170 protein-coding genes, 5 tRNA genes and 1 riboswitch (1 of these 176 only partly in view) are annotated in these 204,044 nt (G+C 42.2%); of the genes, 114 read left to right on the top strand and 61 right to left on the bottom strand.

Going from position 1 to position 204,044, the window contains the following annotated elements; all coding sequences use genetic code 11:
• From HUU58_02615 to HUU58_02590, 6 genes are all read left to right on the top strand, one after another.
• A partial coding sequence (locus HUU58_02615) for a hypothetical protein (protein NUN44547.1) occupies window positions 1-326 on the top strand: 326 nt, incomplete at its 5' end.
• A gap of 17 nt (window positions 327-343) precedes the next feature.
• Window positions 344-670: a YbaB/EbfC family nucleoid-associated protein gene (locus HUU58_02610; protein NUN44546.1), complete on the top strand. Its 327-nt coding sequence runs from the start codon at window positions 344-346 to the stop codon at window positions 668-670.
• Between the two features lie 6 nt (window positions 671-676).
• Window positions 677-1,273, top strand: coding sequence for a recombination protein RecR (gene recR, locus HUU58_02605; GenBank protein ID NUN44545.1), 597 nt, complete (start codon window positions 677-679; stop codon window positions 1,271-1,273).
• Between the two features lie 50 nt (window positions 1,274-1,323).
• Window positions 1,324-2,148, top strand: a complete 825-nt coding sequence (locus tag HUU58_02600) for a purine-nucleoside phosphorylase (GenBank protein NUN44544.1) — start codon at window positions 1,324-1,326, stop codon at window positions 2,146-2,148.
• Between the two features lie 3 nt (window positions 2,149-2,151).
• Window positions 2,152-3,288, top strand: a complete 1,137-nt coding sequence (locus HUU58_02595) for an alanine racemase (GenBank protein ID NUN44543.1) — start codon at window positions 2,152-2,154, stop codon at window positions 3,286-3,288.
• Window position 3,289: 1 nt separating this feature from the next.
• Window positions 3,290-4,453, top strand: coding sequence for a cysteine desulfurase (locus HUU58_02590; GenBank protein NUN44542.1), 1,164 nt, complete (start codon window positions 3,290-3,292; stop codon window positions 4,451-4,453).
• Here HUU58_02590 and HUU58_02585 read toward each other — a convergent pair.
• The 5 genes from HUU58_02585 to HUU58_02565 are packed head-to-tail and all read right to left on the bottom strand — an operon-like array spanning window position 4,443 to window position 12,050.
• Entirely contained in the window at window positions 4,443-6,125 is a 1,683-nt protein-coding gene (locus HUU58_02585) for a S8 family serine peptidase (GenBank protein NUN44541.1), read from the bottom strand. The two genes, HUU58_02590 and HUU58_02585, sit on opposite strands and share 11 nt — an antisense overlap.
• A gap of 9 nt (window positions 6,126-6,134) precedes the next feature.
• On the bottom strand, window positions 6,135-7,352 hold the full coding sequence (locus HUU58_02580) for a 2-isopropylmalate synthase (GenBank protein ID NUN44540.1): 1,218 nt from the start codon (window positions 7,350-7,352) through the stop codon (window positions 6,135-6,137).
• A 53-nt stretch (window positions 7,353-7,405) separates the two neighbouring features.
• Window positions 7,406-9,100 (bottom strand): FHA domain-containing protein, encoded by a 1,695-nt coding sequence (locus tag HUU58_02575; GenBank protein ID NUN44539.1) that lies wholly within the window; start codon window positions 9,098-9,100, stop codon window positions 7,406-7,408.
• Between the two features lie 18 nt (window positions 9,101-9,118).
• Window positions 9,119-9,838 carry a tetratricopeptide repeat protein gene (locus HUU58_02570; protein NUN44538.1) on the bottom strand — a complete coding sequence of 240 codons (720 nt, stop codon included), beginning with the start codon at window positions 9,836-9,838 and terminating at the stop codon, window positions 9,119-9,121.
• Window position 9,839: 1 nt separating this feature from the next.
• A complete protein-coding gene (locus HUU58_02565) occupies window positions 9,840-12,050 on the bottom strand; it encodes a serine/threonine protein kinase (GenBank protein ID NUN44537.1) in 2,211 nt (736 codons plus the stop codon).
• A gap of 213 nt (window positions 12,051-12,263) precedes the next feature.
• Here HUU58_02565 and thiO point away from each other — a divergent pair, with 213 nt between their 5' ends.
• Genes thiO through HUU58_02535 form a run of 6 tightly spaced genes read left to right on the top strand, consistent with a single transcriptional unit; the run spans window position 12,264 to window position 17,376 of the window.
• Window positions 12,264-13,400 carry a glycine oxidase ThiO gene (gene thiO / locus HUU58_02560; protein NUN44536.1) on the top strand — a complete coding sequence of 379 codons (1,137 nt, stop codon included), beginning with the start codon at window positions 12,264-12,266 and terminating at the stop codon, window positions 13,398-13,400.
• Window positions 13,397-13,891 carry a DUF4149 domain-containing protein gene (locus tag HUU58_02555; GenBank protein NUN44535.1) on the top strand — a complete coding sequence of 165 codons (495 nt, stop codon included), beginning with the start codon at window positions 13,397-13,399 and terminating at the stop codon, window positions 13,889-13,891. The genes thiO and HUU58_02555 overlap by 4 nt, the downstream gene beginning before the upstream one ends.
• Window positions 13,884-14,777, top strand: a complete 894-nt coding sequence (gene hpnC, locus HUU58_02550) for a squalene synthase HpnC (GenBank protein NUN44534.1) — start codon at window positions 13,884-13,886, stop codon at window positions 14,775-14,777. The genes HUU58_02555 and hpnC overlap by 8 nt, the downstream gene beginning before the upstream one ends.
• The gene (locus tag HUU58_02545) at window positions 14,768-15,595 is read left to right on the top strand and encodes a phytoene/squalene synthase family protein (GenBank protein NUN44533.1); all 828 of its coding nucleotides are present in this window, start codon (window positions 14,768-14,770) and stop codon (window positions 15,593-15,595) included. Before hpnC ends, HUU58_02545 begins: the two co-directional genes overlap by 10 nt.
• A complete protein-coding gene (locus HUU58_02540) occupies window positions 15,573-16,907 on the top strand; it encodes an FAD-dependent oxidoreductase (GenBank protein ID NUN44532.1) in 1,335 nt (444 codons plus the stop codon). The genes HUU58_02545 and HUU58_02540 overlap by 23 nt, the downstream gene beginning before the upstream one ends.
• A 7-nt stretch (window positions 16,908-16,914) precedes the next feature.
• Entirely contained in the window at window positions 16,915-17,376 is a 462-nt protein-coding gene (locus HUU58_02535) for a peroxiredoxin (GenBank protein NUN44531.1), read from the top strand.
• Here HUU58_02535 and glgP read toward each other — a convergent pair.
• Window positions 17,371-19,476, bottom strand: a complete 2,106-nt coding sequence (gene glgP / locus HUU58_02530) for an alpha-glucan family phosphorylase (GenBank protein ID NUN44530.1) — start codon at window positions 19,474-19,476, stop codon at window positions 17,371-17,373. The two genes, HUU58_02535 and glgP, sit on opposite strands and share 6 nt — an antisense overlap.
• Window positions 19,477-19,656: 180 nt before the next feature.
• Between glgP and pepT the strand changes: the two genes are divergently transcribed.
• From pepT to HUU58_02475, 11 genes are all read left to right on the top strand, one after another.
• Window positions 19,657-20,907, top strand: a complete 1,251-nt coding sequence (gene pepT, locus HUU58_02525; GenBank protein ID NUN44529.1) for a peptidase T — start codon at window positions 19,657-19,659, stop codon at window positions 20,905-20,907.
• Window positions 20,908-21,049: 142 nt separating this feature from the next.
• A complete protein-coding gene (gene ygiD, locus HUU58_02520; GenBank protein NUN44528.1) occupies window positions 21,050-21,943 on the top strand; it encodes a 4,5-DOPA dioxygenase extradiol in 894 nt (297 codons plus the stop codon).
• A gap of 97 nt (window positions 21,944-22,040) precedes the next feature.
• A complete protein-coding gene (locus HUU58_02515; GenBank protein ID NUN44527.1) occupies window positions 22,041-22,901 on the top strand; it encodes a methylated-DNA--[protein]-cysteine S-methyltransferase in 861 nt (286 codons plus the stop codon).
• A 277-nt stretch (window positions 22,902-23,178) separates the two neighbouring features.
• Window positions 23,179-23,472: a hypothetical protein gene (locus tag HUU58_02510; protein NUN44526.1), complete on the top strand. Its 294-nt coding sequence runs from the start codon at window positions 23,179-23,181 to the stop codon at window positions 23,470-23,472.
• Between the two features lie 21 nt (window positions 23,473-23,493).
• Window positions 23,494-23,883 carry a hypothetical protein gene (locus tag HUU58_02505; protein ID NUN44525.1) on the top strand — a complete coding sequence of 130 codons (390 nt, stop codon included), beginning with the start codon at window positions 23,494-23,496 and terminating at the stop codon, window positions 23,881-23,883.
• Between the two features lie 270 nt (window positions 23,884-24,153).
• On the top strand, window positions 24,154-24,798 hold the full coding sequence (locus HUU58_02500) for a hypothetical protein (protein NUN44524.1): 645 nt from the start codon (window positions 24,154-24,156) through the stop codon (window positions 24,796-24,798).
• Window positions 24,799-24,868: 70 nt separating this feature from the next.
• The gene (locus HUU58_02495) at window positions 24,869-25,369 is read left to right on the top strand and encodes a hypothetical protein (GenBank protein ID NUN44523.1); all 501 of its coding nucleotides are present in this window, start codon (window positions 24,869-24,871) and stop codon (window positions 25,367-25,369) included.
• A 129-nt stretch (window positions 25,370-25,498) separates the two neighbouring features.
• A complete protein-coding gene (locus HUU58_02490; protein NUN44522.1) occupies window positions 25,499-26,899 on the top strand; it encodes a HAMP domain-containing histidine kinase in 1,401 nt (466 codons plus the stop codon).
• Between the two features lie 3 nt (window positions 26,900-26,902).
• On the top strand, window positions 26,903-28,279 hold the full coding sequence (locus HUU58_02485) for a sigma-54-dependent Fis family transcriptional regulator (protein ID NUN44521.1): 1,377 nt from the start codon (window positions 26,903-26,905) through the stop codon (window positions 28,277-28,279).
• Window positions 28,276-29,208 (top strand): hypothetical protein, encoded by a 933-nt coding sequence (locus tag HUU58_02480; GenBank protein NUN44520.1) that lies wholly within the window; start codon window positions 28,276-28,278, stop codon window positions 29,206-29,208. The genes HUU58_02485 and HUU58_02480 overlap by 4 nt, the downstream gene beginning before the upstream one ends.
• A complete protein-coding gene (locus HUU58_02475; GenBank protein NUN44519.1) occupies window positions 29,205-30,230 on the top strand; it encodes a hypothetical protein in 1,026 nt (341 codons plus the stop codon). Before HUU58_02480 ends, HUU58_02475 begins: the two co-directional genes overlap by 4 nt.
• 31 nt (window positions 30,231-30,261) lie before the next feature.
• Here HUU58_02475 and ytxJ read toward each other — a convergent pair whose 3' ends face one another.
• Window positions 30,262-30,603: a bacillithiol system redox-active protein YtxJ gene (gene ytxJ, locus HUU58_02470; protein NUN44518.1), complete on the bottom strand. Its 342-nt coding sequence runs from the start codon at window positions 30,601-30,603 to the stop codon at window positions 30,262-30,264.
• 93 nt (window positions 30,604-30,696) lie between these two features.
• Between ytxJ and HUU58_02465 the strand changes: the two genes are divergently transcribed.
• Window positions 30,697-30,768: transfer RNA gene (locus HUU58_02465), tRNA-Glu, on the top strand.
• Window positions 30,769-30,809: 41 nt separating this feature from the next.
• Here the strand turns inward: HUU58_02465 and HUU58_02460 are convergent.
• Both HUU58_02460 and HUU58_02455 read right to left on the bottom strand, forming a co-directional pair.
• Complete coding sequence (locus tag HUU58_02460; GenBank protein NUN44517.1) at window positions 30,810-32,132, bottom strand: DEAD/DEAH box helicase; 1,323 nt, start codon at window positions 32,130-32,132, stop codon at window positions 30,810-30,812.
• A 294-nt stretch (window positions 32,133-32,426) separates the two neighbouring features.
• Window positions 32,427-33,371: a class I SAM-dependent methyltransferase gene (locus tag HUU58_02455; protein NUN44516.1), complete on the bottom strand. Its 945-nt coding sequence runs from the start codon at window positions 33,369-33,371 to the stop codon at window positions 32,427-32,429.
• 152 nt (window positions 33,372-33,523) lie between these two features.
• Here HUU58_02455 and HUU58_02450 point away from each other — a divergent pair, with 152 nt between their 5' ends.
• The 8 genes from HUU58_02450 to HUU58_02415 all read left to right on the top strand — a co-directional run bounded on the left by HUU58_02450 (window position 33,524) and on the right by HUU58_02415 (window position 41,370).
• Window positions 33,524-34,567, top strand: coding sequence for a hypothetical protein (locus tag HUU58_02450; GenBank protein ID NUN44515.1), 1,044 nt, complete (start codon window positions 33,524-33,526; stop codon window positions 34,565-34,567).
• Between the two features lie 27 nt (window positions 34,568-34,594).
• On the top strand, window positions 34,595-34,972 hold the full coding sequence (locus tag HUU58_02445; protein ID NUN44514.1) for a hypothetical protein: 378 nt from the start codon (window positions 34,595-34,597) through the stop codon (window positions 34,970-34,972).
• A gap of 125 nt (window positions 34,973-35,097) precedes the next feature.
• On the top strand, window positions 35,098-37,032 hold the full coding sequence (gene secD / locus HUU58_02440; protein NUN44513.1) for a protein translocase subunit SecD: 1,935 nt from the start codon (window positions 35,098-35,100) through the stop codon (window positions 37,030-37,032).
• A gap of 29 nt (window positions 37,033-37,061) precedes the next feature.
• The gene (secF, locus tag HUU58_02435; GenBank protein NUN44512.1) at window positions 37,062-37,952 is read left to right on the top strand and encodes a protein translocase subunit SecF; all 891 of its coding nucleotides are present in this window, start codon (window positions 37,062-37,064) and stop codon (window positions 37,950-37,952) included.
• Between the two features lie 66 nt (window positions 37,953-38,018).
• Entirely contained in the window at window positions 38,019-38,357 is a 339-nt protein-coding gene (locus tag HUU58_02430; GenBank protein ID NUN44511.1) for an STAS domain-containing protein, read from the top strand.
• A 79-nt stretch (window positions 38,358-38,436) separates the two neighbouring features.
• Window positions 38,437-39,711 carry an adenylosuccinate synthase gene (locus HUU58_02425; protein ID NUN44510.1) on the top strand — a complete coding sequence of 425 codons (1,275 nt, stop codon included), beginning with the start codon at window positions 38,437-38,439 and terminating at the stop codon, window positions 39,709-39,711.
• A gap of 19 nt (window positions 39,712-39,730) precedes the next feature.
• Entirely contained in the window at window positions 39,731-41,185 is a 1,455-nt protein-coding gene (gene gatB, locus HUU58_02420) for an Asp-tRNA(Asn)/Glu-tRNA(Gln) amidotransferase subunit GatB (GenBank protein NUN44509.1), read from the top strand.
• Window positions 41,186-41,278: 93 nt separating this feature from the next.
• A tRNA-Ser gene (locus HUU58_02415) sits at window positions 41,279-41,370 on the top strand.
• Window positions 41,371-41,512: 142 nt separating this feature from the next.
• On the opposite strand, the gene queC is transcribed toward HUU58_02415, so the two are convergent.
• The 3 genes from queC to HUU58_02400 are packed head-to-tail and all read right to left on the bottom strand — an operon-like array spanning window position 41,513 to window position 43,328.
• Window positions 41,513-42,217: a 7-cyano-7-deazaguanine synthase QueC gene (gene queC / locus HUU58_02410; GenBank protein NUN44508.1), complete on the bottom strand. Its 705-nt coding sequence runs from the start codon at window positions 42,215-42,217 to the stop codon at window positions 41,513-41,515.
• Entirely contained in the window at window positions 42,214-42,648 is a 435-nt protein-coding gene (locus HUU58_02405) for a 6-carboxytetrahydropterin synthase (GenBank protein NUN44507.1), read from the bottom strand. The genes queC and HUU58_02405 overlap by 4 nt, the downstream gene beginning before the upstream one ends.
• The gene (locus HUU58_02400) at window positions 42,648-43,328 is read right to left on the bottom strand and encodes a radical SAM protein (protein ID NUN44506.1); all 681 of its coding nucleotides are present in this window, start codon (window positions 43,326-43,328) and stop codon (window positions 42,648-42,650) included. Before HUU58_02400 ends, HUU58_02405 begins: the two co-directional genes overlap by 1 nt.
• Before the next feature lie 110 nt (window positions 43,329-43,438).
• Between HUU58_02400 and HUU58_02395 the strand changes: the two genes are divergently transcribed.
• The 12 genes from HUU58_02395 to HUU58_02340 all read left to right on the top strand — a co-directional run bounded on the left by HUU58_02395 (window position 43,439) and on the right by HUU58_02340 (window position 60,209).
• On the top strand, window positions 43,439-44,875 hold the full coding sequence (locus HUU58_02395) for a hypothetical protein (protein ID NUN44505.1): 1,437 nt from the start codon (window positions 43,439-43,441) through the stop codon (window positions 44,873-44,875).
• Window positions 44,872-45,426, top strand: a complete 555-nt coding sequence (locus HUU58_02390; protein ID NUN44504.1) for a hypothetical protein — start codon at window positions 44,872-44,874, stop codon at window positions 45,424-45,426. The genes HUU58_02395 and HUU58_02390 overlap by 4 nt, the downstream gene beginning before the upstream one ends.
• Before the next feature lie 4 nt (window positions 45,427-45,430).
• Window positions 45,431-46,888 (top strand): tRNA (N6-isopentenyl adenosine(37)-C2)-methylthiotransferase MiaB, encoded by a 1,458-nt coding sequence (gene miaB, locus HUU58_02385; protein ID NUN44503.1) that lies wholly within the window; start codon window positions 45,431-45,433, stop codon window positions 46,886-46,888.
• A 15-nt stretch (window positions 46,889-46,903) separates the two neighbouring features.
• The gene (mfd, locus tag HUU58_02380) at window positions 46,904-50,305 is read left to right on the top strand and encodes a transcription-repair coupling factor (GenBank protein NUN44502.1); all 3,402 of its coding nucleotides are present in this window, start codon (window positions 46,904-46,906) and stop codon (window positions 50,303-50,305) included.
• Between the two features lie 19 nt (window positions 50,306-50,324).
• The gene (locus HUU58_02375; GenBank protein NUN44501.1) at window positions 50,325-52,097 is read left to right on the top strand and encodes a peptidyl-prolyl cis-trans isomerase; all 1,773 of its coding nucleotides are present in this window, start codon (window positions 50,325-50,327) and stop codon (window positions 52,095-52,097) included.
• 35 nt (window positions 52,098-52,132) lie between these two features.
• Window positions 52,133-54,472, top strand: a complete 2,340-nt coding sequence (locus tag HUU58_02370; GenBank protein NUN44500.1) for a CHAT domain-containing protein — start codon at window positions 52,133-52,135, stop codon at window positions 54,470-54,472.
• Between the two features lie 56 nt (window positions 54,473-54,528).
• Window positions 54,529-54,712: riboswitch (cobalamin riboswitch) on the top strand.
• A gap of 82 nt (window positions 54,713-54,794) precedes the next feature.
• The gene (locus tag HUU58_02365; protein ID NUN44499.1) at window positions 54,795-56,711 is read left to right on the top strand and encodes a TonB-dependent receptor; all 1,917 of its coding nucleotides are present in this window, start codon (window positions 54,795-54,797) and stop codon (window positions 56,709-56,711) included.
• A 17-nt stretch (window positions 56,712-56,728) separates the two neighbouring features.
• The gene (locus HUU58_02360; protein ID NUN44498.1) at window positions 56,729-57,769 is read left to right on the top strand and encodes a hypothetical protein; all 1,041 of its coding nucleotides are present in this window, start codon (window positions 56,729-56,731) and stop codon (window positions 57,767-57,769) included.
• A gap of 98 nt (window positions 57,770-57,867) precedes the next feature.
• Window positions 57,868-58,425 (top strand): hypothetical protein, encoded by a 558-nt coding sequence (locus HUU58_02355; protein ID NUN44497.1) that lies wholly within the window; start codon window positions 57,868-57,870, stop codon window positions 58,423-58,425.
• A 79-nt stretch (window positions 58,426-58,504) separates the two neighbouring features.
• The gene (locus tag HUU58_02350) at window positions 58,505-59,464 is read left to right on the top strand and encodes a hypothetical protein (GenBank protein NUN44496.1); all 960 of its coding nucleotides are present in this window, start codon (window positions 58,505-58,507) and stop codon (window positions 59,462-59,464) included.
• A gap of 5 nt (window positions 59,465-59,469) precedes the next feature.
• Window positions 59,470-60,024, top strand: a complete 555-nt coding sequence (locus tag HUU58_02345) for a cob(I)yrinic acid a,c-diamide adenosyltransferase (protein NUN44495.1) — start codon at window positions 59,470-59,472, stop codon at window positions 60,022-60,024.
• Window positions 60,021-60,209 carry a (2Fe-2S)-binding protein gene (locus HUU58_02340; GenBank protein NUN44494.1) on the top strand — a complete coding sequence of 63 codons (189 nt, stop codon included), beginning with the start codon at window positions 60,021-60,023 and terminating at the stop codon, window positions 60,207-60,209. The genes HUU58_02345 and HUU58_02340 overlap by 4 nt, the downstream gene beginning before the upstream one ends.
• 6 nt (window positions 60,210-60,215) lie before the next feature.
• Here HUU58_02340 and feoB read toward each other — a convergent pair whose 3' ends face one another.
• Together feoB and HUU58_02330 are read right to left on the bottom strand one after the other, a co-directional pair.
• On the bottom strand, window positions 60,216-62,264 hold the full coding sequence (gene feoB, locus HUU58_02335; GenBank protein NUN44493.1) for a ferrous iron transport protein B: 2,049 nt from the start codon (window positions 62,262-62,264) through the stop codon (window positions 60,216-60,218).
• A complete protein-coding gene (locus HUU58_02330; GenBank protein ID NUN44492.1) occupies window positions 62,261-62,506 on the bottom strand; it encodes a ferrous iron transport protein A in 246 nt (81 codons plus the stop codon). Before HUU58_02330 ends, feoB begins: the two co-directional genes overlap by 4 nt.
• A gap of 212 nt (window positions 62,507-62,718) precedes the next feature.
• Between HUU58_02330 and erpA the strand changes: the two genes are divergently transcribed.
• The 8 genes from erpA (at window position 62,719) to HUU58_02290 (ending at window position 72,944) form a co-directional block, all read left to right on the top strand.
• Window positions 62,719-63,072, top strand: coding sequence for an iron-sulfur cluster insertion protein ErpA (gene erpA, locus HUU58_02325; GenBank protein ID NUN44491.1), 354 nt, complete (start codon window positions 62,719-62,721; stop codon window positions 63,070-63,072).
• Window positions 63,073-63,218: 146 nt separating this feature from the next.
• Entirely contained in the window at window positions 63,219-63,938 is a 720-nt protein-coding gene (locus tag HUU58_02320; GenBank protein ID NUN44490.1) for a LamG domain-containing protein, read from the top strand.
• Between the two features lie 56 nt (window positions 63,939-63,994).
• Complete coding sequence (locus HUU58_02315; protein NUN44489.1) at window positions 63,995-64,522, top strand: BON domain-containing protein; 528 nt, start codon at window positions 63,995-63,997, stop codon at window positions 64,520-64,522.
• 85 nt (window positions 64,523-64,607) lie between these two features.
• Window positions 64,608-65,495, top strand: a complete 888-nt coding sequence (locus tag HUU58_02310) for a hypothetical protein (protein ID NUN44488.1) — start codon at window positions 64,608-64,610, stop codon at window positions 65,493-65,495.
• 29 nt (window positions 65,496-65,524) lie between these two features.
• The gene (locus tag HUU58_02305; protein NUN44487.1) at window positions 65,525-68,671 is read left to right on the top strand and encodes a hypothetical protein; all 3,147 of its coding nucleotides are present in this window, start codon (window positions 65,525-65,527) and stop codon (window positions 68,669-68,671) included.
• Complete coding sequence (locus HUU58_02300) at window positions 68,668-69,285, top strand: response regulator transcription factor (GenBank protein NUN44486.1); 618 nt, start codon at window positions 68,668-68,670, stop codon at window positions 69,283-69,285. Before HUU58_02305 ends, HUU58_02300 begins: the two co-directional genes overlap by 4 nt.
• 134 nt (window positions 69,286-69,419) lie before the next feature.
• On the top strand, window positions 69,420-72,347 hold the full coding sequence (locus HUU58_02295; protein ID NUN44485.1) for a VCBS repeat-containing protein: 2,928 nt from the start codon (window positions 69,420-69,422) through the stop codon (window positions 72,345-72,347).
• 15 nt (window positions 72,348-72,362) lie between these two features.
• Complete coding sequence (locus HUU58_02290; GenBank protein NUN44484.1) at window positions 72,363-72,944, top strand: hypothetical protein; 582 nt, start codon at window positions 72,363-72,365, stop codon at window positions 72,942-72,944.
• An 88-nt stretch (window positions 72,945-73,032) separates the two neighbouring features.
• Here HUU58_02290 and HUU58_02285 read toward each other — a convergent pair whose 3' ends face one another.
• Together HUU58_02285 and HUU58_02280 are read right to left on the bottom strand one after the other, a co-directional pair.
• Entirely contained in the window at window positions 73,033-74,412 is a 1,380-nt protein-coding gene (locus HUU58_02285) for an insulinase family protein (protein ID NUN44483.1), read from the bottom strand.
• Window positions 74,409-75,806, bottom strand: a complete 1,398-nt coding sequence (locus HUU58_02280) for an insulinase family protein (protein ID NUN44482.1) — start codon at window positions 75,804-75,806, stop codon at window positions 74,409-74,411. The genes HUU58_02285 and HUU58_02280 overlap by 4 nt, the downstream gene beginning before the upstream one ends.
• Window positions 75,807-76,028: 222 nt before the next feature.
• Between HUU58_02280 and HUU58_02275 the strand changes: the two genes are divergently transcribed.
• Entirely contained in the window at window positions 76,029-77,111 is a 1,083-nt protein-coding gene (locus HUU58_02275) for a PP2C family protein-serine/threonine phosphatase (protein NUN44481.1), read from the top strand.
• A 15-nt stretch (window positions 77,112-77,126) separates the two neighbouring features.
• Here HUU58_02275 and HUU58_02270 read toward each other — a convergent pair whose 3' ends face one another.
• Window positions 77,127-77,555: a hypothetical protein gene (locus HUU58_02270; protein NUN44480.1), complete on the bottom strand. Its 429-nt coding sequence runs from the start codon at window positions 77,553-77,555 to the stop codon at window positions 77,127-77,129.
• 203 nt (window positions 77,556-77,758) lie between these two features.
• On the opposite strand from HUU58_02270, the gene HUU58_02265 reads away from it, so the two are divergent.
• Window positions 77,759-78,484 carry an energy transducer TonB gene (locus tag HUU58_02265; GenBank protein ID NUN44479.1) on the top strand — a complete coding sequence of 242 codons (726 nt, stop codon included), beginning with the start codon at window positions 77,759-77,761 and terminating at the stop codon, window positions 78,482-78,484.
• Window positions 78,485-78,527: 43 nt separating this feature from the next.
• Here HUU58_02265 and clpB read toward each other — a convergent pair whose 3' ends face one another.
• From clpB to HUU58_02250, 3 genes are all read right to left on the bottom strand, one after another.
• Entirely contained in the window at window positions 78,528-81,158 is a 2,631-nt protein-coding gene (clpB, locus tag HUU58_02260) for an ATP-dependent chaperone ClpB (GenBank protein NUN44478.1), read from the bottom strand.
• A gap of 240 nt (window positions 81,159-81,398) precedes the next feature.
• Window positions 81,399-81,848 carry an Hsp20/alpha crystallin family protein gene (locus HUU58_02255; protein ID NUN44477.1) on the bottom strand — a complete coding sequence of 150 codons (450 nt, stop codon included), beginning with the start codon at window positions 81,846-81,848 and terminating at the stop codon, window positions 81,399-81,401.
• A gap of 27 nt (window positions 81,849-81,875) precedes the next feature.
• Window positions 81,876-82,262, bottom strand: a complete 387-nt coding sequence (locus HUU58_02250; GenBank protein NUN44476.1) for an Hsp20/alpha crystallin family protein — start codon at window positions 82,260-82,262, stop codon at window positions 81,876-81,878.
• 411 nt (window positions 82,263-82,673) lie between these two features.
• On the opposite strand from HUU58_02250, the gene HUU58_02245 reads away from it, so the two are divergent.
• From HUU58_02245 to HUU58_02125, 25 genes are all read left to right on the top strand, one after another.
• Entirely contained in the window at window positions 82,674-83,459 is a 786-nt protein-coding gene (locus tag HUU58_02245; GenBank protein NUN44475.1) for a class II aldolase/adducin family protein, read from the top strand.
• Window positions 83,460-84,251 (top strand): 1-acyl-sn-glycerol-3-phosphate acyltransferase, encoded by a 792-nt coding sequence (locus tag HUU58_02240; protein NUN44474.1) that lies wholly within the window; start codon window positions 83,460-83,462, stop codon window positions 84,249-84,251.
• Between the two features lie 119 nt (window positions 84,252-84,370).
• On the top strand, window positions 84,371-85,519 hold the full coding sequence (locus HUU58_02235; protein ID NUN44473.1) for a 1-deoxy-D-xylulose-5-phosphate reductoisomerase: 1,149 nt from the start codon (window positions 84,371-84,373) through the stop codon (window positions 85,517-85,519).
• A 28-nt stretch (window positions 85,520-85,547) separates the two neighbouring features.
• Window positions 85,548-87,062: an RIP metalloprotease RseP gene (gene rseP / locus HUU58_02230; protein NUN44472.1), complete on the top strand. Its 1,515-nt coding sequence runs from the start codon at window positions 85,548-85,550 to the stop codon at window positions 87,060-87,062.
• On the top strand, window positions 87,059-88,270 hold the full coding sequence (gene tgt / locus HUU58_02225) for a tRNA guanosine(34) transglycosylase Tgt (GenBank protein NUN44471.1): 1,212 nt from the start codon (window positions 87,059-87,061) through the stop codon (window positions 88,268-88,270). Before rseP ends, tgt begins: the two co-directional genes overlap by 4 nt.
• Window positions 88,251-88,577, top strand: coding sequence for a rhodanese (locus tag HUU58_02220; GenBank protein NUN44470.1), 327 nt, complete (start codon window positions 88,251-88,253; stop codon window positions 88,575-88,577). The genes tgt and HUU58_02220 overlap by 20 nt, the downstream gene beginning before the upstream one ends.
• Before the next feature lie 28 nt (window positions 88,578-88,605).
• Complete coding sequence (locus tag HUU58_02215; GenBank protein NUN44469.1) at window positions 88,606-89,505, top strand: hypothetical protein; 900 nt, start codon at window positions 88,606-88,608, stop codon at window positions 89,503-89,505.
• Window positions 89,506-89,550: 45 nt separating this feature from the next.
• Complete coding sequence (gene def, locus HUU58_02210; protein ID NUN44468.1) at window positions 89,551-90,084, top strand: peptide deformylase; 534 nt, start codon at window positions 89,551-89,553, stop codon at window positions 90,082-90,084.
• Window positions 90,084-90,929: an alpha/beta fold hydrolase gene (locus HUU58_02205; protein ID NUN44467.1), complete on the top strand. Its 846-nt coding sequence runs from the start codon at window positions 90,084-90,086 to the stop codon at window positions 90,927-90,929. The genes def and HUU58_02205 overlap by 1 nt, the downstream gene beginning before the upstream one ends.
• Window position 90,930: 1 nt before the next feature.
• Window positions 90,931-91,575, top strand: coding sequence for an MBL fold metallo-hydrolase (locus HUU58_02200; GenBank protein ID NUN44466.1), 645 nt, complete (start codon window positions 90,931-90,933; stop codon window positions 91,573-91,575).
• Window positions 91,576-91,599: 24 nt separating this feature from the next.
• Window positions 91,600-93,960, top strand: coding sequence for a hypothetical protein (locus HUU58_02195; GenBank protein NUN44465.1), 2,361 nt, complete (start codon window positions 91,600-91,602; stop codon window positions 93,958-93,960).
• Window positions 93,961-93,974: 14 nt separating this feature from the next.
• Window positions 93,975-94,511 carry a DUF2889 domain-containing protein gene (locus HUU58_02190; protein NUN44464.1) on the top strand — a complete coding sequence of 179 codons (537 nt, stop codon included), beginning with the start codon at window positions 93,975-93,977 and terminating at the stop codon, window positions 94,509-94,511.
• Entirely contained in the window at window positions 94,508-95,374 is an 867-nt protein-coding gene (locus HUU58_02185; protein NUN44463.1) for an MBL fold metallo-hydrolase, read from the top strand. The genes HUU58_02190 and HUU58_02185 overlap by 4 nt, the downstream gene beginning before the upstream one ends.
• A gap of 1 nt (window position 95,375) precedes the next feature.
• Window positions 95,376-96,068, top strand: a complete 693-nt coding sequence (gene ispD / locus HUU58_02180; protein ID NUN44462.1) for a 2-C-methyl-D-erythritol 4-phosphate cytidylyltransferase — start codon at window positions 95,376-95,378, stop codon at window positions 96,066-96,068.
• A gap of 94 nt (window positions 96,069-96,162) precedes the next feature.
• Window positions 96,163-96,675 carry a hypothetical protein gene (locus tag HUU58_02175; GenBank protein ID NUN44461.1) on the top strand — a complete coding sequence of 171 codons (513 nt, stop codon included), beginning with the start codon at window positions 96,163-96,165 and terminating at the stop codon, window positions 96,673-96,675.
• A gap of 152 nt (window positions 96,676-96,827) precedes the next feature.
• Window positions 96,828-97,967: an acyl-CoA dehydrogenase gene (locus tag HUU58_02170; protein ID NUN44460.1), complete on the top strand. Its 1,140-nt coding sequence runs from the start codon at window positions 96,828-96,830 to the stop codon at window positions 97,965-97,967.
• Window positions 97,968-97,997: 30 nt separating this feature from the next.
• On the top strand, window positions 97,998-99,101 hold the full coding sequence (locus HUU58_02165; protein ID NUN44459.1) for a Glu/Leu/Phe/Val dehydrogenase: 1,104 nt from the start codon (window positions 97,998-98,000) through the stop codon (window positions 99,099-99,101).
• A 38-nt stretch (window positions 99,102-99,139) separates the two neighbouring features.
• Window positions 99,140-99,637 (top strand): transcription antitermination factor NusB, encoded by a 498-nt coding sequence (gene nusB, locus HUU58_02160; GenBank protein NUN44458.1) that lies wholly within the window; start codon window positions 99,140-99,142, stop codon window positions 99,635-99,637.
• Window positions 99,638-99,695: 58 nt separating this feature from the next.
• Window positions 99,696-100,295 (top strand): radical SAM protein, encoded by a 600-nt coding sequence (locus tag HUU58_02155; GenBank protein ID NUN44457.1) that lies wholly within the window; start codon window positions 99,696-99,698, stop codon window positions 100,293-100,295.
• A 6-nt stretch (window positions 100,296-100,301) separates the two neighbouring features.
• Window positions 100,302-101,237: a hypothetical protein gene (locus HUU58_02150; GenBank protein ID NUN44456.1), complete on the top strand. Its 936-nt coding sequence runs from the start codon at window positions 100,302-100,304 to the stop codon at window positions 101,235-101,237.
• Complete coding sequence (locus HUU58_02145; GenBank protein ID NUN44455.1) at window positions 101,234-102,382, top strand: response regulator; 1,149 nt, start codon at window positions 101,234-101,236, stop codon at window positions 102,380-102,382. Before HUU58_02150 ends, HUU58_02145 begins: the two co-directional genes overlap by 4 nt.
• Window positions 102,383-102,387: 5 nt before the next feature.
• Window positions 102,388-102,807, top strand: a complete 420-nt coding sequence (locus tag HUU58_02140) for a hypothetical protein (protein ID NUN44454.1) — start codon at window positions 102,388-102,390, stop codon at window positions 102,805-102,807.
• Between the two features lie 72 nt (window positions 102,808-102,879).
• The gene (locus tag HUU58_02135) at window positions 102,880-104,154 is read left to right on the top strand and encodes a TolC family protein (GenBank protein NUN44453.1); all 1,275 of its coding nucleotides are present in this window, start codon (window positions 102,880-102,882) and stop codon (window positions 104,152-104,154) included.
• Window positions 104,147-107,458 (top strand): efflux RND transporter permease subunit, encoded by a 3,312-nt coding sequence (locus HUU58_02130; protein ID NUN44452.1) that lies wholly within the window; start codon window positions 104,147-104,149, stop codon window positions 107,456-107,458. Before HUU58_02135 ends, HUU58_02130 begins: the two co-directional genes overlap by 8 nt.
• A 16-nt stretch (window positions 107,459-107,474) precedes the next feature.
• On the top strand, window positions 107,475-108,650 hold the full coding sequence (locus HUU58_02125; GenBank protein NUN44451.1) for an efflux RND transporter periplasmic adaptor subunit: 1,176 nt from the start codon (window positions 107,475-107,477) through the stop codon (window positions 108,648-108,650).
• On the opposite strand, the gene HUU58_02120 is transcribed toward HUU58_02125, so the two are convergent.
• The 4 genes from HUU58_02120 to HUU58_02105 all read right to left on the bottom strand — a co-directional run bounded on the left by HUU58_02120 (window position 108,651) and on the right by HUU58_02105 (window position 112,281).
• The gene (locus HUU58_02120; GenBank protein NUN44450.1) at window positions 108,651-110,372 is read right to left on the bottom strand and encodes a hypothetical protein; all 1,722 of its coding nucleotides are present in this window, start codon (window positions 110,370-110,372) and stop codon (window positions 108,651-108,653) included.
• Between the two features lie 10 nt (window positions 110,373-110,382).
• On the bottom strand, window positions 110,383-111,807 hold the full coding sequence (gene gatA / locus HUU58_02115) for an Asp-tRNA(Asn)/Glu-tRNA(Gln) amidotransferase subunit GatA (GenBank protein ID NUN44449.1): 1,425 nt from the start codon (window positions 111,805-111,807) through the stop codon (window positions 110,383-110,385).
• An 81-nt stretch (window positions 111,808-111,888) separates the two neighbouring features.
• Window positions 111,889-112,074, bottom strand: a complete 186-nt coding sequence (locus HUU58_02110) for a twin-arginine translocase TatA/TatE family subunit (protein NUN44448.1) — start codon at window positions 112,072-112,074, stop codon at window positions 111,889-111,891.
• A 136-nt stretch (window positions 112,075-112,210) separates the two neighbouring features.
• A tRNA-Gln gene (locus HUU58_02105) sits at window positions 112,211-112,281 on the bottom strand.
• Between the two features lie 108 nt (window positions 112,282-112,389).
• Between HUU58_02105 and HUU58_02100 the strand changes: the two genes are divergently transcribed.
• The 11 genes from HUU58_02100 to HUU58_02050 all read left to right on the top strand — a co-directional run bounded on the left by HUU58_02100 (window position 112,390) and on the right by HUU58_02050 (window position 125,249).
• A complete protein-coding gene (locus HUU58_02100) occupies window positions 112,390-112,794 on the top strand; it encodes a hypothetical protein (GenBank protein NUN44447.1) in 405 nt (134 codons plus the stop codon).
• Window positions 112,795-112,894: 100 nt separating this feature from the next.
• Window positions 112,895-115,039 carry a TonB-dependent receptor gene (locus tag HUU58_02095; GenBank protein ID NUN44446.1) on the top strand — a complete coding sequence of 715 codons (2,145 nt, stop codon included), beginning with the start codon at window positions 112,895-112,897 and terminating at the stop codon, window positions 115,037-115,039.
• Window positions 115,040-115,331: 292 nt separating this feature from the next.
• On the top strand, window positions 115,332-115,733 hold the full coding sequence (locus HUU58_02090) for a hypothetical protein (protein NUN44445.1): 402 nt from the start codon (window positions 115,332-115,334) through the stop codon (window positions 115,731-115,733).
• 9 nt (window positions 115,734-115,742) lie between these two features.
• On the top strand, window positions 115,743-116,681 hold the full coding sequence (trxB, locus tag HUU58_02085; GenBank protein ID NUN44444.1) for a thioredoxin-disulfide reductase: 939 nt from the start codon (window positions 115,743-115,745) through the stop codon (window positions 116,679-116,681).
• A gap of 29 nt (window positions 116,682-116,710) precedes the next feature.
• The gene (locus HUU58_02080) at window positions 116,711-117,448 is read left to right on the top strand and encodes a hypothetical protein (protein ID NUN44443.1); all 738 of its coding nucleotides are present in this window, start codon (window positions 116,711-116,713) and stop codon (window positions 117,446-117,448) included.
• On the top strand, window positions 117,448-118,281 hold the full coding sequence (locus HUU58_02075; GenBank protein ID NUN44442.1) for a hypothetical protein: 834 nt from the start codon (window positions 117,448-117,450) through the stop codon (window positions 118,279-118,281). The genes HUU58_02080 and HUU58_02075 overlap by 1 nt, the downstream gene beginning before the upstream one ends.
• On the top strand, window positions 118,274-119,128 hold the full coding sequence (gene aroE / locus HUU58_02070) for a shikimate dehydrogenase (GenBank protein ID NUN44441.1): 855 nt from the start codon (window positions 118,274-118,276) through the stop codon (window positions 119,126-119,128). The genes HUU58_02075 and aroE overlap by 8 nt, the downstream gene beginning before the upstream one ends.
• Complete coding sequence (gene amrA, locus HUU58_02065; protein ID NUN44440.1) at window positions 119,125-119,685, top strand: AmmeMemoRadiSam system protein A; 561 nt, start codon at window positions 119,125-119,127, stop codon at window positions 119,683-119,685. The genes aroE and amrA overlap by 4 nt, the downstream gene beginning before the upstream one ends.
• A 3-nt stretch (window positions 119,686-119,688) precedes the next feature.
• Window positions 119,689-120,093 carry an AgmX/PglI C-terminal domain-containing protein gene (locus tag HUU58_02060; GenBank protein NUN44439.1) on the top strand — a complete coding sequence of 135 codons (405 nt, stop codon included), beginning with the start codon at window positions 119,689-119,691 and terminating at the stop codon, window positions 120,091-120,093.
• A gap of 91 nt (window positions 120,094-120,184) precedes the next feature.
• Window positions 120,185-124,597, top strand: a complete 4,413-nt coding sequence (locus HUU58_02055; GenBank protein ID NUN44438.1) for a tetratricopeptide repeat protein — start codon at window positions 120,185-120,187, stop codon at window positions 124,595-124,597.
• A 16-nt stretch (window positions 124,598-124,613) separates the two neighbouring features.
• The gene (locus HUU58_02050; GenBank protein NUN44437.1) at window positions 124,614-125,249 is read left to right on the top strand and encodes an LEA type 2 family protein; all 636 of its coding nucleotides are present in this window, start codon (window positions 124,614-124,616) and stop codon (window positions 125,247-125,249) included.
• Between the two features lie 207 nt (window positions 125,250-125,456).
• On the opposite strand, the gene HUU58_02045 is transcribed toward HUU58_02050, so the two are convergent.
• On the bottom strand, window positions 125,457-125,951 hold the full coding sequence (locus HUU58_02045; GenBank protein ID NUN44436.1) for a response regulator: 495 nt from the start codon (window positions 125,949-125,951) through the stop codon (window positions 125,457-125,459).
• Window positions 125,952-126,216: 265 nt separating this feature from the next.
• On the opposite strand from HUU58_02045, the gene HUU58_02040 reads away from it, so the two are divergent.
• From HUU58_02040 to can, 6 genes are read left to right on the top strand one after another with little or no spacing between them, the layout of a single operon-like run.
• Window positions 126,217-128,367, top strand: coding sequence for a GWxTD domain-containing protein (locus HUU58_02040; GenBank protein ID NUN44435.1), 2,151 nt, complete (start codon window positions 126,217-126,219; stop codon window positions 128,365-128,367).
• Window positions 128,367-129,224, top strand: coding sequence for a hypothetical protein (locus HUU58_02035; GenBank protein NUN44434.1), 858 nt, complete (start codon window positions 128,367-128,369; stop codon window positions 129,222-129,224). Before HUU58_02040 ends, HUU58_02035 begins: the two co-directional genes overlap by 1 nt.
• Window positions 129,224-129,694: a 6,7-dimethyl-8-ribityllumazine synthase gene (locus HUU58_02030; GenBank protein ID NUN44433.1), complete on the top strand. Its 471-nt coding sequence runs from the start codon at window positions 129,224-129,226 to the stop codon at window positions 129,692-129,694. The genes HUU58_02035 and HUU58_02030 overlap by 1 nt, the downstream gene beginning before the upstream one ends.
• 7 nt (window positions 129,695-129,701) lie before the next feature.
• Window positions 129,702-131,408: a DNA repair protein RecN gene (gene recN / locus HUU58_02025; GenBank protein NUN44432.1), complete on the top strand. Its 1,707-nt coding sequence runs from the start codon at window positions 129,702-129,704 to the stop codon at window positions 131,406-131,408.
• A gap of 39 nt (window positions 131,409-131,447) precedes the next feature.
• The gene (locus HUU58_02020; protein NUN44431.1) at window positions 131,448-132,014 is read left to right on the top strand and encodes a DNA alkylation repair protein; all 567 of its coding nucleotides are present in this window, start codon (window positions 131,448-131,450) and stop codon (window positions 132,012-132,014) included.
• A gap of 25 nt (window positions 132,015-132,039) precedes the next feature.
• A complete protein-coding gene (gene can / locus HUU58_02015) occupies window positions 132,040-132,639 on the top strand; it encodes a carbonate dehydratase (protein NUN44430.1) in 600 nt (199 codons plus the stop codon).
• 59 nt (window positions 132,640-132,698) lie between these two features.
• Here can and HUU58_02010 read toward each other — a convergent pair.
• The 4 genes from HUU58_02010 to HUU58_01995 all read right to left on the bottom strand — a co-directional run bounded on the left by HUU58_02010 (window position 132,699) and on the right by HUU58_01995 (window position 140,161).
• A tRNA-Ala gene (locus HUU58_02010) sits at window positions 132,699-132,771 on the bottom strand.
• 50 nt (window positions 132,772-132,821) lie between these two features.
• A complete protein-coding gene (dgt, locus tag HUU58_02005; GenBank protein NUN44429.1) occupies window positions 132,822-134,096 on the bottom strand; it encodes a dNTP triphosphohydrolase in 1,275 nt (424 codons plus the stop codon).
• Between the two features lie 9 nt (window positions 134,097-134,105).
• Window positions 134,106-136,964, bottom strand: coding sequence for a PD-(D/E)XK nuclease family protein (locus HUU58_02000; protein NUN44428.1), 2,859 nt, complete (start codon window positions 136,962-136,964; stop codon window positions 134,106-134,108).
• Entirely contained in the window at window positions 136,961-140,161 is a 3,201-nt protein-coding gene (locus tag HUU58_01995) for a UvrD-helicase domain-containing protein (GenBank protein NUN44427.1), read from the bottom strand. Before HUU58_01995 ends, HUU58_02000 begins: the two co-directional genes overlap by 4 nt.
• Window positions 140,162-140,254: 93 nt before the next feature.
• Here HUU58_01995 and HUU58_01990 point away from each other — a divergent pair, with 93 nt between their 5' ends.
• The 7 genes from HUU58_01990 to pyrR are packed head-to-tail and all read left to right on the top strand — an operon-like array spanning window position 140,255 to window position 147,716.
• A complete protein-coding gene (locus HUU58_01990; protein NUN44426.1) occupies window positions 140,255-140,992 on the top strand; it encodes a hypothetical protein in 738 nt (245 codons plus the stop codon).
• Entirely contained in the window at window positions 140,989-142,260 is a 1,272-nt protein-coding gene (locus HUU58_01985; GenBank protein NUN44425.1) for an FtsX-like permease family protein, read from the top strand. Before HUU58_01990 ends, HUU58_01985 begins: the two co-directional genes overlap by 4 nt.
• Window positions 142,257-143,486, top strand: coding sequence for an FtsX-like permease family protein (locus tag HUU58_01980; GenBank protein NUN44424.1), 1,230 nt, complete (start codon window positions 142,257-142,259; stop codon window positions 143,484-143,486). The genes HUU58_01985 and HUU58_01980 overlap by 4 nt, the downstream gene beginning before the upstream one ends.
• Before the next feature lie 7 nt (window positions 143,487-143,493).
• On the top strand, window positions 143,494-144,330 hold the full coding sequence (locus HUU58_01975; protein NUN44423.1) for a hypothetical protein: 837 nt from the start codon (window positions 143,494-143,496) through the stop codon (window positions 144,328-144,330).
• Window positions 144,327-145,043, top strand: coding sequence for an ABC transporter ATP-binding protein (locus tag HUU58_01970; GenBank protein NUN44422.1), 717 nt, complete (start codon window positions 144,327-144,329; stop codon window positions 145,041-145,043). The genes HUU58_01975 and HUU58_01970 overlap by 4 nt, the downstream gene beginning before the upstream one ends.
• A gap of 1 nt (window position 145,044) precedes the next feature.
• Window positions 145,045-147,156: a BatA domain-containing protein gene (locus HUU58_01965; protein NUN44421.1), complete on the top strand. Its 2,112-nt coding sequence runs from the start codon at window positions 145,045-145,047 to the stop codon at window positions 147,154-147,156.
• A gap of 11 nt (window positions 147,157-147,167) precedes the next feature.
• Window positions 147,168-147,716 (top strand): bifunctional pyr operon transcriptional regulator/uracil phosphoribosyltransferase PyrR, encoded by a 549-nt coding sequence (pyrR, locus tag HUU58_01960; protein ID NUN44420.1) that lies wholly within the window; start codon window positions 147,168-147,170, stop codon window positions 147,714-147,716.
• Window positions 147,717-147,721: 5 nt separating this feature from the next.
• Here the strand turns inward: pyrR and HUU58_01955 are convergent, their stop codons facing one another.
• Complete coding sequence (locus HUU58_01955) at window positions 147,722-148,153, bottom strand: response regulator (protein NUN44419.1); 432 nt, start codon at window positions 148,151-148,153, stop codon at window positions 147,722-147,724.
• Between the two features lie 299 nt (window positions 148,154-148,452).
• Entirely contained in the window at window positions 148,453-149,601 is a 1,149-nt protein-coding gene (locus tag HUU58_01950) for a tetratricopeptide repeat protein (protein NUN44418.1), read from the bottom strand.
• Between the two features lie 157 nt (window positions 149,602-149,758).
• Here HUU58_01950 and HUU58_01945 point away from each other — a divergent pair, with 157 nt between their 5' ends.
• On the top strand, window positions 149,759-151,228 hold the full coding sequence (locus tag HUU58_01945; protein ID NUN44417.1) for a HAMP domain-containing histidine kinase: 1,470 nt from the start codon (window positions 149,759-149,761) through the stop codon (window positions 151,226-151,228).
• Between the two features lie 102 nt (window positions 151,229-151,330).
• Here the strand turns inward: HUU58_01945 and HUU58_01940 are convergent, their stop codons facing one another.
• The 3 genes from HUU58_01940 to HUU58_01930 are packed head-to-tail and all read right to left on the bottom strand — an operon-like array spanning window position 151,331 to window position 154,681.
• Window positions 151,331-151,993, bottom strand: a complete 663-nt coding sequence (locus HUU58_01940) for a PspA/IM30 family protein (GenBank protein NUN44416.1) — start codon at window positions 151,991-151,993, stop codon at window positions 151,331-151,333.
• A gap of 49 nt (window positions 151,994-152,042) precedes the next feature.
• The gene (locus HUU58_01935) at window positions 152,043-153,155 is read right to left on the bottom strand and encodes a carboxylate-amine ligase (protein ID NUN44415.1); all 1,113 of its coding nucleotides are present in this window, start codon (window positions 153,153-153,155) and stop codon (window positions 152,043-152,045) included.
• Between the two features lie 44 nt (window positions 153,156-153,199).
• On the bottom strand, window positions 153,200-154,681 hold the full coding sequence (locus HUU58_01930) for a circularly permuted type 2 ATP-grasp protein (GenBank protein NUN44414.1): 1,482 nt from the start codon (window positions 154,679-154,681) through the stop codon (window positions 153,200-153,202).
• Window positions 154,682-155,070: 389 nt separating this feature from the next.
• On the opposite strand from HUU58_01930, the gene HUU58_01925 reads away from it, so the two are divergent.
• Window positions 155,071-155,146: transfer RNA gene (locus HUU58_01925), tRNA-Thr, on the top strand.
• 25 nt (window positions 155,147-155,171) lie between these two features.
• Here HUU58_01925 and HUU58_01920 read toward each other — a convergent pair.
• The 13 genes from HUU58_01920 to HUU58_01860 all read right to left on the bottom strand — a co-directional run bounded on the left by HUU58_01920 (window position 155,172) and on the right by HUU58_01860 (window position 164,592).
• The gene (locus HUU58_01920; GenBank protein ID NUN44413.1) at window positions 155,172-155,579 is read right to left on the bottom strand and encodes a hypothetical protein; all 408 of its coding nucleotides are present in this window, start codon (window positions 155,577-155,579) and stop codon (window positions 155,172-155,174) included.
• Window positions 155,580-156,121: 542 nt separating this feature from the next.
• Window positions 156,122-156,850: an SDR family oxidoreductase gene (locus HUU58_01915; GenBank protein ID NUN44412.1), complete on the bottom strand. Its 729-nt coding sequence runs from the start codon at window positions 156,848-156,850 to the stop codon at window positions 156,122-156,124.
• Between the two features lie 201 nt (window positions 156,851-157,051).
• Window positions 157,052-157,468: a hypothetical protein gene (locus tag HUU58_01910; GenBank protein ID NUN44411.1), complete on the bottom strand. Its 417-nt coding sequence runs from the start codon at window positions 157,466-157,468 to the stop codon at window positions 157,052-157,054.
• 245 nt (window positions 157,469-157,713) lie between these two features.
• The gene (locus tag HUU58_01905) at window positions 157,714-158,523 is read right to left on the bottom strand and encodes a hypothetical protein (protein ID NUN44410.1); all 810 of its coding nucleotides are present in this window, start codon (window positions 158,521-158,523) and stop codon (window positions 157,714-157,716) included.
• A gap of 196 nt (window positions 158,524-158,719) precedes the next feature.
• The gene (locus HUU58_01900; protein NUN44409.1) at window positions 158,720-159,136 is read right to left on the bottom strand and encodes a DUF1801 domain-containing protein; all 417 of its coding nucleotides are present in this window, start codon (window positions 159,134-159,136) and stop codon (window positions 158,720-158,722) included.
• A 12-nt stretch (window positions 159,137-159,148) separates the two neighbouring features.
• A complete protein-coding gene (locus tag HUU58_01895; protein ID NUN44408.1) occupies window positions 159,149-159,718 on the bottom strand; it encodes a GNAT family N-acetyltransferase in 570 nt (189 codons plus the stop codon).
• A gap of 15 nt (window positions 159,719-159,733) precedes the next feature.
• Window positions 159,734-160,282: a VOC family protein gene (locus tag HUU58_01890; protein ID NUN44407.1), complete on the bottom strand. Its 549-nt coding sequence runs from the start codon at window positions 160,280-160,282 to the stop codon at window positions 159,734-159,736.
• An 89-nt stretch (window positions 160,283-160,371) separates the two neighbouring features.
• Window positions 160,372-160,677: a hypothetical protein gene (locus HUU58_01885; protein ID NUN44406.1), complete on the bottom strand. Its 306-nt coding sequence runs from the start codon at window positions 160,675-160,677 to the stop codon at window positions 160,372-160,374.
• Between the two features lie 6 nt (window positions 160,678-160,683).
• Window positions 160,684-161,247, bottom strand: coding sequence for a thioredoxin family protein (locus HUU58_01880; protein ID NUN44405.1), 564 nt, complete (start codon window positions 161,245-161,247; stop codon window positions 160,684-160,686).
• Between the two features lie 65 nt (window positions 161,248-161,312).
• A complete protein-coding gene (locus HUU58_01875) occupies window positions 161,313-161,909 on the bottom strand; it encodes a YdeI/OmpD-associated family protein (GenBank protein NUN44404.1) in 597 nt (198 codons plus the stop codon).
• A 17-nt stretch (window positions 161,910-161,926) separates the two neighbouring features.
• Window positions 161,927-162,832: a pirin family protein gene (locus tag HUU58_01870; GenBank protein ID NUN44403.1), complete on the bottom strand. Its 906-nt coding sequence runs from the start codon at window positions 162,830-162,832 to the stop codon at window positions 161,927-161,929.
• Between the two features lie 50 nt (window positions 162,833-162,882).
• Window positions 162,883-163,473 (bottom strand): glycerol-3-phosphate acyltransferase, encoded by a 591-nt coding sequence (locus HUU58_01865; GenBank protein NUN44402.1) that lies wholly within the window; start codon window positions 163,471-163,473, stop codon window positions 162,883-162,885.
• Between the two features lie 45 nt (window positions 163,474-163,518).
• Window positions 163,519-164,592 carry an AraC family transcriptional regulator gene (locus HUU58_01860; GenBank protein NUN44401.1) on the bottom strand — a complete coding sequence of 358 codons (1,074 nt, stop codon included), beginning with the start codon at window positions 164,590-164,592 and terminating at the stop codon, window positions 163,519-163,521.
• A gap of 183 nt (window positions 164,593-164,775) precedes the next feature.
• On the opposite strand from HUU58_01860, the gene HUU58_01855 reads away from it, so the two are divergent.
• Window positions 164,776-165,846 (top strand): DUF2911 domain-containing protein, encoded by a 1,071-nt coding sequence (locus HUU58_01855; protein ID NUN44400.1) that lies wholly within the window; start codon window positions 164,776-164,778, stop codon window positions 165,844-165,846.
• Window positions 165,847-165,929: 83 nt separating this feature from the next.
• Here the strand turns inward: HUU58_01855 and HUU58_01850 are convergent, their stop codons facing one another.
• The 3 genes from HUU58_01850 to HUU58_01840 form a co-directional block, all read right to left on the bottom strand.
• Window positions 165,930-169,205 (bottom strand): hypothetical protein, encoded by a 3,276-nt coding sequence (locus tag HUU58_01850; GenBank protein ID NUN44399.1) that lies wholly within the window; start codon window positions 169,203-169,205, stop codon window positions 165,930-165,932.
• Between the two features lie 140 nt (window positions 169,206-169,345).
• A complete protein-coding gene (locus HUU58_01845; protein ID NUN44398.1) occupies window positions 169,346-172,618 on the bottom strand; it encodes a glycosyl hydrolase in 3,273 nt (1,090 codons plus the stop codon).
• A 48-nt stretch (window positions 172,619-172,666) separates the two neighbouring features.
• Entirely contained in the window at window positions 172,667-175,675 is a 3,009-nt protein-coding gene (locus HUU58_01840) for a glycoside hydrolase (protein NUN44397.1), read from the bottom strand.
• Window positions 175,676-176,046: 371 nt separating this feature from the next.
• On the opposite strand from HUU58_01840, the gene HUU58_01835 reads away from it, so the two are divergent.
• Window positions 176,047-176,439, top strand: a complete 393-nt coding sequence (locus HUU58_01835) for a hypothetical protein (GenBank protein NUN44396.1) — start codon at window positions 176,047-176,049, stop codon at window positions 176,437-176,439.
• Between the two features lie 3 nt (window positions 176,440-176,442).
• Here HUU58_01835 and HUU58_01830 read toward each other — a convergent pair whose 3' ends face one another.
• From HUU58_01830 to HUU58_01785, 10 genes are all read right to left on the bottom strand, one after another.
• Window positions 176,443-178,443 carry a hypothetical protein gene (locus tag HUU58_01830; protein ID NUN44395.1) on the bottom strand — a complete coding sequence of 667 codons (2,001 nt, stop codon included), beginning with the start codon at window positions 178,441-178,443 and terminating at the stop codon, window positions 176,443-176,445.
• Window positions 178,444-178,676: 233 nt separating this feature from the next.
• Window positions 178,677-179,813: an amidohydrolase family protein gene (locus tag HUU58_01825; protein NUN44394.1), complete on the bottom strand. Its 1,137-nt coding sequence runs from the start codon at window positions 179,811-179,813 to the stop codon at window positions 178,677-178,679.
• A gap of 96 nt (window positions 179,814-179,909) precedes the next feature.
• The gene (locus tag HUU58_01820) at window positions 179,910-182,948 is read right to left on the bottom strand and encodes a hypothetical protein (GenBank protein ID NUN44393.1); all 3,039 of its coding nucleotides are present in this window, start codon (window positions 182,946-182,948) and stop codon (window positions 179,910-179,912) included.
• 139 nt (window positions 182,949-183,087) lie between these two features.
• A complete protein-coding gene (locus tag HUU58_01815) occupies window positions 183,088-184,314 on the bottom strand; it encodes a 4-hydroxy-3-methylbut-2-enyl diphosphate reductase (protein ID NUN44392.1) in 1,227 nt (408 codons plus the stop codon).
• A gap of 93 nt (window positions 184,315-184,407) precedes the next feature.
• Complete coding sequence (locus HUU58_01810; protein ID NUN44391.1) at window positions 184,408-185,232, bottom strand: PEGA domain-containing protein; 825 nt, start codon at window positions 185,230-185,232, stop codon at window positions 184,408-184,410.
• On the bottom strand, window positions 185,229-186,380 hold the full coding sequence (locus HUU58_01805; protein NUN44390.1) for a PQQ-like beta-propeller repeat protein: 1,152 nt from the start codon (window positions 186,378-186,380) through the stop codon (window positions 185,229-185,231). Before HUU58_01805 ends, HUU58_01810 begins: the two co-directional genes overlap by 4 nt.
• Window positions 186,380-189,412, bottom strand: a complete 3,033-nt coding sequence (locus HUU58_01800) for a PD40 domain-containing protein (protein ID NUN44389.1) — start codon at window positions 189,410-189,412, stop codon at window positions 186,380-186,382. Before HUU58_01800 ends, HUU58_01805 begins: the two co-directional genes overlap by 1 nt.
• Window positions 189,406-190,218, bottom strand: a complete 813-nt coding sequence (locus HUU58_01795) for an ABC transporter substrate-binding protein (GenBank protein NUN44388.1) — start codon at window positions 190,216-190,218, stop codon at window positions 189,406-189,408. Before HUU58_01795 ends, HUU58_01800 begins: the two co-directional genes overlap by 7 nt.
• Window positions 190,219-190,375: 157 nt before the next feature.
• On the bottom strand, window positions 190,376-193,012 hold the full coding sequence (locus HUU58_01790) for a T9SS type A sorting domain-containing protein (protein ID NUN44387.1): 2,637 nt from the start codon (window positions 193,010-193,012) through the stop codon (window positions 190,376-190,378).
• Window positions 193,013-193,040: 28 nt separating this feature from the next.
• On the bottom strand, window positions 193,041-194,612 hold the full coding sequence (locus tag HUU58_01785; GenBank protein ID NUN44386.1) for a hypothetical protein: 1,572 nt from the start codon (window positions 194,610-194,612) through the stop codon (window positions 193,041-193,043).
• Between the two features lie 1,086 nt (window positions 194,613-195,698).
• On the opposite strand from HUU58_01785, the gene HUU58_01780 reads away from it, so the two are divergent.
• From HUU58_01780 to HUU58_01750, 7 genes are read left to right on the top strand one after another with little or no spacing between them, the layout of a single operon-like run.
• Window positions 195,699-197,429 (top strand): HAMP domain-containing protein, encoded by a 1,731-nt coding sequence (locus tag HUU58_01780; protein NUN44385.1) that lies wholly within the window; start codon window positions 195,699-195,701, stop codon window positions 197,427-197,429.
• A 47-nt stretch (window positions 197,430-197,476) separates the two neighbouring features.
• Window positions 197,477-199,492 (top strand): heme lyase CcmF/NrfE family subunit, encoded by a 2,016-nt coding sequence (locus HUU58_01775; GenBank protein NUN44384.1) that lies wholly within the window; start codon window positions 197,477-197,479, stop codon window positions 199,490-199,492.
• Window positions 199,479-200,003, top strand: a complete 525-nt coding sequence (locus tag HUU58_01770) for a cytochrome c-type biogenesis protein CcmH (GenBank protein NUN44383.1) — start codon at window positions 199,479-199,481, stop codon at window positions 200,001-200,003. The genes HUU58_01775 and HUU58_01770 overlap by 14 nt, the downstream gene beginning before the upstream one ends.
• Before the next feature lie 3 nt (window positions 200,004-200,006).
• A complete protein-coding gene (locus tag HUU58_01765) occupies window positions 200,007-200,453 on the top strand; it encodes a zinc ribbon domain-containing protein (GenBank protein ID NUN44382.1) in 447 nt (148 codons plus the stop codon).
• A gap of 19 nt (window positions 200,454-200,472) precedes the next feature.
• Window positions 200,473-201,651 carry a hypothetical protein gene (locus tag HUU58_01760; protein NUN44381.1) on the top strand — a complete coding sequence of 393 codons (1,179 nt, stop codon included), beginning with the start codon at window positions 200,473-200,475 and terminating at the stop codon, window positions 201,649-201,651.
• Window positions 201,648-202,331 (top strand): heme ABC exporter ATP-binding protein CcmA, encoded by a 684-nt coding sequence (gene ccmA / locus HUU58_01755; GenBank protein ID NUN44380.1) that lies wholly within the window; start codon window positions 201,648-201,650, stop codon window positions 202,329-202,331. Before HUU58_01760 ends, ccmA begins: the two co-directional genes overlap by 4 nt.
• A gap of 4 nt (window positions 202,332-202,335) precedes the next feature.
• Window positions 202,336-203,391, top strand: a complete 1,056-nt coding sequence (locus HUU58_01750) for a bifunctional phosphoglucose/phosphomannose isomerase (protein ID NUN44379.1) — start codon at window positions 202,336-202,338, stop codon at window positions 203,389-203,391.
• Between the two features lie 11 nt (window positions 203,392-203,402).
• Here HUU58_01750 and HUU58_01745 read toward each other — a convergent pair whose 3' ends face one another.
• Window positions 203,403-204,044 carry the 3' portion of a hypothetical protein gene (locus tag HUU58_01745; GenBank protein ID NUN44378.1) on the bottom strand. It continues 2,898 nt past the right edge of the window, so the window shows 642 of its 3,540 coding nt (coding positions 2,899-3,540); its start codon lies off the right edge, out of view — the gene reads right to left on this strand; its stop codon occupies window positions 203,403-203,405.

Here is a 204,044-nt window from a genome sequence, read left to right as displayed (position 1 = left end):
CAAAACGTGTTCGTTTGGTTCTCGAGCCGGAAAAAATCATTCGCCCGGTAGAGCGCGTAGCCTATCAAGATGAGCCGGTACCTGAGCCGTCGCCCGCCGAAAATTTCTTTGATCATTATCCGACGTTGGATGCGGCACACGAAGCGTTTGCCGAGACCGATGTAAAACCGGACGGCAACGAAGCACAGATCAGTGTGCAGGTGCGCTCGGATTTATTCAAATATGTGCGTGATAAAGAAGCGGAAATGCCGCTCAAACGCATGATCGAACTTTTGGATTGCGAATTGATAGACATAACCAATAAAGACACCCTTACTACATCTTAATCATTTATGGAGATCGTATGCGTGGATTTGATATGCAGAGTCTGATGAAAGAAGCGCAGAAAATGCAAAAACAATTGGAAAGCCGCCAATCGGAACTCGAACAGGTTAATGTCGAGGGTACTTCCGGCGGCGGTATGGTTACGGTGACCGTCAACGGAAACGGCAAAGTATTGTCCGTAAAAATACAAAAAGAGGCCGTCAATCCCGATGATGTAGGGCTCCTCGAAGATATGATTTTATCGGCGATTCATAATGCGGTACAAAAAGCCGACGAGATGTCCAATGCGGAAATCAGCAAAATCACCGGTGGCATGATGCCGGGCATGAAAATGCCAAAAAAATAAAAGATCATGCAATACACGTCAGAAACCATCGAACGTTTGATCAAAGAATTTTCCAAGTTGCCCGGTATCGGTCGTAAAACCGCGCAACGCCTGGTTTTTCATCTGCTCAAACAACCTAAAGACGAAGTGGTTATGCTCTCGCAGGCCTTGCTGGACATGAAAGAAAAGATCGGCCGCTGCACGACATGCTTCAATGTAACGGAACACAACCCTTGCCCGATTTGTGCCAATCCGCGCCGTGATCACGGTGTGATCTGTGTCGTCGAAGAAGCCAATGATGTATTGGCTATCGAACGAACGGATATGTTTCGTGGTGTGTATCATGTATTGGGCGGCTTGCTCAATCCCTTAGAAGGTGTCGGCCCTGATGATTTACGCATTCGCGAACTGATACAGCGCTCCGAAAACGAAGTGCGTGAAATGATATTAGCGATCAATCCGACCGTACCCGGCGATGCGACGGTGATGTTTGTGGCCGAAAAGATGCAGGGTAAATCTGTGCGGTTGACGCGGATTGCCCGAGGAATACCGATCGGTAGCGATTTGGAATTTGCCGATATGACGACATTGACGCGTGCGCTCGAGGGACGGGTATCGGTATAAATAATAGGTTTGTTAAATGATGGCGTACCACGATTGCAAAAGAGGTTCGTATGCATGAATTAAAAAAAATGATGGAAGAGTCCATCGCCATGATTCGTTCAAAAACGACGATGCAACCGACGATCGGCATTATTCTCGGCTCCGGTCTCGGTGATCTGGCGGATCGTTTTGAAAATAAAACGGTGATTTCAACGGCCGACATACCGCACTATGCCAAATCCACAGTCGAGGGGCACGACGGGAAATTGGTTTTCGGCACATTAAACGGTAAACACGTATTAGCCGTAAAGGGACGCGTGCATTATTACGAAGGTTACACGATGGCGCAAGTAACGTATGTCGTGCGTTTGATGGGAATGCTGGGAATTCGTTCGCTGATCGTTACCAATGCGGCCGGCGGAGTCAATCCGCTTTTTCAGCCGGGTGATCTGATGTTCATTACAAGTCATATCAATTTTTTCTTTGCCAATCCGCTTCAAGGCCCCAACGATGAAACGATAGGGCCGCGATTTCCGGATATGGAGAGCGAATACGATCGTGAATATATATCTATAGCCGAAAAAACAGCGTTGAAGTTGGGTGTTCGTACCCAACGCGGTGTCTATTGTGCGGGGTCCGGGCCGACATACGAAACACGAGCGGAAGTGAAAATGTTCCAAAAAATCGGAGCCGATGCTGTCGGTATGTCCACGGTGCCGGAAGTGATCGTCGCAAAACATCAGAATATGCGCGTGCTGGGTATCAGTTGTATTACCAATCTGGGTACGGGTATCAGTCAGACCAAACTGAGTCATGAAGAAGTGACGGAAACGGCCAACCGTGTCAAAACACAGTTTCAGCAATTGATAACGGATGTAGTCGGCCAGATCGGTTAAACAATGGATACGATATACCACAATATACTAAAAGAAATTCGCCCGACCCATGCGGTGATTGATTTGGCAGCGATCGCACACAATATGGCACAGATCAGAACCCGGGTCGGCAGCCGAAAAATCATGGCTATCGTCAAGGCTAACGCTTACGGTCACGGTATCTGCGAAGTGACGCAAAAAGCCGTGCGGAGCGGGGCGGACTACATAGGTGTGGGCTTTCTCGAGGAGGCGCTTTTTTTACGGCAAGAAGATATTGAAGCGCCTATCCTGGTGATGGGCGGTATTCTAGGTTACCAGGTGAAAAAATTTGTTCAAAACGATCTCGAAATCACTGTTTCTTCTTTGGAACTGGCGTATCATATCAACGACGAAATTAAAAATCAAAAAGCGCGGGTTCATCTTAAAATAGATACCGGCATGGAACGAATCGGTGTGACATACAAACAAGCGGTAGAGTTCGTACGACGTGTGGCCATGCTTCCGAATATTGAGATTGTAGGTCTCTATTCTCATTTTGCGACGGCGGATGAAGAAAACCTTTCTTTTGCGCATACGCAGTTTGAACGATATTGCGAAATCATAGATGCATTGAAAAAATTAGGTATTGAAATCCCAATCAAGCACATTGCCAATAGCGGGGCCGTGATGAACCTTGATTCTACGTACGTGGACATGGTGCGTCCGGGCATTTCGTTATACGGCATGTATCCTTCGCGTTTTGTTCGTCGCGATATACAGCTTCAGCCGGCGCTTTCTTTAAAATCTAAAGTTGTTTTTATCAAACGTGTGCCGGCCGGTACGGGCATCAGCTACGGCCACAAGTATATAACGCCTCAGGATTGCAATATCGTTACGGTTCCGATCGGATACGGCGACGGATATACACGTCTTTTGACGAATAAAGCCGATGTGTTGATTCGCGGTAAAAGGTATCCTGTGGTCGGTGCGGTGTGCATGGATCAGTTGATGGTCAATATCGGCGATGATCGTGTTGAAATAGGGGATGAAGTCATTCTGATCGGGCGTTCGGGCAATGAAGAAATTACGGCGATGGAGTTAGCTGAAAAAATCGGTTCGATTCCTTACGAAATTACCTGTATGATCAACGCGCGTGTACCGCGTATTCACATTCACAAATAATATGCAAAAAACCAACGCACGTATCTATCTGGATCACAGCGCGACAACACCGGTAGACAAGCGGGTCGTTGATGCGATGCTCCCTTTTTTCACCGAAGAATTCGGTAATCCATCCAGTATTTACGGACTAGGACGTTCGGCAAAAGTGGCTATCGAAGACGCCCGCGAAAAAGTTGCGTCGGTAATAAAGGCACAACCTTCAGAGATTGTTTTTACCGGCGGCGGCTCCGAATCCGACAATATGGCCATTGTCGGCGCAGTAAAGTCAATGAGCGCCAAGGGTAAACATATTATTACGACACGAACGGAACACCATGCCGTCCTGCATACGTTCGAATCGTTGGAAAAATCGGGTTATGCTGTGTCCTATGTTCCATGCGATCAGTTCGGATACGTGTCCGCAGAAACTATAGCACAGGCCATTCGTCCCGATACCGTATTCATATCTGTCATCCACATCAATAATGAAGTAGGTACGATCAATCCGATCGAAGAAATAAGCGCATTAGCCAAATCGCATCAAATTCTTTTCCATACCGATGCGGTGCAAAGTTTTGGAAAAATACCGTTCGATGTAAAAAATTTACCTGTGGATTTGTTATCTGTCTCCGCGCATAAAATATACGGCCCCAAAGGTGTGGGCTGTCTTTATATCCGGCGTGGCATAAAAATACCTTCATTTATCGAAGGTGGTTCACAAGAGCGTGGGCAACGTGCAGGCACGGAAAATGTGCCGGGTATCGTCGGATTTGGCAAAGCCGCAGAGATCTGTAAAGACAGTATGTCCGGTGAATCAGAACGTCTGAACAAACTAATGACAGTATTTTGGAAAACTCTGCAAGATATTGCACCGCAAGCCCGATTGAACGGTCATCCTGAAAAACGATTGCCGGGGCATTTTAATATTTCGTTTCCCGGGATCGGAGGGGATGAAATAGCTATGATGTTGGATTTGGAAGGTATTTCCGTTTCTACGGGATCGGCTTGCACATCCGGTGCCGTAAGCGGGTCGCATGTGCTCAAGGCGATGGGGTTAGGTCCTGAATTTTACGGGAGTGCGGTGCGTTTCACATTCGGGCGTTTGAATTCTGAACAAGATATTCCATCAGTGATGAAGGCGCTTCAGCGGATAGTAGAAAAAAACAAAAATGCTTCTATTTTATAATAAGAATTTTTCGTGTTTCTGATTTGTCATCCATTGCAATGCGGTAAATATATACTCCCGAACTGACCCTCCGTCCGTGATCATTTTTTAAGTCCCATAACGCCGCTACCGTTTCGCCCGCCGCGATAGACGCATTGTCTCGTATCGTGCGCACCAATCCGCCAAGCGTATTATAGATATGTACAGAATAACGTCCGCTTATAACGGATCGAAAACGTATAGTAGTGGATGGGTTGGCCGGATTGGGATAATTGACGACATCGCGTATCGGATTAAAATCATCGGACGAAGCGGGGTTATAACGAATTATCTTCATCGCATCAGGCACACCATAGCCGATAGTATGGTTAGGTTTTTTTGATAAACTGGCCGTTTTTCGGACGGCATCATATAATTCCGAACCGGACCAGGCCGGGTTTGCTTCCAAAGCTAAGGCGGCAATTCCGGCAACAATAGGGGTTGATAGCGAAGTGCCCGAAAAATTTTGGTAACCCGTTGTTCCGCTGGAAACTACGCGTATCTCGTAGCCTAACGCTGCAACATCTGGTTTTTTTCGGCCATCAGCCGTAGGCCCTCGCGAACTAAAGCTAGCCACCGTACTGTCACCGATCGTTGCGCCGACAGCGATCATATGTTTTCCGTCAGAAGGTGTACTGATACGATATTGATCTTGATCTTCAGCGCCATTATTCCCGGAACTATTAAATACGAGCAGTCCTTTTTGGAATGCAATATCGGTGGCAAGTGTAGTTAATCCGGTTTTCCCGTCCAAATCGCGAATGTTATAGTCATGTGAGGTGCCGGGGAATTCATCAAAAAAACTGGTAGAGCTGGACACTAAATCTGCACCGATTTGTTCCATCCATTCCAAAGCCGCAATCCAGCGTGATTCATCCGCCAATTCATAGATCGCATCACTGTTATTTTCGGTACGAGCTAAAATATAATCCGCACCGAAAGCCGTACCGATCAAAAAACTTTCGTGAAAACTTGCAATTGCAGAAAGTACAAATGTTCCATGGCTGCTGGTAAATTTGGAACCGATTTCGCTCACGTTACCGTCGTGATCCACAAAATCGGAATCTGCTACGACGTGAATTCCTGAAAAAGCCGTGTGGGTAAGATTAAAACCCGTATCAATCATGCCGATGCGAATTCCTTTCCCTGAATAACCGGAGTCATGAGCGGTCACGGCATTGACAAATGAATTTTGCCGTAATGACGCGCCATACGAAAAGCGACTAAACGAGGCAGTGATAGGCGAAAAAAAAGATGCATGTGAAGTAGTTGACGCTATCACCGATCGGGCTTTAGCCGGACGAATTTCACGGATAAACGGAAGCGATTGAATAAGGGGGATGTTTCTTTCATTGATTTGCACACAAGCCGCATTGAGCCAACGTGATGTGTTATGAATTAATACAAGATGAGAGGATAAAGCCGCAAGGTAATCCGAAGAAACAGGGTAATCGGATTCGTCAATCAGCGCGGACGTATGCGGATTTTGTTTTAGCCGCCGTTCCAAAGCCCGTGGCGAAATATCCGGTATAACCGTGGCGTGCAGGTAGTCTGGTTTATCTTTAAAAAAGATCCAATACGTCTTTTCGGTCGTTTGACCCCAAAGCGTGTTGCTTATCAAAAGAATAAAAAGACTTACGCGAGACAAAATCATCCCCAACCTTTATCGGCAAAGCGAAAAAATCTGTTCGTCACTCAAAACGGTTTGCGATTGTTTTGCCGCAGCGAATATTTTTTTTACCAATTCTTCGCGCGGTTCGATCTTGCGACGTTTGAGCCAAAAAACCACATTGGACTCACCGCTCAACGGGCCGATTTCTACGACTTGTTCGAGACCAAACATAGCCGCCGGTACGCTGGAGTAAACGCGATCCACCAATTCCATGTCACCTTTATTCAAGGATTTCAGGATGGCCGCGGCATGAACTCCCGTACCGGTACGAAATGCGTCGTGACCAAAAACGGGATAATTGATGGGAATCGGTATGCCCGTGTATTCCGAAATTTTACGGCAATATTGCGGCAGAGTAGTAAGATCGTTGGTTATCCAGTTTTTCAACTTGAGATTGACCATGAGCTGATCCATTTGCACATTGCCGACGCGTTCGCCGACACCGATGCCCGTTCCGTGGACGCGATGGGCTCCGGCTTGTAATGCGATGATTGCGTTGGCGACGGCAAGCCCGCGGTCATTGTGACCATGCCAATCTATTTTTACATCTTCACCGCTTTCTTTGATTACTTCCACCATAAAACGTACAAGGCGCTGTACACCTTCAGGGGTCGCATTGCCGACGGTATCGGAGATGCAAACGCGCCGTGCACCGCTTCGTATCGCGGCAAGATACAGGCGTTTAACATCGTTGGGATGCGCGCGGGTCGTGTCTTCCGTAACATACATCACATCGAGATTGTTTTTCACAGCGTATGAAACGGCCTCTTCTGTGAATTTCAAAAGTTGATCCATGCCCCAACCTTCGGCGTACTGGCGAATGGGGCTTGAGCCGATAAACGTACATGCCTGAATGGGGATTCCGGTGCGCTGAGACGCCTCGATGATCGGATCAATATCAACTTTGAGTGTACGTGCTGCACAATTAGGCTGAATCTTAAATTTATTTTTTGCGATTTCGGCGGCCAAAGCAACCACGTGTTGGAGTACGTGAGGACCGGCGCCGGGCAAACCGATGTCGGCGGCATGAATACCAAGCCCCTCCATGAGGTGCAGGATTTCAATTTTTTGCTCAAGTGTAGGCGTTTTTACGGAGGGGGATTGTAAACCGTCACGCAAAGTTTCATCATTGAGTTCGAAAGTATGCGCTGGTTTTTCTTCGCCGTTGACTTCTTGATTCCAATCGTAGATCAGCGTATTAAGATCCATATATAATTTCTTTCCAATAGATGTCCGATGTGTACGTACATTTCACGAAGCGATCAATAGACCACTTCGTAAATTTCGACGGGTATGGTTTTGCCTTTGACTTCGGTTGTTCCGAGAAGAGTGGCTTGCACCTTATCTTTGACAAAATCATAAGTAGCTTTGCTGATGATTATTTTTCCTCCGGCCGCTTTGCCTTGAAGACGTGATGCCAGATTGACATTATCGCCGATAGCCGTGTATTCCATGCGCTGATCGGATCCGATATTGCCGACGACGACGTGGCCGGTGTTGATTCCGATGCCAACTTGAATTTCGGGTTTGCCCAATTGACGCTGTTCGTCGTTAAATGCCTCCAACCCGCGTTGCATCTCTATCGCAGCCTGCACGGCATTCCACGCATCATCGCCGGAAGTGGCCGGTGCTCCGAAAAGCGCCATAATGGAGTCGCCGATAAATTTATCCAACGTGCCGCCGTATTTGAAAATCACATCAATCATACGCGAAAAATACCGATTAAGTATTTCAACCATTTCTTCGGCGGATAGTTTTTCAGAGAGGGTAGTGAAACCCCGTACGTCGGAAAAAATGAGCGTGACTTCGCGGCGTTCGGGCATAAAGCGAATGGAGCTGCCGTCATTACTCATGATACGTTCGGCGATTTGTTTGGATACATAACGCTCCAACGCGCTTTTGAGGTGCTCTTTGCGACGGCGTTCTTCATGCATTTTGGCGTTTTCGATGGAGATGGCCGCGTGATTGGCGAAAGCCTCAAGCAATTCCACGTCGCTTTTTGAAAATACGTTGGTCATGACGTTGGAGCCGACGTAGATCACGCCGATGACAGCCTGATCTTTATTGCGCATCGGTGAACAGATAACGGAGCGAATGTTGTTGGATATAATACTGGCGCCGCTTTGAAAGCGTGAATCGCTTTTGGCATCGGAAGTAAGAATGGATTGATTGCTTTCGACCACTTGTTTGGCGATCGTCGAACTGAACGTCGAACCGGATTGGGAAATTTCGTCGGCCTGCATTTTGCGCGAAACGCGTGGGACAAGATTGTTTTTATCATCGTACAACATGATAAATCCGCAGTCGCCGTTCATCACTTTGAGGGCTAAATCAATGATCGTTTTCAGCAATTCTTCTTCAACGAGAATGTGGTTGATGACTTTCCCGATCTCGTAGAGCACATTGAGTTTTTGCTGCGATTTTTCGGATTCTTTGAACTGCATATTCATGATCTGCAGTTGGTGTTCGACCTCCATAAACTGAGTCATGATCGCCGTACGATCCGCCGAACCGCTAAGCACGGTATTTTTGAGCTGCTGGAAAAGTTGCACGATTTTGTCCGCATTGGGATTGGCGGCATAGCCCGTGTCGTGCGGTTTTTGCGGCGGTGCGACAGCTTTATCCCGGGAGTAAAAACGTGCTCGGTCAATATTGACCATCGCATTTTCATCCGTCATAAAGATGAGCTCGACGGCGCCGAAATTGATATGGTCCTGATTTTTGATTTCAGCGGAACCGGTAACCCGTGTTCCGTTGACAAATGTGCCGTTCGTGGAACCGAGATCGGTGATTTGATACAAGCCGTTCTTTTTTTCAACACGCGCATGTTTGCCGGAAATCATCACGTTGGCGATCATGATATCGTTTTCCGGTCTCCGTCCTATGATCGCATCGTCTTTTTCGATACGAAAGCGTGTTGCGGTTGTATTATTTTCGATGAGAACGAGAGAAGCCACCCGTACGTCCAATCTGTATTATTTTTTAATTGTGTTTTTTACTTCATCATAAAGCGGCGTCCAAACCGGGTTTCCGTATTCGGATTTATCCAGTTCGAAATTTTTATTGACTTCAAAGGCTTTGCGAAATGCATTTTTAGCATCCACAGGGCGCTTACGCAGAGCATAGGCAAAAGCCAATAGTTTGTAAGCGTCCGCTCGTTTGTTGCCTTCGAGATCGGTTTTTTTAACCGCTGTTTCCAGATACGATAACGCTTCATCGTAGTTACGTTTAGAATAAGCATCTTTGCCTTTACTCAGCAGATCGCTGCCCGAGGCGCTCGCTAACGTAAATTGTTTTTGGGCCGCTTCGTAAGCAGGTGTCCAGGCCGGATTACCCATTTCAGCGGATTCCAGTTCAAATCCGTCATCGCTCGTAAATGCGTCGAAGAACGCTTTAGTGGCTTCCGTTTGATTTTTTTGCATCGCAAATATGAAACCGAGATGTTTATACGCCTGGGTACGCTCGCTTTTGGATAAATCAAGATCGGTAGCGCTACGCAGATTTTTTTTAGCGCCTTCGTAATCCCGGGCTTTGTATAGTTCCATTCCTTTTTCCAACTGTGGCTTACCGCTGGGTTTTTTGGGAACGACCGGTGTTTCGGGTTTTTCTTTCGTCGTGCTTTTTGCTCCGCCGCAACCGGAAAAAAATATTATTCCGGCGAAAAGGAGTGTGATGAGGCTAGAATGTTTTTTCATATTAGAAATCATATTGTAACGTAGTGGTTTGGCCTACGGTGATTTTTACTTGTTTAGTGACGGCTTTGTACGCCGGGTTTTCGATTTTGATCGTATGATTACCCGGACTCAATTCAAGACGTTCGAGCGGCGGGGAAGCGCCCATCGGTTTACCGTCCACCGATATATTGCCCCAGGGATTGATTAAGATTTTCAAAATGCCCGTGGATGCGGCGAGTGTAAATTCGGCCGCATTTTCTTTATCGGCTTCGATATTCATTTTTTTGATACTGAGCAGTGAGCCTTTTTGAACTTTGATATCACGCGGTCCGGCAGGAATTTTATCCATTTTGAATGGGGTAACCCCTTCTTTTTTTCCGTCAACATATACATCCGCGCCGTCCGGTTTGGAAGTGATCGCGAGCGATCCGAAACCTTGTACCAGCGTGGCTTTGACCTCAAAGGGTATTGCATCGTCGCCGAGATTAAGTTCCTGTTCGTAACTTTTGTAGCCGTCGGCAGTAACGATTAGTTTATTAGCACCCAGTGGTAGGGAATACGTCACACCGTCTTTCTCCGGCTTCAACTGGCTTTCAGAGGCTACGGAATTCAGATACACCTGAATTTTTTTAGGCTCTACCCCGGCAAGATTGGCTTTGACGCGTTTGGCTTGCAGTTTGGGTGTCAGTTTAATTTCTTTGCCTTTGCGGGCATCAATTTCTGAAACCTGATTGGTATAAAATGGCTTGGAAAAAACGAGCGTGTGTTTTCCGGACGGAAACGGCAAACGTTGAATCGGCGAATAGCCTAACATCGTTCCCGTATTGGTCATCACTTTGATCATGTCCTTCGAAGAAACGGTGATATATGCCGTATCTACACCGGCCGGAAATTTTACCGGTGCGAGTTTGAGTTCTACGGCAAACTGCTTGGTTTCTCCGTCGGCAAAAAGAAGTTTAGAACGATACGTTTCGTAACCGTCGGATTGAATAACTAGTTCATGCTCACCGGCGGTGATTTTTTCTGCGGAAATTTTGGCATCTTTGATCGGCACATGCACGGAGTCCAGCATGGCCGTGCCTTCCGCCGCGTTGAGTGTTAGCGTAAGCGATGCATTCCCTGTCCCGGAAGATTTAGCTGAAGAAGCCGATGATTTATCACCGGAGCCGCCAAACATCATGTATAGCACAATCAAGATCGCAGCGACTGCACCGCCGGCGATAAGTGCTACCGGTGATTTTTTTGGAGCCGGTGATGCGGCAGGTATGGACTGCGTCTGCGCCGCAGCAGGGGACGGCATGGATCCTGTGCCGGTAGGTGACATCGCAGAAAAATCCGGAGCGGACATAACAACGGTTGCGCCGGCATAGTTAGCAGGATTGATCACTTGCGTCGCGCCCATGTTGGCCGTAGCTGTTTTGTAGTTGCGTATATCGTTGGCCATGGTTTCGGCGTCAGGATAACGATCCGCCGGATTTTTAGCCATCGCCCGTTCGATGATCGCCTGAAATTGCGGCGGCACCATCGCATTGCTGATGGATAGCGGCGCAGGATTTTCGTGCACGACACGATACATGACCGTGGTAATATTATCGCCGGGAAAGGCTTTTTCATAAGTGAGTAATTCATAAAACACCGCGCCGATGCTGAAAATATCGGAACGATTATCCACGCCGCGCCCGGTGATTTGTTCAGGCGACATGTAGCTCGGTGTACCGACGACCATGCCGGTTTGTGTCGCACTGGTGGAAGTGAGTTTGGCGATGCCGAAATCGGTTACTTTGGCGATCTGATCGTCGGTGAGAACTATATTCGCCGGTTTGATGTCGCGGTGGATAACGCCGTTTTTATGCGCGTATCCGAGCCCTTCGCAAATCTGTATCATGATGTCAACGATTTGCTCTATGGTAAAGGGATGCTTTTCGGCGATCAGGTCATCCAAAGGACGGCCTTTAATAAATTCCATCGCGATGTAGGCCAAACCTTCTTCTTCGCCGACGTCATATACGGTCACAATATTGCGGTGATTGAGACGGCCCGCGGACTGTGCTTCTTGCGCAAAACGGCGCTTAAATTCTGTAAGCTGCTGTTCTGGAATTTCGCTCCCGGACTTAAGTGTTTTGAGAGCGACTGTGCGTCCGATCATCGGATCAACGCCTTTGTACACAATGCCCATCGCGCCCTGACCCAGGACTTGTACGATTTCATAACGGCCAAGCTTTTTCGGTTCCACTAAAAAACTCCCGGAATTGTATATTTAAAATTACAATAAATAGATAAAAGAATTGCGGATTACAACGCGGCAATATATTTCTTGGCTAAGCCAATATCAAGCATAAAAAACGCCTAAAACCATTGAAAATTAAGCGTTTCAGTACGTGCCCAAGCTTGATTTTTTAAGACAACGCTTCTATATTGAATTGTCAGCATCAACCAGGAGTTAGTTTTGAAAATATATGATGTCGTTGTGATCGGCGGGGGTGTGATCGGGCTTTCGATCGCGTATGAAATCAAATTTCGTCACAGCAAAATAAAAGTAGCCATTTTAGAAAAAACACAAACGGGATATGAGGCTTCCCACGCATCCGCAGGCATGCTCGAACCGCAGTTGATCATGCCGCGTCAAAATTTGTCGGATCGCGAAAAAGCTTTTTTTCGATTGTGCAGGGAAAGTCAAAACATGTATGAAGAGACCATTCGGCGTATCGAATACCACAGCCGTATGGATTGCGAATACCGCAAAGAAGGCATTCTCAAACTTATCTCACCTGAAATGGATCCGAAGCCATGGTTGTCGTGGTATGTCGGGCTCGGGATGCATGCGCATTTTTGGAGCGTCGAACAAACCGGCGAAGCGGAGCCTGCATTGCGCGAAGGCATGGCGGCGATTCATTTGCCGGATAACCATCAGGTGGAAAACCGCAAATTGAGCGCCGCGCTGGCCGAATGCTGCAAAAATCTCGGCGTGGATATCTTGGAGTATTCTGCGGTCGAATCCATCATACTCAATAATGAAGCGATTGATCATCTTCAAACCAAAACCGGGACGGTATCTGCGGCACGATATGTATTGGCCGCCGGTGCATGGTCATCACAGATTCCCGGATTGACACAAACGATACCGGAGATCAAACCGATACGGGGGCAGATCGTCGCGATGCAAATGCCGAAACCTGATTTTATTCGATACCCGGCATACCTTGAAGATTTTTATTACGTACCGCGCAATAGCGGTCGGCTGCTTATCGGCTCAACGGTCGAAGATGCCGGCTTTGATAAAGCCGTGACGCCCTCGGTGATTGTCGGATTTATCGAAAAACTAAGAGCATTGATCCCGCAGTCCAAAACTTTCGAATCGGTAGAGCGGTGGGCCGGTTTGCGTCCCTGTAGTGCGGATCGCCTTCCGTTGCTTGGTGAAACACGCTTGACCAACCTCGTCGTAGCAACAGGGCATTTTCGCAATGGCATTCTTCTTATGCCGATAACGGCCAAACTTATAGCCGATATGATCATCACAGGCAAACCTTCGCCGATGTTGGCACCCTTTTCACCCTCGCGATTTAACGGGAGTACCAACGCATGAGTATCCGAAATTATACATGGCGCGGAGCGATATTATTGTTTGCCGGTGCATGGATCGGCATTCTCGTGTTTTTGGCATACGGTGTCGCCGGTACTATTTTTAGAAACCTTGATTCCAAAACCATCGCCGGATATATCAACGGATTGATTCTTGTTCGAATGAATCATCTGGAATACGTGTGTGCGGCGTTGATCGTTGTATCGTCCTTTGTTCTGTATAGGCGTCAAAAATCACTATGGTCGCGTGTACGTGGGATCGTGTCCGGTGTGATGCTGATCAATCTTTTTTTCTACGCGGATTTTATCACGCCGCAGATGACGATGCTCAAAGAAAAAATCGTAGACTTCGATCAATACGCCAAAGAAAACGATCCGCGCCCCGAGCGTAAGGAATTCGACGCATGGCATCGCCGGTATTCTGCACTCGTAGGATTCAATATCGTACTCGCGCTTTTGGTAGTCGGCCTAACCCTGCGAGAACGCGATGAATGAGGAGCGGGCGATCGGTTCGTATTCCGACGATGAAATAGACGCGGCCTATGCGATGTGCCGGGATTTTGCCGCTTCGCATTACGAAAATTTCCCTGTTATTTCATGGATTTTTAATGCCGCTCAACGCCGTCACCTTGCGGCGGTTTATACCTTTTTACGCCGCGCCGATGATGTAGCTGACGAAGGCACCGGCACTATCGAACAACGTATGCACGGACTTTTATGGATGCAGGCTGCGCTCAAAGCCAGCGAAGAAGGACGCGCCAAAGATCCGATGTTTGCGGCGCTGTCCGTGACGTTGCAAAAGGGCGGTATTCCCCGTCAATGGTTGGATGATGTCCTGAGCGCCTTCAAAGTAGATCTTCTCAAAAATAGATATACCGACGAAGAGCAACTCATGGGGTATTGTCGTTATTCGGCCAATCCGGTCGGCCTCATCGTACTGCATATCCTTGGTTACACACATAACTCGACTATGTGGGAAAAAATGACCCCTTTGTCGGATGCCATTTGTTCGGCGCTCCAGCTCACCAATCATTGGCAGGATGTATTCATTGATCTTCAGAAAAACCGGCTGTATATACCGCTGGAACTGATGAAAGAATGCGGCTATACCGAAGAAGACTGGAAAAATAAAACGGTAAATACGTCGTTTTCAAAGACGATGGCGGTCTGTTTAAAAAAAACACGTGATTTGTTTGATCAAGGGCATGCGTTGTTGGGTTACCTGCGTTTCAAAGATCGCAAAATCATCGGTATGATATGGTTGAGCGGATTACGTGTGCTTATGAAAATGGAAAAAACGGGCGGTGATACGCTGAATCATCGTCCGACGATTGGTTTAAAAGACAAATTTTGGATACTATGGCGCGTTTTATGGATATAGAAACGATATTGCAAGAGGATGCCCGAAGTATTACGCGACGCTCCGGCAGCAGCTTTTATTATCCGATGATGCTCTTTCCGGGAGGGAAACGCGAAGCTATTTTTACGGTATATGCATTTTGCCGGATCACGGATGATATCGTGGATCAAAATGGTTCCGATGCCGCGACGCATTTGTCTGTATGGAAAAAAGAATTGATTGCCGCCGAGCGCGGTCATTCGTCATATTATTTGCTCAATCGGGTGATGCGGGTTGCGCGTGATTTTTCGATTCCTGTTCAATTGTTTCATGACGTTATTCGCGGGATGGAAATGGATTTAGAGCGCAGAGAATACCGCACGTTTGATGAATTGTATGAATATTGCTATTGCGTTGCGTCAGCCGTTGGATTGATGATCATTAGGATTTTGGGAGCGCATCATACGGCCAGTGAACGGTTTGCGTTGCATGCCGGTTTAGCTTTACAATTGACCAATACGATTCGTGATGCAGCATCTGATATAGCGGACGGCCGGATCTATTTTCCGGTGACGGATCGGCGTGCGTTTTTTGATAATCCGTCAGCCGTTCAGGATGCGTTGAGGCTGCAATGTGCCGAAGCGAGAAAACAATTCCAATTGGCCGATGAAGCGTTTCGTGCGTATCCGTCGTTGGCGCTTTTTCCGGCACGGGTCATGGAAAACATGTATCGGTTATTGCTTGATAAAATCGAACAAACCGGCTTTACACCGACCGCTCATCGGGTAAGCCTTACTTTATCGGAAAAAATACAAACCGCAGGCCGAACTTGGTTTGATGATCGCCCTTACCGTGGCTAAATCTCCCTCTCAAATAATCATCATCGGCGCCGGTACAGCCGGACTGGCTGCCGCGACGACGCTTGCACAGGCGGGGCATGATGTAAGTTTATATGAAAAAAATGCCTATGCCGGAGGGCGTACTTTTTCGTTTACCGATGTTGCATCACGATCGACACTCGACAACGGCCAGCATCTCCTGATGGGGTGTTATCATGCTACCCGTGCGTGGCTTGATTCATTAAATGCCTCATTGGATATTCCCAAAAAATCGTTTCCTTTGAATTTTTATTCCGTCGATGGCCGGATAGCCTGTTTGAATTTACCGGATTGGCCTGCGCCGTGGTATGCCCTGTACGGTATTATGCGATACGATGCGATCCCATTGAGCGAACGCTGGCGTATTTTGAGGGCGGGTTTATCAATGCGTAAACCGTTAATAAGGGGACGGTTTGTATCCGATTGGTTGGACGCCTGGCGATTTACGCAGGACACACGACGATGGTTTTGGAACCCGATTTGTTTAGCGATTATGAATCAGCATCCCGAAGATGCCGATGTGGTTCAGTTTGGCGAGGCTATGCGACGAATTTTTTTCGGTTCACGCGACGATGGACGTTTTATTATTCCGGAAAAATCACTCGACGCCGTATTGGTCGAACCGGCTGTAAGGTTTTTAAAACAAAAAAGTTGTTCGTTGCATTTTCATTCATTTGTACGCCATATCACCGTTTCTAATGGCCGGGTAGATGGAATCACGTTGCGAAACGGCGAAATCATTCGGGCTGATAAAGTCATTATGGCCGTACCGCCGTGGAGTGCCGGCAAGCTTTTACCTGTAGAAAACGAATGGACATCACGTTTCCAAAATTTTTCATCGGCACCGATATTATCGGCCTATATATGGTTAAATGAGATGCATCCGGATGCGTTATTCGACGGACCTATGGCCGCATGTATAGGAACGCACGTACAATGGGTATTCAAAAAAAACTCAGAATGTATTCAGATTACGATCAGCCACCCCGGCGCGTCTGTTTTTGATGCGGCGTCAATTTGGGAAAAGAGAATAACAGATGACATGACACTTCTGTTTAAAAATTTTAAACCTAGTTCGGTTCGTCGTATTGAAATTATCAAGTCGGTGCGCGCCACCTCGAACAATCATGCGAAAGATTCGTATCGTTTTCATAGTCGCACTGGAATTCAAGGGTTGTATTTAGCCGGAGACTGGATCGCCGATGAATTACCTTCGACGATCGAAAGCGCGGTACTTAGCGGTATCCGATGCGCGGAGGCCGTGTTGCAAGACGAAAAAAACAAAAGGAGTTAATCTCTCTATGCTTAAAAAAAATGCTATTATTTCTGAATTAACTTGGCGGGATTCGGGCGGTCAGGAACATACGCTTGCGCAATATAGCCGGCACAAAGCTGTAGTTTTCTTCTTTTATCCGATGGATTTTACACGCGTTTGTACCGGGCAAGCGTGTTACTTTCGCGATGTATATGGCGAAATCGCGGCACAAGGCGGTGTGGTTTTTGGCGTCAGTTTGGATGACGACGCGACCCATGAAAAATTTCGCACACATCATCGGTTACCGTACGCACTCATTTACGACCATGATCGAGCATTGAGCAAAAAGTTTGGTACACTATGGTTGTGGGGACTCTGGCGCAATAAAAGAGTCACGTATATCATTCGTCCGTCGGATGGAAAAATTATGGACGTGATTCATGCCGAAAGGGATGCGCAAGTTCACGCGGATCGTGTACTCGCATATCTTCGTACGTCGTCGTTATGAATTGCGGCGATACATGGTTTCAAAATATTCGGCGACCATGCGATCCGTATTAAACACCGGAATCAAGGTTTGCATGGCGCGGCGAATTTTTTGGATCCACACGCGGGGAATACCGTTGGCATCGCGATTGTAGAATGCGGGTATCACTTCATTTTTGAGTGTCAGATAAAGATTTTCTTCGTCTAAGCGATCCTGTTCCGCTTCATTGCCCAGCGACTCATCCTTACCGATAGCAAATCCGTTAGTCCCGTCATAACCTTCACGCCACCATCCGTCAAGAATGGATAAATTGAGTCCGCCGTGTATGCCGATTTTTTGCCCACTGGTACCGCTGGCTTCAAGAGGACGACGGGGATTATTAAGCCAAACGTCGCAGCCGGATGTAAGAAACCGGGCAACATAAAGATCGTAATTTTCAATAAAGGCCAGTTTGCCAAAAAGTTGGGGATGTTTGCTCAATTCGACAATGCGTTTGATGAACGCTTTTCCGCTGTCGTCTTTGGGGTGGGCTTTACCTGAAAACACAACCTGAATCGGTTGATCCTGGTCATTGAAAAATTGAATCGCCCGTTCGAGGTTTTGAACAATCATAGGTGCGCGTTTATAGGTAGCAAAACGGCGCGCGAAGCCGATGGTTAATATGTCTGGTGAAAAAAAGTTTGAGAACACGCGCACACCGTCTCCGCCCGCACGACGTTGTTGTTCTTTGAGGCGTACACGCATAAACTCGATGAGCATGCGCCGGAGATCATAACGCAGCGCCCAGATTTCTTCATCGGAAATAAACGAAGGGTCGGCTACGCGTTGCCAGAAATCCGGTTGTTTGATATGTTGTTCCCAGTTTTCACCGAGAAATTTGCGCCAAAAATTACGGGTGCGCTTATTCATCCAGCTTAAGATGTGGATGCCGTTGGTAATATGTGAAATCGGCACTTGCTCAACAGGACGATCCGGAAAAAGTTCTTTCCACATATTGCGGCTGACATTACCGTGCAACGCGCTGACGGCATTGGATGCGCGAGACATTTTGAGCGCCAGTACGGTCATACAAAATGTTTCTTTTTCATCGTCCGGATGCACGCGTCCCAGGCCCATAACCTGATCAATCGTTAAGCCAAGAATCGCGCAATAGTTGGCTAATGCAAACGTCATCAGGTCGCGGCTAAAACGATCATGGCCCGCAGGAACCGGCGTATGCGTGGTAAAAACACAATGTTCACGAACCCATGCCCGCGCCGTATCCATCGGCTGGCCTTCAAGCATACGTTCACGGAGCAGTTCCAGTGTGAGAAATGCGCTATGGCCTTCATTCATGTGATATACGGACGGACGAATTCCGATAGAACGGAGCAATCGAACACCGCCAATTCCCATCACGATTTCCTGGCAAATGCGCGTCATGATATCGCCGCCGTAGGTGCGTGATGTCAGTTCGCGATAATGTTCTTCGTTATCCGGATGATTGCTATCGAGCAAATACAGTTGAGCGCGACCGACCTTGACTTGCCAGCAGTATAAGCTGACCAGACTGTGTCCGATTTCAACTACAGTTACTACAGGTTTTCCGGTACGGTCGGAAAGAAGTGACAAAGGCAAGTGCGTCGTATCATTGAGCGGGTAGAGTTCCTGCTGTGTACCGTCAATGGCGATATGTTGCTGAAAATAACCCTGACGATAAAACAAACCGACACCGACAAATGGAATATCCAAATCGCTGGCCGACTTGATATGATCGCCGGATAGGACGCCGAGCCCGCCCGAATAAATCGGTAAACATTCATGCAATGCAAATTCAGGACTGAAATAGGCGACCGGCTTATCACGAAACGTTTGAGCGTGATGCGATCCCCAGGTGTTTTCGTGCTGCATATAGCTGCGAAACTGCGTAATAACACGATCCACCTTTTCACGAAAATGTGAATCGTTGAGACGTGCACGCAATTCTTGGTGGCTCGTTCCGTGCAAAACCGCAACTGCGTTATGATTGCTTTCCTCCCAGATTTGCGGGGATAATTCGCGGAAAACTGATTGTGCGTTTTGATTCCATGACCACCAGAGGTTGTATGCCAAAGCCGTAAGATCGTTTAATCGTTGATCCATAATTCCTTGCAGTTTCGTTACGTGGGGGCACAGTATAAAATTTCCCGCGATGAACATCAAGCGGTAAAACATAATCGGATAGAATGATAGGTACAATCGTAAGCCGTGTCTTGATGTTTTACAAAAAAAAAGTTACCATTGTTTATCAATACTATTTACAACTCCATTAAGGGCAAAACTATGTTTGATCCCAAGTATACATTTACCTGCGTGGATCGTTTTTTGAAATACGTCAAATACGATACCCAGTCGGATGAAGAGTCCACTTCTTTTCCGAGTACCGAAAAACAAAAAAATTTATCCCGCGATCTTGCCGCTGAATTGAAAGCGATGGGATTGGCCGATGCGCACATGGACGAGTATGGTTATGTGATGGCGACATTGCCCGGGAATACCTCCAAAAACGTGGATCCTATTGCATTTATTGCACACGTGGATACATCGCCGGCAGTGACCGGTGCCGGTGTCAATCCGGTGATCAATAAAAATTACCAAGGCGGCGATATTCGCCTCAAAAACGATTCCAATCAAATTATCGAGGTGAAAAACAACCCTGATCTTGAAAAAATGATCGGCTTTGACATCATTACCACGGATGGTACGACGCTACTCGGCGCGGATAATAAAGCCGGTGTGGCGGAAATCATGGATGCGGTTAATTATTTTTTGTCTCATCCGGAAGTCAAGCACGGCCCGATCAAAGTATGTTTTACACCGGATGAAGAAGTAGGTCGCGGTACGGAAAAAATTGATTTAAAAAAATTAGGCGCCAAATATGCCTATACGGTGGACGGCTCCAGTCGCGGCGAAATCGAGACCGAGACGTTTAGCGCCGACGGTATGACGATCCGATTTCATGGAAAAAATATCCACCCCGGATATGCTAAAGGAAAAATGGTCAATGCCATCAAGGTGGCATCTCATTTTATCGAAAATTTACCAAAGGTCGGTCTCTCTCCGGAAACAACGGAAAAGCGCGAGGGGTTTGTTCATCCGACATCGTTTACAGCCAATGAAGAATTGGCGACCATACGTTTTATCATTCGTGATTTTGTGACGGCAAAGCTCAAAGAAAAAGAAGATTTTCTCAAAGATCTCGCTGAAAAAACGGCCGCACAATTTCCGGGTGCCCGCGTAGAGTGCGAAGTTAAAGAGCAATACCGCAATATGAAAGAAGTGCTTGATCATCATCCGCAAGTCGGAGCGTATGCCGTCGAAGCGATGAAACGCCTCGGAATCGAACCTATCCAGACACCGATTCGTGGCGGCACGGACGGATCACGGCTTTCGTTTATGGGTTTACCTTGCCCCAATATTTTTGCCGGTGAGCATAGTTTCCATTCCAAACTGGAGTGGGTAGCCGTGCAAGACATGGAAGCCGCCGTAAAAACCATTATCGAAATCGCGCAGATTTGGGAAGAAAAAGTGTGACCGAGTGAAACCTGCTTTTAGAAGTTCAATGAAAACCTCCGCTAAAAACGGAGGTTTTTGATTAAAGTTTTTTATTTTCGAATGACCCAATATTTGCATAAATCATGTGTAAAATAGATAAGTAATTCTTATAGTTTTGCTAATGAATCGAAAACAATTTATTCACACGATGGCATTAATGCCATTAGCCGGAGTTAATATGCGACTGCGTGAATTTTCATCCATCACAAAATCTTTGCCCAATACTGAGAGCATGCCGATTTTGTTTCTCGGTCATGGCAGCCCCATGAATGCGATAGACGAAAATGAGTTTGTCCGAGGATGGCGTCGAATAGGAGAACTATTACCAAAGCCTAAGGCAATTTTGTGCATTTCAGCCCATTGGGAAACGCGGGGAACCTATGTGACGGCCATGGACAAACCCAAAACGATTCACGACTTCGGTGGATTTCCAAAATCGTTGTATGAAGTAGAATATCCCGCACCCGGTAGTCCGGATTTAGCCTTAGAAACACAATCCATCATAACCAAAACCAAAGTCGGCTTGGATCATGGACAATGGGGATTGGATCATGGATGCTGGAGCGTGGTCAAACATTTATATCCGAATGCTGACATACCGATCATACAAATGAGCCTTGACCATTATCAACACGCTGAATACCACTACGAATTAGCTAAAGAACTCCACGTTTTAAGGCAGAAAGGCATTTTGATCGTGGGGAGCGGAAATATGGTACATAATCTGCGTATGGTTGCTTGGGATAAACTCAATGATACGGCTTATGGTTATGATTGGGCCATCGAAGCGAATGAAACCATGAAGCAAAAAATCCTTACAAACGATCATAGTGCTCTCATACACTACGATAAAATGGGGCGTGCTTTTGATATGGCCATACCGACGCCGGATCATTTTTTGCCTCTACTGTATATTCTGGCGTTACAGAAACCGGATGAAAAAATAAGTTTTTTTAATGACAAACCGGTTGCCGGGTCTTTGACGATGACGTCGGTTTTGATTCACAATGAATAATGATTTCAGAATGACTTACTTTGACCCAAAAATAGCAAGAATCGGGTTTTGCGGCGAGTTTTGAGATAGTATCTTTATCCTAAAAAAGGAGATGGATATGGAAGTTCAAGAACAGATAAATTACAAAAGAATAGCTGAAGCGATCGAATATATCAGGGTTAATTTCAAAGAACAACCTGATTTGGATGACGTGGCTAAAAAAGTACATGTAAGCCCGTTTCATTTTCAACGTTTGTTTACGGCATGGGCCGGGGTAAGTCCCAAAAAGTTTTTACAGTTTACAACGATAGATTATGCAAAAAGTATTTTGAAAGATGGTAAAATTAGTTTGATGGATGCCGCTATGGAAAGCGGATTATCGGGAACAAGCCGCTTGCATGACCTTTTTGTTAATATCGAAGGTATGACGCCCGGAGAATATAAAAATGGAGGAGAAAATCTCGAAATAAACTATAGCTTTTCAGAAAGTCCTTTTGGTGACATACTTTCAGCCTCTACGTCCAAAGGCCTGTGTTACATGATGTTCTCCGATGACCCCAAATCAGCGTTATCGCAATTAGTGTCACATTTTCCTAATGCCACATATCATCACAAGAAGGATTCGTTTCATAAAAACGCGCTGAATATTTTTAATGCAACAGCGCCTGAAAATCATTCGATCAATTTACATTTAAAAGGAAGCGAGTTTCAGCTCAAAGTATGGGAAGCGTTGTTAAAAATTCCCTTCGGAAAGTTGACTACATATAATACCATTGCTAAAGAAATTCGTAAGCCGAAAGCTTCGCGTGCCGTGGGTACAGCGATTGGCAGTAATCCCGTTGCATATTTGATACCATGCCACAGAGTGATTCAGTCTTCAGGAAACTTTGGCGGCTATATGTGGGGTACAACCCGTAAAACGGCGATCATCGGATGGGAAGCCGCTAAGATATCTGCGCAACATGAAAGTGTTTTGTAATTTGTAAATTAAATATCCCAACCTGACTCTTTTCAAATCATATCAAATCCCTATTTCTTATCAAATATCCGCTATAGTATCGGTTTTCTGATAACCGAGAACTGAAAATCGAGTAAAAACAAAACTCGCCATATTGTTTTTTATTGATTTACTCGACTTCATTTTTGTCCCTCATTGGCACTAAGTTTGTAGCTTTATTATTCAACATTTCGTCATACTAATCTATTTAACTTCGATGCTGATCAAGTTAAACATATTAACAACCTTATTTCTCTTAATGGCGTGTTCGGAAGGCGCGAATATTGGCACATCCGAAAACGATAAAGCGTTGTTCGGTTCCGACGAAAAGATATCGGGCGTCGGCTACATAAAGTATGTGACCGTTGAAGGTGGTTATTTCGAACTGATAACCAGTGATAACAAAATTTTTGATGTGCATGATTTACCGGATGAATATAAAAAAGACGGTATCGTGGTAAAATTTACAGGCCATATCAATAAAGAATCTGTATGCATTCATGCAGCGGCGCCAATTCTATCGTTAAAAAAGGTTGAGCGTTTAGAGTATTAACTTATTGTGAAAGAATAAGTGGTGTATCATAAAACGTTAACAATACTATTTGTGCTTACAATTTCGGTATTCGGCTGTGACTCCAAAAAGGAACCGGGAATAGATGGCTCACAATGGCAAACAGTAAGCGTCATACTGTCAAAAGAGGAGCGAGTATATTTTGAAAACGGGACTTATCATTATTGGTTAAAAGAGCAACCTTCGGATTGTTACGAGTATACATACTATCCGTACTCAGAGACGGAAAGATTGAAGGGAAAAATATGCGCACCTATAAAAATGCCGGGTGACATTTGTCTCGGTTCCTTTGAAGTGAGTAATGATACGCTGTATGTTCGTTTCGGTGAAGTGGTTACAGCTATGAGACAAGTAGAATTTGATAATGACCAACTTTTAATCTGTGGTGAATAAGAAAGTGATGTGTTCGTTTTGCGTAGAGTGACAAAAATATTCGGTCTTTTGTTCATTTCGTTGAATTTGATTTCATGTTATGACGCATCAGAAAAAAAAATGAGCCGCGAAGAATTAAATGATATTGTCGAGACACAAGGTCGTGCAATGCTAAGCAATAGTTTGGTACAATTAAATAACGCTTCTTACCTTGCTCAAAGGGAGATAGCTGATTTACCGGGTTTGTTCATATTATCTCCTTGGGGTTTTCGCTTTGAAGGGGAATCATCTATGAAAGATTCATTGCGGTATAATCGTCAAACTCAATATTGGTCTGTTCGTTTTGAAAAATCCAATCGAAGCTATGAATTACAATACCGATATGAATCGCCCGATCAGGAAGGCAATCCGACATCCAAGAGCAATGTCATGTATTTTGAGTTTAATTATAAAAATAATCACCCCATCGGTTCCGGTACAAAGGCTTATGACGTGGAGGGGACAGTCAAATATACAATAAAAGGTATCAAAAATTATTCAGATCCGGGCACGGTTGGCGAACTGTATTATAGCGGATCAACAATAAGTCACTTTCAATATCAATTTTCCCCGGATACGGTTGTCAAATTTACCTATCGCGATATTGTTCAAAACGTCGTGCTGAGCGAACAGAGCTGCGTGCCTAACAGCGGATACTTTGAATGTACTATGACGCAAGATGCGATGCCTGGAGCTTTTACCATAGAACCTGAAATAGAAAGAGTGTTTTATCAGTCAAAACTTAAAGACGTTCCTAATCAGACGTTCAAAGATTATGAATTCAGAGGCAAAACATTGTTTACCAAAGAAGGCATCCACATTTTGACGGACGGAGAAGATTTTGAAATATCAATGCCTTGCGATTCGATTCAAAATTTGATTGAGACAAGCAATTAATATCGTGATCTAAATTATTATAAGTATGTACAGTTATCTCAAATTATTATTTAGAAAGGAGAGTGATTTCATGCAAATAACGCGGGCAGGTATCCTCTCAATACTTTTTATTGCAGTCGTATCTTGCAGTGAAAAGGATTCAGGACTCTTTTATGAAACGTCATTTGAATCAAAAAATGACCTCAAAGCATGGAAAAACGTCAACGAAAGTCAACGTATCAATAAAGCGGCGCCTGGTGCGGGCGAATACAGTATGGCCGTGGGGGCCGGATGTATTCAACCTGCAGCAGTTTTTGAAAAACAGGTTGTCGCTTCGGGTTTCTATCGTTTACGAATGTGGGCACGTATGGAAGAAAATAGTGCCAGCAACGCTTTATTTTCGCTTACGGCGTCGGATTCAGAAAATCCAAGTCGGATTGATTTGTCCGTCGAAAGCGGTGAGTGGAAACTGTATGAGTCTGAAGAATTTGAAATGCGGGACGGTGAAAATTTGAAATTGGAAGTATTTTGCGGTGGTATAGCTTTTAGCCAAGTAAATATAGACGGCCTGCAAATTTTGCAGGTGCGGTAATGAAGAGCACTCGCCCGGGAATTTTATAAACCCTCTCCCTCCTCATAACCCGGGCGGGTGTATTTTTAAAACAAGTGTGCGGCTGTTGCAATTAATACGCAAAAGGAGCAACTTTAAGTAAAAAAGCTTATGACATTCCGATGGACGATGCGTACTCGGATCGGGGTTCTTTTCAGCGTAATCACGATGATTCTCATCATCGTGCTTTCGCGTTTTAGTTACGTAGCAGTCAGAGAAGTTTATCTGGATCAATTAAGCCGTCAGGTGCGTATGTCCGCCAAAGCGATCGCAACGGATATGGATATGGGAAATTTAAAATTTGTCCAACCCCATTCGGAAAACTCTGTAGCCACACAATTTTACAAGCGATATCTAAAGAAGAAAAAAGAAGGGCACGAACTGGCAAGCGCTTTTATTTTTGATGCGACATTGCGAATTGTGATGACGAGTGATGATGAATCCGACTATATCCATCCGGATCCTACATTACTGCTCAGTCAATCTGAAATTGAACGATTAACTCCGGGCGAAACTTCGACGACTTTACCCTTTTTGGGTAATGACAACGAATGGTATATGTGGGGGTTTTGCAGAATCGATGATGAATATTGGGCCGGTGTACGTGCAAAGGCCGATCAATTGATGTACATTGAAAACTTGTCCTTTGTGTTTTGGTTCATAAGCGGAACGGCTTTAGTATTTACTTTGTTTGGAAGTTTTTGGCTGGCTAAAACGATTACTAAGCCGATCGATCAAATGGTGCGGTTCAGCCGTTCGTTGGGACGCGGGGAATGGGATACGGAAGCGCCTAAACATGTCAAAGGCGAATTGGCTTCGTTGGCCACAGCTATGGAGCAAATGCGCACGGATATACAAGGCCGTCACAAAGAAAAAGAGGAACTGTTGGCGCAAATCGCGCATGAAATAAGAAATCCGTTGGGGGGTATTGAACTGATGGCCGGCTTGGTTTACGAGGATATGCCGCCTGAGTCGCAACAAAGCGCGTATATCCGGCAAATAAGAAAGGAAGTTTCAGGCCTTAAAAATCTTGTTCACCAATATTTAGAATTCGGCCGCCCGGCACAAGCTATAGGCCAACTTATAGACATCAGGTCGTTGTGTGCCGAAGTGGAGCAATTACTTTTGAACGAAATAAAAAACAAAAAAATTAAAATTAATTACAACTTAAGTGTACCTGAGATTTATTTTGACCCTCAGCATTTTCGCCAGATTATGCTCAATCTGTTTTCAAATGCTATTGATGCGCTTGAAATGTATGGAAAAATCGAAGTGGTATCCGAAATGCACGACTCTTATATTCATTTATCAATTCGTGATAACGGTAAGGGGATTGATCAAAAATGGCTACCTCAGGTTTTTGAACCTTTTTTTACGCGAAGCGGACATGGTAACGGATTAGGACTTGCGATATGTAAGAAGCTTTGTGCCGTCAACGGCGCCACGATACATATCGAAAGCCGTCTTGAAGCGGGTTGCTCCGTGACTATGCGACTTAAACAAACGATTTGACGTATGATGGAATCCATGAAAATAATGATAGTTGAAGATAACGCTTCCATGCGCATGGGATTGGTTGAAAGTTTACGCCGCGAAGGGTTTGAAGTCCATGCCTTTTCCGATGGGGAGAGTGCGTTAAAATTTTTTAAACAAAAGCCGTTACCTTTGGTCATCACGGATTTGAAAATGGATGGCATGTCGGGCATGGACGTCTTAGAACAGGTAAAAACGATTCAACCGCAAACTGCCGTTATGGTTGTTTCAGCCTTTGGTACGGTCGATACGGCTGTACATGCCATGCGAAAAGGCGCTGCCGATTTTCTCACAAAACCGTTTTCACCGGAAGAATTACGTTTTCGCGTCGGCAGGCTTGTTGAAAAAATACGACAGGAAATTATTTTAACACGTCTCAAAGAAGAAAACGAATTATTACAGGGCGAACTGTTGCGCTCCTACGGCGCGATGATAGGAACATCACAAGGTATAAAAAAAATATTCAATTTGATTGACCGTGTGGCATTAGAAGACAGCACGATACTTATCGAAGGCGAAAGCGGAACCGGTAAAGAGCTTGTAGCGCGCGCTATACATCAAAAAAGTAATCGTCACGATAAACCGTTTGTCAAAGTGAATTGCGGAGCGTTATCCGAGAATCTTCTTGAAAGCGAGCTTTTTGGGCATGAAAAAGGCGCCTTTACCGGAGCTATCAAACGAAAAAAAGGTCGTTTTGAATTAGCTGACGGGGGAACCCTGTTTCTTGACGAAATCGGAGACATTTCGCAGGCCATGCAGGTACGTTTACTTCGAGTTATGCAGGAAAGAGAATTTGAACGTGTTGGCGGCGAAGATACGATTGCCGTAAATGTACGTATTATTGCAGCTACTCATCGCTCGCTGTCTAAAATGGTGCAAGAAGAAAAATTTCGTGAAGATCTTTTTTATAGATTACGGGTCATTCCCATTTCGTTGCCGCCGCTACGTGAACGGCAGGAAGATATACCACTGCTCGTGCATCATTTTCTCAATCAATACGCCGGAACCCGCGGTCAAAGTTCAAAACAGATATCGGACGAAGCGATGGAAACTTTGAAAAAGCATACTTGGCCCGGAAATATTCGCGAATTGCAGAATCTGATTGAACGCTTGTGTGTCATATCTGAAAACGAAATAATAGATGATGCCATGATTAATCAACATATCACAGGCCCTTCTAAATCGCTCATGTCGGGTTTTGAGAATCTACCGTTGGAACAGGCATTAGAAGCGTTCGAAAAAGGTATAATTATGGCTGCCTTGAAAAAAAGTAATAATATCAAAAATCAGGCTGCAAAATTATTAGGCATTCCTACGAGCAGCCTTTATTATAAAATGGAAAAGTTCCAACTCTTATGAATTGGTTTATTTTTATTACGATTGGGGTGATCGGCATAGGTCCCCTCCATGCACAAAACATGGAAGAAAAAGAGTTGTTTTACGGGCAAACTATTTTTGCATGGCGTGCATCGGCTCATGCTGCAGACAGTCTCAATCAGCGCATGAAAGAAAACGCAGATGAAATTATCCAACAAAAAAAGTCCAATCAACCCAATAAAGAGCGTATAGCTCGATCGCTTGCTAAAGGGTTAACCTTGTCAGAACAAATTAAAGCCAATCAACGACGGATGGAGGATTATCATAAACGAATCGAAACGTTACGTATTCAACTCAACAGCGAATACGACTATATCATTGATTCGCTCCGCATTCAACAAAAACGCCAAAGCACTTCTTCTATCGAAAAACAATTACGATATTGGACGGAAAAAAAACTACTCATTACGCCTCCGATGAACAATCTATCGTATGATCCGGTAACATTATTAAAAATAGATTTGTACAAGATTACGGATCCTTTTGAAAAAGAAGTTCGCAAAGAATACCTGCAAGCGGCTATTATCGAAGTGGATAAATATGTAGATCAGATTCGTACGCAACGAAAAGTATATGAATCCCTGGTGTCTCTGAGAAAACGTACGACGGATTTTATACAAGATGCGTATGATGCGGGAACTTGGACGGGTTTTTCTCGTAATGGTACTTCGCTTATAAAAAACGACGGTGTGAATAACGGAATTGATATCAATCCGCAAAATGTGCAAGCAAGAACGGTGATTTCAGTAATGCGTCAGATCGGAAATCCTTCGAATATTGTCCGTAATTATGAAAAAGTTTTGAGCATGTCCGAGTTCATGTCGGAATCGGATTATATTCAGTTACTCAAAGAAGCCGATAAACAGTTGGTTGCTTACCGTGATTTGCTTACGGACAAACTCAACCCATGAAAGCCAAAACACTTCTGTTGGCCCGAATAAACTTCATAGGCATCTATTTTGTATGTTTTCAAACGACACTATACGCCGGTACTTTTGATTGGCGTATTGGCGGCGAGACCGGTCCTGTTATATCAAATCGAACGTCAACCAGCCGACAATTTTTAATGGCGGCAGCGGGTTCTGGGCGCTATCAATTCGTATTCGGAGAACATCAGCTTACGTTTCAAGGACGTGGACGTTACGAAGATTATAATACGTCATACGAACGTCATGCATGGACTTCGCATGCCAGCACAGAATACGTTTATGCGAGCGGCGCATGGGTGTGGTCGTTAAATACTAATTGGCGCACTCAACAGTATGGACTTTCAGGACCGGATGTGCGTGCGACTTTGTATAATCTTCAATCCCGTGGCGAATATTATTTCGGACAAAGGATGGGCGCGTTTGCAGAATTGCGATTTGAACGTAATATCTCCAAAGTGGAACATGAAAATCGCTTTGCGTCCCGCGCCGGCGTTATTGGATTAGTATGGTCCAGCGCAGAATATTTGAAAGTTTTCACCGGTTTCCTTACGGAACGTTTTTTTGCTTCCACGACGGATCCATTGACTTATCCGAGTAAAAACAATGGTTGGCGCAATGGTATGGAAACAGGGCTGGACTACTCGGGTACATGGATTATTAATGGGCGCTATATCGCATCATGGCGTGTATCCAAATATACCCTCAATTATTCATTAGAGCAGGAAGCCCATATTGTTATTGGCAAACATATCAATGAACGTTGGGGTTTATATTTTTTAGCCGATTACGTTAGACGTGATATACCCCGAGAGAATAAAATCACTAGAAATTTGTTATATACCAATTCTGTTCAGGATAATCGCGCGCACATCAAACTTTCATATGAAACAGCCGCCAATCAACGACTATTCATACGAGCCGCTTATTCGCAAACGGAATTTACCCAAAAAGTAGAACCTTTCCGCTACAAAACCATCGTTTTGGGTTATGAAGTTAACCTATGAACGGATACGGCAACTCTTATTTCCACGTGTGTTAGAATAGCGAGAGAACGATTTTTTTAATCGCGTCGCTGGTGATGCTGTGATGCGATTTATGCCATAGGACTTCTTTGTTTTGAATGACAAAAATCTGCGGGCTTTGATGGGTGATAGCAAATAAATCGGCAACGCGGTTAGAAATCGTACGATGCGTCTGAACGACAATCATGCCGCAACGATCATTCCATCCCGGATATTCCGACAAAAAAATTTCAACTTGTTCCAACGCGTACGCACTAGTCCCGCAACTGTTGCTGTGTTTGAAGAGAAGCACCGTAGTATTCAACGATTTCTCTAGCAAAGCATCTAACATTTCCGGTGATTGAATCTCTGTCATAATTTTAATCTATTTTTTATTAAAAATAATTACGCATAAATGATAAACCTGCTTGACAAACGCGGGATCGGGTGTATATATTCCGCAGTTCATGGCGCGTTCGTCTAACGGTTAGGACGTAGCCCTCTCAAGGCTGTAATACGGGTTCGATTCCCGTACGCGCTACACAAAAACTCCCTTCATTTTGAAGGGAGTTTTTATTTTATCTAATCTTCTCTCTTTTTAAAAGTATTCTTAAACCAACTGCGATGATCTTTGGGTTTACCGGTTTGGTGTTGCGTTTTTTGTTTAGTTCTCCGATCCGATGAACCCGTTTTTTGTTGTGGGCGCCCGTGTTGTTTAGCCTGATGCGGTTTTGTACCATGATCATGTAAGGTGTTAGCCGCGGCTTTTGCGGGAGTCACAGCGGCCGGCATATCCATAACCGGGATAGTTTTCCCGATTAATTTCTGTATATCTTTCAAATAGGCGCGTTCCTCCGGATCACAAAAAGAAATAGCTGTACCACTCATACCGGCTCGTCCCGTGCGACCGATTCGGTGAACATAGGTTTCAGGTATATTAGGGATTTCATAATTTATCACATGGGATAAATTATCCACATCAATGCCGCGCGCAGCGATATCTGTAGCTACCAGAACGCGGGTTTTAGCATTTTTAAAATTTCCTAAAGCACGTTGACGGGCGTTTTGGGATTTATTGCCGTGAATGGCTTCCGCAGTAACACCGGCTTTGAGCAAATCCCGCGTTACTTTATCAGCTCCGTGTTTGGTTCGTGTAAAAATCAGGGCTGAAATAATTTCAGGGTTTCGCAAAACATGAATAAGTAAGTTTTTTTTATCGGGCTTATTGACAAAATAAACTGTTTGTTCGATTTTTTCAGCCGTGGATGATACCGGCGTGACGGAGACTTGTTCGGGATGCGATAAAATTGAATGTGCTAACTTTTGGATTTCAGCAGGCATCGTGGCTGAAAAAAGGAGCGTTTGACGTTTGGAGGGTAACTTACCGACAATCTTTTTCACATCATGTATAAAGCCCATGTCCAACATACGGTCCGCTTCATCTAATACAAAAATCTTAAGTTGTTGAAGGTGAACGAACCCTTGCTGCATCAGATCCAGTAATCGACCCGGGGTGGCGATAAGGATATCGACGCCGGCTTTCAATGCCTGAGTTTGAGCATGTTGCGATACACCGCCAAAAATCACGGCATGTCGCAATCCCGTATGACGACCATACGCCGTAAAACTTTCACCGATTTGAATTGCCAGTTCACGCGTCGGAGTTAAAATAAGCGCGTGGGTTTTACGCGGGATATGAACCGATGACGACTGAAACAGGAGTTGCAATATCGGAATCGCGAATGCCGCTGTTTTTCCTGTACCCGTTTGTGCACAGCCGAGCAAATCTTTGTGGTTCAAAATCAGAGGAATAGCTTGTTCCTGAATAGGGGTTGGTTTGGTATAACCCTCCGATTTGAGTGCTTGTAAAATAGGTTCGATGACATGAAGTTGCTTGAAAGCCATACATCATTCTTTCTTAAAAAGTGCTTTACGGACGAGATCCTAAAGCGATAAAAAATACCAACGAAATATACGGCGTGAAAAACTCGGACGCACGAATATCCCGTTAAAAATTAAATTCGATTATGATGCGGAAGTAAGAGGCCGAGACCCGAACTTTGAGCCACTTTTGAAGCGATCACAAATCCGGTAGCGGAATTGAAGGCGGAAAAGAAACTCATGATCATAGATCGTAGTGGGGCAGTATAACTTAATATATAGTCCCACGCAAGAGTTATTAATAAATTCGAAAAACGATTATGAAACCGTTATGGTGTTTGTATTATTCATTGCAAGCATGATACAGTACGCGCTCTCTGCTGTATTAAATGGTGAGCCTGCGTAGTTACCCAAAAAACCATATTTTTCAAACCCTGCTTCTTTTACGAAGAACTCCATTTCGTTGCGCGTGAGCGGGCGAATGGGTGTTGAAATGGTTCGTAAGAACCATTCAAATTTATTTTTTTCGAGTTTGACTACATTATGTACCAATAATTCGCCGTGAAAATCGTTTTCGATAAAAAACAGCAGAGATTGTTTATTGCTGCACCGATCCATCACAGGCATGAAGCGTTCTTTTCGGCGCCAGATTTTATCATAGTTCCATGTTTCTACGACAAGAATACCGTTGGGTGAAAGCAGATTGCGCGCCTGCGCCATAAACCCTAGAAGGCTTTCGTCATCCAGAACCAAAGGCAATGCGTCGCGCGAACATAAAACAAGATCAAACTTGGTATCATCGCCGATGGTGTGCGGAGCGAGAAATAACTCACTTTGATAAAACTGGGTTTTAGAGGGGCAACGCTTACGCGCAAGATCAAGCATTTTGGAGCTTACGTCAACACCGGCTAGATTTTTGATGCCCAGTTTGGATAATGCCGCAAGCGTTTGACCGGAACGGCAAGATAAATCGCAAGCCGACCGAATACCGTATTTTTTGATCAACATTTGAAAAAAAGGAGATTGAATTTGGTGGATTACCTTTTCTGAATAAATCAGATCATAATACTCAGCCAGTTCTTCGCCGTATTCAAGCTCGGACAAAAGGTTTTCGATCTGCGGCACATTAATACTGACGGGAAAAGTCTTTTTGACGTTACGACTAACTGTTGTTCTAATCAGCGGTTGTTTTTTAGAGCGTGAGTTGTTTTTAGGGGAAGCACGTTTTGTTTTTTTTGTCTTTGTCGGTCGTTTAACGGCCATATTTAACCTTTAAAATGATAGCGTGGTATTCAAAAAATAGAACGTGAGTAATTGAGATTCTACGCTTGATTCTCAAGTTTGAACGGGCTAATTTAGTGCCCTTTTTAGACAATTACCACGACAAAATCGTAAACCATTGTGGAAAAAAATATATGCGAAGCCTGTTTATTCCCATTCTCTTTTCAACGCTGATAGCTTGTAGTGGCTCTGGAAGTAATCCTAAACCGACAGAACAACCCAAAACATTTTCTATCGGCGACGGTAAAATCGTCAATTCCGTACAATTCTCACCGGATGGCAAGTTTCTGATTTGTGGGGGAGAAAATAAGCATACAAAAATTATAGAATTTGCAACCGGAAATGTAATATGGGTATCGGATATGATGCCGGATGCCGTTTTAGTAAACGGGTTTTCGCCGGATGGGAACCGATTTTTTATTACAACAAGTGACAATACGCAATCCACCGGAAGCATCGGAATGTATTCCTTCGCGGACCGTCATCGTCAGTGGTTTATTGACAAACAAACTAATGATATTCAGCTTGCCAAATATTCACCGGATGGTAGAGAATTAATTGTCGGTAATTTTTTTAATATCCTTTTTTTGGATGCGGAAACAGGAAAACAAACTAAATTTTTTTCAGGCCACCCCATCGAAGTTCCGTCACCGTACGGGCATTATGATGCGGTTACAGATATAGTCTTTACATCGGACCCCAATGTATTTGTATCGGTAAGCTGGGATAAAAAAATTTTAATTTGGGATATGAAAGCGGGGCATGATGTTCGTACCTACGCTGAAGGTGATCCTATCAATGCGATGTTACTTTTTCCGGAAGGGAATCGGATTCTCACAGGCAGTGTGGACGCTATTTCAGTTTGGAATCGAGCAAACGACGCGCACGAACAAACGGTAGTTTATGATGGTGAAATAAAAAAAATGTGTTGGCTTGAGGGCGGAAACTATTTTGTGACCGGTGACGGGGATGGGGATCTGACATTGTGGAGAACCAAGGGATTGGAAAGACTAAAAGATATTCGTAAAGCGCAAGAGCGTGGAATATGGTCTATGGCAGCCTCTCCGGATGGTAAAGCCGTTGTTACAGGCGGCGGCACCGGTATTATCACTTGGTGGCCGTTGGAATATTTAATTCAGTATAATGCAGGAAACGCAGATTCTATAAAAATAAAATAAAGAGCTTTGCCAAAAAAAGGGGACGATATGAAAGTTAATAATTTTTTGTCTTTTTGGGTTGTTAGTACATGTACGATATTGATTTTCTCCGGTTGCGACGACAAACCTAATTTTCCACTTAATGGTACGGAGTGGTACGGAGAATTTGACGGTTATGTTAATTATTTAGACTTTGATAAAGTAGTGTATGTTGATGCCGTCAAAGCGGATGGCGATACATGTTTCGATATTCAGTTTTATCAATATACCGTTGATGGTGATGACTTTATTATCGATGGCTACATTACGATAAACTGGGAAGTTGTAAAGGATACATTGACATTAACTGACGATGTGACATCGTATAAATTCATACGAACAGCAATTGATGATTCGTCATTAGCGGCGCAAGGTTGTACGGATTAGATGAGGTACATTCCTTCATTTTGAATAAACTTGACATTATGAATACGGCCATCTATATTAGGCGCGTTTTTTTCAAAACTGCTGATAATTAAATACTTAATAGATTTATCGGAGGATCTGAACGAATGATTAAGAGTAAAAATGTCAGAGCGGTGATCATTGTGGTCTGTGCAGCCTTATCGCTGTTCGCGCTTTGGCCTTCATTCAAATTTTATAATTTGTCTGATGCACAGAAAAAAGAAATGCTCAAAACGCCCGAAGGCACGAAAGAGCTTAATGAACTGCAGTCCAAATCTATCAATTTAGGTCTTGACCTCAAAGGCGGTATACATCTTGTGATGGAAACGGATGTGGTAACGCTCTATGAGAGTATAGCCAAAACCAAGGATGCCGAGTTTACACGGGTTTTTGAAAAAGCGGCTGAAGAATACCGTAAAAATCCGGATGCCGTTTTTTCCAATGTTCTACGTGCTCATTTTGAAGAAGCAAAATTGTCTATGCCGGCCTATTGGGGTGAACGCTTCAAGGACAATGCGGACGTAGTTAAGTTTATGGATGAGCAATCCAAAGATGCCGTGGACCGAGCACAGCAGATCATTCGTAATCGTGTTGATCAATTCGGTGTGAGCGAACCCACCATTCAAAAGCAAGGCGACCATCGTATAATCGTGGAATTACCGGGCGTCGAAGATCCGGCTCAAGCTAAAAATCTGATACAGCAAACGGCGTTGCTTGAATTTAAACTGGTCAAAGATCCGCAGGATTTGGGTACAGCGTTGGAACGCTTGGATGTGTATTTTGCAAAAGTAGATACGGTTAGCGGCAAAATCAGCGCCGGTGCCATTTCGGCCGATACGTCGAAAAAATCATCGGATGGCGGTACAGGGTTGTCGGCGGAACTTCAAAAGTCTTCTTCCGATTCCTCACAAAAAGATTCTTCCGCACTCGCTAATCTAGATAAACCATTAACGAAACTTTTGGTTTCGTCTCAATATGATGTATTGGTTCCCGAAAATAATTTTGAATACGTTAAGTCCATGCTCTATTATCAGGTCGGCGAACGTGTCAAAATGAAGCCGGGCGTACAACAGGTGATCGGTGAATCCAATGATATCATCTTCAGCTCAAAACCTATTTTTGAAGGCCACCACGCGTTGTATTTGGTGAAAAAACAACCCGAATTATCGGGCGCCGTGATCACCGAAGCGAAACAGGATATTTATCAGGGCATGGATCCGGGATTGGCCGGACGCCCGATCGTTACGCTTAAAATGACACCCGAAGGCAGTAAACGGTGGGCGATCGTTACCGGTGCTAATGTCGGCAAACGCATTGCCGTTGTTCTTGATAACAAAGTTCAATCCGCTCCGAATATTCAGGAAAAAATTTCAGGCGGTAACACGCAAATCACAGGCATGGAAAACCTCATCGAAGCCAAGAGCCTTGCTATTGCGCTGCGTGCCGGTTCACTGCCCGCGCCGGTTCACGTGATGGAAGAGCGTACGATCGGTCCTTCGTTGGGTGCGGATTCGATTGACAGCGGAAAAATGGCATTTTGGATAGGCTTCGTGGTTATCGCTTTAGCGATGGTGGCTTATTACCGTATGTCCGGCGCTGTGGCGGATATGGCATTAGTAATCAACGTTCTATTACTTTTCGGAGTTCTCACTGGTTTCGGTTTTACACTTACCCTGCCTGGTATTGCGGGTATCGTACTTACGATGGGTATGGCGGTTGATGCCAACGTGCTAATTTATGAACGTATTCGTGAAGAAATTCGCCTCGGAAAAACAGTGCGTGCAGCGATCGAAACCGGTTTTGCAAAAGCTTTTGTTACGATCGTAGATGCCAATCTTACAACATTTGGTACAGGTATCGTGTTGTTCCAATTTGGTACCGGTCCGATCAAAGGTTTTGCTTTGACGCTGATGATCGGTATCGTCACTACGATCTTCACCGGTGTGTTTGTGTCGCGCTTTATTATGGATCTCATCTACGATCGTTCTACGATTGAACGTCAGATGAGTATCGGTATTTCCTATACCAAAACCAGCGCATAAAATAACGAAATTTTCGAGGAGTACAGATAATGGAATTGTTTGTAAATAAAAATTACCCGCTTGTCGATACGCGTCGCAATGCGTACATTTTTTCGGGTATACTCATTTTAATCAGCTTATTGTTATTCTTTTTCCGGGGACTTAATTACGGCGTTGACTTTGTCGGCGGTACGTCCATCGAAGTTAAGTTTAATTCCAAAGTGGAATTGGAAAAAGTTCGCAGCATTGTTTCTTCGAAGTATAGCTCTGACCGTATTCAGGACTTCGGAAATGGAAATGAAGTGTTAATACACGTTTTGGAACAAAATAACGAAGTAGCGCCGACCGTTTTAAAGCTGATGAACGATAACTTTCCCGGCAATTCGGTTGAACTACGTTCGGTGAGTCAGGTTGGTCCCAAGATCGGCGATGAACTTAAAGTTTCCGCCATCTGGGCTTCGATTTGGGGACTTCTATTCATTGTTGTCTACCTTGCGATTCGTTTTCATTGGAAATGGGGCATGGCTGCCGTGGCGGCTTTGTTCCATGATGTGATCATCACCATCGGTTTATTTTGCGCGTTGCAACTTGAGTTTTCGCTGGGTGCCGTTGCCGCTTTGCTGACCATCATTGGTTACTCCGTAAATGATACCATAGTCGTATTTGATCGTATTCGTGAGAATACACGCCTTATCAAACGTGGTACGACCTTTGGAGAAGTCATCAATAAAAGCATTAATGAAACTCTGAGCCGTACGGTGATGACATCGACATTAACCTTGTTGTCGGTTATTGTATTGCTGATGATCGGCGGTGAGGTTATTCGCACATTTGCATGGGCTCTGTTGACCGGTATTGTCGTTGGAACGTATTCATCCATTTACGTGGCGAGTCCGATCCTGATCGAATGGAATGCCGGAGAAGATATTAAAGTCAAGTAATAATCTGCGCTTGATCGTGATGCTTTTTTGGTTTATGTTACGCCAGTCAATTTAGAGGTTACCGCTATGGATTACAATATTGCAGAGAATAACGGCGTTGTCGTATTGGAATTAAAAGGCAACATCATGGGCGGCCCGGATGCAACGCAGCTTAATGATGAAATTCATACCCGCATAAAGCAGGGAAAAAAGAATTTTGTCGTTAATATGCAATCCGTTGATCTTATCAATAGCTCAGGCTTGGGTATTTTGATCAGCAATCTGACTACGGTAAAAAATAACGGCGGTGATTTACGCTTGACCAATCTGTCTCCGAAAATCAAACAGATATTTCAAATAACAAAATTGGCGACCGTATTTAAGCAATACGATTCTGTGGATGACGGGGTTAAAAGTTTTGTCTAAAAATTAAATTATTTTTAAACATAATAACCCAAGATCTGCAATAGGTTTTGGGTTATTTTTTGTCTGATCGGAAAAAAATATGTCTGTTCGAATTGTTATCGGTGCCCAATGGGGCGATGAAGGTAAAGGGAAAATTGTTGATTTATTAGCCAGTCAGGCACACGTCGTAGCGCGTTATCAAGGCGGCGCTAATGCGGGACATACTATCGTCCACGGAAATAAAAAATACGTTTTGCATCTGATACCCTCAGGTATTTTACACGAAGGTGTTATGTGTATTCTCGGCAACGGTGTAGTGATAGATCCTATCGCGCTTTTTGACGAGATAAAAATGCTGTCTGATATGGGGATCACGATGCACGATCGTTTGATGATCAGTCCGCATGCGCATATTATTTTGCCGTACCATAAACTCATTGACCAAGCTAAAGAGAAGTACCTCGGTGAAAATCAGGTCGGTACGACTAAGCGAGGTATAGGACCGGCGTACGTGGATAAAATTGATCGCAGCGGTATTCGTGCTATTGATTTGATTCATCCGGACACGTTGGAGCGGAAACTTTCCAAGGCTATTACGGAAAAAAATAAAATCATTAAAGCATTTGGCTCTGAAGAATTACCGATCGAACCGACGATCAAACAATTTAAAGAAATCGGCCAGCAGCTCAAGCCGCTGATCGGTGATAGTGTCAAATATCTTTTTGAGGCCAATCAAACCGGAAAAGAGATTTTACTCGAAGGCGCCCAAGGTACCTTGCTAGATATTGATCACGGGACATATCCATTTGTGACCTCATCCAATGCCAGCGCAGGAGGTGCTTGTACGGGATTAGGAATAGGTCCTTCCTATATCAATCACGTTATGGGTGTAGTCAAAGCTTATAATACGCGTGTCGGTAACGGGCCTTTTCCAACGGAATTTGATGAAGTTTTTGGTCAAAAGGTGCGTGAACTCGGCGGAGAATTTGGCGCTACAACCGGCAGACCGCGTCGTTGCGGGTGGTTGGATTTGGTGCAACTCAAATATGCTATGATGGTCAACGGCATTGACGAATTAGCCATTACCAAATTGGACGTGCTGGACACCTTGGACGAGCTGAAAATATGTGTCGGCTATAAGGTGGATGGTAAGCGCATTGATCATTATGTGACGGATGCCGGTGAGTTGGAACGCGTAGAGCCTGTGTATGAAACCGTTTCAGGATGGAAGTCCGACACATCCGGCGTTAAAAATTATGTTGAGTTGCCGCAAAAAGCACAAGCGTATCTCAAATTTATCGAAGACTATCTTGGCCATGCGCGTATCAAGATCGTCTCTATCGGTCAGGAACGCGAAAAAACTTTTATGATGTAAGAGGAATAGTATGTCCGATATACAATATGAACCGGTAATGGGTCTGGAAGTTCACGCTCAACTTATTACCCAATCCAAAGCGTTTTGTACCTGCAGCACCAAATACGGTGCGATGCCCAATACGCAAACTTGTCCGGTTTGCCTGGCATTGCCCGGTGCGTTACCGGTGCTCAATAAAAAAGCGGTAGATTTTGCCATTCGTATGGGATTGGCTACGCATTGCGTTATCGCCGAAGAAAGCATTTTTGCTCGAAAAAATTATTTTTACCCGGATCTGACTAAAGGTTATCAAATATCCCAATTTGACAAACCTCTATGTGAAAACGGATGGGTGGATATCGAAGTCGGCGAAGCCGTAAAGCGTATTCGCATAAAACGCATACATATGGAAGAAGATGCGGGCAAATCTATCCACGACGATGCCCTCACCGGCGGCGAAAAAACCTTTGTTGATCTTAACCGCTGCGGTACGCCCTTGATAGAAATTGTAACGGAAGCAGACTTTCGGACTCCGGCTGAGGTTGTCGCATATCTGACCAAAATTCGCCAGACTGTACAGTATTTGGAAATTTGTGATGGAAATATGGAAGAGGGCAGCTTGCGGTGTGATGTCAATATATCGATGCGTCCCGTAGGTCAGGAAAAATTTGGCACCAAAACAGAAATTAAAAACATGAATTCATTCAAAGCGGTAGAACGCGCTTTGAATTACGAAATGGCCCGTCAAACAGATATTCTGCAAAATGGCGGTAGTGTCAGCCAACAGACGTTGTTGTGGGACGACAATCAAGGTGTGTCACGCGCATTGCGGTCCAAAGAAGAAGCGCATGACTATCGTTATTTTCCCGAGCCGGATCTGGTACCTTTACGTGTTACTAAAGCCTGGGTGGATGAAATCGCCGGTAGTTTGTCCGAGTTACCCGGAGCGCGTCGGGATCGGTTTGTTCAACAATACGGCATTCCTAAGTATGATGCCGACGTTTTGACGCTCAGTAAATCATTAGCCAATTATTTTGAAGAAACGCTAAAACACGTAAGCGACGGCAAGTTGGCCAGTAATTTTATTATGGGCGAGGTCATGGCTTTGTTGAAGGAGCGCAAACAGGATGCCGATGCCTTTATCATTTCACCGGCCAATCTTGGGAAATTACTTCGTATGGTATCCGATAATACGATCAGCGGAAAAATAGCGAAGATAGTATTTGAAGAAATGGCGAAGGATGGTGCGGATGCCGAAGCTATCGTGAAAACAAAGGGTTTGCTCCAAATCACGGACCGCGGAGAGATTGAAAAAATTATTGATCGTATGTTTGAATTGAATCAAAAACAATTGCAGGAATATCTTGGCGGAAAAGAAGCCGTGTTTGGTCATTTTGTCGGGCAAGTGATGAAGCTGTCGCAAGGAAGGACCAATCCGGCCATGACGAATGAAATTTTGAAGCAAAAACTCGCTGAAAAAAAGCAAAATCAATAAATTCCTTGCATTATTGAGCGTGCTTGTCTATTTTTCGCGCGCATAAAAATATTTTCATATTAAGCGTTTGTTTAATATGAGGCCAAGAGCCACGGAGAGGTGCAGGAGTGGTTTAACTGTCACGCCTGGAAAGCGTGTGTACCCCCAAAAGGGTACCGTGAGTTCGAATCTCACCCTCTCCGCCAACAAAAAAGCCGATTTTAAGTCGGCTTTTTTGTTTTGGTAGCTCTATTGGAACGTATAAAACTCTAAAGTGCCTCGCAACAAACTCCCTCAATTAAATTAATACGAGACTGATACTACGAAAATCGAATGCAAACAGATCAACTAATCATATTTTGGTCTTACCCGATATAAGATCGGATCTTCAATGCCCGCAGATTGAAATCCCCGTAAGCGTAATGCACAACTGTCGCAAACCCCACACGCCTCATCTTCCGATTGGTAGCACGACCATGTAAGCGATAGCGGGGCATTCAGATGCAGTCCCTCGCGGACAATTTCCGACTTTTGCAAATGAATGATTGGGGTGATGATTTCAATTCCCGAACCCGGTTTGGTGCCCAACCGAATCATTTGATTGTATGCTTCAAAAAAATCCGATCGGCAATCAGGGTAACCGCTGGAATCTTCCTGTACGGCGCCTATATAAATTTTTTCGGCTTTGATCGTCTCGGCCCAACTTACGGCCATGGCTAAAATATTGGCATTGCGAAAAGGCACATAAGAACTGGGGATGTTTTTATTATGAAGGTCAGCCGATGAGACAGGAATCGAATTATCGGTCAGACTGGAACCGCCAATTTGCTTTAGGTGCTCGATATTAACGATCAAGCGTCGAGAGGGTAGAACACTATAATAATTGCAAATATCGTTAAAAGAGCGCAGTTCGCGTTTTTCTGTACGCTGACCATAGTTGACATGCAACATTGCAAGCGCGTGAGTTTGTGACGCAATAGCCGTCGTGACACAACTGTCCAGTCCGCCACTTGCGAGGACGACGGCCAATGTAGAATGGGTATCCGTTGTCATCGTTTCAGGGATCGGGTTATTTCGGCGTACGACGAACGCGTTTCGCAAATTCTAATTTTCATGGAATGAACATGAGGATATTTTATTATTTCTTTTTCGATGGCGTCCGCAAAATAATAACACAAATTCTCAGCGGTCGTATAAAAATCAACGATAGTCATTTTGAATTTTGAGTTGTTCAGAAACGCAAGAACTGCCGTATCGTCACTGCTGCATATAAAACCATGGTCGAGCGTGTCAATCATCGGTTTCACAATTCGTTTAATTTCTGCATAGTCAAGCAACATACCGTTTTCCTGAGGTTGTCCTTCGATTTCGACCCATAGAATATAAGAGTGGCCGTGAATATTCTGACAACCGCCCGTATGATAAGGCAGGCGATGGGCCATTTCCCAGTGAAATTCTTTTGCGATTTTGACGGTTTGTGTCATTATACACCACGCGTTTCCGGTGACCATATCACCTTGTGTAACTGTATCTGAAAACGAATATTAGGCGCTATCGTTTGAAGTTTATCTTCCAGCATCCAGTTGACCATAGAAACCGGTTCGATAGTGCCAAATACCGGCGAAAAAAGTATAGAATTAATTTGTTTTGTATGCGGATATTGAGCAATCAATGCCTTCGCCCATTCGTAATCATTACGATCGCCGATAACAAATTTTAATTCATCCGTCGGTAATAGTTTGTTCAGGTTAGGGTAATAATTTTTTTCCTGCATACCGGAAGAGGGGCACTTCATATCAACGATTTTCAGTACACGGGGATCGATTTTTTCAACATTAAGACTGCCACCGGTTTCGATCAATACCTCAAATCCCATATCGCAGAGCCGCATCATCAAATCGTAAACACGTTCTTGCAAAAGAGGCTCGCCGCCGGTCACTTCAACGGTTTTACAGTTATATGATTGAATTGTCTGAATGGCGTCTTCAACGGTCATATCCCGCCCGCTATAAAATGCGTATTCCGTATCACAGTATGTGCAGCGCAGGTTACAGTACGTCAAACGCACAAATACACACGGCTTACCGGCGTGCGTAGATTCGCCCTGGATGCTGTAGAAAATTTCGTTGACCTTAAGTGTGTCGCGAAGTATAGTGTTTTGCATGGCGGCGCAATATATCAAAAGAGGCTATACTGCGCAAGGCGAAAGGTATTTTTATGGGTTGAATTTATGCATCAAGTGCCATACATTCTCGCCATTCAAACGAACACATTATGTTACAAACTGATATCGAAAAAGCTATCAAACTGCTGGAAAGCAAGGTTAGTGCATTCAAAGGTGATTTTACACTCGCGGATGCCTCGGCCGTTTCCGGATTGTCCGTAGATGAAGCCAAGTCGGCATTAGATGCCATGATGGCAAAATACGATTGCCGGCTGCGGCTCACGGAAAACGGCGATCTGATATATGGGTTCGGCGCCTCCTTGCGTCGTCGCGGCGCTAAGACATGGAAAGATTATGTTGCGGCCATCGGCCAAATTTTTTGGAAAATTTTTACATGGTTCTATAAGGCTTGGATCGCGATCACGTTGGTCGTTTATTTCGGTATCTTTTTAGTTCTATTGATCGCCATGGTCGTTGCCGCCGTTGCTGCCAGCAAAGACAGTAAACGATCGCCGGTCAATTTGGGTAAGATCTTTGATGTGTTTTTTTCCATTTTCCGTTGGCGTACTATCACCGGTGATATCGGATACAAAGTGGATAATCGCGGATACCGTTACAAAAACTATACACCCCGCCCGTCACCGCTCAACGAAAACAAAAAAAGCTTCATGGCCTCCGTGTATGATTTTGTATTCGGTCCGGAACGCGTTCAAATAGATCCGTTAGCCAACGCCCGTGAAGTGGCGGCGTATCTACGGCGTGAAAAAGGGATCATAACACCGGCCGAACTTATTGCATTAGCCGGTTGGACGAGGGAGAAAGCGGAATCGTTTTTATCCGATTGTATTGTGCGATTCCAAGGCGAAATTTTGTTTACCGACAACGGAGTTATCTACGGACGCTTTGATCAGATCACACGAAAAAAAGAAAGTGCGCAGGATGGCGCAATTGAATATTACTGGGATGAATATGAACCTGATTATGAACTGACGGGCAATACGACCGGACGCAATGCGCTTATCAGTTTCATGAATATTTTTAATTTGGCTTTTTCCGTGCTTATTCTAAAAACGTATTACCGGCCTCTCGAGGATATGCCATGGATGAATGAATCCCCATGGATCGGCGTGTTTTTAGGATGGGTTCCCTTTGTTTTTTCACTGATATTCTTTATTATACCGTTGTTTCGTTCGTTTGCTATAATTAAACAAAAACGAAACCGACGGGCGATGAATGTACGGAAACGAATTATGCGGTATTTGTTTTCGATACCGTCGGCCTCAGCAACCGTGGATGAAGTTGTAACTTATATCAACGGTAAATCCAAAGGGGAAGAAGTTCTCAAAAAACACGATGTCCAGGAGGCTTTGGATAGCATGTTGAGAGATTTTAACGGTGAAACTACATTGAATAATAACGGGGATGTACGCTATACGTTTCCACAAATCGAACAGGAATTAAAAGAATCTGAACTTCTGCGAAAAAATCGTTCCATAGACAATGATTTAGGCGCAGTAATTGTAGATACACAAAATACACAATCATGAAAAAGAAAAAGAAAACTCAACCCGCAGTTTCCAAACGCGTTAAATCGGAAAATAAAAAAACTGATAAAGCACGTTCCGTTGCGCTCAAAACAAAAAAAGCCAAATCAGAAGATGAACATAAATTTAATTTGTCGCCGGTAGATGTGGAACGCATTGCCAAAAGTTTGGGAGTGGAGAAACAGGATTTTGGCGATCATTACAGAATGTATCTTGAAAATCAGGCCGAGGGGCGAAAACTTACATTGGAAATATATCCGGAGATCCCGATTGGCCGTCGTAAGGGGACGCTTATCACTGTATATACACCCAACGCGCATCTGCAACTTCATTTTTGCAGCGGTTATGTCGTCAGCGAACTATTGAATGAAGTAACTTTTGTTGGCGTACAGAATGGAAAACTTTCCGGTCTTACGATAGAAAAAGGGGCAGCCTGCTCATTATATGCCAATGTGGATACGGAAATGCTGTCCGGTGATCTTACCACTCTGGGGCCGGAAGTCATGCTCTCTGGAATTGCACTCAGCCTTACGGACTCTCTGATCAATGAGTAATCCCATGTCCGATACAGCCTTTGAAGAGATTCATACACCTGAATCCATTGCCGATGTACGTTCGCGCCTCCAAGGCAGCCGTAAACGTTTATATTTAGAAACCTACGGTTGTCAGATGAATGTGTATGATTCGGAGTTGGTCGCCAGCATTATGCGCGATATGGATTATGATCTAGTGGATGATTATGAAACGGCCGATGCGATTTTTATGAATACATGTGCTATTCGTGAGAATGCCGAGCAGCGCGTGTGGGGTCAGTTAACGCGATTTAAAAAACTCAAAGAAGAGAAACCTCATCTCATCATTGGTGTTTTGGGTTGTATGGCAAAACATCTTGAAGAAGAAATCCACGCCAAACGCCCGTACGTCAATGTCGTTTTAGGACCGGATTCGTATCGTAAAATTCCGGAGTTAATAGAAAAAAAACAAGCTTCGCAAAATCTTGTACAGATACGCTTGCCAGCCCAACACGCTGAGGACTTCAGTTTATCCGAATATCGTGATTTTCAATTAAAACCTCTTCAAATGGATACGCGTTTGTCGCGCACGGAGGTGTATGATCAGGTTGAACCATTGCGACTTGGTAAAATCACGGCGTGGATAGCGATCATGCGGGGATGTGATAATTTTTGCACATTTTGTGTGGTTCCTTATACGCGGGGCCGGGAGCGCAGTCGTTCCGTTGAAAGTATAGTCGAAGAAGTACACAAAGCTGTAGCGCAGGGTTATACAGAAATTGGGTTATTGGGCCAAAATGTCAATTCATACCGTGATCCGGAACAAAAGGATTTTGCTGAGTTGATGAATCGCGTCAGTGAAGTGCCTGGAGTGCGTAGGATTCGGTTTACTTCTCCGCATCCAAAGGATTTCCCTGAACATCTTCTGCACATCATCGCACAACGCGATAATATTTGCAAACAGCTTCATATTCCTGTGCAATCGGGTTCCAATCGTATTTTGGAACTTATGAACCGTACATATACACGCGAAGAATATCTTAAACTTATTGATACAGTGCGTCGCATAATTCCGGATGTGTCCATTTCAACCGATATTATCACCGGATTTCCATCGGAAACTGAACGTGATCATTTGGATACCGTGGAACTGTTTCGTACGGTACAATTTGACTCGGCATTTATGTTTAAATATTCGGCGCGTATCGGCACTAAAGCGTATACTATGCCCGATGATGTAACAGAAGCGGAGAAGTCGCGACGCTTGCAACAGATAATTGAAGTGCAAAAGGAAAACGGTTTAAAATCTTTGCACCGTGAGATCGGTAAAGAACGCGAAGTATTAATCGAAGAAGTTAGCCGCAAATCGGATAATTATTATTGCGCGCGTACTGACAAAGGGCAGATTATCATTATTCCTAAGTCCGATAAAACCATCGGTGAGTATGCTCGTATTCGTATCGCACGTGCCGACGGCCACACGCTTTTCGGCGAATATATCTAATCAAAGCCTCTATACATGCTTGATATAGTTCTTCAGCGTATAGCATCCTCTGAATCGGCGCAAAATTTACTTCGCCATATCGCCGAAAAGAAGACGATCATGGTGGACGGGTATGTCGGTTCGATGGATGCGGTGCTTGGGATTTTAGCGGCTCAGTCGGCCTATGTGAATAACCGCTTATCCGTTATCGTTGTGCCGGACAGTTTGACGTATGGTCGTGTACTCGATGATCTCACAACGCTGCAAGACTATACAACCCACAAAATCCCGATTTTACAATTCCCGGAAGACGAACTTTTACCCTATGATGACCGGGAAGCCAATCCGGCTTTCGTAGCAGCACGGCAGGAGAGTATCGAGCAATTGCTTAATAACGAAAAAGCAATACTTGTTACCACGGTTCGTGCTTTGAGTAAACGCATTCCGGGTCCGCGTAGCGTGGCATCTTACAAGATAGAACTTCAAAGCGGCGCCACGTTTCAGTTTCAATACTTGGTCGAATTGCTCCATGAGATCGGTTTCGAAAAGCAAGAAATCGTGGATCAGCCGGGAACGTTTGCCATTCGTGGTGGTATCGTTGACGTATTTCCTTTTGCTCAACAAAATCCTATCCGTATCGAATTTTTCGGCGATACGATTGATTCGCTTCGTTTTTTTGATGTAGTAAATCAGCGTTCGTTGCAAAAAACAGATTATTTAGCGCTGTATCCCAAATCGGAAAGTCAAACGGCACAACACGATGCCGATCTGACGGATTATTGGCCACAGGACACACTGGTCATGTTATTAGAACCGGAAATTTTACAGGGTGCATTGGTTAAGTATTGGGATGAAATCAACGACAGTTATCAACGTAAATCCGAAGCTCATTCAGAACTTCTCGCGCCGGAAAGTCGTTTTCTTGATGCCGTATCCGTAATGAAAAAGCTCAATGCCTTTGCAGGCCTTTATTTTGCCCGTTATAGCCGTAATATGGATTTTGATAAAATAAATTTTGCGGCTCATGCACTCGAATCATTTAACAGCCACATCAACCTGCTCAAAGAACGATTGATAGCCATTCGGGGCCAATATAAGGTTTTCATAGCGTGTAATAATACGGGTCAGGCTGAACGATTGTCTGAATTATTGGATTCCGATGAACTTGCGTCCGGCGTTGATTTTGTAATCGGCGTCGGCGAGTTGCATGAAGGCTTCTACACGGAAGATGCACAATGTGTCGTATTTACGGATCATCAGATTTTTGGACGCATCAAGCGTACGCGATCACATCGCAAATTTAAAACAGCGCAGGCGTTGCGTCATATTGCATCGCTCAAACCGGGAGATTATGTAGTTCATGTGGATTACGGCATTGCGCGCTACGCCGGTCTTGAAAAAGTAACCAGCGGTGAACATACCGAAGAATGCCTGAAACTTCTTTATAAAAACGGTGATAAATTATTTGTTCCGCTTGAACATTTTTCGCGCGTCCAAAAGTTTTCAGCCGAAGACGGCGTTACACCGACGTTACATAAATTAGGTTCAGGTGATTGGGATAAGGTTAAAGCACGCACCAAAAAAACGCTGAAAGATATCGCACAGGATCTGATCAAACTCTATGCCGAACGCAAATCACGCAAAGGATTCGCTTTTACACCGGATACCCATATGCAATACGCATTGGAAGCATCGTTCGAATTTGAAGATACGCCCGATCAAACCAAGGTGACGCTCGACGTCAAAAAGGACATGGAAAGCGATAATCCGATGGATAGGCTTGTCTGTGGTGATGTGGGTTACGGTAAAACGGAAATCGCTATACGTGCTGCTTTTAAAGCCGTTCAGGATAGTAAGCAAGCGGCGATACTCGTTCCCACGACGATTTTGGCGGAACAGCATTTTGAAACGTTTTCTTCACGTATGCGCGAATTTCCGGTTCGCATTGATGTGATATCCCGTTTTCGGACAACCAAAGAACAAAAAATCATCCTCGAAAAAGTACAGCGCGGCGAAATTGATATACTGATCGGCACGCACCGACTTCTTTCAAAGGATGTGCAGTTCAAAGATTTAGGCCTTCTTATTATCGATGAAGAACAGCGTTTTGGCGTTGCTCATAAGGAAAAACTTCGTCAGCTCAAAGCTACCGTCGATACGATCACTCTGACAGCGACGCCGATACCGCGAACATTGCACTTTTCGTTGATGGGCGGACGTGACTTGTCGGTCATCAATACGCCACCGCAGGATCGTTTACCCGTTAAAACAGAGATAACGCAGTTTGACGAAGACCTCATCCATGATGCCGTGATGAAAGAATTGGACCGGGGTGGACAGGTTTATTATGTGCACAATCGGATACAGAGTATTGATCGCATCACGGACATGCTCAATACGGTTGTTCCCAAAGCACGATTAGCTGTGATCCACGGGCAAATGGCACCGCAACAAGTTGAGGATATCGTTCATGCTTTCATGAAACGCGAATATGATATTTTAGTCGCTACGACAATCATTGAAAACGGTATTGACATACCAAACGTCAATACTATTATCATAGACCAGGCACATCAGTTTGGGTTATCGCAGTTATATCAATTACGCGGTCGCGTCGGTCGCTCCAATCGTCAGGCGTATTGCTATCTTCTCACGATGCCCATGAGTGTAATGCCTTCGGACGCGTTACGACGATTGCAGGCGATAGAGGAATTTTCGGATCTGGGTTCAGGTTTTTTGATTGCAATGCGGGACTTAGAAATTCGTGGTGCCGGCAATATGCTTGGCGCTGAACAAAGCGGTTTTGTGAACGCGGTTGGTTTTGAGCTTTATTGTCAAATTTTGGATGAAGCCGTACAAGAGACACGCCAAGAAATGAATGTGGTTGAGTCGGGCAAAAAAGAGGAAATAACTCAGCAAGCAGAGTATATGCCGGCTTTGCAGGTTCATGTTTTTTGCGATACCTATATACCGGATACCTATGTTAATGTTCCATCCGAAAGGGTTAGGATTTATAAAAGCTTATCGGATATCATTTCGATTGACGCTTTAAATGCAATCGAACAAGAATTGGTGGACCGTTTTGGGAAACTCCCTGTAGAAGCAAAAAATCTTCTGCAAATGATTGAAATAAAGTTGATGACATTGCCGCTTTGTGCTGAACGATTGGATATTGATGAAAACAAATTAGTACTTCGGTTTGATGTGAAGAGCATGAGTCAACCGAATATGGCAGATCGTATGAAAATAAGGATGAATGCAATTGTAAAAACATTCGAAAATCTTCGATTTTTTCAGAATAAAGACTTTTTAGATATTACTTTTGGTTTTGAGTGGTATGATGCGACAAAAAGCCGTATTATTTCAACTGAGTCTAAAGAAGATTCTTTAGTATTGATAAGTGCCAAAAAAATAATTTCACAAATAATTGAGTTATAAATCATTCATAAGGTTAAATATGTATTTTTCTAAAATTCGACGGTATTCGTGGGTACTATTGATTACGGTTATGACCATAGCCTGTAAAAACGACGAGAAAAAGACTGATTATAATGATTTGAAAACAGTATTAGCAGTAGTCGGTGAAGATACTGTTTTTTTAGGTGATTATAAAAACCGGGTTTTGGAATTGAAACAAAATAAACCCGATTTGGAATCAGAAGCTACGCGACGCAAAATTCTCGATGAAATGGTAGATTACTACCTTATGGTAATGGATGGAAGAGATAAGAAACTGCAGGAACATCCCTATGTGCAATTTCAAGTTCGTACCAAAGAAGACGAATTGTATTATGCGCATGCAATACGAAATGCAATAGTAGAGCCCTCGATAACGGAAGATCAAATCAAAGTGCGATATGAGCAACTAAAAGAACAGTTGGATGTAAAACATATTTTTATCGGATATGATAAAACTTTTGATCCTTCATTGGAAATGGCACCCAATCAAAAGAAAATCATACGATTTAAGCTAGCCGCCAAATCCATTGCTGATTCTTTGTTGGGCGTACTCAAAAAAGAACCCGATAAATTTGAAAGTTTTATAGAACAGTTTTCTGACGATGCAGCCACCAAATTTTTCGATGGCACTATCAAAGGGTTGCGCCGAGGTGAATTGCCTAATGAAGTAGGCGATGCTTTGTTTAAACTACAACCCGATGAATTATCGCAACCAATTGACGATGGGAACGGATACCATATTTATAAAATCATACAAAAAAGCAATGATGCTAATGTACTACCATATGAAAAAGCAAAAATTGCCATTAAGGAGCAAATTGCTAAACAAATTCTTTTAAAACCTGATGTACAAATCGAAAAAAACAAAAAAGAGTTCATCGAAAAACGGCTACATGATGGGTCATACAGTTTTAATCAATCTAACGCTGCGGCATGGTATTCTAAATTCAAAAAATATGATATAAAAAAATCGCTATTTGAGCAGTTAACCGATGATGAACTAAATACGATTCTCGCTACATCACTGACGGATACTATAAAAATAATTGATGTAGCCTTCGCACTCACTGGTAATCGGTTTAATTCACGTATTACAATGGAACAAATGGAATCCGGTGTTCGCAATGCCATAGCCGTTAGACTTGTATCGCGTTGGGCTAAAGAACAGAAAGTCAAACTTACTGATCGTGAGGCACATTTTATCAAGCGGATAGAAGGCGGCCTGATTTATAATAAAATTCAACCTCCCACGCCCGATTTCAAACTGATCGAAGATACATCCAATGTGCGTCGCTATTATGAGGTCAATATAAAGAATTACAAAATGCCGGACAGTTTGGATCTGGGAATGATTGTAATGAACGAAGAAGCGCAGATACGGCCTATTGCAGATAAAATTAAATCTTCAAAAAGTTTTGAAATCAGTTTTGACGAATTGCGAAAGAAAAATCCCGCATCTGCTGTACGTTCCGGTCTGAGACCCTTAAAAGAATTTGGGAACTTGTCGGCACGTATACAAGAACTCAAAGAAGGTGATATAAGCGACGTTTTTATTATGAATGATGGTAAATACGGCATTGTTAAGATTTACAAAAGAACACAACCGAGCTGGTATTCATTGGATAAAGTGTTTGCTCAGGTTAAATCCGATTACGCAGTTTCATTAATCAAACAGACACGGGATAAATGGTTATTAAGCTTAAGAGAAAAATATACTCCTACAGTTAATTATCACTCGTTGAAAGATGCTTTTGAAATTAAGCTGAAATGATTTTTATGAGATTGTTTCTTTGGTTTCTGTTTGTTATGAGCCAAATACATGCTCAGGATCATATATTACTCGATAGTGTGGACGCCTTACTTCGTGAAAGTAAATATGCCGATGCCATACACCTTTTTGAAGTAAATAGTATTTCCACAATACATAAGCCCGCTACCCATGCTGCGCTGTCGAAAGCGTATTTCTATCTTGGTCAAAACAAGGAGTCGCAAAGTTTGTATTCATCGCTGTTACAACGTAAGGATGTTGCAACAATGGATCGTTTTCGGTGGACTCAGGATTATATTCTTGTTGCTGCTGAAACAGGTAATTTTAAACTCTGCGACTCGTTACTCACTATAATCCAATCAATACTTCCTACGGTTAAAGATTCGACCACCTTGGCCCGCTATTGGAATACGGTTGGTATCATCTATATCCAATCTTCTCAACCCTTTTTAGCCAACGAAGCTTTGAATAAAGCTGAGCATTACATACACCGCGACTTAGATATCAAATTGCAATCGTGGATTGTTTCCAATCGTGGTATTGTTTATAAAATGATGGGGGATTATGCTTCCGCAATAGAAAAATATAGAATGGCTTTGCACCAAGATTCTCTGCGTAATGATAAGGCCGACATGGCGGCTGATTATCAAAACTTGAGTTTGATTTTTTTGGAGATGGAATTATACCCCGAAAGCCGTTATTGTTTTGAAAAAGCACTTGAATACATACGAATGACGGGAGATGTAGGGTCCGAGGGATTAATTTTGAACAATATGGCGCATTTATTTAATAATCATGGCCAAATAAAATCAGCCCTTCAATGTTTACGAAGCTCATTGGTTATCACTGAAAAAGCAGGTGACAAAATTGCAACGGCTGACGGGTATTACGAATTAGCTGGAACATACCGTACGTTATCATTGTACGATAGCGCCATGTACTTTTGGAATATGGCGTATGACATCTATTTTGATAGTGGTGCTTTAGATCCAATGTTTTATACCCTTCTTGCTAAATTTCAAATGACAGTGAAGTTAAAACAATTTGAACATGGGGATCAGTTGTTAGCTAAAGCCTACAATTTACTCTCCCAACTTCCTTCAAAACGATATACACCAAGTTATTATGATGCGCGCGCTTTATATTGTGAATCAATTAACCAAACGGACAGCGCTGATGCCTATTATGTCCTTGCGCTGCAATCCATAGATTCGATCTATCAGGAACAAAGCTCTGCATTTGTATATGATGCCAGTATCCCCAATAATCGCACTCGATTTTATAAAAACTATATTCGATTTCTTTTTGATCAAAAAAAGTATCATGATGCATTGAGATATCAGCTTTTATTAAACAGCATTCCTACCCATAAAATTAAACCGCACTCAATACCTTTTTTTGAATCGGGCATTTCATTCTTTCAAGCTGATACGGTCATGCATGTATTACTCAATACAGAGAGTGAATTGCAATATTATCGTTTATTCATATCACCACGTATCAAGGATCACCTTTTACAAGTTAAAACCCTTCTTCGTCAACCTTCCGCTAATCAGCATAGTCTATCACAACATCTGGCTGTATTATCAGATTGGATAAACCCGGCGATTATAGATTACGTTCAATCACATAAAGAATTGGTCATAGTACCTGACGGTTTGTTGTGTAATTTTCCTTTTGAGATGTTGAGCATAGAACGACGATATCTGACTGAAACGCATACGATTCAATATAGTAATGCACTTAATTTTGGAGATGAATTTGCTGTTAAATCGGAACGAACAATACCGTCGATCACTATATTGGCCCGCTCAGAATATAGTTCGTGGACTTCATTGCCGGATCTGCCGGATGTTGATAACGAAATAGACCGCATCAAGTCTATTATTCCGTATAACCAAATTTATTACCAAGCTACTGAAAAAAATTATTATGATATCATAAACACAGATACATCACAAGTTTTGCATTTGATAGGTCATGGTATGAACACGACAGACGATGTGCGTAAAAGCGGAATTGTATTAGGGCGAGATCAAACCCATCATGATGGGTATTTGACGTGTGATGAAATCGAAAAACAACAATTACACGGTCAATCGGTTATTTTATCGGCTTGTGAGACATCCGTAAGCACTAAAATAGCGCAAAAAAATATCCCGGCTATTCCTGAAGCGTTTCTTAATTCCGGTGCCTCGTTAGTTTTAAGTACCTTATGGAAAATTAACGATCGTGATGCAGTAAATTTTGTTGATCAGTTGTATCGACATTGGATTATCGAAAAATCCATTCCGGCGGCGCTACAAAAAACCAAACGTGATTTTATCGTTCAAAACACGCTTCCTTTTTATTGGGCATCGTGGGTGATTTGGAAGTAATTATTTTAAAACTTGACAAATAAAAGTTTTCGGTTATCTTGAGAACTGTCAATTGTTCTTTGTTATTTGGTTTAGGTGTCACGCATACGACGTGATGAAAAGGGAATCATGTGAAAATCATGAGCTGCCCCGCAACTGTAAGCGCATTCTAATAAGTCCACTGTTATCGAACCTATCGGTAATGGGAAGGCAATCGTTAACGCGCAAGTCAGGAGACCTGCCTAAACTGCATTCGACCAACCTTCGAGGGGAAGGCGTGGGGATCAATAAAGTCAACTTTTCTATTATCCTCATTCTTTCCGAATGAGGATTTTTTTTTGATATGATGAAAAGTACCATATACATCGGGTTATTGTGGTTCGCCATTGCCGAATATTATTCGCAAACCGGGGATAGTGTTAAAATTAAGCAATATGACTTGCAGGGTACGGTTATTACCTCATCACGTTTGATAAATTCCCGAAATGCCTCTTCTGCATTGGTTAATGTCATTACAGAAGAAAATATCCAAAGGCGAGGGGCAACCAATCTATCCGACGCTTTGAGTGGTGCTTCAGGGATACAAATTAAAGACTTCGGCGGAGCATCAGGACTCAAACTTCCATCTTTGCGAGGTTCTACTTCTGAGCAGGTTATAATCATGATTGACGGAATACCGCTCAATAATCCCGCTACGGGTTTGATTGATTTGGGTGTTGTTCCTTTGACCATGATTGATCATATCGAAACATACAAAGGAGGCGATAATAACGCCGTAGGCGGGACAATAAACCTCATAACAAAAAAACAACCACGTGATGAACCGATGTCAATTATAACGAAAGCGCACTATAGTTCATTTAAAAGACAGTGGTTATCAGCGGGGCTAACAGGTTTCATAAAGAAAACGTCTTATAATTTCGCCTATGAGTTCGAATACCAGCCCGATAGCAGTTATTTTGTTACTGTGCCGTCCTCAGGAGAACGTGTACTGCGGGTGAATTCGGAAAGCAAACGTCATGCTCTATTTCTCAATGTTAATAACAATTTAAGCTTAAAAACTGATTTTTCTTTAATGGGTCAATGGACGTTTCGTGATATTGAGATACCGGGTACGATTAGTAATAATACATCTGTAACATCACGCGGAAATCAGGAAGATCGCGTATTTCTCATCGCGCCGCAGATACAACACCGCTTTAACGACCAATGGCATACGGCGATTGGCTTGAGTTGGTATCAATATCAGTTTGATTATACCAATTCATTTCCAACTACCATCAATAGCCGAAATATTTCTAATAGTTACCATACACGTTGGACTAATCTGATAACTCTTCTAAAGCAACATACTTTCAATTTAGGTGTTACCCATACCTTCGTGCAAGGCGAAGGCGATAATACGGATCATGTGAGTAATCAGAGTGTCAGTGTTTTTGCCGATGATCAATGGCTAATTCCGTTGTTCAATCCGATGTGGTCTTTTCGATTATCACCGGCTATACGATGGGATAAATTTTCAGATTTTGGGCAGGTATGGAGCCCTAAGGCCGGAATGAATATTTCCTACGAAAAATCAGGCTATTACACGTCCTTACGCGCATCATGGTCTCGTAATTTTAGAGCGCCTACGCTCAATGAACGATATTGGAAAGATACGGACGCATCAGGCAATCCGGATATCAAACCCGAGCGATCAACAACATGGGATTTGGGCGGACGCTTCGGTGGTTCGCAAGGAAAGCATAGCTTTGAAATCGAATATACGTGGTTTGTAATGAGAGCACACAATCAGATCGCATGGAATTTGGCCGGAATAATACATCCTGAAAATATTCGCAAAAGTTCATCACGGGGTAGGGAATTGGCGATGAAGTACGAAAAAGAACAAATGTGGGAAACCAAATTTGAACTTTCACGTGCGAAGGCCGTTGATACCAGCGATCCCGATAATGTACGACGGATTCCGTACAATCCGCTATACACAGCTTCTTTATCGAATTATGCTATGTTCAAAGATTTTACAATAGGTCATACAACGCATTATCAGAGTCAACGTTATACAGATGCTGCTAATAACAGTGTAATACCGAGTTATTGGCTTACGGATGCGATAGTGTCTTGGCACAAACAAATAATTAGTTATGATGTACAGCTTAGCGTAATCGTAAAAAATATTTTTGATAAAGCTTACGAATCCGTTGCGCAATATCCCGGGCTTGCGCGCGAGTATGTCGTGGGAACTAAAATAACGTTCTAACATATTGGAGAAAAAGCATGCGCTACTTATGGTTTGTTATAAGTTTCACGATAGTATTATCGTGCGAAGAAAAAATTTCTGACCCTAAGTCCGGGATCATTACAGAGGGTATATTTATTTTAAATGAGGGTTCATTTGGCGCTGGAAATGGTGACGTTACTCTTTATCGCCCTGATAGTGCGGATGTGATCAATAATCTTTACTTGAGTGCCAATGGCAAATCCGCCGGCGATATTGTACAGGATATGCTGATACTTGATACGATGGCTGTTATTTCCATTAATAATTCGAATAAAATTTGTTTTGTTCGGTTGAAAGATTTTACGCTTTTATCAACTATAGGTACGCTACAGCCGCGTATGTTTGTCAAAGGTGATGAAGACAAAGTTTATCTGACGGCGTGGGACGGAAAACTCAAAACGCTGGATTTAACACAAAAAAAAGTGACGGATTCGATTGCGATAGGCACAGCGCCGGAAGCTTTGTTTCTCGACGGCAATGATCTTTATGTCGCTAATTACGGTTACGGCAATGATAATACGGTGAAAATCTACAATACAGTGTCAAAATCGATTACCAAAATCATTCGTGTCGGTTATGGTCCGCGAGCATTTAGCAAGTCATCCGGGGATAATAAACTTTTTATCGCATGCGAAGGAAATCAATATGCAGAAATACCTGTACCAGGTGGTATTTACGTTGTTGATCTAAATACCCAAACAATGGTGGATTCATTGGTGAATTTGCCTAGCTCTACAGGTGCGAAATCCTTTTATCCGGGGCGCATCGCTGTGAATGAAAACATAGGTTACTTTATAAGTGGATTCTATGGCGACATACAAAAATTTAATACCAGCAATTGGGCCATTATGGATAGTATCAAAGGTTCCTTTTACAACGTTGTTTTAAATCCCGACGTGGATTCCGACGTATATGCAACCGACGCATCGTTAGTACCGGGTAAATTTGAAATATTTGATCAAGACGGTCAAGTGAAGCATAGCTTTACCGTTGGTGATTTTCCGTCAGGGATGGTATTTTACAACAAGAATAAGTGATTGCAAAATTATCCAAGGCAAACTATATTGACACGTCTGCAGTGAATAAAAAATTTATCATTAAATCATATATAACGTATAATAAAAAGGTAATCATTATGACAATGCGCACGTCAAACATGCTGAGGTTTGTTCCTACACTGGTGACGGTTTTGTTAATTGTAGGGTATCGCCTTATGCCGCATCCTTGGAACTTTGTTCCGGTAACTGCGATGGCGATTTTTGGTGGGATCTATTTGAATCGCTCGTTGGCGTACGGATTACCGTTAGCGTCAATGATCGTAGCCGACCTTTTTCTCGGAATGGATTGGACTTCACCGGTTGTTTATGCTTCGATATTAGTCAGCTCATGGATTGGAACCCGAGTTCGTAATGTCTATGAAAACAAGAAACAGTTTGCCATGGCCGTAGGCGGTGGTACCTTAGCCTCATCGGTACTTTTTTATCTGACAACCAATTTTGCAGCGTGGCTTGTAATTCCGGAATATACCAAAGATATATCCGGCTTGATGCAAAGCTATATTATGGCGATTCCTTTTTTCAAAAATGCATTGGCCGGGGATATGTTTTTTATCGTGGTATTTGTCGGACTATATGAAGCAGTTCATTTTATCGTTACAAAGCTCAGTCGCCAATCAGCGCCTATTCACGGATAATAATTTGAGCGCTTTATTTTTTTACACCTCACGGTTGAAATTGATGTTATACATTTTCGCCGTGGGGATTTTTTTTTCTATGAGTTGTAATGAGAGCGATGATTCCTTTTCGGCCATACCGAGCGGTTTGTCGAGTGTATGGATTATCAATGAAGGTAATTATGGGGCTAACAATGCTTCCATTACGTTGCTTGACACACTGTATGAAGATACAACTTTTTCAAACGCCACAGGTTCTTATCTGAACGGAAGCGCCGTTCACAGCGCGGTTTTTACTGATTCCACAGCTTGGCTGATGATGACGGGCTCCGATAAAATCAGTATCCTGCACCGCAGAACACTTAAAGCCATGCACACGATTACTGGCATCGAAAGCCCGCGTAATGGCGTTCTGTACCAGAATAATGTGTATGTGACCTCGTATTTTGACAGTTTGGTTATAGCGTATGATGCCGCCGATTATACGGAAACGCACCGTTATAAACTCAGCCATAGACCGGATGAAATAACAGCGCTCAACGGATTTTTGATCGTATCCAATAGCCGATCGCCGGATGGAGTATTATCAAAAGATAGTGTGATCAGTTTGATTGACATAACTATGTCGGACGTCAATGCGTATGCTATCGGTTCACTGGCCGTTTCCGTATGGGCTAATAATCCTGCCGGTAAGGTTTATATCGCTTATACCGGTAAAAATTCTAGCGCTGGTAAAATAGTAGAATGGGACCCCTTGACTAAAATGATTACTTCTGAAATAGTCTCCGGTATCAATCCTACTTTTGTTCGTATGCATGATTCTGTTTTGGTTTATAACACGCGAAGCAACAACGCCATTGTACGATACGATATGAGAGCCGATATCAAAACCACTTTAGCGGGTAGTTATTTCGTTGGAGTGCCGTTAGGTGAAGACGTATTAGCAGCCGATGCGCAAGATTTTTTGCGCAATGGTTACGTATATTGGATTCGTAAAGACGGAACTATTCGCAAACGATATCCGGTAGGTATAACACCAAGTTCAATTTTACTACCATAAAATCTATGAAAATCTACACGAAAACGGGCGACGATGGCACGACGGGTTTATTTGGTGCCGGACGCGTTCAAAAAGATGCTACTCGAATCGAATCGTATGGTACCGTTGACGAACTAAACAGCGTCATGGGTCTAGTGCGATGCCATAGTGAAGATGACGAATTGGATACGGTATATGCGGCGATACAAAACGAATTATTTATTCTGGGAGCAGATTTGGCAACCCCGATGGACGTTAAAAGTGAATACATTGTTAGGATAAAAGCCGAAAATACCCTGCAAATCGAAAAACGGATTGATAGTTTTGATGCGCGGTTACCGGAGCTGACGAATTTTATTCTACCTGGAGGCACACGGGCCTCGTCATACCTCCATTTGGCGCGAAATGTTTGCCGCAGGACCGAACGATTGACAGTAAAACTGTCGAAGGAGGAGACGATCAATGAACATGTATTGACATATCTTAATCGGCTTTCCGACCTTTTATTTGTTTTGGCGCGCTGGGAAAATGCGAAGGCAGGCATTGCGGATACCGTGTGGAAAAAGCCGGTTGACGAATGATCACACGTTGCGTTTGTTTTGATAAAGAATTTGAAGAGCTCAAAAAAGTAGCTGCAGCATATCGCTGTAAGACATTGGAAGAATTACAAGAGCGGGTTTTAGTCGGCGTACGTTGTAAATTATGTCATCCCTATATTCGACGAATGCTGGCGACCGGTCAGACACGATTTGAAGTTAATGAGTAATCGTTTTTAAGCGATTCCCACGGCGTTAAGCAATACAACCGCCAGCCATCCTAATCCATAACCGATAGATGTAAATGCTACTTGTTGGATCAAAGGCATTTTCCACGAACCTGTTTCTTTGCGCACAACGGCGAGCGTAGATGTACATTGTAATGCAAACATAAAAAATATTACAATGGCCACGACCGAAGAAACCGTAAATACGGGTTTACCCGTCTGCTCGTGCCGGGCGGTTCTCATAGAATTAATCAATGACTGCTGCATATTATCTTCATCATCTTCCGCAATGTGAAATGTCAGGGCCGTCGCACTGACGAAAACTTCACGTGCAGCAAAAGCGGAAATCATGCCCACGCCGACACGCCAATCCCAGCCAAGTGGTATTAATGCGGGTTCGATCCATCGACCAACCATCGCAGCATACGAGGAGCTAGTGCGTTCTCCGGCGATCCATTGTTCGACATTTCCGGAAGCTTTGGCTTCGTCGGTGATTTCCGGGTTTGCATTGGGAAAATAGGTAAGCCCCCAGATGATGATCGAGCATAATATGATCGTCGTACCGGCGTTTTGGATGTATGAAACTGAACGCTGAAATGTATTACGCAGTATAAATCGTAGTATAGGTTTGCGGTAAGCCGGCAATTCAAGCATAAAACCGGACGGTGTTTTTTCTTTAATAAAACGACTGACAATACCCGCTACGAGTGCACCATTGATAAGACTTACAAAATAAATGCCGGCTAGAATCAATCCGCTCAGCCAAGGACGATCCGGAGGCATCAGAAAACCTAAAAGCAATGCGTACACCGGTAATCGCGCACTGCATGTCATCAGCGGTATTATAAAAATCGTAAGCAATCGTTCCCGCTGATTGGGGATAGTACGGGCGGCCATAGTCGCCGGTATCGCGCAAGCAAAGCCCGAAAGCATCGGAACAAACGAACGACCGTTGAGTCCGATCTTGGATAGCGGTTTGTCAATGAGCATGGCGCCGCGAGATAGGTAACCGGAATCCTCAAGCATCCCCATGAGTAAAAAAAGAATTACAATTTGAGGAACAAAGGTCATCACGGTACCCATACCGGCGATTAAACCATCAGCGATGAGGTTACCAAACCAATGCGATGATGGGAGCCAAGATTTTGAGAGATTGGCTAGTGCATCAAATCCCTCTGAAATCACATCCATCATCGGTTGGGCCAACCAAAAAACGGACGTAAAAATAAGCGCCATAAAAAAAACAAAAAAGAACATACCCCAAATCGGGTGTAGAAAAATTCTGTCCAGTTTTAAAGATGTTTCATCCGGTTCGATGGTACGCGTATTAAATACAGCATGATTGATAGCGTGGATGTCGGGCTTGACAGAAAAGGGGCGTATTACCTCTTTCTCTATGGATTCAGTTATTCGGTACAATTCCATTACCGCTGATTCCGATTGGAGCCTGGGGATAGGAGGTAATATGTATTTTTGCGTGACTGCTAAAAAACCACGTATGGCTTCAGCTAATTCAGCCACGCCGTTTTCCGTATGCCCGTACGTTTTTACGACAGGAGTTCCGAGTCGTTCCGATAGCAAAGTTGTATCTACCGAAAAACCGCGTTTTTGGAGTAAATCATTCATCGTAAGAGCGACAATGACCGGAAAACCTGCATCAATAAGTTGCTTAACCAGATAAAGTTGGCGGGAGAGCTGAGTGGCGTCCGCTGTAACAAGGACAAGATCAGGATGTCGGTAATTGGGATCTAAAAATAACGAGTCGACAGAAACTTTTTCGTCCAACGACTGCGGAGTTAAACTGTTGATACCGGGCGAATCAATAACTTGGGCGTCGCATTTAAAACGTTCGTGCATACGACCAACAAGAAATTCGACCGTCGTACCCGGATAATTAGAAGTTTTAAAATGTGAGCCGGTAAGGATATTAAATAAAGTGGTTTTACCGGAGTTAGGTTGGCCGATAAGTGTGATGCGAAAGCTAGTGTTGCTGCTGGTACCCGCAACAGAGTTCGAAGATGGCGTATGACAATCCGATGGCAAACCCGAATCCGTCATATATGAATGCATTCCGCTTCATTTTTACGAAGCGCTATTACTGTACCCCGAACAGAAACCGCCATAGGGCATCGAAAAGGGGACTTGGCGATAACTTTGACTTCTTGTCCCGGCGTAAATCCCATTTCCATCAAACGTATACATGTGTTATCGTTTTCAAGATGTTCGCCGCTGATTTTACAAATAACAGCACATTCGCCGCATCCGAGTTGTGCTACAGTTTTCAATTTGTTCGACGTCATAGCTAAAATTTCTTTAAAGTTTAACAATTTCATTAAGATTGAGACTGCGTCTCAATCTTAATGAAATGAATATAGAATAATACAGTCAACCAGTCAAGAGAAACAATGATATACGTCAGGAAAATGCTTGACAAGGGAATTTTTTTATTCTACATTAGTTTCATTGAAAACACCTAATTATAGATCAAACAGTGGTTTAAGGAGATAATATCATGACAGAAACTATGGAAGCCGTTAACGATGTGGTGATTACACAACGTGCTATTGAAGAAATCGGTTCGATCATGCGCGAACAAAGTATTCCTGAAAATTATACATTGCGTATGGGTGTTCAAGGCGGTGGTTGCTCTGGTTTTCAATATTCGTTAGCTTTTGATGAAACCATTTCTGAAAACGATACGATATTGGAATTCGGCGCAGTCAAAGTTGCCGTTGATTACAAGAGTATGTTATATCTCAAAGGCGTCACGCTTGACTTTCAAGATGGGTTAAACGGACGCGGTTTTGTTTTCAATAACCCTAATGCCAAAAAAACGTGCGGCTGCGGTAGTTCATTTTCTGCATAGATTTCCAGTAGTTTTATATAAAACCCGATACTTCAGTGTATCGGGTTTTTTGTTTTTTGATGCGTACTACATCATAATGCAGGTGCTCTGATCGCGATAACCATCCATATTGTTTGTATAAATAAACAAAACAATATGAGGGAAAAATGAAAAGATTTCATTGTATTAAAAGGGTTGTAGCTTTTTCTTTTATTATGGGGTTATTAGGACTGTTATCGTGTGATGACAATAACACTAAAGACACAGATGATAATACTGTAAATAACGAACCGGGGCTTGTGGCGTATTACCCATTAGATGGAAACGCGTACGATGCCGGTAGTTCCCATAGCGATGGTGTTGTTTCGGGGGCAATTTCGGCACATGATCGTCACGACCAAGTAGGAAAAGCGATGTATTTTAATGGGAACTCTGATTTTATCAGTGTCAATGATACTTCTAATTTTCAATTTGACGATTCACTGACCGTAACTGCATGGGTGAGAACGGATTCACTGAAAAGCCAAATTGTCGTTCGTAAAGGAGGCGGCTTAGCTGTTCCTGTATTTGAATTATACCTTGCCGGTAATGGCGATCGTGGATTTCGCATTGGAACAAATTTTACATACAAAAGCGGCGGGTATCCTTTACAAACCTGGATGCATTTGGCTGGTACATATGACGGCGAATCCATGATTTTTTATATTAATGGTTCACCGGTTGATACGTTACAAAAAAGTAATGCATTGACCAGCGATAAAAATCTGCTTTTGATTGGAACACGTACAGGTCTTAACGCAGATACATTCGCAGGGCGTCTGGATGATATCAGAATTTATAGCCGCGCCCTATCTTTGAGCGAAATCGCTGCAATGGCCGCGGAATGATTAAACCTCTTAACGCTTGCTCTGTCTAACAATAAAATGACGAAAGGAGCCGCGTTATGAGAGAAATTCGCTGGATCGCAATGGTGTTTGTGTTTTTTTTAACCGGAAGTGTCGTGTGGGGTCAAACTGAAAATTCTGAATCTCCGGATGATGCCGCTTTGAAGCATGCAGTAGAAAATAAAATTCAAGGTATCGTATGGTACGGAGCACGTGACTATGTAAACGTCGAAGTATCGGAAGGAGTAGTTATATTAAACGGTTGGGTTAGCGGGTATTGGAAAACTGATAAAATCCAAAAAGCGGTAGAGCAGGTACCTGGTATAAAGGAAATTACGAATGAAATCACCGTTTCTAATGGATCAGATGAATTGGCCGGGCGCGCGTTAAGTGCGATTTATCGTGATGCCATGTTCAGAAAGTATGTATTGGCTGCCGACCTTCCGGTACATGTGATTGTGCAAAATAATTCAGTTATTTTAGCCGGCAAAGTGACGGTCCAGTCCGAACGCCGACGTGCAGAGTTTTTAGTGGACGCTCATACATCCGCCGCTGTAATTGATAACCGGCTAGTTATCGAAGAGTAGTTTTAATTTGTTAAAATCACCACTATTGGTGAGTTAATCTACAAACGCATAAACGTATTTTGATTTTATACATCAGGAGGCGCTTATGCGTTTTTTTATTTTAATTTTGATCATTCCAATCGTCAATTTTGCAGTTTCTCAAACACAAGTGGATATTCTTGAAAAAGCGGAATCGGCTTATAAGGCCTCAGACTGGGCAACTTCCGTAAAGTTATATTTGCAGTTGTGCAAGAGTCAACCCGGAGAAGCAAAATTTTGGAATCGCCTCGCAACGTCGTATTATCAACAGGGGGCTTACAAAAACGCGTCGCAGACATACCGTCAATACTTATCTATGGCTCAGGATCCGGTAGGTATGTATAATGCCGCTTGTACATTTGCTCTATCCGGTGAAAAAGATACAGCGTGGTACTGGCTTGAAAAAGCGACGCAAAGCGGATGGTTTACCGCAACGCAGGTTCGCAAGGATAACGATTTGAAACCTCTCCATTCCCGGAGATTTGATGATTTAGTCCTATCATTAGATCGTGCTGCAAGACCTTGCGAATATGATTCATTATTTCGTCAATTTGATTTTTGGATCGGTGAATGGGATGTGTTTAATATCGCCGGGCAAAAAGCTGGTACGAATACGATTCAAAAATTAACAGAAGGTTGTTTATTGTTCGAAAACTGGACCGGTTCTTTGGGAGGTTCCGGAAAGAGTATTAATTTTTATGATAAACAGAAAAAAATATGGCGGCAGATATGGATCGCTAGCAATGGCAATGTTTCTGAATTTTATGGGCAATATTCCGAAGGTGTAATGGATTTTTACGGAGAATCAGCTTTGGCGAATGGCGGAATAGTGAAAAATAGATTGCGTTTTTTTAGGATTGATTCCGATACGGTACGCCAACTTGCTGAACGTTCCGATGATAATGGAAAAAGCTGGCAGGTAACCTATGATTTTCGTTATGTTCGTAAGAAGTAACATCATGCCTCAACGATTACCAAGCAAATATGTCTAAATTGAAATATTTAATAATTTTTCTTTTACCGGCTTTTCTTTGCGCACAGACCAATCGTATTCGTTTGGAAAGCCTTCCGTTAGATGATGGGTTATCGTATCAGTCTGTATATGCACTTTATCAGGACTCCCGAGGTTATCTATGGATCGGAACGATCAGCGGCCTCATTCGCTATGATGGGCGAAGTAATATCGTTTTTCGTCATGATCCTGAAAATCCGCAATCTTTGTCTCACGATGACGTAGTAGCTATTTACGAAGATGAATTCAAAAAAATATGGATTGGTACTTACGGGGGCGGGCTAAACCGATACAATCCTGAGACCGGCGTATTTACTCGATACCTCAACGATTCGACGGATGCAAAATCAATCAGTGATAATGTCGTTTTATCGATAACGGGTGATAAGCATGGTAGGCTATGGATAGGGACGCGCACCGGCGGAGTCAATCTATTGAATCTTACATTACCTGATTCGGGTTTTACAAGATTTGTGCGTGATCCTAAAAGACCTCGTCAAACGGCACCGCAGGCACCTCAAAAATTATACACTTCATCCGACGGTCGTATTTGGATTGGCGCATTTGGCCGAGGATTGGCTACATATGATCAATCGGAGAATGTTTTTAGGTATTTTCCTTTGATGCGAGCGTCCGGCGATACGGTGAGATTTTATAATGCATACGATATCGTAGAGCTTAATAATTTATTGTGGGTTACAACAGATGTGGGATTGAAAACATTTGATCTAAGAGATAATCAATGGGTCGAGTCGTCTTTTCCAACAAAAGTGGCATGCGATTCGTTATCGGCTTTTAGATTAGCTGTTGATAGAATGAATAATGTGTTATGGGTCGGGTCGAATGGAAAAGGTTTATTCAAATTTGATTTTAATTCTAATACCATATCTCAAAATAAAAATCACTGGTCTTACGCACCGTATGCTTTAAAAACTGATATGGTGACAGCCTTGCTTGTGGATCAATCCTCTATGTTGTGGGTTGCAACGGCCAATGGTGCATTGCAAAAAAATGCACCGGATTTTCATAAGTTTGACAGACTTACAGATTTGTTTGATTATAGATCAGGTGATATTTACGTCAACGCCATTTTGTCGGATTCTTCGGATGTTTGGATAGGACACCATGGAGGGTTGGTTCGAATTGTCAACAAAAATATTGAACTATGGAATGATATTTTTCCGGCATCTCATCAAAGCGCTCGTTCGGTAACTGCGCTTTGGAAAGATAGAGATGGGACGCTATGGATAGGTACGATGACAGCGGGGTTGGTTCGTGTAAAAAACAAAATAAAAACAACATTTTTAATCTCTCCTAAAGAAGATACTAGTTATTCTTTTCCCATATCTTCCATCATTAGAGATAAAAAGGGACGACTTTGGGTAGGTACGCTTGACGGCGGTTTGAATCTTTTCAATGAAAACGATAAATCATTTATTCGTTATGATCCTACTAATTCGATAATGAATTCAGCTTCGGTAAGTTGTTTGTATGAATCGAGTGATTCGACTATGTGGGTTGGAACCTATGGCGGGTTATTGCAGATTTCACAAGAGGGTCCATGGAAATTTTTTACACATGATTTAAAGAACCCGACGTCCATTTCTCATAATTATGTTTATTCCGTTTTTTGCGATCAAAACGGAAGAACCTGGGCCGGTACAAATAATGGGCTTTGTTATAAAGAAAAGAACTCTGACGATTTCAAAGTTCTTAACCAAAAAAACGGATTACCGAGTGATGTAATCGTCGGTATTTTAGGAAGCCCTGATGGGAAACTTTGGGTCAGTACGCATAACGGTATCAGTAGTTTTGATCCCAATCGACCGACTTTTTTCAGAAATTACGATAAATATGACGGCTTGCCGGGAAATATGTTTAATATCGGAGCGGCCTTACAAAGCCGCGATGGCACGTTATGGTTTGGTAGCGTGCAAGGTGCGGTTTGTTTTAAATCAGAGCAACTGCGAGATAATTTATTTGAGCCACAGGTGCAGATTGTTCAAGCCAAAAAATTCAATCAATTAATTTCGATTGATTCGGGTTTGATTGAGCTCAACTATGATGAAAATTATCTTTCGATTGCCTTTTCTGCTATGGATTTTTTCGCTCCGAACAAAAATCAATATCAATACCGCCTTGAACCTTTGGAAAAGGCTTGGCATTATGCGGGAAACAAGGGTGAAGCGCAGTATACGGACCTCGCTCCGGGATCATACACGCTTACCGTTCGCGCTACGAATCGAGATGGTGTTTGGAGTTCGCAGATCGGCGCAATACAAATTATTATTCGACCGCCATTTTGGAAAACAAGAAGCTTTTTGTTCCTTGTTGCAATGACCGTTTTCCTGTTAATTTGGTTTGTTCATCGTATTATGACGAAACGTGCTGTCGACAAATCCCTCGAAATGGAGCGTATCCGTTTAGCCGAACGAGAGCGCATGCGAGAACAAATATCTAAAGATTTTCATGATGAATTGGGGCATAAGCTTACTAAAATAACGCTTTTTAGTGAGTTATCTCAACGTGCTCTACACGAAAATAAAGCCGATTCGAAAAAATTTTTACAAAAAGTGGCGGATACTTCCACTTCCTTGTCAGTGACAACCCGAGATTTCATTTGGGCGCTAGATCCCGGTAAAGACACGTTGTATGATGTAATGGTTAATCTTCGCGATTTTGGGTTCGATCTCGTTCAAGATACGGAGATAGTTTTTGAAGTAGATGGACTTTCCGAACAACTTGATAGAATTCATTTAACGATGGAATGGCGGCGTCATTTGACCTTAATCTTCAAAGAGGCCATGAACAATACCTTAAAACATGCAAAAGCCAAACACATCCGTCTTCATATCATCATCGAAGGAATTCATTTTGCAATTCATTTGGCTGATGATGGTATGGGTTTCTCGCAGGAGAATACTCGTTCAACACGTAATGGCCTAAAGAATATGCAAGAACGCGCCCAAAAACTACATGGTTTACTGAGTATAGAATCAAACGAATCAGCGGGTACGCATATAACCTTTACCGGTTTATTACCGACAATTGATGCCGAAGCGCGCAATTTCCAGGAAAAACGTGACTGGATAACTACAATCAAGGGATGGTTTGTATGATACGACTCATGATCGTTGAAGACGATCCCGATATACGCGAAGGATTGGAACTTATTGCCGTTCAGACGCGGGGTGTAAAACTCGTCGGAGCTTATAACACGGCAGAAACTGCTATAGAAGCTGCAGAAAAGGAAAAACCGGATGTACTTTTACTGGATATTGAATTGCCGGGAATAAACGGAATTGAGGCTATTCCGCTTTTTAAGAAACGTAGCGAAAATACCGATATACTTATTTTAACCGTTCATCAGGACGATCAAACGGTATTTGATGCTTTGTGTGCCGGGGCATCAGGTTATCTGATCAAAACAGCCCATCCTAATAAAATCATGGATGCGGTGAAAGAAATAAACTCCGGTGGTGTACCGATGAGTGCGTCTATTGCACGGCTTGTAATTCAATCTTTCCAAAAAAAACAAAATCCGATTTTAACTGCACGCGAGACGGATGTATTGCGGTTTCTTTGTAAAGGTCACAGTTATAAAATGATTGCCGATAGTATGCACGTCAGCTGGGAAACAGTGCATTCACACATCAAAAGTATCTATCGTAAACTTAATGTTAATTCCAAATCCGAAGCTGTCATTACAGCGTTAAAAGATCGTATTATTTGATTTTTTTACTGCTACAATGTACGTAGCGTAAATATACTCCTCGCATCAATTCACCAGTATTGGTTACATCATTATTTTTACTACTTCCTTACGTTTGTAAAAGGAAAATTAATCACAAACGTAGGCGAGGTGTTATGCGTAAAATTTTACCATTATTCTGGATCATATTAGTGATAGTTTGGCCGGAACGTTCATTGTTAGGGCAAATGCGGTTCGTACCTATCACAGATACTTCCAATCCCATCATTACGGATTCGTTGGGGCCGACCTTTAATAATTATAACGGGTCGGCATGGATTGATTTTGATAGCGACGGTGACCTTGATTTGTACGCACATATTGGTCATCTCTATCGCAATGATGGGGGAGTTTTCGTTTCGATATCTCAAGCGCCGGGTGCCGGTTTATCTAATGCCGCAATAGGAAAAGGAATTTCTTTTGGCGACGTGGATAATGACGGCGATCCGGATGCTTTAGTCACGTCTACACGTGGATCGGGTTTATACCTAAATAACGGTGGAACATTTACACGCATTAGTACCGGATCAATAGGTCAACCGAATGCGGGTTGGACAGGCGCTCTTGGTGATTATGATAACGATGGTTTATTAGATATTATCATGGCAGCTCCATTTACTTTTGATGGTATAAACAGCAGTAATCTGTTATTTCACAATGAAGGGAACGCTCAATTTACGCGCATTGATACGTCAGTCATTACATCTCAAACAGGACCATATACAGTTCCCAGTTGGTATGATTACGATATGGATGGAGATATTGATTTGTTTATAGGAAGCGGCCCGGCAACAGGAAATGCCGGTCCGGATTTTTATTTTAAAAATATGTTATCGGAAACGGGGACAGCTTTTTTCAGAAGGATGACAGATAATTTTGCAAGCGAACTTCGCGATGGCCAAAATGTTAACTGGTTCGATTTTGATAATGACGGTGATTTTGATTTTTATGTAACAAATTATGGTTTTGGAAATAACTCTATTCAACCCAATCATTTTTATCGAAATGACGCGGGAGTCTACACAAAACTAACCTCCGGTGCCATTGCAACGGATGCAGACGTATCCTTGGGGAATCTTTGGGAAGACTTTGATAATGACGGCGATTTGGACTGCTTTATTTCAAATGAAAACGGAGATAGCAGCCTATATTATCAAAATAATAATGACGGGACTTTTACGCGGATTGATACACTGGCGATGTCTAACGGGACAAATCCACGACGCGGATCGGCAGCCGGTGATTTTGATCAAGATGGGGATTTGGATTTATACGTGTATAGTTCCTTTAAAGGTGCAAATAATTTCTTCCGCAACGATCTGACGAACGGGAATCATTGGATTAATTTTCGTTTGTCCGGCAAAGTATCCAACCATACAGCTTGGGGCGCCATTATTCGCGTCAAAGCAACGATCGGGGGGCATACCCGTTGGCAAACCCGTCAAATGTCAGCACAAAATTCGTTTAGCGGTCATAGCGCAGAGATTCAGCATTTTGGTATGGCCGATGCTACGAATGTCGATTCGGTCGAAATACGCTGGCCATCAGGAATACGTCAGTACGCTACCTCTTTAGCTGTAAATCAAACGGTGGATATTATTGAAGATACTAGTTTAGGGTACAAGCCAAATTTTAAATGGATATCTAACAATTCTACATTTGTAGATTCATCGTATACAGCGACTTTGTTTGCTCATGCTAATCCAAAAGCCGTATATAGGCTCATTCAGTCACCCTCAGGTATGACGATTGATTCCGTTAGTGGCTTGATACAGTGGGTTCCCAACGCTACACAAACCGGTAATCAAACGGTACGTGTGTCCGCTGTTAATTCTCATGGATCACAAGAAAGGCAATACACTCTTTCTATAACCCAATTGGTAAAGCCACAGATTATTCCTTTGCCTAATCGTGCGACAATGGTGGGGATGAATGTAAGTATTTTTTCAAAATACGTAAGCACGCCTACCCAACCGGCAACATATCAACTGGTACAAGGACCAGCGGGGATGACTATTAATAGCATTGCGGGACATATCACTTGGAAACCGACATCGTCGCAATTAGGATCTCACAACATCAAAATCAGATCGGTCAACCCAGTTGGTTCCGATTCGATGACATTTACTATTGATGTCAAGGATCAACCCAAAATGTATGTTTTGCAAAATCCGATAGCTACGCATACGGTTGATTTGATTACTGTCAGTGAAATTAACCTAAGATCAAAACCGTTTATACAGGTTACGGGGCAAACTGTTTTCGCTCCAGGACAAAGTGCTGTTGTAGTATCCGATTCAATTTCTCCGGGGGTCTATCGCGGTTCGTGGGTTTTCGATTCGACGCGGACATACCAAATCAATGCGACATTTTCAGATTCCAATGGTTTCACCGGAAGCCTTCAAAAAATATTCACAGTAGCGATCATTGCCGCAGATAAACCTACATGGATTCAAACGATGGATAACCGTTTTAGCGTCTTTGTCCCGGCGCGAGCCATAGCCTCTGAGCGTTTCGCTATTATCGAAGCGTCACAAGAAGCGGGTATGGATTTTATCAGTTTTGGAAATGCTCTCGAATTGCAATCGCATGCACGCATAGAATTGAACGCATGGCGCAATCCAAAAATGGAATTTGAAACAATTAATGGTTGGGAAGAGATCCCGGTCGAAAGAGTCGGTCATTTGTTTAGGGCTAATATCAAACATCTTGGAAAATTTCGAATTTCAGAATCTACAGGCTCTGAAATTTCTGAAAAAGTACCACATAATTTGAGTTTATCGCAAAATTATCCGAATCCATTTAATCCTACGACGACGATCCGATTTGACCTTCATCAGCCATCAGATATACGATTGACGATTTATAATACGCTCGGACAAAGGATACGATTGGTGACACAAGGTGTTTTTTCCGCCGGTACGCATCGTGTTATATGGGACGGGCGCAATGATCAAGGTGTAGCCGTTGCCAGCGGTATTTATATTTATCGCCTCGAAAGCGATGGCAGTATTTTTTCCAAACGAATGATGTTAATCAAATAAACTAAGGTATAATCTATGAAAAAGTTGACATATATATTTTTAGCAGGGATATTTTGTTTATCAGGATGCGGCGGCAGCAGTGATTCTGCCGATCCCATCCAAAAAGGTTGGACGGCTTTTGAGTCAGGCGAATTTTATGAATCACGGGATATTTTTTTGAATGTTTATCTGGATCATCCCAACGATGCGGAAGCAGCGCACGGTTTGGCATGGTCCCTTTTGCGTATGGATTCGGTTAGCCGAGCTGTGACCATGTTTGAGTCATCCGAAGGAGCGTTGCCTCCAGAAGATGTGACAGGCGGTTATACGTTTGCACTGAGCGCGAAAAAAATGTATAACGAATCCAATACACAAGCGGATATATTGATCAGCGCCTCTCCGACGTGGACATTTACCCATGGGTCCGAGATTAATGTTACAGATATCTACATAGTTAAATCAGCTAATTATTTTGCGCTTGGTAATTATCCGGCCTCGTTAAACAGCATAAAAATGGTCAATGCGTCTTTTAGCGCTGATGTAACTACGGTTTCAGGTCGCTCTTCACTGGCAGCAGAAATTGAGCGATTACGAGGATTGAATAAAGTAAATAATTAGTGAATAAGTTGATTGAATTCAGTTTTTAAGTATAGAAATAGAAAAAGCACGCCACAAGCGTGCTTTTTCTATAGGATAATAAAACGTATTATTTCACGATCTTTCCGTACCCTTTTACCTGTTTTTCGATTTTAGCAATGTCTCCGACAATGACGATCGTATAAGCATCGTCCTTTAATTGAGATTTAGCCATGTTGGATACATCCTCCGGTGTCACGGCATATACATTTTTAACGTAATTACTAAGGTATGTATCCGGTAAACCGTGCAAATTGAGGAAAGCTAATTGATTGACGATACCGTTGAAGTTTGAATTTTGTAATACGAATATTCCGGCCTGATAATTTTGAATTCCTTCCAATTCATCCTTAGCCGGAGGTTCTTTTTTAAGGCGTTCGATTTCGTATAAAATTTCTTTGATAGATGCGCCGGTATGCTCGGTTGTCACGTCCGCCTGTTCCGACCAGTTAGCGCTACGATAACGTGAAGTGATAGCGCTGAAAGGCGAATAAGTGTAGCCCTTGTTTTCGCGGATATTACTGGTAATACGCGAACCGAATGATCCTCCCAGAATGGAGTTCATGATGAGAAATTTAACATAATCCGGATGGGAAGCATCCATCGTAGGTAAACCGAGTATTATCGTAGATTGCGGTGCGCCGGGGCGGTCAATCAGATAAATTGTTCGTTCGGACTTAGCCTGAGGTACGTTTTGTGTCGGCGGGGTTCCTTCTTTCCAGTCGCCGAAGGCTTCACGTATGGCTTTAGTTACAGCAGCAGGGTCAAATACACCCACAACAAAAATATGGGTGCGTTTAGCTGAAAAATTGGCCGCATAAAATGATTTTACTTGATCAAGGGTATAACTCTTGAGCATGGCTTCGGTAGGAAAAGTACGCCCATACGCGTGATCGCCATACATCACTTTGCTGTATTTTTCCAGTGCTTGGGATTGCGGTGTGCTGCTTTGCACGCTCAGATCACGAAGCATTTTTGATTTTAGACGCTCGAGTTCAGCAGCAGGGAAAGCAGGATTTCGAATCACGTCAGCCGAAAGTTTGATGAAATCCGGAGTGAATTCCGATAAGACTTCGCCGGCTACAAATGACTGGTCCAGTCCGGTATTGATATTTAATGATCCGCCCATATTGGCTGCAGCCGTAGCCACGGCTTCGGCATTTTTTGAAGCGGTACCTTCACTCAAAAACTCACCGGTCAAATCAGCAAGCCACGTTTCGTTGTTTTTTTCATCAATATTACCGGTACGCACAATGACGCGTATCATGGCTTTGGGAACATTGCCGTAGCGAATGAGCGAAGCTTGTAAACCATTGGGCAGCGAAATAGTCTCACGTTTTGGCAGAGAAAAGTCTTTTGGCGCTGAACCTTTAGGGGGCGTTTCTTTTTGAGCAAAGGCCACAGAAATAAACATGGCGGCCAGTATTAGAATATATTTTACGGATTTCATTGCGCGGCTCCCATTTTATTTTTCATCACATTGGTTGCTTCTACCGAAAGTATGGTCCGATTGGTTGAACGCAGATATTTCTTGGCCGTTTCGCGAATAAGCTCCGGCGTGACTTTACGAAACTCGTCTTCCAGTGTATTGATTCGTGCCGGGTTATCATCAAATAAGGCAAAGCAGGCAAGCAGGTCCATTTTGCCCAATCCGCCGGTTTGATTAAATTCGCCATACAGCGATGAACGCATTTTAACTAAGGCGCGGTTGAGTGTAGCCTGATCAACAGGTTTTTCTGCGAGTTCCTGCATAATGCGATCAACTTCGAGCATGATGCTGTCGGCCGAAACATTCTGATCGTGAATAAGATCCATCATCCAAAGCATCGGCCCGTTATAGTTAAACATATTACCAAGATAGTTTATACCGCCGCTAACCTGTCCCGTATATCCTTTTTTCTGAACTAAAGCTTGGTGTAGTTTGCTGTCTTCGCCCTGCACAAGGATTTGATCCAACAATCCCATGGCATAATACTCAGGCGTATTGCGGGCAGGCATCTGGTAGGCCACAGCTACTGCAGGGCGTGTCGCAAGCGGATCCTGTTTTTTGGATTTTTTCTCTACAGTTTGCTCCGGTTCGCTGATATCCGGTTTTGCCGGTTGGGGTTGCGCCGCGATACTGCCAAAATATTTTTTTATCCATTCCAACGTTTGTTTAGGTTCAAAGTCACCGACCACCACTAACGCGGCATTGTTGGGCGCATAATATGTTTTGAAAAATGATTGAACATCTTCAAGCGTAGCGGCATCCAGATCTTTGAGGTCGCCGTAAAAATTATGTGCATTGTACCAATTGGTATTGGCATATTGCGGCATATCAAGCCAAGGGAATCCGCCATAAGGCTGATTGAGAACATTGACTTTTACTTCGTTTTTGACAACTTCCTGTTGGTTTTTAAGATTCTCTTTGGTAATAGCGAGGCCTTTCATACGGTCGGCTTCGCCCCACAGAATGGTTTCCAATTTATTAGAAGGGACAACCTGAAAATAATTGGTAAAATCAAAACGGGTCGAACCATTAAGAATACCGCCGTTACGCTGAATCAATTGGATAAATTCCATTTTACCGAGATTCTGTGAACCTTGGAACATCATATGTTCGAATAGGTGTGCGAATCCCGTTCGATCTTTGGGTTCGATGCGAAAGCCGATATTGTAATACACGGCAACGGTCGCTGTCGGGGCTGTGGCATCCGGTGAAAGTACGACTTTCAACCCGTTTTCAAGTTTGTGGTATTCTACCGGAACACTAAATTTGGGAACAGCATCTTCTTTTTTGGCGCATGATGATATTGCCAACAGAATGCTTAGTCCCAGACTTAACAAACGCAATCCTGGTTTCATCGGAACTCCTCCATGGGTTTATGAGATCGGAATAGTTTCAACAATACATTATTATTTTGTCAGAAATGAATCGCAATAAGGCTAATTCGTAATCGGTTACGGATAAATTATAAATAAGTTTCAATTTATATTAATATAATTATTCTATTTACTTGTTGGTACGATTTACAAACATTTGCGGGCTATCTTCGTATAAAATGCAATAATAACAGACTGAGGATTATGCAAAAAGAACCGGGCATACTGGATATATTGAGTAACGATGTCGAAAAGGCTGATTTTTGGCATACGATGAAACGTGAATACCGCGAACTGCACGAGTTTTACATTGACTCGGATCGAAAAAAGCGGTTGTTATCCATGGGTCGCTTCAAACGTTCTATGCACATCGCTGCGTGGATATTGCAAGGTATGTTTTACAAACTCACTCCCGCCCGACGACTATTGATCGTAGCCGGGATTTTGCTGAGTATCAATGGGATTACATTTAAGTTTGCATCATGGCTTGTGGGAGATCGGGGGCTTTTGGGCGCGTTACTTATCTTTTTTGTCCTCATGTTGGAACTAAAGGATAAATTGCTCGCGCATGACGAACTGGATGCCGGACGAACGATTCAGCGTGCGCTTTTACCTCCGGAGCAGCCTAATATACCCGGGTGGTCCGTTTGGTTATTTACCAGGCCGGCGCGCGAAGTGGGCGGAGATTTAGTGGATATTATTGATCATGACAGCAAGACAATGAGTATTTTGATGGCCGATGTTTCCGGAAAGGGATTGCGTGCTGCTTTGTGGACGGCCAAATTGCAAGCTACGATTCGTGCATTGATCACTATGATAACCGATCCTTTGGATTTGGTGGATCGGGTTAATAAGATATTTCATCGTGACAGCCTGCGTAGTGTATTTGCCTCCATGGTACTTTTGCGTGTCAATAAATCTTCGGGGCAGATACAATATGTCAATGCCGGACATTTACCGCCGGTTTTGTGTAATCGTGATGGGAAAACGGAGTGCGGACGCGGGCAATTAGCTATCGGACTTTCTCCGTCATCAAAATACGTTTTAAACGAGCTAACGATGGCGATTGGGGATGTGCTCGTCTCGTTTTCGGACGGTGTGACCGAAGCGGCTAATGAAAATGGGGAATTTTATGGAAATGATAAGCCGCTACAAATCGCCGAGCGATTAAGAAATACAGATGCACCGGTTATCGGGAAAGCCATTTTACTTGATCTGGAACGCTTCGTGGGTGAATCTTCCGCTTCCGATGATATTTCGATAATTATTTTAAAACGCCACAGTTGAAAAGATAATAACGAACTAATTTGGTATGATCGGGAACCACGCTTCAATACCTGAAGGAAATGATTCGTCCTTGCTGTTAAAAAGCTGTCCGGTTAGCCGTGGGTAGTTGTCCAAATCACCTTTGATCATATAAACCCCGACATATGTTTCTTTTCCCGATTGTAACCGGCATTGGAGAACGGTTATTTGGTCGGCTGTCACCTTTATAAATGCGGCGTCAGCCATTTCAGTTTTTTTATCTATCGTACGTTTTACAAATATTTTTCCGTTATCCAAAGTCACCACAGCCGAACCGATAAATGGTTTTTTACTGCCGGGATATCGCCCGACAATCTCATATTGACCAACGATAAAAGAGGCGAGGTCTTCATCGTTCTGTGCAATTAAAACATGAGATACGGCATGCAAAGCTACGATAATAAAGATATTTACAGCTTTTTTCATAAAACCCTTTCGAGATATATATAATCTATAAATAGCCAAAATTAAATCGCAATTATTGTAATAACAACATATTCAGACAGTTCTTACCGATTATCACCATTCTATGATTGGTGATATGGAGATAGATTGTTCCGCTATTTTATATGTAGATACCTGTTTGGGATCATTAAGCTGAAGCAATCTACTATGAAAAGGAGTCGGTTATGGAAAAGGTAATGCAATCTGACCGTGGATTCAAATCCGTGTTGGCTGAAGTTTACCAAAAAAATATGGTAAAAGGATTAAGTGCGGGTGTTGTTTTACATGCTTTCATTATCGGAACGATTGTGTGGGTAATCGGCCAAAACCCAAAAGCAGTTAAGCAGGTCATGAACCAAATATCTATACTGGTGGATATGCCGCCTTTAACAAACATCCCGGAAATTCCTGCGATCAATTTACCTCAAAAATTTAATCCGGGTGACATTATCAAAGGAATCCCTATCATAACTCCTGATGCCATAGTTTCTCCCGATATTACGATACCTTCGCAAGACGACTGGATAGAAAAGTTTTCTGATAATAGTGTTCCGATGGATTGGAATAATCTTGATGTGAGCTTACCGAATTTTGAAAATGTGAGTATTGATAGTAAAAACACAACTTCAGGCGAATTTACGATAGTGGAGCAGATGCCCGAGGTGATACATCGCGTGAAACCCGAATACCCATCTCTTCCAAGACAAGCCGGCATTGAGGGTAGAGTATATGTTAAGGGATTAGTCAACGAAGAAGGTATGGTAACCCGCACGGTTTTTGCTTCTGGGGATGAGATATTTTATAATGCGGCTTCAGAGACCTTTTTGAAAACACGTTTCAAACCGGGAATCAATGGCGGCGTAGCCGTAAAAGTATGGGTTATGATGCCCTTTACTTTTCGTTTGCGTTAGATCAAAGGATGTTTCTGTAAGTTCAGAGACACCCTTTGATGATTTAGGCAACTGATTTTAGCGAACTATTGCGTTTGGTTAATCGGAAAACGTCATCATGGAACGCAAGTAATAGTTGATCATTTGGAACAAAAGCTCCTTTGAGAAGCTCTGTGGATATCTGAGTTACGACGTCCTTTTGGATCAACCGTTTTAGCGGACGGGCGCCAAATATCGGATCAAATCCGAGCCGGGCTAATGCATCCACCGCCGTGGTGTCCAATTCGATGCCTATGTTATGTTTTTGTAGAAGTTTTTTTACATGCGCAAATTGTATATGTACGATCCGCTGCAAATCACTGCGTTCCAACGGCCTGAATACGACAATATCGTCAATCCGGTTGATAAACTCCGGGCGTAAACGTTGGCGGAGCAGGGATATGACGGATTCTTTGATACCGGCGTGAATGCGATCACGGTTTTCGGACGCCATATCATTCATTTTTTCCATGATTACAGAAGCGCCAAGATTGGACGTCATGATAATGATGGTATTACGGAAATTAACGGTACGGCCTTTATTATCTGTAAGATGCCCGTCATCCAATACTTGAAGTAAGATATTAAAAACTTCGGGATGTGCTTTTTCTATTTCATCAAGCAGAATAACACTATACGGTTTTCTGCGAACGGCTTCCGTCAACTGACCGCCTTCGTCGTAACCGATATAGCCCGGAGGCGCACCGATGAGGCGTGAAACGCTGTGTTGTTCCATGTATTCGGACATATCCAGTCGTACCATAGCGGTTTCATCGTCAAATAAAAATTCGGCAACAGCTTTGGCTAATTCAGTTTTTCCGACACCGGTCGGGCCCAAGAAAATGAATGAGCCGATGGGTCTTTTTTCATCCGATAATCCTGCACGCGATCGTTTGATCGCATCCGAAACAGATACAACGGCTTCGTTCTGACCGACAACGCGTTCTTGAAGGCGCTCCGGCATGCTTAAAATTTTATCTTTCTCTGATTCTAACATGCGAGAGACGGGGATGCCAGTCCACTTGGCAACAATCTCGGCAATATCATCTTCACCGACCTCTTCTTTGAGCATTTTTTGGTTTTTCTGAACTTCGGCTAATTTATTTTTTTCCTTTTCCATTTGTGTACCGAGTTCAGTGAGCCGTCCGTATTTGAGTTCCGCGGCTTTATTGAGATCACCGGCGCGTTCGGATTGTTCGATCTGCGATTTTGTAATTTCTATTTCAGATTGGACGCGGCGAATTTGTTCGATAACTTTTTTCTCCGTTTCCCAATGACTACGCAGCGCCGTACGTTTTTCTTTAAGGTCAGCGAGTTCGCTTGAAATTTTATCCAGTCGGCTTAGGGATACGGTGTCGCTTTCTTTTTTAAGCGCCAATTGTTCGATTTCCAGTTGTTTGATGGTACGCTCAACCGTATCCAACTCTTCAGGCATCGAATTGATTTCAATACGTAGCTTGGAAGCCGCTTCGTCGATCAGATCAATGGCTTTGTCCGGCATAAAACGATCGGCTATGTAACGATCAGAAAGTACGGCCGCCGCTATGATAGCGTTATCTTGTATGCGAACGCCATGGTGCACTTCGTATTTTTCTTTGAGACCGCGTAATATAGAGATGGTATCGTGAATAGATGGTTCATCCACTAAAACCGGTTGGAACCGCCGTTCGAGCGCCGGATCTTTTTCGATGTGCTTGCGGTATTCATCCAGTGTGGTAGCTCCGATTGCGCGTAATTCGCCACGCGCCAATGCCGGTTTGAGCATATTAGCCGCATCCACAGCGCCTTCGGCCGCCCCGGCACCGACGAGTGTATGCAGTTCGTCAATGAAAAGAATAATTTCGCCTTGGGATTCGGTGACCTCGCGAAGCACGGCTTTGAGTCGTTCTTCAAATTCACCGCGAAATTTGGCACCGGCGATGAGTGCGCCCATATCTAAAGCCATGATGGTTTTTGTTCTGAGATTTTCGGGGACGTCGCCGTCAATAATGCGATGGGCAAGGCCTTCGGCAATGGCGGTTTTACCGACGCCGGGTTCACCGATCAGTACGGGATTATTTTTGGTGCGACGCGACAAAACCTGTAAAACACGACGGATTTCTTCGTCGCGTCCGATGACCGGGTCCAGTTTACTGCGTCGGGCTAATTCATTCAGATTGCGCCCGTATTTTTGCAAAGATTGATATTTACCTTCGGGATTTTGGTCGGTTACGCGCTGCGCGCCGCGGACATCACGCAATGCACGATAAAGTGTCTCACGCCATATGCCGAAACCTTTGAGCATTTTTCCGGATTCCGTGTTTTCTTCAGACATAGCGATGAAAAGATGTTCGGTACTGATGTATTCGTCTTTGAGTTTTTCCGCTTCTTTACCGGCTTCGATCAATATACGGCTCGCACGACCTGACAAATAAACCTGTTGTGTGGTATCGGAAACACGCGGCATGCGATCAAGTATGGATTCGGCCTGCGTACATATCGTAGCAAGCGGGGAGCCTAATTTTTTGATCAAGGCAGGAACCGTACCATCATGATCGTCCAACATCGCCATTAAAATATGCTCAGGTTCGATCTGCGTATGATGACGCTCCAACGCTAACGACTGGGCATTAGATAAAGCCTCTTGCGCTTTGATTGTCATTTTATCGGAATTCATGAGTTACGTTCCTTTCCATTGCCTTACTACGAGTACGGCGTATTCGTGCGACTTATTTGTCTTTGCCAATGATCAAGCTGTCATGATCATATACAATGCCAGACAAATCATAAGAATAACACTTATTTTAAGTCCGTAGGTCATCGCATTTTTCTCTATAAATAAATGCGGGATGGTTGGTATACGCATCCCGCCGCAAGTTATACTTCTGACGACGTGCATGCGACACGCCGGATTATTTTAGAATTTAATTTCTATTTCCTTCGTTTTGGCTTCTTCGGCCTTGGGCAATACGATGGTCAGGATGCCGTCTTTATAATTGGCGTCAATTTTTTCTCCCTTGACCATGGACGGGAGCCGGAAAGAGCGCATGAAAGAGCCGTAGCTGCGTTCGACACGATGGTAATTGTTTTCTTTATTTTCCGATTCCTGCTTTTTTTCACCTTGGACAGTCAGCACATTATCGTGAATCGTTATTTTCACATCATTTTTGCTGACACCCGGTAATTCGATACGAACGGTATATTCGTCTTTGCCTTCAACGATATCCGTTGCCGGGTTCCAATTGGTTAGGCCGGTATATTCGTCTCGATTAAAGACGGAATTAAAAGCCTGGTTCATTTCTCTTTGGATCGCAAACAAATCAGAGAAGATGTCGCGATCGCGCGGGGTGAATTTGATGAGTGACATGGTCAATCTCCTTTGGTTGTTTGGTGTTTAGTTAAAGTTAATTGCGATTTCACGCGGCTTCAGTTCTTCTTTTTTACCAACGCTCAGGATCAGAAATCCATCTTGCCAACGGGCTTCAATCTTATTGGGATCAACGCGGTTTGTCAGTCGGAATACGCGGTGATAGTTGCGTTTGGGTATTTCCTCGCGGATAACGGATCCTTCTTCATTTAAGCCCATTTTGCCCTCGATCACAAGATTGCCATTTTGCAAAGTGACGGTGAGTCCATCCTTACGTACTCCGGGCATTTCCACATATAACAGATAGCTGTCTTTGTTTTCGCGAATATCCGTACGCGGTTGAATGTAGTAGTAATTATTTTCCGGCTTGGCTATTGCTTGTGTTTTCACTTCATATTCCTGTTTGGTTTCCATAAGTGCTCCTGCGTTTTAGTATGTTGGATATTTTTTGTGCTCGGTTAAAGGAATTACAAACCCAATGCCAAAAATATCAAAATTAAAAAAAACATAATTTTATTAACAGCGCTTATAGCCGACACAATAATTTTAACGACAAATTGTCATTGTTTTCAGTTTCCGATATGAACCAAATGTCATTTTTTATGACAAAATGGCCGCCGCTGTTAATTGATTTAAAATTGAGTGAAATTTTTTACATCAGAAAAAGGAGAGCATGATTAAAAATGAATGCCTTAATCGAAAATGAAGCAGAGTAAATTTTGTGGAGTCGATTTTTGAGGTACTTACAGGAGCGTGATACAATCACTGAAGTTCATCTTGTCTTTGGTTTATAAAAGAAATATTATTAGGCCAATATTGAAAAACATGAACGAAGAATTTCAAATACGTTTAGATATCGTCGAATGCGGGCGCAGGATGTATGCACGTAATTATGTTGCATCCAATGACGGCAATATCAGTGTGCGAGTCGGTGATAGGATCATCGCAACCCCCACAGGCATAAGCAAGGGCTTTATGCGTGCGGAGGATATGGTTGTTTTGGATATGCAAGGCCGCGTTATCGAAGGGGCGTGCAAACCCTCGACCGAAATCAAAATGCATCTAGCGATTTACGAAGAGCGGAAGGATGTAAATTCCGTGGTGCATGCGCATCCTGTTCATGCGACAGGTTTTGCGACGGCGCAGATCGAACTCAAAGATTGTGTATTGGCGGAAATCGTAACGACGCTGGGTTCGATACCCTTAGCGCCGTATGCCACGCCTTCGACGACGGAACTTCCGGATTCTGTACGTCCGATTATTCGCCACGCTGATGCATGTTTATTAGCCAATCATGGCGTTGTAACATGCGGTAGGGATGTGTATGATGCGTATTACAAATTAGAACGTGTCGAGCACTATGCGCATATTTTGTTTGTGGCGAAAAGCCTCGGCGGTGCAAAAATATTATCGCCGCAGCAAGTGCATAAATTAGAAACCATTCGTGCCACGTATGGTACATCCGATGCGCATAACCCCGGATGTATAGCGTGCCATGGCGCTTGCATCGGAAGCGATTGTACATTATACGAAACCCAACAGCGTGATCAATCCGCATCGGATTTGCATGTGGAAGAAACCGTTCGCGCTATCATTTCAGCCAAAAAATAAATGAATACTGAATTTGGTAATCGCTCACCTTTACGATCGCTGTTGACGATAATAGCGGCCGTCGTTTTTACATTTCTCATGATTATTGTAGCGACAGTCGCGGCGCTATTCGGGCCGCGTTCTAAGGCTACGCATGCCGTCGAAAAATTTTGGGCGCGAACGATACTTCGTATGGCCGGTGTACGTGCGCGGGTTCGCGGCCTGGAGCACATTCGTCCGGACCATGTGTATATTTTTATAAGCAACCACCAAGGCTTATTTGACATTCCGCTCATGATGGCTTATACCCCCAAACAGCTCCGAATGATCCATAAAAAAGAATTGTTATGGGTTCCTTTTTTTGGGTTTATACTTTGGTTGCTGGATTTTATCGCCATAGACCGAGGGAATCGTCAGCGTGCAGCAGAAAGTCTTCATCGCGCGGCAAAAAAAATACATGACGGGACGAATATCGTTATATACGCCGACGGTACACGCAGTATAGACGGGGAGTTGCGTCCATTCAAAAAAGGGGCATTCATATTGGCAATCGACGCACAAGTGGATGTGGTGCCTGTCACGATCAGCGGTACCATCAATGTTATACATAAGTTTGAAGGAGTGTTCGATATTCGTTTTGGGCAAACGGTCGAATTGGTTTTTTCGCCGCCGATAAGCACCGATGGAATGATGCCGGAAGCCAAAGACGATCTGAAAGATCAAGTACAGAACATTATCGCCGCCGAATATTCCAAAATCAAACATCTTTCTGCGATAACCAATCCTGCTATACTATCCCGCTTAAAAAAGTAATTTTGCTTTGTGGAAGTTATCACATAAACACGCGCAAAGGCAGGATACGCAAAGTGTGTTTTTCTTTTGTTTGAAATGGTTTTTTGTTATTATGGCGGCGCACAAAACTAAGTGAGAGTATGAAACGCATCGGGTTATTTGGTTCAACCGGCTCTATCGGCGAGAATGTTTTGCAGGTTATACGCAATCATCCCGATCGTTTTACCGTCCAATGTCTAACCGCAAACACCAACGCCGAGTTGTTAATCAAACAAGCGCTGGAATTTAAACCGCAATCTGTAGCTATCGTCTCCGATGAAGGTTACACCCAATTGCACAGCGGTCTATCCGGTACAGGTATCCGTATCTATCATGGACACGATGCCATCGTACAAATGGCGCGTGACGAAAATTACGACCTCATGATCGGCGCGATTGTAGGATTTGCCGGATTTTTACCTACGATTGAGGCGATTCGTGCCGGTAAAGATATAGGTTTAGCCAATAAAGAAACGCTTGTTGTCGGGGGCGCTATCGTCAACGGACTTCTGAGCAAACACCAAGCGCGGCTTATACCGATTGACAGCGAGCACAGCGCACTTTTTCAGTGCCTTGTCGGTGAAGATATGCGCAGCGTTCGAAAACTTATTCTCACGGCATCCGGAGGCCCCTTTCTACATACCCCGGCGGAGGATTTTTCATCGATCACCGTAGCCCGCGCTTTAAAACATCCCAATTGGTCCATGGGCGCTAAAATAACGATAGATTCCGCCACACTGATGAATAAAGGGCTTGAAGTTATCGAGGCGCATTGGCTTTTTGGTGTCGGGGCCGATCGTATCGACGTGGCGATTCATCCGCAATCTATAATTCACTCGATGGTTGAATTTGTGGACGGCTCGACGAAAGCGCAACTCGGTGTACCGGATATGAAAGTTCCCATACAATATGCGATGACCTATCCCGAACGCATGACCAATAATTTTGACGTCTTTGATTTTCGTAAATGGAATAGACTTGATTTCTATGAACCCGACAGGAATAAATTTCGTTGTTTGAAGTTGGCGTATGATGCGCTTGAAACAGGCGGTTCTATGCCGGCGGTGCTCAACGCGGCCAACGAAATAGCCGTTGCGGGATTTTTACAAGAGAAAATTCGTTTTACGGATATAGCATCGTCGATCGAATCGGCCATGCAGGCTCATACCTGCGTGCGCGATCCGGATATCGCGTCGGTGATTGAAACCGATCGGTGGGCGCGTGCGTATGCACAAAAAACTTGTTTATAATAACTTGAATAAAATATAAAGGAATACCATGAGTATTATTTTTGATGCGTTAATTCCGTTTCTGATTGTCCTCGGGATTCTGGTTTTTATCCACGAACTCGGGCACCATCTGGCGGCCAAATTATTTGGTATGAAAGTGGACGCCTTTTCGTTGGGTTTTCCTCCAAGAGCGTGGGGGTTTCACTGGGCCACCAAAAAACTACGCCCTAAGTTCATCAAAGATATCACACAATCTATTTTGTCCAATACCACATTCCAAGCATTGGATAAAGAAATACAAGCCGCGGGTTTGGCGCAGTCATCCGACGCATCGGTCAAATTTCTAGATACGATCTTTGAAATCACACAGGTCGAAGAAAAAACCGAACTAATCGACGCTAAAGGGAAAAAAGAAGAAAAAATAAATCTCCGCACGGAATTGCGGTTTGCCGAAAGCGGTCCTGCCGCATCATTGACCAATCTACAACGCGATGCATGGCTGGCGCGTGTCCAGGGTGACGCTGATTTATTGGATGATCTTCTGAAATACGGCGAAATAAACGACGATAAAACGTTTCACGAAAAATATAAAACGGACTACTGTCTGAGTTGGGTGCCGCTCGGCGGATATTGCAAGATCAATGGTATGGTAGATGAGAGTCTTGATGAGGACAGCATGAAAGAGGGTACTCCTAAGCCATGGGAATATCGTGCAAAGCCGATCTGGCAACGTATGATTGTCATAACCGGCGGCGTGTTTTTCAATTTTCTCCTGGCGGCTTTTGTCTTCACGCTGATGGGACTCGTGCGCGGTTTGCCGGATATGGAAAAATTTGATAACTGGCGGCGCGAAAATGCGTTGCCCGCGGAAGTCGGCGTCGTAAGCCCCGGCAGCCCTGCAGATAAAGCAGGCATTCAGGCCGGCGATCGTATCGCCAGTATTAACGGGCAAACCGTACAAAAATGGGATGAACTGGTGGATGTGATTCGCCATAATGCCGGAAAAAAACTTCCGATCGAATGGACGCGCGGTTCGGAACGATTTAGCGGTGAAGTCATGCCGACGATTGATAAAATTCAAACTGAGAAAGGTATTGAAGAAATCGGACGGATCGGAATACAGGCGCCCCCATTTCCTGAGTTTACTCGCGACGCATCGTTCATTGAAGCCGTACAGCATGGGTTCATAACGGCCGTGGGCGCGACGTATTTTATCGTGCGTTCGATCAAACAAATGGTTTCCGGCGAGGTCAACGCCAAAGATGCGCTTGGCGGTCCGCTTATGATCGCTAAAACGACCGGCGACATGAAGCGCCAATACGGTTGGGAAGGCATTTGGAATCTGATGGCTTTGCTTAGCCTCAGTCTTGCTGTATTTAATCTGTTACCCGTTCCCGCACTCGACGGCGGCCATCTTTTTATGTTGGCTATCGAAGGCGTCATGCGCAGACCGTTGTCGCTCAAAGTTAAGCTCCGCGCGCAACAAGCCGGCATGGCTATTCTGCTATCGCTGATCGTATATATTTTCTTTAATGATATCGTCAAACTTACAGGTATTTTTTGAAATTTACACTGCTTCATAAAGATCAGAGCGGCAGCCATTCGCGTGCACGTGCCGGTATTCTGGAAACGGATCACGGTAAAATAGAGACGCCCATTTTTATGCCTGTCGGTACGGTGGGCGATGTCAAGGCCATCGAACATCGTGAACTGAAAGAAAACGGGGCACAGATCATTCTCGGTAATACATACCATCTGTATTTGCGACCGGGTACGGAGATCATCCAGAAAGCAGGCGGGCTGCATAAATTTATCGGTTGGGATTTGCCGATATTGACCGATAGCGGGGGGTACCAAGTATTCAGTCTTTCTCAGCTTCGTAAACTTTCCCGCGATGGCGTTAAATTTCAGTCGCATATTGACGGATCAAAACATTTTTTTCGCCCGGAAGATGTTGTGGATATTCAGCGGAAACTCGGTTCGGATATTTGTATGGTGCTCGACGAATGCCCGCCGTATCCGTGTTCGCATGAATATGCGGCCCGTTCCAATCGCCTGACCATCGAATGGGCTGAACGCTGCAAAACACATTTTGAAAAATCACCGCCGTTGTACGGTCATAGCCAAACACTTTTTCCTATCGTTCAAGGCAGCGTGTTTGAGGATATTCGTCTCAAAAGCGCAGAGGCTTTGGTTAAAATGGATTTTGAAGGGTATGCCATAGGCGGCGTGAGTGTCGGTGAACCTAAGGAAGACGTTTACAAAATAGCCGAGATGAATTGCGCCGTATTGCCGGAGCATAAGCCGCGCTATCTGATGGGCGTAGGGACACCACAAGATATCTTAGAATGTATCGAGCGCGGTGTGGATATGTTTGACTGCGTTATGCCTACACGCAATGCGCGCAACGGAACTTTGTTTACGACATGGGGTAAGATGACGATTCGTAATGCCGCTTACGCGGATGATTTTACGCCGATTGATGAAAATTGCGGTTGTTACACTTGCCGTAATTTTACCAAAGCCTATGTACGTCATCTGTCAAGCATCGGTGAAATTTTGGGTCATCAACTGACGACGATTCATAATATTTATTTTTATCTATGGCTAGTCAAAGAAGCGCGTAAACACATTTTGCAAGATACCTATACGGTTTTCAAAACCGATCTATTGAAGCGATACGAAGAAAACGAAAAAAATAGGGGAAGCGAATTGGCGCGTCATGCCAAGACCAAACGTAAGCGTAAAGATTATGAAACCAGTGGCGCCTGATGCTTTGAAAGCATGGATTGATGAGGGCAAGGTGATGATGTTATTGGATGTGCGCGAACCGTGGGAGCATGCAATAGCCAAACTTCATGATTCGGTGCTGATTCCATTGGGGCTTTTAAACGTACAATCGGAAAAACTGACAGGGTTGGATAAGAAAACACCCGTAGTTGCGTATTGCCACCACGGTATGCGAAGTCAACGGGCATGTGCCATCCTTGAATCGCTGGGTTTTACCGACGTATACAACCTGACCGGTGGTATTGATTATTATTCGGATTGCGTTGATCCGACCATTGAAAAATACTAGTTCTTTTCTAAAATAATATTTAACAACGATGTTTTTTCCGCTTCTTGAATCGCTGCTCCATCGTGATATTGCAACATCCAAAACTCGTATACGAGAATTTCTCACTACTGACGAATCACCACGCCTATTGTATAAAGCATTTTTGACGATCGCCGCACAAAACGCGCCTTCCGATAATTTGCACGAAGACGCGGTCATCAAAACCAGTGCATACGTTGCCGTTATGGAAGGAATAGATAAAAATAAGATCGCCCATGTAACGGATGCGCTTGTGGAATACCTCTGTACCATGCCGATTGAGCCTGTTGATACATCCGTATTAAAACCCGAATTTGCAAGTCATGATGTCGTATCGGTGCATGATTTGGAAGAGGCTTTGGATACCGGCGATGAAAAGCTCGTATTTGAAAAAATACGCGACTTACTGGCGACGATGGATAATAAGCAGTATTTCATGGAAATCATGATTTTTTTCGGCCTCAAGCGTTCCCTGAATACGGCACTTGCAGCCGTGCACACCTCTATGGCGATACAGGTCATGGATTGGAAAAATAATTTTACACCATTTCTGATTCATCGCTTGGTACGCGTCGTATGCAATGATAAAAACAGAGAAACGCCGGCAAAAACCGATCGTGCCGTGGATTGGGATGACTTATTTCGATTTGTCCCGGATACCTATGACCTTATTAAAATCTGCGCCTTATGGCGTAGTATTCACGAAGCCGGTGTACTCCGCAGTAAAACAGAGCCGTGGGTTGCCCACTATGCGCTCCGGCTTTTGGATACGTTTCCTAAAACCACGGACTTTCCTGTTTTAGACCAAGTGCTGTCGGCAGAGGACACGATTCGCATTAAAGGTGCATTGAAAGGCCTACCGCACGACTCCGCACGCGCGCTTGATTCCAAAATTCCTTTTGTAGTTTAAGCGTTTTTTTATACATTCCGCCCGTATAAATGATATACCAATTTTATGGCCACATTAAAAATAGTAACCTACGGTAATCCGATCTTACGGGAAAAAACCAAACCCGTAAAAAAAATAGATGCGACGATAAAAACTTTGGTTCGCAATATGATCGAGACTATGCATAAAGCGGACGGGATCGGACTGGCCGCTCCGCAAATCGGTAAATCGCTGGCGCTTTTTGTGGTTGATATTTCGCCGATCGAAGAAGGTCATCAGCCGATGGTATTTATGAATGTCGAAATATTGAGTTCGAAAGGTAATGCGCCGTACAAAGAAGGATGTCTCAGCATTCCCGGTGTGTATGCCGACGTCCATCGTCCTGAAAAAATCAAATTGCGTTATATGGATATGGATGGGAAAACCCACGAAGTAGCGGCTGACGGGCTTTTAGCGCGAGTCATTCAGCATGAAAACGATCATATTAACGGCAAATTGTTTATTGATTATTTGGACGAAGAAACGCTGGCGCCATTGCGCCCGGAAATCGAAGCCATCGAAGCGAAGTATAAAAAACCTACCGTAGCGAAGAAAAAATAATGGAACGTAAGAATTTTAAGATTTTTAATAAACGGCGCGAGCCGATCCGCGGCGATGTTTGTATTCCGGATTATAATCGTCGCTATCCGGTGATCGTGTTGTGCCACGGTTTCAAGGGCTTTAAAGACTGGGGTTTTTTTCCGTTTCTATCAGAATTGCTTTGCAAAAAAGGATTTATCGTCGTGAAATTCAATTTCTCCGGCAGCGGTGTCGGGGAAGATATGCAAAATTTTACGGAATTGGATCGTTTTGCAAGTAATACCTATTCCAAAGAATTGGAAGACCTTGAGCGCGTACTGGACGAATTGGAAAAAGGCAATATTTGCGAAAAATTCGGTTACTTTGATAAAATCGGCTTACTTGGCCATAGCCGCGGCGGCGGTATTACCATATTAAAAGCCGCGGTGGACAAACGAATCAAAGCACTCGTTACCTGGTCATCTATTGCTACGGTTGAGCGGCATTCGTTTATGGATGTTTTGCCTTTATGGAAACGGCAGAAATTTATCGAAGTACCCAATACACGCACCGGACAAATGATGCGTCTTAATCTGGATGTCGTCGATGATATTGAGCAGAACAGTAAAACGCGCCTCAGCATTGTCAAATCGGCTTCTCGTTTGGATGCACCTACCATGCTGATTCACGGCGAGAATGATGAAAGCGTACCGGTCAATGAATCACGTCAGATTTTCGATCAATTACATCTTTCCCGCTCCCGCATAGAAATCATACCACAAGCGACGCATACCTATGGCGCGGTGCATCCTTTTACAGGCCCGACGCCCGAGCTGAAAAAGGCTATCAGCCTCACGCAGGAGTGGTTCACCAATTTCCTCAAATAACATGATCCTCCAATCGCTCACCGTCGGCCCTTTTCAGGAAAACTGTTATATCATCGGCGATCCCGCAACGCGCGAAGGCGCCGTCATTGATCCGGGCGATGAAGCGCCGCGTATTATCACGGCTATGGAAAATACAGGCCTTCGTTTTAAGTATATCATCAATACTCATGCTCACATTGATCACGTCGGTGCCGTACAAAGCCTCAAAGACCATTTCGGTATTCCGTTTTATCTGCATCGTGAAGATGAGATCGTGCTCAAGCGTATGCCCCAATCAGCGGCTATGTTTGGTCTGAAAGTCGGACGCGTACCCGATATCGATTTTTATTTTAACCCTCCGGCGGATATGCGGCTTGGTGATTTATCCTTTAAGATTTTTCATGCACCCGGCCACTCTCCGGGCAGTGTTTGTTTCTATTTTGCGGCGCAACACATACTCATCGCCGGGGACGTGCTCTTTAACGGTTCCATCGGGCGAACGGATTTGCCCGGAGGCGATTTTGACACGCTGATCAACTCAATTCGCCAGAATATTTTTACACTTCCTGAGGAGACGACGGTATATCCGGGGCACGGGCCGGAAACAACAGTAGGTTTTGAAAAAAAATTTAATCCTTTTTTTGATCATAACGGCCTTATGGCCTAATTTTTAACAACGTTTGAGGGAACAATGTTAAGAGTACTTCTCATCGTATTTTATGTAGGATTTTCTTCACTGTGGTCAGCGCAAAATGATGTAGTATCAAAGACAACAGCCGACAGCGTTAATTATTATCTGCTTCATCCCGAGCTAACCAGTCAAGCCTACAAAGTTTCTAATTACACCTTAACGCGCGATCGTGCAAAGTTCGTATTAAAAAACGGCTTCATCTATACGGCGAAACCGTTTTCCGGAAATACGATCATGGCTCTGTTTTTGGGTACCGGTGAATTTGAACTGACACCGCCGGGCGATATCGAACAAAAAAACCTGTCACGATTTCTGGGTACATCAACGCTCAGCAAAGAATTTACTAATCTGTTTTTTGTCTTTACGGACAGTACGGATCAATGGATTTATAGGAATGAACCGGTAACTTTAGCTGAAGATGAATTAAAAAATGCCGCACTGTATTGTGAGTCCGCCGTTAAATATTTAGCCGATCCATACGGCGAATATGTAGATCAGCATACGGAGCTAATGAATGACCTTGTCAACCGACGTAAGCAGGGGATTTTTTTATCCGTTTTTTCCACATTATCTGCTAACGATTTAGGATCATCTACTACGATTTTGTCGAAATGGCGTGATGACCCTTTGATTTATAAAATTGATCCGACGGTTAACGATGGCGAACACGTGACACTCGGTCGCCGCATTCGAAATCAAGGGAAAGGGTTTTATCAGGAGATTGTTAGTAAATTTCCTATGATTCCGGATAACTCGGTTCCGTATTTTTTGCGTACGGAACGTAAAAATGATTTTAAAATCTCCGATTATAACATGCGCATGACGATTAACGAAAATTTGTCATCCCAAACATCGGCGCAATTGACCATGCGATTGAACAATCCGGTTAACTGGATTCGGTTTTTCTTATATTATCGGTTGTCCGTAGATTCTGTAAAAATCAATGGGCGTCATGTTCTTTTTCATGCTCCCGTAGCTAAAGATGACGGATTCGAACGCTTTGAAAGTTCGCCAATATGGATAAACACAGCTTCCGTTGCCGAACAAACAGAACCGATACGTGTCGAAATTTTTTATCATGGAAAGTTTTTAGAGCGTGAAGGAGATTATGTTTATTTCAAAGCAACCGATGATTGGTATCCGGCCGGATTTACCGGGCGCCATGATCGATTCAGTTTTGATATTACGTACACATATCCTTCCACCTATATGCTGGTCTCACATGGCACTGAACGGGAAATAGAAAAAAATAAAAAAACGACTACCGTACAATGGATAACCCGCCAACCGACACGTCATGTGACATTTAATATGGGCGTTTACAAGGATATTCGTTTTAAAGACGAACGCATTCCTGATATTCACATGGTGTTTCGTTATGACCGCAACGGCAAAGATGTAAAAAAGCAAGTCATGGCGGATGTAGCCAATAGTTACATGTTTTTTCAAGAGAAATTTGGTTCACTACCTATAGGTAAACTCGTCGCCGCAGAATATTCTTATTCACATAGCGAAGCCTATGACGGGTTGGTTAATATTTCGGCATCTGTTTTCAACTCCAATGACGATGATGGCGTTGACGAGTGGATACGTGCGCACGAAGTAGCGCATCAGTGGTGGGGGATCGGTGTTGATTTTGACACGTATCACGATCAATGGTTGAGTGAGGCCTTCGCCGAATACAGCGGTATGTTGTACGTACAGCAAAGTTTATCGGACAATAAAGAATTTTTTCGGTTTTTAAATATCACCAAGGAGCGTATTTTTAAAAATCGTAAGGGTATATTTGTTGACGGACAAGAGGCCGGTCCCATATCGCTCGGATACCGGACGTCTTCAAGCTCTACGCGCGGCGATTACGGTTTAGTCATCTATAGCAAAGGTATGTGGGTATTACATATGCTACGCAACATGATGCTCGATCTCAATACGATGAACGAGGATCGTTTTTTTGCGATGATGAAAGATTATTTTGAGACGTATTACGGGAAAAAAGCCACTACCGACGACTTTAAAAGAATTGTCGAAAAGCATGTTGGAACGGACATGGCATGGTTTTTTGATCAATGGATTCATGGGACAGATTTACCAAAATATGAATTTGCATACACTACAAAACAAACAGAGAACGGGAAATTCAAAGTACGCTGTCGTATTCGTCAGGAAAATGCAGGTGAAAATTTTCAAATGTTTATTCCCATAACTATTGATTTCGGCGATAACCGGAAAGCGCGGATGCGTTTATTAGTAAAGGGTCCGCAATCTGAAATAGATCTGCCGTTGTTGCCTTTGGAACCCAAAAAAATCATCTTTAATGATTTTGAATCCGTATTGTGTGAAGTTAATTATTCTAACTGGTAATAGGATTAGTAATTATGAGTGAAACGATAGCGCCGGTATTCAAACCGGCAGACCCGAGTCCGGTAAAACGCTTAGTATCCAAGAGAGATATTGGTATATCCGCGTTTGAACTGGAAAACGGGAACGTCATGCTAGAAGCGACTTTTTTAGACCCGTATCATTTATTGAGACTTAATATTCAGATCGATCCGCACACTCGGTATATCGTGAGTTCCAAGATGGAAATGGCTAATCATCCGCATTCAGCATGCCCCGGAGTAACAGAGAAAGCAAAACTTTTGATCGGTCTGCAAGTCACTCGGGGTATCACTAAAGAGATTAGCCGGCGCATCGGCGGTAGCGACGGTTGTGTACATTTGCGCGAACTGGCGCTGGAAACGATAAATTTTGCTGCGACAGTTATGGTGGGCTATGATGAAGGATTTGGGCTTATGAGCCGCGAATTCAATATACTGGACGAACATAAGCGCTACGATATTTCTAAAAGTATTTTACGAAATACCTGTCATATTTATAAACAACCTCGTACGCAAGAAGGAGAAACGGTATGAAGGTAGATACCAAAATAGGAGCGTACCATTTGCATCCGGTCGAAACGGGTCGTTTTGCACTAGACGGCGGTGCGATGTTTGGTGTAGTGCCTAAAAATCTGTGGAATAAAACCAATCCGGCCGATGAACAAAATCGCATTACGCTGGCAATGCGTTGTTTATTGCTCGTTTCCGATGATGGGAAAAAAATACTGATAGATAACGGTGTCGGTAATAAATATAATGAAAAATTTGCTTCCATGTATCGCATTGATCATTCGGTTTACACACTGGAGCGATCGTTGCAAAAATACGATCTCACGCCAAACGATATTACGGATGTCATTCTGACGCACTTACATTTTGACCATGCGGGCGGTTCTACCAAAATGGATGAACAAGGTCGGATCGTCGCCGCTTTTCCCAACGCCAAATATTATGTTCAAAAAAAACATTACGAATGGGGTGAAAAAGCATCTGAAAAAGATCGTGCCAGCTTTCTGAAACCGGATTACGAGCCGCTTGTCCAATCAGGTCAGTTGCAATTGATCGAACAAATCGACGGTATTTTCCCCAATATTACTTTTTTTATAGCCAATGGGCATTCGCCGTATCAGCAACTTCCTATTATCCATGATGCGCAGCATACGGTCTTTTTTTGCGGTGATTTGATTCCGACGACGACACATATCGCCGTACCCTACGTGATGGCGTATGATAATCAACCTTTGGTAACCATAGCGGAAAAAAAGGACATATTGATTCGCGCATTCGAAAACCGGTGGATATTATTTTTCGAACATGATCCGGAGACCGCTATGTCCGGTGTACGCCGCGACGAAAAAGGATTTCGAATGGGCGATATAGTTGCGGTTAAAGGATGATATGATCAAAGGGAAGAAAGTTACAGCCATATTACCGGCGGCCGGCATCGGTAAACGTATGGGCGCCGGTTCCAAAAAGCAATTTTTGGAAGTCCACGGGAAACCTATTCTTGTACATACCCTCGAAAAATTTCATCATGCGATCTATGTGGATGAAGTCATATTAGTACTGCAAAATGAGTGGATACCGTTTGTTCAAGAAGAAATCATCGGCCCGTACGGCTTTAGTCGCGTTCATACATTAGTACCCGGCGGCGCAGAACGACAAGACAGTGTTTACGAAGGCCTAAAAGCGGTCAAGGAATCAGATATTGTGCTTGTTCACGATGCCGTGCGTCCGTGTGTACGTGCCGACAAAATAGATGAGCTTATCGAAATAGCCGTCGAATATCCGGCCGCAATACTGGCTGTAAGACCGAAGGATACGATCAAACAACAAGACGCAAATGGTTTTGTTGCGCGTACTATTGATCGCAATACTCTGTGGAATGTACAGACACCGCAAGCATTTCAATATTCGTTATTACGGAGTGCCTTCGATAAAGCGTATGCTGAAAAATACTACGGAACCGATGAAGCTATGCTGATCGAACGCTTAGGTCATGCCGTAAAAATCGTTGAAGGTCACTATGATAATATAAAAATCACGACGCCCGAGGATCTGGCACTGGCCGAACGGTTTTTGAAACACTAAAAATACGTTCTTGCATGCGACCTTCCTTTTCTTGTACATTATCACTCAATTTTTAATCTATATGTTTTTTATGTGAATCAGGGAGTTTGATACCATGAATGAGGAGTACAAACAACACATGGATAAAGGCCGTGAGGCTTTTGTCGCCAAAGATTATCGTAAATCGTTTGAGTATTACAATGCGGCTTTGAATCTGGTCAAAGATCTCAAAGATCACGATGATACCAAACAGCATTATTTTTTGACGCAGGAATGCGTATTTGATGCACTTGAGATGATGCAGGACTACAAACAAGCGATTCAGCGTATTGATGAGGTGATCGCCGAAGAACAAGCTAAAGGTGATACGACGACGAAGCACATGGCGCACTTCATGCAACGTAAAGCTTGCTTGGAAATCAAAAGCGGAAATAACCGTCCGGGTGTAAAATTAGCCGGCGAAGCGTATGAATTGGGATGGAAGACCAAAGAACAAAAAACCAATTATGAAATTGCCGCGCAAATCTGGAATGAGCATCAACGCGGTTCCAAAATCACGACAGAATGGGTGGAATACTGGCAAAAACATTTTAACTATTGGGTTGCCGATAAAGAATTGGCAATATGATTTTTTATACATCAAGCCGCCTGAAATGGCGGCTTTTTTATTGCCGAAGCGCGATGGAGCAGCAAAGAAATTCTTGCTTATTCTCGACTGCTTCTCTATATTCGCGGCGTTATTGCTATACCATCATACACGTTTAAGATAAGGATCTTGTCATGGATTTTAAACTCTCTGAAGAACAGGAAATGATTCGCCAGACGGCCCGCGATTTTGCACAGGAACATTTGGCTCCTCATGCTGCCGAACGTGATGAAAAACAGTTTTTTCCTAAAGATGTGATCAAACAAATGGGCGAACTTGGCTTCATGGGTATGATGGTCAATGATAAATGGGGCGGCGCCGGTTTGGATACAATTTCGTACGTTCATGTGATCATGGAATTAGCCAAAGCCGACGCTTCGGCGGCTGTTATCGCATCGGTCAACAACTCTTTAGTTTGTTTTAATATTGAGAAATACGGAACCGATGCACAAAAGGAAAAGTATCTAAAACCGCTAGCAACGGGCGGTGCACTTGGTGCGTATTCACTCTCGGAAGCCGTATCCGGCAGCGATGCGGCAGGTCTGATTTGTTTTGCGGAAAATAAAGGTGATCACTACATCGTCAACGGTACTAAGTTATGGGTGACCAACGGTTATCATTCCGATTACGTGGTATGTTTTATACGTACGGACAAATCCAACAAGACCAAAGGCATCAGCGCGTTCATCGTTGATAAATCATTCCCGGGTTTTAAAGTCGGTAAAAAAGAAAATAAACTGGGTATCCGCGCTTCGGATACGACAGAACTCGTATTCGAAAACTGCAAAGTACCCAAAGAAAATCTTCTCGGTCAGGAAGGCCTCGGTTTCAAAATCGCCATGGAAACTTTGGATGGCGGTCGTATCGGTATTGCCGCACAAGCGATCGGCATTGCGGAAGCGGCATTGGAAGAAACTGTGAAATATACCAAAGCCCGCGAACAATTTGGGCAACCGATAGCCAAATTTCAAGCCAACGAATTTAAAATCGCCGATATGGCCATGCGTATTGATGCCGCCAAATTATTGTTATTCCGCGCATGCACTCTGAAAGATCAAGGTCAGAAGTTTGGTAAAGAAGCGGCCATGGCGAAGCTTTTTGCATCGGAAACCGCAATGTGGGTTACTACACAAGCGGTACAAATGCATGGTGGTTATGGTTACACCAAAGAATACCCGGTAGAACGTTTTATGCGAGACGCCAAAATAACCGAAATCTATGAAGGCACTTCCGAAATTCAGCGCGTCGTAATTGCTCGTAATGTTTTAGGTTAATCTCGCGCGGAATTTAAGAAAGAATACGTCATGCGCACTTTTGAAATGATAGAAGAAAAGGAACACGAACAAGTCGTTTTCTTTAGCGATAAAGCAAGCGGCCTTCGTGCCATCGTAGCGATTCACGATACAACTTTGGGACCTGCTCTTGGAGGCTGCCGAATGTATCCTTATGCGACGACGGAAGAGGCGCTTAATGACGTACTTCGGTTATCTCGCGGTATGTCCTACAAAGCGGCCGTAGCCGGATTGAATCTGGGTGGCGGTAAGGCCGTTATCATCGGTGATCCGAAAAAACATAAGAACGAAATTTTGTTTCGTACATTTGGTCGTTTTATTCAGGGATTAGGCGGCCGCTATATCACGGCCGAAGATGTGGGAACGAGCGTAACGGATATGGAATGGATTCGCATGGAAACCCGGTATGTAACCGGCATATCGCGTGCTCAAGGCGGCAGCGGTGACCCTTCGCCGGTAACGGCTTTAGGAACGTATCGCGGTCTCAAAGCTTGCGCAGAAAAAGTTTTTGGTACACAATCGTTGAAAGGTTTACGAATCGCTGTACAAGGTTTGGGTCATGTCGGATATTATCTGGTGCGACATCTTCATGATGAAGGTGCAAAACTCGTCGTAACCGATGTGGATGGAGAACGCGTCAAACGTGTGGTCAGTGAGTTCGGTGCTGAGTACGTTGATTCGGATAAGATATACGATGCGGACGTTGATGTTTTTTCACCCTGTGCGATGGGTGCGATTATCAATGATGATACTATCGGGCGCTTGAAATGCAAGATTATCGCCGGAGCGGCCAATAATCAACTTCAGGATGAGGCCCGACATGGTGCGATGCTTTTGGCGAAAAAAATAACGTATGCTCCGGATTATGTGATCAATGCCGGAGGGCTTATCAATGTTTATAACGAACTTGAAGGATACAATCAGGAAAAAGCATTGGCACAAGCTAAAGGCATTTGCGATATTATGAAAAAGATATTGGAGCTTGCCGAAAGAGAGAATATTTCAACGCATGAAGCTTCCAATCGCATCGCTGAAGAGCGCATTCGTCAAATCGGGCATATCAAATGTCATTATGTGACACAACCGGAGTCGGTTTTAAAACGTATAGAACGATAAATAAATTTATAATTTGATCTTTGGCATTATTGGAACGTATGAACCCATTGCTTGCGGATGATGGAGCGAAACCCGGTAAAAACACGACACCTAAAAACAGTCGCCGTGAAGCCCGGGAAACGGTTTTAAAAGCATTGTATGCTTATGAAATGACTCAAGACAATATCAAGCGAGTGTTTGATGATGTCTGTGATAATTTTACGGAGCCAGCTACGCAATTTATTCACACTCTTGTGCAACAAACTATCGCGCATCAAACGGAAATGGATATGCTGATCCGAGCAAGAGCTCAAAATTGGGAATTTGAACGAATAGCCCTCATTGATCGTATTTTGATGCGCATGGCTCTTTGTGAAATATTGTTTTTTGAAGACATTCCGCCGAAGGTATCTATTAATGAGATGATCGAAATCAGCAAACGTTATAGCACGGATAAAAGTTCAAAATTTATCAATGGTATTTTGGACTCCATTTATGAAGATCTTAAAAACGTGGGGCGTATTACCAAAACAGGCCGTGGTATTATCGAATCATGAGAAATAGTAACAATCATATTATAAAGCTTATTCGTGAGAATAAGCTTTTTTTATTGCAATGATCTCCGTTGCCAAAATATTACCCGTATCTGAGGTAAACGGTCCAGGAAAGCGTTGCGTAGTGTGGGTTCAGGGTTGCCCTAAACGATGCCCGGGTTGCTGGAATCCGGAGTTCTTATCATTTGAAAAATCAACAAACACGGTTTCTGCCAAAGAACTCGTAACGATGATTTCGAAAGCCACTCACGGTTTTCACGATATTGAAGGCGTAACATTCAGCGGCGGTGAACCGTTTGCTTATGCAGAAGGCCTTACCGAAGTTGCGCAACTTTTGCGTAAGCAAAATCTGACCATCATGAGTTATTCAGGTTTTACTGTGGAGGAAATACGAACAAAGGGTAATTTTTATGTGTCTTTGTTAGAAGCTTTGGATATATTAGTGGACGGAGAATATAAACGGGAATTAAACGTTAATCGTTTATGGCGCAGTTCAGCCAATCAACGCGTGCTTTTTTTAACGGATCGGTACATTGCTTATCAAGCTCACATTGATGAAGAATATCGCGAATTGGAATTTACTCTAAATACAAATCAAATCACAACAACCGGTTTTCCGGAGATTTCGATTTTAAAAAACCTAACGAATCACAGGGAATGATCAGTTATGGCGTTTAAGAATCTTGTAATGTTGGCAATGTTTACCGGTTCTATTTTTGCACAACAAGAAAATAAAAATGAACCACTCGGCATTGTAATATATTTGCGTGCTAGTATTGAGACCAAAGGCGATAAAGTTATCAAACAAGGCGATTTACTCTATAAAGGAGATGCCGTTAATCTTGGGCAAGGGGATTACTGTAAAGTTTTTTGGGCGGATGGGTCGGTGAAAGAATATAAAAAAAAATTTAATGTGCCCGATCTAAAACCATTGCGTAAAGAAATTATGGCTATGTTCGCTGAACATGCGACCACCCAATCGTGGTTTTCCAAAGCCCAGTCTCATTATTCCAAACAAATTTATCGAAGTGATACAGAGGCTTCTTTATCTGCAATAACTCCACGTAATACGCGGCTTATAGATATTCCAACGCAATTGATATGGCGCCATATCCCTGATAAAATAACAGGCGCATCTGAATTTGTTGTTCATTTACGATCATATGAAAATGATTACTCTTTTGAAGAGACGGTGCTTGGTAATTCATTTACATTTCGTAACGAAATGAATATGGAGCGCGGCATTAAATATTTTTGGTTTACGGAAGCGGTGAATGAGAATATCAATGAAGCAACAGAGAGTGTTTGGTTTTATGTAATGAATAAAGAAGATCGTGCTGAATTTGAAAATGCACTGCGGGAAAGCAATGACGCTATTGAGTTAACGGAAAATCCGGTATTAAAAAAGTTGTTGACCGCCACCATCTATATGCGGTACCAGTTATACAAAGATGCGTTAGAAATCACCGCATCGGTATTAAACGAACAGCCCCATCATATCATGGCGCTCAAAATCCAGGCGCGTATTTATGAAATCATTGAGCAACCCGTAGAAACCAAAAGATTATTGGAAATCACCCAACGATACATGGAAAATCAATGACAGAAAAGAAACGCATCCTTGTGGTTGACGACGAAGAAAGCATCCGTCTTATTTGCGAAATGGCCCTTCAACAAAACGGGTTCAAAACGTTTTCCGCTTCTGACGGCTCTGAAGCGCTCAAGGTTGTAGAAAATCAAAATGTAGATTTGATACTCAGCGATATTTTTATGCCGGCGATGAATGGATTTCAGCTTTTGCAAAGTTTAAAAAAGGATCCGTATTATAATCAGATACCGGTTATTTTTTTGACGGCGGCTACGGATAACGATCATATTATCGAAGGCCTTCAATTGGGCGCAGAAGACTATATTTCCAAGCCGATTCGCATCAAAGAGGTCATTGCGCGCGTACAAATGGTTCTCTCCAAAATCGAAGCACGTCACCAGACCAGGCCTCAACCTCAACAAGGCCATGAGGTGAAAGCTGATCTTGATACGCGCCGTGAAAATAAGCCCGTTGGAAAATTAGAAGAAAAACCTTTGATAGATGTGATTGCTTTTTGTGAGGCCAATTCGCTGACGGGTGAATTGATTGTAACGCACGAAAACCGTCGCGGGAAATTGACGTACAGAAAAGGTGAGTTGCTGGAAGTATCACTTGACGATAAAAAAGACGATGCCGCCATTGACGAACTTATGTCTTGGCAAAACGGAACATTTGAAATCAATCAACAATTATTAACCTTGGATGCACTGACCAAATCGTTGCGGTCGGATGCTAAGTCAACTATGTCATCCAAAGAAGGAGTCTCGACACCTGTTTCCGTAGGGAATAAAGCTGTATCCATACCGGCCGATGTAGTAATTGCGGCATTAAATGCGGCTACCATGCACGTAGGGCAATCTATGGGCGAAGCGAAAGTAGGAAATTATTTTCGCCGTGCGCAACTCGCACATGTGAACAAATGGAATACCCTCGGATATTTCGTGGTAGACCAGCGGGGTAAAACAACGGCATTAAAACCGATCCAGCTGAATGGGGATGATATTGTCGGTGTTTCCGAATGGATCAAATCATTTACGCGTTTGTGTGCTGAAAAAGATCCTCAGTGGTCCGATATGAATGTGGTACAAATCGTAAAAAATAATATTCATGATTCGCATTGGAAAGTGCTTGATTCCGCAGGTTTTCCAGGGTATTTTTAAAACATATGAATAAGCAAAGCCTACATAAGATTTTGTCTGTTCTTCTGGCGCTGGTTTGGCTGACCGGTTGTTTAGTGAATGCCCGTATTACCGGGACATGCTATTCAACAAAAACAAATTCGATGTCTTGCTGCCAGTCTTCTATGACTATGGCCGGCACAAGCAATTCACTTCAAATGGCTGCTTATAAATCATGCCGTTGTCCGGGAATGATGAGCGTTTTGCCGGAGCGTGGTGTTTCGTTGCCTATAGAAACACTCAAAACCAGCTCGGTGCAGCAAACGCATGCATTGTTGAGTTTCGTATTCCAAACCGCCTTTGATCAAGTATATCATAAGAATTCTATTTTCGTTTTTTCCCATCAACATCCACCTGCCAATACGGCTTCAGACACCAACGCTTTCCTCAGTACATTCCGCATTTAGAATTTTCCGATTAAACTGAATCTATGCTAAATCATAGTATTTAGCCGTTATTCATTTTGTTGAGGAGAAATTATGTTCGAATCGTTAAAAAAAATAGCGCTTATTATCGGTCTCGCAAGTTTGGAGATACCTCAGGTTCACACGCAGGTATTGATAGACAGTCTTATTCGCGAGGCCATACAACATCATCCCAAAATTCACGCGATACAGCACAATTATGAAGCGTATCGTTTTCAAGCTAAACAAAAGAGATCATGGCCGGCACCGGATGTGGGATTCGAATTATTTCAAATGCCGGCGAGCAATTTTCCTATCCCGGTCAAAGGGAATATGGAAACAGATTATTTTATACAACAAATGATACCTTGGCCCGGAAAACTCGATGCCATGTCGGAGGCCGCGCATTATACAGCAGAAATTCAAAAAACAATGATCGCAAGCGCCCAATTAAACATAGAACGTGATGCGCGTGTGGCTTTTTTTGAATTATGTATGATTAACGAACGAAGGCGTAATAACGCTAATGCACAACGAACATTGGAGCAATTATTACAGTTATCATTGAAACGATACGAAGTCGGGCAAATAACACAAGCCGATATATTACAAATCGAAAATGAGCGATTAGCTTTAGAAAATAAGGCGTTCGAACTGGAGAAAGATCGTCGGGCTACGGAATCCATGTTAAATGGGGTCTTGGGAAATAATGAAATCCGGTGGCCGGATTCAATTCCTGTGGACTGGACGAATAATTTTTCCGTAGTGCTGGATACATTAATACAACATACTCTGCCTAAAAAACCTGAAATTCAGGGTATGAATCATGAAATCGCGATGTTTACTGCTGAAAAAAAAGCGACACATCGCGAATGGTTTCCGGATATCATGGTAAGAGGCATGTATAAAGATATGAGCATGGGAAAAAATTATTGGTCTCTGATGTTCAGTGCTAATATTCCCTTTGCACCTTGGTCAAGAGGGTCACTGGATGCACGGATCAAGGAATTGGACATGCATATAAAACATGGCGCCATGGAAATAGAAAACATGAAGATCATGATTACTTCTGAAGCGCGGTCAGCTATCGAAAGGATAAAATCATCGCGCCGTCAGGCCGAACAAATCGAACAACGGATTCTCCCGCATTATGAAGCGGCTTACCAATCTATGATGATTTCTTTTCAGACAGGCAAAGCTGATACCGCAATGTTGTTGTCTATGTTGCGGATGATTTATATGGCGAAAGATGATTTGGTCATGGCATTGGCCGGTAGTAAAATAGCCGAGGCTGATTTTTATAAAACCATAGGTATGTCAAATGTGAGAACTGAGGTGCGTCATGATTGAAAATATCATTGATTGGAGCGCCCGCCATCGTTGGATGGTACTTACTGCTTATGTATCCATTTCGTTATATGGCATTTATTCATTTAGGGAAATGAGCGTTGACGCAATTCCGGATTTATCTGAAAATCAAGTTATCGTCTATACGGAATGGATGGGTCGCTCGCCGCAAGTTGTCGAAGAGCAATTGACATTTCCTCTGGTTACAGCACTCCAAGGGCTTGCTCACGTCAAGGCTGTACGCGCCAGTTCCATGTTCGGTATGTCGTTTGTGTTTGTGATTTTTGATGATAATACGGATATCTATTTTGCCCGTTCGCGCGTCCAGGAGCGTTTGAGCACGGTTCGCGGATCGTTGCCTAAAGATGCGATACCTACATTGGGGCCGGACGGCACCGGTATCGGTCATATTTACTGGTATACGGTCGAGGGCGACGAACAAGATTTAGGAACGTTGCGATCCATACAAGATTGGTATATCAGGTATCAACTTTCCTCCGTTGAAGGGGTCGCCGAAGTGGCAAGTATAGGGGGGCATGTCAAACAATATCAGATAGACTTGAATCCGGTACGAATGCGGGCGTTTGGAATAGATATAATGGATGTTACCCAAGCGCTTCAACGCAATAATAATGAAGTAGGCGGCAAGATTATCGAATGGAGCAGCGCAGAATATTTTGTACGCGGACAAGGGTATATTCGTACGGAGAGCGATATTCGTAATCTCGTATTACGAAATAATGGCAGCGGGATACCTGTTATGCTTGGGCAAATAGCTGATGTGCAGATCGGTGGTGATATTCGAAGAGGCTCATTGGAAAAGGACGGTGAAGGCGAAGCCGTCGGCGGAATCGTAGTCATGCGCAGCGGCGAAAACGCGAAAGCCGTGATTGATCGTATAAAGAAAAAAATAAATGAAATCACACCGGGATTGCCGCATGGCGTTGTCATCAAACCATCGTATGATCGCAGTGTGCTTATCGAGCAATCAATCGAAACGCTTAATCGGGCATTATTCGAAGCCGCCTTGACGGTCTCGCTTATGGTAGCCGTGTTTTTGCTTCATGCACGAAGCATACTTCGTATTATCATCGAAATCCCTGTATCCATTCTGCTGTCATTTATTTTGATGCGCATTTTTGATATACATGCCAATATTATGAGTCTGGGGGGCATCATACTCGCAATCGGCGTGATAGTGGATGCATCCATCGTGATGGTGGAAAACGCCTATCGTAACATCGCCCAGGCGCTGGAGACTAAAGGAAAGCTGCTAACCGAGGATTATCAGGCCATTGCTCTACAGTCGGCTAAACAAGTCGGGCGCGCCATATTTTTTTCCGAACTGATCATCCTTGTTTCTTTTTTGCCGGTGTTTATGCTTACCGGTCAAGAGGGTAAACTTTTTGCTCCGCTCGCTTTTACAAAAACCTTTGTTATGCTGGCGTCGGCCGCTGTTGTTTTGACACTGATACCGGTACTTATGACATTTTTGATGCGCGGAAAATTCCGACCTGAAAAGGAAAATCCTGTAACGCATTTTTTTATCAAACTCTACGAACCTATCATTCACTGGGTATTACGGTATCGTAAAATTACTTTATCACTTAACGTCATCGCGCTTATTATTACGATACCGATGATCGTAAATATGGGATCGGAATTTATGCCGCCTTTGGATGAAGGCTCGATCTTGTACATGCCGGTCACACTGCCCAATGCCTCGCTTACGGAAGTTAATCGAATTCTGACGATACAGGATCGATTGATCAAAAGCGTACCTGAAGTGGCGCACGTCTTAGGTAAGGCCGGTCGTGCTGAAACGGCCACCGATAATGCACCGATTAGTATGATCGAAACGATCATTTTGTTAAAAGACAAAAAAGATTGGCGCCCCGGTATTACAAAAAAAGATATCATTCAGGAATTAGATTCTAAACTACAGATACCGGGCGTCCGCAACGGATGGACACAACCTATTGTTAATCGTATCAACATGCTTGCTACAGGTGTACGTACCGACGTGGGTTTTAAAATATTGGGTAATAATGCCGATACGCTGGAGTATTATGCCATCGAAGCTGAAAAAATTCTTAAAAAAGTGCATGGTGCGAGTGATGTAGTGGCCGAACGAGGGCAGAATGGATATTACCTGGATATTACCATAAAACCTGAAGCCGCCCAACGCATAGGATTTAAAAGTGGTGATTTGCAAGAGATTATAGAAATGGCGATCGGCGGACAAAATATCGGCACAGTGTTGGATGGTCGAATGCGTTTTCCCATACGCGCTCGATTTGGACGCGAATGGCGCGATAACACCGAGGCATTAAAACAATTGTGGATTCCCATTAGACCACGCAATACGATGGTTTCAGCTACACCAATTGAAAATGTCTTGTATGAAAACACAAAAAAATCAATGTCGGCTTCGATGACGCAAAATACCGATGCTGCATCTGAACCGATTCGCCAATCGCTACTCTCAGATGTGAATGAAGACATCATTTTTTTACCGTTGGGTCAGTTAGCCGAAGTCAAAGTCAATCAGGGACCTACAATGGTTAACAGTGAAAACGGGATGCTTCGTTCCGTGGTCTATATGAATACAGCAGGCCGAGATTTGGATCATGTAGTCGAAGATGCAAAAGTTTTGATTCAATCCGAACTAAAGCTACCTGAGGGTTATACATATCAGTGGAGCGGCCAGTACGAACATAAGATTCGCGCACAGCGTACGTTGATGATTATTATCCCGATCGTTTTTATTTTGATTTTTTTATTACTCTATTTTACGGTGCGAGATCCCATAGAAGCTCTTGTTGTCATGCTTTCGGTCCCGTTTGCTTTAATCGGCGGAGTGTACATGAATTTTATACTCGGTTATAATTTTTCTGTAGCCGTATGGGTTGGTTTCATAGCGTTATATGGTATCGCTACAGAAACGGGTGTTATCATGGTGGTTTATCTTCATGAGGCTTTGGATCGTCGTTTACAATCTAAAAATGGAGTTATAACTCAAAAGGATGTTTATGAAGCAACGATTGAAGGCAGTGTATTGCGATTGCGACCTAAATTGATGACGGTCGGTACGGCTTTGATTGGGTTGGTGCCGATAATGTGGTCAACGGGAACCGGTGCGGATGTGATGAAGCCGCTGACGGCACCAATGATTGGAGGACTGATCACATCGGCGATACACGTTTTGATCGTAACACCGGTTTTATTCGCGATTATGAAAGAAAGAGCTTTAAGCAAAGGAACACTAAAAAAATCCAAAATGGCTCATTGGATCAAAGAAAGTTAAAACGAAGGAAAATTATATGACGCCCTACATATTGATTGTACTCAGCATATTGTCGCTCACGATCAGCGGATGCACATCGAAAGAGAATAACAAGTCTCATTCCGATCATGCCGATTTGTATTATTGCCCTATGCACAAAGAAGTGACATCCGACAAGCCGGGAGTTTGTCCTATTTGTCAAATGGATTTAGTGAAAAAAACGCGTGTGGAATCCGCTGCCGATACAATGCACCATAGTTTATTTCTTAATCCTGATCAAATGCGTTCGGCCCAAGTTACAACGATGACAGTCCGTACGTCCAAACTAAAAAAAACGATTACTGGTTTTACAACGTTAGAATTTGCCGAAGATCTACGTAAAGCTATCGCAGCACGCTTTAGCGGCCGCATTGAAAAGCTATACGTAGCCAAAACAGGGGATCGTATCGAAGCCGGTCAGGCACTGTTTGAAATATATAGCCCGGAGCTCGTTCAGGCGCAAAATGATTTTGTTGTTCTGTTAAATAATAAAGAAGGACAATCCTATACAAATCAGATGCTTTCAGCCGCTGAGACAAAGCTTCGATTATTGGGAGTTACTTCGGATCAGTTGGAAACGCTTCGGCGCACGCGCGAAATTAAACAAAACTTTATTTATCATTCCCCTTATAGTGGTACAGTGATCGAAAAAAAAATCACCGAAGGCGCCTATGTCAATGAAGGAACGATTTTGTATGATATGGCCGACCTGAGTTTGATTTGGGGAGTTTCGGATATATTCGAATCCGAAGCGCGTTTTTTAAAATTGCATAGCACTGTAACAATTCGGTTGGATACCTATCCCGATGAAAAATTCACCGGTACCATCACACTTATTTATCCTGTTATAGAGCCCGTATCCCGCACGATCAAAGTACGAATCGAACTCAATAATAAAGACTATCGTTTGCGGCCTAAAATGTACGGACAAATGACTGTTGAATCTTCTTTACCGGAATTACCGGTTATACCTGAAACGGCGGTGCTTCTTACCGGCAAACGTGCTTTGACATGGGTGATGACATCGCCCCATCACTTTGAGCGGCGCGAAATAATACTTGGTGAAAAAGTTGGCGATCAATATACGGTACTTTCAGGCATTACGGCTGGAGAAGAAATCGTAAAAACGGCGGGATATTTGATAGATTCGGAAAGTCAACTTACGGGCAAATAACTACTTTTGACTTCGTAAATGCTCGGCATTCCAGTAAAACTGTGTCAATCCGTTTTCGGTGGCAAACCAAACATAGTCACCGTCGGGTAAAATTTTATACACCGAATACCCGCCGATGCCGTCTTTTTTATTGTAATAAGCCCAGCGCTGAATTTCAAAATCATATTGCAGAACACCATCCGCTAAACCGATCCAAAGATTATCTTCGTCGGCGATCGCGTCAAATACGCCGGATTGAAGATACGAACCGCTGATCGGCATGGATTCCCATTCCTTCTTATGTTTGTCAAACCGTAATACACTATGGGTTGATATGAAAAATAAGTTGTTCGCTGTTTCGGTTATAGCCGGTACGACTTGGTTGACCAATGAATTGAGCGGTATGTCATAACCAAGGGCCGTATAGTGGTTTTGAATAGTAAAACTGGAATCTAAACGATAAATACCGTTATCCGTGCCAAGCCAGATACTGTTTCCGGAGGGCAATATTTTTAAAACATGCCGGTTCCATAAGTCAGGAATTTCGAGCGGCTGGAATTGTATTCCTTTTTTGGTGAGTATGCTGCGATGCAGCCCGTTTTCAGTCGCTACTATAATACCTTTTTGAAACGGAGCAATTTCTATAATGTTATCGTCCTTAAGACCGCTGTATGTCTTAGCGATAGTCCATTGGTTGCTTTTTTTATTCAAATAATTCAAACCACTTGTCGTACCAACCCAAATATAATTTTCATCGGCTTCAATATCCGAGATTTCATTCAAAGCAAGGTTATCATGTAAGCTGCTGAAATAATACGTGAAGTGGTCGTTTTTCTGATTCCATTGGGTAAGTCCGGATAGTTCGCTCGGATATTGTCCCGGTAGAGTATTGGCCGTCGCACCGATCCACATATCAGCACCATCAAAGGCCATCGCTTTGACTGACGAAGCGTTGAGTCCATAATTGAGTGGCGATAAGATGGATGAACCATTATTTGAAAACCAAGCTCCGGCACCCGCTGTCGTGACCCAAGTATTATAATTCACATCTTGCAGATAACCGGTGATGGGAAACTGGCGCAGCTCTCGATCTTGAAAAAGGTTGCTATGGGGTATGAATATATATCCGGATTCATTACTGACAAAAATGGAGCGTGAAACGATTTCCGATGACGTCGGGATGTTATTCCATTCTATAGTTTCTTTTTTTGGAAGTTCTGACGGTGAAAATGATTGGTACGAAAGAGAGGAGTTCCAATACCGATCTTCCGAACGCAGCCAAACGGAACCTGCACCGAATCCTATCGCGTCAAGAGTTGACGCATCGCGAACATTCAGATATTCGATGGGTGTTACATCTTGTACGCGCGATGTATTGGGATTGAAAGTGCAAATGAAATGGCGCGTTATGATCCAGACCAATTGTGACTGAGAATTTGCACCGATCAAAAAGATTTCATTTTCGGGTAGCCCATCACTGATGGTCAGCGGGTAGAGAAACTGACGTCGGATGATGTCATATCGGATTACGCCACCCAGTGTACCGATGTAGGCCATGTTAAAAGTGGAAGCTACACAAGTAGCATATCGCGTACCGCCGATGGTTACCCAATCTCCGGGCTGAAAATATAATTGCCTGAAGATTTTATCTTTGGGTAGAGCAGTTTGAGCGTCGATAGCAGAAATAGAGCAAGTAAACAATACGATACTGAACAAAGCAAATGTACGAAATTTTGACAACATCGGCCTCCGACTAGCGTAATGATTCGATCGCAGCACCCACGCGGAAACACATGCTTTCATCAAAGTCTTTACCGATGATCTGTACGCCATAAGGCATATTTTCCGAATTTTTGCCGCACGGTACGCTGATAGCAGGGTTACCGGCGATATTGATATTAACGGTATAAACATCCGATAAATACATGGCCAAAGGATCGTTGGATTTTTCACCGAACTTGAACGCTACCGTCGGTGACGTCGGCGCTAAGATACAATCAATACCTTGCGAAAAAACTTGAGTAAAATCCTTTTTGATTAGCGTACGGACTTTCTGCGCTTTTTTGTAATACGCGTCATAATAACCTGCACTCAACACATAAGTACCGAGCATGATGCGGCGCTTTACCTCTTCACCGAAGGCTTCACTGCGACTTTTGATAAACATGTCCGCCATCGTAACGGACTTTGTACTGCGGTGACCATACCGCACCCCGTCGTAGCGTGCAAGATTTGATGAGGCCTCCGCCGTAACAAGAATATAATATGTTGCAATGCCGTATTCTGTATGTGGCAGTGTTATATCACTAAACACGGCGCCTTCTTTGCTTAGTTTTTCAATTGTCTTTTCGATACCTGCACGAATTTCAGGATCAAGTCCTTGTCCGAAATATTCTTTGGGAATACCGATACGAAGTCCTTTGACACCTTTTTTTAATTCATCCGCGTAATTAGGAACGGGGGAAGAAGCGCTGGTCGCGTCGCGGTGATCAATACCGGCGATAGTGTGCGTGAGCCTTGCCGTATCTTCGACCGTAAGCCCCATCGGCCCGATCTGATCAAAGGAAGAGGCAAACGCAATCAGGCCATAACGCGAAATGCGCCCATACGTCGGTTTGAGCCCGACCACACCACAAAAACTGGCCGGTAAACGAACCGATCCACCGGTTTCAGATCCTAGCGATGTCGTGCTAAGTCCTGCGGCTACCGCTACGGCGCTGCCACCGGATGAACCGCCGGGAACCCGCGATGTATCTAAAGGATTGAGCGCGGGACCAAATGATGAATTTTCATTGGATGACCCCATCGCAAACTCGTCCATATTGGCTTTACCGATGACGATTGCATCTTCATTTTCAAGGCGCTCAATAACCGTTGCGGAAAAAGGGGAGACATAGTTTTTTAAAATTTGTGAACCGGCCGTTGCGCTTTCATCTTTGACGACGATCGCATCTTTTACAGCGACGACCATACCGGCTAAACGGCCATACTGACCCGATTTGACTTTCGCATCAATATGTTTGGCTCGTGCTATGGTTTTTTCGAACGGCAAAACGTGAATAAATGCGTTTAAAGCAGATTGAGATTTGATCGAATCAAGGTATTGAGAAACGATCGTTTCGCAGTTCGTCGCGCCGGATTTTAAATCTTCAGAGATCTGAGAAAAAGTTTTATGCATTGTGGATTAAATATGGTTATACAAAAAAAATCCCGATCACCATGCGGCCTATCGGGATAGTGAAAAACATGTCAAATAAGCTTAGGGTTTACGTTCCTGATTATCGGATAAACCTTTTTTGATTTCATCTTCAGCGCCATTCATTGCACGCTTAAATTCGCGAATACCTTTACCAAGACCTTGAGCAAATTCGGGTATTTTTTTCGCGCCGAAGAGAATAAGAACGGCGACAGCTATTACGATTATTTCGGGCATTCCTAAATTCATCTAAAACACCTCCCAAAAGGGATAAATTGAACATATTTGACGCAATAGTTTATGATAGAAAACGAGGTCGAAAATTGCAAGCAATTTATTGCAGGTAACAAAAGTAAATGCCCGATCAAAATCGGGCATTTATGTGCTGGAATGCAGGGATTCGAACCCCGATTAATGGATCCAGAGTCCACTGTCCTACCGTTGGACGACATTCCAAAGAACAGTGGAATATACTGGCTTAATCAAAAAAATCAACGGAATTTTAAAGTTTCAAAAACAATAAATCATATTTGCACGACATAAATATAGCTTTATATTTCGTTCATGCGATGGGCTTTTCTTATTAAACACACACTCGTTTTACCGGTATTGATAACAACCGTTTTTGCGGTAAGTCAGCCGTACGCGTTGCTGGGATTATGGTTTTCGCCTTTGCAAGTCGTGTTGTATTGGGATGCACCGGATAACGATGAAGATACATTCATAACGAAAAGTCATCCTGATTCGCCCCATAGTGTTTTTATTAAGGAAGAATCAAAACGCGATGCCGATCAACGATTTAAACTTAAACTCAAACCAATATTTTTTACAGTCGTATCGCCATTTATTGGTAGTTATGCCGATGAAGCGTTTACCCTAATTTGGTCTCTGCTTCCTATAGCTCCGTATCCGGAAATACCAACCTTTACATTCCATCCGCCAAATTTTAGTACTCTACATTGGCTTTAGTAATTCATTTTCCGTGTGGAGAAATCACGATATAAGTCCGAATGGCTTATGTGGGTGTGCTGCATGGTTCCATTCTTTTATTTACTCAGGTAGGAGTACTATGAAAAATAGTTTATTATGCGCGGTTGTGATAGCGCATTTCTTTCCATTTTTGCTCATTGGGCAAAATAAGGACAGTACGCGAATTTATAATCTGGAAGGTACGACGATCACTTCCACGCGTGTTCCCGAATCCATCATTGAAGTGCCGCTGGCTGTCAGCGTTATTGACCGTAAAGAGTTTGATACCAAACGTGGATTTGGTATGAATGATGCCATGATTCATATTCCTGGTGTTTTGGCGCAATCCCGTTCGGGTGGAACCGATTTACGCATTTCGATTCGCGGTTTTGGTACACGTGGTGCAGGGGATCGCTCCAATGCGGGCACTTCGCGTGGCATACGCGTTTTACTTAATGGATTGCCCTTAACCGAACCGGATGGGCGTACAGCGCTGGATCTGATTGATATGAATATGGTCGACCGCATGGAAGTTGTTCGTTCCAATGCGTCTTCTGTATGGGGTAATGCCGGAGGAGGTATTGTGGATATTTCTACTTTGCCTTCAAACAGCGGTCGTTTCGCCGTTATGCAGGCCAAAACGGGAAGTTTTGGCCTGAAAGAGTGGCATGCACGAACCGGTACTACGATAGGCAGTACCCAGTTTTATGCAGGTTATACACAAAATTCCTATGACGGTTGGCGCGCCAATTCGCAAGCCGAGCGACGCATTCTCACGATGGGCTTACAATCTTCGGTCACTGAACAAACTACATTTACAGCGCTACTCGTGGGAGGGCATAATCAATTTAGTATCCCGGGGCCTTTGACGAAACAGCAGTATGATTCTTTGCCTACCCAAGCCAATCCTGCTTATAAAACACAGCGTGAGCGACGAAATAATAAAATATTATACATGGGTCTCAGTTTGCAGCATAACATCAATGATGAGAATCAAATATCCGGGATGGCATTTGTAAATCCCAAAGTACTGCATCGTTCTGAACGTAATACCTATCGCGATTTCACGCGTTACCATATTGGCGGCAATACCATGTATCGGCATAATCATGAATGGGGTACTCTGAAAACCATAACGCTTGTCGGAGGAGATTTGGCTTATCAAGATGGCGCTATTTTGTTTTATCCGTTAACTAACGGCAGACGCGATATTCCCGCTAAAGACACCAGCAAATTTCAAAATAAAAAGGAAGGCGCACGCAGTCTTGGCTATTTTATCCAACATGAGATTCAATTTGACGAGAAATGGACGCTGCTTACCGGTTTAAGGTATGATGATGTTACGTACTATAATCAAAATTTCTTAGATGCATCAATAGGAAAACAGAAAAAATCTTTTACACATTGGACACCTAAAGCCGGCATAACATACCGCATCACGCCCGTTCATAGTATGTACGCCAATATTGGGGGAGGTGTCGAAGTTCCAGCCGGCAATGAAACGGATCCTGCAGATACGGTCAATTCTTATAAATCATTTAATCCATTGTTAAAACCTATTACATCTGTCACGGCGGAAATAGGTACTAAGAAAGTGATCGCAAAAGAAGGATTTCTTAAAGGTATAACTTATGACGCGGCTTTATTTTGGATACAGGTTACTAACGATGTGATTCCGTATCGAAGCGGGCGTTTTTATATGACCGCAGGGAAAACACAACGTATTGGCTTAGAAATAAGTGAAAAAACAGATTTTGCAAAAGGATTTTCACTAAAAACGAGCGCTACGATTTCCAAAAACACATATGAAAAATATCGTATTGACTCGTCGCTCATAAATGCCGCCAGTACCGGGAAATTCACCGATTACAGCGATAATAAACAGGCCGGAGTTCCGGATTTTTATTACTCGGTATCGGGCAGATGGACTCCGGATTTCATGAAGTGGATTTTTGCTGAATTGACGGTTCAGGGTATCGGATCGTACTATACGGATGATGCCAACACAATCAAAGTTCCTGCTTATACGGTTTTTAACGCTTCCATAGGTATAGGTGAACCGATACGATTGAGCGAGCATTACACAATCCGAGGCTTCATTTCCGTCAATAACCTTATGGATAAGAAATACGCAGGTTCGACATTTATCAATCCCGATTTGAATAGCGTTAATAAAAAGCCTATGTATTTAGAACCGGGTCTGCCGCGTAACTTCGCAGCATCCATTTCGCTGGCATGGGAATAATTTGATTTACTGAGTTTTTAATGCTGCCCCAAAGGTTCGTCACCTTTAGCTACTATCTTAAGGATTGCAATCAATGATGAGAATTCGGCTATTGTTTGTGGTATAAAATGAGGCATCTTAAGCTTGGTTGAAATTTTTGGGGCAGTTTATTTTATTATTTATTTGTATTCCTTTTTGAACATTGCGCCTACCAAAAAAAATTCATACTATTACTTCCATGCAGCTACGTGATCAAGATCGCCTCAAAGACATTTATCTGAACACGGATTTCGATTCGTTCCGCAATGGCTTCATGCGAAACTTTACATATTCTAATGTAAGCGCTTTGATTGTTTGGCTTTATGATTATGTAGTACATCCCAATAATGATTTCTTCTATTGGTTTCGCCTATTCGGAGTATCGGCTTCGATCTATTTTAGTGCTTGGTTTGTCGAAATGTTATGGTGGAAACTCAAAGGCACAAATCACAAAACGCCTTTCATGCTTGAGGCTTATACGGAAAGAATAGTCTTAAGTAGTATTGCCGGAGGAATTTTCTTCCCTCTAGCTATGTTATTATGCAGGCTGACCGAGCCGGAATTGATATGGCCGTGGTTGCCGTTAGTCGGATTTAGTGTCTCGTTACTTGTCCAATTACCCATACAGTGGAGCCAATTACAAAAACTTAGAAAACTTTCATTGACCAATTTATAAATATGGAGTATAACCTTGAGTGCGGAAGTTAAAAACGTAGTTATCATAGGCTCCGGTCCGGCAGGTTTCACGGCGGCTATATATGCGTCTCGAGCCAACCTAAATCCGGTAATTTTTGAAGGGCATCAACCTGGCGGGCAATTGACCATAACAACGGAAGTTGAAAATTATCCTGGTTTCCCAAAAGGTGTTATGGGACCTGAAATGATGGAGATGCTGCGTGAACAGGCCAAGCGTTTTGGTACGGAGTGTGTTTTTCGGAGCATTGATAAAGTCGATTTTTCTCAAAGGCCTTTTAAGCTTACTGACGATAGTGGTGAGGTGCATTTAGCAAAAGCCGTGATAATTGCTACGGGAGCATCCGCCAAATTGCTGGGATTTCCCAAGGAAAAAATAATGATAGGGCATGGTGTGTCAGCTTGTGCGACATGTGACGGATTCTTTTTCAAAGGCAAACATATCCATGTCGTCGGTGGCGGCGATACGGCTATGGAGGAAGCAGGATATTTGACCAAATTTGCAGCATCGGTAACGATCATCCATCGCAGAAATACGCTCCGAGCATCCAAAATCATGCAGGAGCGCGTTCAAAAAAATGAAAAAGTAAATTTTATCTGGGATAACGAAGTTGTGGATATTTTAGGTGATGAAAACACTCAGATTCAAGGCCTTAAGCTTCGGAACACGGTCAACGGAGCGCTTTCCGAGGTATCTTCGCAAGGTTTGTTTTTAGCGATTGGTCATCAGCCCAATACGCATTTATTCAAGGGCATTCTTGATATGGATGAAAGCGGCTATCTGATCACGCAAGGTAAGTCTTCAAAAACAAATATTGAAGGTGTTTTTGCTTGTGGCGATGTTCAGGATCAAACGTATCGTCAAGCAATCACAGCTGCCGGTTCCGGATGTATGGCCGCCATCGATGCTGAAAGATTTTTAGGTCATTAATAATAAAAACACATATCTGGAGAATCAAAATGTTGAGAGGTCTTATTACTTGTTTAACGACTTTATCGCTCTCGTTGGTTATCGGCTGTAGCGCAGGCTCCAAGATGTATCAGCACAGCGACCTGCAAAATAAACAATCCGGTCTTTCCGGTCGTTCCGCTTCAGTACATATTGCTGGTATAGACTTTGAATGCAAAATCGTCGGTTTAAATAAAGACGTTTTGATTGTACAACAGTCAACACTTCGAAGCGAAATTCCGCTTGATGCGATATCTAAGTTAGAAGTTCGAAGCGCTATGTCACAAAAATCAAACATGCTCATCGGCGGCGGAGCCGGTCTTTTAGTGGGAGCAGGTGCCGGTTTGATTATAGGTCCGAAAGTTTCAGAAGCCAAAGGAGTTAAAACATTAGCTGGCCCTTTACCTATGCTTATGATTATCGGAGGAGCCGTAGGTGGTGGTTTCCTTGGTTCTTCACTGGCAGAAAACGAAGAATATGTATTTAATGCCGAAATCAAACCGTATTCTATTCACACAGAAATAGGTACAGAAGCAACGCCCGCTGAGCTGGTTGCGTATGGTATTTTTGACGATCTGTCTACCGGTGCTGATGAAAAAATACTTCAAGTTCAGGTGTTTCAATTGAAAGATAACCGATATTTTATCATGTATGATGAAAGTTATCTCGGCGCGTATCGGGTAGGCGGTAAAATTGTCAATGAAGAATACATAAAAAAACAAGCTGAAAAAGTCAGTAAGAAACAATAATGAAATATCGTCTTATTTTAATTTTAGGTTTTCTTATTGGTTGTAAACCTAAGACACCAACTCTTCCGGAAGCCATTTCTAACGCGGTGATGAGTGAATCTGATTTGCAAGGAGAAGCAGATTCTGCCAGTGCCCTGTGGACTAAGAAAGTATGGGATGCGCTAGGCGGGAAACAACGGTTCGATGAGACGCGATATATTTCTTTTGATTTTTCGGTTGTTTCAAACGGTAAGGAAGTTTCAAAACACCGTCATGTATGGGATAAACACCGCAATCGGTATCGTGTCGAAGGTAAAAACCGAGCGGGTGAAGTTTATTCAGTAGTATTTTCTGACTTAAATGAAAAAAAAGGGGCGGCATGGGTAAACGGTCAAATCCAAAGCGGGGATGCTTTGAAAAAGCAACTGGATTATGGGTATGGACGTTATATCAATGACACGTATTGGCTGATCATGCCCTGGAAGTGGCGCGATGATGGTGTCCGTTTGCGTTACGACGGCACTCAAAAGGATTCAATAACTGGCAAAACATTACAGACGCTGCATTTGTCTTTTGCACAGGTTGGTTTAACGCCTGGTGATCAGTATTGGGTTATGATTGATCCCGTTACGAGCCGAATGGAAAGTTGGAAGTTTTTACTCCAGGGCCCGGATGCAGAAAAAGGACACTACCTATGGCAGGATTGGGTTTCCGTAAACGGGATTTCTTTTTCTACTACCAAAACAAGCGGCGACGGAAAAAGAAAAATTCTCACCGACAACATTCGAACATACGAAGTTATGTCGGATAGCGTTTTTTTATCCCCTGAATATATGATTTCTACCCGTGATTAATGATTGGATTACAGGTACAACGACCCTTTATGGCATTATGGGGTATCCGGTCAGCCATTCTTTATCGCCGATTATTCACAATACGGCTTTTCAGCATTTAAAAATCACGTCGTGCTACGTTCCATGGAACGTTTTTCCTGAAAAATTTGAAACAGCTCTCCGTGGCGCTCAAGCATTAGGCATCAAAGGCCTTAATATTACCATTCCGCACAAAGAAACAGCTTTATATCTATGCGATACGGTGTCGGACGAAGCCCGATCCATCGGAGCAGTCAATACGATTGTTTTTTCAGAGAACTTGATCAGAGGCTATAACACGGATGCCTATGGATTTTCCCAAGCATTACAAACATGCAATATAGACCAGATAAATAATAATATTCTCATTTTAGGTGCAGGCGGTGGTGCGCGCGCAGTTGCCTATGCTTTGGGTAACCTTTTTCCGGAATCAGCGATATTTATATCTAATCGTACTGCAGAAAAAGCCAACAAACTTGTCGAACATTTTAATAACATGTTTGTAAAAAAGAATTTGTTTAAATTAGTGACGGCTTCAGATATGAAAACAATTCAGTTTTCGTTAGTCGTTAATACGATACCGACGCAGTCTGAGCATTTTGACGAACAATTATTTAAAAGATCTACGGGTACAGCTATTGATATCGCTTATTCCATCAATGATACGCCATTTTTATCTATGGCCAAAAAACACCAATGGATTATAAGCGATGGTTTGGAAATGCTTTTGTTTCAGGCCGCTCAATCATTTAAGCTATGGACTAATGTAGACATGCCTACAGATGCTGTTCGCAGAGCTCTATATTCGTACATCGGGAGGAGGTTATGAATCTCGATAAAGAAACCAAAAAAAATCTCATTCATATAGCCCGCACGACGATAAATGCCGCCGTAAAGCGTACAAAAGTACCAGATTATGAAAAAGAAGTCGCGACTTTCCCGGCATTAAAAGAGAAAGCCGGTGCATTTGTAACGATAGAGAAACGCGGGCATTTACGCGGGTGCATTGGGTATATTGAAGCGAGGGAACCGCTGTATAAAACAGTAATTATGGCTGCGCGGTCGGCGGCCTTAAATGATGATCGCTTTGGACCGCTTCAACCGGACGAGTTAAATGAAATCGAGTTAGAAATATCTGTTTTATCAACATTTTCTCGTGTTGAAAATATCAATGATATTATGGTCGGAACGCACGGACTTATGATCGAAAGCGGTTTCTATCACGGATTGCTTTTGCCTCAGGTTGCAACTGAATATCAATGGGATCGTATAACGTTTATCGAACAAACATGCCACAAAGCCGGTCTAAGCAAACATGCATGGAGAGAAAAAACAACGGTTATAAAGTCCTTTACGGCGATAGTTTTTAATGAAAGAGATATTTAGTCTATGTATCGAGTATTTTTGATATTAATATTTGGTTTTTGTTGTGAATTTAATGCTTATGCCCATTCAGGGGGATTGCAGGTGTTTTGTTTAGCTCCGGCCGTGTACAGTAAAAATCGTTCGGAAAGCGAGATCAGCGAAAAAATTCAGCAAAAAATAAATTACTATAGTCTGTGTTATAGTCAAAATTTTGACAATAAAACCGCAACTTCCTTCAAAGTCCGTTTCCGCTTTGTAATCAAGACCGACGGTTCAATTGGCGACATCACAACCGTTTTTTCGGGTACCAAAAATCAAGCTTTTATCGAATGCCTTACTAACATGTTAAAACAAATTTATTTCCAAAAAATTGAATCTGACGCTGGTGACACTATCGTCGAGCAGTCTATACTTTTCAAAATCCAATAATAAAATAGACACGATTCTATTTGAATTTTTACATTTCGGTAACTAATATCGAAGTGCGGAATAATTTCTTACCTAACTATCGGCCATACGCATGAAATTAATCAGAATTCCTTTTTTATCACTTATCGTTATTTGGAGCTGCTCTCAGGTTCAGCTTTCCACACAAAACGACAAAGCACGGCAATATTATCTTGAAGGCTTGAAATTAGAAAAGAAAAATCCTGATGCGATACATGCCGCTCTGGAAAATTATAAAAACGCGATTCGTGAAGATGCGGCTTTTTATGAAGCCTACGTGACTATTGCTTCTTTGTATGAAAAGCAGGGAAGTTATCGAAAAGCGGCATTGTATTTCGAAAAAGCACTAGCGTTGCGTAGTGAACCGGGTCGCGTTGCGCTTCCGTATGCGCGTACTTTGTACAATCTTAATCGCTTTGAAGAAAGTTATGAATTAGCAAAGTACTACAATGAGAACTATCCTTCGGATGCACAAGGCCTATCTTTTTTGGCTGATGCGGCACGCGCACTAAATAAACCGGGTATAGAAAGTGACCTTTTGCGTCTTACCAAAATGGATTCAGCCAATGCTTATGCTTGGAGTTCCCTAGCGCAATATTATTACGATCAGGGTGATTTTGCGATGGCGATCCCGATTTATGATCGGATGTTGCGCGAAAAGCTGCTTGTTACGACCGATATGCGATATGAATATGCCTTGTGTCAACTTCATGTTGGTTTGTGGAATGATGCTTTGCCAAATCTAGAACAAGTCATTCGCGAGGGGATCAATGACAAATATCCTCCGCACTTGGCTCAGGCTGTAAGACTTATTATTTCTGGCACATTCAAAGAAGAAGCACTCAATTTGTTTCTGAAAGCCATGATTGCGTTCGAATCGGTACAAAACGGACATATGGACCGTCAGGAAGGCTATGGTTTAGCAAAACAATCGCTAACAAAATCATTGGAAATTGAACCGGATTTCTTCTTATCACGCCACTTAGCGGCTCGGCTTTTGTATGTTATGGAAGAGTATGACGAAGCGTTTACTAATTATGAGTGGCTGACCAAAAATAACATGGCGGATTCGGATGATTTTGCAAATATGGGTTTCCTTTTGTTCAAAAAAAACCAGTTGAAAGAGGCACAGGCTTATTACGAAAAATCGCTTTCTATAAAATCTGACCAACCCTCAGTAAAAAGTTCTCTTGAGACCATTCGACGTATCAATGAAGGCAAGATCAGCCAACAAGCATATTTCTATTTCGAAAAAGCCTTAGCACACACAAGCGGCTTTGACAGTACATCATATTATCTCCGTTTAGCGATTGCTGCCGATTCATTGTATCCGGAAGCATATCTACAATTAGGATTGATCCAATATCGGAACGGGCAATATAAAGCGGCGGAGCCAACATTACTTCGCGGATTGCAGCTAGCATATACCGATAAATTAAAAAAGAATTTTCATTATAATCTGGCTTTGGTTTACTCACGGTTGGATTGGCACGATAAAAGTATTCAACAATTTCTGCAGTGTTTGCGGATAGACACGGCGGACGGGGATGCGCTGTATTATCTTTCAAAAGTGTATGCCGATAAATCCGATTATGAAAATGCTGTTTCAATCTATGAAACTTTGTCGCGTCGAGTACCTGAATATTTTGTACCGGACGAAAACGATCTACAGCAAGCCGGTATAGGTCAATTTTCTCAGTCCATCGGTCCCTCGCGTTTTTACTTTGACGACTCCTTACGTATCGGACAAACCAATACTTACCGATTAAAAATAAAATCCAAAAATGATGCATTATTAGGTGCGGATGCCAATGGTGATCTATCTCGTGAAATAATTATCACGTTCCAAGAGCAAGTACTAGACATTACCCCTTATGGTGTCGCTGAATTTGCATTAGATATTCTTGAAATCAATGGTTATGCGATTGCGGCAAAAGAAAAAGCAATTCAGGGGCAAAGGTTTTATCTCAGAATTTCCGATATCTACGGAGTGACAAATATATATGGATTGATGGAAGAAGATCCTGTGGGTTTATCGAGATTAGTCATAGCCGTTATGGAGGATTTACACGGTAATTTTACACGCCGTGTGATTTCGGAAGGTGAAATATGGCGTTCCGGTCAGAATATCTTTAAGCTCGGCAATCTTGATGCCGTTACCGAATTGGATGACATCAACAGTCAGATTGCTTACGGGAAAAAGTATTACGGTGTTCTTGGAAGTTATGATGCGGCTCGGTATGGTGAAACAGGATATGTTACGATTCAAAATAAAGGTGAATCGGAGTTCGAATTTGACATACAAAAACGCCTGATTCGCAAACTTAAAAATGTCTTTGTGACCAAAGAATTTCGTGACGCAACGGCTAAATTGACTCAGCAAGACGCTTCATATGCTGTTGATTTAATTCATACGACGATTGAAAACCTCGAAAAACCAAAAAAAGTTGTACTTGAAAATATACCCTACGTCCGACAGCACGGTCCACAATGCGCTGCCGCATCTCTTTCGATGGTTTTGTCGTATTATAAACAATCCATTGACCAAGACGAGATCTATGAAAAAATCAAAAGTGACTATGCGGGAGCACAGTCTAATGATATCATTCATTATCCCAGAAGCTTAGGAAAATATAAATCATTTGGTTATGTCGGTACTTTAGATGACCTCAAGCGGCGCATTGATCAGGGAATACCCGTATTAGTATTTTTAAGTCCTTTTGGTTTTGGACATGTTGTCGTTGTTATCGGATATGATGAAACAAAGCATCAGATCATTATGCATGATCCTACGGTAGCTAATAATCACGCCATTCCGTACGATGATTTTTTAAGAGAGTGGCAACAGTCCGGCAATGAATGCGCGATCGTCTTACCCCTGGAAACGCCGGTAGTTGTGACTGAGGAGCCGCTTAATTCGTATCAGGCCGTTGAAAAAAAATGGGAAGGTGATAAAGCTTCCGGAGTTCGAAATTTTGATAAAGCAATACAACTTTATCGCGAATCCTTGCGTCTAAAGCCCAACTATGAAGGCGCGATGGAAGGAATGATGCTTTTGCATCTTCAGAAGGATGAGTTTGACAAAGCATCGGTCATTATGGATACGCTTCTTCAGATGCGGCCTAATAGTATTGACTTGATTTTAAGACGCGCTGGGTTATTGTTGTCCCAATATGATTATGATAAGGTTTTGCAAATAACGCGGCGCGCCAAACAGATTGATGAATCCAATATCACAAATTACCTATATTCAGCCAGCGCTTTGTTTTCGCAAAAAAAATATGACGAGGCTATGAATGAGCTCAAGCAGGCCATTCGTATCAATCCACTTATAAGTCAACCTCGAACGTTTTATGCCAGTATATTGGCTGAAACGGGTGATTTTGAAAAAGCTCATGAACAATTGAATTTTGCTTTACGATATGAACCTGAAAATATAGGAAACTATCTAAGCGTAGCAGGTCTTTATCAGACAGAAATTAATGTAAACTTCTTGACGGCACAAGAAAAGGCCGATCGTATAAAAAAAGCCATTGATGCGCTTGATGTAGTAAAGCAAGCCAATTCTTCGCTTCCGAATCTTGACCAAATTTATGCGGATATATATACGGCGGCGGATGATTTCAAGCGCGGCGATTCACTTATGTTTGAAAATATCAGGAAATATCCTGAGGAAAATGGCGCTTATAACAATATAGCTTGGCGGTATGCGGTAAGTGGAATAAAGCTTGATGCGGCTGAAAAATATTCGCAGAAATCGATAGAATTATCACAGAGGAACCCATATTATTTCGATACTATGGGGTGGATTCATCTCAAAATGGCTGTTCAAGTTCGTAAAATCTATCCTGATTCCGCCGAATCATTAATGAAAAAAGCCGAATCTGAATTTTTAGCTACTATTGAATATGATATGTACAGCGATTTTGCATATAGGCATTTGGGTGTTTTATATGCTGTTTGGGGTAAATTAACGCAGGCCACGGCAGAGTTTGAAAAAGTAGCGGCAATGATGCCTGACAAAGCCCGGATATATGCCGAGATAGGTCAGGATTGTGAGGAATTGGGTCTATATGAAATTTCTATGAATTATTATCGTAAAGCGATTGATATACGGCCAAACTTTGCGTATGCCAAATATCGCATGGCATACATATTAGCGATCAAAATGAACGACTATACCAAAGCAGAATCCTATATTTTAGAGGCTTTACAGGTAGATTCGGTCAATTTTCTTTATACGGGTATGCAAGGGATCATTGCGTTTCTAAAACAAGATAATCATGCTGCAATCCGTATTTTGGACAAGGTATGCTTTATCCAATCAACTTTCACTGACGAGGAAGCCGCCATAAATAACTACTATTTTGGTATGGCATTGCTAAAGACCAATCAAATCACACAAGCCAAAACGCAATTCATGGAATACCTGAGACGTAGTCCAGATGGCGAATATTCTGAAATTGTCAAAAAGAGGATCAAATAAATACGGAGTTAATTATATGAAAAAATTAGGTTTAATTGGCCTCAGTATATTTACTGTTTGGCTGTCTTCTTGTAGTGTGGCCAAACAAATTGATATGGCAAAAACGTTTGCCAAATGTGATTTTTCCGTTCAAAATATCGAACACATGCAACTGTCTGATATTAAAATACAAAATGTAAAGTCAGTTAAGGATTTGAGTTTAAAAAAAGCTGCACAATTAACTGATGCACTAACCAAAAAAACGTTACCTTTAACATTTACTCTTAACTTGTCGGTCGAAAATCCTAATGAAAAACCGGCTGGAATGAATCGACTTGAATGGATTGTTCTTATAGATAACAACGAAATAGTGAGGGGTGCCTTGGATCAGATGGTAGAAATTTTACCGGATTCAGATGCGACGGTACCGCTTAATATTGAAATGGACTTAAAGAAATCATTTAGTAACGAATCGGCCGAAAGTTTAGTAAAGTTGGCATTTAATTTGGCCGGAGAAGGTGACAAGCCTACGCGCATAACTGTAAAAGTTAAGCCGACAATTAACGTAGCGGGATTAAATATTGAATATCCTGGTTATATAGATGTAAATACAAAAATCAACTCTGAACATGGTAAACAATTGAGAAAGAAAGCCGCTAAAAAGGCTAGATAATAAACTAGGACTAAGTCTGGCGACTTAGTCCTATCGGTTCTCACTATAAGGAGGGAAGTGCGTGAGGCTTTAATACATATTCCTTATAACTCATATAATATAAAATTATTTCGCCAATGCAAGAGTTTTATGATAAAAAAATAGGGTTGAATGGTACATTCAACCCTATCGGTTCTCATTATCAAGAAAGGAGATAAAGCGGGCAAATTAGATTTTCATTAAAGCGGCTTTAGGAGCACTTTCAATTAGCGTATGTTCTTTGATTTTATCTAAGAGATTTTTCATACGGATGGGTTTCATAAGTATTTCGATGACACCACAACTTTTTTTATCGGAATCTGAGATCATTTCTGTTTCGGTAGCCGTATGCAAATAACCCGTAACAATGAAAATAGGCACGGTTTTATTTATTTTTCTGATGTGCTCAATAATTTCTGTTCCCGACATGACAGGTAAACACAAATCAGTGATAACTAAATCTATCTTCATGGAGCCGACAATACTTAACGCATCAAGCCCATTTTCAACGCGTATCACACTACAATGTAATGTCTCAACCATCATAGCTATAGTCGAGCCGGCAATGTCATCATCTTCTACTAATAAAACAGTTGGCTTTTTTGAATTCGAAATCAGATCAATCTCTTGATGTGTAGATGTGAGTTGCTGTAAATTGGGCTTTTGTGCTTTGTCTGTTTTCAAAATTTTATTAGTATTGATTTGTCTTTGAGAACCTCTTATTTAGAAGCATAAATAATGCCAATATTTCAGTTTAGTTGTTTTTTTATAAAACATTAACAATTAAGCGCTTATGTGTTTGTATTTTAAATTGTGAAATGTAGTAATTTTGGAGGTGTCAAATAATTGACGTCAATAATAATGAACTTTAAAAATTTGATTTATTTGAATTAAAAAAATGAAAGCTTATATTTAGATTCTTGAATGAAAAATTAAAGAAAGACAAAACATGAAAAAACAAATCTTTATTTTAGTTGGGACGTTTTTTATAGTAAACTTCTTTGTAGGTAAAAACCTAACTGCACAGTCGGAAATAGACTCGGTTGAGATTTTGAAAAATCAAGCAGTTGAAAATATACGAGCTTTTGAAAGATTGCCAACTGCTGCTAAAGCGTTATCTAAAATTTTTGGTGATAAAATAAAGCGCGCTCGTAAAATGATCGAACGTGCAGTGGTTCTCAATCCAAATGATATTGAACTGTGGTTTGTAAAAGGTGTAGTATTGCGACTTGATGGAGCCTTCGATGGGGCAGAAACTGACATTAGAAATGTAATCAAAAAAAATGATCGGTATTCTTCGTTTGGATTTCCTAACGTTTGGATACAACTCGGATATATTTATCGTGAAAAAGGTGAGTATGATTTGGCAATAGATGCGTTTAAGCAAGGTACACTTATAGATCTAAATGATACTTGGCCATTAATTGAATTATCCATGGTATTTATTGATCTTAATCGTTCTACTGAGGCTAGCGAAGCTTTTTATGGGGGGTTGAATGAAATACGTGATACTAAAAACATCGATCGCCTATTTTCAGACTGTCGTGATATAGCAACTGAAAAAGAAATTAAACAATGGGACGATTCCTTAAAGTCATACGAAGAACGGTTGGCTTTTATCAATATATTTTGGAAAAAACGTGACCCCAATCCTTTGGATGCAGTAAATGAAAGATTAATAGAGCATTACAAACGATTATCGTTTGTTCGTTCAAATTTTTCCAAATCTGCTGAACCATGGTATGATGACCGAGGCATGGTTTATTTGAGGTTAGGAAAACCTGGTCAGAGATATATTGGGCGAATTACAGATGAAGTAAGAGATAACGAATCATGGACGTATGATCATATAAAGTCTGGCTTGTACTTCGATTTTATAGAAAAATCGGGTTATTATGAGCTTGGCTCGCTTTTTGACGCGGTTGACATCAGTAATCGCGGGAGTACTTTATATGATATTTTTAACGAACGTGCACTTATTAATCCATATTATCAACGTATGGCTGACAGGATCAAAACTCAGCTTGATGTTGTAAAAGGAAGAGCTGAAGAGGCTTTTAATTCGACTGTAACATTGTCTAAAGGCGATCCGACCGCTTATGAACGACTCGAGCGTACAAATTTTGCTTCTAATTTTTTAATGACAAATAATTTTGCTCAAGACTATCTTGCCAATATAGAATACTCTAAAAAGCAAAATTTCATATTTGATGTCGGTGCACCGCATCTGCCCATGAATTGCAATTTTGCGTCGTTCCGGAGTATTAATAAAAAAGATTCAAGATTGGAGTTTTATTATACAGTTCCGTTTAAAGTACTTAATTTTGCGCCGAGCATTACGCAAGTGGACAAGTTTAATACATCAATTAAGCTTCATATGAAATTATATGATTTGAAATATAATGAAGTGAAATCGGTTGAGAGAGATTTTGACATATCGGCATTTGGAAAAGAAACAACATCGCACTTTTTCTTAGATCAGTTTGATGCGGATATCACTCCGGGGAAATATATTGCAGCCGTTGAAATGAGAAATAATGAAAAAGATCGCGTCGGAATATATCAATTCGTTCTTAATGTTCGGGATTATAATTCGGACTCGTTATTGGTAAGCGATATAGAAATCGCTCAATATGTTGACCAAACTTTAACGAAAGATAAATACCTTAAACCTCAGTCGAATCTTAAAGTTGTGCCCAACCCGGCTGCCGGATTAGTTAATACTAAGCCATTAACCATTTATTATGAAATCTATAATTTAGCCAAGAACGCAGATAATAGGACATCGTATCAGGTATCCTACTCCATTAAAATGCTTGAGAGCAATCAAAGTTTTTTGAGCTCCGTAGCCGGTGTTTTTACCGGGAAGAAAGAAGCATCGACGTCTTCTGTTACCGTCAAAGAAGGTAAGTCCGTGAATGAAAAAGAATATATAGCTTTTGATATAGCGGATCTGCCGACCGGAGTTGCTGCTCTAGAAGTTCGTGTTAAAGATCTAAACTCCGGTAAAGAAGCGGTAAGTGCGACTAATATCACAATTACAAGTGCCCGTGAGGAGCAGAATAATGCATCTTCTGAGGAAACTGTTAAAGAAAAATAATGTTGAAGTACAAATTCTATTTTTGCTGCGTCCATATTGTTGCGCTGGGTCTTGTTGCTCAAACTTATGAAACGCAATCATCGCCGATAGTCATAAGAAAGCAAAATGAAGTTACTGCTTCAAAACCATCTACATTGAAAGCAATCGGTTTATCCATCTTAATGCCTGGAGCCGGCGAACTGTATTTGAAGCAAGGAAAAAGAAGTTATTGGGCTGCAGGGCTCTTTATGGTTGCAGAAACCGCAACATGGATAACTTATTTTTCATACCGTAATGCAGGACTTAAAAAAGAAAAAGAATACATTAGGTATGCCGATAAAAATTGGAATGTAGATAACTATCTTCTATTTTTAGAAACAACCTTGCAGCTCTCGGATGGTTATTTAGGTCGCAAATCATCAGGTATTGATAGAGATAAACTTGAAGCTGCCGAAAACGAATGGGGAAGCCTTAGCGGTATATCCGTACATCATTTATACAAAAGCGGACGCCAGCAATATTATGAAATGATCTATAAGTATCCTGAACAGTTTGGACAAGGGTGGAGTGATGCAAATTGGGATTTGGTAGATATTCCCAATCGTTCTACAGGATATACACCCTATAATTTGACGGATCGCATGAAATACTATCGAAGCATGCGTGTAAAAAGCAATGCATGGCTAGAAAATGCTAGAAATGCAACGGGTTATATGCTTGCAAATAGAGCGCTTAGCGTGTTAGATGTTGTGTGGATCACTAAGAAGTATAAGACTTCTAATTCTACTGAATCTGTTCAAATGGGCCTTCGTATCAATCCGGTTAATGATCTTAATTTAAGATTAAAGGCTTATCCATCGCTTGAGGTAACCTTCTAATGCATACATCTTCCTTAAAGTCTCCTAATCTTTCTTTTGGGATCATAAAGAGCGCTTTCAATCAAAATGTAGTAAATTTATTGTTTGAAGGTTTGGCTCAAGGGTTTCAAGATGCGGGTATTGATCAAAAATACATTGATGTTTATGATGCTCCGGGCGCTATGGAGCTCCCTGTCTCGGCAAAACATTTATGCGAAACAGGTAAATATAATGCAATCGTTGCTCTCGGTTGTGTAATAAGAGGAAATACACCACATTTTGAATACGTTTCAGCCGAAACAACGCGCGGACTATCACAAGTAAGTCTATTAACCGGTGTACCCGTCATTTTTGGAGTATTAACAGTCAATACCTTGGAAGATGCAATGGATCGTGTCAAAAATGATAAATCGAATAAAGGGTATGAAGCCGCAATGGCCGCCGTCGAAATGGCCAAGTTAATTCTAAGGATCAAATCATCCCGCCAATAATGCCTTTATGATCACTTCGCTAACAATTAAGAATTTCGCGCTTATCGAGGATGCTGAAATTATCTTTGGTAAAGGATTGAATATTATTACCGGTGAAACGGGCGCTGGGAAGTCCATTCTTTTGGGCGCAATTTCGATGATATTGGGTGAAAGGGCATCGACGGATCATATTCGTAACGGAGCGGATAAAGCGATAATCGAAGGCGTCTTTCACACTAAACCGAATCGCCTTTTAAGAGCAATCTTCACGGATAATGACCTGGAATGGAATGATGAACTTGTATTGCGCCGTGAGATTTCGACACGCGGTCAAAATCGTTGTTTTGTAAATGACAATCTTATTACTACGGGATTGCTCAAATCCATCGGTGATTATCTCGTTGATCTACATGGTCAACATGAACATCAATCTCTCATTCGCCAAGAATTCCATATCGAATTTTTGGATGCATATGCCAACAATGCTGAAAATGTACAGCAACTGACTGAAATATATAAATCAGTTACAGCGCTCCAGCGTCGTATTCATGAAATTGAAACCAATAAACAGAGTATAATTGATAAGAAAGAATATTATAGTTTTCAACTTAAAGAGATCGAAGAAGTCAATCCTCAACCGGGCGAGGATGAATCATTAATACAAGAAGAAAAATTAGCTTCGAATTCGGAGAAAATATATGAATTGAGCCGCAGCGCGTACCAAGATTTATACGAATCGGATGGGGCCATTATCGAACGATTGGAGCAAGTAAAATCAAAACTTAATCAACTTTGTTCGTTTGATGAGAGGCTGATTGATTATCAGAAAGATTTCGATAGCGCCGTAATTGCTATCGCGGAAATAGCCCGCGTTTTGGGCGAATATAATCATAAAATCGTATTTGATCCTGAGCGTTTAGAGCTCATGCGAACGCGATTGATGAATTTACAAAAATTGAAACGTAAATACGGTTCTATTGAAGACATAATCCGAGCCAAAGAAGAGTATCAAGGCTATGTTTCATTATCAGAGAATTATGATGACCAGCTTCTAGCTTTAAAAAAGGAACTAAATAAAGCTATTGAAAACTACGGTAAGTGCGCACATGCGGTTTCTGCGACACGAACCAAAGCCGCCGAAAAACTTGATAAACGTGTTGCGCAAGAGTTGGTTAAGCTCGGCATAGAAAAAGCACAATTTAAAACTATGATCGCACAGATTGAGGCACCGAATGGTTGGTTTATTTCGAAAGATAAGCCCGTCCAAGCTGCGGCACAAGGTATTGATCATGTTGAATTTTTCATTTCGGCTAACGCCGGTGAATCACTTAAACCGCTCGTCAAAGTAGCTTCCGGCGGTGAAATTTCGCGTATTATGCTTAGTTTAAAAACGGCCTTAGCGCAATCGGATAAAATTCCCACCATGATATTTGACGAAATTGATGTCGGCATATCCGGTCGTATTGCACAAGCCGTTGGAATCGCGTTAAGTGAACTGTCTGAGTCTCACCAAATCATCAGCATCACGCACTTACCTCAAATAGCTGCATTGGCCCAAACACATTTTAGCGTTCAAAAACAAACGCAGGGGCATCATACAATAACGACAATTCGTCAACTGAAGGAAAATGAGAGAGAAACAGAGATTGCCAAACTTCTAGGTGGTGCAATCATCACTGATGCGGCCATTAAAAACGCACGGGATCTCATGCGTCAAAAGGTCGGTTTTCTATAGCCGTGTTTTTACTTCCGAACTGCATCCGATTGTCATTTTATGAAACATCTGATTGAAATAAAGAAAAGTTTGAAAAGGGCTTCAACAGTTGAAGCTAAGTTAGCCACTCACAAAGCTGTTCCTACAGCTAAAGGTGTTTACGGCGTTCGTATGCCGGTACTCAATAATCTGGCTAAAACATATAAAACTTGCGATTTTAAACTGATTAATGAGTTATGGAAATCCGGAAAATTTGAAGAACGCATGTTATCCGCTAAAATTATCGGATTCAAGGCTAAAAAAGAACCTGTGAAGACATTGTCTACAATCCGAAAATTCTCTGCATCGGTTGAAGATTGGGCGATCTGCGATTGTTTGAGCTCCCAAAGCATTCGGTCTATTGCTTTATCAGAACAAAAACGAATTTTCCATCTTTCAGAGCAACTGATCACATCCAAAAAAATATGGCAAAGGCGAATGGCTCTGGTTTTATTGGAATATTACACGCGTTTTCCGCACTTTCATTCGTATATTCACAAGGCTATTGATAGCCTTGAAAATGAGAATGAATATTACGTGTCTAAAGCTATTCATTGGCTTAAACGTAATATGTTAAAAAAACGTTAACCACAAACCTACAGGTTTATTGACTATGTCTGATTTAAAGCATCTGTTCGAAAATAATCTTCATTGGTCTGAAAACATTCGAGCACAAAAGCCGGACTTTTTTGATAAGCTTTCCCATCAACAAGCGCCTGAATATCTATGGATTGGGTGTTCTGACAGCAGAGTTCCGGCCAACGAAATTGTTGGACTTTTGCCGGGTGAAATGTTTGTTCATCGTAATGTGGCTAACGTGGTGGTGCATACCGATTTCAATTGTTTATCGGTAATCGAATACGCCGTCGAAGTGCTTAAAGTAAAACATATCATCGTGTGCGGGCACTATGGATGCGGTGGTGTGGCAGCTGCCCTTCAAGATAGTCGGTTGGGACTGATTGATAATTGGTTACGGCATATTCGTGAGGTCTGGAAAAAATACGAAACCGAGTTGAATACCATATCGGATCCGCAAGCAAGACATCATCGTTTATGTGAATTGAATGTCGTCGAGCAGGTAGCAAATGTATGTAATACGACGATCGTGCAAAAGGCATGGGATCGTAAACAAGATCTTACGATACATGGCTGGATTTACGGACTACAAAATGGATTAATTCGGGACTTAAAGGTATCTAAGGACAATGTATAGAACGAAGTAAAAATGATGTGCAAAATAAAAAAACCTTCTCAATAGAGAAGGTTTTTTTGTGGAGACAAGGGGGGTCGAACCCCTGACCTCAAGACTGCCAGCCTTGCGCTCTCCCAACTGAGCTATGTCCCCGTAAAGGTGCGCGTAATCTATACGAGCAAGTATGAAAAAGCAAGTTTTTTTTATACCAAATCCATAATTGAACCGAAATCCGGATCATATAATCTTTTGAAAGTTCGCAAAGCGAATCCGTCCGTCATACCGGCGACATAATCACATATCAATCGAGCGCGTTTCTTTAAATCTTTTTCATTACGAACCGGTTCTTCAGTATGATCCGGTAACAAAGTCATTGTATTTCGGTTATCGTTTCCGAGGTAGTGTTTTTCGAAAGCATCAAACATTTTTCTTAAAATATAATCACCCTTAAATTCGAGTTGATAGATTTGCGGTGAAAAAAATACAAGCTCTCTTGAAATACGGCCATATAAATCAATTTCTGCACGTTTTTCTTTATCTATAGAAAGGTAAAACGCATGGCGATTTGTTTTATCGGACATAAACGTTTTCACCGGTGACAAATTAACGGCGCGAATGCAGTCGCCAATTTTACGACTACAAAAACGTGCAATTTGACGCTCCGACATAGCTTTCAATAGATTAGAAATCAAAATGTTTTCATGATTTGTAAATAATGATTTAGCGACCCAAGACTCAATTTTGGCTTGTGTTATCAGGCCTGAACTTATACCGTCCAATAAATCGTTAATCGAATAAGCCGTGTCATCCGCCCAATCCATGATTTGACATTCTATGCTACGAAACTTATTATGATCTACGTCTGTAGGTATATCGCGGTGATCAAAAATGAATTGAACATATGGCCATTGTTCATCATACAAAAAATGATTTTTGGGCGGTTGATTATTATTATGACTTTGCGAGTAAAGCTTTTTATACTTCATCACACCATCTGTCAAAGCCCTTGTGGGATTCATTCCTTCGCGACCCGAAGCGGCGCTATAAATTGTTTCGGTCAACATCCGTAGCGTTTGTGCGTTACCTTCAAAGCCTCCGTACGGTTGCATCAATTTATTAATTGTCGTTTCTCCGGCATGTCCAAAAGGCGGGTGGCCTATATCATGGGCGAGGCATATCGCTTCGACAAGATCAGAGTCAATGTAAAAATCATCTCTAAGCTCTTTGGATTCTTCTTTCAGATAATGGCACAATGATCGGCCGATTTGCGCCACTTCTAAAGAATGAGTTAGTCGCGTTCGATAGAAATCATACTCGCCAGAAAAAAATACTTGTGTCTTGGATTGTAATCTGCGAAACGAGGATGTATAAATAATACGATCACGATCCTGTTGAAAAGGAGTTCTCTCGTACAGATGACGCCCACTCACGCCGTCAATTAATTGAATATCAAATTCATTGTAAAATGTATTAGTTATCATTTTTCCTCATGAATAATGTTCCGGCCATCGGTTACATAGATTTTTATAGGAGCAATATACGCAATTCTTTTTTTCATCCGTTTGTACAAATGGCCGTTCGTTATTGAGTAACTCGAGAGCAATACTTCGAAAATATTCCAAAGATGTTTCTTCAATTTCATTCTCAATCGAGTGAGTCTCATTTTTATCATAAGTTAGCGGTAGATAATATTCTGCAGGGGATCCGCGCAAAGCAACGATCATGCTTCGATATTTTTTGTATTTATTCTCGGAATGTGAACGATGTAGCATGATATATGTTAGAAGTTGCAATGCTTTATCAGAATCACTTTTAACAGAAAGATCAGCAATGGTTGTTGGTAATTGGACATGTTTTTTCTGGGCTGAACCAGTTTTATAGTCTATGATTTCAACAACATCGTCAATAAGGTCAATTCGATCCGCTTTTCCATGCAGGCGCATTGTGAATAGTTGACCTTCAATTGGGACATCTATTGAAGTGGACATAAGTGATTCGACAGATAGGACACATCGGTTTGTATTGTCGTGTGAAAGGCGGTTTTTTTCATTGTTCAAAAAACGTTGAATGTGCTGTTGAGCAATGGCGAATGTTATTTTATTTTTTCCACTGTGGACATCCGGATTGCCCATATCATCCAATGCATTTTGGATCGCTGTATCTACATCATTCAGCATTGAACTAATGTCTTTGGCGGCAATAGATTTTCCGATATACGGTGCGAACATGTGCTGAAATACGTGATGGACGATATTCCCGAGGTCATCACTTTGAAGTTCCGGTTTAATGTCGTCGGATTCTTCAAATTTTGCAATGCGCGATAAATAAAACTGCAATGAACAGCGATTGTAAGAATTGATGGCAGTTGGAGATAACCCTTTGTTTAAAACATTCTTGATGGCTTCGATAATGGCCGGTGTTTTTTGTATTAACAAGGGTTCGATGCTAGATTTTATAACTGGCAGGGGGCTTAATTCATTTTCTATAATAGTAATACTTGGCGATGTTTTGGCTAATTCATATCGTAGCTGTTGTATAAATCGACTGGGTTCGCCTTTTGTATTTTGATTGATTTGTGCGTCATAAATCAAGTCAATAGTTGAAGCTCTTTGTAAAAGCCTGTAAAAGTTATAGGCAAATATGGATTCTTTTTCGGTATAGTTTGGCATTCCTGATTCGGCACGAGCTGTAAATGGAATCAAAGAATGAGTCGAACGCGGCGCAGGAAATACGCCTTCGTTGACGGATAAGATAATGACATGTTCAAAATCCAATGCTCTGGTTTCGAGCATACCCATGATTTCAATACGGTGGGTCAAATTCGAACTTTCGGCAGGGGAATTGAATGGGATGCGAACATTATTAACAGCGTCCTGCATTATCCGTATGATTGTTTCTAAATTCTCACTCAAAACGGGATTATGTAAGCTCGTATAGCGTTGATATGTTTCACAAATTATTGTCCATTTTTCCTTCCATAGATACAACGCCTCAAGCTCTTCATACATTCGATTTGTAAATAATTCGCTTTTGATTTCATCAATCAAAGTGTTAATGTTTTCTATCATATGGCTAATATCGCGACAAGCATTAAATACAAGCTTTAAAGATGGTAGCTTTGTAAGTGACTGAATAAATTCAGACGATATTTTAGTTGAATTTTGTCGTATGATGGCCTCGTGTATAGCGTAAACCTTATCTTTAATTAAATTGCGAACTAAGGATAACGAAAAAAATTGAATTACGTGTTGATTTAAAAATGAATATTCTTTTCGTTTTGTTTGATTTGATAATGCATCGGCATGCAGTTGTAGTACACACATCATGAAACTATAAATCGTCGTCATGGAAAGGGGATAACCCATACTTACATTGATGCGTGCTGATTTAGTTAAGCTTTCCGGCAATTCTTCCAAAACAGGTATTAAAAGAGATTCATCACCTAATACGACGGCAATGGATGCCGTTTTATTTTTTACACTTTCTTTCAGAGCAATAATCGCTGCGCGTGCTTGTGCACTATTTTGAGAGGCGCGTGTGATGCGTATCGTTTTATTATCGCGTGATAGACGATCTCCGATCCAATGTTTATCTGTTTCAGACCATTTTTTGATATAACGACGAATGAAGTTACCGGCTTCATGGTGCTTCTGATTAATGTAAAAAACATCGGCATCCCAAAAAATTTCTGCCTGTTTTCTTCTTAGTAGATGATCAATTATTTCTTCCTCGCATAAACTGAGCGCATTAATTCCCGCAAAAAATACTTTTGACCAAGGTAAAGTGTAGTTATGACTGCGAATTTGATTGGCGGCTTCGCGATAAGCCATACCGGCGTAGGCTTTACCTTTTTTTTCAAGCACACGTTTAAATTCATTATGCAGAGCGAACAGATATTTCCAAAAGTTCTTTTGTCGTAGTTGTAAAGCGGTTAAATCTTCATCGTTTTTATCCCAAAATTCAGTTGATTTCAGGTAATCAAGATTTATAAATAACTTGGCCGGATCAACGGCATACATATCCATATCGCTAAAATCTTCTATAATTTTTAAACCTAGATCATAAAATTTTATAAAAGTTTCAGGCTGGTTCAACTTTTGGTGGCATAAATACAACTCAATCAAAAGATCAAAATTATCCGTAATACGTTTACCCGATAAACGTTCGGCTAATTCTTCGATGGTTAACATTTCAGGTAATATCAAGCCGGGCAGGGCTCTTTGACCGACATACTTTTTGAAATACAATTTCGCGCGTTGGTTTTGAAAAATAACACAACGATCATTTAAATTTGCTGAGGAATCTTTGAGTAAATAGGTTGCTATATCATCAAGAAATGCGTTCATAGATGTACCTCAACGATCTCGGGAGGATCTATATAAAGCAGTGCACCTTGTACTTTTCTGTGATGAATTTGAACAAACGGTTTCATGTATGATTGCATTTGTGTTACATGCGAATCTTTTTTTTGCCCTGTTTTAAAATCAATAATCGTGATACGGTCATCTTCGATTTGCATACGATCAAATCGTCGCAAACGACCTTCATTATCAAAAAATTCGGATTCACGAATAATGGATGCTTTAGCGTCAAACAGCGTTACAATTGATTTATTTTCAAAAAACCTTGTAAGAACAGTGTGGATATGATGCGCTTCTTCCTCATTTACGAGGCTTATTTTTTTAAAGTGTTCAATTGCCATCATCAGATCTTCAGATCTAGACATTTGTACAAGAACGTAATGAATGAGGTTACCCCAGCGTGTGTTTTTATCACCGTCCCATATTGTATCTATTTCGCTTGAGCTGTCAAATCGGCTTTGTAATTGGATCCAAGAACGCCATGGTTTATCTTTAACGGCTTCGTTATGCGTATATACGAAGCTCTTCTCCTGTTCCTTTACGTACTGCGTTTGATTCGCATAGGTGAGGCTACCTGCTTCATATGTATTTATCTGACCGAATTCATGAATAACAAATTGGTTTATAATTTCGCCAACATTCTGAACGTGTTCTTTTGACGCATTGGTGGTTGTAGTAGGACACATGACATAGAGTTGATCACGGCTCCGTGTCATCGCGACGTACAAAAGGTTTATCGCATCCAGTTGCAATAATTCATTTTCATTTTTATAAAACTCATAAAAATCAGAGTTTTGAATTTTTTTTACTTCTGGAATAAGTAGCGTATCCATACCAAAAAAGCGCTCGGGATCAGTATTAACCCATAATTTATTTTTCCCGGTCGAACTAAGTGACCAGTCAGCAATGGGAATAATAACTACCGGAAATTCTAATCCTTTTGATTTATGTACCGTCATGATGCGAACACCGCTACGTAAACCGTCATTTCGTAACGCAAGTGTTTCGTGGTTTTCCTCCCAATAATTCAAAAATTCATTTAATAACAAGGACTGTGTTTGTGCGTATTCTAAAGCCATATTTACAAAACACTCGACAAATTGGTCCGTTGTACCAATGATGTGATGACTTGCATATATGAGGGTTAGCAGCGCCTCGTGTAATGGTTGTTCGTTGATTTTTCTTATTGATGTATCCAATTTTAATTCATTGATGACGAAATCAAAAACTTCAGGAATAGATTGGGAAGAGTACCCGATTAAAAATATGTTTTCAAAAAAGTCTTGATGTCTATGTGTTAACTGCGCTGCCAAAGTCAGCCAAGTGACAAGATGGTTTTTGTTTTTTGGATTGTGGACCCAATGCAAAAATGCAATTAAGTATCGAACTTTGGGAGCGTTTCTAAGTAATAGGGATTCTTCAGTTGTGATGGGAATTTGGTATTCTGATAAAATATCAGAGATCGCAATAGCTTCGTGCTGAGATCGAACGAGAATGGCAATGTCGTGAGGGGAGTATTTTAACTCTTCACAACACGTTTGTATTATTTTTTTAGTTTTAAGAGCGGTTTCGTAGTACAATTCGCTATTACTGTCATTTTGAGTCAAAAATTCAATTTTGACATAACCCCCAGTTTGCGAATGGGCGGTTTCCTGCGCACATTGATCATAGTAATGATTGAATTTGAACCAGGGCGATGTTTTTAAGAATTCAAAAAAACGATTGTTAAAATTAACTATTACTTCCTTACTTCGATAGTTTGTATTAAGGTTGACGATGTTATACGTTTCTAAAAACTTAGACTCAATGGCGTCGCCTTCTTCTAGTTCGAGTTTAATTTTTTCGGTAAGATAGGGTAGATTTGCTAATATCTCAGCGCGGCCACCACGCCAGCGGTAGATGGATTGTTTGACGTCACCGACGATCAAGTTGTGTCGATACGTGCCGTAAGAGAGGCTTTCATGAATCAACGGTACTAAGTTTTGCCATTGCATAGCAGAGGTATCTTGAAATTCGTCCAAAAAAAAGTGATTATATTTAGACGAAATAAATTCATATATGTACGGAACCGGCTCACTACGAACGATTTTGTTTATACGATGATTTACTTCTGAAATATGTATCGTAAGTTCTTCGTCACGGAATTGATCGTAAAGTTCGGTGAATGTCCGCATTAAAGTTAGTTGCGGTAACGCTTTATTTATCAAATCATAAGAAGTGATTTTTTTTTGAACCGTCAAGTACTGGTCAATTAATTGTAATATTTTATGTTCAATAGTTTTTAAAATGTCTTTTTTCGAAGAATCAGGATGTACCAACGAACGATCGGTTAAGGCCGCAACGACGTATTGATTAGGCTCTATGTTAAATGGATTTTCAAAGCTTTTTTTAATGAACGAAAATACACCTTTTGATTTTCTATAAAAATCCTCATCAGTTAATCCTAACGACACAATTTCATCAACTATTTGTTTTAGTTTATTCTGCCATTCCAGAGTAATGCTTGACATTTGATGGCGTATTGTATTGCGTAAACGCACGAAATCAATCAATTCATGCGTTTTGATTCGTTCTAAAGGAGCAGCATGATTTTCTTCAAAAATTATGGGGATAAAACGCAATAATTCGCCGTCTAAATTATGTGTTTTACCCTCGCTGGACCGTTCTTGTGCCCATTGGATGAGGAAATCGGATAATTCTTCGTTCTGGTCAATCGCATTATATAGTCGTTCTAAAATAGACTTAGCAATCCGCATGCTGTCGAGTTCCATCGAAAAGCTGATCGGAAGCCCAGTATCAGCAGCAAATGCCTTCAATATGCGTTGCATAAAACTGTCAATGGTCGAAACAGCAAAATCGCTATATTCATGCAGAATGGTAATTAAAAGTTTTTGAGCGGCAGTTCTCAATTGTTCATCTGAAAAACCCAGAGAATTACGTAAATATTCAAATAAATGCTGGTCCGATGTCGATAATGTATGGTCGGAAGAAAAAGTTCGCAGCGCCTCAATAATCCGGATTTTCATTTCTTGGGCGGCTTTATTTGTAAACGTAATAGCGAGAATATGACGAAATTGCTCAGGTTTACCCAGAGTGATTTTAAGATAATCGCGCACCAAAACGAAAGTTTTGCCGGATCCTGCCGAAGCTCGATAGATAATTAGACTTCCAGGGTTATTCATTTCTAGTATTGTAAATGTGATTGATCAATATGGATAAGGCTGCTGATATAATCAAAAACTTTGTTTTATTGCGTAAAATTGGTAAACTATATTATGGAAAAAAGGTTACCTGAAGTAAAAGAAAACGATATTAACGAATTAATTCGTTTGCTAAAGGAAGAAGAAGAGTGGTATAAAAAGAAACTGAAATACGATGATATTAATGAAAAAATATTTTCTGTTTCAGAAACCGTTAAACGCATCATTGATAATACGGAGACGGAATGTAAATTAATTGAAGTTCGTTTGGAAGACGCGCGCAAGTTAACCGCTTATCTTCCGGATCTGGAGCGAGAGCATGAAACTCTGACGCGTGAATTCCATCGGTTGACTAAAATTCGTGAAAAGCAGGATCAGATTACCAAACAAGGTCTTAAGGATCGTATCGAACTCGAATTGTTACAACAACAAATAGACCAATTGATTGTTACGAAGTCTGATTGGCTTATACGATTGGATCAAACCCAAAAGGAATTAACGCGTCTAAGGGAAGAATATCTTTTGATAGAAAATGATTTAAAATTATTTCCCGATGTAGAAAAACGTTTAATTGCGAATGAGTTTTTTATAGAACAGGCACACAAAGCCGAAAAAGACGTGAGGATTTTGTCGGACGAAATGCAAAAACTAAAACATAAATTGACTTATAAAACAATGATTCGACGTGAAACCGGACTATTGGATGCGCTCAAAACAGAACTTCAAAGCATACAATATGACCCGCAAAAACACTTTGAGTGTCGTGAGGCATTGTTTCATCTCTCCGATCGTATTGCTCAAGGGGAATCATGAATTTGTTTTCGTATCCTTCTTTTATAGCTCGCCGTTATTTGTGGGCCAAACGTAAAAATGGTTTCATTTCCATTATTTCCATTATTTCCATGGCCGGCGTGGCCTTAGGCACAGCCGCGCTTATCATAACGTTGTGCATCATATCCGGTTTTGAAAATCAATTGATTACCAAATTTATTAATTTTGACGCACATATTCGTTTGAAGACATTTGATGGCACAGAACCGATAGGTGATACGAATATGATAGAGGAACGACTTCAGGAATATAAATCCATCATCGGATTTTCCCCTTATATTGAAAAAGAGGCCATGATTCGTTCGTCTCAAATTACAGACGGTGTTATCGTTAAGGGAATTAATGAACAACGTTTCCATTCGGTCTTGGATCTGAAAAAAGATATCCTCAAAACACATGTATCTGTATCAACTCCACTGGGTTTGCGTGATTATATTTCAAACGACAGTACCTCCAAGAAATTACCGGGTATCGTTATTGGAAAAAAATTAGCCGATAAACTTGCAGTCGGAATAGGCGATAAACTTACTTTGTTTAGCCTCCAAAATTCACCGTCGTTTTTGCAGCAACCGGTTGTCCGCCAGTATCGTGTAACGGCCATTTACCGAAGCGGGTTAGCGGAATATGATAATGTCTATGTTTACGTGGATATTACGGAAGCATCTAAATTGTTTGATTACGGTACGTCCGTGTCAGGTTATGAAATAAAACTAAATGATCCGGAATCGGCAAAACCCACAGCCGAAGCTCTTAATGGTGAATTGGGCTTCCCGTATTACGCGAAAACCTGGTATGATAATCACCGTAACTTATTTGGTTGGTTAGAAACTAACAATTTCATAATGGTGATAATTTTTAGTCTTATCATTTTTGTTGCGGCGTTTAATATTGTTGGAACCTTATTCATGATTGTCATAGAGAAGACTAAGGAGATTGGCGTTTTACGATCTATGGGTGCTACGCGTTCTGAAATACGTCGCATTTTTCTTGCCGAAGGGCTCATTATTGGTTTTATCGGCGCGGTTGTCGGTTCGATATTGGCTCTCGCATTGATGCTGTCACAGATATATTTCAAATGGCTAAGTTTGGATTCCGATGTCTATTTTATGGATTCTGTTCCAATGGAAATAAGAGGCGAATATTTTTTTGTGATTGCTTCATTTTCCGTATTGTTATGCCTGTTGGCGACGTTGTATCCGAGTCGTAAGGCCGCTTTTTTAGATCCTGTGGAGGCCGTGCGATACGAATGAAAAAAATGCCATCGGAATGGTTTATAGCTTTACGTTACCTGAAACCCCGCAAAGATAACTTTTTTGTAACACTTATCGGCGGTATTTCAGTATTAGGGGTAATGGTTGGGGTAATGTCAATCATCCTTGTACTTACGGTGCTCAATGGGTTTGAAACGGAAATTAAAAACCGTTTTGTAGGATTCGATGCACACGGTAAAATAAAAATGCAAAATGAAATTCCTATGAAATCACCGGATTCCGTAGAAAACATTTTGCGAAAACAGTACCCAATCAACGGAGCGGCGCCTTACATACTTGAAAAAGCAATGATAACCAGCCGTCAATCCAGCCACATCGTATTTGTAAAGGGCACCGAAGAAAAGCGTTTAGTTCAAGTTTCCGATCTTTCTAAAAACATGGCTGCCGGTAAAATTGATTTTGAAGTGCAATCTGAAGGATTATCAGGAATACTGCTTGGTTTGAGTGTTGCAATTAACCTTGATGTGAGTACAGGCGATACGGTGACAGTTATTAGTCCTTCCGGGGTTACAGGGCCTTTTAGCGCTCCACCCATGCGTCGATATGTGGTAACGGGTTTGTTTAAAACCGATATGTACGAGTATGATAATGCCTACGTATTTATATCCATACCGGAAGCCCAGAAACTATTTGAAAAAGAGGAGGCGATTACCGGCTTGGATATTCGTTTTGAGAATATAGCACAAGCGTCCGAATACGAAAATGCGATACGCACTGAGTTAGGTGAGAGTTTTGTATATGAAACATGGTATGATATGCACCGCGACTTGTATGCCGCGATGAAACTGGAAAAATGGGGGTCGCTTTTACTGCTGAGTATGATTATCATGGTAGCCGGTTTTAATATCGTTAGCACATTGATCATGGTCGTTATGCAGAAAACACAAGAAATTGGAATTCTCAAATCAATAGGCGCTAATCAAAAATTTATTTCGTCCATCTTTGTAAGACAAGGCCTGATCGTCGGGAGCATAGGAATTGTCGCCGGATGTATTGTAGGTTATTCGATTTGTTTTATTCAACTACAATGGGGCATTTTTAAGCTGCCGGGAGACATTTTCTTTTTGGATGCCATACCTATGGAACTCCAGTGGATTGATTTTTTTGCGGTCATCGTCATGTCCGTTTTATTGTGTCTTTTCGCTACGTACTATCCCGCCAGAAAAGCCGCAAAACTTTTACCACTCGAAGCTTTAAAATCATAAGGATTCTATGCGATTTTTAAAATTCTATTTAATTTTGTTTTTAACTGTTGCGAGTACAGCTTTTTCACAAAAAGACAGACTCGTTGTATTAACTTACAAATTTAATGAAGGCGATAAATACCGCGTTGCTGTCAGTACGTATAAGAATTTTTCAACGATTTCGTCCGCATACAATAATTCAATATATGGTGAAACCGCCTATGATATTCATCAAAATATCTTGCACGTTGACGGTGAAGGCAGTGCGCAGATAGCTAATGACATCGAATTAACACGATACACGATCAATGGGCAAAATCTTACTTACAAAATGGCTAAACTTTTTGCCAATGATCATGTAGAAATCGGTGTTGATCGTTTTGGGACATTGTTAGAAAAATCGTTGACCTTAAAAAACGGAGTTTTAGCGGAAAGCGGTATTGAAAACATTTGGCGTTATATGTTTATACCATTTCCTGAAAAAACTCTCAAAATTGGAGAAACATGGACATTAAACGATGCAGCAGGTGATTCTGCGATCATTTTACCCTTTAAAAAATTACTCAAAATAACTGATCCGACGCTTACCGTACGGTATAAACTGGAAGAAGCGGATAAATCTACGGCTAAGATCAAACTATCATTGGAAGTTAATGGAGAAGGCGCTATTCCTGAACATCAAGAGCAGTCTAAAATTAATTTTCTAGTTATAATCGAAGGCACGATGGTGTACAGTTTTTCGGAGGGACGAATTCTTAACGGGTCTTTGGTTACTCAGCTTGCCGGAACAGGTACCGTCGGTTCGACGGCGGTCGAATATTCGGGATCGCTTAATACAACTTTTACTATCGAAGAGGCGCAATGATAGCTTCGGCCGAATCCAAAAAAATTCTCGTTCGGGCACAAGCCATTAGTAAAAATTATACCATGGCCAAAGGTGAGCTAACTGTTTTAAATAACATTAGTCTAGATATACACGAGGGCGAATTTATTGTAATTTTAGGACCATCCGGCGCAGGAAAAAGTACACTATTGCACATTTTAGGTATATTAGATAAGCCTTCTTCCGGTGATGTTTTCTTTGAAAACACACAGGTGAGTCAGTTATCAGACGTTGCTATGGCACGTTTGCGTAATGCGCGTGTTGGTTTTGTTTTTCAGTTCCATTATTTGCTGCCGGAGTTTACTGCGCTGGAAAACGTAATTATGCCCGCATTGATTGCCGGAAAACCTTCGAACGATCCGTCAAGTTATGAAAGGGGCAAAAATCTTTTGAAAAATGTGGGTCTTGCCGAGCGTTATTATCATAGACCCTCTGAGCTATCCGGCGGCGAACAGCAACGCGTTGCGTTTGCACGCGCTTTGATGAATGATCCGGGCCTTATTCTGGCCGATGAACCTTCCGGAAATTTGGATAAGCGCGCTAGCGAGCACCTGCATCAACTCATGTTTGATCTTTGCCGCGAATTTAATAAAACATTCGTCGTGGTAACACATAACGAAGCTTTGGCTGAACGTGCACAACGAGTGATTCGTATCGAAGACGGCGGAATAGATTCCGATATACGGAAAGCATGATATGTTTAGTTTCTTAAATGCTTTTTTATTGTATGGTCTGGTATTGGCATCTATTCCAATATTGATTCATCTGCTCAATCGAAAAAAAGCACGTGTTGTTCCTTTTAGCTCCAATCGTTTTTTAAAAGCACTCCAAAAAAAACAAATTAAAAAGTTACGTTGGCAACAGATATTATTGTTAATTATCAGAGCGATGATCGTAGCGTGCCTCGTTATAGCATTTGGGCGACCGGTGTGGAAGTGGTCCGCAACAAACGGAAACATAAACGCCCATGCTAAAACTTCTGTTGTACTTATACTTGATAATTCACTCAGCGCTTCGTCCGTAAATCAACGCGGACAAGCGCTGGAACGCATAAAAAATAAGGCAATGGAAGTCATTTCGCATCTTCAAGAAGGCGATGAATTTGTTATTATAGATGCGTCAGGATTAAAAAAAGCTTCTAATTTAAATTGGAGTTCTAATTTTTCTGAAGCACGGGCTCGACTTAAAAATATTGTTATCGAAAATTATTCATTTGCTATAGATAAAGCTCTGCACGAATCCGTGAGCCTTTTAGCACAGGCTAAAAACCCCAACCGTGAAATTTATATCATCTCTGATTTGCAAAAATCCGACCGATTTAATACTCAAATTCCAGATTACGGCCATATCAAGCCGCATTTAGTTGTCATCGCTATCGATGGGAAACCGGAATCGGACCTAGCCATATTAAAAACTGAGACCGAAAATCGTTTTTTTCAAAAAAATCGCCCGATCGAAATGGTTTGTACGATACGAAATTCATTGTCAACCCAGTCCGGTGAAAGAATTTTGCACGTCTATGCTAATGGGAAACGAGTAGGCCAGTCCGTTTTACAGGTTGATGCTAAAACTGATAACGATGTGCGCATTTCATTCCCAGCATCCGAATCAGGCTTTGTTTCCGGTTACGCGGAGTTAGATGATGATGGTTTTTTAGCAAATAATAGATATTATTTTCATTATTATGTTCCATCAGATATCAAAGTTCTTGTGGCCGGTGAACTCGCAGACAAAGAATTTATAGAGCTTGCGCTTAAAGCGCATGACCAACAAGCGGGTAACATCATTACCAAATCAGTTTTGTTTGACAAACTTGCAACCGTTGACCTGAAAAAATTTGATGTTCTGATTCTTGTAAACCCTGGCCGTTGGGACGAATCTCAGACTAACCGAGTCGTAGAATTCTTGAAAGAGGGTGGCGGAATTCTCATGATTCCGGGTACTAAAACGGATATCACCCAATTTAATAAACAAATCGCGGATAGACTAGATGTATCGCGTTTGATTCAGATGGTTTCGCTCAATAGCGAAAACCATTCGTTTATTGAACTTCAATTTGATGCTCAGCCGCATCCTTTGATTGCAGATATTTTTACGGACCGCACTTCTTTGAAGAATATTGAGTCCCCAAAATTTTATCGTTACTTTAATACAGATTCCCGCCAAGGTCAAAACATCCTAACGTTTGGAAAAAGCGGTAATTTTTTAACCGAATATGCTATTTACAACGGTCATTTTATGCTTATGACATCAATGCCAGTTATGACTTGGAATGATCTGCCCATTCGTGCGTTTTTCGTACCACTTATGCACCGTTGTTTATATGCCTTGTATGGTAAGGAAAATGATAAAAATCAATTCGTTGTCGGCGACGCTGTCAAAGTTCGTATTCAAAGAGATGCGAATGATATGGTCCGTATGCGCAGTCTTACTGGTGAACAGAGTGACTACATCCCATCTTTAGTAGTCCAAAATAACATCAAAATAGCTCAAATTGATAAACTCGATATGGCGGGTAATTATTCTCTAGTGGATAAAAATGATTCTCGAGTGCTTACGTTGGTAAGTGCCAATATCCCAAACCAAGAAAGTGAATTTGCGACATGGGAATCGGACTCTCTTAAAATATTTAGCGGCATTGCAAATATTACGTTTTTAACTGAAAAAGAATCTATTGAGCACTATATTTTACAATCACGATTTGGCATCGAAAGCTGGAAATGGTTTATTGCCTTTGCGATAATTCTTATGTTATTCGAATTAACACTTGGTCAAATTCATCGTTTGCAACGTAATACCAATAAATAATGGAATTAGAGATGAATGCCGTAGAAAAAACTATAACCATAGCAAGGGCACAGGAAATTAATACCATGCTTGAAAGTATGGCGCGATCGCTCATTTCTTCCAATCCGAACATAGAGTCTCTAGCTTTAATAGGGATGAGGACCCGCGGTGAATTTATTGCGCGTCGATTACAAATTTTGATTAAAAAATTTTCCGATATTGAGCTGCCGATGGGAGTATTAGATGTGAGCTTTTATCGGGATGATACGAGAGCGAAGCTAAAGCAACCATTAGTACAAAGTACCGAGATACGTTTTAACATCAATGAACGCCCCCTGGTGCTTGTCGATGATGTGCTTTTTACGGGTCGATCGGTGCGAGCGGCAATGGATGAACTTATGGATTTCGGGCGACCGTCACGGATTCAGTTGGCCGTACTTATAGACAGGGGATGTCGCGAGTTGCCGATCCAATCGGATATTTATGGAAAAAAAATTACTTCAGAAATGAATGATAAAGTAAAAGTTTGTTTGGAAGAATACGATAAAATTGATGAAATAACTTTGATTAAAGGCAGTTAATGAGTTTAGTTTTGAGATATGCTTTGTATTTCTTTTGCCAAACGATCTAATCCGTAAGGTTTTCTCAGCGTGCGTGTATGTTCACTTTCAATGACGCGCAAACTTTCTAAATCCGAACCCGAAACAACAACGACAGGGAATGACTCACCTTTGAGTCGACGAACAAATTTTAAAAGTTCCAACCCGTTTACTTTAGGCATCATGATATCCGTTACTACGACATCGATCTTATTATCCACTATAATTTTCATAGCCTCTTGACCGTTTTCCGCCGTTACGACCTGAAAATTACTCATCTTTAAGAATTCTGACGTTACAAAACGAATTCCAGGTTCATCTTCTACCACAAGCACCGTTTTTCGGTTACAAAGTTTCATGTTATCGAAAACTTCACTATTTAGCTTGACACCGGGGATCATCAGATAACCTTCTTTCATTATTTATTACTGATAATCATTTAGAACAAAATACGTACCAATGTTAATATTAGAATATTAACGACTTGTTTTTATAGAACTTAAATAAATTAGTGTGATGCAGTTTACAGGGTTTCTGTGATGAGCTTAACACTCCAAATTATTATATTTGTTCGATAATAATTCACTTTCTCAAAAAAATACAAATATTGATGCTTTTTGAGGTAGAGACTACCATTATTAGATTATACTCCGAAACGATAAAACAGTCATGAAATGAGAAATTAATAGAAATAAAGTGATGATAAAAAAGGTGGGAATTATTTTAAGATAGCGCGAAGTAGATTGAGGAATTCGCGCCCGTCATTCTGTACTAAACGAAAATTTTTATACGCGGTTTTGTAAGAAGGGTTTATTTCGTAAGCTTTTTTGAATTGCGACATGGCCTTAAGGAATAAATTTCGGCATTGAATCAGATATACTAAACCAAGCGAATTATGCAAATCGGCGTAAGTCGGATTTTCGTTTATATGTTGCTCTAATTGTGCGCGGTAGTCGTTAATAACTTTTTCATCCTTACCGGCTCCTCCGAAAAGGAACTTTAAATAAAATCCGTGAATAGTCTCATCAAGACTTGGTTTTTGAATAGATTCTTTAACTTCCAAAATAATGTCAATGGCTTGGACATAAGCTGATGCGGTCAAATGTTTTAAAATCTTTTCAAATCTAAATGTATAAAAACGATAATTTGCAAAATCAGGATTTGTCATCAATGTGGTTTTAAAAATAGAGCTTACGGTGAGTATTCGATCTTGAACTTCCGGAAGACTTCCTGTATCGCCATTGTTGAGAATACTTTCGAGGAAAGTTATCGCTTTATTTAGATGCACGACTACATAGTGGGGGTTAATCGCTAATGCTTTATCATATTCCGTTATCGCTTCACTATACTTTTTCGCTTTACCATATGCAAACCCGAGGTTATTACGCAGATCAGGAAATTGAGGTCTCAGTTCGATGCCTTTTTGAATAGATTCGATAGCTAGCGAAAAATCGCCACGCTGTAGATAGGCGAGTCCTAAATGATTGTAAACTTCCACAAGATCCGGATCATGCTCGATCGTATGTTGAAATTCGGAAATGGCTTCATCAAGAAAGCCTTTTCTCAAGAATAAAAGGCCAATTTTGCTATTGGATACCGTATGCGTGGTGTTTCTGATCTTTTCACGCATAAAAAACATGAGTTCAACTTCCCACGCTACTTCATGATGATACTTTTTGACGAATTCTCGAAAATCATCTTCCGGCATTTCTGTTACATCAGTAATACGTTTCTTTTGAACAGAAATAATGCGCCCGGCTTCAAAAATTTCAGATTGTACAACGAGATCATTATAGCTTCCAGCGGTTTGGATATGAAAAATCTTACCACCGGCATATACATTACTATTAATGCCTACTTGTTCCATGAGAGAAGATATATTTATATTATTAGTGTGAGAAACCGACCTACGGCGATCAAATTAACATCAGAATGCAGCATATACAAGAAATATTTTGATAACTGGATTTTAAATGATTATCATTTATTAGTTTGCCTATTCACATATATCATAAAACACAACTATGGTTTCATTTTTAGAAAAAATTACGGGCTTCCATGAATCGGAGCTTGCAAGTTTTTTCGATTCGAATCCGAATGCGCGTACCGAATTTCATCGAATAGCTAATAATCAAAATAGGAAAAATGCAGTCGTATTTATATGGTTTTTGATTTTTACTCAGTTCATTGTTGGCATTGTACGAATTATAAGCGGATGGGGAGGCGTTCCGTATTATAATTTAGCTTTGATTGGTTTGGGTGTACTTCTATTATTTTTATTTCGTTACCGTTCATTCAGGCAAAATGTTACACAGATATCTCTGATTCTTTTCACGGTTTGGGCCATTACGTTTCCTTTTTTTATCATACGTTTAGGAGGGTATGAAGCGCCAACGTATCCGGTTTACATCGTGATAGCCGTGTATATTTTAGCCTTTTTTAATTACACCTTCAGGCAATATTTGTACTTATATGTGATTATATTTTTTTCTAATGCGTGTATTTATTTTCTTGAAACAGATGTCGAAACCGATAGCTATATCTATCGTCAGTCGGTGATGCTATTTTTGTACATGGTTGCATTGTCCGGCGCTTATATACATGTGCATTTGAGGAAAAAGTCATTTCAAGCGCAGTTTGAATTAAGTCAGCGTAAATCTGAATTAGAAAAAGCTTATAAACAATTGGAAGAAAAAGAACTACAACTCGTACAGAAGGAAAAATTGGCATCGCTTGGAACTATGACAGCAGGTATTGCTCACGAAATAAACAATCCTTTGACTTTTATAGATGGTAACCTGCAATCATTAGCGGAATATGTCAACGATTTAAAAGCATTAGTATCTGTTTGGGATAAGGATTTCGACACCATAGATCAACAAAAACATTATGTTAATTCGATTAAAGAACGAATTGACTATCAGTTTTTGATCAATGACTTAGATAAATTACTGGCTTCTTGCAATAATGGCTCTAAAAGAATTGTTGACATAGTAAATAAACTAAAAAATTTCAGTAATTTAGATTCCGCCGAATTCAAAACAGTCAATTTGTGCGATAGTCTTGAAACGATGATTTATTTAGTGAAAAGCCAATATACCGATGTAGAATTTAATTATTCAAAAAAATGTGATCGAACTGAATCGGCTGAACTTGCGTGCAATCCAGGATTACTAAATCAAGCTATCATGGCTATTATCGAAAATGGAATTGATGCAGCTCGTTTAAACAAATCAGAAATTCCTAAAATAATAGTAAGTTTGTTCGCTAATCCAGAAGAGATTAACATAAGTATTACAGATAATGGCTTAGGCATATCAAAAGAAGTACAAGAAAGAATGTTTGACCCATTCTTTACTACCAAAGATGTAGGCAAAGGTAGTGGACTCGGGCTTAGCGTAGCTTTTGGAATTATAAAGCAGATCAATTCAGATCTCGAGTTTAAAACAGCACTAGGAAAAGGAACTCAATTTGTAATAAAAATAAGGAAGTAAGTGGATTTTAATAAGTTTACATAATATATATTATGCATCGAATCAGAATGAATAAAAGGGGCTGTTTCAGAATTGAATCAGCCCCTGATAAAAATTAAAATATTATTTACCTAATTGAGCTTTCAAAGCGGCTAATTCAGAATCAACTGTGGTATCTGTTGATAGCTTTTTAAATTCATCATCTAGACTTGTATTTTGTCCTGAAAGTTCAACATGCGCATCTGCTTCCGCTTCGACATCTTCAACCTTTTTCTCAAACTTATCGAAGTTGCCAAAAGCGCCGCCGCCGATGCCAGACATTTGTTGAGCAATCATTTTTTTAGCTTTTGCAGCTTGGTGGCGAGCTATCAAGGTGTTTTGTTTGACACGAGCTTCGTCAAGTTTAGCTTTTAATTGTTGCAACTGTGTCTTCATTTGTTCGGCTGTAGCCGTAGCTTGTTGTAACGTCGGCTCTAAAGAAGCGGCAGCCGTCGCATACGAGTTTTTCTTTGCCAAAGCCTGTGAAGCCAAATCATCGCGTCCGGCATTAACCGCCTGAACAGCCTTGTTTTGCCATTCATCGGCCAGCTTTTTGTTTTCATTGAACTGTTTTTCGAGTCTTTTTTGATTAGCGATAGCTGTTCCAACGGCTGTTGTAGCCTTATTTACTGCTTCTTCCATTTCGATGACCATTTGTTTGATCATTTTTTCAGGATCTTCGGCCTTGTCCAAAAAGTCATTGATGTTGGCTTTTACGATATCCGCCATACGTGTGAAAATACCCATATAACCTCCAATTATTTAATAAGTTGATATTATTTTATGAAAAAAATTGTCAATACAAGCCTTCCAAAGTATCGCGTAATAGAAAATCTACAACGGCTTTTAAGTCCCTGCCGGACTGTTCGTACACGGCCAACTGCCGATCAGAACTGGTGCCACCGTCTAAAATTTTATAAATATAGTTAATTTCATTGCGACTTCCAAGTTCTTCGACAGAATCATCTACAAAACGAATTAGTTCATAAATTAGTTCTTTTGTCGGTACTTCTTCTTTTTTACCAAAGTCAATCAATTTACCATGTAACCCGTACCTACTTGCCCTCCATTTATTTTCTGATATCAATTGATTGGGATAGATGCGCCAGGACATATTTTTCTTATAAGTTCTGTATAATGTATGCATTAGCGCTTGTATCAAAGCCGCAATTGCTATCGTTTCATCTACGCGCGTAGGCAAATCGCAAATCCTAACTTCCAAAGTTCCAAAGCTCGGATGAGGTCGTGCATCCCACCAAATTCTTTTGCCGTTATCAATGCATTTCGTTTGAATTAAGAGGTTTACATAATCTTCAAAATCTGACCATGAGTCGAAAATCGGTGGGATATCAGTTCGTGGAAAACGCCTAAAAATTTGGGTCCTGATCGAGCTTAAGCCAGTACTTCGACCGATCCAAAACGGTGAACTTGTCGAAAGTGCTAAAATATGAGGTAAAAAGTATCTTATTTGGTTTTGAATCGCAATGCACGATTCATTATCCGGCATGCCTATATGAACGTGTAATCCGAAAATTAGATTGGCACGTGCCACATCCCCCATGTTTTCGACTATCTCTTTATACCGTTCATGCTCCGTAATGGGTTGAGTTTTCCAATCACTAAACGGGTGTGTACTGGCAGCAACGATACCAAGCCCCCGTTTGGTGGCAAGTTCATGGATGGTACGACGCAGCTTTATAACATCAGCCTTTGCTTCAGCTATGTTTTGACAAATGTTCGTTCCAACTTCTACTACGGACTGATGCATTTCCATTTTGATCTGCTCGGAAAGAAGTAATTTACCTTCCTCGATCATTTGACCACTGACATGAGAACGCAATTCACGCGTTTCAGGGTCTACAGTTTGAAATTCTTCTTCAATTCCTATCGTGAAAGCGGGGTTATTCATATTATTAAACATTTGTTTTTATTGATCAGTTCTATTTTTCTTTTTTACGCCTTTTTTATAGTAGTGCTCTTTTTAGTCTTTTTAATGTTTGTTTTTAAATAACTTGATTTAGGCTTTTGTTTGGATTTGACTCTACTCGCCTTAATTTTAAAAGTTTTTTTTGCTTTTTTTGTTTTTTTAGTAATAACAAAAGTCGGGGTTGTACCCCCGCCAGCAGTAACATTTGCTAGTGAAGATGCCGATAACCGTGTCAATATACCTTCAACATTCGGACCGAATGCATACGGATCCATATCAACAACCATATCAACAAACTCTAAATTACCATTGATAACTGTTGGAAAAGGTTGTTTGGGTATTTTTACAAGCTCCTGCACTACATAGTGCTCCCCGTTTTTTGCCTCGTGGAGCACAGCGCTCCACTGCTGGTCGGTAGCTTCCATTCCTAAACAAACCCCTTTTCCTCCGTACTCATCATTGGGCTTTATGACGAAATTGTTTTTATGTGTAGATACGTAGTCAAAAAGATCAATCTGTTTCCCGTTAAAGTATGTGATTTCATCACGGAGCATTCGAGTCCATGGGATATGTTTGAGTACGACTGAAAGCTCTTCACCATTAAAAAGGTTTTGATTTTTTTCATGGGTCAAAACAGCGAACATTGATTTTTTGTGAACAAGCTTAGCCCGAAAAGGATTGATCATACATACGTTTTGATCGCAGTACGCTTGCACTAAGGCTTTTGTTTCCTCCGGTTTTTCAACACAGTCGTTGGTCAATATCCGCTTATAAACCAGATCTATTTCCTTTTTTCCAGCCATGAGGCGACCTTTTTCATACGTCAGATCACGCGGATCTACGATAATACAGTCTAATTTTTTAGATTTAAAAAATTCCTTAAAAAGTTGAAACTCGGTAAATGTCGGTACTTCTCTCCAGTCTACTATGGCGATGCGTGGCTTCTTGTTCTTTTTGTTTCCTCGCCAAACGGCGTACGTAGATAATAATCCGTTCAGTAATTCCTGACGGATGGCGAATTTTTCAACGTTATAGTGTTTTTTGAATTCGCGTATCATCGGTAACCTATCATACACCTTGGCTGCAATATCGGAATAAGCAATCCCTGCAGGGCATTCGGCATTAAGCTCCACGAACTTTAATTCGTCGCCGGCCATAAATGAATCCCATCGGGCGGTGATCGATAGTCTGTCATATCCCGGGTCCATCATTACGAGTTCGCGTTCCCTATCTAAAAGACCGGCTTGTTCCATGATGATTGGATTTTCGAGCGCGGCATTTTTAAATTTCGTAACGGCATTACGAAGTATCTTGCAAACGTATTGGATATAACGGTATTGTTCCAGTGTAATAAAATTGGGTCTCAGGAAACTGTACATATGCCGCCCGCCAAAGGTCAGTTTTTCCTTTGCGCATTGCTTCAGATGTTTTTCAAAAACGGTTTGAATGCGCCGTTCGTGATTTTTTACCAATACGTTATAAAACTGAATGGCATCACTTGTGTTCATAAATGGGTATATATTATTTGGAAAGGAAAAGTGATGTAAAGATAAATGCAAATAAAGGTTTATTCAAGAAAATTTGAATTAACCTTAAATGGGATTTGGAACGAGGTGTTTTGTAAAAAGCTAATTAGCGTGATAAGTGAGAGCTAAAAAGAAAACCTGATCACATGATGATCAGGTTTTGAAGAGCCACAAGCGGGATTCGAACCTGCGACCTGCTGTTTACGAAACAGTAACCCCACTTACCTAATCGCTAATAAAACAATAATTTAAAAGAACTTTTTACTTAACAGCACTGATCAGTTTACTTATCACTTTAAACTTACAAAAAACAACATATTTTAGGCTTGAAAATATAATTAAAATTAGTTATAATTACGCGCATTTTTTTGGCCGATGTAGCTCAGTTGGTAGAGCGTTTGATTCGTAATCAAAAGGTCATCAGTTCGATCCTGATCATCGGCTCCAATCCTCACGTTTAATATAACCATGTTTAAAACGGATTCTCGCTTCCAAGGCAGTAAGTAAGTGTGTCAAACGATACTGTTGTTACGATTAGTACTTCCTGTAGTATCAAAGAGCTTGCTTGTAAGTAGCGTCGTAGTGTGTCGCCTTTGAGCGTATAGATATAATCAACGTCACCTATCCGGACAATCCCGTCTCCCTCAGTATATTTTGCAGTACGAACTTTATAGCATTCACCTACTGGCGGTTCGATTGAAAAATAAACATCATAACGAAATCCATTCTCATGAAAGACGACATACATTGAATTGTTCTGTTCGCGCCATACAGTAGCATGAAGTTTTCTTGTATGATTTTCGTTTAAACAAGTTTGTTGCTCTTTTTGAATTTCACATGATGTGAGAGCCAATATAGAAAAGACAAATAACTGTTTCATGATTTTCTCATTATTACAAAAAACGAGAAACTATTAGGTTCATTATACATGATCCCTGCTTTTTGACTTGACTGTCAATGTGTTTTTGACGTGCCATGTTCCAACTAATTCAGGGATACTCTTTTTTACGCGCGCAAGCATAAAAAAAACAAGGTCGTAGAAATCTTATTATATAAATTGAAATATCTTTTGAAATACCCCTTTCCTTATCCACCTTCACATTATATTATTGTAAAAAGATTCAAAACAAAACGTTGACATATCTTATGTTGATATTAATCAACTGTGTCAAACTTAACACAATAAAATAATAAAAAACACAACTATTACTAATATCACTTATCAGCTAAATCGCCTGTCAAGTGAACTTAGTATTATAACTACTTCTAATTATTGGTGTAAAAGAAAAAAAGCAGCCGGTTACGAAACAGCTGCTCTACCGCTGAGCTATTGTGGCAAAATCCGGTCGCAAATATATAGAATTATAAATAAAAATCAATAAAATTTTACCTTTTAATTTTTTTCTTTGAACGGCTCACGTATTATGGAATTGTAGCCCCTCCATCCACACCAATGATCTGACCGGTGATGTATTCGCTTTGCAGTAGGAATAAAACTGCGGCCGTGATATCGGCTGGTTTGCCGTATTTTTTCATAGGAATACGATCCATTGTCGGTAAATGTTCAGACAACACCTCTTCTCCCGGGACTATGATCGTACCGGGCGCGACAGCATTGACAGTGATATATGGCGCCAAAGCCTTAGCCAAGCTGCGCGTTAGCATAACTACGCCGGCTTTAGATACATTATATGGGATGTAGTTTTTCCACGATAAAAATGCGCCTAACGATGCGATGTTAATTATTTTGCCGGATTTTTGGCGTAGCATGTATTTTGCAGCTTCTTGCGCACACAAAAAACTTGATTTAAGATTCGAGTCAATCACATCATCCCATATAGATTCGGGGATATTTGGGAGTTCGGTTTTTTTGGGAAAAATCGCAGCGTTATTGATCAGAACATCAATTTTACCGAATTTCTTAATCACTTCATTGAACATTTTTTTTATGTGATCCGGACGTCGAACATCCGCTTTGATCAACACCGTTTTGCGTCCCATTTGACGTATAAGTTTTTCTGTTTTACGGGCATCGGCAACGGACTGATGATAATTGACAATGATATCGTAGCCGGTTTCAGCTAAAGCCAATGCTATTTTTCGGCCCAACCTTTTACCAGAGCCTGTAACAAGTGCAACGGGAGTATCCATAGATTTAAACAGTTTTATTTTCATTAATAATACGAATAAAATTCTATTTAAAAAAGAATCACATTTAACATATGACTAAAAAATAAAAGGTGCGCCAACAAGGTCGCACCCTATACAGGAGTCATTCAAAAGAATGAATAAGAGAAATTTCTTTAAATAAGTATTTTTAAATAATGTGTTGTTAATTCCAAATCCACATCATCAAGGATGAATGCCCGTTGAGAATCCATTAAAGCTACCAGTTAAAGGGCCGGCTATAGTCATTTGCTCCCAATCGCCACTGATAGTCTGTTTATCAGTTGAAAAAGAGCCACTGATGCTTTCTCCTGAATCTACCCCATAAGGAAATAACTCAATGATAAAACCTGAATCTTGTTTTTGTCCTTCGACCTCATAAGAATCGTTTTGGTTAATAATCCATTGACCGGTAATTAATCCTTCATTATTCCATTGAATCCGAAGAACGCCCGATCTTGAATAATTACCATCATTATTTATTAGGGTTACTTCGTAGGACAACAAGTTTTCTTCCGAACCATCATGGTTCCACAATGATTGATTGATTGACTCACAGCTCAAAGCAAAACATGAAATTATAACCAATGTTAGAGTTCTCATAAATCCCCTCTTGGGTTATTTTAACAAATGTTGGCCTATTTGATACTACAATTTATATGCCGAATAAAGAAAACTATAAAACTATAATTTACAGCGTACTGTATCGGTTAATTAGTAATTCAATGCTTTTGGATTTCGGGTTTTCGAATTGTTATCGGAAAGCTGATAGATATTAATAAAAAACGCTTTGTCTTTTATAGTATAAGAACAAAGCGTTTTACCGTGGAGAATGATAATCAATTAATTCAGAAAACAATACCTAGTTTTACGGAAAATGTGCTGATATTTGAAATATTATATTCTGCGGCAAGTCTAGCTTTTGAAATAGCAATAACTCCCCCGACCATACTTTGAACACCCCAAGCGGTTTCATCGTGCAGATTTAATTTTGAAGATTTTTCATGAGAATCTGACACGTAACTTGATAAACCGACATATGGTGTAACTTTCAGCCATTTGGAATAAACAGTAAAATCACGGCTGGCAATCACATCAAAACCATATACCGAAAGATCGACATCTTTTGGCCCATAGAGAGACACAAAACTTAGGCGTGCCGAGGCCGACCACTGATTAAGCCAATTTTGAACTAGATTATATTGTACCTGAGCGCCAAAAAAACCATAATTAGCTCCAGGTGATGATGTCCAATAAGCCGCTAAGTCCATTTTTTCTGATACACCAAATCGAAAAGTCAATCCCGGGAAAGGCAGCCTATCATTTTCTTTAAGCCAGTGCGTGGAATCCGGATGAACAAAAGTATGATTCCACGCGTCATCCGTATCATTAAATTTGGACTGCCACTGAAGCAAAGAAAATTCATATTTTCCCTTACCCATCGGCTTAGCATCTGTCAACGGTCGAAAATATGATACAAGCCCTGCTTCACGTGTAAACTGGCGCCATGCTGATTGGTTTAATGCCGAATCAAGTTGGATTGAGCACTGTTTCCACTTTGGATTGACGTGAAGTTTTACATTTTTTCCGCCGCCGTGACCAAAAACAAACGAACTGACAAAAACCATTAACAGAATAACTGTTTTTACATGTTTCATACACTACCCTTCTTTTTAAATGATAACTTTTTACTGACAAACAGTTAAAATTTAATAAAAAGGGTTGATAAGATCGCTTCAGCGTGTCAAATGAGACATGAAACAGGTATCGTCTTATAGGGTGACATGGCCAATTTTATAATAAATAACAACTTGGGATGATTTGTTTTTTTGACTCTCGAGTTAGCTTAAACTCTTATTCCCACTTCTTTTTCATGAAAATGATCGAATCCTTTATCATTTCTTCAAGAACTTGGGTATCAATATCTGAAAGCGACTTCACATACAGACATGCTTTGCTCGTTTTACATTTGCCGATCTTTTTTAGATGAGCAGTATAACGCTCAAAACCAGATGTAATGTAAATAGATATTTTACCTTTGCGCGGTGAAAAACCGGTAATGCACATATCGCCTTCACGTCCGCTTTCATATTTGTAATGATAGCTGTCAAAACCGATAATCGATGGGCCCCACATAACAGCTGGTTTGCCTGTTATTTTTTTCATTAGTTTGATCAGTGCATTACAATCCTCAATGGTTTGCTCATCTTTAATCGTCTTTAAGAAATCCTGGACACTCAGCTTAGTAGCTTTGGTTTTGTTTTCGGCCATGGACTTGTATCCTTACTTTGTATTTGATTGATTCCAATTCCATCCGACTATCACCCACCTTTCACCATCGGGCGCATCATACGTGATTAGTTTTTGAAAGCCGACAGCGGAGTGGGCATTAAGCGAGCGTGTATTACGCTCTGATATTTCTGTGATGAGATATCGAAAATGAGGTCCAAGGCGTGAACGCATATGCGAATAGAGCCCACGAAAAACACCTTTTCCGCGAAAAGCTCTTTCGACGCAGATCTGCCCCATGACGATATATCCTCCATCGGACATTTTTCTGTTTTGGATGGATAAGGTATCCAACGTAACGAACATTGGTTGAAGGATGGGTATTCGTGCTTTCATCGAACGCTCCATCGTCAAAGCATAACCCACAACACGATCATCGGAGATGGCCAAACTATGGGCAAACGGCGTATTCATAACTTCAAGCGTCTCAAAATCATGTTTTACCGTAACAAATCCCTGGCTTTGGCGTTCCTCATCCGTTAACAAATCCGGATGATTGCGCTTTTGCAAGTCTAGAATTTGAAGCAATTCACCATCCGTTGTACATGACTTATAATGTACCATGTTTTAAAAAACGTTTTATGAAGCCTGTGCGCCATATAGCTTTGCGGCGCGGCGAGCCATTTCTTTGGGAGAAACGTTTTCCAGATGGGTCGCAATATGCCATTGATAACCGAACGGATCTAAAAGGCGTCCCGAGCGGTCACCGTAAAACTGATCTTCCACGGCCATAACCACGGTGGCTCCTGCGGCAATAGCTTTTTCGAATAAGATGTCAACATTGGGTACGTAAATCATGAGTTGTACAGGCGACTTCCCTACGGTTTTAGGGCTTACATTGCCGTATTCCGGGAATTCATCAGAAAGCATAAAGTGTGATACGCCGATTTTAATCTCCGTATGCATGATTTTACCTTTTTCATCGGACATGCGGCCTTTTCTTTCTTTGGCGCCAAACGCTTTTTCATAAAACTCAACCGCCGCTTTACCGTCGTGTACACTGAGATAAGGTGTCAATGTATGAAAACCTTTGGGAATAAAATGAACCTTCTTTTTGACTTGTTTTTTCTTTGCGGATTTACGGGCCACGTTTTTTTTGGAAACAGCTTTTTTAGAACGAACAGCCATAGTTGTAATCCTTCTTTAGGGTTGAATAAAGTTGAATAGAAGATATGATACTGCTTCAGAAGTCAATTTGTTTCATTTACTCTTAAAAATTAGTCGGATCCGCCGGAGTCACTACCGCTATCGGATGAATCTGAACTGCTTTCCGATGTATTATCTGAATTCGAAGAATCTTCAGTATTTCGATCTTCTACAGTTTCATTCTCAATAGCTCCAGAAGCTAAACCGGCAGCAACATATGTTGGCGAAAATTGATCGTACATTGTACCGGAGTCAAAATTTGTATTTTGATTGGGGTTTGGGTTGAGTTTATTCTTCTTCTTAAACCAATCAAACATGATCGCGCCTTTTGTTTTATTGTTGCTCTCAATATATAATGCCAATACGTGGATACGCATACTACATTAAGGTTCATTACCGGATTTCCATTTGATATTGCAGCCGAGGCTCGGCCGCTGCTCTAATGAAGGCCGATGACCGGAAAGCACGGCCTCTATCGCATTGCGTAGATCGCTTCCTGTAACCGGAATGCCGCTATTAGGGCGACTATCGTCCAACTGTCCCCTGTAAACCAAACGGCGCGACTGGTCATATAAAAAGAAATCCGGAGTACAAGCTGCTTTATAATTCTTAGCGGTCTCTTGCGAGGCATCGTACAAATACGGAAAAGTAAATTGTAACCGGTTAGCTTGTTCGCGTAATTGATCCGGTGCGTCTTCAGGATAATTTTCGATATCATTGGAACAAATGGCTACAATGCCGATCTGCGGGTAATCTTTTCCGATACGCGCTAATTCATTTTCGACATGCACTACAAAAGGGCAATGCCTGCTGATAAACATAACGAGCAAAGCTGGTTTTTCATTGAAACCCGCCAGTTTAATGTTTTTTTTGGAGATAACATCAGGAAGGTCAAAATCAGGAGCGAATGTCCCGAGCGAGGCCATGTTCGAAGGTGTGCGCGCCATATTGATGAATTAGGAAATAATGTGATATGTTGGTGCAAAATACAACCGCTTTGAGCGCGTGGCAACTACTTTTTTGAAGGGCGGCGTAAAAGTGCAATGGGGCGCTTATTTTCTGAATCCTTGACGAGGATATTAAGACGCTTTTTTTGTGTGGCATCCTGTTTGGCGCTTACCACCCACCAAATTGCCGCTTTGCGATACGATGGTGATTGCAATTCAAAGAAATCCCACGCTACGACATTGCTCTGAAAGATCGAAATGAGGGCATCCGGTAAATCTGCATTTGCTCTTTCGTAGGAATATAGTTTAGATTTTTTTATATCGCGTTTTTTGAACGCCTCCAAACCAGAGGGATGTATCATTCCTTCTTTGTTGAGTTCTCTAAATCTCTTTGTATTCACCTCGCTCCAGATGCTACCCGGCTTACGCGGTGTAAATCGATTCTGAAACGCTTCGGCGTTAATCTTATGCCGTATGCTGTCAATCCATCCAAAACACAAAGCCTGATCTACTGAATCCTGCCAAGTAATGCTAGGCTTCCCTGTAGCTTTTTTGTAATAACCTACAACTAATTCGTCGGCGGTGTCATGATATTTTTCGAACCAACGTCGCAGATCTTCCGAGGTAGGAAAAAAAAGAGGTTTTGACAGCGGCTTAGCCATGAATGTTTTAAAATAAATTATCCATGTTTGATAAAAGTTCCGTTTCGTAATTCGGAAACGGCTTGTTGAAGCTCAGCATTGGTATTCATCACGATCGGGCCATACCATGCGACGGGTTCTTTGATCGGTCGCCCGGAAACTAATAAAAATCGAATCCCTTCATCGCCCGCTTGTACGGTGACTTCGTCACCGGAGTCAAAAAGCACCAATGAACGATTTCCGGCCTTCGAGCGTAACACATTATCATGGTCATCCGGCGCCTCAGTCAAAACACCATGCGGCTGTGAAGCATCGCGAAACGAACCGGAGCCTTCAAATATATATGCAAATGCTTGCCGGTAAGTTTCTACTTTTAAAGTTTTACGTTTTCCCGGCGGAACAAACACATCAAGATACCGAGGATCTGCGGCAATACCGTCCACTGGCCCTTTCTGTCCTCCGTAGTCGCCGCATACAACACGTATTTTTGTGCCGTCATCTTCTGAAATCTCCGGGATGTCTTTACTTTTGACATCTTGATAACGCGGGCCTGTCATTTTGAGCGAAGAAGGAAGATTGGCCCACAACTGAAAACCGTGCATTCGCCCTTGCGCATCGCCTTGGGGCATTTCCTGATGTAAAATGCCGCTGCCGGCTGTCATCCACTGTACATCACCTGCGCCAAGCGAACCCGCATTGCCTAAACTGTCTTTGTGCTCTACATTACCGGCTAATACATAAGTAATGGTTTCTATACCACGATGCGGATGCCATGGGAAACCGGCCATATAATCATTTGGATTATCATTTCTAAAATCGTCTAACATCAAAAAAGGATCATAATCCTCCGTATTACCAAAACCAAAAGCGCGTCGTAGCCTTACGCCGGCACCTTCCATCGTAGGTGTGGACTGAATAATGCGTTTGACTGGACGTATGGACATATAGTTTCTCCTAAAATTTTTGCAATTTACTTTATAATATAGATAGCGGCTTATTTATTCCGGCTTCTTTTTTTAAATACACTTACAAACGTAACGATATGATCGCGGTATGCGAAAATGACAATGATCGTCAGAATGATACTGAGTATTACAGAGAGTGGTTCATAGCCTCGCAGCCATACGACGAATGGTAAAGTAAAGAAAGCCAGAGCACCGGCTATACCGAATTTTCGTAGAATCACAAAAGACGTCAGAAAAATAATAAGTAATGGCCACAGCAAATATGCGTCCAATACTACTAATATTCCAATCAGTGTAGCAGCGCCTTTGCCTCCTTTAAATTGCAATTGGATCGGCCAGATATGGCCGGCCACTACGGCGATGGCGCAAATCCAGATAAGAGGTTGATCATAATCCAAAATTCGAGCCACATAAATGATCGCTGAGCCTTTACCAGCATCCCATAAAAACGTAATAATAAAGCCTGCTTTTCCAAGTACTCTTCCAGCGTTCGTCGCACCCAGGTTTCCACTCCCGTGATCGCGGAGGTTTTCGCCTATTTTCCAGCGTAGCAGATAATACGCCCCACACAGACCCCCGATGAGATAAGCGAATATGATGTAAAGAAGAAAAGAGGTCATGCGATGATTGGTGAATATTTGTTAAATTCGTTTTCTGATTCAGAGTTAATTCACTAGTCCTTCGCTCGAAAAATACTCTGACGGCGTTTTGCCGGTCGCCTTTTTGAAATATCGATTGAATGAAGATTTAGAATTGAACCCACTTTCATAGGCTAGAGCAAGAAACGTTAAATGACGGTTTCGTGTGTCGGATATCAGTTTGATAAAATGATTTAACCGATATTGGTTAACGAAATCGTAAAAATTTTTCTTTTCAAGTTCGTTGATAACTTGAGAAAGGTAATTAGGATGAACGTCAAGTCGCGTAGCGAGATCATAAATGGAGAGATCATTTTTCTGATACACTGCATCTTCATTCATCAATCTCATCAGGCCTGCGTATAGGGTCTCAGCTGTTTCTTTGGTCAAGCCGGATTTGGCATATTTTTCTTTTTCGGGTTCTTCTAAATTAATTTCAGTTGTTTTAAAAATGCGTGATTGCCGAATACCAAAAAAGCCGATCATAAATACAAAAATTGTAACACCAACGGATAACACTTCATCGGATACAAAAATGAGCAACCAAACTGCGCCTAAGCCCCATGTAAGAATGCGCAACCATTGAAGATTGATCTTTTCTTCATATGAAAAACGGTTTAAAATGCGCCGTTTGTGCCTGGACAAAAGAATAGCTGACCAGATGATGTAAATGGTACCCGATAAGATTATCATTCCCATCCGAAGTGTATCCAATGTTTCATATCCGGCGCCTTCGTTACGATAAACCCAAATTTTTTCTTCAACCGGTCGCAAAAAAAATGGAATAAGTACCAGATAAAAAATCAAAGTTGGAATAAAATGAAGATACAAAAGAAACTTAGAGGATGGCATTTGATCGGTCATCGTGGCAACGTACCAATACAATAATACACCATGTAACAACGGAAGCGGTCTTTCCCAGGCAAGAAAGGCAGGATATCTGAAAATAATGTCGGTTATGTACGCATGGTAAAACAGCATTTGTACTGCGATAATCATCATCCATGCCGTAAGAATAACGTCGCCTTGTGCTTTTTGTTTTTTAGAAATCAATAAAGCGGCTATAAATGCGGCTATGCTGACACCGGCAATAAGAATCATAAAAACTAAAGATAATGGATATTTTAGTTACACATACAATATGAGGTATTAAAAAACTATGATAAACATTTTTTTTATAAAGTATCAAATATGAAAATATCGCGGAACAAAATCATCATCTATACGTTATTCATATACTTTTCGTTGTCCCATATCTTTTAATTAATCCTTTTAGGAGAAACCATGAAAAAGTTGTTATGTTTTGTAATCTTGGCTTGCGGCATGATGGCTACAGCGCAGGATTTGCGTTTGCCGGATGCCAGTCCTGAAGCAATGGTCATGCAAGAGGTTGGCATTTCCAAAGTTACGATTTCCTACAGTAGTCCTGCGGTCAATGGTCGTGAGATTTGGGGTAATTTAGTACCCTATGGGATGGAAAAAAGCAATCCATTCGGACATGGAAAACCTATGCCCTGGCGTGCCGGTGCTAACGAAAATACGACGATTACTTTGACACATGATGCTAAAATAGAAGGGCAGATACTCAAAGCCGGCACGTATAGCATACACATGATTCCTGAAACGGATCAATGGGTAATCATTTTTAATAATAACTATACTTCATGGGGTAGTTTTTTTTATGAAGAATCTGAAGACGCTCTGCGTGTTACCGTCAAACCACAGATGATGGCGGATTCTCAAGATCGTCTCAGTTACGGTTTCGATAATACCGATCGCAATAAAACTATCGCCTATCTGCGCTGGGAAAAAGTCAAAGTTCCGTTTACAATCAGCTTTGATACGCCTCAGATCGTACTCAATTATATTCGCCAACGCCTCAAAAATCGTGAAGCGTGGGATCATGGTTCGTTATCACAGGCCGCACAGTTTGCGCTGCGCAATAATTCACTCGATGAAGCCTTGTCATGGACTGATCGCGCCATTAATAGCGGCGGCGGCACAAGTGCTTTTTTTCTGAAATCAATTATTTTGGACAAACAAGGCAAAAAAACAGAGGCTGATGCCATCAAAAAAAGAGCTATAGATAACGCCACCGAAGCAGACCTCAATACATTCGGGTATCAATTGCTAGGTCAAGGCAAAACCGCCGAAGCGGTTGAAGTTTTTCGTGCTAACGCTAAAAAATTTCCAGATTCATGGAATGTTTACGACAGTCTTGGTGACGGGCTTGAGGCTATCGGTGACAAAAAGGGAGCTATTGAAAGTTTTACTAAAGCACAAAAATTGGTCAAAGACGATGCGAATAAAAAACGTATCGGTGATACACTTAAGAGATTACAAGACAGTAAATAGTGCTGTAAGAATTAATAAATACAGCTTTTATTTTTAAGATTAAGACTGCGTTGGAATATTTTCCGACGCAGTTTTTTTTGACATCAAGCCGGTAACGTGATGGTAAGGGTTGTCCCATGCCCGACTTTACTCTGTGTGGTAATAAGGCCGTTATGCTTATGGACGACGGCATATACTTCCGAAAGTCCGAGTCCCCTGCCCTGACCGACGGACCGCGTTGTAAAAAAAGGTTCAAAAATTCTCGGAAGAATATCTTCCGGAATGCCAATACCATTATCGGAGATACTAAACTCAAGTGTGTTAGCATCGCCTTTATGTGATTGGGTACGAATTTCGATAACACCTTTTCCCCGTTCGAGCGTACCCTGCATTTCCGCATCACGTATAGCTTGCACAGCATTGTTTAGTATCGCAACGACGGATTGATTGAACTCCTGAATGCGCACCCTAATCGGCGTCGGATAAGCAAGTTTTTTAACAAATGATATATCCTTTACAGTCCCAAAGAACAAATCAACGGTCTGCTCAATATGGACGTCCACTACGGTTTCGGATTTGGGCAAGTAGTCCATAGCAGCGAAAGCACGCAAATTGACGACCACCTGTTTGATACGCTGACTACCGCGCCGCATGGAATCTAGTGCTCCGAAGGTTTCATCAATAAGAAGGCCGCGTTCGATGTCTTGGATAATGGCTAATAGTTCCGGATCTTGCGCTCCTGCTACATGCGGTTTGGAACGTTCGGTATATATTACTAATTTTTTCCAGCTTTTTTCGATGTATTCGATATTGGGCAAAATAAAAGTAAGTGGATTATTAATTTCGTGCATTACGCCGGCAACCATTTGTCCGACAGTAGCCATTTTTTCAGTTTGGATGAGTTGTGTTTGCGTTTCGCGAAGATCTTTGAGTGCGCTTTCAAGTTGCTGATTCATATTTTTAAGAAAGTCGCGTTGCGTCTCAATCTCGTGATTGGCTGAAGCCAGTTCGCGTGTTCTTTCTTCTACTCTGGCGGATAACTCTTTATTTCGCAAGCGCAACAAACGTACTCGCCAACGGAAACCGGCGTACACTACCCCTGCTCCGACAAAAAAATACAGAACAAAACTCCACCATGTCCTATACCATGGCGGTAAAACGATAAAATCTATGAATGCTTCCGACGATTCAAATTCGTAGACATTGTAACCTTTGACGCGAAATGTGTATTTGCCTTCAGGTAGATGTGTATATTCTTTGAAAGCTTCTGTAGTACGTGCAGACCATTCTTCGTCAAACCCATCAAGTTTAAATTTGAAATGTATATCATTTTGATTTTCAAACGCCGTGGCTGCGTAATCAACCCGAATGACAGATGTTCCGAACGGTACGACGATCGTCGGTAAAGCGCTATGAAGAGCACCGCCGTATAATAACGAATCGTTGAGAGTAAATTTACGGATATTTACTTTGAAATCATGTGAAAGCCCATTGGCGCGTAAACGATCTACGCGATAAAAATTGTCATGTCCATAAAACCAGACGGCGTTTTCTTCAATGAAAAAATTACCCGGCGAAAGTTTGATCTTTAATCGTCCATGTGCCAAAATTGTAACACGGTAAGTATCGCCGTCAGGCACGGCATAGGCAGGTTCAAAACGCATTGATTCGTCATTACCCAAAGCAAACCACAATGTCCCATCGGATGTTTCCCCAATCGGAGAGATCATTTTAGATGTTGCGATTCCTAACCGATGATGCAACGTTGTATCAGGATAAAATCGTGATGCTTTTTCATCATATCTGTAGAGTGCGCCATTATCGGTAGCAAACCACATTCGTCCAAAGAAAAAATAAGGATTAATAGTCAGGTTAGGCAAACCGTCTTTTACTGAAAACCGCTGCACGTATATACTATCGTTGATGCGGGACATACGTGCGCAACCGCCGGTTTTTTGATCCATCCATAATGAACCGTCGCTGTCTTCGGCTATGACGCGCACTTCGTCGGAAATACCCGCATAACGACCTTCATCCACCCAGATCCCATTACGCAAATATACCGACGACAAACCATCCCAGAGTGCCGCATAAACACGATGCGTATCCAATCGTGATCGCAGTAAAAACGCCGTACTATTGGGTGAAATACGTTTTCTGCCGTGGGATGAAATTTCATAAATACCATTTCGAAATGTCGCATCCAACATAATATCACCCATCGGCAGTAAGGACCAATGCTCCTCGGGTACATCGTATAATGTTTTGAATTGGTATGGGATATGTAAACTTTGTTGGCGATCCAACACATACAATGCGTCCTTAGTGCCTATATAAAATTTCCCCTTCCACCGTACGAAAGTCTCAAACTGGCTTAATAGCCCGACGCGATCATCGAAATAAGTGAACGGTGAAAAATATTCTATTCGGCAAATTCCTTTTTCCAACGGAACCCACAAAGCTTTATCCCGGTCAAGAAATATACTTTTTGCTGCGTTGTCACCGAGCCCATTGCTTTTGTCCAGTACCCGTGCGATTGTGCCGTTACGATCTAAAATCGCTACACCGCCCGTCAAGGTAGCCAGAGCGAAACGTCCATCGGGCAAGGACAGTCCGTTATATACACGCTTAGTTTTGAGAAACGATTTGCTGGATTCGCCAAACGGAATCACTCCGTTATTTAACCCAAGAAACAATCCTTCTTGTGTTGCTATCAATACGGTATCAGGCGCATACGATAATACAGCATAAATAGGAGTTTTATGAAAACGATCTCCACCGGGAACGGTTTCGAATTGATCGCCATTGAATTTTTGCAAACCCACATTGCGCAAAGTCACATATATATTTCCGTTAGCAAAAAAAGAAAAATGAAATGAAGACTGATCCGGTTTTATGATTCGCAATGTTTCGTTTTGCAGTATAAAAACTTCCGTATTGGTTTGAAAGAAGATACCTTTATTTGTAACCCATATGCGCCATACGTTGACAAAACGACGCGCTTCCTCCGGCAAGGCGGCAGATAATGATACGTAACGCATAATACCAACTGAATCCGGCTTGAGGTAACCGAATTCGCCCTGTGCTCCTACTAAAACACGTTGACCAACCGGATCATAAGCCAGCGAACGTACCATCGTTCGGTTTGCCGTGTGAATGATGCGCCACGTGGCTCCGTCAAACTCCAACACGCCAACATTATTTCCCGCGTAGATCAATCCTGTTTGCTGATCCTGTGTTACGGCCCAATTCTGATTATGCGCAAAAAATTGACTGGTCGAATAATATTGGGTGGGAATCAATCCTTCTTCATTCTGTGCATAAAGCGCGTGCAAAATAAAAAAGTAAAATACGAATATTGAAATTCTGAGGGATGTCATGAAGATATTATTTAATAGACGGGATTAGAAAACCGAAAAAGAGTACTAAAAATCAAAGCATGAATCAAACAAAAAAAGGCTGTCTGAGAATTTTGTATTCGTCAGGCAGCCTTTAGAATCTAAAAAATAAAATTTATTTTTTATTTTTTCTCTGGAATACGTCCGGGGGTGTAAGGCGCTTTACTACGCTCAAGCATGGATTCGATACGTTTGATTTCGGTGTCTATGGATTTCAATTCATCCATAAGCGCCGGTGTTTGTTTGGCTACTACAGTCAAAGATTGTTTTTGAGTTTCGGTCGGTGCTGCGGTAGCGTTCCATATACTGTACTCTATTTGACCAATTCGATCGCTGACGGACGGAGCACGTTCAAACTGATATTTGTCGCGGATATTATCACCATTGAGTTTGAGATTAAATTCCTTTAAGCGGCGTTCGACCGCGTAAACGGCTTCAATGATTTCTGATCCGGGTTCCACGGCATCTAATGCAGCAGTTTTCATAAACTTGATTTTACCTGCCAATTCACCGCGATACGCATCGGCGGAACTGATTTGACGACGCCAATCCGAGACAGATTTCGCAAACGTATCAAATGCATTTTTGTCCGTGGCCGACAATGCAGATGCATTCAAAGCAACAGCCTTAAAGGATTGTGCCGGAGTCAATTCCGTATATTTACCATCTTCGATTTTACCCATCGTGACACTATAATTTCCAGGCATGGCGACGTGGCCTTTTTCAAGAACATCATAAAAATTATATGACACGGGGGTATTAAAAGTAACCGGGCCCGGCGATGGATAACGGAAATCCCAAGTAATACGATTCATACCTTTTTTGGCCGGTGCCTTGAGGCGGCGTACGATACGTCCGCCATCATCTTTAATCGTAAAAACCAACGTCGGTTCAGTTTGCAGTTCCTCTGTTTTGAGTGAATCCATAGGCGGATAAAATACCGATTCGCCTTTGGAAGCCTTTTCTTTTTCTGAAGCGCGGCGTTTTTCTTTGACCGTTTTGATGTCTTCGGCCAGATAATACGTAAACACAGCGCCGACTGTCGGATTAGGGGTACTAAATAGATTTTCACCCATGTATGATTTTTCGCTAAGTCCCAACGGGCGTGATTCGGAAAACATCAACGCATCTTTTACAGGATAAAGCATAGCTTCTTTGGAAAGGTCTTCTTTTTTGAGATGACGAAGGGGCGTGTAATCATCGAGTACATAGAACCCACGACCGAACGTACCGAGGACAAGATCATTTTCGCGACGTTGAATTTCAAGATCACGAACAGCTATTGTCGGTAGCCCTGATTTGAGTTGCACCCATTTCTGGCCGCCGTCAATCGTAAAAAACACACCAAATTCCGTTCCTACGAATAACAAATCAGCGCGCACATGATCCTCACCTACGCAATAAACTGATCCGCGTTCCGGCAAGTTGTTTTGAATGGCCGACCACGTTTTTCCAAAATCACGGCTACGGAAGATATACGGTTTGAAATCACCGTAGCGATGATGATTGAAAATCGCGTATACCGTTCCTTTATCATGTTGGCTTGCGATGATTTGATTGACATACGTGCGTTCAGGAACTCCGGGAATATTGTCCACGACAGTCCAAGATGCGCCGCCGTCACGCGATACATGGATAAGCCCATCATCTGTGCCGGTATAAAGAACATTCTCGTCCAACGGTGATTCGGCGATACTTACGAGCTGACCGTAAATATCCGTTGAGCCGTTTTTAGCTACAGCGTCAATACTCCAAACACGTCCCATTACGGATAACTTATTGCGATCCAAACCGCGGCTCATGTCTTTACTAATCGCTTTCCATGAATGACCACGGTCATCACTTCGGAAAAGGATATTGGCTCCGAAATACACACGATTGGCTTTGTGACGAGACACCAGCAGCGGAGCATCCCAATTCCAACGCAATCCCGGTTCGTTTTCCCCTTCGACCGGTTTGATGTCAATGACTTCCCCGCTCTTTTTATCGTAGCGCACAAGTCCGCCGTATTGCGATTGTGCGTACACGATATTGGCATCAAAAGGATCTATTTGCGATTCAAAACCGTCGCCTTCATTGGTTATAAACCAATCCGTGTTGATGATGCCATTGGCGCTTAGTGTGCGCGAAGGTCCGCCGATGCTGTTATTGTCTTGCGTACCGCCGTAGATATAATAAAACGGTGTGGCGTTGTCTGTGGCCACTTTGTAAAACTGCGTTACAGGAAGATTCCATTTATATTCCCAATTTGCACCGTTATCGTATGTTTCGTATATGCCGCCATCACAACCGACACGCATATGGCCGGTATTGGCTGGGTTGATCCAAAGCGCGTGATTGTCTACGTGTTTGTATTTTTCACCGATTGGATTAAAAGATTTTCCTCCGTCCAAAGATACCATTACAAAAAAATCCACATAATAAACTTTGTCTATATTTTGTGGATCGCAAAAAATTTCCTGATAATAATTTCCGGATGAGGAATTATTTCCACGTTTTTCCCAGCTTTCACCACGATTATCGGAACGGTAGACGCCGCTTTTTCCTTCGGCGGCTTCAACGATCGCATACAACACGTCGGGATTAACCGGTGAAATGGCGATTCCGATGCGACCGAGATCTACCGTGGGCAAACCGGAATTGATTTTACGCCAGTTGGCACCGCCATCTGTAGATTTGTACAACGCAGACTCGGGACCGCCGCCGATGTAAGTGAAAACGGTTCTGCGGCGTTGATGGGCTGCCGCATAGAGTACATTGGAGTTACGCGGATCCATGATCACTTCATTGAATCCGGTGTTTTCGCTGACCGTGAGAACGGCCTTCCACGTTTTACCGCCGTCTGTCGTTTTGTAAATACCACGATCACCGCCGGCACTCCAAACCGGACCATATGCCGCTACGTAAACGATGTCTGAATTATTGGGATCAATGGCGATACGACCGATATGTTCTGAATTTTTAAGACCCATATTGGTCCAGGACTTTCCCCCGTCCACAGATTTGTATATACCATCGCCGTACGCCACCGATCTTTGGTTGTTATTCTCTCCGCTGCCAACCCATACCACATTAGGATTGGAAGGATCAATCGCAACACAGCCTATGGAGTATGACCCTTCGCCGTCAAATACAGGTTCGTAAGTCACACCGGCATTGGTTGTTTTCCAGACACCGCCGGATGCAACCGCAACATAATATTCGAAAATATTTTTAGGATTGACAGCGAAGTCTGCCACACGACCGCTTGTCAGAGCAGGACCGACACTACGGAACTTGAGTCCTCCAAAGGTTGAAGAAGGCATGGGATCTTTAGTTTCGGTAGCTTTCTTTTGCGCAATGCCTTGCGCTGAAAGCAGCATTGTACATAACACGAACCAAACGCGTACATTCATAGTAATTCTCCGATTTTAAATGAATGATGAATAATGATCAAATTGATATCATGGGTTTGATATTTCAGGCCATTTAAGTTTTATTAAATGCTTATTTACGGCATCAAGATGCACGGTTTTTAGTTTTTCCCATTCAGCCGTTAGTTTTTCCCAACTCTTTTCAGTTTCGCGAACGGTATTGTACATTGCCGCGGTTGGTGGCATGTCGGCATGTTGTATTACGTCAAACATATTGGTTGTTGATTGCATAATAGTTTGCAACCCTTTATCGCCGGTAGAGGCGTTACCTTTTTCGACAGCATCTATGTAACCTAAAAATTTTTTGATTTCACTCGAATTACTTTTTAACCGCCCCATATATTTATCAGCTTGGGCACGCCACGACTGAATGTGTCGAGTAACAAGCATTCCTTTTTTTCTTATTTCGTAGCACCGCATTGACAGATCAAATTGATCTTTTATTTCCGTGTCCGTCATCCGTACACGCGGATCCATGACGAGGGTTAAACTTTCACCCATGGTTAACCCGTTAGCTGAAATGACGACAGAATAAAAACCGGGCATGACCAATGGCGATGTCGGCGCAGGTGTAGTCTTACCATAAATTGCGGCAATGGAAAATTCCGGCTCTGTCGGCAATGGACTATGACGAAGATCCCATATCAGGCGATGCGATCCGGCTTTGGCGGAAACACGTTGTGGCGATGCAAGCCAGTATGATGGGAAATTATTATTCCGTGACATAGGGGTCGAATCATTGCTCGAAAAACGCCGTACGACTTCACCACGCGAATTTTTAATTTCGATGACTACTGGGGTTTGCGCATCCTGCTTTAGATGATAATAGATGATTGCTCCATCCGGAGGATTTTCGCCCGCCGGCTCTTCCTGCGGCAGCGGTGTATCGGTATACAGATTCCAACGAACACGGTACGCGTTAGATGGTTTGAAAAGCCATACCGGTGCTTGACGTGATACTTCGGTGATGTGGCGAAGAGGCATTATGTCATCCATGATCCAAAACGAACGCCCGTGCGTACCTGCAACGATATCGTTGTCTTTGATTACAACATCACGAATAGAAGTAGCAGGCATGTTATTTCGAAGGCTAATCCAATTTTGGCCATCATTGACGGAAGCATAGACTGCCCGTTCAGACCCGCATATAAGCAAACCTTCTTTGATGTGATCTTCGCGAACGGCGTTAATTGGGTCATCGGGCAACCCTTCGACTATTTTGATCCATGTTTTTCCACCGTCGTGCGTTTTATAAATGTACGGCTTCATATCATCCAAACGAATGCGATTGACCGCAACGTAGGCCGTATTGACATCAAAATGACCCGCATCTATAAGTGAAATCTTGCTCCATGAGGTAATTTCAGTTGGGGTTACGTTTTGCCATGTTTTACCGCCATCCCGGGTTATATGGATTAAGCCGTCGTCCGTACCAGCCCATATCACCGACGAGTCCAAGGGCGAAGGTGCGACAGTATAGATCACACCGCGACGCGGCATGGTTTTCATAGATTCGGTAGTATATACACCAATGCTTTTTGGAACATCCCATGACTCACGCGAAAGATCGGGACTGATAACCCGCCACGCGTGTCCGCCATCCTGTGACTTGAATAATACATTACCCGCGTAATATAAAGCCGTAGGATCCGCTTGAGAAAAAATAACCGGAGCCGTTCTCAAAAAACGATACGGACTGCGATTGGGTTGATAATGACCTGTCGGAAAAGGACCGACGGATTGGGTATGGCCGGTTTTACGATCGTATTTGGTTAATTTTCCGCCGTAGACCAAGTCCGGATTAAGAGGATCAGCGGCCACATATCCCCACTCTTCGACGCCGACGGGCAACCAATCGCGGTACGTTATTTGTCCGCCATGACCACGTGAACTTACGCTGGCTGATCCGCTTTCCTGTTGACCTCCGAGAACGTTGTAAGGAAATGCGTTATCCGTTGACACATGGTAAAACTGTGCTGTCGGCTGATTGTACCACGATGAATAAGTTTTGCCTCCGTTAACAGTGATGATCGCACCTTGATCGGCGGCCAAAAGCATAATATCCGGATTATCCTGATTGATCCATATACGGTGATAATCATCCCCGCCCGGCGCTCCTCGTACGCACGTCCAGTTTTTGCCCCCGTCGGTGGATTTCCAAAATGCTACGTTCGCAGAGTAAACGATATCCGGATTACGCGGATCTACTTTGACTTCGGCAAAGTCTCCACCGCGTCCCCAAAGACGATTATCCGGGTTCATCAAACGCCATGAATTACCGCCATCATCTGATCGGTATATTCCGCCTTTTTCCGGGGAATCAACGGTTGCATATAAGCGGGATGATAAACTCGGTGCGATACAAAAACCGATACGCCCGAGCCCTTCTTTGGTGGTAGGCAGACCTTGCGTGAGCTTCTTCCAAGTTGTACCGCCATCGGTCGATTTGTACAGACCGCTTGCGGGCCCTTGCCAGGAACCGTTTTCCCATGGACCTTGCCTGGCGGCCCAAAGTGTAGCATAGACGGTTTTAGAATCTTTGGGGTCCAGAGTTACCTGAATGGCGCCGGTATTTTCATCGATATATAAAACTTTTTCCCACGATGCACCGCCGTTAATCGTCCTAAAAACACCACGTTCCGTATTTGCGCCGTACGGGTGGCCTAATACGGCGGCAAAAACGCGATTGGGATCCTCGGGATCTATCGCCAATCCGCCGATTTGTTGACCATCACGCAATCCGGTATGTTTCCATGTTTTACCGGCATCCGTTGATTTATAAACGCCGTCACCGACCGATAAATCGGGACGTTGCAAACCTTCGCCGCTGCCCACATATAAAATATTAGGATCCGAAGGCGCCACGACGATATCGCCTATGGAACCGGTCGGCTGATCGTCAAATATCGGGAACCATGTTCGGCCAAAATCTTCCGTTTTCCAAACGCCGCCATTATTAACACCGATGTAAAATACATTCGGTTGTTGACGCACGCCGACGGCGCCGACAGTTCGTCCGCCACGAAAGGGTCCGATCATGCGCCATCGAAAGGCTGCCGCAACATCCTTTTCAAAATTTTGAGCTGTTGCGTAATCAGAACATACTATGAGAATACTCAGTGCGGTCATCAACGAATGGCGTAGGTGTCGCATGAATAATATTCCTGTGATAAAGGGTTAAGGAAACGGGTTCGATTTTTAAAAGAAGTGAAATTACTAAAACCAATATACACGCCGATTTTCAAAACTAAAAGGAATGATATAAAAATTTTCGTATCACCCAAATCGGGTATTGCTTTAGTTTGTTTGTTTTTTTGATATTGTGCGGTAAACCGTTTATCAAACTTTTACAACCCTTGCAACAACCGGATTCAAACGATGGGATCGTTGCCCTTCATGATGATTTATTCATGTCGGTACGATGGCTTTCCGGGCCGATGTTACCGGAAATAGTCTGGAAAAAATTTTCAGCCACCGGCGCGTTTCGTACGGCATTTGATGTGGCGTTACAACACGTTAAAAACCGTCGCAGTGTCGCATTACATGCTGATTTCGAACTCCTGACCGTACTTGACAGCGATGATCAAGCCTGGCTTCGCAACGAGTGGCTTTCAAAAGCGGCGCAATCCGGGCTTAAACATATCGGCGTTGTTTTACCGGTTGCTTCCATAGGTAAAACTTCGCTTATGAAGGGACTCCGTGCTCCGGACGGTAACATTTTAGAAATCGGTTATTTTATGCATCGGGAACAAAGCCGGGACTGGATCCTGCGCATGTCCCGCATGCATCGTTCGTCCCAATAGTTACTAGAAATTAAATTCGTAAGCGAGTTTGCAATACCTACCGACATACTCCAAGTCTTCACCCTGAAGATTGAGCACTAAGTACAAATTACTTCCTGCAAAAAATTCGTACTGGAGCATGCTGTTCCATGATTGAAAATTATCGTATTTATTGGAATTGCCTTTTTCACTTTTCCATTGATACAATGATCTTAAAAATAGCTTAGGCATGATACGGTAATTTATTTTTGCGCTAAATATACGCGCTTCATTTTCGACAAGAAACGCCGTAGCGGATACGCCAACTCTGGAAAAAAACATGGATTCGTACGACGCATACGGGTTACGTAACTTCCGTCCATAATATGTACCTTCTTTATAGCCCAAAACAATTGCGTTATTTCCTATCAAAATTTTAGCTTCGTGCTTTTGCGAATAATCATCGTGATTTTTTTTGGTCGTATCGCTTAGGGCTTCATCGGCATTACTTATTTCAGCATAATGATTGACGCTTAACCAATCGTTGACTTTGTAGAAGAAGTTGCCGTTGATATTGCGCTGCAACATAAAATCACGATCTAGTGATTCGGCTTTGTAAAATTCGACACGTGCATTCATCTGATGAAAATAGGAACGGTTGTATATGAAATTATAACCGACCGAATTGGATATTTCGTCGTAATTTTTACCGAAAAGATTTATTACTGTCCTTCCATCAAATTTTTTTCCAAATCGAGTGTATGAAAAATCAGCATACGGTCCGCCCGCAGGGTTAAATTCGTAATACAAGTACGCTTTAGAAGCATATCCGTCTTTGTTGGTTGCCAACTGTGGCACAAAAATCCAACGGGACGGAAGATCCACACGCGCATCACCGCTTATTATCGTTTCCGACGGTCCGTCCGTTTGTTCGTTATGGATAAAGGTTCCGCCAAAATTGACAAATTTGGTTACCACATTAGGTCGAACGGCCATAAAACGCCTTATATTATGCGTAGTGTCCCCGAGGATCGGCTCTTCTTCTACATAAAATGCACCGGCTTTGAGCGTATTACTGCGAAATGTATAATTGGCACCATAGTTGATATCGGCTATACCGCGGGTATAAAGCAAACTTATCGGTGATCGGTACACATCCAGATCACGACTGAAAAATGGGCGTTTTTCGGCTAGAGAAACTTTACGTTTGTAAAACGAAAAAACGAAAGGATCCGCTTCTAATGTCGATGCGTCTGTATTATATGTACCTTTAAGCGTATGGCGATCCATACTTACACTAAATTCGCCACCAACACGTGCTTCGTATGAAGAATCCGTAAACGTGTATCCTACGGCATAAGGTATAGCGCTCATGTTTATGTTAGCCCGTTCCACAAAAGGCGATATATGCATTTGATACGGCCCTTTGAGTGATAATAACTCGCTTTCAGGGCTGATCGAATAAAAATAACTGGTACCATCTTGTTTATAGGCAAAAAGCTGTACATCAATACCGATGGTGTTTGGGTTTTTATTTTGCAGTTTATCCACAGGTATTCGTACTTCCGTCTCAATGTATCCAGGCTTATCCGGCGTGGCGTCTTCAAAAATCGTAGATTTGTTTTGCCAATTCCAATCCCATTCTTGCGACATTTGGCGTTGATTATACATGCGCATATCGCGCTGATTACCGAGAAAATTGAAAGCAAAAAAATATCCGTTTTGCCGTTTGTTTTCCAAATCTAAAAGAATAAAAAATTCATTTTCTTCATCCGAACTGCGATCGCGCACAAACGATTGAGATATAACGCGTCCTTTGGGCCAAAAACGAATGGCAAAAAACAAGGCATCGGATGACTGTTTTATGTACACGATCGTGCTATCGTAATATTTTTCGGTAGATCGGGGTGAAATCAAATGAAAATCTGAAAAAACGGTTGCGTCTGACCACTCTCCCTCTCTTATAAAGCCGTCAATCTCCGGTAAATCCTGTGCTTGAGCCATTGTTGCAATGCATACAAATAATAGAAGCATTGTGCGGCGCATACCGTATCCTTTGGTATAAATTGTAGTGTTATGTACAAATTCAGACGATTCAGTAAGACACTTATTTGATCGGTAATGAAAACAAACTATAAGGAAAGCTGTCGGTTGGGAGGATAAACGGTGGTTTTAATAAAAAGTTTCAATAAACGTAAGAAATAACCGTTTTTATACAAAAAAGCATCGCATTGTTATCGCGATGCTTTTGAATGTTCAAATTATAAAATTCAATGCTTCTATTTAGGAAATAGCGATTTGTCTATGCCCGGTATAATGCGTAACGCGTTTTTATAATATAATTTTTTTAAGACATCATCAGGAAGTCCGAGACCATACATTTTCCAATAAGCATGACGACGACGATAATAATCAAAGTATTCATCGTTTGTTTCTAAAACTCTGAAATAGGTGGAATACTCCTGAGGATTCCATGAATCTTTACCGAAAAGCACGCGATCCTGGTATTTGATAAACCATTCCCTCGCCTGACGCGGTTGACGGCCGATCTCTGCCAATACAGCACCGATCTCCGTGTACATATTGGGGAGCGAATCCATGAGTTTGCCGAATTTCGCAAGATCATTGCCCATCCATCCTAAATGCGCGTTAATAAAAATAGTTTTGGGATGTTTTTTGAAGACACGATGTTGTGCGGCAATAATACTCTCAAACGAAGGTTCCTTGCTCGAATCTCGTTTACGATCGGGACGCTCTTTGAGTTCGAGCCATCGCTCATTGTTTTTATCCCAGGGTTGCCAAAACTGAAATGGGTCTGCCGAGTGAATAAGTACCGGTATTCCTAATTCCCCTGCCTTTTTCCAGATCGGATCAATTCGCGGATCATCTACAGCTATGATATTACCGCTCGAATCTTTAAAAGTCATACCAAGGTTTTTATATATTTTCAAACCACATGCGCCATTTTTGACATCTTCTTCCAATTGACGTACGGCTTCGGCGCTCCAAGTGGGTTCATCAATACCTCCAAAATTGACATTGGTAAAAACCATCAAACGACCGGGAACATTTTTACGGGCGTTCTCTATAGCTCCCTTCAAATAGCTTCCATCTTGAAGTCCGAAACGGAATGAACCGTCCTTATTTTGTTCTCTTTTAAAACCGCGCCCGCTCAGATTGACCATCACAGCCATATTGAGACTGTCCATTTGTTTGGTCAGGTATTTTAAATCCTGTGTGGGCATTTCAAACTGATGATTGTGCACATCAATGAAAGGATATTTTGATTGGTATCTAAAATTTTCGGGCACAACCAACGTGGAAGGCGGTTCATATTCCTCAAAGGTTAATGTTTGAGCTATGCTATCACTAAAAACAAAACAGATAAACAATAAAATCCAAGTAATTAGACGCATGCGTTTCTCCGATTCTTGATCAAAAAATAAATACCGAATTAGGAATTAAGGTTGTACGAAAGATTATATTACAAGGTTCCAATAAATTTCATAGCATTAAACCGACGGCAAAGTGATGATTACGCGCGTACCTTTTCGCGTTTTGCTCGTTACTTCTATATTACCATGATGTTTCTTAATTACGGCATAGGCTTCCGAGAGGCCAAGCCCTTTTCCTTTACCGATCGTGCGCGTGGTAAAAAAAGGTTCAAATATTCTCGGAAGCACGGCTTCAGGAATACCGATACCATTATCTTCTATTTGTAAAATCACTGTTTGATCGGGACCATCCATAGTAAGGATGCGTATTTCAGCGTTTTCCTGCGATAATATCTTTTCAGCCAGTGCATCATGAACTGCGGCGACGGCATTATTTAGAATGCCGACTACACATTGCATTACTTCCATCGTATCAATCCGTACAAATCGCGTATCGTTAAATGAACGGATAAAACGAATATCGTTATTCTGATTAAAAATAAGATCCACTACACCCGATAGTTGATGATCCAAACGAACATCCATCACCTGGTTTTTACCGTATGCGCTGAAACTCTTTAGACTGGATACAATATCGCGTATGCGTTCGGCGCCTTTGGCCGAACTTTTAAGTGCATTGATGGTGTCGCGCTCAAATTCGCGAATTTCCGCCTGACGATTTTCAGTTACGGGGTTGGCGGCGATATCACTGATAAATTTCTTTAAATTAAGTTGCACATACTCAAGATTGGGTTGAATAAATGTTAAGGGGTTGTTGATTTCGTGCATTACGCCACCGACCATCTGCCCAAGTGCTGCCATTTTTTCGGACTGAATGAGCTGTGCCTCTTTGGCTTTAAGCGCACGCGTACGATCCTCTACTAGGCGTTCAAGCTCCTGATTCATCTGCTTAAGGCGATGTTCCCGATAACGGATAAACAGCCAAACTAAGGCGATAATGACCAATGCAAATAACATCAGCATCGTATGCGTAAGATACCATGGTGGATTGACAACAAAGTCGGCACCTGTTATTTCTGAAATACGTCCAAAATGATCGCGGGCCCTGACTTCAAAACGATAGTTTCCGGCCGGTATACGTTCATACAAACGAACAGGATCGTTACCCCAAGATTCCCATTGTTCGTTCAAACCGATAATACGGGTCTGAAACTGAGGCCGCATTTCAAAAACAGGTGCAGTAAATTCAAAACGAATCGGCTGCGTGGGCTCGGATTCAAAAACGATCTGATGATTTCTTTTGATTTCATCATCTGAAAAAATCACTTCCAAACCTTGCATAACGCGGCGAAGTACAACCGTAGGCCGCTCGGGTAAAAGCGTTTGGGGTTGGGGTTTATGTTTAGCAATAAGAAAATCACCGCCGTACCATTCTGTACCGTCCGTATCGCGCCAATATATAAAATCAACGGCGTTTTTTATAGCACGTAATCTATTGATGATGGTTTTTTCAGGCATTATTTGTAAAGCCATCGGCGTGATCTTCCACCGTCCTTGGTTCAAACCAATCCAATATTCGCTATTTTCTCGATGCATTGCCATTTCAGTTTCGGATAATTTATTGAAACGGTGATGCTGACGGGAAAATTTATAAAATCCGTCATGACCTGAGAATAATGGCGCTGCACCGGTGGACCATACTGAAATTTCACCGGCAGGCAATCCTAATTTGCTATCAAAAAATTCGACCGTATCCGGCAGATGGTCCTTTTTATTGATTTGCATACGCCCGAGGCCTTCATATTCCGTACCCAGCCAAAGGTCTCCATATTCGTCATACGCCATAGTTCGTACGGCTACTTTGACAGAAGATATTGTTTTTACAAGTTCCCATTTCTCAGACTTGCCAACACGATAAATCGTCATCCCTAGGCCTTCGCTCGCGTAGACGATATTAGAATCTCGATTGCTATTTAATACAGCATACGTATATACAGGAGTGTGTGTCAAAACGTTATCATCTTTCACCTCTAAAATACCATTTCCGGTAGAGATCAGCAGTCGCCCATGCGTAACAAACATATCAAAATAATACGGCGCACCGGAATGCAGTGATTCAAAATGGTATGCATTCCCCTTTTCGGTCAATCGAAATAGGCCGCTATTGGTCATCACATATAAAGTGCCTTTATGGCGCAGCATGCGTTTGACGCGACCATTGATACCCGTTGAGGCATTGAGCAACGTGAGAGGTGTGTGTATCTCGATTCGCGTAATGCCGTGATAGCTATGGCCCAGCCACAGATTAAAATTATTATCTACAAACACCGAATTAACACCGTTGGCAGGCAAACCGGAAGTTTCATCAATTATTTGTTTGACACGCAAATCTTCATCGAATAACACCACGCCGCCCTGCAAGGTCGCGATGACATAACCGCCATCCGGCAATTGGCGCGTATCATAGACAAAATATTTTTTTAAGTAATCGTCCGCTTCCGTTTTCAAGGATTTGATTTGGCCGGCATCGTAGATAAAAAGACCATCTTTACGGGTTGCGATAAGTAGTTTGTTTTTTTGATAAGGAAGGAAGCCGTTGATTTTTATTTCTTTAAAGAAGTCTCCGCCCGGCAACGGTACAAGGCTGTCCCCGATGATTCGAACAATCGTTTCATGTTTGATACGTGTGTATATCGTATCATACACCATACCCATGATGTCGAATCCGTCTCCATCGGCAGGCCACACTTTGATGCTGCCGTTTTTGTATCGCACTAAATGCCTATAGCTTCGCAAATACGTCGCTTGCGACGAAGCGCACATTTCCCAAAATGTTTGAAATTTTAACTGCGGGTGAGTCTGACGATTAACGAGGGATTGATACTTCAAAAAACCGGAACTGTCGGGAACTAAGCAACCAAATTCACCAAGACTGGCCACGAATATCGTCCCCTCCGGACTGATCGTAAGCCATGAGGCGGCCGCGCGATTTTCTAACGGGATCAATCGCCATTGAATGCCGTCATACTCCAATACGCCGGAGCCATTGGCAACATATATAAAACCGCGTTTATCCTGAACAAAACAAAAATTGTCTACGCCCGCTCCGTAAGTTTGTGGGGCATAATGCTCAATGACCGGTAAACCTTTTACCATGTTTTGGCTATATACCGTCGAGCCGAAAACAAATAAAAAAGTAAACCCGCAATATGTTATTACAGATTTGATCACGGGGTCTTTATAAAAGATAAAATATTTGAAATATGTTAGCGATTTTACGCTAACTTGAGAACCATCATTGGAAGCGATGCATCACATCATCGAAATCACGTGCATTTGAAAAAAAAGTCAACAAACGAAGCAAAATTCCCTCGACGATCGTATCCGGACACGAGGCTCCACTGGTAAGCAGAATGATGACTTTTTCTTTTTGGGGAATAAAGTTCTTAGAGGTTTTTTCTAACTTATGGTGAAAGTCCCAGTGCATTATCGTTTGGGAGTCGATGATCTTCTCGGCCGATGAAATAAAAAAGGTCGGTAACTTTTCTTCACATAATTCGACAATGTGAGACGTATTGGAACTGTTGTATCCACCGGCAACGACGGCTAAATCTGCTTTTTCCGATAACAATCCATACGTGGAAGTTTGATTATCGTTGGTCGCGTAACATAGTGTATCGCCTGTTTCGGCAAAGTGCAGATGTACCGATGCTTGGTCCAAGTCATATTTATCAATCATAAGATTGCGCAAATAATCTGCGATGGCTTGGGTGTCGCTGGCTAGCATCGTTGTTTGATTGACCACACCGATCCTTTTAAGATCTTTACCCGGATCAAATCCCTCAGAGTACTGATTCTCAAACGACTGATAAAACGCTTCCGGGGGTAATTCACCGATAATAAATCGTCCGAGTAATACGGCTTCTTTCATATCGCGAATAACAACCGTAGGCGCTCCTTGTCTGCTATGAGAAAAAGTCGCCCGTGTTTCCTCATGAGAAGGTTTTCCGTGAACAACGACAGTATAGTTTTCTTTGCCGATTTGAGCCGCTTTGTTCCACACTTTCTCTACAAATGGGCATGTCGTATCGTAGGTATAGGATTGAATCCCTATATCCTTGAGTTTGTTTTCTATTTCGATGGTCGTACCGAACGCGGGTACTAAAACAACATCATCGCTCTTGATATCCGTCCACGGAATGATCTGCTCTCCGTGTGTGTGCATGATAAACCGGACTCCCCGGCTTTGCAGATCGGAATTGACTTCAGGATTGTGGATCATCTCACTGAGCAAAAAAACGCGCTTACCTGGGTTTTCTTCAATGGCTTTGTATGAAATTTCTATTGCGTTTTCTACGCCGTAACAAAAACCAAAATGGCGTGCAATAAGGAACTCGACCGGGCCAAAATCAAGACGTGTAGGAGAAAAATCTTTTTTTCGTTGATCTAGCGTGCGCCGGTAATTTTTTATTGCCGTGATAATAGAACTGCGGTAAAAAAGAGGTATATTGAATTTTTTCATGAACGGGTGAAACGTCAGTTTATCTAAATCAATGACATACTGGCAGAATATAGCGTGTCACACCGTATTTAAAAAATGTTTTTTTTAATATGGTTAACGACTGAGTAAAAGCAGCGTTGCAAATCCGGCTGAACTGATTTGTAAACCGATAAATCCGATTCGGGCGCGATCATCATAACGGCGGGTCTTGTCCGTCAGTTTTTTTGATAATGCGATATTTCCCGATCGTCTGGCCAGCTTCGCTTTTTCAAAAGCGTCATCCGCCGTTTTTTTATTGGCCGCCGTATAGTACCCGGAGACAATCAAGCTTAGACCCGCTATGAGCAGGTGCTTCTTGTAACTATGAATACCTTGTTTGCGCCATCGTTCGTTAACAAACTCATTATCATTTAACGATTTTATCTCATGGTTTTTTGGCTTTAATCCCATCGTTAATGGCGTATCGTGTGAAACTATGGTAAAGGTCGTATCCCAATACCCTGTTTTGCTGATGCGAACATTGTAGGTATCCTCTGTATCCGGTATAAATAAATACGGTGTTTTACCGTATAGCGAATCGTTGATAAAAACAAATGCTGAGTTGGGCGTATTCGTTTGAATCGTTATGGCTTTTTCGAAACGCAAATTTACAGACAACGTATCCTCTCTGTTGATGATAATGTTTTGTAAAAAGTCCAATTGTTCCGCTTGAAGACCATTATCTCGCCGGGCCGCGAGAGTGTGTCGTCCGGCAAGAAGCTTGAATACTTTACCATTTTCCCATTCGTAAGCAACGTTGTCTAAATAAATAACAGTCCGGTTTTCGAGGGGAATTATCTTTAAATAACCGTATGGAGTTTTGTTCTGACAATAAGTCATCGCTGGAACGAGAATCCCTAAAGTAAAAAGATATAACAAGCTCTGTAAGTACCTATTCATTTGAGTTTCCCGCTAAATTTATAAAGCATGTTGTTTTCTGAGCCAACGAAAAGTGAACCGCCGTAAATTGCCATTTCAGATTTAATTCGCCCTTCCGTTTCAAACTGCCACTCCAAGGTCCCGGTGTGTTTATTAAGCGCATATACGCTTTTATCTTGTGACCCTATAAAGACAATCGATTTGCTTATTACCGGTGCGATGGAAATAGGGCCTTTAGTTTCATACATCCATACTAAATTACCGTTCCGCTTTTCAAATGAGTACAGCCGTCCGTCGGTAGCGCCTATATATAAAAGTTTTTCATCCACCGCGGGTGAAGCATAGAAATTACCGGGTTTATCGTATCCTATGCGGTAATACCAAGTAATCACGGCATCCTTTTGATGAATTGCGTACAACGTACTATCGTTACACGCAACGTACACCAGACTATCGTCTGCGACCGGCGCAGAAAGAATCGGGCCTCCAAGCTTGAGTTTCCAGAGCAACTTGCCATTGAAGCGATTAAGGGAAAAAAGTGTTCCTTCATCATCCCCAAAATATACTGCCGAACCCGAGATGGTAGGTGAAGAGTGAATCGGTGCAGATGTTGTGTGGCTCCAAACAGTTTCCCCGTTATTCATATCCACGCAAACGGCCGTATTGCTTAGTGTACCGGCATACGCCAGATCGTCATATATCAAAGGGTTTGTTTCGATGGCACCGGTATTTTTGATTGTTAAAAATTTTCCGTCAAAAACTTGGTGTGTGATGAAATTTTGTTTCCCGTTAGAAATGCCGATAGCTGTTTTCTGACCGGCTATTGCCGCACCGGCTTGTGATGCGTGAATAAATTTAATGTATCCGACCGTTTTTGAGCTTCCTGAATGTATTGCATAAAAACGACCATCATGCGTTGTCGTATATATGATACTGTCCGATACGACAATGGCCTTACCTAGCGAAGTGGATAATTTTTTAGTCCATACTGTCTGCATTGGAACTGATAGCTCGTTTAATGCATATCCGGTTCGACCTGGGTTTCCGCCGATATTACTCCATGGCGAAGTCGTGGATTTTTTGAAATAAGCAGCAATGCGAATATTGCCGGTAGTGCCGCAAGCCATTAATTGAAAGATCAGTATGATGCATACAAGGATTGTTTTCATTAGAAATCAGCTCCAAACCAAAATTGGAAAAATATACCGCGCGACCAACGTCTTTTTTCAATTATACTTCCGTCATTGTCGATTCCGCCAAAACCTTCCGATCGTTTGTTGGTATTCAACTTAGTTTCGACAAATCGATCACGATTACCGGGTAAACGAATTTTACCAAACTTATAACCGCGCGCATCAAACATCTTTCCAAAATCGAATCGTAGCACCATAACGCCAAGTAAATTAACGCGGAACCCTGTGCCTACACTACCTAAAAACCCATCAAATTTTTGATGGCCAAGAATCACTCGACCATCGGTCTTTTGTACTCCCCAGGCGTTTCCAATGTCTGTAAATATAGCTCCTCGTATTGAACGGAAACCCAAGCCTACAAACGGGAACTTCAGTTGTATAGCGTCCATCAAAGGAAATCGCAATTCATGATTCATAACAAAAAAACGTGTTCCAGGCATATTCCATCGTGGGAAACCACGTAAATCCCAACTACCTCCGACGACGAAATTACTTGGGTTTTTACCGTCATTCCATTGTGTCATAGCTCGAAATGCGTACGCTGATCGCATCGTGATACGAAAATAATGACGGTAATCTGCAATAATCGTATAAAAGTTTTGTTGCGACTTATACGCATCCGATGTATAACCTAGCGATAGCATAGCACGATGCCCGTCTATCGGCCCGGTTATTCCCCATAGTGCGTTATCGTACACGTATCCGATATTATTTCCGATGCTTACCCCATCCAGTGGAAGTAACGCGCCAAAAGCAGCTCCGCGTTGATACCGACTGACAGAAACCCCCGTTTCAATGCGTTCAAACCTGGATAATGGATACGCAACTTGAAAAAACCCTCCATAACGTTCTTCATACACTGACTCTGGTAAGCCTTGGTCGCCAATTTGAGTAAACTCGCCTTTAAAACGATAACCACCATAAGCGTATTTTACACGTTGCCCTAGATTAACTTTGGTCAGAATAAAATTCCAATCCGTTAAAATATCGGAAGTGGTTTGGCCTGTATTAAAAACGGTAAGGTAATATTGATCATCGCCCATCATGTCGGTATATCCTATCGTGGCACCGCCACCATAGCCGTACGTCGGTGCGATCTGAAAAGCGCCTTGGACGAAATCAAGGCTGTATTTTTTTTCATACGAACGGGTATTGCTTGCAATGATCGAAACCTTCGGTGTCGTCCATGGATAACGAAAACCGTCTATTTTTTTTCGTTCTGTCGGAACCAACTGACGCGCTTTGTCATATGCTTTTTCCATACGTCGTAATTTGAAACTAAAATCCTCGAATGCGGTCATTACAAGATCGCCGTCTTTAGTCCAAATCGGGTCAAAAACCGCTGAGGTGAGATCGGTCAGCTGACGTGGCGCATAGTGCGCGTACATACTGTCTTGTAATTCGCCTCGCGCTGCTGTTTCTATAAATGATTGACCTTGATATATAAACGGAACAACTGAAATATTGGTCGGACTTCCCTGACGATTACTAGTAAAAACGATGTAATCACCTTTAGGTGACCATGCTGGTGAAGCGTCCTGATATTTGCCGCTGGTTAACTGAAATGTCCGCGCGGTTTCCAGATCATAGATAAATAAATTATATGTTCCTTCCGGCGAAAAACCCGCACGATCGGAGCTAAAAGTTATGTACTTCCCGTCAGGACTCCATGCCGGATCGCGATCATCATAAAAATCATTGGTAATGCGTGTGAGGATACCGTCGGTTTCATCCGTACTTACATGAACGGTATACAAGTCGCTATTACCCGACATATGGAGTCCGGAAAAGACAATAGACTTGCCATCGGGTGCCCAATGCGGAGAAATGATCCCAGTCAAATCTTTGTAGGTATATTGATGCTCCTTTTTACCGGTTTGTGTGTTATAAACATATAGTACGTCACGCTCACCGCTTTTAGTTGCAAATGCTATTTGACCTTGTTCATTGACGTGGATTTTACTTTTAAAAAAATGAAACGCCTCAAATTCATGCGTTCTTTCACCTTCGATGAAAACGGTTGCCTTGGTTTCCTTAAGATTCTGGCGATATATATTGGTATAGCCGTCGCGATTGGCGACGAAAAAGATTTCTTCATTAGTACCGTCAAAAAGATAGGCCGGCTTCGAACTGAACCCCACTTTGGTAATGGTTTGCGAAATCGCAAACGGCATGTCGCTTTTCGATAAAGTCGGATAATATTTCTTTTTAAGCCAGTAGAGCCATTCTTGACTTAAGGTCTCGTAATTTTTTCCGACCGTATGTGTTACGACTTTTTGAAATTCATCAAATTTCCAAATATTCTCCATGAGTTGAAGAATTTTTTCTTCACCGTAATTTTCAGTGAGAAAATGAAGAAAATTCTCACCAAGTTTATACATATAGTACGATCCGTCAATGCGCCAAAACTCCTGTACCGGTAACAGTGTGCCGTTGAGCGTCGCATCGCGAATGACCATTTCAGCCTGAAAATCGGGCTGACCCGACCAATATTCCGCTAAACCTTCGGTGAACCACAACGGGGGGCCGGGATGATTAAATTTTCGATGTTGGCTTATGATCCGGTTCACCTTCGAATTCATAAAAACGTGAACCAATTCGTGCCTTAAAACCCTACGAAAGTGTGTGGTTGAACCGTCACTCGGCAATACTACCCGACCTTTGAAAAATTCAAAAAAACCACCTATGCCTTCGGGTAATTCAGCGGATATCGTATTTGTTTGCTGAAAATGCATGTGCGAACTATAAATAATCATCGGTACTTTTTTAATCAGAGCATGATTAAACCGGGATTGAAGCTCCGCATATTGCTCTTCAGCCAACCCGCCGGCACGTTCAGCGAGTTCGCGCATTTCCGGATAATAATAGATCTCAAAATGTTCCGTTTCTAAAATATTCCACTGAAAATGCGTGTACTGCACCTTATTGGTGCCGAAATAATTATCGTAATATTGCGCCTGTAATGAGAGGGATAATACCGTCACAAAAACGAAGAGATGTTTTAACATGTAACAATCCGATGTATGATGTTTTGGTCTATATACTCTATTGCTCGGGCCGTACGCGTACCGTACCAACAGTAGTAAGTACCGTCCGTCAGAAAAATATTACAATTTTTTACGGCCGGAATGTCCAAACCGTCAAAATCTGCAATATGTTTTTTCAAAAAACGATAGGGCTCATCCGGTAAAATGATAACATCCGGCTGTGCATTCAAAATCATTTCCCGTGTTACTTCAAAATAACGCGGAGTTTGGTTTGCAAAAACATTGTCCAAACCAACCAAAGACAGAATATCATGTATGAAAGTATCGCGGTTGACAGACATCCACGGATTGCGCCAGATAAGATATAAGGCCCGGAGCCGTGTAGGACTTAAGGCTGTCAGCCGACTATGATCGAGTCGTATTTGTTCAGAAAAAACTTTTGTACGGTCGGGGATATGAAAGATCAACCCCAGCTGATCAAGCAGCTCCCCTGCTTCGACAAATATACGCGGAAATGTAACAAAAGTCCTATAGTTTTTTTTAAATAACGCAATATGCTCCGGTTTATTCTCTTCTTCGTTAAGAATTATCAAATCCGGGTTTAATTTCGAAATTTTTTCAAAATCAGGATTTTTCTGCCCTCCGACTGTGGGTTTATCCCGGGCTCTGTCTTCCGGGTAGATGCAATACTTTGAAATCCCAGCAATGCGATCGCCGAGTCCGAGTTCGAAAAGCGACTCCGTAATGCTCGGTATCAGCGAAACAACCCGTTCGGGCGGTTTCTCGAAATGTAAGTTTTGCCCATGCGCATCTATGATCAAAGTCATGAGATTTCTGTGTTATTCATTTTATGATTTATGGATAAATGGCTTATTCCATCAAGGCAATATTTGAAACAAGCGCCTTAAATACAATAAAACAAAAAAACCACGCGATGCGATCGCGTGGTTTGTGAAATTACGAAGGTTTCTCAAAAAATTATATCTATTTGACTAGCAGCATCTTTCGGGTTTGGATGAAAGTCCCGGCTTGAAGGCGATAGATATAGGTACCGCTCGGTACCTGGTGACCGTAGTTATTACGTCCATCCCACATGACGGATTTGAAACCAGCCGCCTGTTTCTGATTATTGACGAGTGTTTTTACTTCCTGTCCCAGCATATTGTATATCTTCAGCGTGACCGCCACATCCTCTTTCAACGCATAACGCATAGTCGTCGTCGGGTTAAAAGGATTGGGATAGTTTTGATCAAGACTGAAAGTCGTAGGAAGTTCTAACGGTTTTGTCGGAATCTCAGTTTTGACACTGTCCGCAGCATCTTTTTTCATATCCGATTCAGATTCGGATGATTTAGCCATTGCGGACATTAGGTACGAAGTGTTATTTTGAGTTCCGTTTACTATGAGGTTGGGATCAATACTTGCTAAAAACTTGGCGCCACTTTTTATTGTAGTACCTGAGCTAATAACTATTTTTTTTCCAGAGCTTACTTCAAAAACTGGAGGTGTGCCCCCGAGCAAGTTTGGTTTAATTTGAGTGTTCTTAACTTCAACCAACTCGGTTCCAGTGAATTTTCGATTCCATTTGTCAAACAGTTTATTTTCAACAACTAAACTCATTGGAGTCAACAATTCATCTAACCAATCTCCAGTGGACTGGCTTATAAAGACATGCTTTTCATTTTCTGTTTGATACCTTATATGATCAAAAGGCGTTTGCACTCCTACAGGAAGCTTAGTTAGATCATTGTCCGTACCAATTAACTTAGTATAGGGACTAACTCGTTGATTGGTACTATTTCTTAAATCTAATGCACTTGTCGTGGGAATAAAGCAATGTTTGGAAAAATACAAATTAATTTCCCCGCCGCCGGACCTTAATGCTCGTTTTGATTTATTATATATTTCTTTTTGTGTTTCTCTGTAACCTCCTGGAGCATTGTCGGGGAACATACTAACACTTTGGTACAATGAATTTGCGTTTTTTACAAACCAATATTCTATTTTTTCATCTAACGGTGTACCTGATACACCTATATCATCAGCATAGTCTAAAGCATAATCAATTATGCCAAAAGGAACCCATGTAAGAAGTGACGAAAAAGAGTACCAGTCATCGTCTAATACATCATAAATTCCATTAAATACTAACTGATCAGAGCTATTTATGTTTGATGAATAAAGTTTGATGTCCCATTCAACATCTGCACATGAGCCATCACAACCAACTTTTAGCATTAATTCACCACTAGATGACATTGATTGAATTCCATCAGAGGTTTTTTGGAGCCCGTCATTTCCAAAACCACTTCCATTTGAGATACCAATTTTTTCAAGATACATCGGATATCCCATAAAAAGTAATTCATTGAAGAATACATCATGATCACTGTTATTATTTGAATAATTTAAATTTTTTATCCCAAATGGACCGTTAGATATAAATGCGTTTTTATAATTACTTTTCATTAATTGTCTTGGTGCAGGCTTCCCAAGGTTCTTGAATTTTTTTTCGCTTTTCGGATCTAGTGCAGAGAAGAAACTTAAAAAAGCTTGATCAGCTATCGGTATATTTGCCCCCTGTTGTGGAGAATCAAACGAAGTCCATAATTTGGTATTATGATTCCATTGGTTAGGATTAGATTGATTATTTATCAAAGCTGATAGATACCTATTCTCCATCTCCTTCAATGCATATCTAGAAAGCACGCCCCCCATGCTGGCGCCTACTAAAATAATATTTTCTGAACTCCCATTCAATGCAAGTTGCTGATTTGTCCATGCTATTGCATTCATTACAGAACGAGCATTGTTTTCTAAGAAGTTTGTACCGTCTTTGAAATCAACAATAATCACATCATAGCCTCTCCCTCTAAGCTTATTTTCAATAAAATCTCTTCCAATCATTGGATATAGTCTTTTCCAATCATTTTTCTCGTTGTCGAAATCAATCCCTTCAATTAAGAGAATGGGTTTGGTTATAGCTTGTACCTTATTGTATCCGTAGTACATATAAACATTAAACCCGGTTGTCGAGGTTGAGTGTGAACTAAACCCATTGTCCAAATTAAACTCTTCTGGAAAGATTTGAAAATCATCACTAACTTCGTCGTTGGGAAAAATTAAATTATTGGGTTGTAGAGGAGCATCATCATCAATAATAAAAGTATATGTGATGTGGTCTTGCTCAGAATATTGAGGGCTAATTAATTCGACAAAATTTGATTGATCATTTGCTAAATCATAAATTTTATCGGCAAATCCAATATACCATGCAGATCTAGGACGAGTGTAATAATTCGGATCTTCAGGTGGATTGGGATTAGGAAAAATAAAGTCGAAAGCTGCTATCCCCGCTAAATTTGTTTTGGATGACATAATAGTAGAAGTTGGGGAAGGGCATTCGCCAGGCAAACATTGATACCCATCCATTCTAGTAAAATAAACTTGCACTTTTAATGTAATGTCAGCATAAGGCACTGGACGTCCTAGTTTGTCAACCACTATTACTGATGCAGAATAGTGATAATCATCTGGAACAACTAACGTTCTCTCTGCTGAAAAAACTGACCCGGCTGTAAGACTTATAATTAATAATAATAACGCATTTATTGTTCTCATCTATAGAACTCCTAAAAAAATTAATATACTAGTACTGAATCATTCTCCTCAACTCTTCATTTTCCTTTTTCAGCTGAATCACATACAGCGTAAGTTCTTCGACTTTTTGGAGGAGTTTGGTTTGGAGTTCGGAGATACCGACGCCATTGGCTTGCATATCGGCGGCCGAGGCGATACCCGGAAGATGTTTTTGGGTTTTGATGTGTTTTTCGACTTCGTCCAGAGATGGCAGCTTATATCCTTCTTCGAATACAAAATCAGCACCGTTGGTATTGACGACGATTTCGTCTGCGCGCACATTGCCAAATACATTGAGTTTGTAAGTATCCGGACCGGTGTACTGAACCGTTTTTTGTCCGATCCACACATTACCACCTTCGACATGGAGTTTTGCTCCGGGAGAAGTCGTGCCGATACCGACGTTGCCATTTGTGATATTTACCGTTATCTTGGGATCAGTTCCTACATCGGACTTGCCCAAATATATATTTCCCCCAGCGGCTGCTAAACTACCTTTTGTAGTACCGCCATCAGACGAGAAGTCAATTGCCTGCCAACTGCCTGTTGTCTGAAAATAACCCGCTTTACCTGATGCAACAGTATTAACTTGAAGTTTATAGCTAGGCGTTGTCGTACCTATCCCGACATTACCGCCATTCGGATTAAGTGAAAGATTGAAGTTAGTGGCATAATTGCTTCGATTGCGTGGTTGTATCCATGCATAAGCCCCACTGGTAACCATACCAAAGTCAACCATAGCATCACTACCGACAGGTTGCAAACGCAAGATACCGTCAGCAGCAGTGCCACTGGTGCCAGGAGCTGAATTAGCACCCCACACTTCGAGTTTTTGCGTAGGACTGCTAGTCCCAACCCCAACATCGCCGTTGCTAGTCATCCACATGGCTAATTTTTCATCTGCAAGTCCTTCTTGATAACGAAAAGCCAAGGCATTGGACGAAGCGCTGAGCTGCCAAAATTTGCTATCATCTGTATCTGTCAAACGAAGTTGACGGTTAGAAGCTGCAATATCAAGTTTATTGCCGGGCGTATTAGTGCCTATACCGACATTGCCTGTTTGCGTTGATAAATATACACGATCAGTCCATGTCGAAACACCATGGCGAGTAGCTATTCTGAACGATGTTTCCCCATTTCCATCATCCTTACCGTATATTTTTGAGCCATAGCCTGAGCCCCAATTAGAATGAAGCATCTGAAGCGTTGCTTGATCACTACCGAGAGAGATACCTCCATCAGTTGGCATCGTTGTATTGTTTGCGCCAATTGATAAAATACTTACTGGGTTTGTCGTACCGATACCGACACGACCGCCATTCGGATTAAGTGAAAGATTGAAATTAGTGGCATAATTGCTTCGATCGCGTGGCTGAATCCAGGCGTATGCATTACTTGTAACCATACCAAAATCAACCATCGCGTTGCTGCCTGTAGGCTGTAGACGAAGAATACCATCTGCGGCAGTACCGCTGGTGCCCGGTGCTGAATTTGCACCCCATACTTCGAGTTTTTGAGTTGCACTCGTAGTACCTATACCGACATTACCGCCATTAAAATACGTTAAACCATTTGGATGCAAACGGACGGTTGCAGTTCCTACAGATGTTGAGCTGTTGAATAAGTAAAGAGCGTTGGTACTATTATCAAGTTGCATTTGAGGAACGTATATACCCCCGGAATATGAGTGTTCCCATTTCCAATTACTTCCCCAACGTTGACCACGAAAGGTAATAGTACCTGAACCACCGTCAGTATAAACGATGTCCATACCCGACAAATGTTGATAATCTGAAAATTGACCAAAGCTAACCGTGTTCCCCCGAAATTTTGCAGTTCCATTCACATCGAAATAGGCTGAGATATTCGAGGGGTTTCCCACACCGATATTACCGCCATTATAATAAAAAGGTGAGTTGCGAAGCGTACTAGCATTGTAGAAATAAGGAATATAACCGGCCGTTCCCGGGTTTGCATTTTCAGTTACGACATTAGTTGTCTGCGCATAGAGAGCCGCATTAAACAAGAGCATCAAGCATAAACTTTTTGCTGTTACGACCAGACGTTTCATACGTTTCATTTGAGTTTCTCCTCAATACATTAAATAAAGATTTAAAAAAGGTACACCTCGCCCATTGACATCAATCACGAACTTTTTTTGGTGAACTGATTATCTCTGGACTACGAATTCGAAATACAAACAAAAAAGAACAAAAGAACAATTGGAACAAAATGGGACGCTACTTGATCGATCAAAAAGTAACTTACACACTAAATATACATCAAAAAAATGTGGAAGTCTGTAGGGAAATGGCTGAAAATCTTGTAGGTAAATTACCTACAAGATTTTATAAGTGCATAAAAAACAGGCGAGATTTTTTGGCAAAAAAATTTATTTATTCATATCGTAATTTTTTTTAAAAGAATACTTTTTTTAAAAAAGCACAACCGAAACAAGCTGTTTGGCGGCACGCATCTATGATCAAAGTCATACTTTTATCCGTTTCGTTTGTTTAAGATAGAAGCGAATGTAACACGAATCAACACAATTCCGGATGAAAAGTGCTCTGAAATCACGGCAAGCGAACAAATACGATAACGCTTGTATTTTCAACACCCAAAAGGTAATTTGAATCCACATGTGATTAACCGTCCGGAGAAATAAAACATGATTATCAAATTCCGTTACAAGCTGATTTTTCTCGTAACTGTGACCTTGACGTTGGCGGCCGTTGCGTACGTCATCGTTTCGCTCGGTTTGGCTAAAAATATCGAAACCGATATTACCGATCGGCTAATCAAAAGTAACGGCACCTATGAAGAGTTTAATAACAGCTATTTCGAACAATTGATACTCCAGAGCCGTAGCGTTTCAGATAATCCCAAGTTCGCTGCACAACTTAGTACGGGCGACCAAAAAACAGTACAACAAGCGCTGGAAGAAACCAATCAGATTGGCGAATTCAAATCCGATATATTTGTCGCATTGAGCCCGTCCGGCCAGGTATTGGCGTTTGTCGGCACGGAACTGAGCGCGAGTATGAATCTTTCACAGCGCCCTGAAGTCGCCGCTGCACTCGAAGGATATGATAACGGTGGTTTTTGGGAAGAGAATGGTAAACTTCTCCGTGTGGCGGCTTCTCCTACGATCGTCAATAATCAAGTTCTTGGCGGCATCGTTTTGGGATATGATGTGACGGATACCGTAGCAACCAAAATCGCTAAAGTTACCACAAGTTCCATTGCCTTTATTATCAACGGGAAAATCGTTGCAACGGATAAGTTTGAAAATCGAAACGAACTTCTCGCCCAATTCAAATCATCCCAAAGTTTTTTAGATCAGGCGATGATTCGTAAAACCTCAAGCGATCCTTTTCAGTTTACGATTCATGGTGAGCGTTATTTGGCTGTAGCTCATCCCGTTTTTGCAGCTACGGGAAGCCAGGGTCAGGATCGCCCGGTTATTGCGACGTATGTTTTTTTTAGTTCACTCGACAAAGCCTTAGAGCCGCTTGTCGCTTCGCAGCGTACGATGGTTTTTGTCGGTGGCGGAGTTTCCATTTTAGCTTTTATGATCGCTTTGGCAATTATCAGCGGCGTGACCAAGCCTGTACATCAGCTTTCCGACGCTATGCACAAAGTACAATCCGGCGATCTCAATATCATGTTGCAGATCAAATCACGCGATGAGTTCGGTGAGCTGGGTAAAAATTTTAATGAGATGACGCAGGGTCTCAAGCAAAAAGAACGTGTCGAAAATCTTTTTGGTAAATATCTTTCCCCTGACGTTGCCAAAAAAGTTCTGTCCGAACAATCCGTTGATGGTATTCTCAAAGGCGAAAAGAACCGACTCAGCGTCATGTTTACCGACATCCGCGGATTTACGCCGATGTCGCGCGGTATGGACCCTCAGGAACTTATTAATTTACTGAATTCGCACTTTGATGAAATGATAGACATTATTGACAGTTATGGTGGTACGTTGGATAAATTTATCGGCGATGCCATTATGGCTTTTTACGGAGCGCCGGTTCACTACGATGATTTTTATATGCGCGCTATCAATGCCGCCGTACAGATGCAACGTGCAGCTGAGAAATTCAATTTTCAACGCAAACTCGAGGGACATCCTCCGATCAATATCGGTATCGGCATCAATACCGGCGAAGTCGTTGTAGGCAATATCGGCTCCAATAAACGCCTTGAATATACCGTGATCGGTGAAACCGTCAACATTGCCAATCGCTTGTGCAGCGTCGCTAAAGCCGGACAGATCATCGTCAGTCAGTCCACGTATGATCTTTTGCCTAACAAAAGTATCGCCTCGCCGATCGAACGCGTTACGCTCAAAGGTGTTGCGGAGCCGGTAACTGTGTATGAAATTCTATGGAAAAGTTAATAAAAATAGTGTATAACATCGTCTGTCAAATAAGCTAAGGAATATATATGGGTCAAATAGGTAATTATGCGTTGATAGTGGCGCTGGCGATGGCTGCTTTTGCCATCTTGTCGGCGTTTCTCGGCGTTCATTACAAGCGCGGTGATTTGGTGCGTTCGGCACAAAACGCCGTGTATGTCGTTTTTGCAATGGTTGTCGTTGCCGCCGGAAGTTTGATTTATCTGATGGTTACCGGTGATATGACATACGAATATGTCGCATCGTACACTAACCGGGACTTGCCGCTTTTTTACAAATATACATTTTGGGCAGGTCAGGCCGGGTCACTGCTTTTGTGGTCGCTGTTGCTAGCGGCATATAGTTTTGCCGTCGTGTACAGATACCGCAATAGTTTTGGTGAGCTCATGCCGTGGGTTATCGTCGTCACGATGATCACACAAGTTTTTTTTCTGGCTCTCAATCTTTTTTCTTCCAACCCGTTTGATGTCCTTGTAACCCATCATGGTGACGGGAGTGAAACCATGTTCCGCCCGCAGGACGGTCGTGGTTTAAATCCGCTTTTGCAACATCCCGCGATGGTAATCCACCCGCCTACACTTTTTGTGGGTTATGTCGGGTTTGCTATTCCGTTTGCTTTTGCTATGGCAGCTTTGATTTCCGGACAACTCAATGACGAATGGATCAAGCTATCGCGCCGTTGGACTCTTTTTGCGTGGCTTTTTCAAAGCGCCGGTATCATGATGGGCGGTTGGTGGGCTTACGAAGAGCTCGGTTGGGGCGGATATTGGGCTTGGGATCCGGTTGAAAACGCATCGCTGATGCCTTGGCTTACCGGAACGGCTTTTTTACATTCGGTGATGATTCAGGAAAAAAAGAATATGTTCAAAGTTTGGAACGTTTCTTTGATCATTGCCACGTACCTTCTGTGTATTTTCGGTACATTTCTCACCCGTTCCGGCGTTGTTTCCTCGGTACACGCCTTTGCGCAAGGTTCGATAGGAATCTATTTTATATCCTTCATCACGTTGACTTTACTGGTTTCGGTTTGGTTTGTTGTAAAGCGCTTGCCAATGCTTAAGAGCGAAGGGCAGCTTGATTCGGCCTTATCGCGTGAAAGCAGTTTTTTGTTTAATAACCTCGTGCTTTTGATTTCTTGTTTTGCCGTATTATGGGGTACGGTGTTCCCTATCATTTCAGAAGCCGTCACCGGTGAAAAAATTGTCGTGGGTGCGCCGTTTTTCAATAAAGTAAATATTCCGATCGCGCTATTTCTTCTGTTCCTTACCGGCGCGGGACCGCTCTTTGCATGGCGTAAGACTTCGGCTGCGAGTTTGCGGAAAGCTTTCTTATTACCCACGATCATTGCCCTGGCCGGCGGTGTTGTCATATTCATGTTTGTTACGCAGCATTTTTACGGATTAATGTCGTTTGTGCTCAATATTTTTGTTGCGGCGGTTATTGTGATTGAATTTGCCAAAGGAACAAGTGCGCGTATGCGTTCCAATGGTGAAAATGTATTAATCGCACTCAAAAACTTAACACTCAAAAACAAGCGCCGTTACGGAGGCTACATCGTACACTTCGGCATTGTCGTGATTTTCGTAGGTATTACGGGCAGCATTTTTAACTATGAAACCAAAACGGAGCTGGGTCAGGGCGAATCCCGACAGGTGAAAGATTACCTTTTGAAGGTTGATAAAGTGGACTTTACCAATACGCCGAACTATCAATCGTCTTATGCGGTCGTTTCCGTATTTAAAGATGATAAGAAGATTGATGAATTGAAGCCCGAATATCGTATGTATCGCTCCAGCCAACAACCTACGACAGAAGTGGCGTTACATAAAACACTCAAAGAAGATTTATATCTCGTTTTTACCGGGTTGGATGATACCGAGAAAAAAGCCGTTTTACAGATTTATGTCAATCCGCTGGTTTCATTGGTTTGGCTCGGCACCGAGATACTTGTTTTTGGAACTTTGATTTGTTTGCTCCCCGCTTATCAGGAAGATCGCAAATCCGTCAAATCTATGCGAAAGGAAAAAACGCTTGAAAAAGCTTAAGATTTATTGTATCGCTTCGCTTTTAATAACCTCCGTACTTTATTCCCAAGGCGGATCGGCACACACGACCAAACTGAATGCCGAACAAAATGAGATGTTTAATAAGATATCGGGCGAATTGATTTGCCAATGCGGTTGCAATCTGGTGCTCGGGACATGCGGGCATATCAACTGCCCTTCGGCTGTGCCGATGCGCAATACGATCGAAGACATGATCGTTGCAGGTAAATCCCACGATGCAATCATCCAATATTTTATGACCGAATATTCGTTTCGTGACAATCCCCCGGCGGGAAAAGCCATTCTTTCACAACCTGAAACCAAAGGATTTGATCTTCTGGCGTGGATCATGCCTTTTCTGTTGTTCGTTATATTTATCATCGTTGTGGTTTTTCTCATTAAAAAAATTACGGCCGGTAAAACGGCTCCGGTTACGGTTTCACCGGCCCATCCCGCCGACGACCCGTACGCGCAACGCATCGAAGAAGAACTCAAAAAAATGGATCGGTGATTTATGTTATCGTTATTGATGATTTTACTTTCTGCAGCAACTTTCGGATATGTACTGTATCCGCTTTTTTCGAAAAATGTGATGCCTTACGGACTCAAACCGATCAAGGATCAGCATCGCGACGATTTGGCTAATATGAAGCAAAAACTTTATACCGACATCAAGGATTTGGATTTTGAGTATGGTATCGGCAAAATCGCCGAGGCTGATTACCAAAACTTGCGTCAAGCTACGCTCAAAGAGCTCGCCGATGTTCTCAAACGAATGGATGCTATCGAGCAAGGCGACAACGGTAATGGAAAGGTATCGGACGAATATCTGGAGCATCTCATACAATCCCGACGCACCAAAACCATTGTTGTACAAAAGGTCACATGTCCTTCTTGCCAACATGAAAATATGAAAACGGCTAAATTTTGCTCCGAATGCGGAGCCAAACTGAATGCATAATTATCCTATGGAATCCTATATGAAACGCTGGCTTCTCTTTATGGTTTTATCGGCTTTACTTGTCCCCCGCAGTTTTTTTGCGCAGGCCTCGGTAAGCGGTAAAGTTATACTCGGTTCGACCAAACAACCTGTAAAAGCAGATTGGGTTACACTTATCAAATCCGGCCAAGGATTACAAACATTGCAGCAATTAGACAATGTATCGGAATATGCGTTCAAAGATATTCCGCTCAATCCTATGGCTCCGTATCTTATTCGAGCTTCATACAAAGGCATCCTATACACACAAAATGTGATGATCAATGAAAACAAACTGTATACCGCCGATGTATCCGTAGCCGGTGTCAGCGATCAATGGCGCGATATAGATGTTCGCGTTCCGCATATGATCGTCGCTCGTACGGATGATAAACTGGAAATCGAACAAACTTTTGAAATAACCAATAACGGCGCCAATACTTTTAATCCCAAAGATCCCAATGCTCCTTCATTTTTGTTTAAGCTTCCGGACGGGGTAAAATTGGAAGCGGTAACCACCTCTTTTGACAAAAGCATGCCAATACCTGCTTCGGTGGTAAACTATAAAGACAAGCAAGGTATCGCTTTTCCATTACGCCCCGGCACTACACAGATACAAATCACGGCTTCGGCACCGTATGCTTCGCAGTCTTTAACATGGGCGCAACCGATGTATTATGATGTATCGGAATTTCGTATCTTCGTCACGCCCAAAGACATCGAAGTCAGCGGTGAGAATTTCCAACATATTCATGATGAACAATTGGAAGCGAATAACTTTTCGATTACGGCTGCTGCTAACCTGAAATCCGGCAGTACGATAGGTATTAGCTTTAAAGGCGGCAGTGCACGCGGCGGCGCGCCACAAGAAGATGATCATCCGATAAATGCCGCCGCCAACGAAATTCAACGAAATGTATTTTTTCTTGCTCCCCTTTTGATGTCATTTCTTCTTTTTGCTTTGTATATCGCACTCAATCGAAAACATCAATCCGATGGCGGCGGTGCGCAACAAAAAGCACACTGGATGGCTGAGCAAGAAAACCTGATCGCATCCATCGCTCGATTAGATGATGAATATGCTGAGAATTCGGACAACAGTGAGTATGTAGACCGGCGACGCGATCTCAAGCATCAGCTGCGCGATGTTTCAAAGCGCATCCAACGTGCCGGCGCATGATCCGATTACAGCACATTTCGAAACAATTTGGCCGTTTTAAAGCGCTGGATGACCTTTCGATAGAAATCCCTCCGGGTGACTTTATGGCATTGCTTGGTCCTAACGGTGCAGGCAAAACGACCACACTCAAACTACTTGCAGGATTGATACGCCCGTCTTCCGGCACCATCCAGGTGGACAGTATGGAAAAAAACAGTCGCTCCGTTTTTTTACAATCCATCGGCATGGTATCCCACCAATCTTTTTTATACAATGATCTTACGGCTATTGAAAATTTGCGTTTTTACGCTAATATGTATAATGTTTCCAATGCCTCGGCACGCATGGTCTCACTTTTAAAACGTGTCGGATTGGGTGCACGGGGTGATGATATAGTTCGCACCTTCTCACGCGGCATGCTGCAGCGCCTGTCTATTGCACGAGCACTTTTGCATGAGCCGCAGATGTTACTTTTGGATGAACCTTATACCGGACTGGATGTGCATGGTTGCCGCTTTTTAGATGAAGTGCTTAAAGAATACCATGCTAGCGGCCATAGCATCGTAATGATAACGCACGATCTGGACCGAATCCTTGGATTGAGCAACCGTATCGTCGTTCTTGATAATGGGCGTGCCGTATTTGACCGGCGATCGGCGGAATCGGAATTTTCTACTTTTAAAAATTATATAAGGAATTAAAGCTTTGAATCAGGAATCCCTGCGCGTAATTGATAAGTCTAATTATTATGATGTCCTCTGCCATTTTGATCAGCACATTACGGATGCACTAGATAGGTTTGACGGTCAAAAAAGCAACCTTTCCGGTTTATCAAAGAGCCGTGCTGGTTTTCGTAATATCTTAATTTGCGGTATGGGCGGTTCGGCCATAGCCGGTGATTTTATTAAAAACGTTTGGACAGAAGTTTTAGGTTTGCCGATTCAAGTTTGCCGTGATTATCATATTCCGCGTTGGGTCAATAAAGAAAGCTTAGTTATAGCGTGCAGTTATTCAGGCAATACGGAAGAAACCATTGCAGCCTTACACGAAGCCATGGAAGCGCAAGCGCAGATTCTTACTATTGCAACCGGTGGTAAGGTCCAGTCCATCGCAACTCAACATGGATTATCGCATATCACTATACAGGGTGGTTTGCAGCCACGCCAAGCCATCGGTTATGCACTTACGACACTCCATGCGGTTTTCAGCGAAATATTCAAATCCGCCTCGGTTCGTGAAGAGATGTCTCACATCGTCTTTCAAATGAAGCACCTCGCAACCATCCTCAAAACCATACACGATAATAATCCCTATATTCACGATAGCAAAATACTACATGACAAGCCGGTAATCATCTATGCGTCGGAACGTATGTTTCCTGCGGCATTGCGACTCAAAGGGCAAATCACGGAAAATGCTAAACTATTAGCCTTTGGTTATGCCGTTCCCGAAATGAATCACAATGAAATCGTCGGTTGGGAAAGCGTACACGAAGCCCATCATGCTCCCTGTCATGTGATCTTATTACGAGATCGCGAAGATCATCCACAGGTACAAAAACGCTTTGAAATATTGATGCGATTGCTCAAAGGGAAAGCCCATTGGACGGAATACACGTCCGACGGCGGGACATTGATGGAGCGCTATTATAATCTCATATATCGCGGCGATTGGCTCAGCTACTATATGGCAATTGCCCGAAATACGGACCCCACGCCGGTAGATATCATCACGCGGTTGAAAAACGAACTCGCGTCTTAGATTAGCATTTATTAAAAAAACGCCTGTACTTCGGCCGTTCCGAGATGAATGATCTTTTGTCCGGGGTATTTTCGCCCTGTATAATTTGTCCGCATGATCACGTGCTCACCGGCCCTGTAATCCACAGCGGAAATCCATACCCAATTCCATCCTCGTACACGGCCATCGGTTACTTCAAACGGAGTATAACCTAATCCGCCTTTCAACCAGAGGCGTGTCAGTTCGAGGGAATTAGTCCATCGCCCGCGGTTGAGCCATGAAAAAACTATCGTCGGCTGCCAATTCATGATTTTAGCGCGACTTCCGGTTTCATAGTCCTTCGCCAACAGCCAATCGGTTCGTAAATGATACTCCATCGTCGGCTTTGGTTTGAATACGATACTTGGCGAATATCTGCTTTTATGAATGTCATACTGGATATTGAGGCCGCTTACATTGATCGAAGATTGTCTTTGGGCGATCGTGACTTCTCCTTCTTGTTCCCATGACCAAAACAGATTTACTTGTTTTTGAATGCGCACATAATAGATATCACGCTGATTCTTATCCTGGCCGTCATTCAAAAGACGATTACGTGTACGGTTGGTTTCATAGCGTAACCGCCAGAGCATATCGTAGATTCGATCGTAGCCGCTCAACTCTTGCCGCAAAAG

The sequence above is a fragment of the bacterium genome (assembly GCA_013360215.1).
In the GTDB taxonomy this organism is placed as follows: Bacteria; CLD3; CLD3; order SB21; family SB21; genus JABWCP01.
This window is presented reverse-complemented; position numbering and strand designations above follow the sequence as displayed.

Excerpts from the sequence above, each read along its gene's own strand:
- HUU58_02610 (NUN44546.1), top strand. The coding sequence starts at position 344 with ATGCGTGGATTTGATATGCAGAGTCTGATGAAAGAAGCGCAGAAAATG.
- recR (NUN44545.1), top strand. The coding sequence starts at position 677 with ATGCAATACACGTCAGAAACCATCGAACGTTTGATCAAAGAATTTTCC.
- HUU58_02600 (NUN44544.1), top strand. The coding sequence starts at position 1,324 with ATGCATGAATTAAAAAAAATGATGGAAGAGTCCATCGCCATGATTCGT.
- HUU58_02595 (NUN44543.1), top strand. The coding sequence starts at position 2,152 with ATGGATACGATATACCACAATATACTAAAAGAAATTCGCCCGACCCAT.
- HUU58_02590 (NUN44542.1), top strand. The coding sequence starts at position 3,290 with ATGCAAAAAACCAACGCACGTATCTATCTGGATCACAGCGCGACAACA.
- HUU58_02585 (NUN44541.1), bottom strand. The coding sequence starts at position 6,125 with ATGATTTTGTCTCGCGTAAGTCTTTTTATTCTTTTGATAAGCAACACG.
- HUU58_02580 (NUN44540.1), bottom strand. The coding sequence starts at position 7,352 with ATGGATCTTAATACGCTGATCTACGATTGGAATCAAGAAGTCAACGGC.
- HUU58_02570 (NUN44538.1), bottom strand. The coding sequence starts at position 9,838 with ATGAAAAAACATTCTAGCCTCATCACACTCCTTTTCGCCGGAATAATA.
- HUU58_02555 (NUN44535.1), top strand. The coding sequence starts at position 13,397 with ATGAGTATCCGAAATTATACATGGCGCGGAGCGATATTATTGTTTGCC.
- hpnC (NUN44534.1), top strand. The coding sequence starts at position 13,884 with ATGAATGAGGAGCGGGCGATCGGTTCGTATTCCGACGATGAAATAGAC.
- HUU58_02545 (NUN44533.1), top strand. The coding sequence starts at position 14,768 with ATGGATATAGAAACGATATTGCAAGAGGATGCCCGAAGTATTACGCGA.
- HUU58_02540 (NUN44532.1), top strand. The coding sequence starts at position 15,573 with ATGATCGCCCTTACCGTGGCTAAATCTCCCTCTCAAATAATCATCATC.
- HUU58_02535 (NUN44531.1), top strand. The coding sequence starts at position 16,915 with ATGCTTAAAAAAAATGCTATTATTTCTGAATTAACTTGGCGGGATTCG.
- glgP (NUN44530.1), bottom strand. The coding sequence starts at position 19,476 with ATGGATCAACGATTAAACGATCTTACGGCTTTGGCATACAACCTCTGG.
- pepT (NUN44529.1), top strand. The coding sequence starts at position 19,657 with ATGTTTGATCCCAAGTATACATTTACCTGCGTGGATCGTTTTTTGAAA.
- ygiD (NUN44528.1), top strand. The coding sequence starts at position 21,050 with ATGAATCGAAAACAATTTATTCACACGATGGCATTAATGCCATTAGCC.
- HUU58_02515 (NUN44527.1), top strand. The coding sequence starts at position 22,041 with ATGGAAGTTCAAGAACAGATAAATTACAAAAGAATAGCTGAAGCGATC.
- HUU58_02510 (NUN44526.1), top strand. The coding sequence starts at position 23,179 with ATGGCGTGTTCGGAAGGCGCGAATATTGGCACATCCGAAAACGATAAA.
- HUU58_02500 (NUN44524.1), top strand. The coding sequence starts at position 24,154 with ATGAAAGATTCATTGCGGTATAATCGTCAAACTCAATATTGGTCTGTT.
- HUU58_02495 (NUN44523.1), top strand. The coding sequence starts at position 24,869 with ATGCAAATAACGCGGGCAGGTATCCTCTCAATACTTTTTATTGCAGTC.
- HUU58_02490 (NUN44522.1), top strand. The coding sequence starts at position 25,499 with ATGACATTCCGATGGACGATGCGTACTCGGATCGGGGTTCTTTTCAGC.
- HUU58_02485 (NUN44521.1), top strand. The coding sequence starts at position 26,903 with ATGATGGAATCCATGAAAATAATGATAGTTGAAGATAACGCTTCCATG.
- HUU58_02480 (NUN44520.1), top strand. The coding sequence starts at position 28,276 with ATGAATTGGTTTATTTTTATTACGATTGGGGTGATCGGCATAGGTCCC.
- HUU58_02475 (NUN44519.1), top strand. The coding sequence starts at position 29,205 with ATGAAAGCCAAAACACTTCTGTTGGCCCGAATAAACTTCATAGGCATC.
- ytxJ (NUN44518.1), bottom strand. The coding sequence starts at position 30,603 with ATGACAGAGATTCAATCACCGGAAATGTTAGATGCTTTGCTAGAGAAA.
- HUU58_02460 (NUN44517.1), bottom strand. The coding sequence starts at position 32,132 with ATGGCTTTCAAGCAACTTCATGTCATCGAACCTATTTTACAAGCACTC.
- HUU58_02455 (NUN44516.1), bottom strand. The coding sequence starts at position 33,371 with ATGGCCGTTAAACGACCGACAAAGACAAAAAAAACAAAACGTGCTTCC.
- HUU58_02450 (NUN44515.1), top strand. The coding sequence starts at position 33,524 with ATGCGAAGCCTGTTTATTCCCATTCTCTTTTCAACGCTGATAGCTTGT.
- HUU58_02445 (NUN44514.1), top strand. The coding sequence starts at position 34,595 with ATGAAAGTTAATAATTTTTTGTCTTTTTGGGTTGTTAGTACATGTACG.
- secD (NUN44513.1), top strand. The coding sequence starts at position 35,098 with ATGATTAAGAGTAAAAATGTCAGAGCGGTGATCATTGTGGTCTGTGCA.
- secF (NUN44512.1), top strand. The coding sequence starts at position 37,062 with ATGGAATTGTTTGTAAATAAAAATTACCCGCTTGTCGATACGCGTCGC.
- HUU58_02430 (NUN44511.1), top strand. The coding sequence starts at position 38,019 with ATGGATTACAATATTGCAGAGAATAACGGCGTTGTCGTATTGGAATTA.
- HUU58_02425 (NUN44510.1), top strand. The coding sequence starts at position 38,437 with ATGTCTGTTCGAATTGTTATCGGTGCCCAATGGGGCGATGAAGGTAAA.
- queC (NUN44508.1), bottom strand. The coding sequence starts at position 42,217 with ATGACAACGGATACCCATTCTACATTGGCCGTCGTCCTCGCAAGTGGC.
- HUU58_02405 (NUN44507.1), bottom strand. The coding sequence starts at position 42,648 with ATGACACAAACCGTCAAAATCGCAAAAGAATTTCACTGGGAAATGGCC.
- HUU58_02400 (NUN44506.1), bottom strand. The coding sequence starts at position 43,328 with ATGCAAAACACTATACTTCGCGACACACTTAAGGTCAACGAAATTTTC.
- HUU58_02395 (NUN44505.1), top strand. The coding sequence starts at position 43,439 with ATGTTACAAACTGATATCGAAAAAGCTATCAAACTGCTGGAAAGCAAG.
- HUU58_02390 (NUN44504.1), top strand. The coding sequence starts at position 44,872 with ATGAAAAAGAAAAAGAAAACTCAACCCGCAGTTTCCAAACGCGTTAAA.
- miaB (NUN44503.1), top strand. The coding sequence starts at position 45,431 with ATGTCCGATACAGCCTTTGAAGAGATTCATACACCTGAATCCATTGCC.
- mfd (NUN44502.1), top strand. The coding sequence starts at position 46,904 with ATGCTTGATATAGTTCTTCAGCGTATAGCATCCTCTGAATCGGCGCAA.
- HUU58_02375 (NUN44501.1), top strand. The coding sequence starts at position 50,325 with ATGTATTTTTCTAAAATTCGACGGTATTCGTGGGTACTATTGATTACG.
- HUU58_02370 (NUN44500.1), top strand. The coding sequence starts at position 52,133 with ATGAGCCAAATACATGCTCAGGATCATATATTACTCGATAGTGTGGAC.
- HUU58_02365 (NUN44499.1), top strand. The coding sequence starts at position 54,795 with ATGATGAAAAGTACCATATACATCGGGTTATTGTGGTTCGCCATTGCC.
- HUU58_02360 (NUN44498.1), top strand. The coding sequence starts at position 56,729 with ATGCGCTACTTATGGTTTGTTATAAGTTTCACGATAGTATTATCGTGC.
- HUU58_02355 (NUN44497.1), top strand. The coding sequence starts at position 57,868 with ATGACAATGCGCACGTCAAACATGCTGAGGTTTGTTCCTACACTGGTG.
- HUU58_02350 (NUN44496.1), top strand. The coding sequence starts at position 58,505 with ATGAGTTGTAATGAGAGCGATGATTCCTTTTCGGCCATACCGAGCGGT.
- HUU58_02345 (NUN44495.1), top strand. The coding sequence starts at position 59,470 with ATGAAAATCTACACGAAAACGGGCGACGATGGCACGACGGGTTTATTT.
- HUU58_02340 (NUN44494.1), top strand. The coding sequence starts at position 60,021 with ATGATCACACGTTGCGTTTGTTTTGATAAAGAATTTGAAGAGCTCAAA.
- feoB (NUN44493.1), bottom strand. The coding sequence starts at position 62,264 with ATGACGGATTCGGGTTTGCCATCGGATTGTCATACGCCATCTTCGAAC.
- HUU58_02330 (NUN44492.1), bottom strand. The coding sequence starts at position 62,506 with ATGACGTCGAACAAATTGAAAACTGTAGCACAACTCGGATGCGGCGAA.
- erpA (NUN44491.1), top strand. The coding sequence starts at position 62,719 with ATGACAGAAACTATGGAAGCCGTTAACGATGTGGTGATTACACAACGT.
- HUU58_02320 (NUN44490.1), top strand. The coding sequence starts at position 63,219 with ATGAAAAGATTTCATTGTATTAAAAGGGTTGTAGCTTTTTCTTTTATT.
- HUU58_02315 (NUN44489.1), top strand. The coding sequence starts at position 63,995 with ATGAGAGAAATTCGCTGGATCGCAATGGTGTTTGTGTTTTTTTTAACC.
- HUU58_02310 (NUN44488.1), top strand. The coding sequence starts at position 64,608 with ATGCGTTTTTTTATTTTAATTTTGATCATTCCAATCGTCAATTTTGCA.
- HUU58_02305 (NUN44487.1), top strand. The coding sequence starts at position 65,525 with ATGTCTAAATTGAAATATTTAATAATTTTTCTTTTACCGGCTTTTCTT.
- HUU58_02300 (NUN44486.1), top strand. The coding sequence starts at position 68,668 with ATGATACGACTCATGATCGTTGAAGACGATCCCGATATACGCGAAGGA.
- HUU58_02295 (NUN44485.1), top strand. The coding sequence starts at position 69,420 with ATGCGTAAAATTTTACCATTATTCTGGATCATATTAGTGATAGTTTGG.
- HUU58_02290 (NUN44484.1), top strand. The coding sequence starts at position 72,363 with ATGAAAAAGTTGACATATATATTTTTAGCAGGGATATTTTGTTTATCA.
- HUU58_02285 (NUN44483.1), bottom strand. The coding sequence starts at position 74,412 with ATGAAATCCGTAAAATATATTCTAATACTGGCCGCCATGTTTATTTCT.
- HUU58_02280 (NUN44482.1), bottom strand. The coding sequence starts at position 75,806 with ATGAAACCAGGATTGCGTTTGTTAAGTCTGGGACTAAGCATTCTGTTG.
- HUU58_02275 (NUN44481.1), top strand. The coding sequence starts at position 76,029 with ATGCAAAAAGAACCGGGCATACTGGATATATTGAGTAACGATGTCGAA.
- HUU58_02270 (NUN44480.1), bottom strand. The coding sequence starts at position 77,555 with ATGAAAAAAGCTGTAAATATCTTTATTATCGTAGCTTTGCATGCCGTA.
- HUU58_02265 (NUN44479.1), top strand. The coding sequence starts at position 77,759 with ATGGAAAAGGTAATGCAATCTGACCGTGGATTCAAATCCGTGTTGGCT.
- clpB (NUN44478.1), bottom strand. The coding sequence starts at position 81,158 with ATGAATTCCGATAAAATGACAATCAAAGCGCAAGAGGCTTTATCTAAT.
- HUU58_02255 (NUN44477.1), bottom strand. The coding sequence starts at position 81,848 with ATGTCACTCATCAAATTCACCCCGCGCGATCGCGACATCTTCTCTGAT.
- HUU58_02250 (NUN44476.1), bottom strand. The coding sequence starts at position 82,262 with ATGGAAACCAAACAGGAATATGAAGTGAAAACACAAGCAATAGCCAAG.
- HUU58_02245 (NUN44475.1), top strand. The coding sequence starts at position 82,674 with ATGAACGAAGAATTTCAAATACGTTTAGATATCGTCGAATGCGGGCGC.
- HUU58_02240 (NUN44474.1), top strand. The coding sequence starts at position 83,460 with ATGAATACTGAATTTGGTAATCGCTCACCTTTACGATCGCTGTTGACG.
- HUU58_02235 (NUN44473.1), top strand. The coding sequence starts at position 84,371 with ATGAAACGCATCGGGTTATTTGGTTCAACCGGCTCTATCGGCGAGAAT.
- rseP (NUN44472.1), top strand. The coding sequence starts at position 85,548 with ATGAGTATTATTTTTGATGCGTTAATTCCGTTTCTGATTGTCCTCGGG.
- HUU58_02220 (NUN44470.1), top strand. The coding sequence starts at position 88,251 with ATGAAACCAGTGGCGCCTGATGCTTTGAAAGCATGGATTGATGAGGGC.
- HUU58_02215 (NUN44469.1), top strand. The coding sequence starts at position 88,606 with ATGTTTTTTCCGCTTCTTGAATCGCTGCTCCATCGTGATATTGCAACA.
- def (NUN44468.1), top strand. The coding sequence starts at position 89,551 with ATGGCCACATTAAAAATAGTAACCTACGGTAATCCGATCTTACGGGAA.
- HUU58_02205 (NUN44467.1), top strand. The coding sequence starts at position 90,084 with ATGGAACGTAAGAATTTTAAGATTTTTAATAAACGGCGCGAGCCGATC.
- HUU58_02200 (NUN44466.1), top strand. The coding sequence starts at position 90,931 with ATGATCCTCCAATCGCTCACCGTCGGCCCTTTTCAGGAAAACTGTTAT.
- HUU58_02195 (NUN44465.1), top strand. The coding sequence starts at position 91,600 with ATGTTAAGAGTACTTCTCATCGTATTTTATGTAGGATTTTCTTCACTG.
- HUU58_02190 (NUN44464.1), top strand. The coding sequence starts at position 93,975 with ATGAGTGAAACGATAGCGCCGGTATTCAAACCGGCAGACCCGAGTCCG.
- HUU58_02185 (NUN44463.1), top strand. The coding sequence starts at position 94,508 with ATGAAGGTAGATACCAAAATAGGAGCGTACCATTTGCATCCGGTCGAA.
- ispD (NUN44462.1), top strand. The coding sequence starts at position 95,376 with ATGATCAAAGGGAAGAAAGTTACAGCCATATTACCGGCGGCCGGCATC.
- HUU58_02175 (NUN44461.1), top strand. The coding sequence starts at position 96,163 with ATGAATGAGGAGTACAAACAACACATGGATAAAGGCCGTGAGGCTTTT.
- HUU58_02170 (NUN44460.1), top strand. The coding sequence starts at position 96,828 with ATGGATTTTAAACTCTCTGAAGAACAGGAAATGATTCGCCAGACGGCC.
- HUU58_02165 (NUN44459.1), top strand. The coding sequence starts at position 97,998 with ATGCGCACTTTTGAAATGATAGAAGAAAAGGAACACGAACAAGTCGTT.
- nusB (NUN44458.1), top strand. The coding sequence starts at position 99,140 with ATGAACCCATTGCTTGCGGATGATGGAGCGAAACCCGGTAAAAACACG.
- HUU58_02155 (NUN44457.1), top strand. The coding sequence starts at position 99,696 with ATGATCTCCGTTGCCAAAATATTACCCGTATCTGAGGTAAACGGTCCA.
- HUU58_02150 (NUN44456.1), top strand. The coding sequence starts at position 100,302 with ATGGCGTTTAAGAATCTTGTAATGTTGGCAATGTTTACCGGTTCTATT.
- HUU58_02145 (NUN44455.1), top strand. The coding sequence starts at position 101,234 with ATGACAGAAAAGAAACGCATCCTTGTGGTTGACGACGAAGAAAGCATC.
- HUU58_02140 (NUN44454.1), top strand. The coding sequence starts at position 102,388 with ATGAATAAGCAAAGCCTACATAAGATTTTGTCTGTTCTTCTGGCGCTG.
- HUU58_02135 (NUN44453.1), top strand. The coding sequence starts at position 102,880 with ATGTTCGAATCGTTAAAAAAAATAGCGCTTATTATCGGTCTCGCAAGT.
- HUU58_02130 (NUN44452.1), top strand. The coding sequence starts at position 104,147 with ATGATTGAAAATATCATTGATTGGAGCGCCCGCCATCGTTGGATGGTA.
- HUU58_02125 (NUN44451.1), top strand. The coding sequence starts at position 107,475 with ATGACGCCCTACATATTGATTGTACTCAGCATATTGTCGCTCACGATC.
- HUU58_02120 (NUN44450.1), bottom strand. The coding sequence starts at position 110,372 with ATGTTGTCAAAATTTCGTACATTTGCTTTGTTCAGTATCGTATTGTTT.
- gatA (NUN44449.1), bottom strand. The coding sequence starts at position 111,807 with ATGCATAAAACTTTTTCTCAGATCTCTGAAGATTTAAAATCCGGCGCG.
- HUU58_02110 (NUN44448.1), bottom strand. The coding sequence starts at position 112,074 with ATGAATTTAGGAATGCCCGAAATAATCGTAATAGCTGTCGCCGTTCTT.
- HUU58_02100 (NUN44447.1), top strand. The coding sequence starts at position 112,390 with ATGCGATGGGCTTTTCTTATTAAACACACACTCGTTTTACCGGTATTG.
- HUU58_02095 (NUN44446.1), top strand. The coding sequence starts at position 112,895 with ATGAAAAATAGTTTATTATGCGCGGTTGTGATAGCGCATTTCTTTCCA.
- HUU58_02090 (NUN44445.1), top strand. The coding sequence starts at position 115,332 with ATGCGAAACTTTACATATTCTAATGTAAGCGCTTTGATTGTTTGGCTT.
- HUU58_02080 (NUN44443.1), top strand. The coding sequence starts at position 116,711 with ATGTTGAGAGGTCTTATTACTTGTTTAACGACTTTATCGCTCTCGTTG.
- HUU58_02075 (NUN44442.1), top strand. The coding sequence starts at position 117,448 with ATGAAATATCGTCTTATTTTAATTTTAGGTTTTCTTATTGGTTGTAAA.
- amrA (NUN44440.1), top strand. The coding sequence starts at position 119,125 with ATGAATCTCGATAAAGAAACCAAAAAAAATCTCATTCATATAGCCCGC.
- HUU58_02060 (NUN44439.1), top strand. The coding sequence starts at position 119,689 with ATGTATCGAGTATTTTTGATATTAATATTTGGTTTTTGTTGTGAATTT.
- HUU58_02055 (NUN44438.1), top strand. The coding sequence starts at position 120,185 with ATGAAATTAATCAGAATTCCTTTTTTATCACTTATCGTTATTTGGAGC.
- HUU58_02050 (NUN44437.1), top strand. The coding sequence starts at position 124,614 with ATGAAAAAATTAGGTTTAATTGGCCTCAGTATATTTACTGTTTGGCTG.
- HUU58_02040 (NUN44435.1), top strand. The coding sequence starts at position 126,217 with ATGAAAAAACAAATCTTTATTTTAGTTGGGACGTTTTTTATAGTAAAC.
- HUU58_02035 (NUN44434.1), top strand. The coding sequence starts at position 128,367 with ATGTTGAAGTACAAATTCTATTTTTGCTGCGTCCATATTGTTGCGCTG.
- HUU58_02030 (NUN44433.1), top strand. The coding sequence starts at position 129,224 with ATGCATACATCTTCCTTAAAGTCTCCTAATCTTTCTTTTGGGATCATA.
- recN (NUN44432.1), top strand. The coding sequence starts at position 129,702 with ATGATCACTTCGCTAACAATTAAGAATTTCGCGCTTATCGAGGATGCT.
- HUU58_02020 (NUN44431.1), top strand. The coding sequence starts at position 131,448 with ATGAAACATCTGATTGAAATAAAGAAAAGTTTGAAAAGGGCTTCAACA.
- can (NUN44430.1), top strand. The coding sequence starts at position 132,040 with ATGTCTGATTTAAAGCATCTGTTCGAAAATAATCTTCATTGGTCTGAA.
- HUU58_02000 (NUN44428.1), bottom strand. The coding sequence starts at position 136,964 with ATGAACGCATTTCTTGATGATATAGCAACCTATTTACTCAAAGATTCC.
- HUU58_01995 (NUN44427.1), bottom strand. The coding sequence starts at position 140,161 with ATGAATAACCCTGGAAGTCTAATTATCTATCGAGCTTCGGCAGGATCC.
- HUU58_01990 (NUN44426.1), top strand. The coding sequence starts at position 140,255 with ATGGAAAAAAGGTTACCTGAAGTAAAAGAAAACGATATTAACGAATTA.
- HUU58_01985 (NUN44425.1), top strand. The coding sequence starts at position 140,989 with ATGAATTTGTTTTCGTATCCTTCTTTTATAGCTCGCCGTTATTTGTGG.
- HUU58_01980 (NUN44424.1), top strand. The coding sequence starts at position 142,257 with ATGAAAAAAATGCCATCGGAATGGTTTATAGCTTTACGTTACCTGAAA.
- HUU58_01975 (NUN44423.1), top strand. The coding sequence starts at position 143,494 with ATGCGATTTTTAAAATTCTATTTAATTTTGTTTTTAACTGTTGCGAGT.
- HUU58_01970 (NUN44422.1), top strand. The coding sequence starts at position 144,327 with ATGATAGCTTCGGCCGAATCCAAAAAAATTCTCGTTCGGGCACAAGCC.
- HUU58_01965 (NUN44421.1), top strand. The coding sequence starts at position 145,045 with ATGTTTAGTTTCTTAAATGCTTTTTTATTGTATGGTCTGGTATTGGCA.
- pyrR (NUN44420.1), top strand. The coding sequence starts at position 147,168 with ATGAATGCCGTAGAAAAAACTATAACCATAGCAAGGGCACAGGAAATT.
- HUU58_01955 (NUN44419.1), bottom strand. The coding sequence starts at position 148,153 with ATGAAAGAAGGTTATCTGATGATCCCCGGTGTCAAGCTAAATAGTGAA.
- HUU58_01950 (NUN44418.1), bottom strand. The coding sequence starts at position 149,601 with ATGGAACAAGTAGGCATTAATAGTAATGTATATGCCGGTGGTAAGATT.
- HUU58_01945 (NUN44417.1), top strand. The coding sequence starts at position 149,759 with ATGGTTTCATTTTTAGAAAAAATTACGGGCTTCCATGAATCGGAGCTT.
- HUU58_01940 (NUN44416.1), bottom strand. The coding sequence starts at position 151,993 with ATGGGTATTTTCACACGTATGGCGGATATCGTAAAAGCCAACATCAAT.
- HUU58_01935 (NUN44415.1), bottom strand. The coding sequence starts at position 153,155 with ATGAATAACCCCGCTTTCACGATAGGAATTGAAGAAGAATTTCAAACT.
- HUU58_01930 (NUN44414.1), bottom strand. The coding sequence starts at position 154,681 with ATGAACACAAGTGATGCCATTCAGTTTTATAACGTATTGGTAAAAAAT.
- HUU58_01920 (NUN44413.1), bottom strand. The coding sequence starts at position 155,579 with ATGAAACAGTTATTTGTCTTTTCTATATTGGCTCTCACATCATGTGAA.
- HUU58_01915 (NUN44412.1), bottom strand. The coding sequence starts at position 156,850 with ATGGATACTCCCGTTGCACTTGTTACAGGCTCTGGTAAAAGGTTGGGC.
- HUU58_01910 (NUN44411.1), bottom strand. The coding sequence starts at position 157,468 with ATGAGAACTCTAACATTGGTTATAATTTCATGTTTTGCTTTGAGCTGT.
- HUU58_01905 (NUN44410.1), bottom strand. The coding sequence starts at position 158,523 with ATGAAACATGTAAAAACAGTTATTCTGTTAATGGTTTTTGTCAGTTCG.
- HUU58_01900 (NUN44409.1), bottom strand. The coding sequence starts at position 159,136 with ATGGCCGAAAACAAAACCAAAGCTACTAAGCTGAGTGTCCAGGATTTC.
- HUU58_01895 (NUN44408.1), bottom strand. The coding sequence starts at position 159,718 with ATGGTACATTATAAGTCATGTACAACGGATGGTGAATTGCTTCAAATT.
- HUU58_01890 (NUN44407.1), bottom strand. The coding sequence starts at position 160,282 with ATGGCTGTTCGTTCTAAAAAAGCTGTTTCCAAAAAAAACGTGGCCCGT.
- HUU58_01885 (NUN44406.1), bottom strand. The coding sequence starts at position 160,677 with ATGCGTATCCACGTATTGGCATTATATATTGAGAGCAACAATAAAACA.
- HUU58_01880 (NUN44405.1), bottom strand. The coding sequence starts at position 161,247 with ATGGCGCGCACACCTTCGAACATGGCCTCGCTCGGGACATTCGCTCCT.
- HUU58_01875 (NUN44404.1), bottom strand. The coding sequence starts at position 161,909 with ATGGCTAAGCCGCTGTCAAAACCTCTTTTTTTTCCTACCTCGGAAGAT.
- HUU58_01870 (NUN44403.1), bottom strand. The coding sequence starts at position 162,832 with ATGTCCATACGTCCAGTCAAACGCATTATTCAGTCCACACCTACGATG.
- HUU58_01865 (NUN44402.1), bottom strand. The coding sequence starts at position 163,473 with ATGACCTCTTTTCTTCTTTACATCATATTCGCTTATCTCATCGGGGGT.
- HUU58_01860 (NUN44401.1), bottom strand. The coding sequence starts at position 164,592 with ATGATTCTTATTGCCGGTGTCAGCATAGCCGCATTTATAGCCGCTTTA.
- HUU58_01855 (NUN44400.1), top strand. The coding sequence starts at position 164,776 with ATGAAAAAGTTGTTATGTTTTGTAATCTTGGCTTGCGGCATGATGGCT.
- HUU58_01850 (NUN44399.1), bottom strand. The coding sequence starts at position 169,205 with ATGACATCCCTCAGAATTTCAATATTCGTATTTTACTTTTTTATTTTG.
- HUU58_01845 (NUN44398.1), bottom strand. The coding sequence starts at position 172,618 with ATGAATGTACGCGTTTGGTTCGTGTTATGTACAATGCTGCTTTCAGCG.
- HUU58_01840 (NUN44397.1), bottom strand. The coding sequence starts at position 175,675 with ATGATCGGACCCTTTCGTGGCGGACGAACTGTCGGCGCCGTCGGCGTG.
- HUU58_01835 (NUN44396.1), top strand. The coding sequence starts at position 176,047 with ATGTCGGTACGATGGCTTTCCGGGCCGATGTTACCGGAAATAGTCTGG.
- HUU58_01830 (NUN44395.1), bottom strand. The coding sequence starts at position 178,443 with ATGCGCCGCACAATGCTTCTATTATTTGTATGCATTGCAACAATGGCT.
- HUU58_01825 (NUN44394.1), bottom strand. The coding sequence starts at position 179,813 with ATGCGTCTAATTACTTGGATTTTATTGTTTATCTGTTTTGTTTTTAGT.
- HUU58_01820 (NUN44393.1), bottom strand. The coding sequence starts at position 182,948 with ATGGTAAAAGGTTTACCGGTCATTGAGCATTATGCCCCACAAACTTAC.
- HUU58_01815 (NUN44392.1), bottom strand. The coding sequence starts at position 184,314 with ATGAAAAAATTCAATATACCTCTTTTTTACCGCAGTTCTATTATCACG.
- HUU58_01810 (NUN44391.1), bottom strand. The coding sequence starts at position 185,232 with ATGAATAGGTACTTACAGAGCTTGTTATATCTTTTTACTTTAGGGATT.
- HUU58_01805 (NUN44390.1), bottom strand. The coding sequence starts at position 186,380 with ATGAAAACAATCCTTGTATGCATCATACTGATCTTTCAATTAATGGCT.
- HUU58_01800 (NUN44389.1), bottom strand. The coding sequence starts at position 189,412 with ATGTTAAAACATCTCTTCGTTTTTGTGACGGTATTATCCCTCTCATTA.
- HUU58_01795 (NUN44388.1), bottom strand. The coding sequence starts at position 190,218 with ATGACTTTGATCATAGATGCGCATGGGCAAAACTTACATTTCGAGAAA.
- HUU58_01790 (NUN44387.1), bottom strand. The coding sequence starts at position 193,012 with ATGAGAACAATAAATGCGTTATTATTATTAATTATAAGTCTTACAGCC.
- HUU58_01780 (NUN44385.1), top strand. The coding sequence starts at position 195,699 with ATGATTATCAAATTCCGTTACAAGCTGATTTTTCTCGTAACTGTGACC.
- HUU58_01775 (NUN44384.1), top strand. The coding sequence starts at position 197,477 with ATGGGTCAAATAGGTAATTATGCGTTGATAGTGGCGCTGGCGATGGCT.
- HUU58_01765 (NUN44382.1), top strand. The coding sequence starts at position 200,007 with ATGTTATCGTTATTGATGATTTTACTTTCTGCAGCAACTTTCGGATAT.
- HUU58_01760 (NUN44381.1), top strand. The coding sequence starts at position 200,473 with ATGAAACGCTGGCTTCTCTTTATGGTTTTATCGGCTTTACTTGTCCCC.
- ccmA (NUN44380.1), top strand. The coding sequence starts at position 201,648 with ATGATCCGATTACAGCACATTTCGAAACAATTTGGCCGTTTTAAAGCG.